This is a genomic window from Terrabacter sp. Soil810 (genome assembly GCF_001429645.1).
Classification (GTDB): domain Bacteria; phylum Actinomycetota; class Actinomycetes; order Actinomycetales; family Dermatophilaceae; genus Terrabacter.
This window is the reverse complement of record NZ_LMSW01000011.1, coordinates 1-226,424: the sequence shown is the minus strand read 5'-3', so window position 1 is coordinate 226,424 and position 226,424 is coordinate 1. Positions and strand designations below refer to the sequence as shown.

219 protein-coding genes, 7 tRNA genes, 3 pseudogenes and 1 riboswitch (1 of these 230 running past the window's edge) are annotated in these 226,424 nt (G+C 71.1%); of the genes and pseudogenes, 98 read left to right on the top strand and 131 right to left on the bottom strand.

All coding sequences use genetic code 11. From position 1 onward, the window contains the following. The 5 genes from ASG96_RS06935 to ASG96_RS06915 all read right to left on the bottom strand — a co-directional run. Positions 1-718, bottom strand: the 5' portion of a protein-coding gene (locus ASG96_RS06935) for a lysylphosphatidylglycerol synthase domain-containing protein (protein ID WP_162262028.1). 308 nt of this gene lie to the left of the window's left edge; only the first 718 of its 1,026 coding nucleotides appear in the window; its start codon is at positions 716-718; its stop codon lies off the left edge, out of view. Between the two features lie 108 nt (positions 719-826). Beyond that, on the bottom strand, positions 827-1,033 hold the full coding sequence (locus ASG96_RS06930; protein WP_056752559.1) for a hypothetical protein: 207 nt from the start codon (positions 1,031-1,033) through the stop codon (positions 827-829). 100 nt (positions 1,034-1,133) lie between these two features. Beyond that, complete coding sequence (locus tag ASG96_RS24535) at positions 1,134-4,142, bottom strand: LuxR C-terminal-related transcriptional regulator (protein WP_057587497.1); 3,009 nt, start codon at positions 4,140-4,142, stop codon at positions 1,134-1,136. Between the two features lie 517 nt (positions 4,143-4,659). Then, entirely contained in the window at positions 4,660-5,922 is a 1,263-nt protein-coding gene (locus ASG96_RS06920) for an MFS transporter (protein ID WP_082591792.1), read from the bottom strand. Beyond that, entirely contained in the window at positions 5,916-7,319 is a 1,404-nt protein-coding gene (locus ASG96_RS06915) for an FAD-dependent oxidoreductase (protein ID WP_057588344.1), read from the bottom strand. Before ASG96_RS06915 ends, ASG96_RS06920 begins: the two co-directional genes overlap by 7 nt. 153 nt (positions 7,320-7,472) lie before the next feature. Between ASG96_RS06915 and ASG96_RS06910 the strand changes: the two genes are divergently transcribed. Continuing rightward, positions 7,473-7,826, top strand: coding sequence for a helix-turn-helix transcriptional regulator (locus ASG96_RS06910; RefSeq protein WP_056752552.1), 354 nt, complete (start codon positions 7,473-7,475; stop codon positions 7,824-7,826). A 53-nt stretch (positions 7,827-7,879) separates the two neighbouring features. On the opposite strand, the gene ASG96_RS06905 is transcribed toward ASG96_RS06910, so the two are convergent. The 5 genes from ASG96_RS06905 to arsB form a co-directional block, all read right to left on the bottom strand. Next, the gene (locus ASG96_RS06905) at positions 7,880-8,425 is read right to left on the bottom strand and encodes a DinB family protein (RefSeq protein ID WP_057587495.1); all 546 of its coding nucleotides are present in this window, start codon (positions 8,423-8,425) and stop codon (positions 7,880-7,882) included. 77 nt (positions 8,426-8,502) lie between these two features. Further along, entirely contained in the window at positions 8,503-8,919 is a 417-nt protein-coding gene (locus ASG96_RS06900) for an arsenate reductase ArsC (RefSeq protein ID WP_056752547.1), read from the bottom strand. Between the two features lie 30 nt (positions 8,920-8,949). Continuing rightward, positions 8,950-9,576 (bottom strand): arsenate reductase ArsC, encoded by a 627-nt coding sequence (locus ASG96_RS06895; protein ID WP_056752544.1) that lies wholly within the window; start codon positions 9,574-9,576, stop codon positions 8,950-8,952. Then, entirely contained in the window at positions 9,566-11,368 is a 1,803-nt protein-coding gene (gene arsA, locus ASG96_RS06890) for an arsenical pump-driving ATPase (RefSeq protein WP_057588343.1), read from the bottom strand. The genes ASG96_RS06895 and arsA overlap by 11 nt, the downstream gene beginning before the upstream one ends. Positions 11,369-11,398: 30 nt before the next feature. After that, complete coding sequence (gene arsB, locus ASG96_RS06885) at positions 11,399-12,517, bottom strand: ACR3 family arsenite efflux transporter (protein WP_056754474.1); 1,119 nt, start codon at positions 12,515-12,517, stop codon at positions 11,399-11,401. Between the two features lie 179 nt (positions 12,518-12,696). On the opposite strand from arsB, the gene ASG96_RS06880 reads away from it, so the two are divergent. After that, complete coding sequence (locus ASG96_RS06880) at positions 12,697-13,041, top strand: helix-turn-helix transcriptional regulator (protein WP_057587493.1); 345 nt, start codon at positions 12,697-12,699, stop codon at positions 13,039-13,041. 16 nt (positions 13,042-13,057) lie between these two features. Here ASG96_RS06880 and ASG96_RS06875 read toward each other — a convergent pair whose 3' ends face one another. Both ASG96_RS06875 and ASG96_RS06870 read right to left on the bottom strand, forming a co-directional pair. Continuing rightward, a complete protein-coding gene (locus ASG96_RS06875; RefSeq protein ID WP_057587490.1) occupies positions 13,058-13,897 on the bottom strand; it encodes an aldo/keto reductase in 840 nt (279 codons plus the stop codon). Positions 13,898-13,998: 101 nt separating this feature from the next. After that, the gene (locus ASG96_RS06870; protein WP_057587488.1) at positions 13,999-14,487 is read right to left on the bottom strand and encodes a helix-turn-helix domain-containing protein; all 489 of its coding nucleotides are present in this window, start codon (positions 14,485-14,487) and stop codon (positions 13,999-14,001) included. A gap of 114 nt (positions 14,488-14,601) precedes the next feature. On the opposite strand from ASG96_RS06870, the gene ASG96_RS06865 reads away from it, so the two are divergent. The 3 genes from ASG96_RS06865 to ASG96_RS06855 all read left to right on the top strand — a co-directional run bounded on the left by ASG96_RS06865 (position 14,602) and on the right by ASG96_RS06855 (position 15,964). Then, positions 14,602-15,096, top strand: coding sequence for an SRPBCC domain-containing protein (locus tag ASG96_RS06865; protein ID WP_057587486.1), 495 nt, complete (start codon positions 14,602-14,604; stop codon positions 15,094-15,096). A 164-nt stretch (positions 15,097-15,260) separates the two neighbouring features. Next, positions 15,261-15,626, top strand: a complete 366-nt coding sequence (locus tag ASG96_RS06860) for a YidH family protein (protein WP_056754471.1) — start codon at positions 15,261-15,263, stop codon at positions 15,624-15,626. Beyond that, a complete protein-coding gene (locus tag ASG96_RS06855; protein WP_056752528.1) occupies positions 15,623-15,964 on the top strand; it encodes a DUF202 domain-containing protein in 342 nt (113 codons plus the stop codon). The genes ASG96_RS06860 and ASG96_RS06855 overlap by 4 nt, the downstream gene beginning before the upstream one ends. A 57-nt stretch (positions 15,965-16,021) precedes the next feature. On the opposite strand, the gene ASG96_RS06850 is transcribed toward ASG96_RS06855, so the two are convergent. Then, entirely contained in the window at positions 16,022-18,238 is a 2,217-nt protein-coding gene (locus ASG96_RS06850; protein WP_057587484.1) for an MMPL family transporter, read from the bottom strand. A gap of 269 nt (positions 18,239-18,507) precedes the next feature. Between ASG96_RS06850 and ASG96_RS06845 the strand changes: the two genes are divergently transcribed. Further along, entirely contained in the window at positions 18,508-19,068 is a 561-nt protein-coding gene (locus ASG96_RS06845; protein ID WP_056752522.1) for a TetR/AcrR family transcriptional regulator, read from the top strand. Positions 19,069-19,078: 10 nt separating this feature from the next. Here the strand turns inward: ASG96_RS06845 and ASG96_RS06840 are convergent, their stop codons facing one another. Together ASG96_RS06840 and ASG96_RS06835 are read right to left on the bottom strand one after the other, a co-directional pair. Continuing rightward, positions 19,079-19,498, bottom strand: a complete 420-nt coding sequence (locus tag ASG96_RS06840; RefSeq protein ID WP_056752520.1) for a hypothetical protein — start codon at positions 19,496-19,498, stop codon at positions 19,079-19,081. A gap of 98 nt (positions 19,499-19,596) precedes the next feature. Then, on the bottom strand, positions 19,597-21,561 hold the full coding sequence (locus ASG96_RS06835) for an alpha/beta-hydrolase family protein (protein ID WP_056752519.1): 1,965 nt from the start codon (positions 21,559-21,561) through the stop codon (positions 19,597-19,599). 178 nt (positions 21,562-21,739) lie between these two features. On the opposite strand from ASG96_RS06835, the gene ASG96_RS06830 reads away from it, so the two are divergent. Next, positions 21,740-23,137 carry an ATP-binding protein gene (locus ASG96_RS06830; RefSeq protein ID WP_082588491.1) on the top strand — a complete coding sequence of 466 codons (1,398 nt, stop codon included), beginning with the start codon at positions 21,740-21,742 and terminating at the stop codon, positions 23,135-23,137. Positions 23,138-23,167: 30 nt separating this feature from the next. Here ASG96_RS06830 and ASG96_RS06825 read toward each other — a convergent pair whose 3' ends face one another. Genes ASG96_RS06825 through ASG96_RS06815 form a run of 3 tightly spaced genes read right to left on the bottom strand, consistent with a single transcriptional unit; the run spans position 23,168 to position 27,022 of the window. Continuing rightward, positions 23,168-24,361 (bottom strand): ABC transporter ATP-binding protein, encoded by a 1,194-nt coding sequence (locus ASG96_RS06825; RefSeq protein ID WP_200962660.1) that lies wholly within the window; start codon positions 24,359-24,361, stop codon positions 23,168-23,170. Continuing rightward, positions 24,358-25,974 (bottom strand): iron ABC transporter permease, encoded by a 1,617-nt coding sequence (locus ASG96_RS06820; RefSeq protein WP_200962659.1) that lies wholly within the window; start codon positions 25,972-25,974, stop codon positions 24,358-24,360. Before ASG96_RS06820 ends, ASG96_RS06825 begins: the two co-directional genes overlap by 4 nt. A 7-nt stretch (positions 25,975-25,981) precedes the next feature. Beyond that, positions 25,982-27,022, bottom strand: coding sequence for an iron ABC transporter substrate-binding protein (locus ASG96_RS06815; protein ID WP_057587482.1), 1,041 nt, complete (start codon positions 27,020-27,022; stop codon positions 25,982-25,984). Between the two features lie 128 nt (positions 27,023-27,150). Here ASG96_RS06815 and ASG96_RS06810 point away from each other — a divergent pair, with 128 nt between their 5' ends. Beyond that, complete coding sequence (locus ASG96_RS06810; protein WP_056752513.1) at positions 27,151-27,495, top strand: Lsr2 family protein; 345 nt, start codon at positions 27,151-27,153, stop codon at positions 27,493-27,495. Between the two features lie 24 nt (positions 27,496-27,519). Here the strand turns inward: ASG96_RS06810 and ASG96_RS23180 are convergent, their stop codons facing one another. The 3 genes from ASG96_RS23180 to ASG96_RS06800 all read right to left on the bottom strand — a co-directional run bounded on the left by ASG96_RS23180 (position 27,520) and on the right by ASG96_RS06800 (position 29,593). Continuing rightward, positions 27,520-27,735, bottom strand: a complete 216-nt coding sequence (locus tag ASG96_RS23180) for a hypothetical protein (RefSeq protein ID WP_157610718.1) — start codon at positions 27,733-27,735, stop codon at positions 27,520-27,522. Positions 27,736-27,860: 125 nt separating this feature from the next. Further along, positions 27,861-28,247 carry a DUF805 domain-containing protein gene (locus ASG96_RS06805; protein WP_056752510.1) on the bottom strand — a complete coding sequence of 129 codons (387 nt, stop codon included), beginning with the start codon at positions 28,245-28,247 and terminating at the stop codon, positions 27,861-27,863. 164 nt (positions 28,248-28,411) lie between these two features. Continuing rightward, positions 28,412-29,593 (bottom strand): phytanoyl-CoA dioxygenase family protein, encoded by a 1,182-nt coding sequence (locus tag ASG96_RS06800; RefSeq protein ID WP_057588341.1) that lies wholly within the window; start codon positions 29,591-29,593, stop codon positions 28,412-28,414. A gap of 182 nt (positions 29,594-29,775) precedes the next feature. On the opposite strand from ASG96_RS06800, the gene ASG96_RS06795 reads away from it, so the two are divergent. From ASG96_RS06795 to ASG96_RS06780, 4 genes are all read left to right on the top strand, one after another. Then, a complete protein-coding gene (locus tag ASG96_RS06795; RefSeq protein ID WP_056752506.1) occupies positions 29,776-30,828 on the top strand; it encodes a LacI family DNA-binding transcriptional regulator in 1,053 nt (350 codons plus the stop codon). Between the two features lie 174 nt (positions 30,829-31,002). Beyond that, positions 31,003-32,007 (top strand): Gfo/Idh/MocA family oxidoreductase, encoded by a 1,005-nt coding sequence (locus ASG96_RS06790; protein ID WP_056752501.1) that lies wholly within the window; start codon positions 31,003-31,005, stop codon positions 32,005-32,007. Beyond that, on the top strand, positions 32,004-33,053 hold the full coding sequence (locus tag ASG96_RS06785) for a Gfo/Idh/MocA family protein (RefSeq protein ID WP_056752498.1): 1,050 nt from the start codon (positions 32,004-32,006) through the stop codon (positions 33,051-33,053). The genes ASG96_RS06790 and ASG96_RS06785 overlap by 4 nt, the downstream gene beginning before the upstream one ends. Continuing rightward, positions 33,050-33,931: a sugar phosphate isomerase/epimerase gene (locus ASG96_RS06780; RefSeq protein ID WP_056752496.1), complete on the top strand. Its 882-nt coding sequence runs from the start codon at positions 33,050-33,052 to the stop codon at positions 33,929-33,931. Before ASG96_RS06785 ends, ASG96_RS06780 begins: the two co-directional genes overlap by 4 nt. Before the next feature lie 7 nt (positions 33,932-33,938). Here ASG96_RS06780 and ASG96_RS06775 read toward each other — a convergent pair whose 3' ends face one another. From ASG96_RS06775 to ASG96_RS06765, 3 genes are read right to left on the bottom strand one after another with little or no spacing between them, the layout of a single operon-like run. Further along, positions 33,939-34,340, bottom strand: coding sequence for a hypothetical protein (locus tag ASG96_RS06775; protein ID WP_056752493.1), 402 nt, complete (start codon positions 34,338-34,340; stop codon positions 33,939-33,941). 54 nt (positions 34,341-34,394) lie between these two features. After that, positions 34,395-35,030: a response regulator transcription factor gene (locus tag ASG96_RS06770; protein WP_200958573.1), complete on the bottom strand. Its 636-nt coding sequence runs from the start codon at positions 35,028-35,030 to the stop codon at positions 34,395-34,397. Positions 35,031-35,035: 5 nt separating this feature from the next. Then, a complete protein-coding gene (locus tag ASG96_RS06765; RefSeq protein ID WP_082591674.1) occupies positions 35,036-36,301 on the bottom strand; it encodes a sensor histidine kinase in 1,266 nt (421 codons plus the stop codon). 229 nt (positions 36,302-36,530) lie between these two features. On the opposite strand from ASG96_RS06765, the gene ASG96_RS06760 reads away from it, so the two are divergent. The 3 genes from ASG96_RS06760 (at position 36,531) to ASG96_RS06750 (ending at position 38,729) form a co-directional block, all read left to right on the top strand. Further along, positions 36,531-37,616 (top strand): ABC transporter permease, encoded by a 1,086-nt coding sequence (locus tag ASG96_RS06760; protein ID WP_057587478.1) that lies wholly within the window; start codon positions 36,531-36,533, stop codon positions 37,614-37,616. Beyond that, positions 37,613-38,335, top strand: a complete 723-nt coding sequence (locus tag ASG96_RS06755; RefSeq protein WP_057587476.1) for an ABC transporter ATP-binding protein — start codon at positions 37,613-37,615, stop codon at positions 38,333-38,335. Before ASG96_RS06760 ends, ASG96_RS06755 begins: the two co-directional genes overlap by 4 nt. 109 nt (positions 38,336-38,444) lie before the next feature. Beyond that, positions 38,445-38,729, top strand: a complete 285-nt coding sequence (locus ASG96_RS06750; protein ID WP_056752476.1) for a hypothetical protein — start codon at positions 38,445-38,447, stop codon at positions 38,727-38,729. 46 nt (positions 38,730-38,775) lie between these two features. On the opposite strand, the gene ASG96_RS24105 is transcribed toward ASG96_RS06750, so the two are convergent. From ASG96_RS24105 to ASG96_RS24455, 3 genes are all read right to left on the bottom strand, one after another. Further along, positions 38,776-39,753 (bottom strand): helix-turn-helix transcriptional regulator, encoded by a 978-nt coding sequence (locus tag ASG96_RS24105; RefSeq protein WP_057587474.1) that lies wholly within the window; start codon positions 39,751-39,753, stop codon positions 38,776-38,778. Positions 39,754-40,183: 430 nt separating this feature from the next. Beyond that, complete coding sequence (locus tag ASG96_RS06740; RefSeq protein ID WP_057587472.1) at positions 40,184-41,761, bottom strand: phosphatidylserine/phosphatidylglycerophosphate/cardiolipin synthase family protein; 1,578 nt, start codon at positions 41,759-41,761, stop codon at positions 40,184-40,186. A 51-nt stretch (positions 41,762-41,812) separates the two neighbouring features. Continuing rightward, positions 41,813-41,935 (bottom strand): hypothetical protein, encoded by a 123-nt coding sequence (locus tag ASG96_RS24455; RefSeq protein ID WP_255359548.1) that lies wholly within the window; start codon positions 41,933-41,935, stop codon positions 41,813-41,815. A 416-nt stretch (positions 41,936-42,351) separates the two neighbouring features. Here ASG96_RS24455 and ASG96_RS23175 point away from each other — a divergent pair, with 416 nt between their 5' ends. Continuing rightward, positions 42,352-42,507 carry a hypothetical protein gene (locus ASG96_RS23175; protein ID WP_157610714.1) on the top strand — a complete coding sequence of 52 codons (156 nt, stop codon included), beginning with the start codon at positions 42,352-42,354 and terminating at the stop codon, positions 42,505-42,507. 122 nt (positions 42,508-42,629) lie between these two features. On the opposite strand, the gene ASG96_RS06730 is transcribed toward ASG96_RS23175, so the two are convergent. Continuing rightward, positions 42,630-43,184, bottom strand: coding sequence for a nucleotidyltransferase family protein (locus tag ASG96_RS06730; RefSeq protein ID WP_057587470.1), 555 nt, complete (start codon positions 43,182-43,184; stop codon positions 42,630-42,632). Between the two features lie 81 nt (positions 43,185-43,265). Here ASG96_RS06730 and ASG96_RS06725 point away from each other — a divergent pair, with 81 nt between their 5' ends. From ASG96_RS06725 to ASG96_RS23170, 3 genes are all read left to right on the top strand, one after another. Beyond that, the gene (locus tag ASG96_RS06725) at positions 43,266-44,042 is read left to right on the top strand and encodes an endonuclease/exonuclease/phosphatase family protein (protein ID WP_057587468.1); all 777 of its coding nucleotides are present in this window, start codon (positions 43,266-43,268) and stop codon (positions 44,040-44,042) included. Then, positions 43,930-45,639: a CYTH and CHAD domain-containing protein gene (locus ASG96_RS06720; protein ID WP_082591673.1), complete on the top strand. Its 1,710-nt coding sequence runs from the start codon at positions 43,930-43,932 to the stop codon at positions 45,637-45,639. Before ASG96_RS06725 ends, ASG96_RS06720 begins: the two co-directional genes overlap by 113 nt. A 148-nt stretch (positions 45,640-45,787) precedes the next feature. Beyond that, positions 45,788-45,958 (top strand): hypothetical protein, encoded by a 171-nt coding sequence (locus tag ASG96_RS23170; protein ID WP_157610712.1) that lies wholly within the window; start codon positions 45,788-45,790, stop codon positions 45,956-45,958. Between the two features lie 32 nt (positions 45,959-45,990). Here the strand turns inward: ASG96_RS23170 and ASG96_RS06715 are convergent, their stop codons facing one another. The 3 genes from ASG96_RS06715 to ASG96_RS06705 form a co-directional block, all read right to left on the bottom strand. Continuing rightward, entirely contained in the window at positions 45,991-46,989 is a 999-nt protein-coding gene (locus ASG96_RS06715; RefSeq protein ID WP_056752455.1) for a glutathione synthase, read from the bottom strand. Then, positions 46,986-48,170: a flavohemoglobin expression-modulating QEGLA motif protein gene (locus tag ASG96_RS06710; protein WP_235509089.1), complete on the bottom strand. Its 1,185-nt coding sequence runs from the start codon at positions 48,168-48,170 to the stop codon at positions 46,986-46,988. The genes ASG96_RS06715 and ASG96_RS06710 overlap by 4 nt, the downstream gene beginning before the upstream one ends. Before the next feature lie 288 nt (positions 48,171-48,458). Further along, positions 48,459-48,539 (bottom strand) — tRNA-Tyr (locus ASG96_RS06705). Between the two features lie 136 nt (positions 48,540-48,675). Between ASG96_RS06705 and ASG96_RS06700 the strand changes: the two genes are divergently transcribed. After that, positions 48,676-49,170 (top strand): YajQ family cyclic di-GMP-binding protein, encoded by a 495-nt coding sequence (locus tag ASG96_RS06700; RefSeq protein WP_026864286.1) that lies wholly within the window; start codon positions 48,676-48,678, stop codon positions 49,168-49,170. 85 nt (positions 49,171-49,255) lie between these two features. On the opposite strand, the gene ASG96_RS06695 is transcribed toward ASG96_RS06700, so the two are convergent. Further along, positions 49,256-50,044, bottom strand: a complete 789-nt coding sequence (locus ASG96_RS06695) for a DUF4031 domain-containing protein (RefSeq protein ID WP_057587464.1) — start codon at positions 50,042-50,044, stop codon at positions 49,256-49,258. A 139-nt stretch (positions 50,045-50,183) separates the two neighbouring features. Between ASG96_RS06695 and ASG96_RS06690 the strand changes: the two genes are divergently transcribed. Then, a complete protein-coding gene (locus ASG96_RS06690; protein WP_057587463.1) occupies positions 50,184-50,474 on the top strand; it encodes a WXG100 family type VII secretion target in 291 nt (96 codons plus the stop codon). Between the two features lie 150 nt (positions 50,475-50,624). On the opposite strand, the gene groL is transcribed toward ASG96_RS06690, so the two are convergent. From groL to ASG96_RS06675, 3 genes are all read right to left on the bottom strand, one after another. Next, complete coding sequence (gene groL, locus ASG96_RS06685; RefSeq protein ID WP_056752446.1) at positions 50,625-52,256, bottom strand: chaperonin GroEL; 1,632 nt, start codon at positions 52,254-52,256, stop codon at positions 50,625-50,627. Between the two features lie 224 nt (positions 52,257-52,480). Further along, on the bottom strand, positions 52,481-52,906 hold the full coding sequence (locus tag ASG96_RS06680) for an HIT family protein (RefSeq protein ID WP_056752442.1): 426 nt from the start codon (positions 52,904-52,906) through the stop codon (positions 52,481-52,483). Between the two features lie 46 nt (positions 52,907-52,952). Beyond that, positions 52,953-53,498 (bottom strand): hypothetical protein, encoded by a 546-nt coding sequence (locus tag ASG96_RS06675; RefSeq protein ID WP_057587461.1) that lies wholly within the window; start codon positions 53,496-53,498, stop codon positions 52,953-52,955. 104 nt (positions 53,499-53,602) lie between these two features. Here ASG96_RS06675 and ASG96_RS06670 point away from each other — a divergent pair, with 104 nt between their 5' ends. After that, positions 53,603-54,496: an MBL fold metallo-hydrolase gene (locus tag ASG96_RS06670; RefSeq protein ID WP_235509088.1), complete on the top strand. Its 894-nt coding sequence runs from the start codon at positions 53,603-53,605 to the stop codon at positions 54,494-54,496. Between the two features lie 95 nt (positions 54,497-54,591). Here the strand turns inward: ASG96_RS06670 and ASG96_RS06665 are convergent, their stop codons facing one another. Further along, entirely contained in the window at positions 54,592-55,614 is a 1,023-nt protein-coding gene (locus ASG96_RS06665) for a type IV toxin-antitoxin system AbiEi family antitoxin domain-containing protein (RefSeq protein ID WP_057587457.1), read from the bottom strand. 289 nt (positions 55,615-55,903) lie between these two features. Between ASG96_RS06665 and ASG96_RS06660 the strand changes: the two genes are divergently transcribed. Further along, positions 55,904-57,136 carry a M48 family metalloprotease gene (locus tag ASG96_RS06660; RefSeq protein WP_162262026.1) on the top strand — a complete coding sequence of 411 codons (1,233 nt, stop codon included), beginning with the start codon at positions 55,904-55,906 and terminating at the stop codon, positions 57,134-57,136. Between the two features lie 34 nt (positions 57,137-57,170). Here the strand turns inward: ASG96_RS06660 and ASG96_RS06655 are convergent, their stop codons facing one another. From ASG96_RS06655 to ASG96_RS06640, 4 genes are all read right to left on the bottom strand, one after another. Beyond that, positions 57,171-58,241, bottom strand: a complete 1,071-nt coding sequence (locus tag ASG96_RS06655) for a P1 family peptidase (RefSeq protein ID WP_057587452.1) — start codon at positions 58,239-58,241, stop codon at positions 57,171-57,173. Further along, positions 58,238-58,702: a GNAT family N-acetyltransferase gene (locus ASG96_RS06650; RefSeq protein ID WP_057588339.1), complete on the bottom strand. Its 465-nt coding sequence runs from the start codon at positions 58,700-58,702 to the stop codon at positions 58,238-58,240. Before ASG96_RS06650 ends, ASG96_RS06655 begins: the two co-directional genes overlap by 4 nt. A 94-nt stretch (positions 58,703-58,796) precedes the next feature. Then, positions 58,797-59,096 (bottom strand): DUF3263 domain-containing protein, encoded by a 300-nt coding sequence (locus tag ASG96_RS06645; RefSeq protein ID WP_030193685.1) that lies wholly within the window; start codon positions 59,094-59,096, stop codon positions 58,797-58,799. 214 nt (positions 59,097-59,310) lie between these two features. Next, positions 59,311-60,672, bottom strand: a complete 1,362-nt coding sequence (locus tag ASG96_RS06640) for a pyridoxal-dependent decarboxylase (protein WP_057587450.1) — start codon at positions 60,670-60,672, stop codon at positions 59,311-59,313. 24 nt (positions 60,673-60,696) lie between these two features. Here ASG96_RS06640 and ASG96_RS24100 point away from each other — a divergent pair. Continuing rightward, a pseudogene (locus ASG96_RS24100) lies at positions 60,697-60,894 on the top strand (hypothetical protein); the annotation flags it as partial. On the opposite strand, the gene ASG96_RS06635 reads toward ASG96_RS24100, so the two are convergent. Further along, complete coding sequence (locus tag ASG96_RS06635) at positions 60,884-61,531, bottom strand: HAD family hydrolase (RefSeq protein WP_056752424.1); 648 nt, start codon at positions 61,529-61,531, stop codon at positions 60,884-60,886. The pseudogene ASG96_RS24100 and the gene ASG96_RS06635 sit on opposite strands and share 11 nt — an antisense overlap. Positions 61,532-61,540: 9 nt before the next feature. Then, on the bottom strand, positions 61,541-62,719 hold the full coding sequence (locus ASG96_RS06630; RefSeq protein WP_057587448.1) for an N-acetylglucosamine-6-phosphate deacetylase: 1,179 nt from the start codon (positions 62,717-62,719) through the stop codon (positions 61,541-61,543). A gap of 44 nt (positions 62,720-62,763) precedes the next feature. Between ASG96_RS06630 and ASG96_RS06625 the strand changes: the two genes are divergently transcribed. The 3 genes from ASG96_RS06625 to ASG96_RS06615 all read left to right on the top strand — a co-directional run bounded on the left by ASG96_RS06625 (position 62,764) and on the right by ASG96_RS06615 (position 66,932). After that, positions 62,764-63,441 (top strand): uracil-DNA glycosylase, encoded by a 678-nt coding sequence (locus tag ASG96_RS06625; protein ID WP_056754450.1) that lies wholly within the window; start codon positions 62,764-62,766, stop codon positions 63,439-63,441. Further along, positions 63,438-64,256: an SGNH/GDSL hydrolase family protein gene (locus ASG96_RS06620; RefSeq protein ID WP_057587446.1), complete on the top strand. Its 819-nt coding sequence runs from the start codon at positions 63,438-63,440 to the stop codon at positions 64,254-64,256. Before ASG96_RS06625 ends, ASG96_RS06620 begins: the two co-directional genes overlap by 4 nt. Before the next feature lie 294 nt (positions 64,257-64,550). Then, positions 64,551-66,932: an immune inhibitor A domain-containing protein gene (locus ASG96_RS06615; protein ID WP_057587444.1), complete on the top strand. Its 2,382-nt coding sequence runs from the start codon at positions 64,551-64,553 to the stop codon at positions 66,930-66,932. Between the two features lie 132 nt (positions 66,933-67,064). On the opposite strand, the gene gabT is transcribed toward ASG96_RS06615, so the two are convergent. Then, a complete protein-coding gene (gene gabT / locus ASG96_RS06610) occupies positions 67,065-68,402 on the bottom strand; it encodes a 4-aminobutyrate--2-oxoglutarate transaminase (protein ID WP_057587442.1) in 1,338 nt (445 codons plus the stop codon). A 367-nt stretch (positions 68,403-68,769) separates the two neighbouring features. Here gabT and ASG96_RS06605 point away from each other — a divergent pair, with 367 nt between their 5' ends. Further along, positions 68,770-70,302 (top strand): S53 family peptidase, encoded by a 1,533-nt coding sequence (locus ASG96_RS06605; protein ID WP_157610708.1) that lies wholly within the window; start codon positions 68,770-68,772, stop codon positions 70,300-70,302. Between the two features lie 106 nt (positions 70,303-70,408). Here the strand turns inward: ASG96_RS06605 and ASG96_RS06600 are convergent, their stop codons facing one another. From ASG96_RS06600 to ASG96_RS06590, 3 genes are read right to left on the bottom strand one after another with little or no spacing between them, the layout of a single operon-like run. Further along, a complete protein-coding gene (locus ASG96_RS06600) occupies positions 70,409-70,849 on the bottom strand; it encodes a VOC family protein (protein WP_057587438.1) in 441 nt (146 codons plus the stop codon). A gap of 5 nt (positions 70,850-70,854) precedes the next feature. Next, on the bottom strand, positions 70,855-71,349 hold the full coding sequence (locus tag ASG96_RS06595; RefSeq protein WP_057587436.1) for an SRPBCC family protein: 495 nt from the start codon (positions 71,347-71,349) through the stop codon (positions 70,855-70,857). Continuing rightward, positions 71,346-71,738: a helix-turn-helix transcriptional regulator gene (locus ASG96_RS06590; RefSeq protein WP_057587434.1), complete on the bottom strand. Its 393-nt coding sequence runs from the start codon at positions 71,736-71,738 to the stop codon at positions 71,346-71,348. The genes ASG96_RS06595 and ASG96_RS06590 overlap by 4 nt, the downstream gene beginning before the upstream one ends. Positions 71,739-71,916: 178 nt before the next feature. Between ASG96_RS06590 and ASG96_RS06585 the strand changes: the two genes are divergently transcribed. Genes ASG96_RS06585 through ASG96_RS06570 form a run of 4 tightly spaced genes read left to right on the top strand, consistent with a single transcriptional unit; the run spans position 71,917 to position 75,074 of the window. After that, positions 71,917-72,312, top strand: a complete 396-nt coding sequence (locus ASG96_RS06585; protein ID WP_056752399.1) for a molybdopterin-binding protein — start codon at positions 71,917-71,919, stop codon at positions 72,310-72,312. After that, a complete protein-coding gene (modA, locus tag ASG96_RS06580) occupies positions 72,309-73,181 on the top strand; it encodes a molybdate ABC transporter substrate-binding protein (protein WP_082591670.1) in 873 nt (290 codons plus the stop codon). The genes ASG96_RS06585 and modA overlap by 4 nt, the downstream gene beginning before the upstream one ends. 37 nt (positions 73,182-73,218) lie before the next feature. Then, on the top strand, positions 73,219-74,004 hold the full coding sequence (locus tag ASG96_RS06575; protein WP_057587432.1) for an ABC transporter permease: 786 nt from the start codon (positions 73,219-73,221) through the stop codon (positions 74,002-74,004). After that, positions 74,001-75,074, top strand: a complete 1,074-nt coding sequence (locus tag ASG96_RS06570; protein WP_057587431.1) for an ABC transporter ATP-binding protein — start codon at positions 74,001-74,003, stop codon at positions 75,072-75,074. The genes ASG96_RS06575 and ASG96_RS06570 overlap by 4 nt, the downstream gene beginning before the upstream one ends. A gap of 19 nt (positions 75,075-75,093) precedes the next feature. Here ASG96_RS06570 and ASG96_RS06565 read toward each other — a convergent pair whose 3' ends face one another. Beyond that, positions 75,094-76,347 carry an MFS transporter gene (locus tag ASG96_RS06565; protein ID WP_057587429.1) on the bottom strand — a complete coding sequence of 418 codons (1,254 nt, stop codon included), beginning with the start codon at positions 76,345-76,347 and terminating at the stop codon, positions 75,094-75,096. Positions 76,348-76,506: 159 nt separating this feature from the next. After that, entirely contained in the window at positions 76,507-77,403 is an 897-nt protein-coding gene (locus tag ASG96_RS06560; protein WP_082591669.1) for a peptidoglycan DD-metalloendopeptidase family protein, read from the bottom strand. A 141-nt stretch (positions 77,404-77,544) separates the two neighbouring features. On the opposite strand from ASG96_RS06560, the gene ASG96_RS06555 reads away from it, so the two are divergent. Both ASG96_RS06555 and ASG96_RS06550 read left to right on the top strand, forming a co-directional pair. Next, entirely contained in the window at positions 77,545-78,690 is a 1,146-nt protein-coding gene (locus tag ASG96_RS06555; protein ID WP_056752382.1) for an acyl-CoA dehydrogenase family protein, read from the top strand. 48 nt (positions 78,691-78,738) lie between these two features. Then, the gene (locus ASG96_RS06550) at positions 78,739-79,515 is read left to right on the top strand and encodes an SDR family NAD(P)-dependent oxidoreductase (protein WP_057587426.1); all 777 of its coding nucleotides are present in this window, start codon (positions 78,739-78,741) and stop codon (positions 79,513-79,515) included. 70 nt (positions 79,516-79,585) lie between these two features. Here ASG96_RS06550 and ASG96_RS06545 read toward each other — a convergent pair whose 3' ends face one another. Then, positions 79,586-79,981 (bottom strand): hypothetical protein, encoded by a 396-nt coding sequence (locus tag ASG96_RS06545; RefSeq protein WP_057587424.1) that lies wholly within the window; start codon positions 79,979-79,981, stop codon positions 79,586-79,588. A gap of 10 nt (positions 79,982-79,991) precedes the next feature. Beyond that, positions 79,992-80,822, bottom strand: coding sequence for an FHA domain-containing protein (locus ASG96_RS06540; protein WP_057587422.1), 831 nt, complete (start codon positions 80,820-80,822; stop codon positions 79,992-79,994). A 182-nt stretch (positions 80,823-81,004) separates the two neighbouring features. Between ASG96_RS06540 and arfB the strand changes: the two genes are divergently transcribed. After that, a complete protein-coding gene (gene arfB / locus ASG96_RS06535) occupies positions 81,005-81,460 on the top strand; it encodes an alternative ribosome rescue aminoacyl-tRNA hydrolase ArfB (protein ID WP_082591668.1) in 456 nt (151 codons plus the stop codon). A 92-nt stretch (positions 81,461-81,552) separates the two neighbouring features. On the opposite strand, the gene ASG96_RS06530 is transcribed toward arfB, so the two are convergent. Continuing rightward, on the bottom strand, positions 81,553-81,879 hold the full coding sequence (locus ASG96_RS06530; protein WP_057587420.1) for a DUF952 domain-containing protein: 327 nt from the start codon (positions 81,877-81,879) through the stop codon (positions 81,553-81,555). 145 nt (positions 81,880-82,024) lie between these two features. Here ASG96_RS06530 and ASG96_RS06525 point away from each other — a divergent pair, with 145 nt between their 5' ends. From ASG96_RS06525 to ASG96_RS06515, 3 genes are all read left to right on the top strand, one after another. Next, positions 82,025-82,900 carry an alpha/beta fold hydrolase gene (locus tag ASG96_RS06525; protein WP_057587418.1) on the top strand — a complete coding sequence of 292 codons (876 nt, stop codon included), beginning with the start codon at positions 82,025-82,027 and terminating at the stop codon, positions 82,898-82,900. A gap of 155 nt (positions 82,901-83,055) precedes the next feature. Further along, positions 83,056-83,562 carry a SigE family RNA polymerase sigma factor gene (locus ASG96_RS06520; RefSeq protein WP_056752366.1) on the top strand — a complete coding sequence of 169 codons (507 nt, stop codon included), beginning with the start codon at positions 83,056-83,058 and terminating at the stop codon, positions 83,560-83,562. Beyond that, a complete protein-coding gene (locus tag ASG96_RS06515) occupies positions 83,559-84,878 on the top strand; it encodes a hypothetical protein (protein ID WP_057587415.1) in 1,320 nt (439 codons plus the stop codon). Before ASG96_RS06520 ends, ASG96_RS06515 begins: the two co-directional genes overlap by 4 nt. Before the next feature lie 248 nt (positions 84,879-85,126). On the opposite strand, the gene ASG96_RS06510 is transcribed toward ASG96_RS06515, so the two are convergent. Beyond that, the gene (locus ASG96_RS06510) at positions 85,127-85,816 is read right to left on the bottom strand and encodes a Crp/Fnr family transcriptional regulator (RefSeq protein WP_057587413.1); all 690 of its coding nucleotides are present in this window, start codon (positions 85,814-85,816) and stop codon (positions 85,127-85,129) included. 177 nt (positions 85,817-85,993) lie between these two features. Here ASG96_RS06510 and ASG96_RS23165 point away from each other — a divergent pair, with 177 nt between their 5' ends. Further along, a complete protein-coding gene (locus tag ASG96_RS23165) occupies positions 85,994-86,191 on the top strand; it encodes a hypothetical protein (RefSeq protein ID WP_157610704.1) in 198 nt (65 codons plus the stop codon). A 4-nt stretch (positions 86,192-86,195) separates the two neighbouring features. Here ASG96_RS23165 and ASG96_RS06505 read toward each other — a convergent pair whose 3' ends face one another. The 6 genes from ASG96_RS06505 to ASG96_RS06485 all read right to left on the bottom strand — a co-directional run bounded on the left by ASG96_RS06505 (position 86,196) and on the right by ASG96_RS06485 (position 93,677). Then, on the bottom strand, positions 86,196-87,860 hold the full coding sequence (locus tag ASG96_RS06505; protein WP_057587411.1) for a peptide ligase PGM1-related protein: 1,665 nt from the start codon (positions 87,858-87,860) through the stop codon (positions 86,196-86,198). After that, positions 87,857-89,011, bottom strand: coding sequence for an adenylate/guanylate cyclase domain-containing response regulator (locus ASG96_RS06500; RefSeq protein ID WP_235506389.1), 1,155 nt, complete (start codon positions 89,009-89,011; stop codon positions 87,857-87,859). Before ASG96_RS06500 ends, ASG96_RS06505 begins: the two co-directional genes overlap by 4 nt. After that, positions 89,011-89,403 (bottom strand): response regulator, encoded by a 393-nt coding sequence (locus ASG96_RS06495; protein ID WP_056752354.1) that lies wholly within the window; start codon positions 89,401-89,403, stop codon positions 89,011-89,013. The genes ASG96_RS06500 and ASG96_RS06495 overlap by 1 nt, the downstream gene beginning before the upstream one ends. Beyond that, entirely contained in the window at positions 89,400-90,191 is a 792-nt protein-coding gene (locus tag ASG96_RS24095) for a response regulator (protein ID WP_235509166.1), read from the bottom strand. The genes ASG96_RS06495 and ASG96_RS24095 overlap by 4 nt, the downstream gene beginning before the upstream one ends. A 101-nt stretch (positions 90,192-90,292) precedes the next feature. Beyond that, on the bottom strand, positions 90,293-91,993 hold a 1,701-nt coding region (locus ASG96_RS06490; protein ID WP_235509087.1), incomplete at its 3' end, for a GAF domain-containing protein. 112 nt (positions 91,994-92,105) lie between these two features. Then, positions 92,106-93,677: an amidase family protein gene (locus tag ASG96_RS06485; protein ID WP_057587407.1), complete on the bottom strand. Its 1,572-nt coding sequence runs from the start codon at positions 93,675-93,677 to the stop codon at positions 92,106-92,108. 140 nt (positions 93,678-93,817) lie between these two features. Between ASG96_RS06485 and ASG96_RS06480 the strand changes: the two genes are divergently transcribed. Continuing rightward, complete coding sequence (locus tag ASG96_RS06480) at positions 93,818-94,567, top strand: MIP/aquaporin family protein (RefSeq protein WP_057587405.1); 750 nt, start codon at positions 93,818-93,820, stop codon at positions 94,565-94,567. Between the two features lie 55 nt (positions 94,568-94,622). Further along, positions 94,623-96,923, top strand: coding sequence for an MMPL family transporter (locus ASG96_RS06475; RefSeq protein WP_235509086.1), 2,301 nt, complete (start codon positions 94,623-94,625; stop codon positions 96,921-96,923). Here ASG96_RS06475 and ASG96_RS06470 read toward each other — a convergent pair. Then, on the bottom strand, positions 96,889-97,401 hold the full coding sequence (locus tag ASG96_RS06470; protein ID WP_235506387.1) for a hypothetical protein: 513 nt from the start codon (positions 97,399-97,401) through the stop codon (positions 96,889-96,891). The two genes, ASG96_RS06475 and ASG96_RS06470, sit on opposite strands and share 35 nt — an antisense overlap. Before the next feature lie 143 nt (positions 97,402-97,544). Here ASG96_RS06470 and ASG96_RS06465 point away from each other — a divergent pair, with 143 nt between their 5' ends. Continuing rightward, positions 97,545-100,328: a cation-transporting P-type ATPase gene (locus ASG96_RS06465; protein WP_056752341.1), complete on the top strand. Its 2,784-nt coding sequence runs from the start codon at positions 97,545-97,547 to the stop codon at positions 100,326-100,328. 9 nt (positions 100,329-100,337) lie between these two features. On the opposite strand, the gene ASG96_RS06460 is transcribed toward ASG96_RS06465, so the two are convergent. Next, positions 100,338-101,384, bottom strand: a complete 1,047-nt coding sequence (locus ASG96_RS06460) for a type I asparaginase (protein ID WP_157610702.1) — start codon at positions 101,382-101,384, stop codon at positions 100,338-100,340. Positions 101,385-101,617: 233 nt separating this feature from the next. Here ASG96_RS06460 and ASG96_RS06455 point away from each other — a divergent pair, with 233 nt between their 5' ends. Next, the gene (locus ASG96_RS06455; RefSeq protein WP_082588483.1) at positions 101,618-102,325 is read left to right on the top strand and encodes a hypothetical protein; all 708 of its coding nucleotides are present in this window, start codon (positions 101,618-101,620) and stop codon (positions 102,323-102,325) included. 187 nt (positions 102,326-102,512) lie between these two features. Here ASG96_RS06455 and ASG96_RS06450 read toward each other — a convergent pair whose 3' ends face one another. The 3 genes from ASG96_RS06450 to ASG96_RS06440 form a co-directional block, all read right to left on the bottom strand. Next, positions 102,513-102,959 carry a DUF6325 family protein gene (locus ASG96_RS06450; RefSeq protein WP_056752336.1) on the bottom strand — a complete coding sequence of 149 codons (447 nt, stop codon included), beginning with the start codon at positions 102,957-102,959 and terminating at the stop codon, positions 102,513-102,515. Between the two features lie 453 nt (positions 102,960-103,412). Beyond that, entirely contained in the window at positions 103,413-104,468 is a 1,056-nt protein-coding gene (locus ASG96_RS06445) for an ABC transporter permease (RefSeq protein ID WP_057587403.1), read from the bottom strand. Continuing rightward, the gene (locus tag ASG96_RS06440; RefSeq protein WP_157610700.1) at positions 104,462-105,106 is read right to left on the bottom strand and encodes an ABC transporter ATP-binding protein; all 645 of its coding nucleotides are present in this window, start codon (positions 105,104-105,106) and stop codon (positions 104,462-104,464) included. Before ASG96_RS06440 ends, ASG96_RS06445 begins: the two co-directional genes overlap by 7 nt. 399 nt (positions 105,107-105,505) lie before the next feature. On the opposite strand from ASG96_RS06440, the gene ASG96_RS06435 reads away from it, so the two are divergent. Together ASG96_RS06435 and ASG96_RS06430 are read left to right on the top strand one after the other, a co-directional pair. Then, positions 105,506-106,609, top strand: a complete 1,104-nt coding sequence (locus ASG96_RS06435) for a cytochrome P450 (protein WP_162262025.1) — start codon at positions 105,506-105,508, stop codon at positions 106,607-106,609. A gap of 96 nt (positions 106,610-106,705) precedes the next feature. Further along, positions 106,706-107,533: a PhzF family phenazine biosynthesis protein gene (locus ASG96_RS06430; RefSeq protein ID WP_057587399.1), complete on the top strand. Its 828-nt coding sequence runs from the start codon at positions 106,706-106,708 to the stop codon at positions 107,531-107,533. A 192-nt stretch (positions 107,534-107,725) separates the two neighbouring features. Here ASG96_RS06430 and ASG96_RS23160 read toward each other — a convergent pair. The 7 genes from ASG96_RS23160 to ASG96_RS06405 form a co-directional block, all read right to left on the bottom strand. Then, positions 107,726-107,800, bottom strand: a tRNA-OTHER gene (locus tag ASG96_RS23160). Positions 107,801-108,508: 708 nt separating this feature from the next. Beyond that, positions 108,509-110,794 carry a CHAT domain-containing protein gene (locus ASG96_RS06425; RefSeq protein WP_057587397.1) on the bottom strand — a complete coding sequence of 762 codons (2,286 nt, stop codon included), beginning with the start codon at positions 110,792-110,794 and terminating at the stop codon, positions 108,509-108,511. Positions 110,795-111,569: 775 nt separating this feature from the next. Further along, positions 111,570-111,725, bottom strand: coding sequence for a hypothetical protein (locus ASG96_RS23750; RefSeq protein ID WP_200962658.1), 156 nt, complete (start codon positions 111,723-111,725; stop codon positions 111,570-111,572). Positions 111,726-112,219: 494 nt separating this feature from the next. Beyond that, a tRNA-Thr gene (locus ASG96_RS06420) sits at positions 112,220-112,292 on the bottom strand. Positions 112,293-112,444: 152 nt separating this feature from the next. Continuing rightward, positions 112,445-113,086, bottom strand: a complete 642-nt coding sequence (locus ASG96_RS24530; protein ID WP_304437877.1) for a transglycosylase family protein — start codon at positions 113,084-113,086, stop codon at positions 112,445-112,447. A 12-nt stretch (positions 113,087-113,098) separates the two neighbouring features. Beyond that, a riboswitch (cyclic di-AMP (ydaO/yuaA leader) is annotated at positions 113,099-113,312 on the bottom strand. A gap of 295 nt (positions 113,313-113,607) precedes the next feature. Then, the gene (locus tag ASG96_RS06410; RefSeq protein ID WP_057587394.1) at positions 113,608-115,455 is read right to left on the bottom strand and encodes a serine/threonine-protein kinase; all 1,848 of its coding nucleotides are present in this window, start codon (positions 115,453-115,455) and stop codon (positions 113,608-113,610) included. A gap of 100 nt (positions 115,456-115,555) precedes the next feature. Next, complete coding sequence (locus tag ASG96_RS06405) at positions 115,556-115,987, bottom strand: CBS domain-containing protein (protein WP_056752316.1); 432 nt, start codon at positions 115,985-115,987, stop codon at positions 115,556-115,558. Positions 115,988-116,193: 206 nt separating this feature from the next. On the opposite strand from ASG96_RS06405, the gene ASG96_RS06400 reads away from it, so the two are divergent. Then, entirely contained in the window at positions 116,194-117,732 is a 1,539-nt protein-coding gene (locus ASG96_RS06400) for a trehalose-6-phosphate synthase (RefSeq protein WP_056752313.1), read from the top strand. Beyond that, positions 117,729-118,532 (top strand): trehalose-phosphatase, encoded by an 804-nt coding sequence (gene otsB / locus ASG96_RS06395; RefSeq protein WP_057587393.1) that lies wholly within the window; start codon positions 117,729-117,731, stop codon positions 118,530-118,532. Before ASG96_RS06400 ends, otsB begins: the two co-directional genes overlap by 4 nt. A gap of 207 nt (positions 118,533-118,739) precedes the next feature. On the opposite strand, the gene ASG96_RS06390 is transcribed toward otsB, so the two are convergent. The 5 genes from ASG96_RS06390 to ASG96_RS06370 all read right to left on the bottom strand — a co-directional run bounded on the left by ASG96_RS06390 (position 118,740) and on the right by ASG96_RS06370 (position 125,593). Next, positions 118,740-119,753: a LacI family DNA-binding transcriptional regulator gene (locus ASG96_RS06390; protein ID WP_056752307.1), complete on the bottom strand. Its 1,014-nt coding sequence runs from the start codon at positions 119,751-119,753 to the stop codon at positions 118,740-118,742. Position 119,754: 1 nt separating this feature from the next. Continuing rightward, positions 119,755-121,641, bottom strand: coding sequence for a glycoside hydrolase family 13 protein (locus ASG96_RS06385; protein ID WP_082591665.1), 1,887 nt, complete (start codon positions 121,639-121,641; stop codon positions 119,755-119,757). Then, positions 121,638-122,579, bottom strand: coding sequence for a sugar ABC transporter permease (locus ASG96_RS06380; protein WP_057587391.1), 942 nt, complete (start codon positions 122,577-122,579; stop codon positions 121,638-121,640). The genes ASG96_RS06385 and ASG96_RS06380 overlap by 4 nt, the downstream gene beginning before the upstream one ends. Further along, on the bottom strand, positions 122,579-124,123 hold the full coding sequence (locus tag ASG96_RS06375) for an ABC transporter permease subunit (protein WP_056752302.1): 1,545 nt from the start codon (positions 124,121-124,123) through the stop codon (positions 122,579-122,581). The genes ASG96_RS06380 and ASG96_RS06375 overlap by 1 nt, the downstream gene beginning before the upstream one ends. Before the next feature lie 150 nt (positions 124,124-124,273). Beyond that, positions 124,274-125,593: a maltose ABC transporter substrate-binding protein gene (locus ASG96_RS06370; protein ID WP_056752299.1), complete on the bottom strand. Its 1,320-nt coding sequence runs from the start codon at positions 125,591-125,593 to the stop codon at positions 124,274-124,276. Positions 125,594-125,920: 327 nt separating this feature from the next. Between ASG96_RS06370 and ASG96_RS06365 the strand changes: the two genes are divergently transcribed. The 3 genes from ASG96_RS06365 (at position 125,921) to ASG96_RS06355 (ending at position 129,052) form a co-directional block, all read left to right on the top strand. Next, positions 125,921-127,024, top strand: coding sequence for an ABC transporter ATP-binding protein (locus ASG96_RS06365; protein WP_056752296.1), 1,104 nt, complete (start codon positions 125,921-125,923; stop codon positions 127,022-127,024). Positions 127,025-127,151: 127 nt separating this feature from the next. Continuing rightward, on the top strand, positions 127,152-127,811 hold the full coding sequence (locus tag ASG96_RS06360) for a Pr6Pr family membrane protein (protein WP_056752293.1): 660 nt from the start codon (positions 127,152-127,154) through the stop codon (positions 127,809-127,811). Further along, positions 127,808-129,052, top strand: coding sequence for a DUF4032 domain-containing protein (locus ASG96_RS06355; RefSeq protein WP_056752290.1), 1,245 nt, complete (start codon positions 127,808-127,810; stop codon positions 129,050-129,052). The genes ASG96_RS06360 and ASG96_RS06355 overlap by 4 nt, the downstream gene beginning before the upstream one ends. A 56-nt stretch (positions 129,053-129,108) precedes the next feature. On the opposite strand, the gene ASG96_RS06350 is transcribed toward ASG96_RS06355, so the two are convergent. From ASG96_RS06350 to cysS, 4 genes are all read right to left on the bottom strand, one after another. Beyond that, a complete protein-coding gene (locus ASG96_RS06350; protein WP_057587388.1) occupies positions 129,109-129,633 on the bottom strand; it encodes a vitamin K epoxide reductase family protein in 525 nt (174 codons plus the stop codon). A gap of 7 nt (positions 129,634-129,640) precedes the next feature. Next, entirely contained in the window at positions 129,641-130,492 is an 852-nt protein-coding gene (locus ASG96_RS06345; RefSeq protein WP_056752285.1) for a DUF929 family protein, read from the bottom strand. Positions 130,493-130,665: 173 nt separating this feature from the next. Then, positions 130,666-131,637 (bottom strand): 23S rRNA (guanosine(2251)-2'-O)-methyltransferase RlmB, encoded by a 972-nt coding sequence (gene rlmB / locus ASG96_RS06340; RefSeq protein ID WP_056752282.1) that lies wholly within the window; start codon positions 131,635-131,637, stop codon positions 130,666-130,668. A gap of 1 nt (position 131,638) precedes the next feature. Beyond that, positions 131,639-133,132 carry a cysteine--tRNA ligase gene (cysS, locus tag ASG96_RS06335; RefSeq protein WP_056752280.1) on the bottom strand — a complete coding sequence of 498 codons (1,494 nt, stop codon included), beginning with the start codon at positions 133,130-133,132 and terminating at the stop codon, positions 131,639-131,641. 85 nt (positions 133,133-133,217) lie between these two features. Here cysS and ASG96_RS06330 point away from each other — a divergent pair, with 85 nt between their 5' ends. Further along, the gene (locus tag ASG96_RS06330; protein WP_057587386.1) at positions 133,218-133,967 is read left to right on the top strand and encodes a hypothetical protein; all 750 of its coding nucleotides are present in this window, start codon (positions 133,218-133,220) and stop codon (positions 133,965-133,967) included. A gap of 89 nt (positions 133,968-134,056) precedes the next feature. On the opposite strand, the gene ASG96_RS06325 is transcribed toward ASG96_RS06330, so the two are convergent. From ASG96_RS06325 to ASG96_RS06295, 7 genes are all read right to left on the bottom strand, one after another. Beyond that, on the bottom strand, positions 134,057-134,731 hold the full coding sequence (locus tag ASG96_RS06325; protein WP_057587383.1) for an MBL fold metallo-hydrolase: 675 nt from the start codon (positions 134,729-134,731) through the stop codon (positions 134,057-134,059). After that, a complete protein-coding gene (locus ASG96_RS06320; RefSeq protein WP_057587380.1) occupies positions 134,728-135,810 on the bottom strand; it encodes an S-(hydroxymethyl)mycothiol dehydrogenase in 1,083 nt (360 codons plus the stop codon). Before ASG96_RS06320 ends, ASG96_RS06325 begins: the two co-directional genes overlap by 4 nt. A gap of 88 nt (positions 135,811-135,898) precedes the next feature. Then, positions 135,899-136,333: a hypothetical protein gene (locus tag ASG96_RS06315; RefSeq protein WP_056752268.1), complete on the bottom strand. Its 435-nt coding sequence runs from the start codon at positions 136,331-136,333 to the stop codon at positions 135,899-135,901. A gap of 114 nt (positions 136,334-136,447) precedes the next feature. Next, complete coding sequence (gene ispF / locus ASG96_RS06310) at positions 136,448-136,933, bottom strand: 2-C-methyl-D-erythritol 2,4-cyclodiphosphate synthase (RefSeq protein WP_056752266.1); 486 nt, start codon at positions 136,931-136,933, stop codon at positions 136,448-136,450. Further along, complete coding sequence (locus ASG96_RS06305) at positions 136,933-137,730, bottom strand: SDR family oxidoreductase (RefSeq protein WP_057587378.1); 798 nt, start codon at positions 137,728-137,730, stop codon at positions 136,933-136,935. Before ASG96_RS06305 ends, ispF begins: the two co-directional genes overlap by 1 nt. A gap of 98 nt (positions 137,731-137,828) precedes the next feature. Next, complete coding sequence (gene ispD, locus ASG96_RS06300) at positions 137,829-138,500, bottom strand: 2-C-methyl-D-erythritol 4-phosphate cytidylyltransferase (protein ID WP_369813596.1); 672 nt, start codon at positions 138,498-138,500, stop codon at positions 137,829-137,831. A 48-nt stretch (positions 138,501-138,548) separates the two neighbouring features. Then, positions 138,549-139,031, bottom strand: a complete 483-nt coding sequence (locus ASG96_RS06295; protein ID WP_020145708.1) for a CarD family transcriptional regulator — start codon at positions 139,029-139,031, stop codon at positions 138,549-138,551. Positions 139,032-139,295: 264 nt separating this feature from the next. Here ASG96_RS06295 and ASG96_RS06290 point away from each other — a divergent pair, with 264 nt between their 5' ends. Further along, entirely contained in the window at positions 139,296-139,817 is a 522-nt protein-coding gene (locus tag ASG96_RS06290; RefSeq protein WP_057587370.1) for a hypothetical protein, read from the top strand. Between the two features lie 120 nt (positions 139,818-139,937). On the opposite strand, the gene ASG96_RS06285 is transcribed toward ASG96_RS06290, so the two are convergent. Beyond that, positions 139,938-140,621 (bottom strand): response regulator transcription factor, encoded by a 684-nt coding sequence (locus ASG96_RS06285; RefSeq protein ID WP_020145710.1) that lies wholly within the window; start codon positions 140,619-140,621, stop codon positions 139,938-139,940. Beyond that, positions 140,618-141,979, bottom strand: a complete 1,362-nt coding sequence (locus tag ASG96_RS06280) for a cell wall metabolism sensor histidine kinase WalK (protein WP_235509085.1) — start codon at positions 141,977-141,979, stop codon at positions 140,618-140,620. The genes ASG96_RS06285 and ASG96_RS06280 overlap by 4 nt, the downstream gene beginning before the upstream one ends. Positions 141,980-142,270: 291 nt before the next feature. Between ASG96_RS06280 and phoU the strand changes: the two genes are divergently transcribed. Continuing rightward, positions 142,271-142,981 carry a phosphate signaling complex protein PhoU gene (gene phoU, locus ASG96_RS06275; RefSeq protein WP_056752254.1) on the top strand — a complete coding sequence of 237 codons (711 nt, stop codon included), beginning with the start codon at positions 142,271-142,273 and terminating at the stop codon, positions 142,979-142,981. Between the two features lie 80 nt (positions 142,982-143,061). Here phoU and ASG96_RS06270 read toward each other — a convergent pair whose 3' ends face one another. The 3 genes from ASG96_RS06270 to mshA are packed head-to-tail and all read right to left on the bottom strand — an operon-like array spanning position 143,062 to position 145,730. After that, positions 143,062-143,805, bottom strand: coding sequence for a phosphoglyceromutase (locus ASG96_RS06270; protein ID WP_200958532.1), 744 nt, complete (start codon positions 143,803-143,805; stop codon positions 143,062-143,064). A gap of 24 nt (positions 143,806-143,829) precedes the next feature. Then, positions 143,830-144,384 (bottom strand): YbjN domain-containing protein, encoded by a 555-nt coding sequence (locus ASG96_RS06265; RefSeq protein ID WP_057587367.1) that lies wholly within the window; start codon positions 144,382-144,384, stop codon positions 143,830-143,832. After that, positions 144,381-145,730 (bottom strand): D-inositol-3-phosphate glycosyltransferase, encoded by a 1,350-nt coding sequence (gene mshA, locus ASG96_RS06260; protein ID WP_235509084.1) that lies wholly within the window; start codon positions 145,728-145,730, stop codon positions 144,381-144,383. The genes ASG96_RS06265 and mshA overlap by 4 nt, the downstream gene beginning before the upstream one ends. 106 nt (positions 145,731-145,836) lie before the next feature. Between mshA and ASG96_RS06255 the strand changes: the two genes are divergently transcribed. Then, a complete protein-coding gene (locus ASG96_RS06255; protein ID WP_056752244.1) occupies positions 145,837-146,637 on the top strand; it encodes a hypothetical protein in 801 nt (266 codons plus the stop codon). 161 nt (positions 146,638-146,798) lie between these two features. Next, positions 146,799-147,734, top strand: coding sequence for an MEDS domain-containing protein (locus ASG96_RS06250; RefSeq protein ID WP_162262024.1), 936 nt, complete (start codon positions 146,799-146,801; stop codon positions 147,732-147,734). A 110-nt stretch (positions 147,735-147,844) separates the two neighbouring features. Here ASG96_RS06250 and ASG96_RS06245 read toward each other — a convergent pair whose 3' ends face one another. From ASG96_RS06245 to ASG96_RS06205, 9 genes are all read right to left on the bottom strand, one after another. Continuing rightward, the gene (locus ASG96_RS06245) at positions 147,845-148,309 is read right to left on the bottom strand and encodes a phosphomannose isomerase type II C-terminal cupin domain (protein ID WP_056752238.1); all 465 of its coding nucleotides are present in this window, start codon (positions 148,307-148,309) and stop codon (positions 147,845-147,847) included. A 75-nt stretch (positions 148,310-148,384) separates the two neighbouring features. After that, complete coding sequence (locus ASG96_RS06240; RefSeq protein WP_056752235.1) at positions 148,385-148,699, bottom strand: DUF2516 family protein; 315 nt, start codon at positions 148,697-148,699, stop codon at positions 148,385-148,387. Between the two features lie 87 nt (positions 148,700-148,786). Then, positions 148,787-149,212: a D-aminoacyl-tRNA deacylase gene (gene dtd, locus ASG96_RS06235; protein ID WP_056752232.1), complete on the bottom strand. Its 426-nt coding sequence runs from the start codon at positions 149,210-149,212 to the stop codon at positions 148,787-148,789. A 54-nt stretch (positions 149,213-149,266) separates the two neighbouring features. After that, positions 149,267-150,262: an asparaginase gene (locus ASG96_RS06230; protein ID WP_057588333.1), complete on the bottom strand. Its 996-nt coding sequence runs from the start codon at positions 150,260-150,262 to the stop codon at positions 149,267-149,269. Between the two features lie 100 nt (positions 150,263-150,362). Next, positions 150,363-151,370, bottom strand: a complete 1,008-nt coding sequence (locus tag ASG96_RS06225) for a hypothetical protein (RefSeq protein ID WP_057587361.1) — start codon at positions 151,368-151,370, stop codon at positions 150,363-150,365. Between the two features lies 1 nt (position 151,371). Further along, a complete protein-coding gene (locus ASG96_RS06220) occupies positions 151,372-151,863 on the bottom strand; it encodes a helix-turn-helix domain-containing protein (RefSeq protein WP_056752224.1) in 492 nt (163 codons plus the stop codon). 137 nt (positions 151,864-152,000) lie between these two features. Then, positions 152,001-152,855 carry a 3-keto-5-aminohexanoate cleavage protein gene (locus ASG96_RS06215; RefSeq protein ID WP_057587358.1) on the bottom strand — a complete coding sequence of 285 codons (855 nt, stop codon included), beginning with the start codon at positions 152,853-152,855 and terminating at the stop codon, positions 152,001-152,003. A gap of 35 nt (positions 152,856-152,890) precedes the next feature. Then, positions 152,891-153,934, bottom strand: coding sequence for a folate-binding protein YgfZ (locus ASG96_RS06210; RefSeq protein ID WP_056752217.1), 1,044 nt, complete (start codon positions 153,932-153,934; stop codon positions 152,891-152,893). 40 nt (positions 153,935-153,974) lie between these two features. Then, positions 153,975-154,472: an FABP family protein gene (locus ASG96_RS06205; RefSeq protein ID WP_030199640.1), complete on the bottom strand. Its 498-nt coding sequence runs from the start codon at positions 154,470-154,472 to the stop codon at positions 153,975-153,977. Positions 154,473-154,495: 23 nt separating this feature from the next. On the opposite strand from ASG96_RS06205, the gene ASG96_RS06200 reads away from it, so the two are divergent. Continuing rightward, positions 154,496-154,867, top strand: coding sequence for a DsrE family protein (locus tag ASG96_RS06200; protein ID WP_057587356.1), 372 nt, complete (start codon positions 154,496-154,498; stop codon positions 154,865-154,867). Positions 154,868-154,938: 71 nt separating this feature from the next. Here ASG96_RS06200 and ASG96_RS06195 read toward each other — a convergent pair whose 3' ends face one another. Together ASG96_RS06195 and ASG96_RS06190 are read right to left on the bottom strand one after the other, a co-directional pair. Then, a complete protein-coding gene (locus tag ASG96_RS06195) occupies positions 154,939-155,769 on the bottom strand; it encodes a hypothetical protein (protein WP_057587353.1) in 831 nt (276 codons plus the stop codon). Positions 155,770-155,775: 6 nt separating this feature from the next. Beyond that, a complete protein-coding gene (locus tag ASG96_RS06190; RefSeq protein ID WP_082591662.1) occupies positions 155,776-156,096 on the bottom strand; it encodes a MoaD/ThiS family protein in 321 nt (106 codons plus the stop codon). 66 nt (positions 156,097-156,162) lie between these two features. On the opposite strand from ASG96_RS06190, the gene ASG96_RS06185 reads away from it, so the two are divergent. Then, positions 156,163-156,858 (top strand): response regulator transcription factor, encoded by a 696-nt coding sequence (locus ASG96_RS06185; protein WP_056752208.1) that lies wholly within the window; start codon positions 156,163-156,165, stop codon positions 156,856-156,858. Positions 156,859-156,950: 92 nt separating this feature from the next. Here the strand turns inward: ASG96_RS06185 and ASG96_RS06180 are convergent, their stop codons facing one another. Then, positions 156,951-158,816 (bottom strand): bifunctional UDP-sugar hydrolase/5'-nucleotidase, encoded by a 1,866-nt coding sequence (locus tag ASG96_RS06180; RefSeq protein ID WP_057587351.1) that lies wholly within the window; start codon positions 158,814-158,816, stop codon positions 156,951-156,953. Positions 158,817-158,961: 145 nt separating this feature from the next. Between ASG96_RS06180 and mshD the strand changes: the two genes are divergently transcribed. Both mshD and ASG96_RS06170 read left to right on the top strand, forming a co-directional pair. Then, positions 158,962-159,894, top strand: coding sequence for a mycothiol synthase (gene mshD, locus ASG96_RS06175; protein ID WP_057587349.1), 933 nt, complete (start codon positions 158,962-158,964; stop codon positions 159,892-159,894). A 44-nt stretch (positions 159,895-159,938) separates the two neighbouring features. Further along, a complete protein-coding gene (locus ASG96_RS06170; RefSeq protein WP_057587348.1) occupies positions 159,939-162,251 on the top strand; it encodes an RNA degradosome polyphosphate kinase in 2,313 nt (770 codons plus the stop codon). A gap of 62 nt (positions 162,252-162,313) precedes the next feature. Here ASG96_RS06170 and ASG96_RS06165 read toward each other — a convergent pair whose 3' ends face one another. Beyond that, positions 162,314-162,712 (bottom strand): nuclear transport factor 2 family protein, encoded by a 399-nt coding sequence (locus tag ASG96_RS06165; protein ID WP_056752194.1) that lies wholly within the window; start codon positions 162,710-162,712, stop codon positions 162,314-162,316. A gap of 135 nt (positions 162,713-162,847) precedes the next feature. Here ASG96_RS06165 and ASG96_RS06160 point away from each other — a divergent pair, with 135 nt between their 5' ends. The 5 genes from ASG96_RS06160 to pstB all read left to right on the top strand — a co-directional run bounded on the left by ASG96_RS06160 (position 162,848) and on the right by pstB (position 168,046). Beyond that, entirely contained in the window at positions 162,848-163,795 is a 948-nt protein-coding gene (locus tag ASG96_RS06160) for an NUDIX hydrolase (RefSeq protein ID WP_057587345.1), read from the top strand. 235 nt (positions 163,796-164,030) lie between these two features. Then, positions 164,031-165,152 carry a phosphate ABC transporter substrate-binding protein PstS gene (gene pstS / locus ASG96_RS06155; RefSeq protein ID WP_056752189.1) on the top strand — a complete coding sequence of 374 codons (1,122 nt, stop codon included), beginning with the start codon at positions 164,031-164,033 and terminating at the stop codon, positions 165,150-165,152. A gap of 130 nt (positions 165,153-165,282) precedes the next feature. Beyond that, complete coding sequence (pstC, locus tag ASG96_RS06150; protein WP_369793559.1) at positions 165,283-166,272, top strand: phosphate ABC transporter permease subunit PstC; 990 nt, start codon at positions 165,283-165,285, stop codon at positions 166,270-166,272. Continuing rightward, complete coding sequence (gene pstA / locus ASG96_RS06145; protein ID WP_056752183.1) at positions 166,269-167,249, top strand: phosphate ABC transporter permease PstA; 981 nt, start codon at positions 166,269-166,271, stop codon at positions 167,247-167,249. The genes pstC and pstA overlap by 4 nt, the downstream gene beginning before the upstream one ends. A 20-nt stretch (positions 167,250-167,269) precedes the next feature. After that, a complete protein-coding gene (gene pstB / locus ASG96_RS06140; RefSeq protein WP_056752180.1) occupies positions 167,270-168,046 on the top strand; it encodes a phosphate ABC transporter ATP-binding protein PstB in 777 nt (258 codons plus the stop codon). A 99-nt stretch (positions 168,047-168,145) separates the two neighbouring features. On the opposite strand, the gene ASG96_RS06135 is transcribed toward pstB, so the two are convergent. From ASG96_RS06135 to ASG96_RS06105, 7 genes are all read right to left on the bottom strand, one after another. Next, positions 168,146-169,150, bottom strand: a complete 1,005-nt coding sequence (locus ASG96_RS06135; protein WP_056752176.1) for an inorganic phosphate transporter — start codon at positions 169,148-169,150, stop codon at positions 168,146-168,148. 7 nt (positions 169,151-169,157) lie between these two features. Beyond that, positions 169,158-169,778, bottom strand: coding sequence for a DUF47 domain-containing protein (locus ASG96_RS06130; RefSeq protein WP_056752173.1), 621 nt, complete (start codon positions 169,776-169,778; stop codon positions 169,158-169,160). Positions 169,779-169,949: 171 nt separating this feature from the next. Beyond that, positions 169,950-170,219 (bottom strand): hypothetical protein, encoded by a 270-nt coding sequence (locus ASG96_RS06125; protein WP_157610697.1) that lies wholly within the window; start codon positions 170,217-170,219, stop codon positions 169,950-169,952. A gap of 274 nt (positions 170,220-170,493) precedes the next feature. Then, positions 170,494-171,105: a hypothetical protein gene (locus tag ASG96_RS06120; protein ID WP_056752170.1), complete on the bottom strand. Its 612-nt coding sequence runs from the start codon at positions 171,103-171,105 to the stop codon at positions 170,494-170,496. A gap of 119 nt (positions 171,106-171,224) precedes the next feature. Beyond that, positions 171,225-171,842: an LUD domain-containing protein gene (locus tag ASG96_RS06115; protein WP_057587344.1), complete on the bottom strand. Its 618-nt coding sequence runs from the start codon at positions 171,840-171,842 to the stop codon at positions 171,225-171,227. Then, positions 171,839-173,329 (bottom strand): lactate utilization protein B, encoded by a 1,491-nt coding sequence (locus ASG96_RS06110; protein WP_057587342.1) that lies wholly within the window; start codon positions 173,327-173,329, stop codon positions 171,839-171,841. The genes ASG96_RS06115 and ASG96_RS06110 overlap by 4 nt, the downstream gene beginning before the upstream one ends. Then, positions 173,326-174,081, bottom strand: coding sequence for a (Fe-S)-binding protein (locus ASG96_RS06105; protein ID WP_056752163.1), 756 nt, complete (start codon positions 174,079-174,081; stop codon positions 173,326-173,328). Before ASG96_RS06105 ends, ASG96_RS06110 begins: the two co-directional genes overlap by 4 nt. Positions 174,082-174,202: 121 nt before the next feature. On the opposite strand from ASG96_RS06105, the gene ASG96_RS06100 reads away from it, so the two are divergent. From ASG96_RS06100 to ASG96_RS06090, 3 genes are all read left to right on the top strand, one after another. Continuing rightward, a complete protein-coding gene (locus tag ASG96_RS06100) occupies positions 174,203-174,517 on the top strand; it encodes a pyridoxamine 5'-phosphate oxidase family protein (protein ID WP_157610695.1) in 315 nt (104 codons plus the stop codon). 123 nt (positions 174,518-174,640) lie between these two features. Next, the gene (locus ASG96_RS06095) at positions 174,641-175,429 is read left to right on the top strand and encodes a sigma-70 family RNA polymerase sigma factor (protein WP_056752160.1); all 789 of its coding nucleotides are present in this window, start codon (positions 174,641-174,643) and stop codon (positions 175,427-175,429) included. Positions 175,430-175,571: 142 nt separating this feature from the next. After that, entirely contained in the window at positions 175,572-176,165 is a 594-nt protein-coding gene (locus ASG96_RS06090) for a DUF664 domain-containing protein (RefSeq protein WP_235506384.1), read from the top strand. A gap of 60 nt (positions 176,166-176,225) precedes the next feature. On the opposite strand, the gene ASG96_RS06085 is transcribed toward ASG96_RS06090, so the two are convergent. Continuing rightward, positions 176,226-176,747 (bottom strand): YbhB/YbcL family Raf kinase inhibitor-like protein, encoded by a 522-nt coding sequence (locus ASG96_RS06085; RefSeq protein ID WP_057587340.1) that lies wholly within the window; start codon positions 176,745-176,747, stop codon positions 176,226-176,228. A 101-nt stretch (positions 176,748-176,848) separates the two neighbouring features. Further along, positions 176,849-177,157 carry a hypothetical protein gene (locus tag ASG96_RS23155; RefSeq protein ID WP_235509083.1) on the bottom strand — a complete coding sequence of 103 codons (309 nt, stop codon included), beginning with the start codon at positions 177,155-177,157 and terminating at the stop codon, positions 176,849-176,851. On the opposite strand from ASG96_RS23155, the gene ASG96_RS23150 reads away from it, so the two are divergent. The 6 genes from ASG96_RS23150 to ASG96_RS06055 all read left to right on the top strand — a co-directional run bounded on the left by ASG96_RS23150 (position 177,141) and on the right by ASG96_RS06055 (position 181,216). Next, positions 177,141-177,827, top strand: a complete 687-nt coding sequence (locus ASG96_RS23150) for a hypothetical protein (protein WP_235509082.1) — start codon at positions 177,141-177,143, stop codon at positions 177,825-177,827. The two genes, ASG96_RS23155 and ASG96_RS23150, sit on opposite strands and share 17 nt — an antisense overlap. Positions 177,828-177,926: 99 nt before the next feature. Next, positions 177,927-178,577 (top strand): hypothetical protein, encoded by a 651-nt coding sequence (locus ASG96_RS06075; RefSeq protein ID WP_157610689.1) that lies wholly within the window; start codon positions 177,927-177,929, stop codon positions 178,575-178,577. A 277-nt stretch (positions 178,578-178,854) separates the two neighbouring features. After that, positions 178,855-179,109, top strand: a complete 255-nt coding sequence (locus ASG96_RS06070; RefSeq protein WP_235509081.1) for a hypothetical protein — start codon at positions 178,855-178,857, stop codon at positions 179,107-179,109. 19 nt (positions 179,110-179,128) lie between these two features. After that, complete coding sequence (locus ASG96_RS06065; RefSeq protein ID WP_235509080.1) at positions 179,129-180,307, top strand: PEP/pyruvate-binding domain-containing protein; 1,179 nt, start codon at positions 179,129-179,131, stop codon at positions 180,305-180,307. Then, on the top strand, positions 180,304-180,903 hold the full coding sequence (locus ASG96_RS06060; RefSeq protein ID WP_057587332.1) for a hypothetical protein: 600 nt from the start codon (positions 180,304-180,306) through the stop codon (positions 180,901-180,903). Before ASG96_RS06065 ends, ASG96_RS06060 begins: the two co-directional genes overlap by 4 nt. Before the next feature lie 237 nt (positions 180,904-181,140). After that, positions 181,141-181,216 (top strand) — tRNA-Lys (locus ASG96_RS06055). Between the two features lie 280 nt (positions 181,217-181,496). Here ASG96_RS06055 and ASG96_RS06050 read toward each other — a convergent pair. Genes ASG96_RS06050 through ASG96_RS06010 form a run of 9 tightly spaced genes read right to left on the bottom strand, consistent with a single transcriptional unit; the run spans position 181,497 to position 190,445 of the window. Then, positions 181,497-182,240 (bottom strand): SDR family NAD(P)-dependent oxidoreductase, encoded by a 744-nt coding sequence (locus ASG96_RS06050; RefSeq protein ID WP_057587330.1) that lies wholly within the window; start codon positions 182,238-182,240, stop codon positions 181,497-181,499. Continuing rightward, positions 182,237-183,478, bottom strand: coding sequence for an exo-alpha-sialidase (locus ASG96_RS06045; protein ID WP_057587328.1), 1,242 nt, complete (start codon positions 183,476-183,478; stop codon positions 182,237-182,239). Before ASG96_RS06045 ends, ASG96_RS06050 begins: the two co-directional genes overlap by 4 nt. Then, positions 183,475-184,257: an HpcH/HpaI aldolase/citrate lyase family protein gene (locus tag ASG96_RS06040; protein ID WP_057587326.1), complete on the bottom strand. Its 783-nt coding sequence runs from the start codon at positions 184,255-184,257 to the stop codon at positions 183,475-183,477. Before ASG96_RS06040 ends, ASG96_RS06045 begins: the two co-directional genes overlap by 4 nt. Positions 184,258-184,265: 8 nt before the next feature. Further along, entirely contained in the window at positions 184,266-185,258 is a 993-nt protein-coding gene (locus ASG96_RS06035; RefSeq protein WP_057587323.1) for an aldo/keto reductase, read from the bottom strand. Next, positions 185,255-186,103, bottom strand: coding sequence for an ATP-binding cassette domain-containing protein (locus tag ASG96_RS06030; protein ID WP_082588473.1), 849 nt, complete (start codon positions 186,101-186,103; stop codon positions 185,255-185,257). Before ASG96_RS06030 ends, ASG96_RS06035 begins: the two co-directional genes overlap by 4 nt. Next, the gene (locus tag ASG96_RS06025; protein ID WP_056752099.1) at positions 186,096-186,935 is read right to left on the bottom strand and encodes an ABC transporter ATP-binding protein; all 840 of its coding nucleotides are present in this window, start codon (positions 186,933-186,935) and stop codon (positions 186,096-186,098) included. The genes ASG96_RS06030 and ASG96_RS06025 overlap by 8 nt, the downstream gene beginning before the upstream one ends. After that, a complete protein-coding gene (locus ASG96_RS06020) occupies positions 186,932-187,885 on the bottom strand; it encodes an ABC transporter permease (protein ID WP_057587321.1) in 954 nt (317 codons plus the stop codon). The genes ASG96_RS06025 and ASG96_RS06020 overlap by 4 nt, the downstream gene beginning before the upstream one ends. Continuing rightward, the gene (locus ASG96_RS06015; protein WP_056752094.1) at positions 187,882-188,814 is read right to left on the bottom strand and encodes an ABC transporter permease; all 933 of its coding nucleotides are present in this window, start codon (positions 188,812-188,814) and stop codon (positions 187,882-187,884) included. Before ASG96_RS06015 ends, ASG96_RS06020 begins: the two co-directional genes overlap by 4 nt. A 29-nt stretch (positions 188,815-188,843) precedes the next feature. Then, positions 188,844-190,445, bottom strand: a complete 1,602-nt coding sequence (locus ASG96_RS06010) for an ABC transporter substrate-binding protein (RefSeq protein WP_057587319.1) — start codon at positions 190,443-190,445, stop codon at positions 188,844-188,846. Between the two features lie 275 nt (positions 190,446-190,720). Between ASG96_RS06010 and ASG96_RS24080 the strand changes: the two genes are divergently transcribed. Genes ASG96_RS24080 through ASG96_RS05995 form a run of 3 tightly spaced genes read left to right on the top strand, consistent with a single transcriptional unit; the run spans position 190,721 to position 193,927 of the window. Continuing rightward, complete coding sequence (locus ASG96_RS24080; protein ID WP_235509079.1) at positions 190,721-192,124, top strand: four-carbon acid sugar kinase family protein; 1,404 nt, start codon at positions 190,721-190,723, stop codon at positions 192,122-192,124. Next, positions 192,121-193,128, top strand: a complete 1,008-nt coding sequence (gene pdxA, locus ASG96_RS24075; RefSeq protein WP_056752084.1) for a 4-hydroxythreonine-4-phosphate dehydrogenase PdxA — start codon at positions 192,121-192,123, stop codon at positions 193,126-193,128. Before ASG96_RS24080 ends, pdxA begins: the two co-directional genes overlap by 4 nt. Positions 193,129-193,138: 10 nt before the next feature. Beyond that, the gene (locus ASG96_RS05995; RefSeq protein WP_056754425.1) at positions 193,139-193,927 is read left to right on the top strand and encodes a DeoR/GlpR family DNA-binding transcription regulator; all 789 of its coding nucleotides are present in this window, start codon (positions 193,139-193,141) and stop codon (positions 193,925-193,927) included. Between the two features lies 1 nt (position 193,928). Here ASG96_RS05995 and ASG96_RS05990 read toward each other — a convergent pair whose 3' ends face one another. Both ASG96_RS05990 and ASG96_RS05985 read right to left on the bottom strand, forming a co-directional pair. Then, positions 193,929-196,349 (bottom strand): phosphoketolase, encoded by a 2,421-nt coding sequence (locus tag ASG96_RS05990; RefSeq protein WP_200962656.1) that lies wholly within the window; start codon positions 196,347-196,349, stop codon positions 193,929-193,931. 196 nt (positions 196,350-196,545) lie between these two features. Further along, positions 196,546-196,740: a CsbD family protein gene (locus tag ASG96_RS05985; RefSeq protein ID WP_056752081.1), complete on the bottom strand. Its 195-nt coding sequence runs from the start codon at positions 196,738-196,740 to the stop codon at positions 196,546-196,548. Positions 196,741-196,884: 144 nt separating this feature from the next. On the opposite strand from ASG96_RS05985, the gene ASG96_RS05980 reads away from it, so the two are divergent. The 12 genes from ASG96_RS05980 (at position 196,885) to ASG96_RS05925 (ending at position 204,816) form a co-directional block, all read left to right on the top strand. Next, on the top strand, positions 196,885-197,904 hold the full coding sequence (locus ASG96_RS05980; RefSeq protein ID WP_057588329.1) for a cation diffusion facilitator family transporter: 1,020 nt from the start codon (positions 196,885-196,887) through the stop codon (positions 197,902-197,904). Next, entirely contained in the window at positions 197,901-198,413 is a 513-nt protein-coding gene (locus ASG96_RS05975) for a methylated-DNA--[protein]-cysteine S-methyltransferase (RefSeq protein WP_057587311.1), read from the top strand. Before ASG96_RS05980 ends, ASG96_RS05975 begins: the two co-directional genes overlap by 4 nt. 89 nt (positions 198,414-198,502) lie before the next feature. Continuing rightward, complete coding sequence (locus tag ASG96_RS05970; RefSeq protein WP_056752074.1) at positions 198,503-199,003, top strand: RNA polymerase sigma factor; 501 nt, start codon at positions 198,503-198,505, stop codon at positions 199,001-199,003. Continuing rightward, positions 198,996-199,604 carry a methylated-DNA--[protein]-cysteine S-methyltransferase gene (locus ASG96_RS05965; protein WP_056752071.1) on the top strand — a complete coding sequence of 203 codons (609 nt, stop codon included), beginning with the start codon at positions 198,996-198,998 and terminating at the stop codon, positions 199,602-199,604. The genes ASG96_RS05970 and ASG96_RS05965 overlap by 8 nt, the downstream gene beginning before the upstream one ends. 117 nt (positions 199,605-199,721) lie before the next feature. After that, entirely contained in the window at positions 199,722-200,201 is a 480-nt protein-coding gene (locus tag ASG96_RS05960) for a nitroreductase/quinone reductase family protein (RefSeq protein WP_056752068.1), read from the top strand. A 105-nt stretch (positions 200,202-200,306) separates the two neighbouring features. Beyond that, positions 200,307-200,855, top strand: coding sequence for an NUDIX domain-containing protein (locus ASG96_RS05955; protein WP_057587309.1), 549 nt, complete (start codon positions 200,307-200,309; stop codon positions 200,853-200,855). 180 nt (positions 200,856-201,035) lie between these two features. Further along, entirely contained in the window at positions 201,036-201,539 is a 504-nt protein-coding gene (locus ASG96_RS05950; RefSeq protein ID WP_056754415.1) for a SigE family RNA polymerase sigma factor, read from the top strand. Beyond that, positions 201,536-202,417: a hypothetical protein gene (locus tag ASG96_RS05945; protein WP_056752063.1), complete on the top strand. Its 882-nt coding sequence runs from the start codon at positions 201,536-201,538 to the stop codon at positions 202,415-202,417. The genes ASG96_RS05950 and ASG96_RS05945 overlap by 4 nt, the downstream gene beginning before the upstream one ends. A 38-nt stretch (positions 202,418-202,455) precedes the next feature. After that, positions 202,456-203,502: a PHP domain-containing protein gene (locus ASG96_RS05940; protein ID WP_057587307.1), complete on the top strand. Its 1,047-nt coding sequence runs from the start codon at positions 202,456-202,458 to the stop codon at positions 203,500-203,502. A 104-nt stretch (positions 203,503-203,606) separates the two neighbouring features. Then, positions 203,607-203,679 (top strand) — tRNA-Glu (locus tag ASG96_RS05935). A gap of 32 nt (positions 203,680-203,711) precedes the next feature. After that, positions 203,712-203,785: transfer RNA gene (locus ASG96_RS05930), tRNA-Asp, on the top strand. 74 nt (positions 203,786-203,859) lie between these two features. After that, on the top strand, positions 203,860-204,816 hold the full coding sequence (locus ASG96_RS05925) for a D-2-hydroxyacid dehydrogenase family protein (RefSeq protein WP_057587305.1): 957 nt from the start codon (positions 203,860-203,862) through the stop codon (positions 204,814-204,816). A 101-nt stretch (positions 204,817-204,917) separates the two neighbouring features. Here ASG96_RS05925 and ASG96_RS05920 read toward each other — a convergent pair whose 3' ends face one another. Then, complete coding sequence (locus ASG96_RS05920; protein ID WP_082591659.1) at positions 204,918-206,060, bottom strand: CdaR family transcriptional regulator; 1,143 nt, start codon at positions 206,058-206,060, stop codon at positions 204,918-204,920. A 147-nt stretch (positions 206,061-206,207) separates the two neighbouring features. Here ASG96_RS05920 and ASG96_RS05915 point away from each other — a divergent pair, with 147 nt between their 5' ends. From ASG96_RS05915 to ASG96_RS05905, 3 genes are read left to right on the top strand one after another with little or no spacing between them, the layout of a single operon-like run. Then, positions 206,208-207,278: a ferredoxin reductase gene (locus ASG96_RS05915; protein WP_057587301.1), complete on the top strand. Its 1,071-nt coding sequence runs from the start codon at positions 206,208-206,210 to the stop codon at positions 207,276-207,278. A 13-nt stretch (positions 207,279-207,291) separates the two neighbouring features. Next, positions 207,292-208,578 (top strand): acyl-CoA desaturase, encoded by a 1,287-nt coding sequence (locus ASG96_RS05910; protein WP_057587299.1) that lies wholly within the window; start codon positions 207,292-207,294, stop codon positions 208,576-208,578. After that, positions 208,568-209,269, top strand: coding sequence for an HAD family phosphatase (locus ASG96_RS05905; protein ID WP_235509078.1), 702 nt, complete (start codon positions 208,568-208,570; stop codon positions 209,267-209,269). The genes ASG96_RS05910 and ASG96_RS05905 overlap by 11 nt, the downstream gene beginning before the upstream one ends. A gap of 142 nt (positions 209,270-209,411) precedes the next feature. On the opposite strand, the gene ASG96_RS05900 is transcribed toward ASG96_RS05905, so the two are convergent. Continuing rightward, positions 209,412-210,848: a GuaB1 family IMP dehydrogenase-related protein gene (locus ASG96_RS05900; RefSeq protein ID WP_057587297.1), complete on the bottom strand. Its 1,437-nt coding sequence runs from the start codon at positions 210,846-210,848 to the stop codon at positions 209,412-209,414. A 199-nt stretch (positions 210,849-211,047) separates the two neighbouring features. On the opposite strand from ASG96_RS05900, the gene ASG96_RS05895 reads away from it, so the two are divergent. Further along, on the top strand, positions 211,048-213,186 hold the full coding sequence (locus tag ASG96_RS05895; protein WP_057587295.1) for an MMPL family transporter: 2,139 nt from the start codon (positions 211,048-211,050) through the stop codon (positions 213,184-213,186). Positions 213,187-213,286: 100 nt separating this feature from the next. On the opposite strand, the gene ASG96_RS05890 is transcribed toward ASG96_RS05895, so the two are convergent. Next, a complete protein-coding gene (locus ASG96_RS05890; protein ID WP_057587293.1) occupies positions 213,287-213,868 on the bottom strand; it encodes a dihydrofolate reductase family protein in 582 nt (193 codons plus the stop codon). Positions 213,869-214,061: 193 nt separating this feature from the next. Between ASG96_RS05890 and ASG96_RS05885 the strand changes: the two genes are divergently transcribed. Together ASG96_RS05885 and ASG96_RS05880 are read left to right on the top strand one after the other, a co-directional pair. After that, positions 214,062-215,084 (top strand): M12 family metallopeptidase, encoded by a 1,023-nt coding sequence (locus ASG96_RS05885; RefSeq protein ID WP_056752040.1) that lies wholly within the window; start codon positions 214,062-214,064, stop codon positions 215,082-215,084. A 134-nt stretch (positions 215,085-215,218) separates the two neighbouring features. Beyond that, entirely contained in the window at positions 215,219-215,740 is a 522-nt protein-coding gene (locus ASG96_RS05880; RefSeq protein ID WP_056752038.1) for a hypothetical protein, read from the top strand. 64 nt (positions 215,741-215,804) lie between these two features. Here ASG96_RS05880 and ASG96_RS05875 read toward each other — a convergent pair whose 3' ends face one another. Beyond that, entirely contained in the window at positions 215,805-216,371 is a 567-nt protein-coding gene (locus ASG96_RS05875; protein WP_056752036.1) for a YceI family protein, read from the bottom strand. Between the two features lie 236 nt (positions 216,372-216,607). Between ASG96_RS05875 and ASG96_RS05870 the strand changes: the two genes are divergently transcribed. Then, positions 216,608-216,684: transfer RNA gene (locus tag ASG96_RS05870), tRNA-Phe, on the top strand. Between the two features lie 501 nt (positions 216,685-217,185). Next, positions 217,186-217,871, top strand: a pseudogene (locus ASG96_RS22585) (IS256 family transposase); the annotation flags it as partial. 28 nt (positions 217,872-217,899) lie between these two features. On the opposite strand, the gene ASG96_RS05860 reads toward ASG96_RS22585, so the two are convergent. Next, a complete protein-coding gene (locus tag ASG96_RS05860; RefSeq protein WP_057587290.1) occupies positions 217,900-219,150 on the bottom strand; it encodes an ISL3 family transposase in 1,251 nt (416 codons plus the stop codon). 590 nt (positions 219,151-219,740) lie between these two features. Between ASG96_RS05860 and istA the strand changes: the two genes are divergently transcribed. Together istA and istB are read left to right on the top strand one after the other, a co-directional pair. Next, the gene (gene istA / locus ASG96_RS05855) at positions 219,741-221,015 is read left to right on the top strand and encodes an IS21 family transposase (protein WP_057588328.1); all 1,275 of its coding nucleotides are present in this window, start codon (positions 219,741-219,743) and stop codon (positions 221,013-221,015) included. Next, a pseudogene (istB, locus tag ASG96_RS05850) lies at positions 221,015-221,860 on the top strand (IS21-like element helper ATPase IstB). Before istA ends, istB begins: the two are co-directional and overlap by 1 nt. Here the strand turns inward: istB and ASG96_RS05845 are convergent. Then, on the bottom strand, positions 221,794-225,591 hold the full coding sequence (locus ASG96_RS05845; protein WP_057587288.1) for a hypothetical protein: 3,798 nt from the start codon (positions 225,589-225,591) through the stop codon (positions 221,794-221,796). The pseudogene istB and the gene ASG96_RS05845 sit on opposite strands and share 67 nt — an antisense overlap. A gap of 1 nt (position 225,592) precedes the next feature. Next, positions 225,593-225,964: a hypothetical protein gene (locus ASG96_RS05840; RefSeq protein WP_157610687.1), complete on the bottom strand. Its 372-nt coding sequence runs from the start codon at positions 225,962-225,964 to the stop codon at positions 225,593-225,595. Positions 225,965-226,424: the final 460 nt, after the last annotated feature.

The following is a 226,424-nucleotide window of genomic DNA, read 5'->3' as shown; positions in this document are numbered from 1 at the left end:
GCACGAGCAGCAGCGCCTCGCTGAGCACCAGCCCGAGCTGGCAGGCCATCGCCCGGCCCCAGCCGCGGCGCAGCACGTCGCCCGACTGCCGGACGAACTCGGCAGCGCGGGTCGACCACGCCACGGGGTCGACCCGCGTGCTCACCCGCCGCAGCCGGTGGGCGACCCATCCGGCGGCGCGCGCGGCCGGCCGCTCCCCCCTCGACGCGATGACGAGTCCCGCCACGACCACGAGGCTGACGGCACCGCTCGTGACCGCCGTCCAGACGTATGCCGTCTCGGCCTGACCGGCGACCGCCGATAGTGCCAGCCCGAGGACCGGCGCGCCGAAGCGCGCGACGTAGTAGGTCAGGGTGTTGAGCGTGATGCCGGCGACGCCCTCGGCGGCGGGGATCCCCCACGACCGGAGCATCGCGATGCGGAGCACGACGTCGCCCGGTGGCGGTGCGACCGTCGCGACGAGGTTGGCGGACAGGTCGTTGGACACGGCGTGGCGCAGGCCCAGGGCGGGGACGAAGACTGCGAGCGGGCCGGCGTTGAGGCACTGGCGCACCGCGACGACGGCGAGCAGGGCCGCGACCTGGAGCAGGGAGAGATCGGTGACCGCGTCCCAGACCGACGACCAGTTCACCCGACGCACGACGCGGGCGAACCACCAGAGCGCCACCAGGGTGATCCCGATCTTGAGGCAGCCCACCGGCAGGGCACGTCGTCGCACGGCCGGGAGCAGCGGGTCCGGTCGCGACGGCCGCTCCGGGGGCCCGGACTGCCTCGGCTCGTGGGGACGAGCCTCGTGGTCCCCCACGGACTCCTGGGTCACCGGGGTTCAGTCCGGCAGGCGCCGCAGCTCGAGGAGCGTGAACCCGAGGTCCTGGAAGCGGTCGAGGATGCCGTGCAGGTGGGGAGCGTCGACGACCCTGCCGTACATGACCGAGCCCTTCGTGCCGATCTCCACGGTCGACTCGTCGAGCTCGGGAAACGCCGCGCGGGCGACCTCGGGGACCTGCTCGGCCAGGATGAACTCGTAGCGCACGCCGCCCCCTTCGTGGGTCGAACCGGATGCCGATGGCTCCTGGTCCGATCGTGCCGCGCTCGGCGGGTCGTGGCGTCACCCCGGGCGGGTGACCCGCGACCTAGAGGAGCCCGAGCCGACGGGCCGCGGCCACGGCATCGCGACGCGAGCCCACGCCGAGCTTCTGGAAGAGCGAGCGCAGCTGTGTCTTGACGGTGTTGCGGCTCACGGCACGGGCGTCGGCGATCTCGGCGACGGTGAGCAGCGACGGGAGCTCACGCAGCAGGCTCAGCTCGCGCGCACTGAGCGCCACGTCGAGCAGGGGCTCGGTCGGCGGCACCGGAGCCTCCAGCGCGTGCTCGCGCAGCACGAGGGCGAACGGCTCGAGCTCACCGAACCGCCCGGCCCCGACGGCGAGCACGTCGGCGACCTCGGGCGCGAGCTCGAGGACCATCCGCAGGGCGCGCTGCGGCGCGGCGCGGGTCAGGGCGACGACGAGGCCCTCGTGGGCCACCGTCGGCTGCGCGTTGCGGTGGGCGACCACCGCCTTGACCAGGTGCGCCGTGACCGCGGGCCGAAGCGGCAGGCTCGCGGGGTCGAGGGACAGCAGGGGGGCGGCGGCCGTCCGGGCCGCGACGTCCTCGCCGGCCCTGAGGTGGCGGACCGACGTCATCACCGCGGTCTCGACCTCGCTGCCGGGCAGGGCCGCGCACAGCTGCTCGATCTCGATGGCCAGCCGTGGGAAGCCTGCCAGCAGCACCACGAGATGGGCTCTGGAGAGCTCCGCGACCGCCATCGCCGGGGTCATCGACAGGCGGCTGACGGCCCGGGCGTCGGCCATGACGCGGGTCGCGACGTCCTGGCGGGCACCCGGTTCGGCCGCCGCCGCGTCGAGGTCGAGGTGCGCCTGGAGCATCCTCGCGAGTCGCGCGAGCTGCTCCAGGCCGCGCGCCGCCGTGGAGGTCGCGTCGGGGCCGTCCACCGGGTCCAGGTCGGGAGCCCCCGCGACGGGCGGGACCGCCGTGACCGCGGCGACGAGCTCGAGGGCGGTGCGGTTGCGCTCGCGAGCGGTCTCGGCGTCGAAGACGTGGAAGGCACCCCACGCCGCCAGGACGTGGGCGGGAAGGAGCCGCGGCGACATCGCCCAGGGGGTGCCCTGGGCGTCGGCGAGCACCTGCTCGGACCACGCCCTCATGTGGACGAGGTCTTCCTGGCCGGCGGCGACCGAGGCGAGGCCGACCATGGCCTGCAGGGCCGACAGGACGTGGCCGGCGTCGCGGGCGGTCACCAGGGCGGCGCCGTAGGCCGCCCGCGCCTCGTCGAGCCGGCCGGCACCGAGCAGGACGCCTCCGCTCGTCAGCTCGTCGAGCAGGGTCAGGTCGGTCCGCGCGTGCGGGACGCGCCCCGCCGGCCGACCGCGCCTCGGGAGGCCTTCTGCGGCATACGGACTCGTCGGGAGGTCGACGCCCGGGAGCGTGACCGCGCCTGGTGCGGGACGGCCGACCGACCAGGTCCGCAACGTGGAGGAGAGCTCTGCGGCAAGGCCGTCGGTGACCCTCTCGTCCCCGGTGGGCTGGACTCCCAGGTGCTCGGGCGGGCTCTCGGTGCGGCGGCGCCCGGCGTCGTCACCGACGAAGGAGAGCCAGCGCAGGCCGACGGACAGGAGGCGCTCGAGGGGAAGCACTCCGGGGTCGCGGCCCGCGGGGTCGGCGGACGCGGGGTCGCCATCGGTCGCGCCCGCGAGCCACGTCCCCGGCTGGGTCGCCAGCGACGCCAGCTGCACCCGGGCGGACACCGGATCGGACAGGTCGAGGCTCGCGAGCGCTGCGACCGCCGTCATGACCGGGTCACCCTCGTGGACCGTGCGCACCGCGGCCTCGACGTCGGCGGCCCGGCCGTCGAGGAGCAGGTGGAGGGCGTGGTGGTGGATGACGTCGCTCATGAGGCCGAGGTCACCGGCCGCCTCGGCGTGACGCAACGCCTGCCCGGGGACGTCGTGGGCGGCATACCACTGGGCCGCGCGCGCATGGACCTCTCGGGCGCCCCGGAGGCTCCGGGACTCGAGCATCGCGCCGAGGTAGCTGCGCAGGAGCACGTGGTAGCGGTAGGTCGGGGGCCCGACCCGGTCGACGGTGACCATGGCGTTGTCGGACGAGAGCGCCTCGAGCAGCGCACCCGCGTCGTCGCGCCCGGTGACGGCTGCGGCGAGCTCGGGTGTGAGGTCCTCGAGGACCGAGGTCGAGACGAGGAAGTCCCGCGTCGACTCGTCGAGGCTCGCGAGCACCTCCTCGACGAGGTAGCCCGACATCGCACGGTGGCTCCGCGCGAACTCGCGCAGGAACCCCTCGGCGTCACGACCGCGCGCCAGCGAGACGGCCGCGAGGGCGACGCCCGCGGCCCAGCCCTCGGTGAGCTCCTGCAGGTGGCGCACCTGCCCGTCGTCGAGGTCGAGGTCGTGTCGGGACAACAGCTCTCGCGTGTCGTCGACGGAGAAGCGGAGCTGGTGCTCCCGCACCTCGACCAGGCGCTCCTCCAGACGCAGCCGCGCCAGGCGCAGACCGGGGTCGGCACGCGTGCCGATGACCACGTGCAGGTACGGCGGCGCCCAGCGGACGATCAGCCCGACGAGCTCGACGCAGCGCGGGTCGCGGACGAGGTGCAGGTCGTCGAGGACGAGCCACGTGTCCGTGGGAGCCTCGCCGGCGAGACCGATGAGGCGCGAGACGAAGGCGTGCCCCACCCGGCTCGGGACCGTCTCCTCGTCGATCGCGGGGACGTGGGGTCCGACGGCCGCACGGACGGCACCGAGAAGGGTCTCGGCCATGACCTGAGGGTCGTTGTCCTCGCGGTCGAGGGACGCCCAGCCGACGAGGTCGCCGCGCCCTTCGAGCGCCTCCGACCAGTCCGCGAGCAGGGTCGTCTTCCCCGTGCCGACCGAGCCTGCGACGAGCACGAGAGTGCCGCGGGCCCGCTCGGTCGCGGAGGCCAGTGGCACCGGCGCCGGGATCGCGGCACGGCGCACCGTCCGGACCGTGAGGCCCGGCGGACGGTGCTTGGGCGAGGGCCGGCAGGCGGCGGAGCGGCGGCCACCGACGTGCTCGTCGGTGGCCCGCGCCGTCCCCGAGTGCACGGCGTCAGCCCTCGCCGGACGACCCACCCGGTCGCCCGGAGGGGTCTGGGGGCTCAGGGCTCTGGCTGCTGGGGACGGGCCATGCTGGGAGGGGCATCACGGTGCACTTTCGTGAGGGGGTCACGCAGGCGACACGATCCGGGCTGGACGCTCGACCACCGACCACCGCGGTGACCGGCCGCTCGGCCCGGCTTCACCGTACCCCTGCCCCCAGCCGTCGTTCAGGATTGAGGCGTTTCCTCGTGGGTGCGTCCACCGGCTGAACGCCGGTTGCCGGGCCGAGTGGCCGGACGCGACTCCGGTGCGTCGTAGACCGCCACGGAGCGGTCGGCCGGTGGGAGAGGGAGACCTCATCAAGGGGTGAGCGGATGTCCATGAGCGCGGAGTGCGAGAACGGCTGGCACAAGAGGTGCCCGGCGAACGGCACGGTGGACCACACGTGTTCGTGCACGTGTCACTGGGACGACGACGAGGAGCCGCGCGACTGACGCACGTCCGGGAGACTCCGCGACCTGTGTCACGTGAACGACACGATGCAGGCTGCACCGGCCGAGATCGCCGCAAGCACCCAGAAGAAGGCCGGGTACCCCCCGAGCTGTCCTGCGAGGGCGGCTCCGACCCACGGCGCCGTCGCCGACGCGATCGTCACCGGGGCTGCCAGGGTCGCGGTCAGACGTCCGTACGCACGAGTCCCCCACCGATCGGTGACGGCGGTCGCCTGCAGGAGCGTGAGGTTGCCGCGGACCATCCCGGCGCCCATGGCCACGAGGGTGACGAGCCAGATCGGCCCGGCGAGGGACGCGAGGAGCGCGGTCGTCACGCCCCCGGCGAGGATGAGGACGGCGGTGCGCGTCCGCGTGCTGGTGCGCGCCGCGAGAGGCGCGTAGAGCAGGCGGCCCATGGTCTGCCCCAGGCCTCCGAGCCCGAGCGCCCACGCGGCCTGGGACGTGGAGGCACCGCGTTCGGTGAGCAGCGGGATGAGCCCGAACACGACGGCGTACATCGCGAACCCGGACAGCGTGAGCGCGACGGCCAGCTGGAGGAAGGGCCGGCTCGTGGTGATGGCGCGAGCACTCAGTGCGACGGCCGTGACCGATCTCGACGCATGGTCGGGAGGGTGCGGTGGCCACGGGCCCCGGAGACCCACGGCGTGCAGCGGTGCCGCGATGACCAGGACGACGCCGGCGAGCGCGAGGGTGGCGTGACGCCACCCGAGGCGGTCGGTGAGTGTCGCCGTGATCGGGGCGAACACGGTGCTGGCGAGGCCGCCGGCGAGGGTGAGGATGGTCAGGGCCCGGACCCGGTCATGGCCGTACCAGCGCGTGAGTGCGGCGAAAGCAGGCTGGTAGAAGGTCGCTGCCATCGCGATACCGGTCAGCATCCATCCGAACGTGAACACGAGCAGGTTCGGGGCGACGGCGATGACGGCGAACCCGGTGGCGCCGAGCAGCGAGCCTGCCGTCATCAGCCGGCGCGGTCCGGCCCTGTCGATGAGGCGTCCGACCGGGATGCCGACGAGGGCCGAGACGACGAGCGCGGCGGAGAACGCCGCGGTCGTGGTCGTCGCGGGCCAGCCGGTGTCGTGCGTGAGGGCGGGCAGCATGACGGGGAAGGCGTAGTAGAGCACGCCCCAGCCGACGACCTGGGTGATGCACAGCGCCGGGAGCGCCCAGCGGGGACGGTGCAGAAGGCCTGACGCCGTGGCGACGGCGACGCCGGAGCGGGCCCTCGACGTCGCCGTGCTCGCCGGGCCGTCGTCGTCGGCGAGAGGGGTCAGCATCCGGTGGGTCCGCACGCACCCCCGCTGCTGGACGGGGCGCCGATCTGGACGAGCTGCGGGACGGCGGGTGCGCAGCAGCCGCCGACCTGCCCCGCGTCGCCGTCGGCCGTGGTCGCGTCCGGATCGTCGAACAGGCCCGCCCCGCCGCAGACCCCCGTCTCCGGGAGCGTCAGCTCCACGCGTGAGGCGGACTCGTGGTCACCGGCCAGCGCGGCCGCCACGGAGCGGACCTGCTCGTAGCCGGTCAGCGCCAGGAAGGTCGGCGCGCGGCCGTAGGCCTTCATCCCGACCACGTAGGCGTCCTGCTCGTCCTGGGCCAGCTCGCGGGCGCCGTGCGGGTAGACGGTGCCGCACGAGTGGACGTTGGGGTCGATGAGCGGCGCGAGTCCGACGGGCGCCTCGAGCCGGTCGTCGAGGCGCAGGCGCAGCTCCGACATGATCGAGTGGTCCGGGCGGAACCCGGTCAGTCCGACGACCTCGTCGAGGCCGTCGATGCGGCGTCCGTCCTCGCTGACCAGGACCAGAGCGCCGCTGCCGACGGGCTCGACGGCCTGCGTCCGGAACCCGGTGACGACCTCGATGTGTCCTGCCGCGACAGCCTCGCGTGCGCGCAGGCCGAGGGCGCCGCGCGCGGGCAGCTGGTCCGCGTCGCCGCCGCCGTAGGCGCTGCCGACGGCCCCCCGGCGCAGGACCCAGACAGCCTTCGTCCCGGGCACCTTCTCGGCGAGGGTGGCCAGGGCGACCAGCGCCGTGAGGGCGGAGTGGCCCGACCCGACGACTGCCGTGCGCCGTCCCCCGAAACGCGCCACATCGCCTGCCTTGCTGACGTCGGGGACGCGGTAGGAGACGTGGGCCGCGACGTCGGGCTCGTGCTCCCCGTCTGCCGGGTAGCCGTCGCTGCCGAGCGGGTTCGGGCGCGTCCACGTGCCGGAGGCGTCGACGACGGCGCCGGCGGTGACCCGGCTCGTTCGCCCGTCTGCATGGCGCACGTGGACGGTGAAGGGCTGCTCCTCGCGGCCGGAGTCGACGACCCGGTCTCGGCCCCGCCGGGCGACGCCGGTCACGGTGGCGCCGGTTCGGATGCGGTCACCGAGGGCGTCGGCCAGCGGCTGGAGGTACTCCTGCGCCCACTCGGCGCCGGTCGGGTAGTGGTTCGGGTCGGGCTCGACCCAGCCCAGGCGGGAGAGCAGGCGTCGAGCGGCCGGGTCGACGAGCTCTGACCAGCGGGAGAAGAGCCGCACGTGGCCCCAGGACGCCACGGCGGAGCCGGCACGGTCGCCGCGCTCGAGCACGATCGGCTCGAGCCCCCGCTCGAGAAGGTGTGCCGCCGCGGCCAGACCGATCGGGCCGGCGCCGATGACAGCGACGGGCGCGGCGGTCCATGGCGAAGCGCTCACGGCGGTGTCGGTGGGTGCTGGGGTCGTGGTGGTCACGTGACGCCTCCGGTTCGGTCGGGGTGCCGCCGCCGGGCGGAACCACGCGGTTTCGATGGTTGTCGATGTCGACACAGCCATCTTGCAACTGGCATAGACAGATGTCAACATAGACGTATGTCAAATCCACTGCCCGTCGTCGACGTCACCGGCGCAGCCTGCTGCGCACCGCTGGCACGCTCCCCGATCAGCGAGACGGATGCGGAGCGCGTGGCGGTCATGTTCAAGGCGCTGGGCGACCCCGTGCGACTGAGGCTGTTCTCCAACATCGCCTCCGCCGAGGGTGGCGAGGCCTGTGTGTGCGACATCCAGGACGTCGGCGTCTCGCAGCCGACCGTCTCCCACCACCTCAGGAAGCTGCGCGAGGCCGGGCTGCTCGAGTCCGAACGACGTGGGAGCTGGGTGTACTACCGGGTTGATCCCGACGTCCTCGCCGTCATGGCCGAGCTGCTCGCGCCGGTCAGCGCCTGATCCGGCCGGCAGCAGCCCACGACGCCCTCGGGCTCGGACCCGGGGGGCCGCCGCTACAGCTCGATCGTGAGCTGCCTCCGGTGGAAGTCGTAGTGCTGCATGCCGTACGCGTACACGTCGGCCAGCGTCATCGTGTCCCGGAAGAAGGGGTCCCAGCCGAGCGGGAAGTGCATCCGTCGACCGAGCGCTTCAGCTGACTCGGCGTCGAGCCGGCGGTGCAGCCGCGAGATGGTGTGGTCGAGCTGTCGGGTGAGCCGTGGACCGCGGAAGACGAGCGCGCCGCCGACGGACCCGAGGAAGTTGACGTTGTGGAACGGTCCCGTCGCGGCGTCGAGCATCGCCGCGAAGGCCCGACTGAACCCGTCGGGTAGCCGCCCGAACATCCGCACCAGCGGGAGCAGCCGTCGCACGATGAGGAAGCCGAAGGCCATGTGCCACAGCAGCTGACCGTTGGTCCACCGGGTCCCACGAGTGGAGCGACGGAGATCGTCAGGGCCGGCGCCGGCGACCAGGTCTCGGAAGTCGGCACGAACTCTGTCCAGATCAGCGTGGATGCGCTGGCGTTCGGTCGATGCCAGGGGGGCCGTGGGAGGGGCCATGGGACCAGTCTCGCGCGGTGAGCACGATCGCGGAAGGGAGTCCCTCGCCGATGGCCGCGCCAGCCGACCGCGCCGCGTCAGGCGTTGACCGGCGTGACGTCCAGGGACTCGAGCAGGCCGAGGATGCGCTGCTTGATCCCGTCACGGATGGGCCGCACCGCCTCGATGCCCTTGCCGGCGGGGTCCGTGAGCTCCCAGTCCTCGTAGCGCTTGCCGGGGAAGATCGGGCACGTGTCGCCGCACCCCATGGTGATGACGACGTCGGACTCCTTGACCGCCTCTGTCGTGAGGATCTTGGGGGTCTCGGCGGTGATGTCGATGCCCTCCTCGGCCATGGCGGCAACAGCCGAGGGGTTGACCTGGTCGGCGGGAGCGGATCCCGCAGAGCGGACCTCGACGGCGCCGCCGGAGAGGTGGGCGAGGTAGGCGGCGGCCATCTGGGAGCGGCCGGCGTTGTGGATGCAGACGAACAGGACGGACGGCTTGTCGGTCATGAGTGCTCCTGGGTCGAGGGTGGGGGAGGGTCAGATGCCGAGGTCGCGGAGCAGCCGGGTGACGCGGCCCTGGATGTCGTCGCGGATGTCGCGGACGGTCTCGATGGGCTGGCCGGAGGGGTCGACGACGTCCCAGTCCTCGTACCGCTTGCCCGGCAGGATCGGGCAGGCGTCGCCGCAGCCCATCGTGATGACGACGTCCGCGGCGCGCACGACGTCGTCCGACAGCGGCTTCGGGTAGGCCTCGGAGAGATCGATCCCGCGCTCCTTGAGGACGGCGATGGCGGTGGCGTTGACCTCACCGACAGGGGCTGAGCCGGCCGAGCGGACGTGGACACGACCGCCGGACAGGTGCTGGGCCAGTGCCGCGGCGATCTGGGACCGCCCCGCGTTGTGGACGCAGACGAAGAGCAGCTCAGGGACCTGCTTGGTGATCCGACCCTCGGCCTGAGCGGCCGCCGTCAGCTGAGTGGTGGCGTACCTGGCGGTGAGGATCGGCAGGTACGTGGGGATCCGGGACACCGGCTCGAGGGCGGCTCGGGCATCTGCGACGGCCTGCGCCACCGACTCCTTGGAGAAGACCCCGTCGTACTTGTACGTCAGGTCCTCGACGATCCGGTCGTAGTCGGGTCCGCCGGCGGGAGTGTCAGTGCGCATCGACCAGGTTGCCTTCCGTGAGGGGACGGGTGAGCTCGGACAGCGCTGCGGCGCCGACGGGTTCGCTGGCCAGCAGCGGCAGGACGGCCACGCGCTGGCAGAGCTCCGTCACGCGGGTGAGCGGCTCCGCCTCGGCGTGGGCGCGGGCCTGCAGGAACGGCGAGCTCGGCCCTGCCGCGGCCAGGCTGCCGTTGACGACCCAGGCCCAGGGGGTGATGCCGGCCCGGACGAGGTCGTCCTGCAGCTCCTCGGCCTCGAGCACCGGGGTCGTCTCGGGAAGGCTGACGATGACGACCTTGGTCTGGGCCGGGTCCTGCAGCCGCATGAGCGGGGTCACGAAGTGCGCGCCCTCGCTCATCTGCCGGGTGATCTCACGGTGGTACGAGCCGGTCGCGTCGAGCAGGAGCAAGGTGTGCCCGGTCGGCGCGGTGTCGAGCACGACGAACTGCTTCCGGGATCGGAACACGACGTGGGAGAACTGCTGGAAGACCGCGACCTCGTCGGTGCACGGCGACTTGAGGTCCTCAGCCAGGACGGCTCGGCCGGCGTCGTCCAAGGCCTTGCCGTTGCCAGCCATCACCCGCGCCCGATACTCGGTGATCGCCTGCTCCGGGTCGATGCGCTCGACGGTGAGGTGCGGGGTCTCGGCCTGCAGTGTCTCGTTCAGGTGCGCCGCCGGGTCGGTGGTCGTGAGCAGCGTCTCGTGGCCTCGGGAGGCGAGCTCGAGGGCGACGGCAGCGGCGACCGTGGTCTTGCCGACTCCGCCCTTGCCCATGCACATGACGAGCCCGTGCCCGTCGGCCTCCAGCCCGTCGACGAGACCACGCAGATCCGTGAATCCGTCCGGGAGCGAAGCGATCTCAGCGGCAGGTTCTGGGAGCGACGGAGCCTCGGGCTCGAAGAGCGCCCGCAGGGCCGGCACGCCGACGGTGTTGACGGCCAGCAGCGGCAGGGTGGTCCGGGGCAGCGCGGCCACGGCGTGGGGGAGGAAGTCGAGGGCCGCCTCCTCACGGGAGCGGACCGCGTGGGCCAGCTCGTCCCCCGGGGCGCCGGTGACGGCATACGAAGGCATGACGCCGTTGACGACGAGGTGGGCGTTCGTCATGCCCAGCTCGCGCAGCTCCTCGTACGTCCTCGCGGCCTCACGGAGGGAGGAACGCTGCGGCCGGGTCACGAGGACCAGGCGCGTACGCGTGGGGTCCGTCAGCGCGGCCAGAGCGCCGGCATAGTCGTGGCGCCGACGATCCAGGCCGGCCACGGGTCCGAGGCACGACACGTCGCCCTTGCCGTCGGACAGGTAGGTGGTCCACTCCCCCGGCAGCTGCAGCAGTCGCACGGTGTGCCCCGTGGGCGCGGTGTCGAAGAGGACGTGGTCGTACGCAGCGGTGGCGGACTCGTCGGCGAGCAACGACGCGAACTCGTTGAACGAGGCGATCTCGGTCGTGCACGCACCGGACAGCTGTTCCGTCATCGCGGAGATCTCCGCCGCGGGCAGCAGGTCGCGCACCGGGTCGATGATGGTGGCACGGTACGCGTCGACCGCCTGCTGAGGGTCGATCTCGAGGGCGTCCAGGCCCGGGACGGTCGGCACCGGTGTGATCGTGTTGCCGATGCCGACCCCGAAGACCTGTCCGACGTTCGAGGCCGGGTCGGTACTCGTCAGCAGGACCCGCTTGCCCTGCCCCGCGAGGCGTACCGCCGTGGCGCAGGCCAGCGAGGTCTTGCCGACGCCGCCCTTGCCGGTGAAGAAGAGGAACCGCGGCAGGTCGTCGAGGAACGGCAGGCGAGGCATCAGCACGGTGCGGACTCGTGCGCCGGCAGGTCAGGCATGGCGCGACCCGGCAGCCTGCGTGAGCGGCGCGCCCGGACTGCCGGGCCGAGCGGTGAAGCGCTTGCGCAGGGCGAGGCTGACGTAGACCAGCGCGACGAGGGCCGGGACCTCGATGAGGGGGCCGACGACGCCGGCGAGGGCCTGCCCGGAGGCAGCGCCGAAGGTCGCGATGGCCACGGCGATCGCCAGCTCGAAGTTGTTGCCCGCCGCCGTGAACGCGAGCGTCGCCGTGCGCTCGTAGCCGAGTCCGAGGCCCGCTCCGAGCCCGAAGCCGCCGCCCCACATCAGGGCGAAGTAGACGAGCAGGGGCAGCGCGATGCGCACGACGTCGAGCGGCTGCGAGGTGATGGCCTCACCCTGGAGGGCGAAGAGGATGACGATCGTGAAGAGCAGGCCGTAGAGCGCCCAAGGGGCGACCCTCGGGATGAACTTCGTCTCGTACCAGTCCCGCCCACGCGCCCGCTCCCCGATACGGCGGGACAGGAAACCTGCCAGCAGCGGGATGCCGAGGAAGATGAGCACGGACCGGGCGATGTCCCACGTCGACGCGTCGATGCCGGTCTGCTCGAGGCCGAGCCATCCGGGCAGCACCGAGAGGTAGAACCACCCCAGCCCGGCGAAGGCCACGACCTGGAAGACGGAGTTGATCGCGACGAGCACCGCGGCCGCCTCGCGGTCCCCGCACGCGAGGTCGTTCCAGATGATGACCATGGCGATGCAGCGGGCGAGCCCGACGATGATGAGGCCGGTGCGGTAGGCGGGCAGGTCGGGCAGGAAGATCCACGCCAGGGCGAACATCAGGGCCGGTCCGAGGACCCAGTTGAGGAACAGCGAGCTCAGCAGGAGGCGCTTGTCGCCGGTCACCGAGTCGAGCCGGTCGTAGCGGACCTTGGCGAGGACGGGATACATCATGACGAGCAGGCCGAGGGCGATCGGCAGCGAGACGCCGTCGACCTCCACGCGCGCGAGGCCGTCGCCGAGCCCGGGGACGAGACGCCCGAGCAGCAGGCCGGCCAGCATGGCCAGCCCGATCCACACCGGCAGGAAGCGGTCGAGCGTCGAGAGCTTCGCCGCCACGGGGTCATGCGGCGCGGGCGTGCCTCCGGACATGCTCCCGGGTGTGGTCTCGGGCGGGGCGCTGGGGCTGGGCGGGTTGGTCACCGGAGTCCTTCGAACGGGCGGGGTCACTGCCAGACGCATCGACGGTGGTCGATACGTCCACGTTGGCAGCCTCATCGGTGTGTGTCAATATGGATCATCGTCGATGCCGGTGAACGGAGGGTGAACCCGTGAGCGTGACCACGCTGAGCACCACCCCGCAGGAGATCTCCGCCTGCGGCACTGCGCCCGTCGAGCCCCTCGACCGCACGGAGGCCGACCGCCGGGCAGCGCTGCTCAAGGCGCTCGCCGACCCGGTGCGCCTCCAGCTGCTCAGCATCATCAGCGCCTCGCCCGGCTGCGAGGCGTGCGTGTGCGACATGACCGAGGCCGTCCAGGTCTCGCAGCCGACGGTCAGCCACCACCTCAAGACCCTCGTCGACGCCGGCATCCTCAGCCGAGAACGCCGGGGCAGCTGGGCCTGGTTCCGGCTCGACGTCGAGCAGCTCGCCGCCGTGCGCGGCTTCCTGGCCTAGGTCGACGGCTCGCGCCTCACATCTCCTCGTGCGTGTTCGGGTCGCCGCCGAAGAGACGCCCGTCCTCACGGCCGAGGGCGGAGATCGCGGCGACCTCGTCCTGGCTCAGCTCGAAACCGAAGACGTCGAGGTTGGCGCGCTGCCGCTCGGCGTCCGACGACTTCGGCAGCGGCACGACGCCGAGCTGCACGTGCCAGCGCAGGATCGCCTGCGCCGGCTCGACGCCGTGCGCCTCGGCAGCCGCGGCCACCGGGTCGGCGGCGAAGGGCGCGTTGCGCTTGCCGAGCGGGCTCCACGCCTCGGTGACGATGCCGAGCCGTTCGTGCACCCCCCGTAGGCGCTCCTGCGGGAAGAGCGGGTGCAGCTCGACCTGGTTGAGCACCGGCGTCACGCCGGTGGCCTCGATGACGTCGGCGAGGTGCTGCTCGGTGAAGTTGCTGACGCCGACGGACCGCACGAGCCCGCGCTCGCGGCACTCGACGAGCGCGCGGTAGGCGTCGACGTAGAGGCCGACGCTCGGGTTGGGCCAGTGGATGAGCGCGACGTCCACCCGCTCGAGGCCGAGGCGCTCGAGCGACTCCTCGACGGAGGCGATGGCGCGGTCGTACGCGTGGTCGCGGCCGGGCACCTTCGTCTGGACGACGATCTCGTCACGGGGCACGCCGGACCGGCGGATCGCCTCGCCCACCTCCGCCTCGTTGCCGTAGTTGACGGCCGTGTCGAGCAGCCGGTAGCCGGCCTCGAGCGCGGTCACCATGGCGCGTATGCCGTCCTCCCCCGTGAGGGGGTACGTGCCGAAGCCGGTGGCGGGGAGGGTCGTGCCGTCGCCCAGGGTGCGTGTCGGAACCTGCGTCATGGGTCCCAACCTAGGCACTCGGGGCGTCGGGGGCGAGGGTCGTGACGACGAACACCTCTCCCGTGATCCGCATGACCCGGCGAGCCTGAAGCGAGCGGGCCTCAGCCGGTGGGGCGTGGCCGGCGCTGCGCGAGGTACTCCTGGGGCATGCCCGGACCTGGCCTCACGCGCACCTCGTCGGCGTCGACGGTGCCGCACGTGGCACAGACGACGGCCTGGGTGACGGCGTCGCCGCACGTGGCGTGGCGGTAGAGGATCGGCGGCCCGTCGGGGGCCGCCCAGCGGTCGCCCCACTGGGTCAGCGCGATGAGCGCGGGCGCCAGCTCGCGGCCCTTGTCGGTCAGGACGTACTCGAACTGCTCTGGGCGCTCGGAGTAGCGGCGCCGCTCCATGACGCCCGTCTCGACGAACGCGTCGAGGCGGGCCTTGAGGATGTTGGTGGCGACGCCGAGGTTGTGCTGGAAGTCGCTGAAGCGGGTCACCCCGGCGAAGAGCGCGTCGCGCACGATGAGCAGGCTCCACCGCTCGCCCACCACCTCGAGGGCGCGGGCGATGGAGCACACCTGCTGGTCGTACGTCCTGCCGAGCACGAACCCATCCTAGCCAAGTGCTTGCATCATGAAAGCACCCGGTCCTACAGTGACTTGCATGATGCAAGTGACTGTCACCACCGGGTGACGGCACCGATGGATGGGAGCAGGACCATGAGCACCGACCTCACCTTGTCGTTCACCGTCGACCAGACGCCCGAGCAGGCCTTCGCCGCCATCACCGACGTCCGCGCCTGGTGGTCGGGCACGATCGAGGGGCCCACCGACCGCCTCGGGGCGGAGTTCTCCTACTCCGTGCCCGACATCCACTGGTCGACGTTCCGGATCACCGAGCTCGAGCCCGACCGGAGGGTCAGCTGGCTCGTGCTGGACGCGTGGCTGTCCTTCACCGAGGACCACGAGGAGTGGAAGGGCACGACCGTCACCTTCGAGGTGTCCGAGACCGACGACGGGACCCTCGTCCGCTTCACCCACGTGGGGCTCTCGCCCGAGCAGGAGTGCTACGAGGTGTGCCACACGGCCTGGGGACAGTACGTCCTCGGCAGCCTGCGCTCGCTCGTCGAGTCCGGGGCCGGCCGGCCCAACTCCTTCGAGGGCCAGGACAAGCTCGACGCCGCCCTCGCCGGCACGGTCGCCCTCCCGGGCTGAGGCCGGGGCTCCCGCGTGAGCCAGGCGCGGTCACCGGGGCCCGCCCCGCCACGACCGGGGCGGGATCACGCGCGTGCCGCAGCGACCGGTCGACCCGCCGCGGGAGGATGATCGGTGCGACCCCTGCGAGCGCAGGGGTGGTCGAGGAGGAGGACGACGCACCGATGGCCGAGGACCGCGGACGCTTCCCCCGCTCCGTCTTCGAGGAGGGCGAGGACCCGGACCCCCGCTTCAGCCTCGCCAACGAGCGCACCTTCCTCGCATGGATCCGCACCGGCCTGGCCTTCGTGGCGGCGGGGCTCGCCGTCGAGGCCCTGCAGCTGCCCGTGACCGAGTGGCTGCGGGTCACGATCTCCGTCCTGCTCGTGCTCGCCGGCATCGCCGCGACGGCGCAGGCCTGGCTCTCGTGGGTGCGCACCGAGCGCGCGATGCGTCACCTCGCGCCCCTGCCGTCCTCGGGGCTCAAGCTGCCGATCGCGGTGCTGCTCGGGCTCGTCGCCCTCGCCGTCGTCGTCGGGCTGCTGCTGTGACCTCCCCCGCCGACCCCGGTCTGCAGGCGGAGCGCACGTCGCTCGCCTGGCGGCGCACGGCGCTCTCGGTCGCCGTCGGCTCGCTCATCGGACTGCGCGTGCTCCCGCAGCAGCTCGGACCGACGGGGTATGCCGTGGCGGGACTCGGCCTGGTGTGGAGCGCCGACCTCGCCCTGACGGCACGACGCCGCTACCGCGACGGCCGCCGCCTGCTGCGCACCGGTGACGGCCGCGACCCCCGAGCCGTCGCCGCCCCGACGCTGGCCCGCACGGCCGCCACCGCGGGGGTCGTCGCGGTCTCGGCCCTGGTCCTCGTCCTCGTGATCGCGCTCCGCTGACGCCGCGACCCCGGATGCCGCGCCCCCTCTCCCCCACGGCATCCGGGGTCGGCGACGTCAGGGAGCGGGCTGGGCGACCGGCGGGTCCGTGACCGTGGCGCCGGCGGATCCGCCGGTGGGACGGAGCTTCTCGCCCTCGATGTCGACGTCGGGCATCGCCCGGTCGAGCCAGCGCGGCAGCCACCACGCCTTGTCGCCGAGGAACGACATGACGGCCGGCACGAGCGACAGGCGCACGACGAAGGCGTCGACGGCGACACCGAACGCGAGCGCGAAGCCCATCGACTTGATGATCGGGTCCTCGACGAGGACGAAGCCGGCGAAGACCGACATCATGATGAGCGCCGCCGCGACGACGACGCGTGCGCCGTGGCCCACGCCCGCGACGACCGCCTCACGCGCGGTCTCGCCGTGCACGAAGTCCTCGCGCATCCGCGAGACGAGGAAGACCTCGTAGTCCATCGCGAGACCGAAGAGGATGCCGATGAGCAGGATCGGGAGGAAGCTGACGAGCGGACCCGCGGTCTCGAGCCCGACGAGCGACGACAGCCACCCCCACTGGAAGATCGCGACCGTCGCGCCGAACGCCGCGCCGATCGTCAGCAGGAAGCCGAGCGTTGCCTTGAGCGGCACGAGCAGCGAGCGGAACATCAGCATGAGCAGCACGAAGCCGAGCCCGACGACGACGAGCAGGTAGATGGGAAGAGCGGCGGACAGCTTGTCGGACACGTCGACGCCGACGGCCGTGACACCGGTGACGGAGATATCGGCGCCGGTGGCCGCGGACGTCACGGCGAGCGACGAGCGCAGGTCGCGCACGAGGTCGACGGTCGCCTGGGCGGTCGGCCCCGACTTCGGGATGACGGCGAGGATCGTGGTCCGCCCGTCGGCGCTCGTCTGCCCGGGTGCGACCGCGAGCACGCCCGGCAGGGCGGAGGCGGCCTTCGCGGCGCCGGCCGCGGCCTGCTGCGCCTGCTGCGGGGTGTCGCCGTGGACGACCATGACGAGCCTGCCGTTGAAGCCCTCGCCGAAGCCCTCGGAGATGAGGTCGTACGCCACGCGCTTGCTGCTCGTGACCGGCGCGGTGCCGTCGTCGGGCAGGGCGAGACGCATGTCGGCGGCCGGGAGGGCGACCGCGCCGAGGAGCACGACGCCGGCGACGAGCACCGGCACGCGGTGGCGGACCGTGAACCGGCCCCAGGCGAAGCCGCGGTTGCCGGCACGCTCGTCGAGGTCGGTCCCGAACCCCTCGTCGCGGTCGGCCCGACGCTGGCGTCGGGACAGCACGCGGTCGCCCGCGAAGCCGAGCAGGGCCGGCAGCAGCGTCACAGCCACGAGGACGGCGACGAGGACGGTCCCGGCGGCGGCGAGACCCATCGCGGTCAGGAACGGGATGCCGACGACGGACAGACCCGCAAGGGCGATGATCACCGTCAGGCCGGCGAAGACCACGGCGGTGCCCGCGGTGCCCACGGCCCGGGCGGCGGCCTCCTGGCGCTCGAGGCCGAGGGCGAGGTTGTGCCGGTAGCGCGAGGTGATGAAGAGCGAGTAGTCGATGCCGACGGCGAGACCCAGCATGAGGGCCAGCACCGGCGTGACGCTCGAGAGCTCGACAGCGTGCCCGACGATGAGCAGGCCGATCATGCCGACGCCCACGCCGACGAGCGCGTTGACCATCGTCATGCCGGCCGCGACGAGCGAGCCGAAGGTGATGACGAGCACCACGAGGGCCACGAGCACACCGATGCCCTCGGTCGAGCCGATCTCGGGGGTGGCGAGCAGGGGCTCGCCGCCCGCGGCCACCGTCCACCCGGCCGGGGCGTCGTCGCCGAGGGCCTCGTAGGCGGCGCGCTGGTCGGCGCTGAGCTCGTCGGCCGTCCGGTCGAACTGCACGGTGACGAGGCCGTAGCGCCCGTCCTGGCTGATCGCCTTGGTGTCGAACGGGCTCAGCGCGCCGACGACCCCGGGGACCTTCGAGGCCCGCGCCACGACGTCGTCGACGACGGCCTTGGAGGCGGGCGCCACGAGGGTCTGCCCCTCCGGCGCCCGGACGACGACGGTGCCGGACGCGCCGCTCGCCTGCGGGAACTCCTGTGCGAGCGCCTCGAGCGCGCGCTGGGACTCGGTGCCGGGGATCGTGACGCTCGAGGTCGGTGCGCTGCCGAGTGCCAGCAGCACCCCGGCGAGCACGGCGAGCAGGACGAACCAGGCAGACGCGACGACGCCGCGACGTCCGAACGCGAAGCGTCCGATCCGGTAGAGCAGGGTGGCCATCGGGGTGACTCCAGGGGCTCGAAGTGGCTCGCAGTGGCTCGCCGCGACGGGGGCGCGAGCTCGAGGTGGTGGTGCGGATCGACCGGGCGTCGCTGACCGTCCGATCAAAGTTAACCGATCGGCTAAGTGACTGACAAGCCGATCGGCTAGCTCCGCTAGGGTGACGCGCACCACCTCCCAGCGGGCCCCAACGGCTCGCCCGGTGGGCACGGCCGGCAGCACACGGCATACGACACCGGTCCCCGACACCCGACGCGACGGAGGCGACCATGGCTCGACCCCAGGCCCCGCGGGGCCACGGCCGGCGGCGCGTCATCGACGCCGCCGTCGAGCTCTTCGCCGTGCACGGGGTCAGCGGCACGTCGCTGCAGATGATCGCCGACGACCTCGGGGTCACGAAGGCCGCCGTCTACTACCAGTTCCACGCCAAGGAGGACATCGTCCTCGCCGTCCTCGAGGAGGCGCTCGTCGACATGACGGCCTTCGTCACCGCAGCGGAGTCGCTGCCCACCCCCGACGGGGCGGCGATGGCGGCGCTGCGCGGGCTCGTCGACCTCATGATCGGCCACCGCAAGGTCGTCGCGGCGCTCATGCGCGACCCCGAGGTCGAGCGCATCATGGCGGCCCACGACGACCTCACCTCGCTCGTCGGACGACTGACCTCACTGCTGCTCGGCCCCACGCCCGACCTGCGCCGCCGCATCGCCGTCTCCGTCGTCGGTGCCGGCGTCGCCGCGGCCGGCATCGACCCGAAGCTCGACGACGTCGACGACGAGACACTGCGCGCCGAGCTGCTCGAGCTCGGGCCTGCCTGGCTGTCCCGAGCCTGAGCGCACCCGGTCAGAGATCGCTGAGGTCGACCGAGGTCAGTCCCCAGATGACGAGCACGTCGAGGGCGATGATGACGATCCCCCAGAGCGGGTAGTACGGCAGCCAGAGGAAGTTCGCGAGCGCCGAGAGCACGGCGAGCGCGACGCCGACCGACCGGGCCAGGACGTTGCCGGTGAAGATGAACCCGCCGGCGACGGCCGCGCACAGGCCGATGATCATGTGGAACCATCCCCACGCCGTCGCGTTGAAGGTGAAGAGGTAGTTCGGCGTCTTGACGAGGAAGTCGTTGCCGTTGACGACGGCGATGAGGCCCTCGATGAACTGGAACACGCCGACGACGAGCATGATCGTCGCGGCGAACGTGCTCGCACCGGCCGCCCAGAGCGTGCGCGCGCGACGGGTGGGAGCGGTGGGGGTGGCGCCGGCCATGGCGTTCTCCGTTCGGTTGGTGGTGCCTGGTTGTGGTTGGTTCTGGCGGTTTCTGCGCCAGGTCTGGGGTCGATCTGGTGGTGCTGTCGGTGGGGACCTCAGGCGAAGACCCCTTCGCGGAGCTCCTCGCGGACGCGGACCGCGGCCTGGATGGCCTGCATCTGCTCGTCGGTGCACTCGAGGCCGTAGACGTCGCGGACGAACTCCGGCAGGTCGGCCCGGTAGTCGTGGGCCCAGGCCCTGAACTCGCCCGGCAGCTGGGCGTTCTTCATGTCGATGAGGGTCTGGAAGAACGTCGTGACGGGACGCCACCGCATCCCTGCAGGTATGCCGCGTGGTGACCGCAGCGTCACGTCCTCGCGACGCGGGCGGCCGGGTCCGAGCCAGGGCGGTCTGCGGTTGAGCAGGTCGGGACCGAACTTCGTCACGCCGTCGTTGTCGTGGCTGAGCAGCACGTAGCGCAGCCGGTCCCGTGCCTCCTGGCCCAGGGCCACGAGCTGCTCGTGGTCGTTGACGACGGCGACGAGGCTCGTGTCGACGTCGGGCCGCGGGGCGCCGGTGACCTCGTGCATCCACTTGCTGCCGCCGGGCGTCCCGATCCACAGGGCCCGGTCTATGCCGAGCGCCTGCGGGCCGAGGGTCCCCCAGCCGAGCAGCACGTCCTGGCTCGTGTGCGCACCGAGCGACTCGCCGAAGAGCACGACCTCGGGCCGCTCGTCCGGGGGCATGGCGCGCACCCGCTCGAGGATGCGCAGCCAGAGCAGCCGGTTCTGCTGGCGGGCGTCGCGGACCTTGCCGAGCGAGAGCGGCGACGGGCGCTTGGAGTACTGCATCGTGACGCTCGCGACGTCACCGCGGGTGAGGTACTGCGCGGCGGCGATGGCGACGTAGTTGACGTAGCCCGTCCCGGTCGGAGACACGAGCATGAGCATCGACCGGGACCACGCGTCGGTCCGGTCCATCTCGGCGATCGCGAGCTCGACGCGCTCGGTGGGGGTCGGTGCGCTGTCGAGGCCGACGAACACCTGGACGGGGTGGGCGCGGGCGGGCTCGCCCATGACCGTCGCGATGGACAGGTCGGGCGGTGTCCTGCCGTCGGGGAGGGCCTGCGGGTTGGCTACGGGCGCGGGTCGCACGTAGGTGACGGCGTGCCGCCGGCCCTCACGCCCGAGGGAGTCCCACGACACCAGGCTCGCCGGGTCGCCACTGGTCATCGGATCGGTCCAGACGCCGGGTGCCGCGCGCATCCACGGGTCCACCGTGGTCGTCACGGCCTCGATGCGCTGCATGGCGCGGGTCCAGAGGGCACTGACGACGACGCCGGCCCCGGCCACGAAGACGGCGTGCGAGGCCAGCTGCCAGGCGAGCCCGGCACCGGGCGTCTGGCCCGGGGCGAGGCGCCGCACCTGCTCGGCGGTCCATCGTTCGACCCAGCCGGCCCCGTAGAGGACCGCGAGCACGCCGCCGCCGGCGGCGAGACCCTTGAGCGTGGGCACGTCGTCGACCGTGTCGAGCCCGGCTTCCGAGCCGGTCCGCCGGGTCCGCTCGAGGACCGCAGACGTCGCCAGGCCGACGGGGATCGACAGGGGCAGCGCCGCGAGGCGCCCGTCGGCGCCGATGGCCCGGTCGAGCCGGCGCACCCCGGCGGTGGCGCCGATGAGGACCGAGCCACAGAGGGCCGCGGATCCCATCCGCCAGGCGCCCTGCCGCAGGACGCCCTCCCTGGCCGTGGCGACACCCCGCCGGTCGAGGTAGGCCGCGAGGCCGAGTCCCAGCGGCGCCATCGCCAGCTCGCAGCCCAGGGCAGCCGCCGAACGGCGCCGGTCCTCGGACCACGCGTCGGGGAACACGACCCACGACGCCGCCGCCCCGGCGACGACGTCGATGACGTCCTGTGCCGTGAGGGCGAGCAGGTAGCTCGACCCGCTCGAGAGTCCGGTGATGATGCCCTGGTCGGCCCACGAGCGTTTCGACAAGGACGGCGCGAGGGTCGACGGCGTCACGAAGGAGGCCATGACGAGGCCGACCTTCTGTCCTGTGTGGACGAAGTCAGACTGCTCCATGGGCCCTCCCGGCGCTCGACCGGTCGCGGACCGACCTGACGTCGCGCCCGCTCCTGCTCCGAGCATGGTCACGTCGGGAGTCGTTGCGGTCACCCCTCAAGGGTGATCTTCGTGCGGGACGGGAGGCCTTCTGCGCCAAGGGGTGCCCACGCGGGCCGGGGGTGAGCATCATGGGTCCATGACTGCGAACGCCGAGGTCGAGCCAGCGCCTGTCGCCACCCACCTGGAGTCCACGGACGGGAGGTCGTTCGTGGCTCGGGGCCCGGCGAGCGAGCGTCCGTTGGCGGGCGACTACCTCGAGCTGGACGGCGAGGACGGTGTGCTCGCCTTCGTCGAGGACGTCTCGAGCGACGGCCTCGGCTTCGCGGCGACCGGTACGCTGGTGCAGGTCGGCTCCGGTGCGCAGGCGCGGCCGGCGGACGCCGCCTGGCACGACGTCGCGGTACGCCCGACGCGCCCCGACGCCGTCCATCGCCTCCTGTCGGGCACCGACCCGGAGCTGCACCTCGGCCAGCTCGCCGGCCAGGACTCGGTCGGCGTCGCCCTCGTGCCCAACCGACTCAACCGGCACACCTTCTGGTGCGGCCAGAGCGGCTCCGGCAAGACGTACGCCCTCGGCGTGCTCCTCGAGCGCATCCTCGTCACGACCCGGCTGCCCATGGTCGTCTTCGACCCCAACAGCGACTTCGTGCGGCTGCACGAGCAGGCCGTCGAGCCGGGCTCGGACCAGGCACGCGCGCTGCAGGAGCGCGAGGTCGTGGTCCTGCGGCCCGACGACCCCGACTCACCGCTGCGCGTGCGCTTCACCGAGCTGACGTCGCGGGCCAAGGCCGCGGTGCTGCGGCTGGACCCGGTGGTCGACCGCGCTGAGTACAACGCGCTCCTGCGCCTCTTCGACGGCGAGTTCAACACCGTCGAGGCCGGACAGATCGTGCCCTACCTGCGCTCGCTCGGGGACCCGGACGCCGAGGCCCTGGCCCAGCGCCTCGAGAACCTCGGGGTCGTCGAGTGGACGAAGACGTGGGCGTTCGGCGCGACCCCTGCGACCGAGGTCATCGCCCGCCGACCGGCGGCAACCGTGCTCGACCTCGGCGGCTACGACCGGTCCGAGGAGCAGCTCGCCGTCGCCCTCGCCGTCCTCGACGACCTCTGGGCCCGCCGCGGGGAGCGTCGCCCGCTGCTCATCGTCGTCGACGAGGCGCACAACCTGTGCCCGCCCGACCCGGAGACCCCGCTCGGGGTCGCGGTGCGCGACCGTCTGATCCAGATCGCCGCCGAGGGCCGCAAGTACGGTCTGTGGCTGCTCCTGTCGACCCAGCGCCCGTCCAAGGTGCACCCCGGGATCGTGTCGCAGTGCGACAACCTCACCCTGATGAGGATGAACTCACGCGACGACCTCGAGCAGCTCGCGTCCGTGTTCGGCTTCGTCCCCCGCGGGCTGATCGCGCAGGCGGCGCGCTTCCGCCAGGGCGAGGCCCTCCTGGCCGGTGGCTTCGTGCCCATGCCGAGCGTCGTGCGGGTGCGCGGCCGCGTCACCCCGCAGGGCGGCACCGACGTCCCGGTGCCGATGCCCTGAGGGCCGCGCAGACTCCGGGGCGATCGCCGGCTAGGCGCCCGGGCCCGTCGGGGACGACGGGGACGACGGGGACTTCGGCAGGAGGGCGGGGAAGGCGATGGCCTCGCCCTCGATGCGCAGCCGCAGCTCGGTGCCCTTGGCGGCGATGAACGCGTTCGAGTGGCGGATGCTGATGATCTCGCCACCTCGCGCGAGCGCCGATGTCTCGCAACCGGGTTCGCGGCTCGACGTCAGCTCGAGCCGGACCGTGCTCTCGGGGCCGAAGTAGTCGGTGTCGACGACGACGCCGCGGATCGGGCCGTGCTCGTCGACGCGGATCTGCTCCGGCCGGAGCATGAGCTGGACGCGGCCGCGCAGCGACGTCTCCGCGACCGGGACCGCCCCGAGCGAGCACGTGGCGGTATCGCCGTCGACCCACGCCTCGAGCATCACCGCGTCACCGAGGAACTCGGCCGTGGCGCGGTCGACCGGCCGGGTGTAGACCTCGAGCGGGCTGTCGACCTGCGCGAGCAGGCCGTCGCGCATCACGGCGACCTGGTCGGCGAAGCTGAGCGCCTCCGCCTGGTCGTGGGTCACGAGGACGGTCGTGATGCCGGCGTCGTGGAGCACCTTGGCCACGGTGCGTCGGGTCGCCACCCGCAGGCCCGCGTCGAGGGCCGAGAACGACTCGTCGAGGAGCATCAGCTCCGGCTCACGGGCGAGGGCCCGCGCGAGCGCCACGCGCTGTTGCTGCCCACCCGAGATCTCGTGCGGGCGCCGTGCCGCGAGCGCGCTGTCCAGCGAGACCATCTCGAGCAGCTCGGCGACTCGTGCCCGTGCGGCCTTGCGGCCACCGGACAGGGCCGAGGTGTCGATGCCGAAGGCGATGTTCTGGCCGACGGTCAGGTGCGGGAAGAGGGCGCCGTCCTGGGCGACGTAGCCGACGTCGCGGTGGTGCGCCGGGACCCAGGCGTCGGCGCTCGCGAGCGCACGCCCGCTCAGGGTCACCGCGCCCGCGTCGGCACGCTCGAAGCCGGCGATGAGCCGCAGCAGGGTGGTCTTGCCCGAGCCCGACGGGCCGACGATCGCGGTGGTGCTGCCGGGGTCGACCGACAGCGTGACGCCGCGCAGCACCTGCTGCGGGCCGAAGCTCTTGGTCAGGCCGCTGACCTCGAGGCGGCCCCGCGCCGACGGGTCGTGGTAGCCGACCCGTGGGCTGGGGGTCGACGGGGATGTCGTGGTCATTGTCCGGCCGCTTTCTTCGACTGCTGGAAGAGCAGGTAGGTCATCGGCGCCGAGAGCACGACCATGAGGAGGGCGTACGGCGCGGCGCCGGCGTAGTCGATCTCGCTGCTCTTGGCCCAGAACTCCGTCGCTAGCGTGGTGGTGCCGTTCGGGGCGAGCAGCAGGGTCGCCGTCAGCTCGTTGACGATGGCGAGGAACACGAGCGCCGCCCCTCCGGCCGCCGCCGGTGCGGTGAGCCTGAGCGTCACCCGGACGAAGGCGCCGAAGGGGCGCACACCGAGCGCCTGGGCCGCCTCCTCGAGCTCGCGCGGAGCCTGCGCGAGCCCCGAGCGCAGGCTGACGAGGGCACGGGGCAGGAAGAGCAGCACGTAGGCGGCGACGAGGACGACGGCCGTCTGGTAGAACGCCGGCAGGAACCGGATGCTCACGGTGACGAAGGCGAGGCCGACGACGATGCCGGGCATCGAGCTCGTGATGTAGTTGGACAGCTCGAGCGAGCGGGTGAACCAGCTCGGGCGCCGCACGGCGAGGAAGGCCATCGGGAAGGCCACGAGTGTCGTCGCGGCCGCACCGGCCACGCCGTACAGCAGCGTCTGGAGCAGGGCCGGGATGATCTCCTCGGGCACCCAGATCTCCGAGCCGCCGAGCACCACCCACCGGAGCACGAACCACATCGGGACGCCGACGGCGAGCACGACGAGGAGCAGCAGCGCGAGCTGCGCCGGCACGTGGAGCCCGCCCAGCGGCATACGCCCCGGGGCGGCCTGCCCGCCGGAGCCGACGCGGGCGTAGCGAGCGGTGCCGCGACTGCGCACCTCGGCGACGAGCAGCAGGAGGCACAGGACGACGAGCACGCTGGCGAGCATGTTGCCGGCGGCGCCGTTGAAGGTCGACTGGTACTGCACCATGATCGCCGTCGTGAAGGTGTCGAACCGGATCATCGCGAAGGCGCCGTACTCGGCCAGCAGGTGGAGGCCGACGAGCAGCGCGCCCCCGGTCATCGCGAGCCTCAGCTGTGGGAGCACGACCCGTCGGAAGACCTGCCACGGCCCGAGCCCGAGCGAGGCCGCCGACTCCTCGAGCGACGGGTCGAGGCGGCTCAGGGTCGCCGCAGCCGGGATGTAGACGAGCGGGAAGTACGACAGCACCGAGATGAGCACGCCGGCCGAGAGGCCGGCGAGGGACGGGACGGCCGACACCCAGCCGTAGCTGTTGACGAACGCCGGGATGGCGAGCGGCGCCGCCAGCGCGAGCGCCCAGAACCTGTTGCCGCGCAAGCTCGTTCGCTCGACGAGCCACGCGCCACCGACTCCGAGGGCGAGGCACAGGGGAATCGAGAAGAACATGAGCAGGATCGTGTTGAGCAGCAGCTCGCCGACCCGCGCCCGGAAGATCAAGGCGACCGCGGCATCCCATCCCGTCGCCACCGTCATTGCGATGACGTAGCCGAGGGGCACGAGCGAGAAGAGGGCGATGAGCACGGCGATGACCGCCAGGACGGGCGGCCGCCGACGCCCGGACGCCGGACCCGGGCGGGTGCCCGGGCCCGGCGTGGGAGCCGTGCCGGCGCCGGTCGCGCGGTGCGCGCCCGGTCCGGTGAGGTCGGTGGTCACCCGAGAACTACAGCAGACCCGCCTTGGTCATCAGATCGGTGACCGTGGCGGAGTTGAGCTTGGCGGGGTCGACCGTCGGGGCCTGGAGGTCCTTCAGGGGCACGAGCGCCGGGTTCGACGGCACGTCGGAGCCGACGGCGTACTCGAAGGAGGTGCCCTTCTGCAGCACCTCCTGGCCGGCCTTGCCGGTGACGAACTTCAGGAAGGACTGAGCGGCAGCGGCATTCTTCGACGACTTCAGCACGCCACCGCCGGAGACCGAGACGAAGGCGCCCGGGTCCTGGTTCCTGAAGTAGTGGGTGCCGACGTTGGCCGAGTTCTCGCCCGTCTTGGCCCGGTCGCCGTAGTAGTAGTAGTGGTAGATCAGCGCGGTCTCGACCTCGCCGGAGTTGACCGCCTTCATCGCGGTGCTGTTGCCCTTGTAGGCCTTGGCGTTGGTCTTCATCGCGGTCAGCCAGTCGTTCGTGACGGCCTCGCCCTTGAGCTCGAGCAGGGCCGAGACGATGGCCTGGAAGTCGGCGCCGGACGGCGACGCGGCCCAGCGGCCCTTCCACTCCGGCCTGGCGAGGTCGAGCATCGAGGCGGGGAGCTGGTTCTCCTGGAGCGTGCGCTTGTCGTAGACGAGGACCGTCGAGCGGGCCGCGATGCCCGTCCACTTGCCCGTGGACGGGCGGAAGCCGGCGGGAACCTGGGCGAGGGTGGCCTGGTCGACGTCGGCGAAGAGCCCGGCGTTCTCGACCTGCGTCATGGCGGGGCTGTTCTCGGTGAGGAAGACGTCGGCCGGCGATGCCGCGCCCTCCTGCATGATCTGGTTGGACATCTCGGTGTCGTCGCCGTTGCGCACGGTCACCTCGATGCCGGTCTGCTTCGTGAACGCGTCGACCCACTCCTTGGTGAGGCTCTCGTGTTGCGCGTTGTAGACGGTGATGCTGCCCGTGCCGGCGCTCGAGCCGCCGTCCGCGGACGAACCGGAGCCGCAGGCCGTCAGGGCGAGGGCACCGGCCGCCGCGATGGCGACGCCGATGGAGGTATAGGGGCGGGAGGTCATGTGAGCTGCCTTCGTGATCCGGAAAGGCGTGCCGGGCTCGTCCGAGGCACGCCTGAGTAGGTAAGGCTTACCTTACACAGACGGGAGGGTGGGTCCGACCACGGTCCGGCGCCCACTACGCTCGAGCCATGCGCCGGACCATCGTCTCCCTCGTCGACGACCTCGACGGCACGGAGGCCGCGGAGACGGTCACCTTCGGGATCGACGGTGACACCTTCGAGATCGACCTCTCCGAGGCCCACGCCGAGGCACTCCGCTCGACGCTGGACGCGTGGGTGGAGAAGGCACGGCGCGCCGGCGACGAACGACGGACGCACACCGGACCCACGCGCCTGACGACGGTGCTTCCCGCCGTGGGCGAGTCCCGCAACGCGCTGATCCGCGCCTGGGCGGCGGAGGTGGGGCACCACGCACCCGCGAGGGGACGCATCCCGCAGTCGGTCGTCTCCGCGTACGACGCCGCCCACCGGTAGCCGCCGGCTCCGCCCTCCGGCGTCTCACGTCGCGGGGCGGTCGTGGTACTCCTGCTCCGTCATCCGCTTGCCGTGGACCCAGTACTGCACGCTGCCGTCCTCGGCCTCGACGGCCGGCCCGTCGAGCCGGTGCAGCCGCGCTGCCGTGAAGTAGAGCGTGTCCCCGCGGGCGACGATCACCTTGTCGTAGCCGCCGGTGGGGTGTGGGGTTCCGCTTCTCCAGTCGGGCTGCGACGTCACGGTGCTGGGGTCTCCGGATCTGTGGGGTCGAACGGTCAGGGCTGCCTCGTGCTCCACGGTACTGCGAGCACCGCACACGAGAGGCCCCGCCCCGCGAGCGCGGAACGGGGCCTCTCGGTGGACGGTCAGCTGTAGGAGGGCGCGCTGCCGACGGCCTTGGGCGACGGGCCGTACTGGTTGTCGCCGTGGCTGTCCTGGACCGCGAAGACGATCAGGACGATGGCGCCCACGAACGGGACGAGGCCGATGAGGATCCACCAGGCGCTACGGCTCGTGTCGTGCAGGCGACGAGCCATGACCGCGAGGTTGGGCAGGAGCAGGGCGAGCGCGACGATGCCGGACAGGACGCCGACCTGACCCGGCTTCGCACCCATCGCCTGGTCGATGACATTGGCGATGATGCCGACGATGGCCGCCGCCAGCGCCCAGAACCAGTACTCGGAGCGACGGGCGCGGCCGGAGAAGGTGGCGTACTTGGACAGGACGGTCTTGATGGCGTCGACGAACGACACGAGTTGCCTCCAGATATGGAAGGTGGGTCACCGCGGCTGCGGAGCGGCGCCGATGGGCGCGACGGTACCCAACCACGTGCAGGCCTCGCGTGGGGCGTTTTCGACACCGTGTCCTTGCTGCGACTCGTCGACGACCCGCGGGCGCCCCTGAGCCGCAGGCCGGTTCAGTGGCTCTCGCGGCCCGACTGCTGGCGCGACAGGCCGTCGCGAAGCTCGGCCAGAGGCACGTCGGCGGCCAGGGAGTCGGTGACGAGCTCGGCCTGCGTCCGCGGCGACATGCCGTCGACGGGCTGGTCCCGGTCGAGGTTCGTCGGGAACGCGTAGCCCTCGGCGCTCGCGGCGACGACGTTGGCGACCTCGCGCGGCGGCATCCCGGCGGCACGGGCCGCCACGAGGGCCGGGTGGACGGCCTCCACGACGCGCGCCCGGTCGACGGTCTCCATCGCCCGACCGAACGCCGAGCTGACCTGCAGCAGGTTCGCCATGCGGCGCACGTCGGTCGTGTGGTTGGTGCCGGCAGCATGCAGGAGTGCGGGGTTGAAGAACACGGCGTCGCCGGCCGAGAGCGGCAGCTGCACGTGGTGGGCCACGAAGTACGCCTGGAACTCGGGCTGCTGGTAGGCGACGTAGCCGTGCGTGTACTTCTGGCTGTGCGGCAGGTAGAGCGTCGGCCCGGACTCGACGGGCATGTCGACGTGGGCGACGGCGCCCTGCAGCGTCAGCACCTGCGAGAGGGCGTGCACGTGCGCCGGGTACCGCGCGCACGTCTCGGCCGACTGGAAGCCGAGGTGGTAGTCGCGGTGCACCGTCTGGCCGGCGCCGCCGGGGTTGACGACGTTGAGCTGCGAGGTGACCTGGTAGCCCGGGCCGAGCCAGGCCTGCGCGGCGAGCGCGAGGGCGTCGTTGGCGTAGTAGTCGACGAAGGCCGCGGGGTCGGCCACGGCGAGCTTCTCGAGGGCGTTCCAGATGCGGTCGTTCGCTCCAGGCTTGGCGAAGTGGTCGCCGGCAGCCGTGCCGCTCGCGCGCTGCTCGGCGATCATCCGCTCGAAGGCGGCGGTCGCGCGGTCGAGCGGCTCGGCCCCGAAAGCGCCTGCCAGCACGACGATCCCGGGCCCGTCGGAGAGGGCTCGCCCGAGCTCGGCCTGCACGTCGCCCCTCGTCGCGTCGTCCGCGGCCGTGTGCCGGAGGGTGGCCCAGTCGTAGACGAGGACCTCCTGCTCGACCCGGGTCGCGTGCGGGTAGTCGGCGAGGTCGGTCGTCTCGTCGAGCACGGCGAGCAGGTCGGACAGCCGAGCGTCCTCGGGACGGATCCAGCCGGTGCGTGCGCTGGTCGGCGTGATGGTCATGGTGCCCTCCTCGGGCGGATCGACGGTGATCAGGGGTGATCGGTAGTGGTGCGGGTGGGCCTGCACCGCAGGTGCGGTCGTGGCCAGTGCCTCAAGGATGCGGTCGGAGCGGTGGTCGTCGAGGGACCGGAAGACCTCAGAAACACCTCAGTGGAAGGGGTGTCCGGACTACTCTCGTGCTCATGGCCCCGCACCGAACCAGGTCGCACCGTGTGCGCGACATCGCCGAGCAGTCCGGCCTGTCGGAGGCGACGATCGACCGGGTGCTCCACGGCCGTCCGGGGGCGAGCGCCCGGGCCGTGCGCGCGGTCGAGCAGGCCGTGCTCGACCTCGACCGCCAGCAGACCCAGCTTCGGCTCGCGGCACGGACCCTCCTGCTCGACGTCGTGGTCCAGGCACCGTCGCGCTTCAGCTCGGCCGTCCGCGCCGCCCTCGAGGACGAGCTGCCGGCCCTGCGACCCGCTACGGTGCGAGCGCGCTTCCACCTGCGCGAGAACGCCGACGTGGACGCCGCCGTCGAGGTCCTCGACGGCCTCGGTCGTCGAGGACGGGTCTGCCACGGCGTCGTGCTCAAGGCACCCGACGACCCCGCCGTGGCGTCCGCCGTGGCGCGCCTCGCCGCACGCGGCATCCCGGTCGTCACGCTCGTCACCGACCTGCATGACAGCGCACGGGTCGCCTACGTCGGGCTCGACAACGCCGCGGCCGGCGCCACGGCCGCCTACCTCGTGTCGCAGGTGCTCGGCGACCGGCCCGGCGACGTGCTGCTCACGCTGAGCCGGTCGTTCTTCTTCGGTGAGCGCGAGCGGGCCGACGCCTTCACGGCCACCCTCTCCCGCCTCGACCCCGACCGGCGCGTCCACACGATCTCCGACAGCGACGGGCTCGACGCCACGATGGGCGCCCTGATCGCCGATCTGCTCCGCTCGCAGCCGGACGTGCGTGCGGTCTACTCGGTCGGCGGCGGCAACCGCGCCATCGCCGGTGCGTTCACCACGGCCGGCCTCACGCCGGTCGTCTTCGTCGCCCACGACCTCGACGAGGACAACCTCGACCTGCTGCGCTCCGGGGTGCTCACCGCCGTGCTGCACCACGACCTCCACGCGGACATGCGGGCCGGCGTGCGCCAGGTCATGCGCGCCCACCGCCTCGTGCCCGGCGCCCCCACCTCGGTCGCGGCCCACGTCGAGGTCGTGACGGCATACAACATCCCTCCGCGGATCCACGCCCACTGACGACCGGCGCGGGCGGGCTGCGGTACTGAGGGCTTATTGAGGGGTTCGGCCGGCGCCACGCCGCCGCGAGGAGCCCCACGCTGGGGTCATCAACCGGGACCACGACGTCCTCGGTCGCCTCGGCGGATCGGGTGCGCGGGGTCGTGGCACTCGCACCCGCCCCGAGGAGAACCCATGCGCCTTGGCCTGATCGGTCTCGGTCGAATCGGCTCGTTCCACGCCGACACCCTGTCCCGGCTGCCCGCCGTCGACTCCCTCGTCGTGACGGACGTCGTCCCGGCCGCGACGAGAGCCGTCGCGGAGCGGGTCGGCGCCGACGTGGCCGACTCGCCCGCGAGCCTCTTGGCCGGCGGTGTCGACGCCATCGTCATCGCCGCGGCCACCGACGCGCACACCGAGCTGATCCGGGCCGGCGTCGAGGCAGGGGTGCCGGTCTTCTGCGAGAAGCCGTTGTCGGGCGACCTCGCCGAGGCCGTGGCGATCGCCCGCCACGTGACCGAACGCGGGACACCGGTGCAGGTCGGCTACCCGCGCCGCTTCGACCCCGCCTTCAGCGCCGCCCGGTCCGCTGTCGAGTCCGGCGAGCTCGGCTGGGTCCACACGGTGCGGTCGACCACGCTGGACCCGTCGCCCGCACCGCGCGCGTACATCGAGACCTCCGGCGGGATCTTCCGCGACTGCAGCGTGCACGACTTCGACACCGTCCGCTGGGTGACCGGCCGGGAGGTCGTCGAGGTGTACGCCACCGGGAGCGCACGGGGCGCGGACTTCTTCGCCGAGCTCGGCGACGTCGCCACGGCGGCCACCCTGCTGACCTTCGACGACGGCGCCACCGCGGTCGTGTCGAACACCCGCTACAACCCGCGCGGCTACGACGTGCGCCTCGAGCTGCACGGGACCGAGGACAGCGTCGCAGCCGGGTGGAGCGACACGACTCCCCTGCGCAACCTCGAGCCGGGAGCGACCTGGCCCGCCGGACCGCCGGCCACCTTCTTCATGGACCGGCTCACGGCTGCCTTCCGCGCCGAGCTGCAGGCGTTCACGGATGTCGTTGCGGGAGAGCGGAGCTCGCCGTGCACGGTCGATGACGCCCTCGCCGTGGCCTACATCGCCGAAGCCGCCGCCCTGTCCCTGCGCGAGCACCGCCCCGTGCGGATCGACGAGGTCCGGCTCCCATGACGGGCTCGACCGGCGAGATGCCGGCCACGGAGCCGCTGCGCCTCGGCATCCTCGGGGCCGCACGCATCACCGAGCTCGCCCTCGTGAAACCCGCGAGGATCACCGGTGCCCGACTCGTCGCCGTCGCCGCTCGCGACCGCTCCAGGGCCAGCGCGTTCGCGCAGGCCCATGGCGTCGAACGGGTCCACGACTCCTACCTCGACGTCATCGAGGACCCCGAGGTGGAGGTGGTCTACAACCCGCTGGCCAACAGCCTCCACGGGCCGTGGAACCTCTCCACGCTGGGCGCCGGCAAGCACGTCTTCACCGAGAAGCCGTCCGCGAGCAACGCGGCCGAGGCCGAGACCGTCGCTGCGGCCGCGCGCCGGAGCGACCGACAGTTCTTCGAGGGCTTCCACTACCTCTGGCACCCACTCGTCGCGCGACTCCACGCCATCCTCGCGAGCGGCGAGATCGGCGAGCTGCGACACGTCGAGACCGTCATGGACATGCCGGCTCCCGCTCCGTCAGACCCTCGATGGTCCTTCGAGCTCGGCGGCGGGGCCCTCATGGACCTCGGCTGCTACAGCCTGCACACCCTGCGCCTGCTCGCCCCGTTCGCCGGCGGCGAGCCTGCTCTGGTCAGCGCGACCGGCGGTGAGCGGAGCGGTCACCCGGGGGTCGACGAGTGGCTCACCGCGGAGCTGGAGTTCCCCGACGGCGTCACCGGGACCGCCGGCTGCAGCATGGCGAGCGACCACCACGAGATGAGCCATCGCCTCGTCGGCACCGCCGGCGAGGCGGTCATCACCGACTTCGTCAACCCCCACCACGACGACCGGCTCGTCGTCACCACCGCAGCCGGCACCCGCACCGAGCACCTCGGTCGACGCTCCTCGTACACCTACCAGCTCGAGGCCCTCACGACGGCGATCCGCACCGGCACCCCGGCCCGTCCCGACGCCGACGACGCCGTGCTGACGATGCGCCTCATCGACCAGTGCTACGAGGCGGTGGGCCTGGGCCCCCGACCCACGCACGTCGACCCCGAGAGGGCCGTCCGATGACGTCCCGATCCGCACCCGACGACCTCCTCGCCACGTGCTGGACGAGTGCCGGGGACGCCGCCTCCGACCGCGCCGACCTGCGCAGCCCGCTCACCCTGCGCGAGCGCGTCGAGGCCGCGTCGGCCGCCGGGTACCCAGGCTTCGGCCTCCTCTCCGACGACCTCCCTGCGGCCGTGACGGCATACGGCCTCAAGGGGATTCGCGCCCTGCTCACCGACAGCGGGATCACCCACCTCGAGCTGGAGGGCATCCCGTACTGGTGGGACGATGGAGCCCACCGACACGAGTCCGACCGCGTGCGCCGGGCACTCCTCGAGGCCGCGGAGACCTTGGGTGCCCGCCACCTCAAGGTCACCCCCGACGGCGACAACGCGCCGTGGGACCGCAGCCTCTGGGCTGCACGGTTCGCCGAGCTCGCCGCCCAGGCGCAGGACGTGGGCGCCCGCCTCGGGATCGAGTTCTTCCCGTGGTCCAACGTCGCATCGCTCGAGGAGGGGCTGCGACTGGTCACCGAGGCCGGGCACCCGGCGGGCGGCGTCATCATCGACACCTGGCACATCGCCCGCGCCGGGACGCCACCGTCGGACCTGGCGACGGTGCCGCTCGAACGCATCATCGGGGTCGAGCTGAACGACGCGGACCCACAGGTGGTCGGCTCCCTCTTCGAGGACACCGTCCACCGCCGCCGGTACTGCGGCGAGGGCAGCTTCGACCTCGCGGGCATGATCGCGGCCCTGAGGTCCGCCGGCTGGGCCGGGCCGTGGGGTGTCGAGATCCTCTCCGACGAGCACCGGTCGCTGCCGGTCGGTGCGGCGCTTCTGCGCGCCGCCACCAGCGCCCGCCGCGCGCTCGAGACGGCGCGTGCGCCGACCTCGTGACGCGGACTCAGCCGCCGACTGCCCCGTTGGAGCCGGTCTGGACGCAGCGGAAGGGCTTTTGCCCGTCTGCTCCGTGGTAGACGTACTCCTCGGCCCCGGCACGCAACACGATGCGATAGCCGTCGACCAGCGCCTGCGTGTACGAGTAGCCCGGCTTGGGACAGCCGAGCGAGCCGTCGGGCCACGTGACCCGCTCGTGGGTGACCACGTCGATGTCGGCAGGGTCGACGCCTGTCAGGGCAGCGAGATCAGCGATCGCGAGAGCCTCGGGGTCGACACCGCTCGTGGGTTCGGCGGCCCGGGGGGTGCTCGTGGCATCCGCCGCGCCGCCGGATCCGTCGCTGACGGCGCAGCCGGAAGTCGCGACGACGACAAGGAGAGCCAGGGCAGTCAATCCGAAGCGGGACACGTCTCCTCCTCTGCGGCCGTCGGTGTCAGTGTCCGGGTGGTGCCGATGATCTGTCTACCGTGGGCGATCGCTCCGGCGAATCAGTCCTCGCTGGACGGCCACGGCCACCGCGGCGGTTCGTGAGTCCACGTCGAGCTTGGCGAAGATGTGCACGAGGTGTGACTTGACGGTGGCCTGGGACACGAAGAGCTCGGACGCGATCTGTTGGTTCGACCTGCCCGCCGCCACGAGGACCAACACATCGGTCTCCCGGGTGCTCAATGCCTGTGACGGGATGCGGATCCGCTCGATGAGGCGGCCGGCGATGGCGGGCGCGAGGGCCGACTGCCCCGCTGCGGCCGTACGCACGGCCGCACTGAGCTCATCCGGTGGAGCGTCCTTGAGCAGGTAGCCGCAGGCGCCTGCCTCGACGGCAGCGATGATGTCGGCGTCGGTGTCGTAGGTGGTCAGGATGATGACGCGTGGAGCGGCCGGCGCCATGGTGATCTGCCGGGTCGCGGCGCTGCCACTCAGGCCGGTGCCGAACTGGAGGTCCATCAGGACGACGTCGATGTCACCGCGGCCGGCACGCTCGACCGCAGCCTCTGCGGTGTCGACGTCGTCGACGACCGCGATGTCCGGCTCGGACTCCAGGACGGCGCGCAGTCCCGCGCGCACCACCGGATGGTCGTCGGCAAGAAGGAGACGGATCGCAGTCACTGGCGCTCACCGGTGGCTGGGGTCGCGCTGACCCGGTCGAGATGAACCGATACCGCTGTGCCGCGGCCGGGTTGGGACTCGACCGTCAGCGTGCCGCCGAGCTCGGCAGTCCGAGAGCGCATGGACCCGAGGCCATAGCCCCCACTGCCGGGCTTGTCGGCGGCGGGCGCGTCGGTGGCGAAGCCGATCCCGTTGTCGACGATGTCGAGGGTCACCTCGCTGTCCATGATGGTCAGGGTGACATCGGCGCGGGTGGCTCGCGAGTGCTGCGCGGCGTTACCGAGCGCGCCCTGGGCGATCCGGAGCAGGGCGACCTCCACGGGCTTGGCCACGGCGGTCGCCGGACCCTCGTCGTGGAAGACGACGTCGATGCCGGTCCGGGAGGCGGTCGTGTCGCACAGTCGCTGCAGAGCCGCCGGCAGGGTTGAGCTTTCGAGGTCGCCCGGGGTCAGGGCGCGGACGACGCGGCGGGCCTCTGCCAGGTTGTCCTTCGCGGCGACGCGGGCCTGCTCGACGAGGACCGCCGCCCGGGCCGGGTCGACCTCGCGGTCGGGGTCCAGGGAGCGGGAGGCCGCTTGCAGGAGCAGCTGGATGCTGGACAGGCCTTGGGCGAGGGTGTCGTGGATCTCCCGAGCCAGGCGTTCTCGCTCGTCGAGAACGCCCGCACGGTGTTGGGCGGCGGCCAGCTCGGTGCGGGTGCGGTCGAGCTCGACGATCAGCTGCCGTCGCTGCTCCGACTCGGCCTGCAACGCCTGGTAGCCGAAGACGGTGGCGATCGCGACAACGGCTCCCAGCACGGGTCCGATCGCCATTGCAGCCGTGAACGTCTCCTGGTGCCAGCCGAACCCGGCGACCGACACCAGGGTCACGACGGCGACTGCTGCGAGCCCTTGCCGCGGCGGCAGGAGGTGCAGCAGCAGCAAGAACCAGGGGAACGCCAGGTAGACGGCCTCCGGGGTCAGGATCAGCAGGGCGACCCAGGCCGAGAGCAACAGCGCGAGCCAGGCGCCGGCCGCGAGCTGGGACCCGGCGACGACCGCCGACCTGGCTCCGACCGCATAGACGACTCCCACGAGAGCAGCGAATGCCACGACCCACGGCCAGCCGGGAGCCTGGTCGGAGGCGCTGCGCCCGGCCACGAGGACGAGCAGTGCGCCGACCAGCAGGTGCAACCCCGCTCGCAGCAGGGCCGGCACCGGGGTCGGTTCCCACCGGCGGGTGGCCGCATCGTGATGGGGCTGGCTCCGGGCACCGTGGATCATGTCGCTGGAGAGCCTATGGCGCCGACGCGAGGTGGCGCATCCATCAAAGGGTTGAACGGCCACTGCATCTCTTGATCGCGCGGATCCGTACTCACGCCCGATGCCGCGAGCGTGCGGATCGAGGAACGTTGCCTGTGGCGCCGCAACCGCGGCGCGCCGGTCATCCGAGCGCTGGAGCCCACGGGCGGGCGTGCACGAGCCGGGACACCGTGGAAAGGAAGCCACCGGCGTGTTCGTCGCCATCCGAGATCTCCGCCATGCCAAGGGGCGGTTCGCGCTGATGGGGGCCGTCGTCACCCTCATCACCATGCTCGTCGTCCTGCTGTCCGGCCTGACCGCCGGACTCGCGCGGGGCAACACCTCCGCCATCACCGACCTGCCCGCCGACCACCTCGTGTTCTCAGCCCCGGCCGAGGGACAGAAGCTGGCCTTCACCGAGTCCTCGATCACCCCCTCCGTCCAGCAGGAGTGGGCCTCCGTGGACGGCGTGGTCAGCGCCGATCCGGTCCGCATCGCGATGACCCGTGCCAGCGGGAGCGGGAGCGGGCGCGGGCGCAGCGCCGCTGTCGCGGTGTTCGCCGTCCCGGCCGGTTCCGCGCTGGCACCGCGAGTCGGCACCGACCGGGTCGTCCTGTCCTCGAAGGCCGCCGCCTCGCTCGAGGTCGCCGCGGGTGACCAGATCGAGCTGACGGGTCAGCTCGTCACCGTGGAGGCCGTCTCCGGCGATGACGAGTTCTCGCACGCCCCGGTGATCTGGGCGGCCACCGAGAACGCGCCATCCTCCGGGCTGACGCCGGGCAACGCCACCGTCATCGCCCTCACCACCACCGGCGGAGCCGATCTCGCCGCCGCCGACCAAGCCCTCGGTACCCGCACCCTCACGGTGGCCGAGTCGCTCTCCGGGATCGGCTCCTACACCTCCGAGAACGGGTCCCTGCAGCTCATGCGCGTCCTGCTGTTCGCGATCTCCGCCCTGGTCATCGGCGCCTTCTTCACGGTCTGGACCGTCCAGCGCAGCGGCGAGATCGCCATCCTCAAGGCCGTCGGTGCCTCCACGGGCTACCTGCTCAAGGACGCACTCGGTCAGGCGCTGGCGCTGCTCGCCATCGGCACGGCCCTCGGCACCGCAGCCGCGTCCGCGATCGGGGCAGCCATCAGAGCCTTCGCCGGCACCGCCGTCCCGTTCGTCCTGGCCCTGCCCACCCTGCTGTTCCCCAGCGCGGTGATGATCCTGCTCGGCCTCGTCGGTGCGGCGGTCTCGCTGCGCACCGTCACCTCCGTCGACCCCCTCACTGCCCTGGGAAGTGCACGATGACCCTCCACATCGACGACGTCACCCTCACCTACCCGGACGGCGAGCAGCGCCTCACCGCCCTCGACCACGTCAGTCTCACCGCCGAACCCGGCACCCTCACCGCGATCGTCGGGCCTTCCGGCTCAGGCAAGTCCAGCCTGCTCGCTGTGGCGGCCACACTGATCACCCCCGACTCCGGGCGCGTCCTGCTCAACGGGCGCGACCTCGCCCAGCTCAGTCGCACCGAGACCGCGAAGGCGCGACGGGAGGGGATCGGCATCGTGTTCCAGACCTCCAACCTGCTTGCCTCACTCACGGCCCTGGACCAGCTGCTCGTGATCGCCCACATCGCCGGGAGGGACATGGATGCCGCCCGGATCCAGGCCATGGACCTGCTTGGCGCGGTGGGACTCGTCCCCCAGGCAGACAAGCGCCCCAGCCAGCTCTCCGGCGGACAACGTCAACGTGTCACGATCGCTCGAGGCCTGATGAACCAGCCGTCCCTGCTGCTGGTCGATGAACCCACGAGCGCCCTGGACCGCCACCGCGGAGAGGCCGTGCTCGACCTGCTGCGTGAGCTGACCACCGACCGCAACCTCACGACGGTGATGGTCACCCACGACCACGAGCACCTCGCCACCGCCGACGCGGTCATCGAGCTCACCGACGGCAGGATCGCGACTCTCGCGGACGGTGATGCGGTTGAACCGGGCGTCGTTGCCATCGCGTCCACACGATGATCCGATCACGGGGGCGCCGGCACCTCATGACGGGCTGGGTCACGTGGCACACCATCCGTTCGCTGAACGGCCACTGGTGCCCGGCCGTGAAGCAGGCGACGATGACGCCATGGCGAAGTCTGGGGGTGGCCCGCGGTTCTTCAGGCGTCGCGGTGACGAGCTGACCGTGAAGGACGGCGAGGGCAACAAGCACCACGCAACCCTCGAGCGCGTCGACGCGGACACGACCCAGGAGGACGGCTCGTTCGTGCTCGGCTACTGCAAGAGCTGCGACTGGACGGGCCCCGCGCGACGAGCCCGCGACAAGGCCCGCAAGGACGCGCTCGCGCACGCCGACGACTGCCCCAGCAAGGGCAAGGTGCGTCTCGGCGTCAGCGAGGAGGACCTCCGCTAGGTCGACGACCACGAGGACGACCGCGCGCGGACGACCGCGCGGTCCCTCAGCCGGGCCCGTGGCGCACCAGCCAGCGCAGCTCGCTGCGGTGCTGGAGCCCGAGCTTCGCGAGCACCGAGGCGACGTGCGTCTTCACGGTCGCGGTGCCGATGTCGAGGGCGGCCGCGATCCCTGCGTTGCCCGGGTCGCCGTCCGGGCCGATGACGAGGGCGACGACCTCCCGCTCCCGCGCGGACAGCCCCTCGAGCGGGTCGGTCACCGGACTCCTCCCGCGGGCCGTCTCGGCGCGGCCGCCGAGACGGGTCATGAGGGCAGCCTGCACCTCGAAGCAGCGTCGGCTGAGCAGGGCGAGCCGGTCGCGAGCGCCGTCGTCTGCGTCCGGCGGCAGCTCCTCGGCCGTCTCCTCGATGTCGAGCGCCAGGCGGGTCAGCGCCGAGGACGCCTGGTTGACCGCCATCAGGGTGCCGGCACGCCCGTCGTCCGAGAGCTCCGGGTAGACCGCCCCGAGGTTGAGACGCCGACCCGGGCTGGCCGCATGGATCCGGTCGAGCACCAGCGCCGCGAGCCAGGTCAGCGCCGTCACGACCTCGTCGGTCATGACGTCCGGGGTGTCCGACAACGCACCCAACAGGCCCACCACCCCGTCGACGCCGAGCATCGGCACGACGACGGCGTCGGCGGAGAGCTGCCCGTCGCCGAACCGCACTCCCCGGTTGAGCAGGGCACCACCGTCGTCCCGGTAGCGATAGGCCCGGTGCGAGGCGAGCACCCAGGCCACGACCCCGCTCGGGCCGTAGGCAAGCGTTCCGGTCTCGAGGTAGCGCCCGTTGCTGAAGACGTACGGGTAGGACAGCTCGCGGTCCTGCTCGTGCACGAGGGCGACGTAGAAGTCGTCGAGTCTGGTGATGGCCCCGACGGCCGCCCGGCAGGCGTCGTAGACGGTGAAGACGTCGCTGCGGTCCGCCTCGTGCATGACCTGGTCGGCATGGCGCAGGGCCCGGATCGTCAGGTCGCTGAGCGTCATCGTGCACCCCCTCCTGCAACTCGCTCGTCCCACCTCGGGCGAGGTGGCCACCGTAGAACGCCCTCGACCCGCGTGCGGCCGCTTTCACGCAGGTCGGCTCCGCCGGCGAACGACCCGCCCACTCCCCCTCCGGCGGATACCCCGCGGCCACGCCAGGGCTGATAGTGGGCATGGCCGGTCGATGGCTCGCAGGTCACCGACGGCCCGGATCAGGGGTTCCATCCGGTTGCGCGACGGCACGGGTCGGTCAGGGGGTATGCCGCAGCGCACCGGCTCGTCCGGCCGTCGAGTGCCGCGATCGCCCCGGTCCCCGGCCTCGTGGAGGGGCGCCGGGGACCGGGGCACCGCTGGCTTCGGAGACACCCGGCCTCCGGTCGGCCCGACCGGACAGCCGTCGCGGCCACGACGGCCGGGGTCGCGAGGCGAGGTCTCAGTAGCGCTCGTCCTTGCGCAACGCCGGCGGTCGCCCGTCGGGATCCTGGATCACGTCGAGCGGGAGCGTGGCCCAACGCCGCTGCCGGGCCGTGAGCTGCGGCAGAGGCAGCCGGCGCAGCCGCCCCGGCGGTCGCGACCCGTGGCTCCCGGCGGCGAGCCACGCGTCGAGCCGTGCGGCATGGTCGGCATAGACCTCGACCATGTCAGCAGGATCCAGGCAGTCGCCCATCGTCGCCTCGAGGCCGCGGTCGCGCACGTCGTCGAGCCGGTCGAGGTGCTCGGCGGCAAGGGTGAGACGCAGGTCGCGGGCGTAGGACTCGTCGAGCACGACGGCCGTGAGCTCCGAGTCGTGCGTCCAGGAGCGACGGCTGAAGTTGTCGGAGCCGGTGCTCGCCCACGTGTCGTCGACGATGCAGACCTTCGCGTGGACGTAGACGGGGACGTCGGCGTGGTTCACCAGACCGTAGGCCGTCACGCGGCCGGGAGCGACCTCCGTCAGCCGCCCGATCGCGCGGTGACGGCCGAGCAGCTGCGGCACGCGATTGACACCCGTCAGGTCGGGGACCAACGGGATGACGACGACCACGTGGAGGTCCGGCTGCCTCCGGAGCTGCTCCTCGAAGACCCGCGCGACGTCATGGCCCCAGAAGTACTGGTCCTCGACGTAGACGAGGCGCTCGGCCCGCCGGACTGCCTTGGCGTAGCCGCGGGCGACGCTGCGTTCACCACCCCTGGCGAAGGGATAGTCCCGGCCCCGGCCCAGGTCGGGGTAGGTCCGCAGGAGCTGCACGACGTGGTCACCTGCGGGCGGCGGAGGAGGCCACTGCTCGGGAAGGCGGGCGGGCGTGGCGTCCAGGCCGCGAGCCCTGTCGGCCAGCCGACGCCACGGAGCGCGCGACAGCGGCGCCGGGTCGCCCCAGCGCTCCCTGAACACCGTCTCCACGTCGTGGACGGCCGGCCCCTGGATCGCCACCTGGACGTCGTGCCACGGCGGGTGTGGGCCGTACTCCTCGGTGAGGGGCTGGGGCTGCGGATCACCCTGGTGCGTGGCGTCATCGCGCCGGTTGTGGGCCACGTCGATACCGCCGACGAAGGCCACGTCGCGGCCTGGGTCCTGGTGGTGGCGGATCACGACGAACTTCTGGTGGTGGGACCCGCCGGCGCGCACCCGCATGTCGAGCAGCACCTCGGCGCCCCGGCGCTGCAGCTGCTCACCGAGGTGGCGGTTCTCGGTCGCGAAGAATCCGGTCTGGTCGACGTGCGACCGCCACACCAGCCCGTGGACGACGACCCCGCGCCGGTCCGCGCGTGCGAGCACCTCGACCACCTCGCTGCCGGGCTCCCCGGTGAGCCGTTCGTCGGCATCGCCCTGCCAGTCGGTGAAGAGGACCAGGTCACCCGGCCCCGTCGCCTCCACCGCGTCGTACAGCTCTCGGAAGTACGTCGCGCCGTGGATGAGCGGACGGACGTGGTTGCCCTCGGACCAGGCCAAAGGGCCGTGCAGGTCGTCCACCCGGGTGGAGGGGTTGCCCCGCTCGGCCCGGGTCAGCAACCAGTCAGCAGGGTCGGTCATGCTCCGAGCATGCCGCACTCACGACACCGGAGGGCCGGCGTCGCGGCTGGGTCAGCCCTCGCCTCCCTCGTCCGCGTCGTCATCCTCGTCGTGCCGTTCGTCTTCGAAGTCCTGCACGAGTTCCTGCGCCCGTTCGTCGCGGCCGGCGGTGTCGTCGTCGTCCAGGTCGTTCATCGCTTGCCCCAGAGCCCAGTCCGGTAGGGACCGGCCCGAGTCGGGGCTTGAGCTCGTGGACATGTCCTTCACCCTCCGCCGCGCACCTGGCAGTCGTGCACAGGTCCATTGTGAGGCCCGTGGTGGCGACCCGCTCCTCCTCCAGCCCCTCGGGTTCCCCGTCCTGATGCTCGCGAGCCGTGGATCGGTCGCCCCTTCCTCGAGGGCCAGCACGGGCCCGGCGATGTTCAGCGGGCGTAGGGTTCGGGAATGAGGTCGGCGCACCGTGCGGCGACAGACCGGAGTCAGCGATGCGGACCGATCCGCCGGTCGTGCCACCAGCCGCACCGCAGCTGTCGGAACTGATGTCGCTCGTCCACGCAGCTCAGGCAGACGTGCGAGTCCTGCGGTCCGGGCGGGTCGATGCGGCTCTTCTGATGGCCGCTCGGGGCGCGCTGCTCGACGCCACGGAGAGATATGCCGCCGAGCTGGTTCGACGCGGGCTGCCGATGCCGCCCGGTCTTCGTGACGACCTGCGCCTGCAGCGGAGGATTCGCGGCCCGCACCGGTCGGGGTCGCTGCGCAACCGTTGAGGAGACAGACTGAGCTCCCCGCGCGGCAGCCTTCGGATCCCACGCCGCGGCCTACCCCCATCTCGTACACGAGGAGGGGCACCGGGAGGGACGGACGTTGGAGTAGCCCTCGCCTGACACGGTCAGCCGGAGATGATGTCCAGCCGTCGAAGCAGGAAGAGCACGGTGACGGCGAAGTCGTTGCCCGCGGTCTCACGCCCGACGCGGTCCCAGTCGACCTGTTCTCGCAGGGCCCGCGTGACCGGAAGGACCTTGGCGAGATCGCAGTAGTGTTCGTCGAGCGCGTTCAGCTTGTGCACGAGCAGCTCTGTGGCCTCGAGCACTGGCATCTCGACCGACAGGACATCCATCGGCGTCGCGCGCCGGACCTCCGCACGGTGCACGGCCCCGCCGACCGGTCCGTGGATGATGTCGACCATGGCCCCGTCGGCGTAGACCTTGAACAGCCAGTCCTCCGGCGGCTGCACGACATCGAGCCCTTCGTCAGCCAGGTGCTGGGCCACAAGGTCCGCGTCCTCGTCCGCGACGAGGAAGTCCACGTCGTGGTCGGGTTCCGGCCCTCCACGGGCCCATGCCGCATAGCCACCCATCAGCGCGAACGGTACGCCCGCCCGCTTCAGTGCCACGGCCACGGTCTTGAGCGCCTCCCGAAGGTCCGGCGCGTCGTCCACTCCCATGGTGTTGGTTTACCCACACGAGCACGTGCGCCGACAGCCCGCATTCGCGTGCGCCGACGGGCCGGCGGGTAGGAGCCTGTCATGAGAGTCGCGACGTTCAACATCCTCAACGGACGCGTGCCGACCGACCAGCACGTCAATCTCGTCGGATTCCGCGAGGCGATCCGCCGCCTCGACGTCGATGTCCTGGCGATGCAGGAGGTGGACCACAACCAGCACCGCTCGGACCACGCCGACCTCACGACCATCGCCGCCGAGGCGATGGAGGCACCGGAGCACAGGTTCGTGGCGGCTCTGTCCGGCAGCCCCGGTGCGACCTGGATCGCGTCAACCGGCGAGGAGCAGCCCGACGCTGCCGCGTACGGCATCGCCCTCCTGTCGCGCTTCCCCGTGCGAGGGTGGCGGGTCGTGCGGCTCGCACCGGTGCCGGTGCGGGTCCCGATGCGCTTCTCCGGTCGCCGCCTCCCTGAGCTGGTGCGCGACGAGCCTCGGGTCGCCGTCGTCGCAGATGTCGAGTCCCCCGGCGGCCAAGTCACGGTGGTGAACACGCACCTGTCGTTCATCGACTGGTGGAACGGCCGTCAGCTGCGCCGCCTCGTTGCCGACATCGCCGACGACACCGGACCGGTGTTGCTCATGGGTGACCTCAACATGGGACCCGAGCGCGCGACGCACCTCACGGGGATGACATCGGGCGTGCAGCTGCTGACCTACCCCGCGGCCGGACCGACCCAGCAGATCGACCATGTGCTCGTGCGTGGAAACGTACGGACCCACCGAGGCGAGGCCGTGGCGCTCGCCGTCTCTGACCACCGGGCACTGGCTGTGGACGTCGAACTGCTCCACGACCCTGCGTGAGCGGACGACACCAGCGGGGCCGGGGCAAGCCACCCATGGCAACCGAGGATGCGTCAAGATCAGGAGCATGGCCGCTTCGCAGCATGACGAGACAGAGCGAAAGTTCGACGTCGAGACACGAACCGTCTTGCCGAACCTCACCTCCGCTGAGGGCGTGTCCTCGGTCGACCAACCCAGCGAGTTCCAGCTCGAAGCTGTCTACTTCGACACCCCGGACTACGACCTCGCCCGCGCGCGAATCACGTTGCGGCGCCGCACGGGCGGCACGGACGCGGGGTGGCACCTCAAGCTGCCTGCCGGACCAGACACCAGGACCGAGATACGCGAGCCACTCGGGCCTGTAGGCGGTGACGTGCCTGACCAGCTACGGACGCGAGTGGGCGCCATCGCACGGGCCCGCCCCCTCGCACCGATCGCCATCGTGAACACGACTCGGCGTGAGTACGCCCTGCGTGATGCCGAGGGCGCAGTGGTCGCGCGGGTCTGCGACGACGCGGTGCTGGGTCAGCTGCTCGGCGACGACGAACCCGACCAGACCTGGAGGGAATGGGAGGTCGAGCTCGACGCAGGCCCTGCCTCAGTGCTTGACGCCGTCACCGCGGTCCTGCTCGCTGCCGGCGCGGTCCCGGCGAGCGCCGGGTCGAAGCTGGGTCGCGTCGTGGGCGAGATCCCAGGCGTCGAGCAGGTGCGGCCATCGAAGAAGCAGCTCGCCAGGGGCACCGCCGGCCAGCTGCTGTCCGCGCACCTGACCGAACAGACCGCTCGTCTGCACGAGCACGACGCCGGGGTGCGGGCCGGCCATCCCGAGTCGGTCCACCGGCTTCGGATCGCCGCCCGGCGGCTGCGGTCCGCGCTCAGCACCTTCCGACCGATCCTCGACCGAACCCGCACCGATCCCGTGCAGGAGGAGCTGCGCTGGCTCGGCCGGTCGCTCGCGCCAGCGCGCGACGCGCACGTGCTACGTGAGCACCTGCTCGCCCTGGTCTCGTCGGAGCCGGATGAGCTGGTCATCGGCTCTGCCGTGACGCGCATCGAAGACCAGCTGCGCGCTGATCACCAGACCGGGCTCGTGGGGGCCCGCGAAGCACTCGACAGTGACCGCTACTGGCACCTGCTCGACACCCTCGACACTCTCGTCGCCAGCCCGCCGCTGCGACCGCACGCGGACACGTCGGCTCGCACGATGATGCCGCGTCTGCTGGCCCGTGACCTGAAGCGGCTTCGTCGCGCGGTGCGAGCGATCGAGGCCGCCCCGGACGCCGCCCACCGCGACATGGCGTTCCACGAGGCCCGGAAGAAGGCCAAGCGCCTGCGCTACGCCGCCGAGGTCGCAGTACCCCCGTTGGGCAAGCGGGCTCGTTCACTCGCGAAGTCCGCCAAGCAGGCGCAGAAGGTGCTCGGCGCGCACCAGGACTCGGTCAACGCGCGCGGCCGTCTGCGCGAGCTGGGAGTGCAGGCGCATCTGGCCGGGGACAACAGCTTCTCCTTTGGTCGGCTCCACGCTCTGGAGCAGGTTCGGGCCGAACGTGCCGAGGCCGAGTTCGAGACGGTCTGGACCAGGTTCAGCCGCAAGCAGATCCCGCGCTGGACCGGCTAGCACGAACTGCAGCCACACCTCTCGGGGTTGCAACGCTCTCAGTGCGTGACAGCCCCACTCAGCGACTGCCACGTGCAGCGACGACGCTCGTTGGTTCGAGGCCCGGCGCTCTGGGTATCGGATGCCTGTGCGAGCAGAAGTCGTCGTCGTGGGCGAGATCGAGCACGACGACCTCTGGCCGTATGCCGTCGGCTCCCAGCGCACCGGCGACCTGTCCGTCTTCGCGCTGGAAGTGCATGACAGTCAAGAGTTCCTCGGAGTCCTTGAGATGCTCACGGCTCGCGGTGCTGAGGTCACCCACGCCCAACTGCTCGCTTGAGAGCGCGGCACATTCGCGTTCGACAGGGTTTGTCACCTGTTCGACCGGGTGCGGCGCTCCAAGGCCTCGATGACGGTGGGGCAGACGTCCACGTCGTAGAGCCGTTCGACGCTCTGCATCCCTCCGGGGCTCTCGGCGTTGATCTCGACCACCTTGTCGCCGATCACGTCGATGCCCACGAGGAACATCCCGTCTGCCACGAGCTTCTCGCTCATCACGTCCACGACGGCGAGCTCGACGTCGCTGACCTCGAGAGGAACGGAGCGCCCGCCCGTGCTGATGTTGGCTCGAGGGTCGTTGCCGGTGGGCACCCGTCGGAACGCCGCGAGCTTTCCACCGCGCTCGAGGATGCGTCCTTCGAGGACGAAGATGCGTGCATCTCCCCGCTCTCCCCCGTCGATGAACTCCTGGACGATCGCGTAGCCGTCCTGCAGCACCGCTTCGGTCATCTGGGCGAGGTTGGTCTCGTCGGCGTCCTTGATCATGAAGACGTTTCGGCCCTTGGCTCCGTAGAGCGGCTTGACGACGGAGTGACCCACCATGCGGACGAACCGCTCGATCGACTCGGGGTCGCGCGTCACCAGTGACCGGGGTCGGATCTTCTCGGGGAACTCCTCCAGGTACAGCTTGCTGGTGGCGCGGATCAGGGACATGGGGTCGTTGACCACCACAACGCCGCGGGCCTTGAGCATCTGGCCGAAGACGGCGCCGAGTGGGCTCGCCCAGGGGCGCTCCTGCAGGTCGTCGATCGACTCGTTGCGCAGGACCACGGCGTCGAGGTCGTCCAACACGATTCGTTCGGCGTCGCCCTCCTGGACGCGGCCCATGAACGTTCGAAGCGTGTCTCCGCCCTCGAGCGTCGCGATCCGAGCCCGGCCGAGCAGCTGCCCGTTTCGCTCTCCGAGCTCGAGGTCGCCGACGCCGAGGTACCAGACCTCGTGGCCGCCCTGGGCGGCGGCTCTCGCCAGCCTGGTGGTCGTGTACTCGTCGATCTCCGTGGCGACGTCGTTGACGAGGAAGGCAAGTCTCATGTGGGCACGGCTCCTTCGTAGAGGTCGGTGACGGACATGCCCGCGCGTATGCCGTCCAGCCGTTCCTGCGCGCCGGGAACGTCGAGCCAGCGCGGACGGACCCATGGCGCTTCAAGCACCTTGCGGTCGAGCAGATCCTGGATCAGCGGAATGTGGTCGACCGCGAGCTTGCCGACGAACAGGACGTCGAGGTTGACGCCCTCTGCGAGCAGGTCGAGGAGGCGGCTGATCCCGCGGAGGTAGATCGCGTCCTTGACGGACCCGCCCGCGACGACGACGCGAATGGCGATGGCCCACGCGGTCCGCGCCGGGATCCCATGGTCCGCCCTCAGCGACTCGAAGATCTCCAAGAAGTCGGCTCCGTGCAGCATCTGGTCGATGGCGATGACGCGCGCCGCGAGCACCCGCAGCCGCCGGGGGTCCAGCCCGCCGACCAGGTACTCCGCCAGCACGGCGAGTCCCTCCTGGGTCTCGTCATAACCCGGCAGGCCGATCGTCAGGAGCTTCAGCGCTTGCCTGGCACCGTTCTGGTACGTGACGACGTGAGTGCCGACCTCATGGTGCAGCAACGCCTCGACGCGGTCAGCCCTGATCGCTGCGGCCTCGGGGATGAGCAGCTGGCCGAACGACACCATCAGCTCCGAGATGTCCTCGCGCACCTGGACGTTCACGGGGAAGCCCGGATACTGGGCGCCGTATCGATGGAACTCGGCACGCGCGGCCTCCGCAAAAGCCCCGGCGGTGACGCTGCGCCCGCTGGGGACCTGGGCGGGGATGAGCCGCAGCAGCTCTTCCGCATCCGCTGCCAAGACCCGGGTGATCCCCCCGTAGAGCTGCAGTGACCCGTACACGAAGCGCGACGTGTCGCGATCCTCCAGAGCCGTGACCTGTCTGGCTATCTCGTCCCGCTTGGATCGCAGAAGTGCGTGGAGTGCGGGATCCGTGACGTTCTCGATCTCGAGCCCGTAGAGATCACGCCGCACCAGGTCCGGGTCGAAGTCCAGGGGCCGCAGCCGCAGCGTCGGCGCGCTGCCATAGTCACTGCGTTCGAAGTCGACCCACGCCTCGGCCGCGTTGACCGGCGTCAGGTTCAGCAGCAGATCCACGGTGCGCTCGAGGCCGGTGAGGCGAGCATCGATGTCAAGAGCCGGCCCCAGCCGCTGCCCCGTCAGAGTTGACACGCCATGTACATACCCAAGGCCCGGCCATACCACCTGCGGCACGCAGCGGTCTCGCTCTGGCTCAACGCCGGCGCCCGTCACCCAGGTCGCCGATCGGGCGGCGCACAGCGTGAACGTACTCCTCCGCGTCTACGCGTCCTGCAGCCATCTCTGCGTCGAGCCCCGGCAGATTTCCCCACAGACACTCGTAAAGTGCCGTCGTCGGCCACCAGCGGGCCCCCGCCGCCAGACAGCAGAAAAGCCCCTGACCGGCGTTTCCGCTGGTCAGAGGCCCTTCTGAGCACTGGGTGGCAGGTGAAGGATTCGAACCTTCGTAGCTCTCGCGACGGATTTACAGTCCGTTTCCATTGGCCGCTCGGACAACCTGCCTTGGTGCGTCTGGAAGGATAGCAAGAGATCGGGCGCGGTCCGAAATCGGGCCCGCGGCGGCGCTTTCGTCGCGTCCGCACGCGTCTCGAGCGCCCGCCCGACAGACCAGACAACAGCATCCGGAAGGACCCCACCGATGGCCGACTCCTCGTTCGACATCGTCAGCAAGTTCGACAAGCAGGAGATCGCGAACGCGGTCAACAGCGCCAGCAAGGAGATCGCGACGCGCTACGACTTCAAGAACGTCGGCGCCTCCGTCGACCTCGCGGGTGACGTCATCAAGATGAAGGCGAACACCGAGGAGCGCTGCCTCGCGGTGCTCGACGTCGTGCAGACCCACCTCGTCAAGCGCAAGGTCAGCCTCAAGCACCTCGACGTCCCCGAGGCCGGACCGCGCCTCTCCGGCAAGGAGTACCACCTCGACGCGCCCCTCAAGGAGGGAATCTCGCAGGAGAACGCGAAGAAGATCAACAAGCTCATCCGCGACGAGGGGCCCAAGGGCGTCAAGAGCCAGATCCAGGGCGACGAGCTGCGCGTGTCGAGCAAGTCCCGCGACGACCTCCAGGCCGTCCAGCGGATGCTGCGTGAGGCCGACCTCGACGTCGCGCTGAACTTCACGAACCAGCGTTGAGCGCGCGGGTCCGCCTGGGCGACAGGTGAACCCACCACGAGAGACCACGTATGCCGTCCACCTAGGTGGGCGGCATACGTGCGTCTCAGCGGGGGCGGGCGAGGCCGCGCAGGTCCGGGAAGACCTCGACGGCGAGGGCCCACCAGAAGAGGTGGCCGCAGAGCTCGGCGTACTCCTGCGGCGTCACCCAGCGCGTCTCGTGGATGCCGTCGTCGCCGTCGGTGAGCTCCGGCCGCACGTCGTCGAGCCGGGTTCGGAAGACCTGCAGGAAGGGCTTGTCGCGACCGAAGAGGTTGTCGTCGGTGCGAGGCGTGAACCGCTCGTAGCCGCAAGGCAGTACGTCCGGGTGACGCAGCCTGAGTCCGGTCTCCTCGAACGTCTCGCGCACGGCGTTCTCGACCGGTGTCTCGTCGTCCTCGCGCCACCCACCGGGAGAGCCCCACTCGCCGCGACGCACGCTGTGCACGACGACGAAGTCGCCGCGCCGGTCGCGGACGAAGACCATCGCCGCCAGCACGCGGGCCGGGTCCATCGGGTCGTCGGAGGCCACGAGGTCGACGTCGCTCGAGCCGTTGGGGAACGACACGTCGAGGATGCGGAGGACCCCGCGGTCGCGCTTGCGCTTGCGCAGCCGCAGGCCGGACGCGTTGAGCCGGCGCGCGAGGTCGGCCCCGCCCGTCGGTGTGGCGCCGGCGTCGACCGCGTCCTGCCACCGCCCCTGCGGCACGTCGTAGTGGTCGCCGTCGAACGACCGCGGGTGCAGCTGGGCGGCGCGGGCGACGGCGTGCAGCTCGTCGTAGGAGGTGTCGCTGACGAGGTGGGCGAAGAGCCGACCGTGGGCGGGCCAGATCGGCTGGTCGATCCACACGGTCATGGCCCCGAGCCTAGGCCAGCCCCATCACGTACGCCGTCGGGTCCCCTGTGGATGACGCGCGCCGCCGCCCCTCCGCCCGACCTAGCCTCGAACACACGCGGCCGCCGTCCGGCCGGTCCACCGATCGAGGAGTAGACCCATGTCCCGTTCCGTCGTTGACACCGAACGCATCGCCGCCGCGGCCGGCGACATCAACCGCCTCGCCGACACCATCACGTCGAGCACCGCCGAGCTGCGCGGGCGCCTCGCCGGCATGGGCGCCGACTGGCAGGGCCCGGCCAAGGTCGAGTTCGAGCGCGTCATGCACGACTACCAGCGCATCCAGGCCCAGATGACCGAGGCGCTGGCCGACGTCGGCCGCCTCACCCTCAAGGCGTCCTCGGCGTATGCCGAGCACGAGAACGCGACGCGCGCCCTCTTCGCCCGCTGAGTCCCTCGCGGGCACACGGCATACGCCGCTCTGCCTCACGGGCGCCTGGGACCCCGGGACGCCCGGGACGCCCGAGACGCCCAAGGGCGGCTCCCCCGTGAGGAGGAGCCGCCCTTGCGACGTGCTGCGGTGCTGCTCAGACGGTTGGGCTCAGAAGCCCATGCCGCCCATGCCGCCCATGTCGTCGCCACCGGGCATGGCCGGCGCGTTCTTCTCGGGCTTGTCGGCGATGACGGCCTCGGTCGTGAGGAAGAGCGCCGCGATCGAGGCTGCGTTCTGCAGCGCCGAGCGCGTCACCTTGACCGGGTCGATGATGCCGGCGGCGAGCAGGTCGACGTACTCACCCGACGCGGCGTTGAGACCGTGACCGGCCTCCAGGCCGCGCACCTTCTCCGCCACGACTCCACCCTCGAGACCGGCGTTGATCGCGATCTGCTTGAGCGGGGCCTCGGTCGCGACGCGCACGATGTTGGCGCCGGTCGCCTCGTCACCCTCGAGCACGAGCTCGTCGAGCGCCTTGGCGGCCTGGATGAGAGCCACGCCACCACCGGCGACGATGCCCTCCTCGACGGCAGCCTTCGCGTTGCGGACGGCGTCCTCGATGCGGTGCTTGCGCTCCTTGAGCTCGACCTCGGTGGCCGCGCCCGCCTTGATGACGGCGACGCCGCCGGCGAGCTTGGCGAGGCGCTCCTGGAGCTTCTCGCGGTCGTAGTCGGAGTCCGACTTCTCGATCTCGGCCTTGATCTGGGCGATGCGGCCCTCGATCTGCGAGCGGTCCTCGGCGTCCTCGACGATGGTCGTCTCGTCCTTGGTGACGACGACCTTGCGAGCGCGGCCGAGCAGGTCGAGGGTGGCGTTCTCGAGCTTGAGACCGACCTCCTCGGAGATGACCTGGCCACCGGTGAGGATGGCGATGTCGGTGAGCATGGCCTTGCGGCGGTCGCCGAAGCCGGGAGCCTTGACGGCGACCGACTTGAACGTGCCCTTGATCTTGTTCACGACGAGCGTCGCGAGTGCCTCACCCTCGATGTCCTCGGCGATGATCAGCAGCGGCTTGCCTGACTGCATGACCTTCTCGAGGAGCGGGATGAGGTCCTTGATGCTGCCGATCTTGGAGTTCGCGACGAGCACGTAGGCGTCGTCGAGGACGGCCTCCATGCGCTCGGTGTCGGTGACGAAGTAGGCGGAGATGTAGCCCTTGTCGAAGCGCATCCCCTCCGTCATCTCCAGCTCGAGGCCCATGGTGTTGGAGTCCTCGACGGTGATGACACCTTCCTTGCCGACCTTGTCCATCGCCTCGGCGATGAGAGCACCGATCTCCTCGTCGGCCGCCGAGATGCTGGCGGTCGAGGCGATCTGTTCCTTGGTCTCGATCTCCTTGGCCTGCTCGAGCAGGCGGGCGGTGACGGCCTCGACGGCCTTCTCGATGCCGCGCTTGAGCGCCATCGGGTTGGCGCCGGCGGCCACGTTGCGCAGGCCTTCCTTCACCATCGCCTGGGCGAGCACGGTCGCCGTCGTCGTGCCGTCACCGGCGACGTCGTCGGTCTTCTTGGCAACTTCCTTGACGAGCTCCGCGCCGATCTTCTCGTACGGGTCGTCGAGCTCGATCTCCTTGGCGATCGAGACGCCGTCGTTGGTGATCGTGGGGGCGCCCCACTTCTTCTCCAGGACGACGTTGCGGCCCTTCGGCCCGAGGGTCACGCGGACGGCATCGGCGAGGATGTTCATTCCTCGCTCGAGCCCGCGACGCGCCTCTTCGTCAAACGCAATGGTCTTGGCCATTCGGGTGGTTCCTCCCACGCGAATCGTTGGTGGTGGCCCGCATGACGCCCGCGACGGACGGGACCGGTCTCCCCAGCTTCATGTAGCTGCGAACCCAGCCCCTCGGCATACGGCCCATTTCTGTCACTCCCCTAGGGAGAGTGCTAACGCCATTATTGGCACTCTCGGGGTGAGAGTGCAAACGTCTCACCCGCTCGGGTGAGGGCGTATGCCGTGGGGTCGGCTCAGGCGTCCCCGGCCGGTGCCAGCACGGTGGCGATCCGGGCCGCGTGCGCGGCGGACTCCTCCGGCGACGCGTAGGTCGTCCGCGGCCAGAAGAAACCGCGCAGGCCGTCGCCCTTGGTCCGTGGCACGACGTGGACGTGCAGGTGCGGCACGGACTGGCTCACGACGTTGTTCACCGCGACGAACGTGCCCTGCGCGCCGAGCGCCTCGACGACGGCCGCGGCGAGGCGCTGGGTCGCCCCGAGCAGCGTGGCGTGCAGGTCCGCGGGCAGGTCGAGCAGGGTGTCGACGTGCCGGCGCGGCACGAGCAGGACGTGGCCCTTGAAGACGGGGCGGCGGTCGAGGAAGGCGACGAGGTCCGGCTCGTCGAGCACGACGTCGGCCTGGACCTCCCCCGCCACGATCGAGCAGAAGACGCAGTCCATGCCGACAGGCTTTCACGCCCGAGCACGGTCGGGCGGGCCGCGGGGCTCAGCAGATGACGAGCAGGACGCAGCCGCCGTCGCTCGACGTGGGTGAGGGGCTGGGCGTCGGGATGGGCTTCTTCGTCGAGGTCGGCTTCGGCCTCGGGTTGCCCCTGGTCGGCCTCGGGCTCGGGGCGGCGGTCGAGCTCGGTGCGGGCGCAGTGGTGGCCTGGCTCGGCGACGGAGCGGGCGCCGTCGTCGTGGGGACCGACGAGGTCGGGTGGGAGGCCGGCTCGACGACGACAGCGGTGGCCCGCGGTCGGGTGGTCCCGGGTCGGCGGGCCCCGGTCGCCCCGGTCGCGCCGGCCCCGCTGGTGGCGGCGGTGGAGGTGTCTGCCGAGCCCCAGCCGTCGTCGGAGGTCGTGCTCGACCAGTCGCCCCCGGGCAGTCCGGGGAAGCCGCCCGACGACATCGCCTCGTCGCTCCAGCTGTCGCCGGACCAGAAGGCGACGGCACCGGTCGAGAGCAGGGCGATCGAGGCGAGGACGGCAGCGATGACGACCTTGCGTCGGGACTTCGAGCCGGGAGTGGAGGTGTGGATCTCGGTCGACATGGTCCACAAACGTAGAGGAACCGGGCGCCGGACGCCTCCTCAGGACGTGGCCGCTACGGTGGACCCATGCTCGGCGAGACGTGGATCACACCAAGGGTCGCGGCATGACCGCACCGCCCGAGGGAGCCACGACGGCGACGACGACGGGCTTCGTCGAGGTCGCCGATCGCGTCTTCGTCGCGCGCTACCGGCAGTGGGACGTCAACGTCGGACTCGTGCTCGGCCGCCACGGGGCCGTCGTCATTGACACCCGTGCGAGCGACGTCGAGGGCAGCCAGGTGCTCGACGACGTCCGACGCCTCGGCCGTGACATCGAGGTGCACCACGTCGTCAACACGCACGTCCACTTCGACCACACGTTCGGCAACGCCGCTTTCGACCTCGCGACGGTGCATGCGCACGACAACGTCGGGCGCACCATCGAGGATGACGCCCAGCGGATCAAGGCCGCCTTCCGGGCCGACCCGGGAGCCGGTCCGGAGCACGGCTACACCGAGCGCGACGCCGCCGAGGTCATGGCGACCGTCGTGCGCGCGCCCGACCGCACCTTCGGCTCCAACGCGACCATCGACCTCGGTGACCGCGTGGTCACGATGACGTATGCCGGTCGCGGCCACACCGACGGCGACGTCGCCGTGCTCGTGCCCGACACCGACGCGATGTTCCTCGGTGACCTCGTCGAGGAGAGCGCCCAGCCGTCGTTCGGCAGTGACTGCTGGCCGCTCGAGTGGGCCGACACACTCACCTCGCACCTCGTCCAGGCCGCTGACCGCATCGTCGTCGTGCCGGGCCACGGACGCCCGGTCGACGGCGCGTTCGTGGCCCGGCAGCGCGACGAGATCGCCGCGGTCGCGTCCGTGATCCGCGAGCGCCGGCTCGGTGCGGGCTCCCTCGAGGAGGCCCTGCGCGAGCCCGACCCGCGCCTGCCCTACCCGCTCGACGACCTGGGCGCAGCGATCCGCCGAGGCTGGGACCACCTCACCCCACCCGCCCCCTGACTCCGCGCCGACGGGCGCCTCGGGTCCGGTGGTGGAGTTCTCCCGGCACGTGGTGCCGACTGCACTCCACGACCTGCGGCCCACGCAGACGGCCCTCACGCGACCCGATGCCTCGACCGAGCCACGCCGCAGCTCGGGCCGCACGACGTGAGCTCGCCGTCCCAGCCGCGGGATCGGAGGAGCTGCCCGACCAGCAGACTCGCGCGACAGGGCTCGAGAACGTGGGACCAACCCAGTCGCAGGGTGGCATCACCACGACTCGCGGCGTCGACGTCGCGCTCGAGATCGGCCCACTCGCGCGCCGGCCCTGCGTGGACGAACCGTCCGTCGAGCTCCACGACGACCCCGAGCTCCGGGTACTCGACGTCGCGGTAGGTCACTCCCCACCTCGTGACGGCGCGGACCTGCCGGCGCGCCGTCGGCAGGCCGTGCGCTCGCTCGACCTCGGAGAGGTAGCGCCGTTCGAGGACCGACATCGTCCCGTTCGCGATGTCGTCCAGGATCGCCAGGAGGAGCCGTCGCCGAGGCAACCGCCCACGTGCGGCCAGCGTGGCGCGAAGGCGTGAGGCGGTCGTCGCTCCCTCCTGGCACGCATCCGACAGGACGGCGACGGCGTCCGCCTCGCCTCGACAGCTCGACGCCACGTCGAGAAGGGCCTCGTCGAGGCGGAGACGCGGCGGCGCGAGGTGGAGCAGGACGCGACTCTCGAAGTCGGACCGACGGGTCACGACGACACCACTCGGTGGCACGACCCGTCGACTCGCGTCCACGACGACATGGACCGGGTCCACGTCGGCCACGCGTCCGAAACGGATCCCCTTGTCGATCCACGCGTCAGCGCGCCCTCCCCCGGTGAACGATCTGACACCGTGAGCCCGCAGCGCGGACGGCCCGGCGAGCGCCGCGGGCCAGTGGAAGAGCGTGGCGGCCCAGGCGCGCTGCGACCACGTGGCGGGCCCGGTGTGGTCGACGTATATGCCCGGGTGGATCCGCGCCAGTTCTCGACGGCGCAGCAGCCTCTCCAGGCCGTTGTCGTCGAGGCCGCACTCCAGGGCCTGGGACCGCGAGATCACCCCGTCCTGCGATCGGAGCAGTCGGTGCGCGCACGACAGGTCCATGCCTCCGAGCGTGACCGCGCATCCTGGATGCCGCACAGCGGCGGCGTCTGCCTGTGGCTGACGAGCCACCCCGACGAGGGGGTGTGGATGATCCGCGGGATGGCTCGAGGAGATCCTTCGGCACCAGGTGCCGGGAGAGCTCCACGACCTTGCGGCCCGCGCCCCAGATGTGGGCCCTGCTCTGGCCCTCGTGGAGGGGCCCGTCGCGACCGTGCCCGGGCAAACAGCCCGCGACGATCGACGCAGCCGTAGCATCCGGGGCACCAACCCACCGCCGAAGGGCCGTCCGTTGTCCGAGCTCCACCCACATTCGTCCTCGCCCACGTCCACCGCCGCCGCGGCCCCACCGCGACCTGGACTCTCGTGGTTCGCCCGCCGGCGAGTCGAGGCACTCGACCAGGCCTCGGCCCGGATCCACGGAGTCCTGCTCGCCCAGGTGAGTCGGGGCGAGCGCCCCCAGGCTTCGACCCGCACGTCACGTGGCGTCATCGCGATCTCGGTGCTCGTACTCGCCTCGTATGCCATCGCGGTGGTCCTGCTCGTCATCGCCACCGTCGCCTCGAAAAACGTCATCGGCTGGTTCGCCGTCGTCCTCGGCTGGCTGATCGTGGTTGCCATCGCGCCACGGCCCCACCGGCTCGAGGACGTCCGACTGCTGCCAGCCGATGACTACCCGAGCACCCACCGGCTCGTGGCAGCCGTGGCCGAGTCGGTCGGTACGCCGGCCCCGGACCTCATCGCCGTCTCGATCGAGTTCAACGCGGGCGTCGCTCGAATCGGCTGGGGGCGCCGTCAGGCGCTCGTGATCGGGCTACCGCTCTGGACCCTGCTCACCGACGACGAGCGCCTCGCCCTGCTCGCCCACGAGATGGGACATCTCCGCGGCCGGGACACGGCCCTCAGCCACCTGGCGGCCGTCGCGCACGGCGTGCTGCGTCGCGCCGCCACGCTCCTGACCCCCTTGCCCGACGACGCCTACTCAGACTTCGTCGACGACCGTCGCGATGTCTCCGAGGCGACCATGAACGCTGTCGGCTCACTGGTCCTCCGCGTGCTCTCCGCGCCCGCAAACCTCCTGCTCCTGCTCTTCGAGCGCCTCGCCGCCGTCGAGTCCCAACGCCGCGAGTACCTCGCCGACCTCCGGGCCGCCGAGGTCGCAGGCACGTCCGCCGTCGTGCGCCTGCTCGTCACGACCGAGAACCTGCCCGGCCTCCACACGCTGGCCGCCGCCGGGGCGCGACGTCGAGAGGACCCCTTCGCGGTCCTCGAGACGGTGCGCGAGCGTCCGGGCCCGACGGCGCAGCAGGTCGCGGCCGCACGCCAGCGGGCGCGAGAGCAGGACCTGCGCTGGGACGCGAGCCACCCCCGCGACGACCTGCGCCTCTCCCTCGCGGAGGCCCGCGCCGCGGAGCGCTCCGTGGGCGCCTCCGACGTGCAGCACGGCGCCGACCGCGAGCTGGCCGGTCTCCGGGGCGAGCTGACCCGTCAGCTCTCCGACGAGCTGGTCCATCCCTACTGCTGAGCCCTCCGGGTCTCAGCGCGCCGGCTCCCGAGAGTCAGCGCGCGATCGCGGACGGGAACGCGTCGGACCACGAGCGCAGCATCACGCCGCCGTCGGCCGAGCGGTCGACCGACGTCGCCGCCAGCAGCGCGTGGACGATCGCTCGCGCCACGCAGTCGGCGCCCGCCTCCATCAGCAGCGTCTGCTCGACCGGGTCGGGTGCCGGCCGCTCCCCCGTCGCCAGCGTGAAGAGGGTGTCGCCGTCGAAGAGCGTGTGCACCGGCTTGAGCGCCCGCGCGAAGCCGTCGTGACCGATGCCGGCCATCTTCTGGCACTGGGCCTTGGACAGGGTGGCGTCCGTCGCGATCACCCCGATCGTCGTCGCGAGGCCCGGACGGCCGGCGTCGGCGGGCAGCGCCTCGGCCCGGGCCCGGGACTCCTCGAGCTCTGCCGCGCTCGGCCGACCCACGTGGGCCAGCTCGTCGCCGAGACCCAGGCCCACGGCATACGGCAGCCCGGTGGCAGGGTCGACGGCCGAGCCGACGGCGTTGACGGCGACGAGCGCCGCGACAGTCGCACCCGACTCGAGCACGGTGCTCGCGGAGCCGACGCCGCCCTTGAAGCCGCCCGCCTTCGCGCCGGTCCCGGCGCCGACGCAGCCCTGGGCGACGCCCGAGGCCGACGCAGTGGCGTATGCCGCCCTCCCGTCCTCCGCGCGCGGACGGTGGCCCCACGTGCCGCCCCGTCCGAGGTCGAAGAGGATCGCGGACGGCACGATCGGCACGACGTGTCCGGGCGCGCCCATCGGCCAGCCGATCCCGTCGTCGAGCAGGGCGTCCACGACACCGTCGGCGGCGGCGAGGCCGAGGGCGGACCCGCCGCCGAGGACGATCGCGTTGATCCGGTCGACGAGGTTGCGGGGGTCGAGCAGGTCGGTCTCACGCGTGCCGGGGCCACCGCCGCGCACGTCGACACCGGCGACCGCACCGCCCTCGGGCGCGAGCACGACGGTGACGCCTGTGAGCCACCCGGGCTCGTCACGGGTGCAGTGGCCGACGCGCACGCCGGAGACGTCGACGAGGGAGTTGGTCGGGCCGGGGGCCGCGACGAAGGGGCCACCGCTCACTGCGGTTCCCGGAGGTCGAACTCCATGAGCCGACCGGGCGAGCTGAAGCCGAGCCGCTCGTAGAACTCCTGCGCGCGGTCGTCGGGGGCGTTGAGCCGGATCCACTTGACGTCGGTGGTGCGCGACCACTCGATCATCGCCTCGGTGAGGGCGCGGCCGACGCCGCGGTCACGGCAGCCCGGGGCCACGAAGAGGCCACCGACGTGCAGCCAGGAGACGTCCTTGCGACCGGGCCACGGCAGCGCGCGGATGCGCCGGGTCTCGAGGATGCCGGCGTGCTCGCCGCGGCTCTCGGCGATCCACGTCGGCCGGTCGGGCCGCTCGGCCAGCCACGCGTCGACGAAACGGTCGAGGTAGCCGGTCTCGGACGGCATACCCAGCTCGCGGGCGAACTGCAGGTGCAGCGCGGCGACGATGAGGGCGTCGTCGGCCGACGCGCGGCGGATCGTCACCTCGGCCATGAGGGAAGTGAACCACGCGCGCGTTGCGAGGGCCCGCATCACTGGCTCGAGCGGCCACCTGCCCATCGGGGGGACGGGCGACGTGAGGGACGGGTCAGACGTTGATGCCGAGGCGGCGGCTCGTGCGCGCCCGCTGGCGGCTCGCGCGCATGCGGCGCAGGCGCTTGATGAGCATCGGGTCGGCCTCGAGGGCCTCCGGGCTGTCGAGGAGCGCGTTGAGCACCTGGTAGTACCGCGTGGAGCTCATGTCGAAGAGCTCCTTGATGGCCTGCTCCTTGGAGCCGGCGTACTTCCACCACTGGCGCTCGAACGCCAGGATCTCGAGGTCGCGCGCACTGAGGCCGTCCTCGGACTCGTGACGGTGCGGCTGCGCCGTGGCGTGTTCTGTGCTCATGTCCCCGTCTCGCTGGAGTGGTGCTGCGTCTCACGTCGTGCGTTGGCTCCGGTCACACCCTAGACCGAAATGACAAGGGTGTCATTCAGCCCGGGCGTGGCGCGGCATGTCGTCGGCGGGGCGCTCGGAAGGCGCGGAACATGCGTCCCACCAGCCTCATGAGCCCCACCCGTGACGCGTCGTCGCGTCCGGTCGTGCGGTCGTCCCCCGGGCGTCAGGCCATCGTATCGAGGATGGCGTTGACGTCCTCCTTCGTCGTGTGCGGGTTGACGATCGCGAAGCGCGTCAGCGTCTCCCCGCGGAACGTCGTCGGCACGACGAAGGCGAACTCCTGCGCGAGCAGCCGGTCGGTCCACGCCTGGTAGTCCTCGGGCGACCAGCCGAGCCGCCGGAAGACCACGACCGAGAGGTCGGGCTCGCGCACCGCCTCGAGGTAGTCGCGGCGCCCGATCTCGTCGGCGGCGAAGCGCGTCACCTCGAGCGTGCTCTCGATGGCGTCGACGTAGGCGTCGGTGCCGTGGACCGCGAGGGAGTACCAGAGCGGCAGGCCGCGGGCCCGCCGCGTCAGGCCGATGGAGTAGTCGGTCGGGTTCCACTCGGCCGACTTCGTGATGACGTCGAGGTAGCCGGCCTCCTGCGTGTGCGCGACCCGTGCGAGCTCGGGCTCGCGGTAGATGAGGGCGCAGCAGTCGAACGGCGCGAAAAGCCATTTGTGCGGGTCGACGATGAAGGAGTCGGCGTGCTCGATGCCGTTGAAGAGGTGGCGCACCGACGGGGCCGCGAGCCCGGCGCCGCCGTAGGCACCGTCGACGTGCAGCCACAGGCCGTACTCGCGGCACACCTCGGCGACCGACTCGAGGTCGTCGACGACACCGAAGTTCGTCGTGCCGCTCGTCGCGACCACGGCGAAGAAGGTCTCGGGGCCGTGCTCCTCGAGCGTGCGTCGCAGCTCAGCACCGGTCAGGCGCAGCTTCTCGTCGACGTGGACGCCGCAGACCTCGGCGTCCATGACCGCGGCCATCGAGACGACCGACGAGTGCGCGTTGTCCGTCGCAGCGATCCGGTAGGGGCGCGCGCCGGTGCCCGCCTGCTTCGCGCGAGCCCTGGCCGTATGCCGTGCCACGACGAGCGCTGACAGGTTGCCCACCGTGCCACCGGGCACGAAGACGCCGCCCGCCGAGTCGGGCAGGCCGGCGAGGTCACTGATCCAGCGCAGGGCCTGGTTCTCGGCGTAGACCGCGCCGGCGCCCTCCATCCACGACCCGCCGTAGATCGATGACGCGCCCACGACGACGTCGAACGCCGCGGCCTCGCGCGTCGGGGCGCACGGGATGAAGGAGAGGTAGCGGGGGTGGTCGGTCGAGAGGCAGGCCGGCGCCAGGGTGTGCTCGAAGAGCTCCATGGCCCGCGTCGAGCCGAGACCCTGCGGGGTGATGGTCTGGCCGGCCGCGGCCCGGAGGTAGTCCTCGGGCTGCGCGCCGTCGAGCGGGATCGGGTCCATGAGCAGCCGCTCGCGGGCGTAGCTGAGGACCTTGTCGACGGCGACGTGGTCGGCGTCCTTGTCGAAGCTGTGCACGCACAGATGCTAGGCCCTGCGACNGACCCCTCCGACCCCTCCGACCCCTCCGACCCCTCCGACCCCTCCGACCCCTCCGACCCCTCCACACCGAACGCCGCGTTCGGTGTCGAGCTCAGTGTTCTGACGGCGCGTTCGCGACCGAACGCGGCGTTCGGTCGCTGGGACGCAGCCTGCGGGCCGCCTGGTGCCGACCGGGACCCCCAGGACCTCAGCCGATGAGGGCGGTGCGCAGCTCGCCGGCGGTCGCCACGACGGCCGTGGGTCGCACGCCGTGCAGGGCGTCGGGCAGGCCCGCGCCCCACGTGACGGCGACGGTGTCCATGCCCGCGGCCTTGCCGGCGAGCACGTCGACGACCGCGTCACCGACGTAGACGGCGTCGTTGGAGCCGCGACCCATCCGGTCGAGCGCGAGCAGCAGCGGCGTCGGGTCGGGCTTGTGCCGCTCGGTGTCCTCCATCGCGACGAGGACGTCGACGTGCTCGCTGATGCCGAGGATGTCCATGGCCTGCTCGGCCGACTCGCGCCGCTTCGACGTGGCGACGCCGACGTGGACGCCCGCGGCGCGCAGGTCGCCGAGCACCTCGACGACGCCGTCGTAGCCGCGGATGAGGCGCTCGGTGTTGTCGGCGTTCCACTGCAGGTAGGTCGCGTAGAGCTCGTCGGCGTGCTCGGGCGAGTGGTCACGGAACGCGCCGATGAGGGGCCGGCCGATCCACGAACGGATCACGTCCGGGTCCTCCTCGCGGCCGATGACGGTGCGGAACGCGTGCTGGTAGGACTCGACGATGAGGTTGATCGTGTCGGCCAGCGTGCCGTCGAGGTCGAAGACAGCGGTGGACCAGCGGGGAGAAGTCACCGGCCGAGCCTAGGGCAGCGGGGACTCCAGCCACCGCCCGCGTCTCATGACCCGGGTCGCTCGGGCGGCCTCGTCGACGACGACCACGTCGGCGCGGGATCCCACGGCGAGCGCCCCCCGGTCGGCCAGCCCGAGCGCGCGGGCAGGCGTGCGCGTGGCGGGGCGGACGGCATACGCCATCGGGACGCCGGCGGCGACGGCCCGGGCCACGATGTCGGCGACGTGGCTCGTGCCCCCGGCGATCGAGCCGGGCGTCGTGCCGTCGGGGTCACGGGTGAGGCGGGCGATGCCGCGGTCGACGACGACGGAGAGCCCGCCGAGGACGTAGGCACCGTCCCCGACGCCGGCCGCCGCCATGGCGTCGGAGACGAAGGCGACGTGGTCGGCGCCGACGAGGTCGAGGACCGTGCGCACGGTGTCGTCCGACAGGTGCGCGCCGTCGGCGATGAGCTCGACCGTGACGTGACCGCGCGCGGCCGAACGCATCAGTGCCGCAACGGCGCCCGGCGTGCGATGGTGCCACGGGTCCATGCCGTTGAAGAGGTGCGTGGCGAGGTCGGCGCCGGCCGCGACCGCCGCCTCGACCTGCGCGTAGGTGGCCGTGGTGTGACCCACTGCCGCGTGGATGCCGGCCGACGTGAGCCAGCGGACGAGGTCGAGGCCGTGAGCGCGCTCAGGGGCGAGCGTCACCTGGCGGATGTGGCCGCGGCCGAGCTCGATGAGGCGCTCGACCTCGGCGAGCGAGGGGTCACGCAGGAGCGTCGGGTCGTGGGCGCCGCAGCGGGCCTCGGCCAGCCACGGACCCTCGAGGTGGATGCCGTCGACGAAGCCGTCGTCGGCGATCTCGGCGAGCATCGCGACGCCCCGCTCGAGGTCACGGGGGCTCATCGTCACGAGGCTGGCGAGAAGGCTCGTCGAGCCGTGCGCGTGGTGGTGCTCGGCCGCTGCGGCGGCCGCGTCGTCGCGGAGGTCGGTGAACGCCGTCCCGCCGCCGCCGTGGCAGTGGATGTCGACGTATGCCGGCAGCATCGTCCCCGAGACCCGCTCGGCCGCGTCGGCGCCGGGTGGGGGCTCCGCGCCGGCGCTGAGTGGCGTGACGGCCGTGATGCGCTCGCCCTCGACGTGGACGAGGACGTCGGGCAGCACCGTGTCGTCGACGAGGGCGGGTCCGCGCAGTGTGAGGTTCATCGGGGTCGATTCTGTCGTACACCGCACAGGGGTAGCGTGTGGCCGTGCCAGCCCGCCCCCTCAGCGACCTCGTCCACCCGACGTGGGTGCCGGCGCTCGAGCCGGTCGCCGACACCATCACCGCGATGGGCGAGTTCCTGCGCGCGGAGGTCGCGGCAGGTCGCGGCTACCTCCCGGCCGGCGACCGCGTGCTGCGCGCCTTCTCGCTGCCACTGCCCGACGTGCGCGTGCTCGTGGTCGGGCAGGACCCCTACCCGACACCCGGCCACCCGGTGGGCCTGAGCTTCAGCGTCGCGCCCGACGTGCGCCCGGTCCCCCGGTCGCTGCAGAACATCTACCAGGAGCTCGGCACCGACCTCGGCCTCCCGACGCCGGGCGACGGCGACCTGACGCCGTGGTTCCAGCGCGGCGTGATGCTGCTCAACAGGGTGCTCACGGTGCGGCCCGGCGCGTCAGCCAGCCACCAGGGCAAGGGCTGGGAAACCGTGACGGCACAAGCGATCTCGGCCCTCGTCCAGCGCGGCGGACCACTGGTCGCGATCCTCTGGGGACGGCAGGCGCAGTCCCTCGCCCCCATGCTCGGCGACGTGCCGCGCATCGAGTCCGCCCACCCGTCCCCGCTGTCGGCGCGTTCCGGCTTCTTCGGCTCGCGGCCCTTCAGCCGCACCAACGACCTCCTCGCCCAGCAGGGCGCGGCACCCATCGACTGGAGGCTGACATGACCCAGCCCGCACCCGACGGCTCCGGACCCACGGTCTGGACGCGCTTCGTCGCGATCGGCGACTCGTTCACCGAGGGCATGTGCGACGACGACCCGACGTTCGGGCACGACGGCGAGTTCGCCGGCTGGGCCGACCGGCTCGCGTCGCACCTGTCCGAGATCGCTCGCAGCGAGGGGCTCGACTTCGGCTACGCCAACCTCGCCGTGCGCGGCCGCAAGCTCGCCGACGTCGTCGGCCCGCAGCTCGAGGACGCCCTGTCGCTCCAGCCCGACCTGGTCAGCATCGTCGGCGGCGGCAACGACATCCTGCGCCCGAAGGCCGACCTCGACGGCCTCGCCGCGCGGCTCGAGGCCGCCGTCGCCCGCATCCGCGCGACCGGGGCCGACGTCCTCATGGCCACGCCGGTCGACCCGGCCGACGCCCCGCTCGTCAAGGCCACCCGGGGTCGCGCCGCGATCCACACCGCCAACATCTGGAGCATCGCCCGTCGCAACGGCGCCCACGTCATCGACCAGTGGGGCCTGCACGCCCTCCGGGACTGGCGGATGTGGTCCGAGGACCGCATCCACATGACGACCGAGGGCCACCGCCGCGTCGCCCTCGCCGCGCTCGAGGCCCTCGGCCACACGCCGGCCGAGACCGACTGGGCCACCCCGCTCGAGCCTGCTCCCCCGATCGGCCGCCGCGAGGCGCTGCAGGCCAACGCGCAGTGGGCCAAGGAGTACGTCGGCCCGTGGGTCCACCGCCGCCTCACCGGGCGCAGCTCGGGCGACCACCGCCAGGCCAAGCGCCCCGACGTCGCCCCCCTCGACTGACGCCGCGTCACACGCTCTGGCCGGGACGCGGACGCGCCCGGCGAGCACGGCTCCGGATCCTCCGTCGACCACCCGGCATACGGCCACTTCTTCGGAACACCCTGCCCGCCACCTGAGGATCTCCTGAAAATGGATGGCCCCAACCTCTGGCGCGGAGCGGTCCGCCCTGCCATTCTCCTTCTCGGGTTGCTCGGGGGAGCCCCAACCCGACACCACTGGTGCGCGTGACCCGGATCGGGCCACGCGCATCGCGCGGACCGGCGGCCGACGACGGCTGCCAGTCGAGGAGGATCAGTGCGCAGGACGTCCAGGGGGCTGCTCAGCCTCGCTCTCGCAGCCGGCATGGGGGTCGCCGTCGGCGCTCCCATGGTCGGCGCCCAACCGACCGTCGACCGGGTCGCCCACCAGCCGGCCGACGCCGCCGCCCAGCAGGGGTCGGACGAGCTCCCCAACCCCAAGGAGGACAAGCGCCGCGCTCTCAAGGAGACGGCGATCAAGCAGGTGCTGAACGGCACCGCCACGCCCGTCAAGAAGGGCAACAGCACGGTCGTCAAGGTCAAGGGCGCGTCCGGCGGCCAGGGCCCGACCGACGAGTACGTCGAGCTGAGCCGCGAGGGCACCGACAAGATCTTCGTCATCCTCGCCGAGTTCGGCAACGAGCGCGAATCGCGCTACCCCGACCAGGACACGGACCCGGCCACGCCCGGCCCGACGACGTTCGAGGGCCCGCTGCACAACGCGATCCCCGAGCCGGACCGCACGCTCGACAACTCGACGAACTGGAACGCGAACTACAGCCGCGAGTACTTCCAGGACCTCTACTTCGGTGCCGGCGGCCCCATCGGTCAGGGCGGCACCCAGGAGAGCGTCAAGCAGTGGTACGAGCGCCAGAGCTCGGGCCGCTACAGCATCGACGGCGAGGTCTCCGACTGGGTCAAGGTGCGCTACAACGAGGCCCGGTACGGCCGCTCGAACGGCTACCCGTGCGCCGGCAACGTCTGCAGCAACACGTGGTCGCTCGTCCGTGACGCGGTCAACCAGTGGGTTGCCGACCAGAAGGCCGCCGGCCGCACGCTCGACCAGATCAAGGCCGACCTGGCGCTGTACGACCAGTGGGACCGCTACGACGTCGACGGCGACGGCAACTTCAACGAGCCCGACGGCTTCATCGACCACTTCCAGATCGTCCACTCCGGTGGCGACCAGGCCGACGGTGACCCCTACCAGGGTGAGGACGCCGTCTGGTCGCACCGCTGGTACGCCTCGACCGCGCCCGGCGGTCCCGGCGGGGCGACGGGCACCCCGATCGCCGACACCGGCATGTGGGTCGGCGACTACACGATCCAGCCCGAGAACGGCGGCATGTCCGTCTTCACGCACGAGTACGGCCACGACCTCGGCCTGCCCGACCTGTACGACTCCGCCACCGGCGCCGACAACGGCGTCAACTGGTGGTCGATGATGAGCCAGAGCCGCCAGGCCGGTCCGAACGACCAGTCCATCGGCGCGCGCGGCTCGGACTTCGGCGCGTGGGAGAAGCTCTTCCTCGGCTGGCTCGACTACCAGGTCGTGACGCCGACGGCCAAGGGCGCCAAGGTCATGGTCGGCCCGCACGAGTACAACACCGACAAGAAGCAGGCGGTCATCGTCCCGCTGCCGAAGAAGAACGTCGTCTCGCCCCTCGTCACCCCGAGGACGGGCTCGAAGGACTTCTACGGGGGGCGCGCCAACGCGACCGAGGCGACCCTGACCCGCTCGGTGGCCCTCGGCTCCGGCACGTCGACCCTGACGTTCGCGACGAACTACGCGATCGAGGACTGCGGCTGCGACTACGGCTTCGTCGAGGTCAACGACGGCTCCGGCTGGACGGCCATCCCCGGCACGGACACCCGCGCCGCCGAGGGCAACGGCATCACCGGCTGGAGCGGCGGCGCCGAGGGCCAGATGGGCTGGAAGGACGCGTCCTTCGACCTGTCCGCCTACGCGGGCAAGACGGTGCAGGTGCGCTTCCGCTACCACACGGACCCGGCCTACACCGAGCTCGGCTGGTTCGTCGACGACGTCTTGGTCGTCAGCAACGGCGCGACCGTCGTCGACAGCGGTGCCGAGGGCGGCCTCGAGGGCTGGACGGCGAGCGGCTGGTCGTCCGTGGGGGCGAGCGTCTCCACGGCGTACGACAACTACTACATCGCCTCGTACCGCAACTACGTGTCGTTCGACGCCTACCTCAAGAGCGGCCCGTACAACTTCGGGTGGCTCAACACCAACGGCGACAAGGTGGAGCACTTCCCGTACCAGGACGGGCTGCTCGTCAGCTACTGGGACACCTCGCAGGCGGACAACAACACGGGCGCCCACCCCGGACAGGGCCTGATCCTCCCGGTCGACGCCAACCCCGAGCCGCGCCTGCTGTCCGACGGGACGCTCCTGCGGGCGCGCATCGCCGGCTACGATGCGCCGTTCTCGACGCAGCAGTCGGACTCGTTCACGTTCCACAAGAACGGGGTGGCCTTCCCGGTCGCCGGTGCTGCGGCCAAGCCGGTCTTCAACGACTCCAAGCAGTTCTGGTACTCGAGCACGCCGTACACCGGCGTCAAGGTCCCGAACAACGGCGTCAACATCGGCATCGAAAACCAGTTCGGCACCTCGATGCAGGTCAAGGTCTGGCTCCGCTGACGCGGATCCCCCTGTGACGCAGTGAGGCCCGCCCCCCGTTCGGGGCGGGCCTCACTGTCGTGGAGGGCGTATGCCGTCGGGCTTGGTTGCGCTGCAAGGCAACCGGACGGCATACGCACTCGGGAACGTGCGTCAGACGGAGGCGGCGAACGCCTTCTCGAAGATGTCGAGCCCTTCGGAGAGCAGGTCGTCGCTCGCGGCGAGCGGCGGGAGGAACCGGAAGACGTTGCCGTAGGTGCCGCACGTCAGGGTGACGAGCCCCTCGGCGTGGCAGGCCTTGTTGACGGCGCCGGTCAGGGCGGCGTTCGGGGTCAGGTCGCCGGGGCCGTTGACGAGCTCGACGGCGAGCATGGCCCCGCGGCCGCGGATGTCGCCGATCTGGGGGTACTTCTCGGCGAGGGCCTGCAGGCGCGGCACGAAGAGGGCCTCTACCTGCTTGGCGCGGGCGCAGAGGTCCTCCTCCTTCATCGTCTCGATGGCGCCGAGGGCTGACGCGCACGCGACGGGGTTGCCGCCGTAGGTGCCGCCGAGGCCACCGCCGTGGATCGAGTCCATGACGTCGGCGCGGCCCGTGACACCGGCGAGCGGGAGGCCGCCGGCCATGCCCTTGGCCGTCGTGATGAGGTCGGGCACGACGCCCTCGTGCTCGCTCGCGAACCAGTCACCCGTGCGGCAGAACCCGGTCTGCACCTCGTCGGCGATGAAGAGGATGCCGTTGTCGGCGCACCAGTCGGCGACCTGCTTGACGAATCCCGGTGCGGGGACGATGAACCCGCCCTCGCCCTGGATCGGCTCGAGGATGACGGCAGCGAGGTTGTCCTCGCCCACCTGCGCGTGCACCTGGGTGACGAACGCGTCGAAGCTCTCCTTCGCACAGTCGGCGGCGCCGCCCGGCCAGCGGTAGGGGTAGCTCATCGGCGCGCGGTAGACCTCGCCGGCGAACGGCCCGAACCGGTGCTTGTAGGGCATGTTCTTGGCCGTCAGGGCCATCGTGAGGTTGGTGCGCCCGTGGTAGGCGTGGTCGAACGCGACGACGGCGTTGCGGCCGGTGAAGTGGCGCGCGACCTTGACGGCGTTCTCGACGGCCTCGGCGCCGGAGTTGAAGAGCGCGGTGCGCTTGTCGTGGTCGCCGGGCGTCAGGTCGTTGAGGGCCTCGGCGACCTCGAGGTACTCCTCGTAGGGCGTGACCATGAAGCACGTGTGGGTGAAGTCCTGCACCTGCGCGGTGACGCGGTCGACCACGCGCGGCGCGGCGTTGCCGACGGTCGTCACGGCGATGCCGGAGCCGAAGTCGATGAGCTGGTTGCCGTCGACGTCGACGAGGATGCCGCCGCCGGCCCGCTCGATGTAGACCGGCAGGCCGGTGGAGACTCCGGCGGACACGGCCGCCGTCTTGCGGGCCTGGAGCGCGGCCGACTTGGGGCCGGGGATCGCGGTCTGCAGGAGCCGCTGCTGGGGGACGTTGCTCATGGGGGTCAGTATGCCGTCCGGCGAGGGCGGGACGGAACCCGGGCGCCTCCACGGGAAAGTGCGCATTCCGTGATCCCTTGCCCATTCGGGCCGCGCATACCGTCGTCCAGCACGGCAGACACCACTGAATGTGCACCCGAGCGACATGTGGCTTCCGGCGCCTTGGGGTGGGTGGGTGTCGACAGCGACCCGGGCACTCGCGATTCTGCGAGGAACCCGTGAACTCGCACTGAATGTCCGGTGAGTTGTGGTGGCGACCTCGCTTCGGCGGTTCCCTGAGTAGTGGCTGTCGACGACGATGTCGTGTCGCCGGTGAGCCGAAGGATCGATCCGCAGATCACAGGCACTCGGGGAGCTCGGAGCAACCATGATCCACACCCAGCCGAGAGCGGTGGCGACCATCAGCGCCCTCGCCCTCGCCACCCTCGGCGCGGCCACGAGCGGCGCCCTCGCACCGGTCAGCGCGGCACCCGCCTCACCAGCCCGGACGACCACGTCCCTGTCGGGCCTGCACCCGACCGTGTCCGACTACGTCCAGGTCTCGGCCTCGACGACTCCGCCGACGGAGGCGCAGTGCTACTCCGTCGGGCGGCGGTGCTTCACGCCGACGTCGACCCGCGCGGCCTACAACGTCCAGGGCCTCATCGACAGCCACTTCGACGGCCGCGGCATGACCATCGCCATCGTCGACTCGCACGGCAGCGACACGATGGCGCACGACCTGCACGTGTACGACCAGGCGTTCGGGCTCCCCGCCATGTGCGGCGAGGAGTCGGTGTCGTGCGCTGCCGGCATGCCGACCTTCAGCGAGCTGCAGCTCCAGGGCAGCCCGGCGACCAAGGCGCCACCGTCGACCAGCAAGGGCACCGGCCTGCAGGACAAGGCCGCCTGGGCGCTCGAGGTCGCCCTTGACGTCGAGACGGCCCACTCGATGGCCCCCGGCGCCAACATCCTGCTCGTCACCACGCCGAACTCCGAGACCCTCGGAGTCCAAGGCTTCCCGCAGATGATGGCGGCCGAGCAGTACGTCGTCGACCATCACCTCGCGAACGTCATCTCGCAGAGCTTCGCCTCGGCGGAGGACGCCTTCGGCAGCTCCCAGTCGCTGCTCAACCTCCGGCATGCCTTCGTCTCCGCCGCCCAGAGCGGCGTCACGGTGCTCGGGTCGTCGGGTGACGGCGGCACGGCGAACACGATGAAGCAGCCGGTGAAGGCCGGCGGCGCCCTCATCCCCTACCCGACCGTGGAGTGGCCGGCATCCGACCCACTCGTGACGGGAGTGGGAGGCACCTACCTGTGCACCGACGCCCAGGCGAGCGCCGGCCGCGTCGTCGACAGCATCCACCCCCCGGCCAAGTGCCAGGCAAACCCGGGCGCAGCCGAGGTCGGGTGGACCTTCTCGGGCGGCGGCTTCAGCCACGTCTTCGACACCCCCGCCTACCAGTCGACCCTGCCCACCGGCAGCACGCCGATCGGCACCAAGCGCGGCGTTCCCGACATCGCCCTCCAGGCCAGTGCGGGCACGGGCGCGCTCGTCTACCTGTCGCTGCCACCCGACGGCACGGCCGGCCTCTTCTGCGGGAGCACTCCCTGCAGCACCGGCTGGTACGACATCGGAGGCACGTCGTTGTCCTGTCCCCAGTGGGCGGGGCTCGTCGCCATCGCCGACCAGATCAACGGCGGCGGGCTGGGTCTGATCAACCCGGGCCTCTACCGGATCGGCGCCAACCCCGCTCGGTATGCCGCCGACTTCTACGACGTGACACTGGGCGACAACACGGCCGATCCCAGCGTTGCGGGATATCCGGCCACGACCGGGTGGGACCCGGTGACCGGTCTCGGCACTCCGAATGCGGGAGTGCTGCTGCCCGATCTCGTCCAGGCGGTGCACGGCAACTGACCACCGGACGGCGCGCATGAGCGTCATGGCCTGAACCGGGGACCCGGTGGCCTCGGACGCCGGCGAAGTGCCCACTCGACCGCGAGTGGGCACTTCGCTCGGGGCGTCAGAGCTCGACGCCCTCACCGAAACGGCCGCGGGCCTCGTGCGGGATGAGCGGCTTGTCTGCCCGGACCTTGAGCTCCTGGACGGCCCACGAGTTGCCGTCGGGGTCGGTGAAGCCGAAGAACGTGCCGCCGTCGCGAGGGTCGATGACCTGGACCTCGGAGCACTCGACTCCCCGGCCGACGAGCTCCTCGCGCGCGGCGGCGGCGTCCGGCACGACGAGCTGTATGCCGTGCAGCGAGCCGGGCGCCATCGCCTTCTGCGACGGAAGGTCGCCGACGACGATCGAGCACCCGGAGCCGCGCGGCGTCAGCTGCGCGACGTGCATGTGCTCGTTCTGCGTCTCGTGGTCGAGGTCGAAGCCGACCTGGTCACGGTAGAAGGCGATCGCGGCCCCGAGGTCGCTGACCGGGACGATGACGACCTCGAGGGTCCAGTCCACGGCGCTCAGCCCTGCGCCGTCGCGGGGGCGGCGACTCCGAGCAGCTCGTCGAGTTGCTCGTAGCCCTGGGCCATGCCCTTCTCCATGCCGCTCTCGACCATCATGTCGCGGCCCTCGACGGTCGGGCCGACGCTGTGCCCCTCGAGCCGGCAGCGGCCGTCGCCGAGGTCGACGAAGCGCATGAACTCGATGGCGACCTCGTCGGGCGCACCCTCGAACTCGAAGGTCTGGATGGCGAGGTCGTTCTCGCGCACGGTGTGGAACGTGCCGTGGAAGCCGTAGACGTTGTCCCCGTCCCGGTGCGTGTAGCGGTAACCGCCGCCGGACGTGAAGTCCCAGCGCTCGATCTGCATCTCGTAGCCTCGCGGCCCGAGCCACTGGCGCACGAGCTCGGGGTCGCGGTGGGCGTTGAACACGGCCTCGACGGGGGCGTCGAACTCGCGCGTGAAGTCGATCCACGGCTTGCCCGCGGGGATGTCGAGGGTGAGTGGGTTGGTCATGACTGCTGCTCCTTGTCGGTGATCGGTGTGGTTGCGTCCGCCTGGATGGCGGGCTGGGTGGTGCGTTCGAGGACGGCATCGAGCGACCGGAAGCGCTGCTCGGCGGCGAGCCGGTAGCGGTCGATCCAGGCCGTCATCGCCTCGAGGCGGGCGGCCTCGAGGTGGACCGGACGGCGCTGGGCGTCGCGGGTCCGGCTCACGAGACCCGCCAGCTCGAGCACCTGGATGTGCTTGCTGACGGCCTGCTTGCTGATCTCGAACGGTTCGGCGAGCTCGTTGACGGTCGCGGCGCCCCGGCTGAGGCGGGCGATGATGGCGCGGCGCACGGGGTCGGCCAGGGCCGCGAAGGCGCGGTCGAGGTCGGCTTCCGATACGGGCGAGAGGATCATTGTCAACTAACTCCTTGATCAACTAATACGTTGATTAAACGCCGGTGCCATCCCTCCCGTCAACCCCCTGCCGCCACCAACCGCACCACCCGCGGTGGCCGACCCTGGCCGCTCGAGGTGCGCACGCGGCATACGCAAGCACAGCGGCTCCCGCACCTGCGGGTGTAATGTCACGCTCATGCCGCATCTGCGAATCACCGAGGCAGCCTCCCTGCTCGGCGTCTCCGACGACACCGTCCGGCGCATGGTCGACTCCGGCCGCCTCGACGGGGCGACCGACGACGCCGGCCGACGCACCGTCGACGGCGCCCAGCTCGCAGCGGTGGCCCAGGAGCTCGCGCATCCGGCTGCGGTCGGCGCCATCGGGGGCGCATCCGCCCGCAACCGGATGCGCGGCATCGTCACCGCCATCACCCGGGACACCGTCATGGCCAAGGTCGAGCTCCAGTGCGGGCCCTTCCGCATCGTCTCGCTGCTCTCGAGCGAGTCCGTCGACGACCTCGCCCTCGAGGTCGGATCCGTCGCCGTCGCCAGCGTCAAGTCGACCCACGTCGTCGTGGAGGTCCCCGCGTGAGCGCCGGGCCATCGCGCCCCGCGCAGCCCCGGAGCCCCCGGAGCGCCCGGAACCCCAGGAGCGCCCGGACCCCGCGTGGGGCCGTCGCGGCCGCCGTCGCGACCCTCGCCACCGCCCTGCTCGTCGCAGGGTGCGGCAGCAGCACCCCCACGACGTCCGCCGACGGCACCGGACAACCGGGGAAGTCGGGTGCCTCGGCGGCCTCCTTCGAGGGCACCGTGACGGTCCTCGCAGCGGCGTCGCTCACCGAGTCCTTCGACCAGCTGAAGAAGGACTTCGAGGCCGCCAACCCCGGCGTGACCGTCGAGACGTCCTACGGGTCGAGCGCGACCCTCGTGCAGCAGGTCGACAACGGCGCACCCGCCTCGGTCATCGCCCTCGCCGGCACGGCCGCGGCGGAGCCCCTCGACCAGGCCGCCGTCAAGGACACGCAGAGCTTCGCGACCAACGTCCTCGAGATCGCCGTGCCACCGAGCAACCCCGGTGCGGTCACGTCGATCAACGACCTCGCGAAGCCGAGCGTCAAGGTCGTGCTCTGCGCCGACACGGTGCCGTGCGGCAAGGCCGCGCAGGCGACCTTCAAGAAGGCGCGCATCGTGCCCAACGTCGTGAGCAAGGAGGTCGACGTCAAGGCGACCCTCTCCAAGGTCAAGCTCGCCGAGGCCGACGCCGCCGTCGTCTACCACTCCGACGTCGTCGCGGCGAAGGACGCCGTCACCGGAGTGGAGATCCCGTCGCAGTTCAACACGAGCCTGTCCTACCCCGTCATCAGGCTCTCCGACGACGCGGCGACCAAGGCCTTCGTCGCCTACCTGCTGAGCGCCAAGGGTCTCGCGACCGTGCAGTCGTTCGGCTTCGGCGCGCCCTGAGCAGCGGGCCGTCGGGCCACCGGGAGGATGACCTGACATGAGGTATGCCGGCCGGTGGCGTTCGCGGGTCGCGCTCGGCGTGCCGGCAGCGCTCGCCCTGCTGCTGCTCGTCCTGCCCCTCGTCGCGCTGCTCCTCCGCGCCGACTGGGCCCGCATCCCGTCCGACCTCGCGACCCCGACCGTCCTTCCGGCGCTGCGGCTCTCGCTGACGACGACGTCGGTCACGGCCGTCCTGTGCCTGCTGCTGGGCACTCCCCTGGCCTGGTTCCTCGCCCGCTCCGACCACCGCGCCACGAGCTGGGTGCGGGCACTGCTCACCGTGCCCCTCGTCCTGCCGCCGGTCGTCGGCGGCGTGGCGCTGCTCATGACGTGGGGCCGCAACGGGCTCATCGGGCAGCACCTGGCGCCGCTCGGCATCCAGATCCCGTTCACGACGGTGGCGGTCGTGCTCGCCGAGACGTTCGTCGCGATGCCCTACTACGTGCTCGCCGTCGAGGGTGCCATGCGCGGCCTCGACCCCCGGCTCGAGTCGGTGGCGCGCACGCTCGGCGCGAGCGACCTGCGCTACCTGCGCACGGTGGGCATCCCGCTCGTGCTTCCCGGTATCGCCGGTGGCCTGGCCCTTGCGTGGGCGCGCGCACTCGGGGAGTTCGGCGCGACGATCACCTTCGCCGGCAACTTCCCGGGGCGCACCCAGACGCTGCCACTGCTCGTCTACGTCGAGCTCGAGCGTGACCCGCAGGTGGCGATCTCGATCTCGATCATGCTGCTCGCGGTCAGCGTGCTCGTGCTCGGTGTGCTGCGCGGACGGTGGCTCCGATGAGCAGGTTGGTCGCCGCCGGCGAGGGCCTCGACGCGCGGATCTGCCTGTCACGCGGGGAGATCGAGGTGGACGTGGTACTGACAGCAGAGCCCGGCCAGGTGATCGGCGTGCTGGGACCCAACGGTGGGGGCAAGACGACCACCGTCCTCGCACTCGCCGGCGTGCTCGCCCTCGGCGAGGGCCACATCCGGGTCGCGGGCGACGTCTGGGACGACGGCCGCCGCCGCCTCGCACCCGAGCAGCGTGCCGTCGGTCTGATGCTGGCCGACAGCCTGCTCTTCCCCCACCTGCGTGCCCTCGACAACGTCGCCTTCGGCCCACGCAGCCGCGGCATCAGCCGGCACGAGGCCCGGGAGCGCGCGCGCACCGAGCTCGAACGCGTCGGCCTCTCCGACCGCGCCACCTCGCGACCCCGGGAGCTCTCCTCCGGTCAGCAGGCGCGCGTGGCCCTCGCGCGCGCGCTCGCGACCGACCCGGCCCTGCTGCTCCTCGACGAGCCGCTCGCCGCCCTGGACCCCGACACGCGCGCACGGACGCGCAGCGACCTCGCGGCCCGCCTGACGGCATACGACGGGGTGACGGTGCTCGTCACCCACGACCCGCTCGACGCGCTGACGCTCGCCGACCACCTCGTCTTCGTCGAGGACGGGCGGGTGACGCAGGCGGGCACGCCGGCCGAGGTGCTGAGCGAGCCGCGGAGCGCGTATGTCGGCACGGTCGTCGGGCTCAACCTGTATGCCGCACAAGGCGATTCACATGGCCACGTGCACACGGCGGACGGTGGTCTCATCGTCACGACGAGTCCGACCGAGGGCGCGGTGTGGGCGACGATCCCGCCGAGCGCGGTGTCGCTGCACCGGCACGAGCCGGAGGGGTCGCCCCGCAACGCGTGGCGGCTGCGCATCGCATCCGTGACGATGCAGGGCCAGTCGGCCCGCGTCGGTCTCGTCGGTGACGTGCCCCTCACAGCCGAGGTGACGCTCGAGTCGGTCACGGCGCTCGGCCTGCAGGTCGGTCAGGGTGTCTGGGCCGCCGTCAAGGCCACCGAGGTGCGCACCTACCCGCGCTGACACCCGCTGCCGACTCTGTTCACTCGAGTGAGCGGGTGGTGGTGTGGCGGATCCGGAGGAAGGCCAGCACCGACGGCAGCTGCACCGCCGCGGAGACGAGCAGGGCCACGGGGATCGAGGTCCGGGTCGCGAGGGCGCCGAGCGGCGGCCCACCCGCGACCTGGCCGATGGCGTTCGCCTGGCTGTTCATCGACAGCACCGTCGCGCGCGAGGCCGACTCGAGGTTGCGGTTGAGCCACGTCGCCTGGATCGGCGCGCTGAAGGCGCTGCTCGCGTTGTGCAGCCACAGGGCCGCGAGGACGAGCCACAGGTTGCCGAGGAGGGCGACCCCGACGACGGCCACGACCTGCGCCGCGGACGCGAGCGCCACCGGCAGTCCCGGGTTCTCGTCGACGACCCGAGCCGGCAGCCAGCGGCCGCTCGCCCCGGACGCGAGCAGCGAGACGACCGAGCCGATGAGCGCGAACACGGTGAACGCCACGGCCGGGTCGCTGCCGAGGAACGCGGGCATCTCGAACGTGTCGAGCACGCGCACCTGCCACAGGCGGTCGAAGACCTCGCTCGAGAGCCCGACGAGCACGCTGACGAAGAGGAAGACGCGCACGACCTGCCGCCCACGCGCGATCCGCAGGCCCGCGACGAGCTGGTCCTTGAGGTGCCCGAACGTCTCCCGTTCGCCGCGCGGTGTCGGGTGGAAGTGGCGCTCCGGCATCGTCACCGCGAGGCCCACGGCCAGCAGCACCAGGGTCACGCCCGCCACGATGATCGGCACCCTGAGGGCGATCAGGCCGAGCCCTCCGGCAGCGAGGATGCCGACGAAGCCGAAGGCGAGGTCGAGCTGCGTCTCCCTCGTGAAGACCCGCGCGACGTGCGCCTCCCCCACCTCGTCGGTGATCCACGCCTGGAGCGCACCGGACGTGAACGTGTAGCCGATGCCCCAGATGACGTTGCCGACGATCGCGGCGGCGAAGGTCGCGACGACCCCCTCGACCGCGAACCCGACGCCGACGAGGAAGAACCCGATGATGACCGACACGCGTCGGCTCCACAGGTCCGCGACGATCCCGGTCGGCACCTCGAAGACGAAGCACGTCGCCTCGAGCACCGTGCCGACGAGCACCATCTGGAAGGGGTCGAGACCGACGACGCGGTACTGGAAGACGAGGTTGAGCGTGAAGCACGCGGCATACGCGAACGCCGCGACGGCCGTCAGCACGTAGAAGGTGGCCGTCGCGTCCACCTCGCGCAGCGGACGCCGCAGGAGCGTGAGCACGGCTCGACCGTAGGGCCCGCGAGGTCGTGCCGTCGCGCGGTTTCCCGAGCACGTATGCCGGGTGGCCGGCCCCGTGACCATGGCTGGGGCTCGGCAGGCGAGGGCGACCGGCGGGTCGGCGGCCGGGACCGACGTGGTCCCGGCCGCCGACGTGCCCGCTCAGGGAAGCGCGAGGAAGGCGTTGCGGAGCAGCGGCTGGTTGTTGACGAAGCCGTAGTCCGCGCAGGCGGCCGCGCTGCACGACACACGCGAGTCGACGCCGACCCGCATGTCGATGTGCAGGTGCGAGTCGGTGCAGAGGGCGTGGTACTTCGTGCCGACGTAGCCGAGGCGCTGGCCCTTGGTCACGGACTGCCCGACCGAGACCACCGGGGCGGGGCTGTCGTCCATGTGGGCGAAGTACCACAGCCGGCCGAAGCCGTCCTTGACGGTGACGGTGCTGCCGACGCTGTCGCAGGCCGTGCTGCCCGCACGGACGTTGCGCGTCATCACGGTGCCGTTGACCGGCGAGAGGACCGAGGTGCCGGTCGCAGCGAAGATGTCGGACGCGTTGTAGTCGTGGTGGCAGTTGACCTTGCTGTCCCAGCACCAGTGCGGTGTGCGGTTCTTGATGTCGGCCTGCGTGACGCCGAGCGGGAAGCGCAGCGACGCGTCGCCGATGATCTGCGAGGCGTTGTTGTTCTTGACGTTGGCGTTGAGGTCCACCTGCGCGCCGTTGGGGACCTCGTCGTAGACCCCGCCGAAGTCGCTGTTGTAGAAGACGAACACCGACGTGCCGGTGCGGTTCCAGACCGAGGCGGTGTTGTTCTTGACGCACTGGCCCTGGCCGGACCCGCTGCTGACGAACGTGATGCAGCCGGACCCCGAGCCGTAGTCGCGCTGGGAGTTGACGAGGTCGACGCGGGATCCCGCGTTTCCGCTGTTGTAGTAGAGGCAGAACTCGCCGGACTCGCACACCCCGTTGCGAGCCGTGGCGCTGGCGGTCGGCGCGGTGCCGACGAGTGCGGCTGCGACGCCGAGCATGGCGACCAAGCCGACTGCGAATCTCCTGAACATGTCGTGTCCTTCCAAAGAGCGGTGTGGTGGTGCCCTGTCCGACCCACTGAACCGACGTCGCCTAACTGGCTCCTAACAGGACGAGGAGCCCCTCACGTCTCACACTTTGGACGAAATGCTCGGACGTCCTAGTATCTAGCCATGCCAGCGACGAGGTTGATGCCGACTGACGAAGCCACCGACCTGATCGAGCTGACGCGGGAGATCTGCCGCAAGGACCTCGCGCCGAAGGTCGACGACGCCGAACGCGCCCACACGTTCCCCGGCGAGACCTTCCGGACGCTCGGCCGGGCGGGCCTGCTGTCGCTGCCCTACCCCGAGGAGTTCGGCGGGGCCGACCAGCCCTACGAGGTCTACCTCCAGGTCGTCGAGGAGATCGCCTCCGTCTGGATGAGCGTCGCGGTCGGGGTCAGCGTCCACAGCCTCACGGCATACCCCGTGGCGACCTTCGGCACCCGCGAGCAGCAGGAGGCCCTGCTGCCGGGGATGCTCTCGGGCGAGCAGCTCGGCGCGTACTGCCTCTCCGAGCCCCTCGCCGGGTCCGACATCGCCTCGATGACGACCCGGGCCACCCGCAGCGACGACGGCTGGTCGCTCAAGGGCACCAAGGCGTGGATCTCGCACGCGGGCCACGCCGACTACTACACGACCTTCGCGCGCACGTCCGACGACGGCGGCAAGGGACTGTCGACGTTCATCGTGCCGGGCGACGCACCGGGCCTGAGCTTCGCCGAGCCGGAGCGGAAGATGGGCCTGCACTGCGACCCCGTCGCACAGGTGATGTTCGACGCGGTCCACGTCGACGGGTCCCGCCTCGTCGGCCAGGAGGGGCAGGGCATGCACATGGCCCTGTCCGCCCTCGACGCCGGGCGCCTCGGGATCGCCGCCGCCGCGACGGGACTCGCGCAGGCGGCACTCGACGCCGCAGCCGACTACGCCACCGAGCGCCAGCAGTTCGGGCGCCCCATCGGTGACTTCCAGGGCCTCGCCTTCCTCCTCGCCGACATGGAGGCCGCCGTCACGTCGGCCCGCGCCACCTACCTGCACGCCGCCCGGCTCAAGGACGCCGGCCGCGGCTACGGCAAGGAGGCCGCCGTCGCCAAGCTCGTGGCGACCGATGCCGCGATGCGCGTGACGACGGACGCCGTCCAGGTGCTCGGCGGCGCCGGCTACACCGAGGACTTCCCGCTCGAGCGCTACATGCGCGAGGCCAAGGTCACCCAGATCTTCGAGGGCACCAACCAGATCCAGCGCCTCGTCATCTCGCGCCAGCTCCTCGCCCGCTGAGCCTCCGCTCCCCCCTCCCGACTGCCCGTCCCCGCGAAAGGCCTTGTCATGCAGCTGAACTCGTCCACCGTCGCCGTCGTCACCGGTGGCGGCTCCGGCCTCGGCGGTGCCACCGCCCGCCGTCTCGTCGCGGACGGCGCGACCGTCGTCATCATCGACCTCGAGGGATCCACTGCGCCGGCCCTCGTCGACGAGCTCAACGCGCAGCGCCAGGGCAGCGCCGTGTTCGTCGCCGCCGACGTCCGGGACGAGGCACAGGTGCAGGCCGCGATCGAGCGGGCCACCGAGCTCGGGGAGCTGCGGATCGCCGTCAACTGCGCGGGCGTCGCCACGCCCGGCCGGGTCCTCGGACGAGGCGGACCGCTCGCCCTCGACACGTTCCGGACGGTCATCGACATCAACCTCGTCGGCTCGTTCAACGTCCTGCGTCTCGCGGCCGCGGCGATGCTCGGCAACGAGCCCGTCGACGGCGACCGAGGCGTCATCGTCAACACGGCGAGCATCGCCGCCTTCGACGGCCAGATCGGCCAGGCCGCGTACGCCGCCAGCAAGGGTGGCATCGTCGGGCTCACGCTGTCGGCGGCTCGGGACCTGGCCGACAAGGCGATCCGAGTCATGACGATCGCACCCGGCACGTTCGAGACGCCGATGCTCGCCGGGCTCCCGGGCGAGGTCAAGGAGGTCCTCGAGAAGCAGGTGCCGCACCCGTCGCGCCTCGGTCGCCCCGAGGAGTACGCCAACCTCGTGCGCCACATCGTCGACAACCCGATGCTCAACGGTGAGGTCATCCGCCTCGACGGCGCCCTGCGTATGCCGCCGCGCTGAGACCGCTCCCCGTCCCGACGTGTGCCGCCCCCAGTCGCTGGGGGCGGCACACGCGTCTTCCGGGCGACCCTCAGACGGGCAGCATCGTCGACACGCCGCCGGCCAGTGGCCCGAGCCAGCCGGCGAGGGCGCGGATCGGTTCCACGAGGGCGGCACCGGCCGACGCCAGCGCGCCGATCGACCTGAGCCGCTGCGTCAGTCGCTCGAGGGCCGAGGCCGCCACCGCCCGGTCGGGCTCCTGCACTCCGAGTGCCTCGTCGATGCGCGCGGCCTCGTGCCGTGCCACAGGGTCTGCCGACGCCTCGGGGCAGGCATCGATCGCTGAACGTAGGTCGGCCAAGGCGTCTCGACCCTGCTTGAGGTCCTGGCGCAGGTGGACCGTCGAGTGCTGCCCCCCGTGGACGTGCTGGTCGCCGTCGACGTTGTTGATGGTGCCGGCGTTCTGGTTGTTGATGTTGAAGGTCATGGCGGTCTCCTCAGTAGTCGTGCGACCAGGGCCGTGCGGGCATCTCCCGGTCGACCCGCTTGCGCCGCGAGGCGGCGACGACGTGAAGCACGAGTCCGATGACGAACAGCACGACGCCGACCGACGAGACCGCGGCTCCGGTGAAGGCGAGCTGGAAGCTGCCCATCGACGGCAGGGTGGGCGGGTTCGTCGTTCCCGGCGCCGCGGTGAAGCCCTCGTCGATGGCTCCCGTGATGCCCTGCATGAAGCCCATGGAGCCGAACAGCTGCACGCCGAAGCCGAGCGCGAAGACGACGAACCCGGTCCACAGGAGCCATCGGGCCCTGGTCCGCGTCGCGGCGATCTCGCGCAAGAAGCTCTCTCGCTGGTGGATGTAGGCGTTGTACTGGTCACGCCCGACGTTGTTGATGGTGCCGGCGCGCTGCTCGTCGACGTCGTAGCGAACCCCCGGCTCGGCGCGGCGGTCGGTACCGGTTCGGGCCCGAGCCCCGGCCGGGGTCGGCCCGGCCGGTGGCAGGACACGCGTCCCCGAGTCGTCGGTCGAGACCCTGAGCCGGACCCGACCCATGGTCACGACGTCACCGGCGTGCAGCTCGACGACGCCATCGACGGGCTCGTCGTTGACCCAGGTGCCCCCTGATGAGCCGAGGTCCCGGATGCGTACCCGACCGGACCTGACCTCGAGCTTGGCGTGGACCCGGCTGAGGTAGGGATCGTCGAAGCGCAGGTCGCACGCCTCGGCACGCCCGACGAGGAGGTCGTCCTCGCCGAGCTGGTAGCGCCGGTCGTGATCCGACTCGGGCGCGAGAACGGTGACGTGTGTCGAGTGGTCCGTCTGCATGACCTGTCCCCTCCGGGCATCCTTCGCGCCCGTGCCTGCCGAGGGCGCACGGCGACGGCGGAACGGTGGATGGGTGCGCGCCCTCTGGTTGCCGTCACCGGACGGAGGGCGAAGCGGCCCCGCCAGATACGTGGGAGGCACGTGCCGCAGCGAGGTGGTCGGCCGGGCGGCACAATGGTTCGGTGAACGAGCCCGGCGGTGACCTCGTGATCGCGGCCGGCCCCGGTCTGCCGCGCGGTCTCGTCATCCCCGCGGTCGAGCTCGTCGAGCGGTTCAGCCGGTCGTCCGGCCCGGGCGGTCAGGGCGTCAACACCACGGACAGCCGGGTCGAGCTCGTCTTCGACCCGGAGGCGTCGACCGCCCTGACGCCCACCCAGCGGGAGCGCCTCGTCACCGCCCTGGCGGGTCGCCTCGTCGCCGGCCGGCTCACGATCGTGGCCTCCGAGCAGCGCTCCCAGCTGCGCAACCGGTCCGCGGCCCGTGAGCGGCTCGCCGACCTGCTCCGCGAAGGTCTGGCGCCCCCGCCTCCGGCACGCCGCGCGACGAAGCCGACGCTCGGCTCGAAGCGGCGGCGGATCGAGGGCAAGAAGCGCCGGTCGCAGGTGAAGTCGGGCCGGGGCCGCATCAGCCCCGAGTGACGGGCATGAGCCGCGGCTTCTCCACGTTCAATGGGGCACGCGACGTGGCCTCTCGACGTGCAACAGTGGGCACGACGTGGCCACTCGACGGGTCAGGCGTGGGGTGGTGCCAGCACGGTCGTGTCGACGACGGCGTCCACCTCGATGGGGCCGTAGAGGTGCGGGAATGTCTCACCCGTGGCGGGGTCGCCGACCTCGTGGACGACACGCGAGGTCAGCCTCGACTCGTCGACGTGCAGCAGCACGAGCGGCTCGGTGACGTCGGCGTAGAAGCGGGACCGCACGACCGGCCACTGCTGCGCCGACGAGGCGTGGATGAACCCCTCCTCGGCGAGGGAGCGACCGCGCGTCGAACGCACGTAGCTGCCGTCGCGGAGGGCCTGCTGCCAGTGGGCCTGCTCGGCCAGGTGGTAGATCATGCGCCGCGACGCTAACAGGCGAGCGCCGCCGGTGACGTGTATCTCAGGGAGGGCACGCGGCCCCTGAGGAGAGAGAGGCTGGAGGTGTGGATCGCGGTCGACCGCAGTCCCCGGCCGCACGCACCCGGTGGGAGGACGACGCACCATGACCAGGACGCAGGGCCCGCGCGACGAGGCCGAGCTGAGCTACCCGGCGAGCGTCGCGAACCTCGGTGGGCACGACCTCTCCTACGTCGACACCGGTCACGGCTCGGCCATCCTCTTCATCCACGGGCTGCTCGGCTCGCACGAGAACTGGACCCACCTCGTCGACCGCCTCGACACCGAGCACCGGGTCGTCATCCCCGACCTCTTCGGGCACGGCGCCTCGGCCAAGCCCGTGGGTGACTACTCGCTCGGCTCGCACGCCGCCATCCTGCGCGACCTCATCGACCGGCTCGAGATCCCGAGGGTCACCCTCGTCGGCCACTCGCTCGGGGGCGGTATCGCCATGCAGTTCTGCTACCTCTTCCCCGAGCGGGTCGAGGCGCTCGTCCTCGTCTCCAGCGGTGGCCTCGGGCGGTCGGTCAGCCCGCTGCTGCGCTCCGCCACGCTCCCCGGGGCCGAGCTCGTGCTTCCCGTCATCGCCTCGACGTGGGTGCGGGAGCGGGTGGAGACCGTCGGCCGGGCCGTGCGGGGCCTCGGGTGGCGTCCCAGCGCCGACGTCTCGGCGGCCTGGAAGGGCTTCACGTCGCTCTCGGACGCCGAGAGCCGCCGCGCCTTCCTCGCCACCACCCGCGGGGTCATCGACCCCGGTGGCCAGACGGTCAACGCGCACGGACACCTGACGACCGCCGACCACATCCGCACGCTCGTCATCTGGGGCACCCGCGACCGGATGATCCCCGTCGGCCACGCCGAGCGGGCTCACGAGGTCTTCCCCGGCGCCGAGGTCGTGCTCTTCGAGGGTGCCGGCCACTTCCCGCACCTCGAGCAGCCGGACCGCTTCGCGAGCGTCCTCGAGACGTTTATCCACGGCTGACCCGAGGCTGAAGCGGGCGCTCAGCGCCGGAATGCCTTCCGGTCCCGACGTGCCCGATGTGCCAGACGCACCCTCCCCGGAGAGGATCGTGCCCGATGACAACCTCTGGGCGGCCCCACCGCGTTGAGGGTGCGTCCAGCCACACCAGACAGGGGATGTCAGTGGGAAACACCGAGCGCGAGGTCGACTTCTCGGCCTACGTGCGAGCGCGACAGACCTCGCTCGCACGATTCGCGTACCTGCTCACCGGGGACCCGCACAGCGCCGAGGACCTCGTCCAGTCGTCGCTGGCGAAGGTCTACGGCAAGTGGGACCACATCAGCACCGTCGAGTCGCCCGACGCCTACGTGCGCAAGGTCATGGTCAACGAGCACACGACGTGGTGGCGGCGCGCCTGGCGACATCGCGAGCGCACCGACAGCGAGCTGATCCGCGTCATGGACCCGGCAGCCGCGCCGGTCACGGGGCACGACAGCGAGCTGTGGGCCCACGTCCGCTCGCTCGCACCGCAGCAGCGGGCCGCCGTCGTCCTGCGCTACTACGAGGACCTCACGGAGGCCCAGACGGCGGAGATCCTCGGGGTCTCCGTCGGCACCGTCAAGAGCCACACGAGCCGAGCCATCAGCTCGCTGCGCAGCCGCATGAAGGAGGTCACGTCTTGACCACGCCAGACCAGGAGAACGAGCTCCAGGCCCTGCTCAGGCAGCACGCCGGCGGCATCGAGGTGTCCGGGGACTTCGCACCGGTCGCCATCGCGCGCCGTCGTCGCGACCGGCGCAACCGGGCCGTGCTCGGGGCGGCGGCCGCTGTCGCCGTCATCGCCGTGGCGGTGCCGACCGTGTGGTCCGCGGGCCGCGGCACGCCGCCGGTCCCGGCGCTGACCACCTCGTCGACGTCGGTCCCGTCGTCGCCGAGCTCGGTGCCGACCCAGACGCCGTCGGTGACGACCGGCACGGGCACGGTCGCTCCCCCGACCAGCGCCCCTCCGCTGACCAGCGCGCCTCCGACGGCGACGGGCACGATCCCGCCGAGCGGCACGGCACAGGTGGCGACGCGCGGGACGGCCTACGCGCTGGACGACACGATCCGCTTCGGCGACAAGGTCTTCCGGCTCCAGAAGGGCACCGCCGTCGAGACGTTCGCCGTGCTCGGCAACGGTGGCTTCGTCGTCGCGTCACACATGTCAGACGGGCCCTCGCAGAGCATCATGGAGATCCTGTCGCCGGGCGGTCGCCTCGTCACCTCGCTCGGGGTCAGCGGGACGTACGCCGTGTCGCCCGACGGGTCACGGGTGCTCGCCAAGAGCGGGGACTCCGACACGGTCGTGGTCTACGCCGCTGACGGCTCGAAGGTGGCCCAGCGCACGGACGACCGCGAGCCAGGCGCGATCGTCGGTGACCTCGCCTACCTCACCGGGGACACGACGACGGGCTCGCTCGAGTGGGACGTCGCGACGGGGACGTCCCGGAAGCTCCCCGCGCACGTCGTGGCGGTCTCCCCGGACCGCAGCCGGGCCGCTCTCCAGTGGTTCGTCGCGACGGACGCGATGGACGAGGCGTGCTGGGCGGTCGTCGACCTGACGAGGTCGACGTTCCCGAAGACGGTGGAGAGGTGCGGCGCGGGCCAGAACCCGACCATGTTCATGCCGACCGCCTTCTCGAGCAGGGGCACCTACCTCGTCGGCTCGCACTACCTCGACGGCGGCTTCTGGTTCAGCGCCGGCGTGGTGCGGGTCAGCGACGGCACGGTCGTCCTCGGCGGCACCGGGGACCGCGTGGTCTCCGGCTGGACGTGGCACCTCGGCGACGACGAGTCCACGCTCGTCATCTCGCGCAACACGTCGAAGCCGCTGACTCCCGCCGCGCGGAACACCGTCCAGCGATGCACCCTGGCCATGGACTGCAGTGTCCTGCACCCCGAGATCGGACTGAGCAACCCGTCCTCCTTCACCGAGCCGAGGTACGTCGTCCCGAGGTGAGCCCGGGCCCGCCGAGCACCCACGTATGCCGTTCGCCCACCCGGGCGGACGGCATACGTGTTCGGGGAGAAGACCTGTCGGCCGCGTGCAACCATTCCCGGGTCGTCGGTTCCGACAGGGGGAACCGACAGAGAGGCACTCACGATGCCTTCACCAGAGGACGAGGACGACTTCGCCGCGTTCGTCCGAGGCCGCCCGCCCGACCCACGCCAGAGCGGTGGGTCCTGTCACGTCGCGGACGGAGGTCGTCAGGCGTGCCCGAGTGGGTGGGTGACGGTCGCTGTCCGGCGCAGGGCCCCGGGGTCCACGACCGTCACGCGCCCACGGTCGAGCGCGACGACACCACCCGACTCGAGGCGGCGCAGGACGCGGTTGGCCGTCGGCCTGGTGACGCCGGCGAGCTCGGCGAGCTCGGACTGGTTCAGCTGCACTGTCACCGGTGAGCGTGACTGCGCGCCAACGGCATACACCCCGCACAGGGACACGAGACTGCGCACGACTCGGAGCTCGGCCGGCGTGTGCAGGGCCTCCATGAGCGCCTCGGTGAGGCGGTTCACCCGGGCCGCGAGCAGCCGCACGAGCAGCCGACTGACCTCCGGGTGCTTGGCACACAACCGCTCGAAGTCCGCGAAGGCCAGGGCCAGGGTCACGGTCGGCTCGACGGCCTCGATCGTCGCCGTGCGTCGCCCGGCGCGCACGATCATCGCGAGCTCCCCGAAGGCCTGACCCGGACCCATGACGGAATACGCCAAACGGTCACCCTGCTCCGACGACCGGCGGGCGACGACACGCCCCTCGACGACGAAGTGCACGGAGTCCGCGGTGTCCCCCTCGTGGAAGACCACCTCGCCCGTGGCGTACGTGTGCCGGTGCATCGTCGCGACGACCTCCCGGCGCTCGCTCGGTGCGAGGTCGGACAACAGCCCGAGCTCGAGCATCACGGCAGCACCCTCGCGGCGACTGGGTGCCGACGAGCACGCCCGGGGTGTCGCCACGCGCACAGACACCTGCGCGCATCAGCGGGACCGTCATGAGTGGCGACATCAGGACGTGACCGCACGACGACATCCGCGGAACGAGGGGCGGCGAACCCCTCACTGAGGGAAGGCACTTCGATGACCACGACGACGACACGACGACGAGTCCACCCGGACCTGGCGCACCACCACCCCCGAGTGACGCGCCTGTCCCGTGGCGGCTGGACGTGGGAGTGCGACTGCGGCGGTGCATCGGCCCGGTCCGTCGTGGCCCGCCTGACGTGGCACCAGGCCTTCGTCGGCGCCCTCATCCACTCCGCCTCGATCGCCCCCTGAGCGGTCACCGAAGACCCTCTCCGAGGCGCCCCCGATGGGGCACGGGGAGCGGCACGAGGGACGCCCGCGCCTCGGTGAGCAACGCCGACTCCGCCCGGTCGAACACATCCTGGGCGGAGTCTGGCGTGTCCCCGATGGCCGTCATGCCCACGCGACCGCACTCGGTGATCGAGCTGATCATGTGGAAGACGACGCCCGCCTGGCGGGACTGGTCGAAGTGGAGCCCCGCCCGGGCCACGAGGTCGAAGAGGTCGTCGACACCCAGGCCCCGGAGAGACGTGTCCTGGAGGTGGTCGGTCGCCACGAGATGGCGCTCGGCGCCGGACGGGGTGACGAAGCGGCCCTCCTCGTGGACGTAGGTGCCGTCGGTCAGGAACTGCAGCGTGAGGAACGGGTGCGTCGTGCCGCCCCTGCGCAGGTTGATCTCGATGGCGTGGGTCTGCCAGCGCTCCCCGTGGCGGACCACGACGAAGTCGAGGGCGAAGCGGCCGAGCACCCCCTTGTCGGCGAGGACGCGACCGACCTTCTCCGCCTCGCGGGTGATCGTCGTCGCGTAGGCCGGGTCGGCCGGGAACCGCGCGCCGAGGTACATCTGCCCCGTCGGGCCTCCGAGCACCTGGTCGTGGGTCGAGAGGATCTCGAGCTCCCCGAGCGGGGTCACGCGCAGCTGCACGCTAGGGCTGCGCACCTCGTCACCGACGATGCGCTCCTCGACGATGCCACCGCGCTCGTCCAGCCGCCCGAGGTAGGCCCCGGTCTCGATGCGTTCGTCCTCGAGCTGCATCCCCAGCACCCGGTCGGTGACGACCGCACGCAGCGAGCCTCCCTCGTCGCCCGGATCCGCCGCCGCGGCGTCCACGTCGGTCAGGTCGACGAGGGCGTTGCCCGAGCCCGAGACACCCTCGTCGAGCTTGACCATGGCCCACTGCGCGTCGGGCCGAGACGCGTGTAGCTCGAGCACGGCGTCGACGACGTCGTCGACCGAGTGGACGTCCTCGGCGCCGAAGGGATGGTCGACGCCGGCCTCGGCGAAGACCCTGCGGCAGCCGGTCTTGGTGCCCAGCGGGTAGAGGCGCGGGTCGGCGGCATACATGGGGATGCCGAGCATCAGCGCCAGGTCACGCTCGCGCGTCGTGCTCGTGTAGGGGATGAGGTGCGACCGCGCGGGGTCCGGTACGAGGGAGGCGATGCGGGAGAGAACCCGCGGGCGGGCCAAGAGCTTGTCGGTCAGGGGTCTCGGGGAGGAGTCACCCACCGAGACCAGGTCGAGGCGGGCCCGGGCATGGCTCGGGATGACGCCGGGCAGCAGCGACAGGTAGTACTCGATGATGTGCTCGCTGATCGGCATCGACGTCACGTAGACCATCCGGAGGCATGGCTGGCGCAGCAGCAGCAGCAGGAAGAGGAAACGCTCCTCCATCGCCTGGTTCATGGCGCCCGCCGACGGCGCGAGGTGGTCGACGCTCATCGACGGCACGACGACCACCGACTCCCGGGGGTCGCCTTGACCAAAGCTGCGCCAGACCTCGGGCAGGACCTGCTGCAGGTCGTCGAACAGTCGGCCGCGGGCCGCCTCGTCGAGGTCGTCGAGGCCACCTCCGGCAGCCGTCGGCGCTGGCGTCGTCGGGTCGGCCGGGGCCGGGGTCGGGGTCGGGGTCGTCGGGTTCATGGGTCGTCCTCCCGGTCGGTGGTGCCGATGACCTCGTGGACCTCGAGGGGCCGCGAGATGCCGCGCAGCTCCACCGGCCCGAGCGAGCGCGTCTCGAAGCGCTCGTCGAGGCCGGCGCGCACGCGGGGGCTGATGAGGATCTGCCGGGCTGCCGCGGTGGCGCACAGGCGCGCCGCGACGTTGGTGACGGTCCCGATCGCCGCGTAGTCCCAGCGGCCCTCGAAGCCGACGCGGCCCAGCGTCGCGTAGCCCTGCGCGATGCCGATCCCGAAGCCGAGGTCGTGCCCCTGCCGGGACCACCGGGAGGCGAGCTCGTCGACGCGGTCACGCATGTCGAGTGCCATCCGCACCGCCCGCTCGGGCGCGTCGGGACACGGCGGCGGGTCGTTGAAGAACACCATGAGCCCGTCGCCGGCGAAGTGCTCCAGCGTGCCCTCGTACGCGAAGACGAGCTCCCCGAGGGCGCCGTGGTAGTCGCGCAGCACCGACATGGTCTCCTCGGGCTCGGCGGTCTCGGCGAACGCGGTGAAGCCGCGGAGGTCGGTGAAGACGGTCGTGATGTCGCGTCGGTGGCTCTCGAGGAAGGACTCGTCACCGGACTCGACGATGAGTCCCGCGATCTGGGGCGACAGGAAGCGGCGCAGGCGGCCCAGCCGGTCGAGGTCGTCGACCTGCTCGGCGACCCGGCTCTCGAGCTCGGCGTTCCAGCGCTCCAGCGCGACGGTCTGCTCGAGCACCGTGTCGTGCAGCCGCTTGACCCGCGCCAGGGACCGGACACGAGCCATCAGCTCGGCCTGGTCGAACGGCTTGGTGATGAAGTCGTCGGCCCCCGCCTCGAGGGCCCGCAGCCGCTGCTGGGTCCCGCTGGCCGTGACCATGACGACGGGCAGCATCGCGGTGCGAGGGTCGGCCTTGATGCGCTCGCACGTCTCGTAGCCGTCCATGACGGGCATCAGCACGTCGAGCAGGACGACGTCGATCTCGCACTCGGCGAGCGCCTCGAGCGCGGCGGCGCCCGACGCCTCAGAGCGCACGAGGAACCCCCGCGGCTCGAGGACGGCGTGCATGAGCTTGCGGTTCTGCTCGAGGTCGTCGACGACGAGGACCCGCACGCCGGCGAGCGAGGGGACCGTGGCTGCAGGGACCGGCATCATGGGCTCGGCGCGTCTCGTCGGGGCAGGTGGCGGCGCACCTGGGCCGGGAACTCACGGACGCTGATCGGCTTCTCGAGGTAGCCCGCGAAGCCCGAGCCGAGAGCCCGCTCGCGGTCGCGGTGCATGGCGAACGCCGTCAACGCGACGATCGGGATGTGGGCCGTCGGCTCGTGGTCACGGATCAGCTCGAGAGCGGCGAAGCCGTCGATCCCGGGGAGCTGGAGGTCCATGAGGATGACGTCGGGCAGGGTCGCCCTCGCCTGCTCGACCGCCTCCTCACCGGTGGTCGCGACGACGACGCAGAAGCCGGCATACTCCAGCACGTCCCGCGCCAGCTTGAGGTTGCGGGGGTTGTCCTCGACGAGGAGCACGACGGGGAGGTCGCTCACGGCTGCCCCTCCCCCGTGTGCTCCGCCGCGACGGTCGCCAGGCGGCGCGCGAGACCCGGGAGGTCGATGCCGGCCTTCTCCGCGACGAACGCGATGCGCCCCTCGAGGCGTGAGCGGTCTTGCGGCGTCAGGGACTTCGCGGTCAGGACGACGATGGGGGGCCCGTCGGAGTCGCGGTGCGGCCGCAGCTCGTCGATGACGGCGAAGCCGTCGACGTGGGGCATGAGCAGGTCGATGACGACGACCGACGGGGCGACGGCACGGACGAGGTCCGCCGCCTGCTGGCCGCCCGCGCACGTGTGCACCTCCCAGCCGAGCGGCTCGAGCGTGCTGCGCACGAGCTTGAGGGCGAGGGGGTCGTCGTCGACGACGACGACACTGAGCCGGGGAGTCTGCTCGTCGGCGCGCGGCGGTGGCAGCAACCGGGTCACGGCCGCGAGGAGGTGCTCGCCGCTCACCGGCTTGACGAGGTACTCCGTCGCTCCGAGAGCGAAGCCACGACCTCGCTCCGGCTCGACGCTGACGACGACGACGGGCACGTCAGCCGTCGTCGGGTCGCTCTTGAGCGCCGTCAGGACCTCCCACCCGTCCATCCCGGGCAGGTGGATGTCGAGGACGACCGCGACCGGGTCCTGGGCCCGGACGAGGTCGAGTCCCTGCTCGCCCGTGGACGCACCGACGGCGCGGAGGCCGGCTGCGCGCAGGTGCAGCTCGACGAGCTCGGCCGAGCGGGGGTCGTCCTCGATGACGACGACGGTCGGGCCGGTGAGGGAGCCGTCGTCGACCATCCACACCTCGCCGCCCGCCGCACGGTCGGCGTCGGGCTGCGGGACCGAGATCCCGAAGGTGCTCCCGTCGCCCGGGGTGCTGGTGAGCCAGAGGCGTCCANACCCTGCTGGAACGAGTCGAAGATGCGCTCCTGGTCCGCGGGCGCGATGCCGATGCCCGTGTCCGTGACCGTGACGTCGACCTCCTCCGCGTCGCGCCAGGCCCGGACGACGATGCTGCCGCCGTCCGGGGTGAACTTGACCGCGTTGCTCAGCAGGTTGAGCAGCACCTGCTTGAGGCGCAGCTCGTCGGCCGTGACGAGTCCGAGGCCGGCGGCCGCCTCCAGCGTCAGCCGTATGCCGTGCAGTGCGGCGCGCTCGCGCACGAGCGACAGCGCCTGGACGAGGATGTCGTCGATGGGAAAGGTCGTGAGGTCGAGCTCCATGCGTCCGGCCTCGATCTTCGACAGGTCGAGGATGTCGCCGAGCAGGGCGAGCAGGTGGCGACCGGCGGAGTGGATGTCCTCGAGGTAGTCCTCCTGCCGTTCGTTGAGGTCGCCGAACATCCGCTCCAGGAGCACCTCGGAGAAGCCGATGACGGCGTTGAGGGGCGTCCGCAGCTCGTGCGACATGCTCGCGAGGAACTCCGACTTGTGGCGGCTGGCCTCGGCGAGGGCGACGCTCTGCTGCTCGAGCTGCTGGTAGAGACGGGCGTTGGTGAGCGCGACGGCCGACTGGCTCGCGAAGGCGGTGAGCAGGTCGCACGTCTCGTCGCTGAACGACCCGGTCGACTTGCGACGCACGACGAGCGCCCCGACGACCCGGTCGGGACGCACGAGCGGGATGGCGACGAGCGAGCGCCAGCCCGACCCGTGCAGCACGGCCAGGTGGGGGTCGAGCGGGCCGGGCTCGGCGTCGAGATCGGGGATCTGGAGGACCTCGCGGGTGCTGGCCGCCCGGCCCACCCACGTCCGGTCGATGTGGATCTCCGCGCCACGCAGCGCGTCGATGACGTCGGCGCTCGTGCCGTAGGCCGTGCGCACCCGGAAGAGTCCGGTCGCCTCGTCGAACTCCATGAGCGACCCGCCGTCGGTGTCCGAGAGCTCCACGGCGTGGGTGACGATCGTGGTCAGGACCTCGTCCGCGACGAGCGTCGAGCTGATCGCCTCGCCGACCTCGGCGAGCGCCTCGAGCTGGTCGACCTTGCGGCCCAGCTCGGCCGAGCGGCTCTCGAGCGCGGAGAAGAGCTCGACGTGCCGGAGCGCGAGGGCTGCCTGCTCCGCGAAGGTCGACAGGAGCTCCTGAGCGGCCTCGTCGAAGGGCGCGACCTCGGTGCGCCAGACGTTGATGGCGCCGACGACCTGGTCGCCGACCACCATCGGAGCGCCCATCATCGTCCGGTAGCCGCCGACCCGTTGGAAGTCGGTGCGGCGGTAGTCCGGGTCGGCGAGGACGTCGTCGATCTGGTGCACGGTCCGGTCGATGGTGACGCGCCCGACCAGCGTCGCCCGGTCGCGGGCGATCGGGTGCTGCGAGACGAAGTCGACGAACTCGGGCGTCAGCCCGCTCGAACGCGCGAGCACGTAGGAGTCACCCTGGACGAGGTAGATCTGGGCCACCTGCGCCCCGAGGAGACGCCGTGCGCTGTCGACGACGGCGTCGAAGACCTCGTCGCGACTGGCGGCGCCGCCGGTCGTCGAGGCGGTGAGGACCTTGAGGATGTCGCTCGTGGCACGCAGCTGCTCCTGCGTCGTCGCAAGTCGGTCGGCGAGATCGTGGACGACCTCGACCGGCTGAACGCCCGCCTCTTCGAACCCGCCCATGCGAGTCCCCCATCGCGCTGTGAGTCCCTGTGGTCCCCCAGATGAGTCTCCTCCCCGAACCGTCGGCGCACCACGGAAACCACGAGCTCGGCAGGAGCGCCCGATCGGCCGGCTAGCGGCGACCTGCCCCGATCGGTTCACGACGCAGCCGCGTGACTCGCTCGAACGCGTGGGCCATCGACAGCAGTCGGCCGTCCTCACCGGGGCGACCGATGAACGTGGCGCCGACCGGCATCCCGTTGCTGCGCATGCCGGCCGGGACGGTGACCGCCGGGAAGCCGGCGGTCGCGTAGACGGAGGAGTGCCGGTTCGAGAGGCTCACGAGCAGCTCGGTGCGCGTGCCGTCGAAGGTCTCGGCGAGGAGGGCGGCCGCGCGGTCACGGAAGCCGAGCGCGGCTTCGGCATAGGCGTCGGCGTCAGCGCCACGCAGGACGGCGAGGTCCAGGACGCCCTGGCCGGACGGCATACGTCGTCGGGGGTCGGCGAGGTTCCACGCGAGGAGGTCGGCAGCCGTCGTCACGCGGACACCGTCGCCGCGGGCCCCGGTGGCCGCGGCGAGGTAGGGCAGCGTGTCGTGGCACAGGCCACCGAGCACGACCCCGACGAATCCCTTCTCGTACTCGTCCAGCGAGTCGGCGCGCAGGCCGAGCAGGACGTCTGCCGCATCGGCCCCGGCGCGGGTCAGGCCCTCGACGACGCGCCCGAGCACCGCGGCGTTCTCCGAGGTGTCCTCGAAGGGCGACTGCTGCGACAGCACGTCGGCTCGGAGGACGCCGACGCGCACTCCTTCGAGCGCGTCGTCGGCGAGGTCGGTGCGCACCGGGTGCCTCGCGATGATCTCGAGCACGGCGGCCGCGTCGGCGACCGACCGCGCGACGGGCCCGGCCGAGTCCTGAGTGTGCACGAGCGGCACGATGCCGTCGGTGGGGACGACCCCGCGGCTCGGCTTCATCGCGACGACCCCGCTGAAGGCCGCCGGGGCGAGGAGCGACCCGGACGTCTCGGTGCCGATGCTGGCGATGCAGAGCCCTGCCGCGACCCCGACCGCCGAACCACTGCTCGACCCGCCTGGGGAGAACTGCGCCCCAAAGGGATTCATCGCCTGACCGCCGACGGCGCTGATTCCCGCCCGCGACGACATCGCGCCGGCGAGCTCGGACAGGTTGGCCTTCCCGAGGATGACGGCGCCGGCATCGCGCAGCCGGGCCACGAGCGGCGCGTCGTGTTCGGCCAGGTGGTCGGCGAGCAGCGCGGAGCCCGCGGTGGTGTGCAGAGGTGGCGCGGTCTCGATGTTGTCCTTGAGGGTCAGCGGTATGCCGCAGAGCGGGGACGGCGACGCCCCCGCCCGGCGCCGCTCGTCAGCCGATGCGGCCTCGACGAGGGCGTGCGGGTTGAGCTCGAGCAGCGACCTCAGGGTCTCGTCCTGTGCGCGAATCCGACTGAGGCACAGGAGAGTGAGGTCCTGCGAGGTCAGGCGGACCGAGTCCATGAGGCGGCTCAGCTGGACGATCGACGCGTCGCGCACGAGCGTGGCGACGCGCTCGACACGGTCGTCCTCGAAGTCGCGAAGCGCGTCCTCGAACGGCGACAGGTCGAGCGGGCGCAGCCGTGGCGAGGAGGCCGAGCGACGCCCGACCCACCGGCCCGTCAGGGTCGACCGGGCCACGGCCAGGTATCGGTTCACGCCGCTCATGATGTCGGTCGGTGCAGGGCCGCACAGCGAAACGGCGCACAGATGACTGCGCTCGGCACCACCTCACCCCTACTCTGAGCATGAGCGTCCCGGGGGATCGGGCCCGCTCGCCCTGCTACGGAAGGACTCTCATGCCCGACTCCAGCACCGTCGCCGGCCCGACGCCCGACCTCACACGCAAAGCCGTGGCCGAGGCCGTCGGGACGTTCATCCTCGTGTTCTTCGCCGTCGGCGCCGCCGTCGTCGGCCTCGAGACGATGAGCAGGCTCGCCGTCGCGCTGAGCTTCGGCTTCGTCCTGCTCGCCCTCGCCTACGCCATCGGCCCCGTCTCGGGCTGCCACGTCAACCCGGCCGTGACCCTGGGTGTCCTCATGCGCAAGGGCATCACGACGACCGAGGCCGTCTACTACTGGATCGCCCAGCTCGTCGGCGCGATCCTCGGCGCGGCCCTGCTCAAGCTCATGGTCTCGAGCTTCGGCGGCGTCAAGGACGAGACCGGCGCCCTCGGGACCAACAACTGGGGCCTGACCATCACGGCGGGTGGCACCTTCGTGCTCGAGGTGGTCCTCACCTTCCTGCTCGTCTTCGTCGTGCTCCTCGTGACCAGCCGGGCCGCGGCGCCGGGCTTCGCCGGACTCGCGATCGGCCTCGTGCTCACCGTGATCCACATCGTCGGCATCCCGCTCGACGGCACCTCGGTCAACCCGGCACGGTCCATCGGCCCGGCCCTGCTCTACGGTGGCGAGCCGCTCGCCCACGTGTGGATGTTCATCGTCGCGCCGCTCATCGGTGGTGCCATCGCGGCCCTCGCCTCCCCGTTCTTCGAGACGGCCGTCTCGAAGAACGACGTCGACCCGACGGGCGCCGACGTCCCCGAGTGACCCGGCTCCACCGGCTGTCCAACCTTGCGGTCCCGGCCTGCTCCATGATGTGTCCATGAGCGACGCATCCGGGGGCAGGCACGGGTCGACGAGACCGAAGGGCCGCGCCGCCGTGCGGTGGGTCGCCGCCCTGGCCGTGCTGGCTTGGCTCGCCATCGGCGGGGTCGGCGGCCCCCTGGTGGGACGCCTCTCCGAGGTCGCCACCAACGACAACGCGAACTTCCTTCCCCCGTCGGCCGAGTCGACGTCGGTGAGCAAGCTCGTGGGCCGCACCACCGACACCCAGACGCTCCCCTACCTCGTCGTCGTCGAGCGACCGAGCGGACTGACCCCGGCCGACCTCGCGGCCGTCCAGCGCTACGTCGACGGCATCCCCGGGCTCGAGCTCGCCGAGCCGGGGCGCACCGTCGGCCAGTTCCTCCAGGCTCCCCCGACGGCGGCGATCCCCAGTCCGGACCGGCAGGCCGCGCTCGTCCCCGTCCCGTTCGTCGCCGACAAGGCCGAGGACACCATCGACGGTGACACCGCGTTGTATGCCGTCGCCCAGACCCTGCGCGAGTCCGCCGCGTCGACGTTGGGCTCGACCGGACTGACCGTGCACGTCACGGGGGCCGGTGGGTTCTTCGCCGACTTCATCATCGCCTTCAGCGGCATCGACGGGATCCTGCTCCTCGTCGCGCTCGGCGTCGTCTTCCTCATCCTGCTCATCGTCTACCGGAGCCCGATCCTGCCCTTCGCCGTGCTCATCACCGCGATGTTCGGCCTCTCGCTGGCGGCTCTCGTCGTCTTCCCCCTCGCCGAGAACGGCTCCATCAGCCTGAGCGGCCAGAGCCAGGGCATCCTGTCGATCCTCGTCGTCGGCGCCGCCACGGACTACGCCCTGCTCCTCGTCGCGCGGTTCAAGGAGGAGCTGCACGACGAGGAGTCGACGTGGGCGGCCATGAAGATCGCGTGGCGGGCCTCCCTCGAGCCGATCGCCGCGAGCGCCGCGACCGTCGTCCTCGGACTGCTGTGCCTGCGCCTGTCCGACCTCGGCAGCACCAAGGGGCTCGGACCCGTGGGCGCCCTCGGGATCGTCGGCGCCTTCGTCGCGTCGCTGACCTTCCTGCCCGCCGTCCTGCTCCTCATCGGGCGGCGCATCTTCTGGCCGCAGGTGCCCCACGTCGACCACGTGCACGGGGCAGACGCGGTCGGCACCCGGGGCATCTGGGGCCGCGTGGCCGGCGTGGTCGGACTCCACCCGCGGCGCGTCTGGGTGGTCACGTTCCTCGCCCTCGCGACGTGTGCGGCGTTCCTGCCGACGCTCAACGCCCGCGGAATCGCCCAGTCCGACCTCTTCCTCACCAGGGTCGACTCCGTCACGGGGCAGGAGGTGCTGGCACGCCACTTCCCCGCCGGGTCGGGCTCGCCGGTGCAGATCGCCGTCCCCGAGGCCGAGGCCGACGCCGTGGTCGCGGTGCTCGAGTCGACCGACGGCGTCAGCAGCGCGCAGGTGGGCCTCGTGCCCGGCCAGCCCCCCAAGGTCGTCGACGGCGAGGTCATCGTGCAGGCCACGCTCGACGCGGCCGCCGACAGCGTCGAGGCCGAGGACACCATCGAGACGCTCCGGTCGTCCCTCGACCCGGTGGGCACCGACGTCCTCGTCGGCGGGACCACGGCGACGAACCTCGACGTGCGCCTCGCCAGCGAGCGCGACCTCAAGGTCATCATCCCGACGATCCTCGCCGTCATCTTCGTCGTGCTCATGCTGCTGCTGCGCTCGATCGTGGCCCCCCTCGTCCTCGTCGCCGCGAACGTCCTGTCCTTCGCCGCGACGATGGGCGTCTCCGCCATCGCGTTCAACCACGTGTTCGGCTTCCCGGGCTCCGACCCGTCGACACCGCTCTACGGCTTCGTCTTCCTCGTCGCCCTCGGGATCGACTACTCGATCTTCCTCATGACGCGCGTCCGCGAGGAGTCGCGCGCCCGCGGCACCCGTCCCGGCATCCTCGTGGGGCTCGCGGTGACGGGCGGCGTCATCACGAGCGCCGGCATCGTCCTCGCGTCGACCTTCTCGGCGCTCGCGGTGCTCCCGATCCTCTTCCTCGTGCAGATCGCCTTCATCGTCGCCTTCGGCGTCCTGCTCGACACGCTCGTCGTGCGCAGCCTGCTCGTCCCGGCGGTCTCCTACGACCTCGGCGACCGCATCTGGTGGCCCATCGGCCTCCGCCGGGCGTCGAGCGGGGCGTCGAGCGGTGCGTCGAGCGGTGCGTCGAGCGGGGCGTCCGGCACGGACGAGGGCGACGGCGACGCGGACGGCGAGGGGTCTCCTGCGCCGCGGACTAGTGCGGCTTCAGGACGATCTGCAGAGCGATGACCGTGAGCCCGACCAGGCCCCCGGCGAGCGCCCCGACGACCAGCCACGGTCCCCGGAGGCCGGCCCGCCTGCTCGCGATCGCCGACAGGAAGGCCAGGGTCAGCATCCCCGTGATCTCCACGACGGGAAGGGTGTCGGCGGTCCTGAGAGATGTCGCCCGACCGATGGCCAGGACGGCGAGCGGGGGCACGGCTGCCAGCAGCAGATGCACCTGCCGGCGCGCCACGGCGAGCCATTCCGAGGTCGTGAGCCCGCGCTGCACCGCTGCGTGCTCCTGGAGCAGCTCCGAGAACGCATGCGCCAGGCACACGGCCACGACGGGAGAGACGACGACGACGGCAGCGGCCGGGAACGACAGCTCGGACCAGCCGGAGTAGGCGGACAGGACGGCCATCACGACGATGGTCGCGTACGTCAGACGCTCGAGGTCCAGGGCGACCCCGGCGACGCGCACCGAATGCGGATCTTGACTCGTCACGCGGTCAAGGCTCGCACGGAAGTCGTGACCGCTCAGCGGATCGTCGGACGACATGGCGGAGCGGACCTGCCACGCAGGGGGGCCGGTTGGTACTAGCGTGACAGATGCTGAGGTTGAGGCACCCGGAGCTGAGGGGACGACCCATGAGCGAGAGCGGCACGCCGACGTCGACGGCGGACACCGAGACCCCACCATTCGCGCTGGACGCCGACGAGGTCGTGGCCGCGGCCGGCTCCGACGCCGACTCCGGGTTGAGCGGGACCCTGGCGGCGAGCCGTCTGACGACCTTCGGTCCCAACGCGATCGCTGCCGAGAAGCCGCCGTCCGCGTGGGTCGTCGCCGCGAGCCAGCTGCGCGACCCGATGAACATCATGCTGGTGGCCGTCGTGGTCGTGAGCCTGGTCATCGGCCAGGTGTCGACCGGCGTGATCGTCGGGTTGCTCATCGTCCTCAACCTCGCCCTCGGCACCCGGCAGGAGCTGACGGCCCGGGCGAGCGTCGACGCCCTCGCCAAGATGCAGACACCACAGGCGCGAGTCGTCCGTGACGGCGCCGTCTCCCTCGTCCCCGCCACCGAGATCGTGCCTGGGGACGTGGTGCAGGTCGAGGCAGGTGACATCGTCCCGGCGGACGGACGCATCGTCAGGTCCGCCACCCTCGAGGCCCAGGAGGCTGCGCTGACCGGGGAGAGCGTGCCGATCGCGAAGGACCACTCCGCTCTGGGGTCCGTGGACGTCGCTCTCGGCGACCGGACCAACATGCTCTTCCAGAACACGTCCATCACACGCGGCACGGGCACCATCGTGGTCACGGCGACCGGGCAGCAGACGCAGATGGGCCAGATCGCGACGATGCTCAGCTCGGTCACGCGTACGCGTTCACCGCTGCAGAAGGAGCTCGACTCCCTCACCAAGGTGCTGGGCGTCATCGCGTGGGGAGCGGTCGCCGTCATCGTCGTCGTCGGTCTCGTCCGCGGGACACCGGGCAAGGACCTCCTGCTGCTGGGCACGGCGATGGCCGTCTCCGCGATCCCCACGGGGATGCCGGCCTTCGTCTCCGGACTCCTCTCGATCGGGGCGAAGCAGCTGACGGCGGCCAAGGCCGTGGTGAAGAACCTCACCGACGTCGAGACGCTCGGGTCGACGAGCGCGATCAACACCGACAAGACGGGCACGCTGACGCTCAACGAGATGATGGTGTCCACGCTGTACGCGAGCGGGTCGTGGTTCACCGTCGACGGCGAGGGCTACCGCAAGAGCGGGGCGATCCGGGCCGTGGCCGGCACTCCGGTCCCCGACTTCACACGTCTGGGGCTGGGGCTGTGTCTCGACAGCGACGCGGTGGTCGGCGACGACGGCTCGGTGATCGGAGACCCCACCGAGGCGGCGCTGGTGGTGCTCGCCGCCAAGCTCGGGATCGACGCCGAGGAGACCCGCCGCACCTACCCGCGCCTGTCCGAGGTGCCCTTCGACTCCGAGTACAAGTTCATGGCCACGTTCCACCGGGTGACGCTCGACGGCGCCGAGCACCTCATCGAGCTCGTCAAGGGCGCCCCCGACGTCGTCATCGCCCGGTGCACCCTGGCCGGCGGTCCGCTCAGTGGCTCGCAGGTTCCCATCGAGCAGGCGCTCGACGGCCTCCAGGAGGCCAACGAGCGGATGGGCGGCAAGGGTCTGCGCGTGCTCGCGTTCGCGGCCCGTCTCGTCGCCGACGACGAGGTGGCGACCATGACCGCAGACCCGATGGCCCTGACGCAGGGCCTGTCCTTCGTCGGGCTCGCCGGGATCATCGACCCCCTGCGCGCCGAGGCGAGGAGCGCTGTCGCGACGGCCCTCAGGGCCGGGATCGACGTGCGGATGATCACCGGTGACCACGCCGTCACGGCCCAGGCGATCGGCCAGGAGCTGGGGCTGGGTCCGGGGGCCATCAGCGGCGCCGAGCTGCAGGCGCTCAGCGACGAGGAGCTGAAGCGGCAGCTGCCGGCCCTGCACGTGTTCGGCCGGGTGACGCCCGAGGACAAGCTCCGGCTGGCGCGCGCGATGCAGGAGGAGGGGATGATCGTCGCGATGACCGGCGACGCCGTCAACGACGCGGCCGCCCTCAAGCAGGCTGACATCGGCGTCGCGATGGGGAGCGGCAGCGAGGTGACCAAGCAGGCCGCGCGCATGGTGCTCACCGACGACAACTTCGGGACGCTCGTCCATGCCGTCGAGATCGGGAGGCGCGTCTACGACAAGGTCGTCTCGTACGTGCGCTACCAGATGACCCAGCTGCTCTCGCTGGTGTTCCTGTTCCTCGCAGCGACGGTGTTCGACGTCAACCGGGGTGTCGCGATGACCCCGACCATGGTGCTCTTCCTGCTGTTCTTCGCCACGGCCGTGGGTGTCATCATCATCGCCGTCGACCCGGGCGACCCCGACGTCATGAGCCGCCCGCCCCGCGACCCCGGCATCCCCATCACGAACCGGTCAGCGGTCGTCATGTGGGTGGCCTATGCGCTCGTGCTCTTCCTCGCGGCCTTCATGCCGCTGGTGCTCGGACCGGACGAGCCGAGCCCGACGCGAGCATCCGTGTCCATGACGATGACGTTCGTCGTGATGGGCCTCGGCACCGCGTTCAACGCGGTGGTCAACCGGCGCGACCCCACGAGTGGCCTCACCCCGCCGATCCTCAGGGCGCTGGCGATCGCCCTCGTTCCCGTGGGGATGCTGCTCCTGGCGACCCAGCTCCCGACGTTGCAGCAGGCGCTCCTGACCTCCCAGCTCACGCCGCGCGAGTGGCTCGTCTGCGCAGCCCTGGCCGCCGCGCTCCCCGTCGTCGTCGAGCTCGGCAAGCTGGTCAGGAGGCGCCGACGCGAGCCTGCTGAGGCCCTCGACCCGCAGTCGACGGTCGCGCCTGCCCGCGCCCTGACGACGCCGCGCGCCTGAGCTGCGACATCAGGTGGCCCCTGCCCCCGTCGGAGCCGCGACGTCGTCCCTCCTCGTCAGCTCGCCGGCGACGTCACGTTGCATCAGGTCGGCCACGACCGAGGTGTCGAGGCCCTGGCCGAGCAGGACCGCGAGCTTGGTGAGCGCCGCCTCGCACGTCATGTCGTAGCCCGGCACGGCTCCGGCCCGCATGAGTGCCGACCCCGTGGCGTACGCCCCCGGCTGCACCGAGCCGCGGACGCACTGGGTGACGACGACCACGACGATGTCCTGGGCCGTGGCGGCCTCGACCACAGCCATGAACGCCCGGTCGTTCGACGGTCCGTTGCCCGCCCCGTAGGCCTCGACGACCAGGCCCTGCAGCGGCGGTCGGCACAGGTTCGCGAGGATGGAGGCCGAGAACCCGGGAAAGAGCCGCACGGCCGCGACCTCCCCCAGCCGCCCGGCCCTGAGCTCGGGCTCTCCTCCGGCCGGGCGCACCAGGGAGTCCCGGACGTCGATGTCGATGCCGATCGCGGCGAGCGGCGGGAAGCGGGGGGAGTCGAAGGCGTCGAGGCCCGAGGCGTCGACCTTCGTGGCCCGGTTGCCTCGGAGCAGCACCTCCCCGAAGAGCAGCGTGGACTCGGGGACGTCGGACCGCGCCGCGACCTGGAGAGCCCCGATGAGGTTCTGCCGTCCGTCGCTGCGGGTGCGGGCGATGGGGATCTGCGAACCGGTGACGATGACGGGCTTGCCGAACGACGGGAGCAGGAACGAGAGTGCGGACGCCGTGTAGGCCATCGTGTCCGTCCCGTGCAGGACGACGAACCCGCGGTGCTCCTTGCGGCGCTCGTGGAGGACCCGCGCGATGGCGCACCAGTCGTCGGGCGTCGCGTTGGCGGAGTCGATCGGCGGATCGAGCTCCTCGAAGACGATCGGGGGCAGCTCGCCCCGCGAGTTCTCCACGATCCAGTCGACGTAGGGGGCCAGCGCGCCAGCCACCGGCGCGTAGCCGTCGGGGGTGTCGACCATCCCGATGGTGCCGCCGGTGTGGAGCACGAACACGCTGTCGCTCACCAGGTGTCTCCCTTGGTCGGATCCCGGACTCCGCGCGAGCCCACGCCTCGTGCCGCCGGTGCCGGCGCCACGCGCAGCTCACCGTGGCACCCACGACAAGCCCTGTCCAGCCGGACCCTGTCGTGGACGCGCTCGCCGGATCTGTCCCGCATGACCGGCGAGCCGAAGGCCGGTGTCGTGGCGGTCTGCCACGATCGGTCCCGACAGCGGCCGCGAGCGCATACAACTGGAGCATGAGCATGCATCAGGACGAGGACGGTCTGGCCGAGTCACGCGCTGATCTCGGACCGCGAGGGCGAGTGCTCGACGAGATCCGCACGCCGAGGGCGGCAGCCATCGCCGGGATCGCCTTCGCCCTGCTCCTGGGAGCGGTCATCATCCTGATGTACCTGGCCCTCCCGGGCACCGGCACGCGGTCGACGTGGATCACCGATACGGCGCGCCGCGACAGGGTCGCGCTGGCGATGCAGCTGACCCCCTACGCCGGCATCGCCTTCCTGTGGTTCATCGGGGTGATCCGTTCCCGTCTCGGGGCCCGAGAGGACAAGCTGTTCGCCACGGCCTTCCTCGGCTCCGGCCTGCTCTTCGTCGCGATGCTGTTCGCCGCTTCCGCGGACGTCGGGGCGTTGCTGTCGCTCTACGACGGGCCCGACAGCGTCTCGCCGGAGTACGTCCGCCAGGTGGGAGCGGTGAGCACGGCGCTCCTGACGACGTTCGGCATCCGCATGGCAGCGGTCTTCACCATGGTCGTCACGAACCTCGGCCGGCGCACCGGCATCGTGCCGCGGTGGCTGGTGGCGGTGGGGTTCGTGGTCGCGGTGGTCCTGCTCCTTGCGCCGCCGCGGACGGTCTGGGCCGTCCTGCTCTTCCCGCTCTGGGTCCTGCTCCTCAGCCTGCACCTGCTCGTCACGTCCTTCCGACCGGAGCCGGCGGCGGCGTAGGGCAGCACGGAGCGCCGTGGGGCCCTGGGCGGGCCCCACGGCTGGACTCAGGCGTCAGCGGCGATCGCGGCGATCGTCGCGCCGGTCTTCACGGCGCTCACCGCGCCGGTGAATTCCGTGCGCGACGACGACGGCGCCACCGACGGCGGCCACTGTCCTTCTCCTGCGCCTGGCTGCGAGTGGCATGTCAGGCTCCTTCCTCTTCGTCGGACTCGATGGCCGCGATGACGGCCTGGATCGGGATGCGCCCGCTGGCCACGAGCTGGCCGCCGGCGTGACGCACCGCCGCGCCGAAGGGGGCCGCCCACAGGTTCTCCCACACCAGGACGGCCGCTGAGCTGCCCGGCTCGATGGTCTCGGCCAGGTCGGCGACGTCCTGCTCGCTGAGCAGCATGGCCAGCTCGGTCTCGTACGCGCGGAGCTCGCCGATCTCGGAGTCCTCCATGTCCGTCGCCTCGAACGCCTCGAAGCTGCCGTCCTCCGCCTTCTTGAAGAACAGCAGGTCCAGGACCCGGATGAGGTCGCGATCCACGTAGTCCTTGAGGATCGGGGCGATCTTGCCGTTGAGGGTGCTGCCCTCGAACTCCACGACGATCCAGTCCACCGGACCGAGCTCGTCGACGTTGAGAGTCATGTCATCTTCTCCTTGGTGTGCGTCAGGTGTGGATCAGTGCGTCCGGTGGAGGTGCAGGCCTGGGCCGACAGACCACGGGCGACAGTCGGGGTGCCGCACCGCGACGGGGCGATGGGTCGCGACGCGTGCGGGTCCGCCTGCGTTGCCCACAACGCTAGGAGCCGTCCGCCCGTGCAGCCTCACCCGCTGGGGATGAACCCTGCCTGCCGGCGGCCGTGGAGTGTCCCTGTCGGGTGGTCGGGGGCCGTCCCCTGTTTGGGGTCCGGCCCTCTTGCTGGTCTCGTCGTCTATTCGCTCTGCTTGCGACCCGGCCCGGGTGCCTGCGCTTTCCGCGCCGGAGGCGCAGCTCGAGCCGGTCCAGAACGTCCTCAGGTCGTCGGCGAGGTCGTGCACCCGACGCGTCACGTATCGACGCCTCCTCGGGCCGACGCCGATGTGGGCGCGTCCCTTCGCCTAAGGTCCTGCCAACGCGAGGGCGGGGTCCACCCGGAGGACTCGCGTGATACCAGCGACGCTCGCCACGACCCCGAGACCGATGGCGACCACCGCGAGCACCAGGCACGGGGTGAGGCCGAGGCCGATGGTCAGCGGAAAGGCCGGCAAGAGTGCCTGCGCGAGGAGGACCGCGCCGGCCGCGGCGGCCACCGACACGGCGAGACCCTCGATCAGAGGGGTCGCGCAAAGCCGCCATGGAGCGGCACCGATGGCCTTGAGGACGGCCACGTCGCGCACTCGGTCGAGGGCCGAAAGGTAGCAGACGAAGGCCACGATGCTGCCGGCCACGAGCCAGAGGAGGACAGAGAGGAGGCCAAGGGTCCTGGTCGCGACCTGAAGTGGTCGGCGTAGGTCGTCCCGGACATCGCGCGGCGTCATGACCACCAGGTCTGGTGGGAGAACGGCGGGTTTGCCCCGCATGACGAGCGCGCTGGCCAGGTCGTCGCCGTGGTAGGCGATGGCCTGGCCCTGAGAGAGCGTCATGACCACGGTAGGCGTACCCCCGTTGTACGTCAGCCCGGCAAGGGTTCCGACCACCGTCAGACGAACACCGGCGAGCGTCAAGGTTGTTCCGAGCGGGACGCCCAGGCTCTCGTCGACCGCGACCTCGCCCTCGGCGCGAGGCGGCCGGCCTGCGGTCGGTCGAGGCTGGACGACACCATCGGGACGGTAGGCGATGACGTTGACGTCGACGGGACCGCTGGACTGGGCCCCGTCGACGACGTGTCGGAAGATCGCCACCGGGGTCATGGCGACTGCTCGAGGGGGGTCCGCGATCAGCTCCGCCGTCGAGGTCCTCATCGGGGAGTTCGTGGTGAAGGGACCTGCCAGACCTCGCGTCACGACCCAGGCGTCACCGCCGAAGAAGGTGATGGTCCGGTCCGTCTCCTCGAGGAAGCTGTCGTGAACGGACTGGAGCAACAGGGTGACGGCGAAGACGAGCATGGCCGCGCAGACGCCCACGACGATGCGGCGGGCTCGCCACTGCAGGTCGCGCAAGGTGATGGTCAGCATGGCGTGGTCAGGTCCACCACGTCGTCGGCGGCCTGTATTACTCGGAGATCATGCGTGGCGACGAGGACGAGTCGACCCGGCCGGACGAGCGAGCGGAGGAGCGTCAACATCGCGCCGACCTGCGGTTGATCCAGGTGGGCGGTCGGCTCGTCGGCCAAGAACAGCGGAGGATCTCCGACGAGGCCGCGCGCGATCGCGACCCGCTGCTGCTCGCCGCCCGAGAGACTCCCGGGTCGGTGGTGCAAGCGGTGAGCGAGACCCATCCCGGACAAGAGCTCGGTGGCGCGCCGTCGAGCGACCGAGCGCTGGACGCCCGTCATCAGCAGCGGCGCCATGACGTTCTCGACGGCATCGAGACTGGCGATCAAGTTGAACGACTGGAACGCCAGGCCCACGCAGTCCCGACGGTGCTGCAGCATCTGCGGACGTGACGAGAGCGCGAGCTCGCGGCCCGAGAAGGTGACGGAGCCTCGAGCCGGTGTCAACAAGCCGGCCAGGACCGACAGCAGCGTGGTCTTGCCCCCGCCGCTCGGGGCGCACACCACCATGAGCCGACCATCGGTACCGACGAATGACAGGTTCTCCAGGGGCCGGACGCAGCTGGGGCCTGAGCCCAGCTCCACGGTCAGGCCGGACACGATGAGGTCAGCACGACTGGTCACGCTCGCCCCTCACCCCCCGAGACTCTCCCGGACCCGCCTGGCGGTGGGCCCCTTCACGGGTCATCGTGGCAGCCCCCCGTGGATCTTGCGGTCCATCTCGCGGGATTCGGCCAATGGTCCCGAAAACGCAGACCGACGGGCATCGACGTGCGACGGTGGGCCATGCGAACCGGCTTGCTCCAGAGGGCCGCTGGACGTGGGCTCCTGTGGATGCTCGGCCGCCGCGCAGACGGCAGGCACGCGCGTGCTTGGCCCCGCGTACCCGAGGATGCCTACACCCTCGTGCGTCGCGATGGGCTCGACCCGGTGGCGGCCCTCCTCGACCGAGACGCTGTGACGAGGCTTCGGCTCCCGTTCCGGTTCCGCGGGTGGCTCGTGACCGGGTACCCGGACGTGCGCTCGGTGCTCGCGGACTCCGCCGGCTACAGCAACGACCTGGTGGGTCGGCTCGGGGCATCGGCCGCAGGGAAGCACCACCTTGGCGGTCTGGGCTTGTGCGACCCGCCCGAGCACACGCGGCTGCGGCATCTGCTCGTCCCCGAGTTCACCGGGCGTCGCCTCCAGGACCTGCAGCCGCTCATCGAGGGCATCGTCGACGACGCCTTGGACGACCTGTCAAGGCTCGGAGACGCAGGTGAGCCGGTCGATCTCGTCGAGCACCTGGCCCGTCCGGTCGCCGCCCGCACCATCTCCATGATGCTGGGTCTCGATGAGGATGAGCACGCCGTGCTCCATCGGCTCAGTTCCCAGCGGTTCGACCTCGCGGGATCAGGCGGGGGACCTTTCGGACCGATCTCCGACGCCATCGGCCATCTCCTCGAGGTCGTGCGCCGTCAACGCGCACACCCGGCACCGGGACTCATCGGCCGTCTCCTGCGCGATCACGGCACCGAGCTGACCGACACCCAGATCGCAGGTCTGGCCGACGGCCTGTGGACCGGCGGACTCGAGTCCACCACGAGCGCGTTGGCGCTGGGCGGATACCTGCTCGGAACGGACTCCGTGGCGGCACACCTCCTGCGGGACGATGACCGTAAAGGTGTGGACCGATGGGTCGAGGAGCTCTTGCGCTACACCTCGGTCGTGCAGGTGGCGTTCCCCCGGGTGGCGCTGGCAGACGCGGAGCTCGGCGGCGAGCGCGTCCTCGCCGGAGACCTGGTGGTCTGCTCGCTCAGCGCGGCCAACCGCGACGCGAAGTTCGTCGACGACGCCGCCCAGTTTCTGCCGGATGGCCGACCTCGAACTCACCTCGCGTTCGGTCATGGTCCGCACCGGTGCATCGGTGCCGAGCTGGCGCGCCTCGAGCTGCGAACGACACTGCCCCGGCTCGCAGTGCGTTTCCCGCAGCTGCGGGCGGTCGCGCCCATCCCGCGCACCGATGGCGAGCGTCTCTCCTTCATCTACGGCCTCCCAGCCGTTCGCGTCCTGCTCGAGGACGGCGGACCCGCTCACTCGTCGAGGCACGCCGGAAGGCCTTGATCGACCCCAGCTCTCAGGTCCGTCCGGGCCCAGCGGCGACGTCTGCACCCCGCACATGAGGCATCCGCAAGCGGTCAGGCCTGCGATGATGCCGACATGAGCGAGGCCGTGCAACGGTACGTGGCGTTCTCGGATCATCCCGACGGCGGCAACCCCGCTGGTGTCGTGCTCGATGCGGCCGGGTTGAGTGACGATCGCATGCTCGCGATCGCCGCCGACCTGGGATACAGCGAGACGGCCTTCCTGTGCGGCACCGACATCCGCTACTTCTCACCGCTGGCCGAGGTCCCGTTCTGCGGTCACGCCACCATTGCCACGGCGGTGGCCCTGGCCGAGCGCGACGGGCCTGGCGAGGTCGTCCTGGCTACGGCCGGCGGCCCGGTTCCGGTCAAGACCCGGCGCGATCCTGACGGCCGCATCCTGGCGACACTCACCAGCGTGCCAGCGCGGATCTCCCCTATCGGACCCGCGGATCTCGAGGAGCTGCTCGCGTCACTCGGCTGGGGCACCGCCGACCTCGACCCCGCACTGCCGCCACGCATCGGCTATGCCGGCGCCTGGCATCCCGTGATCGCCGCGGCCACGCGCCGGCGCCTCGCCGCGCTCGACTACGACTTCGACCGGCTGGCGACACTCATGGCCGCGCGCGAATGGACGACGATCCAGCTGGTCTGGCGCGAGGCCGGCTCGCTCTTTCACTCGCGCAATCCGTTCCCGCCAGGCGGCGTCGTCGAGGATCCCGCGACCGGCGCCGCGGCCGCTGCGCTCGGCGCGTACCTCCGCGATCTCCAGCTCGTGCCGCTACCCGCAACCGTCACCATCCATCAGGGTGAGGATCTCGGGCGACCTGGACACCTCGTCGTCGATATCCGCGCCGATCGAGCCGAGATCGAGGTCACCGGCACCGCCGTGGCCATCACGTGAACTGCTACCCGAGGGCGGCACGAACGGACGGGGGACGGACTCCGCCACGGGGTGGTGCCCGACCCGCCTTGCCGCACGACGTGCGTCACGGGAGCGGATGACCAGGATCCTGCCCCGGCGAAAAGGTAGGCAGAGCAGTGGGTGACCCGGTGGTGAGCCTGTCGTCGAGCAGCTTTGCGGTGGTCAGAGAGCTGGCGAGGGGACTCGAACCCCTAACCGCCTGTTTACAAGCCTTCGACCGGCGCGACCCCTGAAAACGGCGCTGCCTTGCACAAACACGGCCCGGCGCCGCCGCTCGTCGGCGCCTCGTGCGATCCTCGTGCGATTACCCATGACCAGCCATGTCCGCTCGGGCAAGCGGGTCGCTGTGAAGATCCGGACTCGCAGCGCGGCCACGCCTTGCCGAGCGCGGTCTGTGCCAGGTCCTCGGCGCGTTGCCGGTCACCCGTCAGCAGCCAGGCCATCAAGGGCAACCCCGGGCCGCGCGCGGGGACGAAGACATCGAGGTCGACCTTCGTCCGCGTCTCGGCCACGGTCACCTCCGTCATGGCCACTCCCTCCCTCATCGGGAGAGAGCGGTGAGCATGGTTCAAGCGTTGTCACCGATGGGCGGGGGCTACTCGAGGTTTGGCCAGCATGCGGCGTCGACTGGTAGCCACAGCCGGTTCTTGCGACCTGGTGAGACCGGGATGATGACGGTCGAGCCGCGTCCGCGTCCTATCAGTTCGACCAATAGAATCCGGGCTCGCTATGGATCGGCGGTCGCCGCCACAGCGTCGGCCTCCCGCGTGCGGCCGAGGACCAGATCATCGGCGCCCAGAACGACCTTGTTCCCACCGGACACGCACCGGGGTACCGGGACTGCTTCACCAATCTTGTCCGCGATATCCGCGCCGCTATTCAAGCGTCCGCCCGAGGCCTGCCGAGCGGATAGGCGTCGATCCCGACGAGCAGCGCATGAAGTCGCCCGGACAGTCACGACCTTTCGGTCAGGGCGACGCTCTGCCACGTCGCCGGATGCAGCTGATTTGACCTCGTGGCCTGCGGATTACTGCTGAGCATCATTCTTAGCTTCCCGTCTTTGGCGGCGTCGCTGATGGTGACGTTCATCGCGAGATGCTGTCCGCGCGTGGGCGAGCCTGCGTGGCCGATCACGCTCCACGGCACGCGGGCCTCGATCTCGTAGCCCTCGTCGCCCGAACGGGAGACGGCGGTGATCCTGCCTTCGGTTCCACCGCTGAACCAGTCCACCCCGCCACCAGCGCTCTGGCGGCCGGCGGGCCTTACCGCCGCGCCGGCCCTGTCGTCGCCGAGCACACCGAGCATGACGAAGAAGTCCTGACGCGGACGTAACGGGTCGGTGGTCGCCATGCCCGTACTGTCGGGCCCGATCTCGAACGAGACCGCGTCCCCGTAGTACCAGTGGGGCGGGTCGTTCACGTCGACGGGGCGCACCGAGGAGTCAGTCACGACGGCGTGCAAGAAGAGAGCTTCGTTGTCCCACAATGCGTGCCACGTGCCGCGCTGTCCGTTGCGGGGGGAGGGCTCGTATCCCGAGACCGGAGTGTCGATCGGCTGGACCGGGACCGAGCGCCAGTCGTCGAAGGAGCCGTCGACTGTCGGCGTGAGGGCGGCGCAGCCGACGGCGAGGTCCGTCGTAGCCTTCGCCGGCATGCCGGTGCTATCGGTCGGGTGGGATCCGCACGCCATCGCGACAACCGGTTCCAGCCTCTGCAGCAGAGTAGGGAGGTGTCGCCACACGAGCCAGCCCGCGACCACGATGGCCGCGAGTGCACCCAGCGTCCAGATGCTGGTCCGGACACCGAGCAGGCGCGACGCGGCCGGGTGGCGAGTGCCGGAGGGGACCTGCGTCGCGGACTCCGTTGGTGGAGCGACCTGCTCGGCCTGCTCGTCCGTTGGCAGTTCCGTGCGCAGGTCTTCCGGCGCGTGTGCCGGAGTGTCCGTCGGGGTGTCCGTCGCGTCGCCGGGTTCGGGCTGGACCCGCTCGAGGATCTCGGTCACGTCCGCGTAGTCCGGACTCTCGGCCGCGATCTGTTGCAGCAGCGGCAGCGCCGTGCTCGTATCCTCCGAGGCGAGAGCGCCCTGTGCCGCGGAGTAGAGCGACTCGATCCGGTCCTGCCGGTTCGGCGTCCGTCTCACGAGCTCCGTGATGTTGAACGGCTGCGCAGATCCTGAGCGCAGGAGCACCGCGGTGCCCCACTCGGAGGCGTCGGCGGACACGGCCATCGCCTTGCGGACCTCGCAGATCGCTGCATCGATGCTCAGCCCTCGACTGAGGAACCAGTAGAACTCGTGGCTGAACACGAGCGCGGCGCGGTCGGAGATCTCGGTCTGCATCGCGACGACGGCTGGCAGACCCTGATGAACCAGTGCCTGACCGACGCCGCTGAACGAGTTGCGGCCGGAGGTCATGGACCCCTCGCACGCGTTGAGGACGGCGAGCTGCAGGTGGCGAGCGTCGTGGAGCAACGTGCCGAGATTCTTGCCGCTGACCAGTTTTGCGGTGCCGTCGTCGTTCTCGAGGGCGAGGAAGCCCGTCTGCTCATGGCGGTCGAAGCCACCGTGACCGATGAAGTGAAAGGCGTGGTAGTCATCGAGCAGGGCTCGGTGAAGCTGGGTGAGGGTCGCATGCTCGAAGACGACGACTTCGAGCTGCCCGCTCTTGACGAGGTCCCCCGTGGTGGCCCGGAGCAGCTGCAGCTCGCGGTCGACCTCGAGCTTGGGCATGTCAGTCGGGCTGGCGCTCATGACGAGCACCCGCAACGGCGGCTGGATGTCGATCACTGGCCGGTCGGCTGAGGCGATGAGACGAACGATCGGCGTGTCCTGCGACAAGGTGAGGAACCGGTCGAGGCGGGTGTCGTAGAGGTACTCCCACGGCACCGTCGCGATCTCGGGCACCTTGTCGAGGCGGAGGCGCAGCCGCAGGTCTTTGTCCTGGGCGGCCGCTGTGGCCAGGCTGTCCCGGAAGGCTCGAGCGACGTCACCCGACAGCAGTGCGTCGGCGAGCCGCCGGCCGTAGTCCTCAATCCCCACATCTCGCCGCGGGGCAGGCGCGAGGCGTCGTGTGGCGACGCGCGGAGGCCCGACCGCCACCTTGAAGTCGAAGAGCTCGTCATCCGTGAACGGCGGCGTGAAGGGGGCGGACACCTGGCCGGCCGGCGAGGACTCAACGCGCGCGGCATACCCCTGGCCCTCAGGCGTGAGAGCGAGGTCGAAATCTAGATACTCACGGCTCATAGGTTTCCTCGAACTGCAGGCAGCGCACCTGCATCAACAGAACGCCGGCCTGGACCCGGTGATACACGTTCGGCGCTGCCCACTTCAGTCCGACGTACCGAGTACTGCAGTTTGACAGGGATCGGTCTGGGCCGCTGCGCTTCGCTGATCGTTGGTGCTGATCATCAGCCGAAGCCGTCCGTTGGCCTTCGCGTCGCTGACGTTGACGTTCTGGCTCCCCACCCTTCGGCCCTGGCCGGAGGCACCGTTCGTCCAATTTCGGTCTAGGGGACGCGGGCCTCGAGCTCGTAGCCCAGTCGCTGACCCTCGCCACGACGTCGCTGCTGCATTGGTCTGCCCGACCACGCGTGGCACGCACGCCACACGCTCGCCCTGGGCGAACTGCTGGAGCTCGACTCCGAGCACCTCCGCGGAGCTCATCTTCTCATTGAGGAACTCGATGACGCACATGCGCAAGGACCTCGCGTCATATAGCCGGCCGTCCGCCGCATCGGCCTCGCCCGGCGATGGCTTGTCCGCCGCACGGAGCCGCGTCGCAAGTCCGGAACGGCGCGCGCCCCGCCGGGCCGTCGTGCGGAAGGGCTGCCAACCGCTCGGGGGGTTGACTGGCGGCGAATAGACACAGCTTTGCGATCGCGCGACTCGGGGCGTGTGGAGGAACCATCCAAGCCGGGTGATCGTGAGCTCGGCATGTTGGGCGGTGAAATCAAGCGTGCTCAAGAACCCGTGGATCCGGAAGAGGTTGGGCTGGTTGTAGCCGCCGATCGGGTTGCGTTCAGTCGTCCTTCTTCAGGCTCGGGTACTTCTTCACCACGGCCGCGCGGACCTTCTCCTGCTCGGCCGCGGTGCCGTGCTGTGCCACCCGAGCCAGCGCATTCCGCGCATGCTCGAGATCGAGGATCGGATACGGATACTTCATCTGCTCGGGCAAGGCGAAGGAAGACTCTTCAGGTTCTTGCGGTTCTTGCCGCTGCTCAGGTCTTTCGTCAGGGAGGTGACCCCTTTGCTCAGCGCGAACGACAGCTGGGTGCTGTGCCTCGTCACCTACCCACCAGTCCGTCCGCACACCGGTTCTTACCGGTCGGTGGCTCGCGCACGCGGGGAGGGGCGGGCCCGTTGAACCACCCGGCATGTCCGAAGAGTCCCCGGCGCGCTGCGAGGCGATGCGGCCCCACTCAGGCGGCGATCAGATGCCTCGAGCACGCTGCCGTGACCCACAAACCCGGCCCTGTCGTGCGATCCATGTGCGATTAGACGCCGAGTTCAGGGACACAAGCATCCACAACTTCCGGGCCCACGGCGGCCCGGCTAGCGACGTTTCCGCAGGTCAAAGTCCCTTTCGGAACCGACGCCACCTTTTGAGATAACAGATGAGAAACAGGTGCGGCTGGGAGGCCAGTTCCCTTATGCACCAATCAAATTCCGAGCTGGCGAGGGGACTCGAACCCCTAACCGCCTGTTTACAAGACAGGTGCGCTACCAGTTGCGCCACGCCAGCACGTCCCGGCGCGAGCGCCGCGGACGGGCGAAAGCGTAGCCGAGCCGGACCGCATACGCCCACACGGCTCGGCCGGGGGAGACGAAAGGACGGCCCCGCGCAAACCCAGGGGTTGGTCGCGCGAGGCCGTCCGGCTCAGTTGTATCAGGAACTCACGGGAGTCGCAGAGTCTGACCCACGAAGATGAGGTTCGGGTTGGTGACCCGGGCCCCGTTCGCCTTCCAGAGGGACTTCCAGCCGCCGGCCACGTGGTAGCGCGCGGCGATCTTGCCGAGGGTGTCACCACTGCGGACGGTGATCTTGGCGCCCTTGGCAGTGTTCTTCTTGGTGGACGTGACGGCATACGTCTTCTTCTTGACGACCTTCTTCGTCGTCACCGGCTTGCGCACGGTCGACCGCGAGACCGGGGTCGACGTGGCGCCGCCGTTGGCGCGCGTCAGGCCCGCGCGCTGCGAGCACACCGGCCAGGCGCCGGGGCCCTGGGAGGCGAGCACACGCTGCGCGACGGCGATCTGCTCGGCCCTGGTGGCGAGGTCCGCGCGCGGTGCGAAGGCCGTGCCGCCGTAGCCGCGCCACGTGCTCTGCACGAACTGGAGTCCGCCGTAGTAGCCGTTGCCGGTGTTGATGTGCCAGTTGCCGCTCGACTCGCACTGGGCGACGCGGTCCCAGACGGAGGCCGCCTTGGCCGACCCGCCCGTGGCGATGCCACCGACGATGGTGGCGGCTCCAGCGATACCGACTCCCGCGATGCGCTGCTTGACCGAGACCTTCTTGGTCGCAGCATGCTTCGACATGTACTGCATGGTGTTTCCTTCCTGACGCGCGCCTGCGGGGTTAGCTGTCGGGTTGGGGCGTCAGGTGCCCTGTCGCGGATGCGACTTCACCCCGAGACCAGATCTCGTCCTCTTGTCATGCGCTTCGACACACATGCACTCACTGGTCACACTGGGTCCCCCGTCCTCGCCCGGCCCACGGCTGTGGGCTGCATCCCTGGCTGGCGAGGCTCGGCGCGCTCAGGGAACGGATTGATGGGTGTCCATGTGAAGTTGTGGGAGCGTTCGTGTGGAGCCGGACGCGACGAAGCGACCCGGGAGCCAAGTGCTGCAGCTCCCGTCCGACCCGAGAGTCGAGGCCGCCGAGCACTGACGGTACGGGACGTTCCAGCCCTGCACAAGGAATGTCGAGACACTTCCGTGATCTTTTCCCAGCCTCTGACAGGGGTTGATGCGCTAGGGACACAGGGCCCGCACAGAGGTCGCATCAGGCACCCACAGACCCCACCGGGCGGGCCTACAGACGCGGCGGTGCGCGGCCGTCAGTGCCCGAACGGGTTGGCCGTGAACGGGTCCCACGTGAGGCTCGTGCCGTGCTGGAGCGCCACGAGAGCGGCCACGACGCCGAAGACGGCGAGCAGCCCGGACACGATCTGCGCGGCGAGGCCGGCCGGCACGAGGCGCCGCGCGATCGAGCGCGACCCCCGCCGCAGCGAGGCACCGCCGGGTCCCCACCACAGCATGAGCAGGCCCAGGACGCCGCCGACGGCGAGCGTGATCGGGGCGCCGGGCCCGAGGTCGCTCCCCTGTGTCCCGGCGAGGAGCAGGGCGGCCGCGAAGATCCCCGCGAGCGCCACGGCGACGGGCAGGAGCAGTCCCACCCCGGTCGCGATGATGCCGACGACGAGGTGCCACGGGCTCGAGACGACGGCGAAGGGCACGTCGCTGCGCCGACGCCCGAAGTCGTAGCGGCGCAGCACGAGCGCCGTGACGGAGCGGTCGGTGGCGCGGGCGAGCGCCGACAGCACCACGAGCACGAGCAGGGCGATGCCCGGCCAGGCCATGAGGGCACCGATCCAGGCGATGCCGACGGCGGCCAGCAGGCCGGTGCGCATCGGCAGGCCGATGCGGGGGTCGCCCTCGCGCGGGGCCGGCTCCGCCTCCTCGTCCCACTCGTCCTCGGGCCAGTAGCCCTGCTGGGCCTGCTCGACGTCCTCGCCCCCGTGCCCGTGGAGGGCGTCGTAGTCCTGCGCTCCGCCCCACTCGTGGTCCGACGCCGGCTCGTCGTCCCAGCCGTGGTCGTATGCCGCCGGGTCGGGTGCGGGCGCCGGGGCGCCGGTCGGGGGCGGGGCCCACCGCACCGGGGTATCGGCCGGGTGCGCAGTCGCCGGCGTCACGGGCGGCATGACGGCGGTGCTGCCGTTCTGGACCACCTGTGTGTCGCCCGGAGTCGCGGCGCGGCCGTCGTCCCAGGGGTTGCCGCTCGGCGTCGGCACGGTCGCCGCACGCCCCGCGGCGTAGAGCTCGAGCGCCGCGATGACCTGGTCGGCGTGGGGCCGCAGCCTCGGGTCGGGTGACAGCGACGCGCGCAGCAGCGGCACGAGCCGAGGGTCGACGCCCTCGAGGTCGACGTCACCGGCGCGGACCCGGGTGAGCACGGCGTCCATGCGGGCGCGGCCGAACGGCGGACGGCCGGACGCGGCATACGTGATCGTGGCGGCCCAGCCCCACCAGTCGGTGGCGTCGGTGATGGCGGCACCCTCGACGAGCTCGGGCGAGAGGTAGCCGGGCGTGCCCATGACGAGCCCGCCGACGGTGTGGCGCACGTCGTCCTGCAGGTGCGCGATGCCGAAGTCGATGAGCACCGGGTCGCCGTCCTCGATGAGGACGTTGCCCGGCTTGATGTCGCGGTGGACGACGCCGCACGCGTGGATCGCGCGGATCGCCTCGGCGATGCCGCGGGCGAGGCGCAGCAGGTCGGCGGGCGCCAGCGGGCCGTGCTCCTCGACGACCTCGTCGAGGGCCGGACCGGGCACGTAGCGCGTCACGATGTAGGGGCGGGGCGCCATGACGTCGGCGTCGATGACGCTCGCGACCCGGGCGTCGCGGATGCGCGAGAGTGTTTCGACCTCACGGGACAGGCGCTGGCGGGCGTCGGCGTCATGGGCCACGTGCGCGCGCAGCACCTTGATCGCCACGGCGCGGCCGCGCGGGTCGAGGGCGAGGTGCACGACGCCCATGCCGCCCTCGCCGATCTCCTCGATGAGGCGGTACGGGCCGATGCGCTGCTGGGACCCGGGACCGCCGGGCTTCGGGACCACGGGCACACCACCGGTGCGCGCGCCGGGCCGCGGGGTGGGCACCCGCTCGGTCCGGTCGTACGCAGTCATGCCCCTACGGTATGCGACTGGCGCGCTGCCGTAGGAACCCTGCGGCAGCGCGCCGCGGAGTGTCCCGGTCGGTGGTGGTTGGTCCCCTTCGTCCCGGTGCTCAGCTGCTGATGTAGTCGCGCAGCTGATCGCGCTCGGACTGCAGCTCGGACAGGCGGTGCTTGACGATGTCACCGATGCTGACGATGGCAGCGAGCTTGCCGTCGGCGTCGACGATCGGCACGTGGCGCACCCGCATCTCGGTCATCGTCCCGGCGAGGTCGGCGATGTTGTCGTCGGCCGAACCGGTGGTGACCTCGCTCGTCATGATCTGCGACACCGGCGCCTCGAGCACGCTCGTGCCCGTGCTGTGGAGGTGGCGGACGACGTCGCGCTCGCTGACGATCCCGTCGACGCTCGAGCCGTCGGTGCTGACGACCACCGCACCGATCCGGTGCTCGGCCAGCAGTGCGAGCAGGCCGGCGACGGTCTCGTCGGGCTTGACGGTGATGACCTCGCTGCCCTTGTAGCGCAGCACGTCAGAAATCTTCACGGCGACTCCTTCACCTCGGCGCGATGCCCTCAGGCGGCCACCCGCTCCACCAGAGATGCCCTGACTCGACCCTAGAACGGGACCGGACCGGGCGCCACCGTTCGCTCGTTAGAGTGAGACCGATCGCGCCCGCCGCACCCCTGCCCACCGGGCCGGAGCACGGCGCGGCCCGAGGACCACCCCTCGAAGCAGCAGGAGTTGATTGCGTGCCGTCCGCTCGGCCGACCTACGACCTCGTCATCGCCGCGAACCGCCTGCCCGTCGACAAGGTCGTCACCGACGACGGCGAGGTCGAGTGGCGCCGCAGCCCCGGCGGCCTCGTGACCGCCATGGAGTCCGTGATGCGCACGCAGCCCGGCGCCTGGGTGGGCTGGGCCGGCGACGCCGGCGAGGCGCCCGAGCCGTTCGACGAGGACGGCATCCACCTGCACCCCGTGCCGCTGTCGACCGACGACATCCGCGACTACTACGAGGGCTTCTCCAACGACACCCTCTGGCCGATCTACCACGACGTCATCGTGCCGGCGACCTTCCACCGCGAGTGGTGGTCGAGCTACCAGACGGTCAACCGGCGCTTCGCGGAGGCCGTCGCCGAGGTCGCGGCCGAGGGCGCCACGGTCTGGGTGCAGGACTACCAGCTCCAGCTCGTGCCGGAGATCGTGCGCAAGCTGCGACCCGACGTGCGCATCGGGTGGTTCAACCACATCCCCTTCCCGCCCGTCGAGCTCTTCGCGCAGCTGCCGTGGCGCGCCCAGCTGCTCGACGGCCTGCTCGGGGCCGACTTCCTCGGCTTCCAGCGCCAGGCCGACGCCCGCAACTTCGTGCGTGCCTGCCGCCAGCTGCTCGGTGCCCAGACCAGGCGCGACCGCGTCACCGTCGAGGGCTCGCACCGTCAGGTCCGGGCGGCCGCGATCCCGATCTCCGTCGACTTCCAGGGCCTCGAGGCGCTCGCCCGACGGCCTGACGTCATGGCCCGCGCCCGCGAGATCCGCGAGAGCCTCGGCGACCCCAAGGTCCTCATGCTCGGCGTCGACCGGCTCGACTACACCAAGGGCATCCGGCACCGGCTCAAGGCCTACGAGGAGCTGCTGAGCGAGCGGCGCATCGGACCGCCCGACGTGACGCTCGTGCAGGTCGCGACGCCGAGTCGCGAGCGGGTGGACGCCTACCGCAACCTCAAGAACGAGATCGAGCAGACCGTCGGCCGCATCAACGGCGAGCTCGGCAAGATCGGCGCACCGGCCGTGCACTACCTCCACCACTCCTACCCTCGCGAGGAGATGGCGGCGCTCTTCCAGGCCGCCGACGTCATGCTCGTGACACCGCTGCGCGACGGGATGAACCTCGTCGCCAAGGAGTACGTCACGTGCCGCCACGACCTCGGCGGCGCCCTCGTGCTGTCGGAGTTCACCGGCGCGTGGCACGAGCTGCACCAGGCGTTCGCGTGCAACCCGCACGACATCGAGGGCCTCAAGCAGACGATCCTGCGCGCCATCAACACCCCCGAGAAGGACAAGCAGCGGATCATGAAGGCGCTGCGCCGGCGCGTCTCCGACCACGACGTCCAGCGCTGGGCGGCGCGCTATCTTGCCGCGCTCGCCGCGGCGCCCGAGCTGCCGGGGGCCGAGGCACGCCCGCAGCCGACCCCGCACGCGGAGGAGACTCCGCTCATGCCCGCCCCCAGCGAGTCCCGCAGCGAGTCCCGCAGCGGGTCGCGCGGTGTCGCGGACAGGGCGGGGTCGTGAGCGCCACCGCGCCGTCCGCGGAGGCGCTCGAGGAGGCGGCGGCCGCCCCGGTCCTGCTCGTCGCCACCGACTTCGACGGGGTGCTCGCACCGTTCGACGCCGACCCCATGAACGCCACGCCCGTGGCGGGCAGCATCGACACGCTGCGGTCGCTCGCGAACCTGCCGGGCGTCCACGTCGCCGTCGTCTCGGGACGTGACCTCGACACGCTGCGGGCCCTCACCGGCATCACCGAGGACGAGCCGATCGTCCTCATCGGCAGCCACGGCGCCGAGTCGTCGAGCGGGGCCGTGCGCGAGGCCATGGAGGCGGCAGCCGTGACCCCTGACGACGAGGTGACGCTGGCCGAGCTGCGCACCGACATCGAGTCGCTCGTCAAGGAGCACCACCCCGAGGCCGGGATCGAGTACAAGTCGGCCGCCGTCGTCGTCCACGTCCGCGGCCTCCCGCGCGACGTCGGTGACGCCGCCATCGCCGACGCCCGGCGGGTCGCCCTCGACCACCCCGGCGTCAAGGTGCTCAAGGGCAAGTCGGTGCTCGAGCTGTCGGTCTCCCACGCCGACAAGGGATCTGCCGTCACGGCGCTCGGGCGCCACGTCGGCGCCGTCGCGCGCGTCTACCTCGGCGACGACGTCACCGACGAGGACGCGTTCATGCGCATGCGCCGGCCCGAGGACGTCACCGTCAAGGTCGGCACCGGCTCGACCGCCGCCCGTTACCGCGTCGACGACGAGCCGGCCGTGGCCGCCCTGCTGACGCGACTCCAGTCCCTCTGCTCCGCCGCCCACGTCGCGAGCTGAACCGGGCGACCGGGCCACCCGGCATACGCGCACCACCTCGACGCCGCGGCCCCCAAACGGTGGGCGTAACCCCACGCCCTCGACCGCCCCGGCGCCGCGGTCCCGAAACGGTGGAGGCCCCGGAGGCCGAGAACCCGGACCGCCGGTCGAGGGCTGGAGCCGGCGCCCAGCGCCGGAAGGCCGCACTCCCCCACGTCGCGCGGACGCTCAGTGGCGCCGGACAGCGCCCGTCGAGCCGCGGACGACCAGCTCGGGTCGGAAGACGTATTCGGCGCGGGGAGAAGGCTGCCCGGCGATCTCGTCGAGCAGGGCACGCACCGTCGCAGCACTCATGGCGTTGACGCTCTGGCGCACCGTCGTGAGTGGCGGGTCGGTGAAGGCGATGAGCGTCGAGTCGTCGTAGCCGACGACCGAGAAGTCGCGCGGGACGTTGAGGCCGCGCTTGCGGGCCTCGCGGATGGCGCCCAGCGCCATGAGGTCCGAGCCGCATACGACGGCTGTGGCGCCACGGTCGAGCAGACGCCCGGCCGCGGTCGCCCCGCCCTCGACGGAGAAGAGCGAGCGCTCGATGAGGTCGTCGACGTCGGAGCGACCGGTCAGCTCCTGCATCGAGTGGCGGAAGCCCGCGATCTTGCGGATGACCGGCACGTAGCGGTCGGGTCCGACTGCCAGACCGATCTCGCGGTGCCCCAGGCTCACGAGGTGCTCGAGCGCAAGGCCCATCGAGGCGACGTCGTCGTTGCTGATGAAGGGCGCGTCGACGCCCTCGATGTAGCCGTTGACAAGGACGAGCGGCAGGTTGCGGTCACGCAGCGCGACGTAGCGGGCGGAGTCGGTCGTCGTGTCGGCGTGCAGGCCGGAGATGAAGATGATGCCGGCGACACCGCGCTCGAGGAGCATCTGGACGTAGTCGTCCTCGTGCACTCCCCCCGCGACCTGCGTGCACAGCACCGGCGTGTAGCCGTTCTGCGCGAGGGAGTTCTCGATGATCTGGGCGAAGGCCGGGAAGATCGGGTTGGTCAGCTCCGGCACGATGAGGCCGACGAGCCCGGCGCTCTTGCGGCGCAAGCGACTCGGTCGGTCGTAGCCGAGGACGTCGAGCGCCGTGAGGACGGCCTGGCGTGTCGACTCGGCCACCCCCGGCTTGCCGTTGAGCACTCGGGACACGGTGGCCTCGGACACGCTCGCCTGTTCGGCGATGTCGCGCAGTCGTGCCCTCATGTCACCTCCCCCTTCGTCGCACGTGCCGTGGACCGTCGTCGGTGGGGCGCCACGTCCAGATGCTGACGCTGGGCCCCGAGGCGCTCAGTGTGACAGCACGCTTGCCGACCTTGGGGACGGGTCCGTAGAGCGGCGAACCGGACTCGATCCCGGCCAGGTGACGCGGGTCGAGGACCACCGGGTCGTGGGCGTCCCGTGCGACGTGGACGAGAGCCACCTCGTCGAGCGTCTCGCGGAGGTAGACCATGGCGTCACCCTCGGCGCAGACCCAGCGCAGGCCGCCGCGCCGGAGCGCCACCGAACGCTGGCGAGCCTGGATGAGGCCGCGGTAGACCGCGAGCGTCCCCGAGTCCCAAACGCTCTCGTCCCACGGCATCGGACGGCGGCCGTCCTCGCCGAAGGTGCCCTCCATCCCGATCTCGTCGCCGTAGGTCATCATCGGCATCGACGGGAAGGTCATGAGCAGACCGACCGCCGCCTCGACGGAGTCGGCGCCGACGAGGGTCCGGATGCGCGGTACGTCGTGCGACCCGATGAGGTTGAACGAGTGGACGAGCGACTGCCAAGCGATCCGCGACGTGAAGTCACGCATCGTCTCGACGACCGCACCGGCATCGAGCAGGGGCAGCGGGACCGGGGCGCCGAGGAACCGCGGGTCCTTGGGTTCCTCACGCAGCCACGTCCACGTCGGCTTGCAGAAGCCGGCGTAGTTCATGACGCCGTGCCAGCCGTCGCCGGGCATGTCAGGCGTGTAGTCGTGGAAGTGCTCCCCAACGAGCAGGGCGTCGGGGGCGACCCGGCCCATGACGTCACGCATCTGCCGAGCCACGTCGTGGTTGACGTCGGTGTCGCGCCAGCGGCCGGTCATGTTGGCGACGTCGACACGCCACCCGTCGAGCCCACCTGACCGACCCAGCCACTTGCGTACGACACCCTGGGGGTCCTCGAAGATGCGGTGGCGCAACGCGGCGTTGAGATGGTTGAGCTTCGGCAGGGACGGGACGCCGAGCCAGGCGACGTAGGTGCCGTCCTCCCAGATGTAGTAGTCCCGCTCCGGCGTGTTCTTCCCGCCGGGACCGGCGGCCTTGAGGAACCACTCGTGGGCGTTGCCCGTGTGGTTCGTCGTGAAGTCGCCCATCACCTTCAGGCCGCGCTCGTGGGCGGCCTTGGTGAGCCGGCGCAGCGCCGGGGCACCGCCGAGGAGCGGGTCGATCTGCTCGAAGGACGACGCGTCGTAGCGGTGGTTGGAGCGCGCCGGGAAGAACGGCGTCAGGTAGACGACGTCGACGCCCAGCGACTCGAGGTGGTCGAGGTGCTCGGTGATGCCGTCGAGGTCACCGCCGTAGAGCTGGTGAGCGATGCCCCTGGGGCTGAGGTCGACCGGGTCGGACCAGGCCGCAGCGACGGCCCAGTCCGGCGTCTCGTGCTTGTCGGCACCCTTCGAGCGCGCGAAGCGGTCGGGGAAGATCTGGTAGACGACCGCCCCCAGCGCCCACTCCGGCGGCGGGCTCGCGTGCGCGACGAGGCGGAAGTCGCTCGCATCGGGCACGTCCCGCCCGTGGACACCGGTCCCGTTGAGCCACGCGTACCTCGTCGGGCCGCCGGTGAGCAGGAAGCGGTAGCTCGTGACCGGGTTGTGGCACGTCAGGGTCGCGCGCCACCACTCGTCGACGGCCGTCGTGCGCACCTTGCGGGCGACCGTGAAGGTCGCCTCGCCGTCCGGGGACGTGCGCACGTGGACCGCCTCGACCTCGGCCTCGAGCGGCACCCGGACGAGCACGTCGACGCGGTCGCCGAGGCGGGGCGTCTGGTTGGAGACGTACCGCCCCGACCCGTCGTGGTGCGGCTGGCTCAGCCACGTCTGCTGGCGGGTCGGGGCAGGAGTCACTTCACGGATCCCGTGGTGAGCCCACCGACCAGCTGACGCTGGAAGGCGAGGTAGAGCAGCATCACGGGGATCGAGCCGAGCAGGGCACCGGCCGTGAACCGCCCGAACAGGGTGTTCGCGTCGTTGCCGAGCGTCATGCCGTAGAGACCGACACCGAGCGTCTGGTTCTCGACGTCCGTGAGGAAGACGCTCGCCAGCATGAACTCGCCGTAGAGGCCGACGAAGACGAGCATGAAGACCGTGACGAGGATCGGCATGACCAGTCGTAGCGTCATCGTGAAGAAGATGCGCGCATGGCTCGCACCGTCGACGATGGCTGCCTCGTCGAGCTCGCGTGGCACGGTGTCGAAGTAGCCCTTGAGCAGCCACACGTTGGCCCCGAGCGCGCCGCCGAGGTAGGCGAGGATCAGGCCGGTGACCGTGTTGAGGCCGAGCGCCGGCAGCACGTCACCGATCGCCGCGAAGATGATGTACGTCGCGACGATGGCGAGCAGCGCCGGGAAGAACGTCGTCAGCAGCAGGAACATCATGCCGCCGCGACGGCCCTTGAACCGCAGGCGCGAGAAGGCGAACGCCGCACACGCGCCGAGGAAGACCGCCCCGAGCGCCCCGATGAACGAGATGGTCAGCGAGTTCTTGTACCAGGTCCAGAACGGGCGCGAGCTGTCGTTGAAGAGGTCGGTGAAGTTCTTCGTCGAGAAGCCCGAGGGCCACAGGCTCGCCGTGTTGAGCGTGCCGCTCGGGTTCGTCGCTGCGGAGTAGATGAAGAGGATCGGGAAGAGCGCCCACATCAGGGCGAGGATGCCCAGGGCGTGGCGCCACCAGACCTGCCCGCCGACGCCCGGCCGTTTCGGCGACGGGGCGTGGTCGACGTGCTCGCCGGTCTCGACCTCGAGCCGGTGGTCGAGGCGGGGGTCTGTGGGAACAGGGGCGGACATCAGTTGACCTCCTCGAGGGCCTTGGTGCGACGGAAGCCCGGGATGCTCATCAGCGCCACGAGCAGGAAGATGATCACGGACACCGCCGCAGCAAAGCCGTAGTTGGGCGCGCTGCCGGAGAAGGCCAGGCGGAACGCATACGTGATGAGCAGGTCGCTCGAGCCGATGCTCGTGTCGGCGCCGTTGAACGGGCCACCCTTGGTGAGCAGGTAGATGAGCCCGAAGTTGTTGAAGTTGAACGCGAACGACGCGAGCAGCAGCGGGCCGACGGCCACGAACAGCAACGGCATGATGATCGAGCGGAGCGTCCGGAAGGCGTTGGCGCCGTCGATCGTCGCCGCCTCGCGCACGTCCTGCGGGATCGACTGGAGCGCGCCCGTGCAGACGATGAACATGTACGGGAAGCCCAGCCAGAGGTTCGTGATGAGGATCGCGGCCTTGGCGCCGCCGGGCGTTCCCAGCCAGTCGACGGAGATGCCCAGCGTCTGGTTGATGATGCCGTAGTCCTGGTTGAACATGCCCTTCCACACCAGCGCCGTGACGAAGCCGGGCAGGGCATAGGGCAGGATCAGCAGAGACCGGTAGAACGCTTTGCCGCGCAGTCTCGGGTCGTTGAAGAGCAGCGCGATGAGCATGCCCAGCAGGAACGTCGTGAGCACCGACAGGATGGCGAAGGCGATGTTCCAGATGAAGATGCTGATGAAGCCGCTGCGGATCGTGCTGTCGGTGAAGATGCGGGAGTAGTTCGCCAGGCCGATGTTCTCCTTCCAGCCCTGGGGGAACGACTGGGTCGGGTCGGCCACGTTGACCCACTTGGCGTCCTTCGGCGCATACACCGATGGTGGCGCCGTGGCCGCGTCGGTCAGCTGGTCGGCCGCCGAGTCGTAGGTGACCGTCGCCTTGCCCTCGAAGGCCTCGGAGAGACCGACCGGTTTGATGCCGCCCCCGTCGCTGGTCGGCACGGCGATGGCCGACAGGTCCTTGCTCCGGGCGTTCGCCTGCTTCGCGGTGAGGATGGTGTAGCCGGGAGCCTTGGTGATCTTGCCGACGGGCGTCTTCTCGACACCGGTCGGGGGAAGCGGCTTGAGGCCGGCGTTGTCACCGACGTAGGTGCTGCCGTCTGGCTTGGTCAGCAACAGGACGAGGTCCGCGGTGGCGGGGTCGCCGCCCTCGGCGATCGCGACCGACATCTTGTAGCGCGGGGTGTCGGGGACCTCGCGGACCGACTGGGCGATGATGTCGGTGACCGACTCCTCCTTGCTGTAGAGGTGTCCGTCGCCGTAGTTCGTGACCGAGAGGCTCGCGGTGTAGAGCACCGGCCACAGCTGGAAGAGGATCATGAAGAGCAGACCCGGGACGAGGTACTTCAGGGGGACCGACCGCTTCGTCGCGTAGACGGCGAGGACGCCCATCCCCACGAGTCCGGCGAGAACGACCGCCATGACGTTGCCGGCCGCAGCCAGCTTGGTGGCGATGTAGAGGATGCCCAGCAGGGCGACTGCAATGAGAACCCACTTGATCGCGAGCGCGATGGGCTTCTTCATGTGACACGTCCTTTTGCGCCGACCCGGCGCCGTTGCCGTAGGTGCACGAAGGGGAGCCCTCGCGGAGCTCCCCGATGGCCCGTGCCCGGGCCGGGTTTCCGGGGTCCGCCCTCAGGACGGACCCCGGAAACCCTTGTCAGACTGAGGAGCTCAGCCCTTGGCGATGTTCGCCGTGATCTCCTTGGCAGCAGCGTCGAGACGCTCCTTGGCGCCGGCCTTGCCGGCGATGATGTCGGCGGTCGCCTGGCCGAAGGGGCCCCAGACCGAGTTCATCGCGGGAATGTTCGGCATCGGCGAGCCGTCGATGCCGGCCTCGTACCACGCCTTGACGTCGGGGTCGCTCGCGGCGACCTCGGCGTACGCCTCCTTGAGGGCCGGCGGGCGCTTGCCGACCTCGAAGAGGGCCAGCTGGACGTCCTTGCGCGGGATGTAGTTCGTGACGAACTCCTGCGCGAGGGCGGCGTTCTTGGCCTTGCTCGAGACGTAGAACATCTGGACACCGAGGAACGGACGCATGGCGCCGCCACCGGTGAGGCTCGGGAGCGGGGCGATGCCGTAGTTGATGCCGGCTTCCTTGGCCTTCGCGACGCTCCACGGACCGGAGATCATGAACGGGGCGGCCTTCGTGTCGAAGAGCGCGTCCTGGTTCGTGTCGTCGACGTTGGTCGAGAGGACCTTCTTCTTGCCGAGCTCGGCGAGGACGTCGCCACCCTTGACCGAGTCAGGGGTGTTGACGATGACCTTGTTCGGGTCGTAGTCGCCGTTGGGCTTGATGGCGAAGATGCCGCCCTCGGGGAACGCCGAGAGGTACGGGTAGGCGAAGTACGCGTTGCCGACCTTGGAGACGAACTGGCTGAGGACCTGCTTGGCCTTACCCTCCTTGACGAGCTTCTCGCCGGCGGCGACGAGCTCGTCCATGGTCTTGGGCGGGTTCGGGACGAGGTCCTTGTTGTACATGAGGCCGATGTTCTCGACGGCGTAGGGCACGCCGTAGGCCTGGCCGTTGAACTTCGTGGCCTCGATCGCCTTCGGCAGGAACTTGGCCGCGACGTCGGAGCTGAGGTTGACCGGCGCGACCGTCGAGTTCTGGACGAGCTCGCCGAGCCAGTCGTGGGCGCCGACGATGACGTCCGGACCCTTGCCGACCTTGGTCGCGTCCTTGAACTGGGCGCGGGTGTCGGTCGAGATCTGGACCTTGACCGTCACGCCGTTCTCGGCAGCGAACTCGTCGGCGTACTTCTGCACGGCCTTCGAGCGGTCGGCGTCGGTCCAGATGACGAGGTCGACGTTGGCGTCACGGACGGGAGCAGCGGTGCCGCTCGGCGTCTCCGGGACACCGGTGGTCGTCGCCTTGCTCGTGCCGGCGGCGCCGGTGTCGGACGGGGTGGTGGGGCTGGACCCACCGCAGGCGCTGAGGGCCAGGGCGGCAACACCCGTGACGGCAGCAGCGCCGAGCGCACGCTTGTGCATGGATTCTCCTTTGAAGCCAGGTGGCACACGCCGCCACCGGTGCCCCGGAATCTAGCAAGAAGTTGCAGACAGCGGAAACCCGCTTGCTGCAATTTTTTGCAACGTTCCGGACACATCCCTGATCGGACCCAGCGGGGACCGGTCGCCGCGGTCCCCGCCGGGGCCTACACGTCCCCCACCCATGCCCGCGGCGGCCCTCCCGTGGGCGAGGGGTGGTCAACGTGCCCGGAGTGGGACATGATGTCGATGCCTGCTCACCCGGGCAGGCACACCCTTTACAACGGATCGTCCGGCACGTTCCTGCCGGTGAAGGAAGGCAATGAAGCCATGGCAACAGTGACGTTCGACAACGCGACGAGGCAGTACCCCGGGAACCCGATTCCCTCCGTCGACAAGCTCAACATCGAGATCGCGGACGGGGAGTTCCTCGTCCTCGTCGGCCCCTCCGGGTGTGGCAAGTCCACCTCCCTGCGCATGCTCGCCGGCCTCGAGGAGGTCAACGGCGGACGCATCCTCATCGGTGACCGCGACGTGACGAACCTGTCCCCCAAGGACCGCGACGTCGCGATGGTCTTCCAGAACTACGCGCTCTACCCGCACATGACGGTCGCCGACAACATGGGCTTCGCGCTCAAGATCGCCGGCGTCGACAAGGCCGAGATCCGCAAGCGCGTCGAGGAGGCCGCCAAGATCCTCGACCTGACGCCGTACCTCGACCGCAAGCCGAAGGCCCTCTCCGGTGGCCAGCGCCAGCGCGTCGCCATGGGCCGCGCGATCGTGCGCTCCCCGCAGGTGTTCCTCATGGACGAGCCGCTGTCCAACCTCGACGCCAAGCTCCGCGTCCAGACGCGCACGCAGATCGCCTCGCTCCAGCGCCGCCTCGGCGTCACGACGGTCTACGTCACGCACGACCAGGTCGAGGCCATGACGATGGGTGACCGCGTCGCGGTGCTCAAGGACGGCATCCTCCAGCAGTGTGACAGCCCGCGCCGCATGTACGACCACCCGGCCAACGTCTTCGTCGCCGGCTTCATCGGCTCGCCCGCCATGAACCTCATGGAGGTGCCGGTCACCGACGGCGGCGTGGACCTCCACGGCCACACGGTCCCGGTGACGCGTGAGAACCTCGCCGGCGTCGGCAAGAACGTCACGCTCGGTGTGCGTCCCGAGGACCTCGAGCTGTCGTCCGACCAGTCGGGCATCCCCGTCACGGTCGACGTCGTCGAGGAGCTCGGCGCCGACGCCTACATCTACGGCTCCACCGAGCAGAAGCTGCTCGAGGCCACCGGCGAGAACGCCGGCGCCGTGCCGTTCATCGCACGCGTCGACGGTCGCCGCCCCCCGGAGAAGGGCGACAAGATCTACCTCAAGCCGAAGGCCGGCCACGTGCACGTCTTCAACGCCGAGTCGGGGCTGCGCGTCGGCGACTGAGCCACACGCGTACCACTGCATCACGCCGCCGGGCCGGCACCCCTCGTGGGTGCCGGCCCGGCGCCGTTGTCCCGCAACGCTGGACAAGGTGCGGCGTCAGCGGCCACCGAGGCCCTAGGCTCCGGCTGTGACCAAGTCGACCATCGGGCGGTACTGGCACCTCGTGACGCTCGTCGTCGCGGTCTTCGCACTCGTCTTCCAGCTCTACCTCGTGGCGACGGGCGACAACATCCTCGACTCGAGCGCGGTGACGACCGCCCGGCCCGAGCAGGTGCGCCGCTACTTCAGCTACTTCACGATCCAGGCGAACCTCCTCGTCGCCGTCTCGATGTACCTCGTCGTCCGCGACCGCATCGACTCCCAGCTCTTCCGGGTCGTGCGGCTCGCCTCGCTCGTCGGCATCACGGTGACCGGCATCGTCGCGGCGGTCGCCCTTCCCCCGTCGCCGAGCTACACGACGGGCTCGCTCGTCTGCGACCGACTGCTCCACATCGTCGTCCCGGTGCTGACCTTCGTCGGCTGGGTCGCCTTCGGTCCGCGGGGCCGGGTGACCCGTGACGACCTGCTGCCCTCGCTCATCTGGCCGGTGCTGTGGCTCGCCGCCACGCTCGCCCTCGGACCGCTCGTCGACTGGTACCCCTACCCGTTCCTCAACGTGGGCTCGATCGGCCTGGGCCGCACCCTGCTCAACTGCGCCGTCATCGCCGTCCTCTTCCTCGCGCTGGCCGCCCTTGCGCTGTGGGCTGATCGACGCCTGTCGCGCGACCGTGCCACGATGAACGCGTGACGCTCGAGATCACCACCGCCAGGCCCGAGTCCGCACTGCTCGACCTGCCGTGGTCGACACCGCTGGAGGAGTGGCCCGAGAGCTATCTCGCCGCGCTACCCCGAGGCATCTCGCGCCACGTCGTGCGTTTCGTCAAGCTCGGCCCGCGCGTCCTCGCCGTCAAGGAGATCAAGGACGACATCGCCGACCGCGAGTACGCCATGCTGCGCAACCTGCGCCGCCTCGACGTGCCGAGCGTGGAGCCGTTCGGGGTCGTGCACGGGCGCACGACCGCCGACGGCGAGCCGCTCGACGCCTGCCTCATCACGCGCCACCTGCAGTTCTCGCTGCCCTACCGCGCGCTCTACAGCCAGAACCTCCGGCCCGACACGGCCGTGCGCCTCATGGACGCCCTCGCCGTCCTCCTCGTGCGGCTGCACCTCGAGGGCTTCTGGTGGGGCGACGTGTCCCTGTCCAACACCCTCTTCCGCCGCGACGCCGGAGCCTTCGCCGCCTACCTCGTCGACGCCGAGACGGGCGAGCTGCACGCGAGGCTGTCCGACGGCCAGCGCGAGCACGACCTCGACATCGCCCGGGTCAACATCGCCGGTGAGCTGATGGACCTCGCGGCGGGGGGCTTCCTCGAGGAGCACGCCGACCCCTTCGAGGTGTCCGCGTCGGTCATCGAGCGCTACCACACGCTGTGGGACGCCCTCACCGGCACGGAGCGCTTCGAGGTCGGTGACCGCTGGCGGGTCGACGAGCGCATCCGCCGCCTCAACGAGCTCGGCTTCGACGTCGACGAGCTGTCGATGACGACCGACATCGGCGGCACCGAGATCGTCATCACCCCGAAGGTCGTCGACGCCGGGCACCACTCCCGCCGCCTGCTGCGCCTCACCGGCCTCGACGTCGGCGAGAACCAGGCGCGACGCCTGCTCAACGACCTCGACGCGTACACCGCCGCCACCGACCGTCAGGGCGACGACGAGGAGATCGTCGCGCACGACTGGCTGGCCAAGATCTACGAGCCGGTGACGCGCGCGGTGCCACGCGAGCTGACCGGCCGCCTCGAGCCCGCCGAGATCTTCCACGAGGTGCTCGAGCACCGCTGGTACATGAGCGAGCGGGCCGGTCACGACACCCCCATCGAGGACGCCCTGCGCGACTACGTCGCGACCGTCCTGCCGGCCAAGCCGGAGGAGAAGGCCGTGCTCGGCGTCGACACCGAGGAGATGCCGGTCATCAGCCGCTTCGACTGAGCACGGGTGCCGTGCGCCACCGACGGCTGGAGCCCCCGCTCAGCGCCGGTATGCCGTCACTCCCCCTCGGTGCCCACGGCGAGCTTCTCGGCCGGGGCCGAGAGGATCTGGCCGAAGAGCACGACGATCCAGAGCAGGAACGTCACGACGTGCACGGCCGTGCACCACAGGCAGATCGCGTGGATCCGATAGAGCTCAGCCCACACGAGGTAGAGCGCCATGCCGAGGCCGACCGTGAGCCAGCCGAGGCGGACCGCGTCGAGCCAGCGCTCGGGCCGACGCCACACCTGCGGCAGGCAGAGACCGAGGGCGACGACGAAGAAGACGAGCCCGAGCAGCGCCACGGGGACGCCCATGAAGGTGCTCCAGGCGCTCGTCGTCACCTTGGCACAGTCGATGACCCCGCCGATGCTGCACGCGAGGGTCGCGTTGGCCGTGAAGTGCTCGAAGGTCAGGTAGGCCGAGACGAGCAGGCCCGCGACGGCGAGGACGACCGACACGGGGGCGAGCCACACCGGCCGGCTCGGGCCGGTGACCACTGGGGCCTCCCCGGTGGCCACGTCGTCGTGCAGCGGGCTCACGCCGGCGTCACCGCTTGAGCAGCACGGAGGCGGAGGCGACCGCCTGGCTCGTGCAGACGTTGGCGGGCTGGCCCTTGGTCTGCTCGCAGATCTGGGCGGTGATCATGTTGATGGCCGGCGTCACGGTCTTGCCGATGTCGGAGGTGGGGTCCTGGATGCCGGCGATGATCTGGTCGTAGGTCTTGCCCTCGAAGGCGTTGGCGTCGACCGTCGCGCCGTCGGTGGCGTGGGTGCCGCCGTAGGTGATCCACGGGATGCCGCCGCCGGGGTTGAACTTCTGGAAGAGCGCGAGGTTCTCGCCGTCCAGGGTCTGGAGCGGCTGCTTGTTGCGGTCCTGCGTCTCGACGGCCTCGAAGGCGACGACGTCGCTCGCGTACTTCGCGTCCTTGAACGAGAACGTCGGGGTGTCCGGGTGCACGTCGTCACTCGAGCTCGTCGTCTCGGTGACGCCGGTGAAGGTGCCGAAGCGGGACAGCGCCCCGATGAGCGCCCAGCGCTCCATGGCGCAGAACGGGCAGTACTCGGCGCCGACGTAGAGCACCTTCGGCTTGCCGTCCTGGGTCAGGGCCGTGCCGCCCTGGAGCTTGGCGGGCGCCTGCTCCGGCGTCGGAGCCGGCGCGCTGTCGAAGACGCTCGAGGGCAGCTTCTCGAGCGTGGCGAGCGCCGCGGCTCCCCCGCTGGCCGCGGGCGCGTCCTGCGGCCGGTTCGAGATGACGACCCCGAGGACGACCGCGATCACGACCACGACGACAGCCACCGACGCGGCGATGACCTGCGTGCGCTGACGGTCCTTGCGGGCGGCCTCGGCGCGCAGCTGCGCCGCTCGGGCGGCCGTCTCGGCACGGTTGCTCTTCGCCACGGGTTCGGTCCTCCGGCATCTCCCGCTGCATGACCGCAGTCGGGGTTCGTAGTACTACAGCTCGTAGTTGACCTGCGTCAGCACTCTATCGAGGTCATCTGGACCAGCGTCGCAGAGGGTCCGAGAGTTCCCGGACACGTATGAGTCGTTCCCCCCGGCCGCCGACCGGCCGGTCAGCGGCGGCGCTGGCGGGCGATCTCGTAGAGGGTGACGCCCGTCGCGAGCCCGGCGTTGAGCGACTCGACGGCCGAGCTCATCGGGATCGAGACGATCTGGTCGCACGTCTCGCGGACGAGGCGCGACAGGCCCTTGCCCTCGGAGCCGGTGACGACGACGAGCGGCTCCGTCGCGAGCGAGAGGTCGGGCAGCTCGACGTCGCCGTCCATGTCGAGGCCGAGGATGAAGAAGCCGGCCTTCTTGAACTCCTCGAGGGCGCGGGTCAGGTTGCTCGCGCGGGCCACCGGGATGCGGGCAGCCGCACCGGCGGAGGTCTTCCACGCCGACGCGGTCATGCCGACGGAACGACGCTCGGGCACGACGACACCGTGGCCGCCGAAGGCCGCCACGGACCGCACGATGGCGCCGAGGTTGCGCGGGTCGGTGATGCCGTCGAGCGCCACGACGAGCGGGATGCCGGGCATCTCGGGGTCGATGAGGTCGTTCGGGTGGGCGTAGTCGTAGGGCGGCACCTGCAGCGCCATCCCCTGGTGCACGCCGCCGTCGGTGAGCCGGTCGAGCTCGCCGCGCGGCGTCTCGAGGATCGGGAGACCCCGCTCGGTGGCGAGCTTGAGGGCCTCGCGCACGCGGTCGTCGGTGTCGATGCGCGTGGCGATGTACATCGTCGCGACCGGCACATCGGCGCGGAGCGCCTCGACGACCGAGTTGCGGCCGTAGACCATCTCGCTCGAGGCCTTGCTGCGGCTCTTGGACCGGGTCTGGCCGCGGCCGCCCGGACCGGGCGCACCGGAGCCGGAGCGCTTCGCCGCAGCCTTGGCGCGCTTGTGCGCGGGGTGGTACTCGCGCTCGGAGGCCTTGGGCGTCGGGCCCTTGCCCTCGAGCCCGCGGCGGCGCTGGCCGCCGGAGCCGACGGTCGCGCCCTTGCCGCTCTTGCGGATGGCGCCGCGCCGTTGGGAGTTGCCTGGCATGTCAGCCCTGTGCCTTCTCGGCCCCGAGGGCCGCGGTGGGGTGGTCGGTGGTGGGGTCGGCGTCGCCGCGCGCCGGGCGGGCGAGCGACCACTGGGCCCCGGACGGGGTGTCGGTGATCTCGATGCCGACCGCCGTCAGCGTGTCGCGGATCTCGTCGGCCCGGTCGAAGTCGCGCTCCTGGCGGGCGATCTGGCGGGCGTCGAGCTGGGCCCGCACGAGTGCCTCGAGCGCGAGCTCGGCGGCGGCGTCCTCGCGGCTGCTGCCGGAGCCCCAGTGCGCGGCGAGCGGGTTGACGCCGAGCACGTCGGTCATGGCGACGACGGCGCCGGCGGCCTCGAGGGCCGCCTCGTCGTCGTCCTCGTCGAGGGCGCTGTTGCCGGCGCGCACCGTGTCGTGCACGACGGCGAGCGCGCCGCTGACGCCGAGGTCGTCGTCCATCGAGGCGACGAACGCGCCCGGCAGGTCAGCGGTGGACACCGGTCGGATCGCGCCGCGCCGGGACGCCCGTTCGAGGAAGCCCTCGATGCGCTCGACGGCGGCGGCGGCCTCCTCGAGGGAGCCGGAGTGGTACTCGATCATCGAGCGGTAGTGCGCCGCCGTGAGGTAGTAGCGCAGCACGATCGGCCGCGTCGACTCGAGCAGGTGGCGCACCTCGAGGGCGTTGCCGAGCGACTTGCCCATCTTCTGGCCCTTGACCGTGACCCACGCGTTGTGGAGCCAGTAGCGGGCGAAGCCGAGCCCGGCCGCGCGCGACTGCGCCTGCTCGTTCTCGTGGTGCGGGAAGCGCAGGTCGATGCCACCGCCGTGGATGTCGAACTCGTCGCCGAGCCAGCGTCGCGCCATGGCGGAGCACTCGAGGTGCCAGCCCGGACGACCGGCGCCGAAGGGCGTGGGCCACGACGCGCTCTCGGGCTCGTCGGACTTGTGGCCCTTCCAGAGCGCGAAGTCGCGCGGGTCACGCTTGCCGCGCGGGTCGGCATCGTCCGCGCTGGCCATGTCGTCGAGCGACTGGCCGGTCAGCGAGCCGTACTCGGGCCACGAGCGGACGTCGAAGTACACGTCGCCACTGCCGTCGGGGGCGGCATACGCGTGGCCCTTCTCGATGAGCGTCTCCATGAGCGTCACCATGTCGGGCACGTGACCGGTCGCCCGCGGCTCGTAGGTGGCCGGCTCGACGCCGAGCGCGTCGAGCGCCTGCGAGGTGAGGCGCTCGTTGCGGTAGGTCAGGGCGAACCAGTCCTCACCGGCGTCGGCCGCCTTGCGGAGCACCTTGTCGTCGATGTCGGTGACGTTGCGCACGAGCGTGACGTCGTAGCCGTGACCGACCTCGAGCCAGCGGCGCAGCACGTCGAAGGCGACCGCGAAACGGATGTGGCCGATGTGCGGCGCACCCTGCGTGGTGAGGCCACAGATGTACATGCCGACCTTGCCCACCTCGCGCGGCATGAAGTCGCGCAGCTCCCGGGTTGCGGTGTCGAACAGTCGTAGGCTCACCCGCCGAAGTCTATCGGCGCGTCGCTGCGCACCCGACCATGCGCGATCCCGCGACGCCGGCACCGCGCGGTCTACGCTCGGGCGCATGGCGCAACCGCGGCTCACGAGCTACGAGCGGCTCGACGGCTCCGAGGTGCGCGCCGTCATCAGCTACCTCGGCGAGCGCATCGACACCTACCTGCCCCGCCACCCCGGGCTGCGTGCCGCCACCGAGGAGCTCGGCAAGGTCGTCGACGCCCTCCTCGACCGCCGCCGGCGCGCCCCCGCCCAGCGAGCCACCCTGGTGTGGGCCTCGCGGGCCCTCATCGTCGTCGTCCTCGCCGTGTCGCTCGTCGCGGTCGGCATCGCGGTGCGCGACGCGCTGGCCCGGGCCGGCTCGATCGCGGCCTTCGAGTGGCTGCCGGTCGTCGAGAGCCTCATCAACGACCTCGTGTTCGCCGGGATCGCGATCTGGTTCCTGCTCTCGCTCGCCGACCGGGTCGTGCGCAACGACCTCATCCGCCGGCCGCACCACCTGCGCTCGCTCGCCCACATCATCGACATGCACCAGATGAGCAAGGACCCCGCCGCCCTGCTGCCCGACACCCGGCTCGGGACGATCGCCGGTGACGAGGTCGTGAGCCCCCGCACGATGTCGGTGCGCGACTACGCGCTCTACCTCGAGTACTGCTCCGAGCTGCTGTCGATGACCTCGAAGGCCGCGGCCCTGTGCGCCGAGGAGTCGACCGACGCGCTCGTGCTCGACACCGTGAGCGAGATCGAGAACCTCACGACCGGCATGAGCCGCAAGATCTGGCAGAAGATCAGCCTCCTGCGCGACGCACCCCGCGCCTGAGCGCGCGACGCCGCGGCCTCGGGCACACGGCATACGGCATACGGCACGAGGGCGTATGCCGTGTGCCCGGGTCACGCGGCGCAGCGGGGTCAGTGACCCCGGCGGATCCACTCCTCGACGTCCGGCAGCTCGTCGCCGATCGTCGTGGCGCGGCCGTGGCCGGTGAGGACCGTCGTCTCGGGCGGGAGCGAGAGCAGCTGGTCCTTGATCGACTCGACGATGGTCGGGAAGTCGGACCACGACCGACCCGTCGCGCCGGGGCCACCCTGGAAGAGCGTGTCACCGGTGAAGACGACGGCGAGGTCGCGGGCGTGGAAGCAGCACGCGCCCGGCGCGTGGCCCGGCGTGTGCAGCACGAACAGCTCGACGTCGGCGACCTGCACGACGTCGCCGTCGGCGAGGTCCAGGGTCGGGGTGAGGTCGGGGTGGCTCTGGTCCCACAGCACCCGGTCGTCCGGGTGGAGAGCCACCTTCGCGCCGGGATAGGCGGCGAGCAGCTCGGGCACGACGGTGACGTGGTCGTCGTGTGCGTGCGTCAGCAGGATGTGGGTCAGGCGGCGGTCGCCGACGAGCTCGAGGATCGGGGCGGCGTCGTGCGGGGCGTCGATGACGACGCACTGGGTGTCGTCGCCGATGACCCACACGTTGTTCTCGACCTCCCACGTGCCGCCGTCGAGGCTGAAGGTGCCCTCGGTCGTCGTGTGGTCGATGCGGACGCCGCCCTGCGAGGGCGTGACCCGGTCGGCCGCGCCGTCGGCGCTCACAGCTCGACGACCGATCGCAGGACCTCGCCGGCGTGCATCTTGTCGAACGCCGCCTCGATGTCGTCGAGGCCGATGCGCTCGGTGACGAACGCGTCGAGGTCGAAGCGGCCCTGCTTGTAGAGGTCCACGAGCATCGGGAAGTCGCGGCTCGGGAGGCAGTCGCCGTACCAGCTCGACTTCAGGGCGCCGCCGCGGCCGAAGATGTCGATCATCGGCAGGGTGACCTGCTGGTCCGGCGTCGGGACGCCGACGAGTACGACGGTGCCCGCGAGGTCGCGGGCGTAGAACGCCTGCTCGTAGGTCTCGGGGCGGCCGACCGCCTCGACGACGACGTCGGCGCCGTTGCCGTCGGTGAGGCTGCGGATCGCCTCGACGGCGTCGGTGTTCTTGCTGTTGACGGTGTGCGTGGCGCCGAAGTGCTTCGCCTGCTCGAGCTTCGCGTCGCTGACGTCGACGGCGATGATCGTCGTCGCGCCGGCCACCTTGGCGCCGGCGATCGCGGCGTTGCCGACCCCGCCGCAGCCGATGACGGCGATCGAGTCGCCGCGGCCCACCCCGCCGGTGTTGACGGCCGCGCCGAAGCCGGCCATGACGCCGCAGCCGAGCAGACCGACGGCGGCGGCGTCGGCCTCGGGCACCGTGGTGCACTGGCCCGCGGCGACGAGCGTCTTCTCGATGAAGGCCCCGATGCCGAGCGCGGGCGTCAGCTCGGTCCCGTCGGTCAGCGTCATCTTCTGCGTCGCGTTGTGGGTGTTGAAGCAGTACCACGGCTTGCCCTTGGCGCAGGCCCGGCACTGACCGCACACGGCGCGCCAGTTGAGGATGACGAAGTCGCCGGGAGCCACGTCGGTGACGCCCTCGCCGACGGCCTCGACGTAGCCGGCGGCCTCGTGGCCGAGCAGGAACGGGTAGTCGTCGTTGATGCCGCCCTCGCGGTAGTGCAGGTCGGTGTGGCACACCCCGCAGGTCTCGATCCTGACAACCGCCTCGCCGGGACCCGGGTCGGGCACGACGACGTCGACGACCTCGACGTCGGCCCCCTTGCTGCGGCTGATGACACCCTTGACGGTCTGCGGCATGACTACTCCTGTCGATCTTGCGGATGTGCGGCCCGAGAGGCCCTCCATGACCTACCCAAACGTCCCGCGGGGCCCAGCGCAACGAGCGTCAGGCCCGGCGCAGCGCCGCGAGGAAGAGCTGGGCGTGCCGCTGCACCGGGGCCCGGTCCCACGGCGAGTGCTCGAGGTCGTGGTCGACGGGAGCGACACGCAGGAAGATCCGTCCGTGGGCCGTGGTGCGCAGCAGCACCGGCCACCGCGTCGTCGTGTAGTTGCGCGACGCCCGGGTGCCGGCGACCGGCACGGCCCAGGCGACGTCCTGGGCACCCGCCGGCGTGAAGGCGACGTGGCCGTCGCGGACCTCGATGCGGCCGGGACCGGCGACGTCGCGACGCGACCGCACCTGCACGTCCCAGGCGGTCGGCAGCTGCTCCGGCTCGGCCGGACGGTTCCAGCCGGCGAGGGCGATGAACATCGCGACGAGGAAGACGATGAGCATCAGTGCGACCGGTCCGAAGACCAGCCACATCCACGAGTCGTCCACGGGTCTCCTCAGGTGAGTCGTCGAGCCGCCGGGGGGCGGACGCGGTCGGCACTACGAGCGGCGCGCCCGTCGATCGGTTCCGACGTGGCGAGGTGTCTCGGCCCTCGCGCGGCCTCAGCGAGCGACGACGAGGGCCGTCGCGACGGCGGCCACGCCCTCGCCCCGACCCGTCAGGCCGAGCCCGTCCGTCGTCGTGCCGCTCACCGAGACCGGGGCGCCGGCCGCGGCGGCGAGGGCCGCCTCGGCCTCGGCACGGCGGGCGCCGACCTTGGGCCGGTTGCCGACGACCTGGACGGCGATGTTGCCGATGTCGTAGCCGGCCTCGCGCACGAGCCGCGCGGCCTCGGCGAGAAGCGTGACCCCGGACGCTCCGGCGAGCTCGGGACGCGACGTGCCGAAGTGCGCGCCGAGGTCACCGATCCCGGCCGCCGAGAAGATCGCGTCACAGGCCGCGTGGGCGGCGACGTCGGCGTCGGAGTGCCCGTCGAGGCCGCGCTCCCCCGGCCACTGCAGTCCCGCCACCCAGAGCTCCCGGTCCGAGCCCTCCGGGGCGTACGCGTGGACGTCGACGCCCACGCCGACGCGCGGGAGGTGGGTCATCAGGCGTCCTTCCAGTCGATCGGGCCGCGGTGGATCTTGTGCGGGGCCGCCTGGGCCACCGGCTTGACCACCATCGTGTCGATGTTGACGTGCTGGGGCAGGCCCACGACGAAACCGACGCACTCCGCGACGTCGTCGGCGACGAGCGGGCGGTCGACGCCGTCGTAGACCTTGTCGGCCGCGGCCCGGTCCCCGTGCAGGCGGGTCAGGGAGAACTCCTCGGTGTGCACCATGCCGGGCCGGATGTCGACGACGCGGATGTTCTCTCCGTTGAGCTCGAGCCGGAGCGTCTCGGAGACGACGGACGTGCCGTGCTTGGCGGCGACGTAGCCGGCACCGCCCTCGTAGACGCGCTCACCGGCGATGGAGCTGATGTCGACGATGGTGGCGCGGGAGGAGCGCCGCAGGAGCGGCAGCACGGCCTGGATGACCCGGAGGGTGCCGACGACGTTCGTGGCGAACATCCGCTCCCACTCCTCGGGGTCGCCGTCCTCGACGCGGGTCACGCCCAGCGCACCGCCTGCGTTGTTGACGACGACGTCGCACCGGTCGAGGGACGCGACGCCCTGGGTCACCGACCCGGGGTCGGTGACGTCCATGACGAGCGCACGGGCGGAGCCGCCGGCGCTCTCGATGTCGGCCACGACCTCGTCGAGCTTCTCGCGACGGCGGCCGGCGACGACGACGTCGAAGCCGTCGCGCGACAGCCGCCGTGCGATGGCCGCACCGATGCCGGTGCCACCACCGGTGATGAGAGCCGTCGGTCGGGACAGGGCGGTGCTGGGGTCGGTCGTCACGCTGCCGAGGATAGGCAACTCCCGGGGTCGATGTGTTCTGCGGTCACCCGTGACCGCAGAACACATCGAACCGAGGTCGGATCGAGGTCGGATCGAGGTCAGGAGGTGGCGAGCAGGCGGGCGGCGGCCTCGAGGTCGCTCGGCGTCGTCACCTTGAGGGCCCTCGGGTCGCCCTCGACGACGAGGACCCGCTCGCCCAGCCGTTCGACGAGCCCCGCGTCGTCGGTGGCCTCGCTCGACACGGCGTGCGCACGCTCGAGCACGTCACGCCGGAAGCCCTGCGGCGTCTGCACCGCCCGCAGGGCCGAGCGCTCGGGCGTGCCGACGACGAACCCGTCGGCGTCGACCTGCTTGATCGTGTCGACGACCGCGGTGCCGGGCACGACGGCCACGGCTCCCGCCGCGACGGCGGCGACCACCCGGTCGAAGACCGCGACGGGCGTCAGGCACCGGGCGGCGTCGTGGACGAGGACGATGTCGACCTCGTCACCGAGCGCGCGCAGACCGGCTGCGACGGAGTCGCCCCGCTCGACCCCGCCCGGCACGACGGTCACCGGCGTCACGGACCCGAGCTCACGGCATACGCCATCAGCGACGGCAGCGGCCTGCTCGCGGTGGGTGTCCGGCACGACGAGGACGACCTGGACCACGGTCGCGCACGACAGGACCCCCCGCAGGGCGTGCCCCAGCAGGGGCACCCCGGCGAGGGGCACGAACGCCTTGGGCAGACCTGCCCCCAGACGCGAGCCGGAGCCGGCCGCGACGACGATGACGCCGACGCGACCGGCTCCGGTCTCGTTGTTCAGTGTGCTGTCCGATCAGGAAGCGAGGACCTCGTCAAGGATGGTCTCAGCCTTCTCCTCGTTCGTCTTCTCCGCGAGCGCGAGCTCGGAGACGAGGATCTGGCGGGCCTTGGCGAGCATGCGCTTCTCGCCGGCCGACAGACCGCGGTCCTGGTCACGACGCCACAGGTCGCGCACGACCTCGGCGACCTTGATGACGTCACCCGACGCGAGCTTCTCGAGGTTCGCCTTGTAGCGGCGCGACCAGTTGGTCGGCTCCTCGGTGTGCGGCGTGCGGAGCACCTCGAAAACGCGGTCGAGGCCTTCCTTGCCGACGACGTCGCGGACACCCACGAGGTCGCAGTTCTCGGCGGGGACCTCGATCGTCAGGTCACCTTGGGCGACCTTGAGCTTGAGGTAGAGCTTGTCCTCTCCCTTGATCGTGCGTGTGTTGATCTCTTCGATGAGTGCAGCCCCGTGGTGGGGGTACACGACCGTCTCGCCGACCTTGAAAACCATCTGCTGTTTTCCCCTTTCGCGACCTCCAGATTATCACGAAGCTGTGCACATCGCGATCTCAGGATTTGGCATCAGTGCAGGTCAGAGCCACAGTGGGGGCGCGGCACGCGGTAATTGACGTCTTGACAGAAGGCCGCTCGGCGTGCTTCGCGGGGGCCTTCCGGCCCCGTGTCGTCGCCTTCGCGGCGCCCGTCCGTCGGCTCGCCGGCGCCGAGTCGGCGGGTGCACGGGTCCGCGGGGTCACGCGCCGGTAGGCTGTCGCCCGTGAAGCGTCGATACCCCGCCCTGACCCCCGCGCGTCGCCCGTCCACCCGCCGGGTGTCGACCGTGCTCGCCGGTGTCGTCCTCGCCGTCGTGACGACCGGCTGCCAGGTCAACTCGCCCGTCCAGACCGACACCCCCTACGTGCCGGCCGATGGTGTGCCGGCCAACGTGGGCCAGCTCGCCGTGCGCGACCTCCTGCTCGTCGGTGACGGCAACGGCACCGTGGTCATCTCCGGCTCGGCCATCAACCTCGGCGAGCAGGACATGACCGTCCAGATCGCCGCCCAGGCCGACCCCAACGCCACCAGCGCCCCGACCGGCTCCGAGGTGCGGCTCGGCCCGCGCGAGCAGGTCAACCTCTCCACCAAGGGCCTGCAGCTGACCGACGTCAAGACCAAGCCCGGCGGCCTCGCCCCGGTCACCATCACCTCCGACACCGGTGGCACCACCGTCGTCAAGGTGCCGGTGCTGACGGCGAGCGGCTACTACGCCACGGTGACGCCGGCCCCGACCGGCAGCTGACGCTCCCCGTCGAGAGGCCACGTCCGGCCCACCCACGTAGTCGAAAGGCCACTCCCCGCGGCGAGGAGTGGCCTTTCGACTACGTGGGTGCGGCCACTCGTGGCCGCTCGACGGTGGGGGTCAGCCGGCCTCGAACTTGTAGCCCAGCCCGCGCACCGTGACGATGTGCACCGGGTTGGCCGGGTCGGGCTCGATCTTGGCGCGCAGGCGCTTGACGTGGACGTCGAGCGTCTTCGTGTCGCCGACGTAGTCGCTGCCCCACACACGGTCGATGAGCTGCATGCGCGTCAGCACGCGACCGGAGTTGCGCAGCAGCATCTCGAGCAGCTCGAACTCTTTGAGCGGCAAGGACGCCGACCGGCCCTGGACGCTGACCGTGTGGCGCTCGACGTCCATGCGCACCGGACCCGACTCGAGCGTCGAGGGCAGCAGGTCCTCGGGCTCGGCGAGCCGGCGGAGCACGGCCTTGACGCGCGCGAGCAGCTCACGGCTGGAGTAGGGCTTCGTGACGTAGTCGTCGGCACCGATCTCGAGACCCACGACCTTGTCGATCTCGCTGTCCTTGGCGGTCAGCATGATGACCGGCACCGAGGAGCGCTGGCGCAGCGCCCGGCACACGTCGACGCCCGACAGGCCGGGCAGCATGAGGTCGAGCAGGACGAGGTCGGCGCCGTTCTTGTCGAACTCGGCCAGGCCGTCGGGCCCGGTCTCGGCCACGGCGACGTCGTAGCCCTCCTTCTTCAGCAGGTAGGACAGCGGGTCGGAGAACGACACCTCGTCCTCGACGATGAGAATGCGACTCAAGACAGGCCTCTCGGGGTCGGGCAGCGTGGGAACTGGGTGAGCTGCTCGGGCGGTGGGGACGTGGCTAGGCGTTGACGGACGGGGTCGGGCCGGCGCGGCGGTGCGGCACCCGGCGGGTCCGGTGCACCCGGCGTGGCCGAAGCGTCCGGCTCGGCCGGCGTGGCCGCCGCAGCCGCCGCGTCGGGCGGGAGGGCGGCATACGTCGTCGGTCGAGAGGGCGCGATCGCGGCGGAGGCGTTCGCGGCGGGCAGCTCGATGGTGAACGTCGACCCGCGGCCGGGCTCGGACCACACCGACACGTTGCCGCCGTGGTTGTCGGCGACGTGCTTGACGATGGCCAGGCCGAGCCCGGTGCCGCCGGTGGCACGCGACCGGGCCGTGTCGACGCGGTAGAAGCGCTCGAAGATGCGCTGCTGCTCGTCGGGGGCGATGCCGAGGCCCTGGTCGGTGACGGAGACGTCGATGACACCCGCACGACCTCGACGCACCATGACCCCGACCCGGGTGCCCGTGTCGGAGTAGGCGATGGCGTTGCCGACGAGGTTGCTGATCGCGGTGGTCACGAGCTCGGCGTCCCCCCAGACCTCGCAGCCCTCGTCGATGGCCGTGACGAGCTCGATGCGGTGCTCCTCGGCTATGAGGCGACTGCGGTCGGCGGCATCTCCGGCGCACGCCCCGACGTCGATGAGGGTCGGGTCCTTGATGACGTCGGCGCCCTGCAGGCGGGACAGCTCGACGATCTCCTTGACCAGCCGGGTCAGCCGGTCCGACTCGACGCTGATCCGCTTGGCGAAGCGCGCCACGGCCTCGGGGTCGTCGTGCGCGTCGAGGACGGCCTCGGCGAGCAGCGAGATGCCGCCGACCGGGGTCTTGAGCTCGTGGCTGACGTTCGCGAGGAAGTCGCGACGGATCTCCTCGACGCGCGCCGCCTTGGAGCGGTCCTCGACGAGGAGGAGGACATGGTCGGCGCCGAGCGGTGCCACGCGGGCCGCGACGACGAGCCGGCCGTCCCCGATGCCCTTCTGCAGGGCCAGCTCGGCCTCGCGGATGACGCCGTCGCGGCGCACCGCGCGGGCGAGGTGGAGCAGCTCCGGGTGGACGAGCTCCTGGCCGCGCACGAGGCCCTGGGCCACCGCGGCAGGGCTGTTGTTGACGACCCGGTCGGACGAGTCGACGAGGATGCCGCTCGAGCGCAGCACCGCGATCACCTCACCGACACCGGGGGGCAGCGGCGGGTCGGGTGGCGGGGGCATCTCGGCGGCGGTCGAGCGGTCCGACAGGCGCACGGCGACCATCGCCAGGCCGCCAAGGGCGAGGCCGGCGATTCCACCGAGCGTTGCCGCGGTCGTCGGGTCCACGACACTCAGCGTACGCATCACCGCGGGAGGGTCGGACCACGCGCGACACGCTCGTGCTGAGCGCGAACCCACTGTTCACCTTGGCGTCCCCACCCATTCACGAAGCCCTGCCAACCTCTGCACCAGCGGGGGACGTGCCACCCCGTTCGTATGCCGTCCCGCGCGTCGCGAGTGGCAGGCTGGTTCCCGAGGTGGCGCCCGCCGCAGCACGACCCACCGCTGGCACGACCACGCACGACCACGCACGACGACACGCACGACCACGCACGACCGGCAACTGACAGGAAGACCATGCGCGACCAGTTCCACGAGGACCTCGACACGATCTCGGACCAGCTCGTCGAAATGACGCGCCTCGCGGGGTCGGCCATCTCCCGGGCCACGACCGCACTGCTCGACGCCGACGTCCACCTCGCCGAGTCGGTCATCGAGGCAGACCGCAAGCTCGACGACATCCGCGTCGAGCTCGACGAGCTGTCGATCGACCTCCTCGCCCGCCAGCAGCCGGTGGCCACCGACCTGCGCATCGTCGTGACGGCGATGCACATGAGCTCCGACCTCGAGCGGATGGGCGACCTCGCCCGTCACGTCGCCAAGGTGGCCCGCCTGCGCACGCCCGACTCGGCAGTGCCACCGGAGCTGCGCTCGCACATCCTGCAGATGGGCCAGGTCGCCGAGTCGATCGTCGCCAAGTGCGGGTCGATCATCGCGAGCAAGGACGTCGCTGCGGCCATCGCCCTCGAGAAGGACGACGACGCGATGGACGACCTCCACCGCGAGCTCTTCGCCGCCCTGCTCGACGAGAACACGTCGTGGTCGCGCAGCGCGATCCTCGACCTGACGCTCGTCGGCCGCTACTACGAGCGCTTCGCCGACCACGCGGTGTCGGTGGCACGCCGCGTCATCTACCTCGTCACCGGTGAGTACGACTCCGAGGTGAGCTACGACCACGAGGACGCCGAGGACGCCGACGTGCTCGAGGCCATCGAGCACGACTCCTGACCCTCACCTTCTGCAACCTCGAAAAGGCCACGAACCGGGCTCCGGTTCGTGGCCTTTCGACGGTTCGACGGTCGGGGCCGTCAGCGGCCCTGGTTGGCGACGGCCTCGGCGGCGGCGCGGGCGGCCTCGGGGTCGAGGTAGCGCCCACCCCGGGTCACGGGGCGGAACGACTCGTCGAGCTCGTAGACGAGCGGCATGCCGGTGGGGATGTTGAGGCCGGCGATGTCGTCGTCAGAGATGCCGTCGAGGGTCTTGACGAGGGCCCGCAGCGAGTTGCCGTGCGCGGCGACCATGACGGTCAGGCCGTCGGCGAGGTCGTTCTGGATCTCGCTCTCCCAGTAGGGCATCAGCCGTGTCACGACGTCCTTGAGGCACTCCGTGGCGGGCATGGCCGCGCCGAGGCCGGCGTATCGGGCGTCTCCGTGCTGCGAGAACTCGTCGTCCTCGGCGATGGGCGGCGGCGGCACGTCGTAGGAGCGGCGCCACTCCATGAACCTCTCCTCGCCGAACTCCTCGAGGGTCTGCTTCTTGTTCTTGCCCTGGAGCGCGCCGTAGTGACGTTCGTTGAGGCGCCAGTCGCGCTTGACGGGGATCCAGTGGCGGTCCGCCGCGTCGAGCGAGAGGTTCGCGGTCGTGATGGCACGGCGCAGCAGCGAGGTGTGCACGATGTCCGGCAGGATGCCGGCGTCCTTGAGCTGCTCGCCGGCGCGCACGCCCTCGGCGCGGCCCTGGTCGGTGAGGTCGACGTCGACCCAGCCGGTGAAGAGGTTCTTGGCGTTCCAGTCGCTTTCGCCGTGACGGACGAGGACGAGCGTGTAGGTCATGCGGGCCAGCCTAGCGACGGCCGATCAGGGCTCCGACCTGTCGTCCAGCAGGTGACGGAAGGCGTCGAGGTTGCGGGTGGACTCCCCTCGCGAGACCCGCCAGGCCCACTCCTTGCGCATCGAGCCGAGGAAGCCGAGCGCGAGCAGCTCGTTGAAGACGTCGTCGCTCGCGGACAGGACGATCCCGAAGAGCTGGTCCAGGTGCTCGGGCTCGACCGCGACGGTCGGCACCTCACCGCGGAGGTAGACGTCGCCGTCGGTGTCGACGGCGTAGGCGACGCCCTGCAGCCGCAGGTTCTTGCGCAGCAGCGTGCGGTAGAACGCCTCGTGGTTCTCGTCCGGGTTGCGGATGACGAAGGCGCTGACGCTCGTCGTCCGGTCGCGCACGAGGACCGACACGACGGTCTTGAGCTTCTTCTCCCCGGGCAGGGTGACGACGTACTCCCCCGGGCGTCCGCCGAGCTCCCAGTCGAGACCGACCGAGCCGAGGTATGCCGTGAGGCGGGCCTCCGCGGCCGCGGCCGGGTTGTCGTCTGCGGGGTCGTCGTCTGCGGGGTTGTCGGTGGGCTCGGCGCTCACGGGATCACCGCCGTCGGGACGCCGACGAGACTCTGACCCTCGTCGATGGGCGACTCGTTGCCGCCATCGGCCCGCTCGCGGATCGCCTGCCGGTAGACCTCGAGGAGCCGGTCGGTGGTCGCGCCCCAGCCGAACTGGGCGGCGTGTGCGACCGCTGCGGAGCCCAGCGCGAGGCGGCGGTCGTCGTCGCGCAGCAGGGACTCGACGGCGTCGGTCCAGTCGGGGGTCGCGTGGCCGTCGACCAGGAAACCCGCGTCACCAACGGCGGTCGGGAGTCCGCCGACGTGGGCGGCGACGACCGGGGTCCCACAGGCCTGGGCCTCGATGGCCACGAGGCCGAAGGACTCGGAGTGGCTCGGGACGAGGACGAGGTCGGCGGCGCGGTACCACTGCGCGAGCACCTGACGGTCGACGGGTGGCACGAAGCGGACGACGTCGTCGATGCCGAGGGTGCGGGCGAGCTCCTCGAGCTCGTGCGGCCGGGTGAGGCCGCTTCCACTGGGTCCGCCGAGCACGGCGACGGTGAGGCGCCTGCGGCGTGACGGGTCCCGGTGCAGCAGCTCGCCCGCGACGCGGAGCAGCACGTCGGGCGCCTTGAGCGGCTGGATGCGCCCGACGAAGAGGAGCAGCTCACCCTCGACCGGCAGGCCGAGGGCCCGGCGCGCCGCACCCCGGTCGCCGGGGGTGAAGGTCGACAGGTCGACCCCGGGTGGGACGACGGACACCTTGGCCGGCGGGGCCGCATAGAGCTCGATGAGCTCACGGGCCTCGTCGTCGGTGTTGGCGATGAGGCGGTCGGCCGCCTCGACGACCTGGACCTCACCGATCTCGCGGCCGCGCGGCTCGGGTGGGTCGCCCTCGGCAAGGTGGAGGTTCTTGACGCGCGCCATGGTGTGCATCGTGTGCACGAGCGCGACCCGCCAGCGGTCGGCGGCGAGCCAGCCGACCTGGCCCGAGAGCCAGTAGTGCGAGTGGACGAGGTCGTAGTGGTCCTCGGGGACCGAGAGCCCGGCCTGCATGATGCCGGCGGAGAAGGCGCACAGCTGGCCCGGCAGGTCCTCCTTGGCGAGACCCTCGTAGGGACCGGCGGTCACGTGCCGCACCCGGACGCCCGGCACGAGGTCGGCCTCGACCGGCGTCGCGCCGGTGGTGCGTCGGGTGAAGATGTCGACCTCGATGCCCCTCGCGGCGAGCTCCTTCGCGGTCTCGGCGACGTAGACGTTGAGACCTCCGGCGTCGCCGGTGCCCGGCTGCTCCAGGGGCGAGGTGTGGACGCTGATCATCGCCACACGTCTCGGATCGGCCGCCATCGGCATCCCTTCGTCCTGCTCGCTGCTCGTCGACATGCTCTTCCTCGACTCAACCACACGCACGATTCGATGTATTCCGCGGTCGCCCGTGACCGGGGAACACATCGAACCGCGGTCGTGCGGCGCTGACTAGGCTGCGGAGGTGCCTCCACGTCAACGCCCCGTCGGCACGGTGACGCGCGGGACGACGAACCCGAACCGGCTGCGGCGCTGCGACCGGTGGATCGCCGGACCGCAGGCGTGGCGACTGCGACGGAGCCCGACGCCCCCGGTCGTGGTCGACCTCGGCTACGGCGCCTCCCCCATCACCGCGGTCGAGCTGCACGACCGACTGCAGCGCGTGCGGGCGGACGTCCGGGTCGTCGGCATCGAGATCGAGCCCGCCCGGGTCGCCGCGGCGAAGCCGCTCGAGCGTGACGGGCTGTCCTTCCGCGTCGGAGGCTTCGAGGTGCCCCTCGACGACGGCGCCCGCCCCACCGTCGTGCGTGCCTTCAACGTGCTGCGGCAGTACGCCGAGGACGAGGTGCCGGCCGCCTGGGCCTTGGTCCGGGAACGTCTCGCCCCGGACGGGCTGCTCGTGGACGGGACGTGCGACGAGATCGGGCGCCGTGCGTCGTGGGTCGCGGTCGACGCGACCGGTCCCGTCAGCCTGACCATCTCGGTGCGGATGGGCGGCCTCGACCGTCCCTCCGACGTCGCCGAGCGCCTGCCCAAGTCGCTCATCCACCGCAACGTGCCGGGCGAACCGGTCCATGCGTTCCTCGCCGACCTCGACCGCGCCTGGGCCCGCAGCGCCCCCCAGTCCTCCTGGGGTGCGCGCCAGCGCTTCCTCGCCGCCGTGGCCGAGGTACGCGAGAGGTGGCCGTTGCTCGACGGTCCCGCACGCTGGCGGCTCGGCGAGCTCACCGTCGACTGGGCGGCGGTGGCGCCGCTCCCCCGCTGAGCTGCCCATCCCGATCAGCCGCTCAGGTTTGGGCCGCCTTGTCCCGCTCTGTTCCCCCACTCGGCACTCACAGGTAGCGCCGCCGTCGACGAGCTCGACGGCGGCGTAGCATCGGCACCATGTCGCACGGCGGCACGGCCGCGTGGGGGCGAGGCCATGCGGTGAGTTTCTACACGCTCGACAGTGAGGGTTTCGGCGCCGTCGCGCGATTCGTCGCGGACGGGTGGGACCAGGACGAGTGTGTCGTCGTCGTGGCCACGGCAGCCCACCGGGCCGCCGTGGAGGCGCTCCTGCTCGAGCTCGGGCACGACCCCGCCGCGCGAGTGGCGGCCGGACGCTACCTGACCCTCGACGCCGAGCAGACCCTGTCCGAGCTCTTCGTCGACGGCCACCTGGACCCCGACCTGTTCATGCGGCGGGTCGGCGAGGTCGTCAGCGAGGCCTCCGGCGCCGGCCGCCCGATCCGGGGGTTCGGCGAGATGGTCGCCGTGCTCTGGCAGCGCGGGCAGATCGAGGAGGCCATCGACCTCGAGCTGCTCTGGAACGAGCTGCTGCGCGAGTACGACTTCTCGCTGCTCTGCGCCTACCCCACGGGCGCCTTCGACCACGCCGAGCTCGTCGACGTGCGGCGGGTGTGCGACCTGCACACCGACCTGATGCCGGTGGGCGCAGCGACCTCGACCGACGGGGCCCGGCTGGCTGCCGGCCACGCCTGCTCCCGGGTCTACCTGCCGACGGCCGAGTCGGTGCCCGCGGCGCGGCACTTCGTCGTCGACGTGCTGCGGGCGTGGGACCACGACACGCTCACGACCGATGCCGCCCTCATCGTCTCCGAGCTCGCGACCAACGCCCTGACCCACGCCGCCTCCCCGTTCCGTGTCGTCGTCGACCGGCGTCGGGGCGGTCTGCGCATCGGCGTCGAGGACGCGGCCGTCACCCCGCTCAGGCGGCGACCGGCCGCGGTGGACGACGTCAGCGGGCGCGGCGTCGACATCGTCGCGGCCCTGTCGGAGCGGTGGGGCTACAGCCCGGTCCCCGGCGGCAAGGTGGTGTGGGCGGAGCTGACGCTCGACCCGGGCCGGTCACGCGCCGGCTGAGTCAGCCGGCGCCTTGCCCGCCGGTGCCGACCAGCCCCGGGACGCACGTATGCCGCCCGGCGGGCCCGGCGGCATACGTGCTTTCGTGCGTGGTCGTGGTGCGTCCGCGCTCAGCGGACGTAGTCGTCCTCGAGGCGCTCGATGTCGGACTCGTCGAAGTGGCCGAAGCCGACCTCGAGGAGACGACCCGGGTGCTCCCCGGAGTTGCCCATGCGGTGGATCGAGTTGCGCGGGACCCAGACCGTCTCGCCAGGCTGGGCGCTCCAGGTGCGGTCACCCACCGTGACGTCGATCGGCACGTCGAGGATCTGCCACATCTCACCGCGGTGGTCGTGACGCTGGAGGGAGAGCCGGTGGCCGGGCTGCACCGTGATGATCTTGACGGTGACCTGCTCGTTGGAGACGAACTGCTGGAACTCGCCCCACGGCCGCTCGGCGACGAAGATGTCCTCGGTCGGGTTGCGGTTGCCCAGGTCGTACTCGTCCGCGGTGTGACGCGGAGACGAGAAGTTCTGGTGCTGGTGGGCGTCGAGCTCGTGGTCGACGACGGCAGCAGCAGGCTGCTGGTCGGACATGGTTCTCCTATCGGTTGTGAGTGCACCAGTGTGCCGTACGCGGCGCGCCCGGTGTCCCGGGCGGACGCGTGAGGGTCACCACCCGGTGTTGGAGCGGCCTCCGAGACCCCTGACCTGGCGCAGCGCCGGACGCACGTCGGCGAGGTAGACCGCGGCCCCGAGGAACGCGGCCAGACCCAGCAGGCCGATCGGGTTGAAGACCGAGACGGACCCGAGGACCAGGGCCACGCCCGTGATCACGAGCCAGAAGCGCTTGGTGCGCTTGCTCGCGGCGACGTAGGCGTTCTCCGGGTGGCGCAGGGCGTCGACGAAGGCGAAGATCTCGCAACCCAGGGCCACCACTCCGATGACGAGGGTGACGAGGCTCTGGTAACCGGCATAGAGCTGCATGGGTGCAGCGTAACCCGGCGACGTGGGCCCGACCTCTCCCAGCCGGCTCCCAGACTTCTGCCGTCGGGCCGGCCGCGAACGTCCTGGTCAGACGTCCACGACGAGCGTGAAGGGACCGTCGTTGACCAGCGACACCTGCATCATGGCGCCGAAACGGCCCTGCTCGACCTCGATCCCCCGAGCGCGCAGCGCGGCCACGAGGTCGGCGACGATCGGCTCCGCCACCGGCCCCGGTGCGGCCGCACTCCACGACGGGCGGCGGCCCTTGCGGGTGTCGGCGTGGAGCGTGAACTGGCTGACGACGAGGACGGGGGCCCCGGCATCGGTGAGGCTCTCCTCGTCGCGCAGGATCCGCAGCTCGGCGATCTTGCGGGCCATCCGCTCGACCTGCTCGGGACCGTCGTCGTGGGTGACGCCGACGAGCGCCAGCAGTCCGGGGCGGTCGATGGCGCCCACGACCTCGCCGTCCACCTCGACCCTCGCGCTCGTGACGCGCTGGAGCACCGCCCTCACGTCGACCTCACCGTCGTCCCGGCCGCGTCGGCCACCTCGGCCACCTCGGCCGGCTCAGACGCCGACGGCGACGACGGACCCCACGGGCTGGCCGTGGCCGAGCACGGGCTGGTGCTCGAGCACCGCGAGGACGTCCTCGCTGCCGACGCCGATGCGCCGCAGCACGGCGGCCAGCAGGACGCTGCGGGCGCGCGACGTGCCGTCGGCGACCTTGACCGCGATGCCGCGGCCGTCGGGCAGACCCACCGCGTAGACGGCCTCGGCGCCGTCCTTGGCGACGAGGCCGTCGACACCCCGGATCAGGGCGGTGACGTCGCGGTGCGTGCCGCCGAGGTACTCCGGGAAGTCCCGGATGGCCCTGGTGATCTTGGCCTCCGGCCCCTCGGTCGCCGCTGCGAGACGGCCGAACGAGCGGGCGAGGGCGCGCAGGGGCACCGCGTGGATCGGCGCACCGCAGCCGTCGACGGCGACGGCGCTCGGCTCGGCGCCCGTGAGCTCGCGGACGGTCTCGGCCACGGCCACCTGGAGCGGGTGCGCGGGGTCGCGGTAGGTCGCGAGGTCCCACCCGTTGACGACACACGTCGCGAGCATCGAGGCGTGCTTGCCCGAGCAGTTCTGCGCGATCGACTGCCGCGGTCGCCCGCTCGCGATCCACCCGATGCGGGCGGACTCGTCGTAGGGGTAGTCGGGGGTGTTCTGGAGGTCGGCCTCGGTCAGGCCGGCGCCGGCGAGGATCTCGCGCGCACCCTCGACGTGGAAGTCCTCGCCCGAGTGGCTGGCACACGCGAGCGACAGCAGGTGGCCGTCGGTCGCGAGGCCGCTGCGCACCATCGCGAGCGCCTGGAGGGGCTTGCTCGAGCTGCGGGGGAAGACTGCGCCGCTCGAGTCGCCGATCTCCAGCTCGACCGAGCCGTCGGGAGCCGTGACGACGGCCGTCCCGTGGTGCACCGACTCGACGAACCCGTCCCGCACGACGTGCGCGACGATCGGGGCGTCGGCGAGCGCCGCGCTGACGGAGTTGGTGGACGGCGGGGCAAGGTGAACGGACACGTCCCGCAGTATGCCGGAGCGACGCAGCAGGGCCGCCACCCCGGTGGGGGTGGCGGCCCTGTCGTACGGACGGGCGCCCGGGGGGCGCCGGCTCGACGAGTCAGTCCGTCGAGGTGCCGGTCGTGCTCGTGGCCGTCGAGGCCTTCTTGGCGGTCTTCTTGGCCGGCGTGGCCTTCTTCGTCGCGGTCTTGGCCGCGCCCGTGGTCGCGGCCGCCGTCTTGGTGGCCGTCTTCCTGGCCGCCTTCTTGGCCGGCGCGACCTTGCGGGCCACCGTGGCCTGCGGGTCGTCGGTCGTGGCAGAGCTGCGAGCGGCGACCTTGCGGGTCGTCGTGGCCTCGACCTCGTTGGCCTTGCGCGTGGCCGCGGCCTTCTGGGCCGCCGACTTGCGGATCGCCGTCTGGTGGGCGGCGGTGCGCTTGGCCGGGACCGGTGCGGCGGCCGACTCGACGGCCTCGACCGAGGAGGAGACCTGCGAGCCGAGCGTGGAGGCGTCCTTGACGACGACACCCTTGAGGCTCTTGGCGACCTTCTCGCCCTCGCTCACAGCAGCACCGGCGACGCGACGACCACGGGTCACCGTGGCGGTGCCGCGCTCGGCGAGGTCGTAGGCCGTGCGCTCACCGTGGGCGCGGAGGTCGGTCACGACCTTCTCGCCACGGGCCGCGGCGGCGTCGTACTGGTCCTTGGCGTTGCTCGCGATGACGAGACCCTCGTTGAGGACGCGGGCCGGGAGGTCCTGGGCCCGGGTGACGAAGCGCTCGGCATACGTCGTCGCCAGCTTCTGCAGCTCGGTCGTGCGGCCCTGGAGGTCGACGATGCGCTTCTGGAGGTCCTTCTGCATCTGGTCGGCCTCCTTCTTGGCGCCCTTGCGCAGGTCGACACCCTTGGCCTGCTTGCGCGCGACCTCGAGCTGCTCGCCGGCCGTGCGGACCGTGTCGATCGCGATGTTGGCGGCGCCGACGACGGCGTAGAACGGCGTCGGGTCGACCTGGACATCGGGCATACGGTCCTCGACCTGGACCAGCTGGCCGCGCACGTCGGCGACGGCGGCCTCGGCCTGCTTCTGGGCGTCCTTGACAGCCTTGGTGATCTTCTTGCTGAGTGCCATCTCAGTTCTCCTTCTCGTTGAGCTCGGGGGTCGCGGCAGCGGACGTGCTGCGCGACGGGCGCCGGCGCGGTGCTGCCGCCGGGGTACGCGGGGTGCGCGGGGTGCGCGGTGGCCGCGGCGTGGTCTCGGGTGTCGTCTCGTCCTCACCGACGAACGACAGGTAGATGTCGACAAGCACCGCGCGCTGCCGGTCGGTCAGGACCGGGTCGAGCGCGACCGCGGAGAGGACGTCGGGCACGGCGGCAGGGTCGCCGTCGGCGACCCGCTCGTCGAGGATGCCGGCCCGGACGTAGAGCGACTCGGCCGAGACCTGCAGCCCCTTGGCGATCTGCTGCAGGATCTCGGCGCTCGGGCGCTTGAGCCCGCGCTCGATCTGCGACAGGTAGGGATTGGAGACCCCGGCCATCTCGGCGAGCTGCCGCAGCGACAGCTGGGCGCTCTCGCGCTGCTCGCGCAAGTAGGCCCCGAGGTCGGGTAGCGGAAGCTTGCTCATGCCTCCATTGTGCTAACTACAGCAAGCAGAATGCAAACTCTGGACAGCGTGAGACGCCCCACACCGGCTCCCGGCACGCACGAGTGCCCTCCCGACCCGATGGGTCGAGAGGGCACTCTTCCCCGCGCAGGAGCGTGTCAGCGGGTGCGACGGTCCTTGATCGACAGGGCCTCTCGCGCCTCGGTCGTCGTCATCGGCGGGCGCTGCATGACCGTGGCGATCTCGGCGGCCCGGGCCACGAGCTCGCTGTTGTGCGCGACGGGACGACCCTTGGCGTACATGAGGTTGTCCTCCATGCCGACGCGGAGGTGCCCGCCGGCCGAGAGGGCCGCGGCGACGATCGGCAGGTGCGCGCGGCCGATGCCGGTGGCCGACCAGCTCGTCACCTCGGGCGGGAGCATCGCGACGCCGGCGAGCAGCGCCTGCGGCGTGCCCGGCATCGAGCCCGGCACCCCGGTGACGAAGTCGACGTGGACCTTGCCGCCGTAGGGCAGTCCGCACTCGTCGATGAGCCGGCGCAGCGCGTGCACGTGACCGAGCTCGAAGAGCTCGAACTCCGGCACGACCTCCCGCTCCTGGGCCTGCCGGTAGAGGTCGACCATGAAGCCCCACGGGTTGAGGAACACGCCGTCGCCGAAGTTGGTCGTGCCGCACGTCAGCGAGCACGAGTCGGGGTCGGCGTCGAGGACGGTGAGGCGCTTCTCGAGGGGGTCGGTGATGGAGCCGCCGGTCGAGAGCTGGACGACGAGGTCGGTGGCCTCGCGCACGCCGTCGACGGCCTCCTTGAGGAAGCCCGGCTCGAGCGTCGGCTGGTGCTCGCGGTCGCGCACGTGGATGTGGATCAACGCGGCGCCCGCGCGCTCACAGGCGACGGCGGTCTCGACGAGCTCATCCGGCGTCGTGGGCAGGGCCGCGACGTCCGACTTGGCGGTCTCGGCGCCCGTGGGCGCGACGGTGATCAGGGTGCTCGCTGCGGTGCGTGCGGTGCTCATGCCGCACATCCTGCCAGCGGCTGCAGCCGCGTCGGTCAGGGGGCGACGATCGTCGTCTGCGCGGCCGAGAGGTCGTCGACGAGCAGCTCGAGGGTCGGGTCGGTGTTGCGCTTGATGACCGCGAGGGCGATGGGTCCGTCGACGTGGTGGCGCCCGACCGAGGTGACGCGCCCGATGACGCGGTCGCCCGCCCGGACCTCGCTCCCCTGCGCCGGCAGGACGTGACCCGAGCCGTCGAGGTGGAGGAAGACGAGCCGGCGCGGAGGGCGACCGAGGTTGTGGACGCGGGCCACCGTCTCCTGGCCGCGGTAGCAGCCCTTGTGCAGGTGCACCGCGGTGCGCAGCCAGTCGAGCTCGTGGACGATGGTGCGGTGGTCGGTCTCGAGGCCGAGACGCGGACGCCAGGCAGCGATCCGGAGGGCCTCGGCGGCCCACAGACCGGCTAGAGGCCGATCCCCCACGGCCGCAACGAGATCCGATCGCGGGACGATGACCTCTCGCCAGGACCGCTCGGTGCCGGGGTGGTCGTCGACCGGGCCGTATGCCGTCGTGTCGCCGACGAGGTCGGGCCACGGGTCGCGCCAGGCGAGGGGCTCGCCCTCGACGGACTCGCTGTCGTGCGGCTCGCCGAGCACGGCCCAGTCGTCGGTGACGAGCGAGACCTCGACGCGCAGCATGAAGCGCATCCGGTCGAGCCACTCGACGAGGGCCGGGCCGGCACCGGGCTCGGTCGTGATCCATGTCGTCTCGCCGTCGTCGACGACGTGCAGGGAGTGCTCGACGTGGCCCTTGGGGCTGAGGATGAGGGCCTCGCGCGACTGGCGCGGCTCCAGGCCGAGGAGGTGCTGGGTGGTCAGCGAGTGCAGCCAGCTGAGCCGGTCGGGGCCCGTGACGGTGACGACGTCGCGGTGCGAGAGGTCGACGACCGCGAGGCCCTCCTCCAGGAGGCGCTGCTCGCGCATCGGGTCGCCGTGGTGGAGGGCGACGCCGGCCTCGAGCCCCTCGCCCGCCACGGCGCCGGGGCGCGACAGCAGCGGACTCGTCGTCGCCGGTCGGGTGGGCAGCTCCACGTCGCTCATGCTGGTTGGAACGCTCACGGCACACGCCTCATTCCGTTGGTCACTCGACGCGCTTGAGGGTGGCCGACACGTGGCTCTGGAGCTCCTGGCCGACGGCGGCCATGTCCATGACCCAGAGGAGGTTGGACTCGACGAGGCCGTACATCCGCGTCGCGGCGTTGTACTCCTTCGCCCCGGGGGCGCGCAGGACGCCGTCGGTCTTGAGCTGGATCTTGGCCGGCTCGATCTTGCCGTAGTAGAGCTCGAGGATGCCGGTGGGGTGCGCGAGGAGCAGCTCGACCTCACCGTTCTCGAGCGGGCGCCAGAAGCCGGACTCGACGGCCGCGGGGCGCACCTTGGCGCCGTTCTCGGAGTCCAGGATCCAGGCGCGGCTCTCCCACTTGAGGAAGCCTCGCCCGTCGTGGGTGACCTCGACCTCCTGGCCGAAGTGCGCCGACTCGATCGTCGGGTAGCCGACGACGCCGGCGCCCTCCCAGCGTCCGATGAGCCAGGCGAGGGGTCGCAGCGGCTCGGGGATGTCCTGGTCGAGGTTGAACATGCGCCCGATCGTAGCCTGATCCCATGGACTCCCCCGCACGCTCGCTCGTCGTCAAGGTCACCGCCGGCACCGAGGCGCCGGAGCGCCTCTCGCAGGCCTTCACGGTCGCCGCCACGGCCGTCGCGAGCGGCGTCGACGTCTCGCTCTGGCTCACCGGCGAGTCGACGTGGATGGCCGTCCCCGGGCGGGCGGAGGATTTCGAGCTGCCGTATGCCGCCCCGCTCGTCTCGCTGCGTGACGCGGTGATCGAGGGTGGCCGGCTCACCGTCTGCACGCAGTGTGCGGCCCGGCGCGACCTGACGCAGGACCAGCTGGTCGACGGTGCGGTGATCAAGGGCGCGGCCGTCTTCGTCGAGGAGGTCATGGCCCCGGGTGCGCAGGCCCTCGTCTACTGACCCGAGCTTCTGGCCTCTCGACGGTGGGAGGCGGCGGAACGTGGCCTCTCGACGGTTGGGGAGGTGGGGAGTCAGGTGAGGACGGAGAAGAGGTGCACGACGGCACCGACGACGAGCACCGACCCGGCCCCCGCGCCGACCTGTCCCCGGACCGTCAGCATGGCCGGCTGCAGCGCGAGCACCCGGCGGAACGACCACGACACCGTGCCGACGGCAGCACCGATCCCGAGTGCCTCGAGCGCGCCGACCTGCGTGCCGCGGGTCGCGACGGCGACAGCGGCGAGCACCGCGGCCGCGAGGGCCACGAACCCGAGGAACGGCGAGGCGCCCCGGACGCCGGCGAGCAGGTCGGTGACGACGGCCGCCCCGACCGCTGCCATGGCGACGACGGCGACCGCCCGGCCCTTGTCGCTGTTGGCCGCGACGACCGCCGTCGTGCCGGAGGCGATGACGACGAGGCCGCCGAACGACGAGAGCAGCGTCAGGACGAGCCCCTCGCGGCCGGTGCGCCGGACGAGCTGGCCGGAGAAGGCGAGCAGGATGCCGAACGCGACTGCTGCCGGGACCCAGAGCAGGTCCTGGCGCAGGGCACTGAGCACGATCGCCACGGACGCGACGGCGAGCACGACGGTCGTCGCCGTCGGGGTCCAGGACCCGGTGAGCAGAGGCCATCCCCAGGCCACCGCGAGAGCGAGCGCGAGGGTCACGCCCAGCGTGGCGGCATACCCGGTCCCCTGTGCGACGAGGAGCACCACCGCGGCGACGAGGGTCGCTGCGATGCTGACCCACCGGATGCGGTCGGCACCCGCGGGCGACAGCGGTAGGCGGAGCGACCCGGCGGCCACGGAGGCGTCGGGACCGGGCTCGCGGAGGGCCGCGTCGTCCTCAGGCACGGGGGCCATTGTGCATCACCCGCCGGCGAAGGGCGGCAGCACCTCGACGGTCCCGCCGTCGACGACGGGTGCGTCGCGACCTACCTTGCGGCCGTCGAGCAGGAAGGTCGCGACCCGCGCGACCCGCGCGAGGTCGGGGTGGGCGGCGACGGCCGCGCCGACGACCTCCCCGACGGTCGCGCCGGTCCGCACCTCGCTGTCGGTCCCGGCGGCGGCACGCGCCGCAGCCCAGTAGCGCACCGTCACCGTCGCGGCGGAGGCGGCGGCGACCGGGGTCGCAGGAACCGCTCCACCGACCGGTTCGGCCGTGCGCGGCTCGGGTCCACTCGGGGCCATCTCACTCCGTCTCATCGTTGATGCGGTCTCGTCCGTTGGTGACCAGTCTCGCCTATCCTGCATGAGATGGCCCGACTGCTGCTGCTCACCAACGCGCTGGCTCCCAGCGCCGAGGTGCTGCCTGCCCTCGGGCTGCTCAGCCACACGGTGCGGATCCTGCCCGCCGAGGCCACGGCCCTCGTCGACTCACCCGACTGCGACGTCGTCATCATCGATGCGCGACGGGAGCTGGCGAGCGCACGCTCCCTCTGCAGGGTGCTGCGCACGACCGGGATCGGCACCCCCCTGCTGGCCGTCCTCACCGAGGGCGGCCTTGCTGGTCTCACGGCCGAGTGGGGCCTCGACGACGTGCTGCTCGACTCCGCCGGCCCCGCCGAGGTCGACGCGCGCCTGCGCCTCGCCATGACGAAGGGCCAGGACGACGACGCCGACCTCGACCTGCCGATCACCTCGGGCGAGCTCGTCATCGACGAGGCCTCCTACTCCGCGAAGTTCCGTGGCAGCCCGCTCGACCTGACCTACAAGGAGTTCGAGCTCATCAAGTACCTCGCGCAGCACCCGGGGCGCGTCTTCACCCGCGCCCAGCTGCTCCAGGAGGTCTGGGGCTACGACTACTACGGCGGCACGCGCACCGTCGACGTGCACGTGCGTCGCCTCCGCGCCAAGCTCGGGCCCGACCACGAGGCCCTCATCGGCACGGTCCGCAACGTGGGCTACCGTCTCGTGCCCGACCGGGCCGAGGCCCAGCCGGCCGACGCCTGACCCACTCGCCCGAGCCACGGCACACAGAGGTATGCCGTCCGGCTCGGTGAGCTGGACGGCATACCTCGTGGTGGTGCCGGGTCGGTCCTCGGTCAGCTGCCGGAGATCCGGGTCAGCGGACCCGGCGTGTAGCCGGTGGGGTTGAAGGACGTGAGGTAGTTGGCGAACGCGTCGATGTCGAGACCGCCGTAGTAGACGTTGGTGCCCTTCGTGAAGGTCGGGAAGCCGTCGCCACCGCCCTGCAGGAAGTTGTTCGTCACGATGCGGTAGGACTGGCTGTCGACGAGGGGGCTGCCGTTCAGCGTCACGGCACCGAGGGTCGTGCCGGAGTAGCTGTAGGAGAAGCCCTTCGAGACCTGGAGGATCTTCTTGTTGGAGCCGGCGTTGCTGCCGGTCCACTGCTGCCCCAGGATCGCCTTGATCTGCTCACCGGTCAGCGTCATCGACACGAGGTAGTTGTTGAACGGCTGGACCGTGAACGCCTCGTCGTAGGTGACGTCACCGGGCGCCTCGCCGTACGGGGAGGTGGCGTAGGTGAGGTCCGCACGGATGCCGCCCGGGTTCATGAAGGCGATGACCGGCTTGTCGCCGCCGGTGACGACCGACGGGTCGGCGAGCTGGGCGTCGGCGATGAGGTCACCGAGCTGCGACTCACCCCCTGCGTTGGCCCCGGCGCCGCCCTTGAGGACGTCCTGCGTGATGTGGCCGATCACCTTGGAGGCGATGGGGCGGACGAGCTCCTTGTACTGGTTGATGAGCGCCGTCTGCGCGGGGTCCTTCGTGTCGCGCGTGACGATCATGTTCGTGCCCTCGACCGAGCTCCGCACGATGTCCTGGGTGCGCCTGTCGAACTGGAGGTTGGTCTCCGTGAAGAGCCGGCCGAACGACGACGCCGAGGTCACGAGCCGGTCGTTGTCGGCGGGGTCCTTGACGTCACACACGTAGGGCTGGTGGGTGTGACCCGAGACGATCATGTCGATCTCGGGGTCGAGTCCCGCTGCGATCGGCAGGATCGCCGAGTCGCTCTTCAGGCTGCCGCCGCCCTGGCACGTGTAGTCATAGGTCGGGTTGGCCTGGTAGGTCTTCTGGTCGACGGGGCTCGTCCACGGCTCAGAGCTCGGGGTCCCGCCCTGGTGGATCAGCACGACGATGGCCTTGACGCCCTGCGCGTGAAGCACCGGCACGAGCGCGTTGGCGGTCTTCACCTCGTCGGTGAACTCCAGCCCGGCCACGCCGGAGGCGGTGACGATGTTGGGCGTGTCCTTGAGGGTCATGCCGATGAAGCCGATCTTGGCGCCGTTGACGTTCTTGATCGAGTAGGCGGGCAGGATCGTGTTGCCGCTGGCCTTCTCGATGACGTTCGCGGCGAGGATGTCGAAGCTCGCACCGGGGAAGGAGCCGGTCGGGCAGGAGTTCTGGTTGTTCTGGCCGTCGCCGTCGTCGATGCAGCCGCCGTGGGCGAGGCGCTGGATCTCCCTGTAACCCTCGTCGAACTCGTGGTTGCCGACGGAGGTGACGTTGAGGCCGAGCTTGTTCATCGCGAGGATCGTGGGCTCGTCGTGGAAGGCCGCGGACAGCAGCGGCGAGGCGCCCACGATGTCACCCGCGGCGACGGTGAGCGTGTTGCGGTGGCCCTGGCGGGCCTCGGCGAGGTGGGACGCGAGGTACTCGACACCGCCGGCGTCGACCGTGACGTCCACGGGCTCGGCCTTGTTGAGGTCCTTGTCGACGTCGTTGGCGTCCGGCGCGTGGCCGACGACGATGCGCCCGCTCGACCCGGACGGCGCCTCGAGGTTGCCGTGGAAGTCGTTGAACGACAGGAGCTGGATGTCGACCAGCGGGCCTTGCGGGTCGCTCTTCTGGTTGCCGTTGTCGGCAACGGCAGGCGCTGCGAGCGCGGCCGCGGCGCAGAGTCCGGCGACGGCGACTCCGGCGAAGCGGCGGGTGGAACGGGACATGTCTTTCCCCTTGGTCATCGGTGGTGATCGGAGCTCGTGGCATCCACTGCGGAGGCTAGCCGTGGCTGAGTGCCAAATGGGTGTTGTCCGGTAAAAGAGTGGTGACGGTCGCGAGTCCGTGTGCCCCCTGTGGTGGAATCGCCGTATGCCGCCGACCCTCGCCGTGCGCGACGAGCAGCACCCGCTGACCACCCAGGAGGCCACGGCCGTCCTCACCCTTGCGGAGGAGGTCACCCGGCGCGACGGCTCTCCCCCGCTGTCGGAGCAGTTCCGGCTGTCGACCGCCTCGCGCGACGTCGACGGCGTCGATCACGTCCTCGCGCTCGACGAGGCGGGCGGGGTCGTCGGTTACGCCCAGTGGCGCGTCGGGCCCGACGGCGAGCCCCCGTCGGCCGAGCTCGTCGTCGCACCGGACGTGAGGCGGCGCGGCATCGGCCGCTCCCTCGCAGCCGCGCTGCCCGGTGACGTGCGGCTGTGGAGCCACGGCTCCGGGGCGAACGCGTCCGCGGCCGCCTCCTTCGCCGCCGCCCTCGGGCTCGTGCCCGTGCGTTCGCTCCACGTCATGGGCCGCTCGCTCCGCGACGGACCCGCCTGGCCGCCCGCGTCGCTCGACCCGAGGTATGCCGTCCGCTCCTTCGAGCCCGGACGTGACGAGGACGCGTGGCTGGCGCTCAACGCCGCGGCGTTCGCACACCACCCCGAGCAGGGGTCGCTGCGGCGGGCCGACCTCGACCAGCGGATGGCGGAGCCGTGGTGGGACCCGGCAGGCCTCATCCTCGTCGTCGAGGCCGCCGACCCGGACGTGCTGGCCGCCTCGCACTGGACGAAGGTCGACCCGCCGGGCGGTGAGGTGGGCGAGGTCTACGTCGTGGCGGTCGCACCCGACCGGCAGGGGCAGGGCCTGGGGCGCGCGGTCACGGTGCTGGGCCTCGACCACCTGCGCTCGCTCGGCCTCGACCGCGTCGTGCTGTACGTCGACGAGGACAACGTCGCGGCCGTGCGCACCTACGCCGCCCTCGGCTTCGAGGACGTCGAGGTGCACCGGCAGTTCGCCCGGTCCTCGCCCGCTGTCGGCTGAGACGAGTTCACCCCCGAGTCGCCTTTCGGTGCCACGATGGGCACATGAGCACCGGCAGTCTCACCACCACCGACCTCGACGAGCAGGACGCCGCCTCGACGGAGGTCCGCGACATGAGCTCGGAGGAGGCCGCGAGCGAGGCCGCCGAGGTCAGCTCCTTCACGAGCACGGTGCCCACCCGGCGCATCCCCGCGCGGGCACCCAACGGGCGGTTCGTCGGGGCCGCGGGGCCGAGCGACGACGAGGACGACCTGCCGGCCGACCGCTACCTCGAGCGCGAGCTGTCCTGGCTGCAGTTCAACGAGCGGGTGCTCCAGCTGGCCATGGACCCTGCGGTGCCCCTGCTCGAGCGCACCCGCTTCCTCGCGATCTTCGCCAACAACCTCGACGAGTACTTCATGGTGCGCGTCGCCGGCCTCAAGCGGCGCATCGCGACCGGCCTCGCCGTGCGCACCGCCGCAGGGCTCGAGCCACGTGAGCTGATCGAGCGCATCGCCCGGCTCGCGCACGAGCTGATGCAGCAGCACGCCGGCGTCTTCCAGCACGACGTGCGGCCCTCGCTCGAGGACCAGGGCATCACCATCGTCCGCTGGGACGACCTCGACGAGGACGACCGGGAGCCGCTCCACTACTTCTTCGCGGACCGGGTCTTCCCGGTACTGACGCCGCTCGCCGTCGACCCGGCGCACCCGTTCCCCTACATCTCCGGCCTGTCGCTCAACCTCGCGGTGCTGCTCCAGAACCCCAAGACGGGCAGCGAGCACTTCGCCCGCGTCAAGGTGCCACCGAGCCTGCCGCGCTTCATCCTCGTCGAGGAGGACATCGACGCCGAGGTCGAGCGCAAGCGCTTCGTGCCGCTCGAGGACGTCATCGCGAGCCACCTCGACCAGCTCTTCCCCGGGATGCTCGTGCAGGAGCACTTCAGCTTCCGCGTGACCCGCAACGAGGACCTCGAGGTGGAGGAGGACGACGCCGAGAACCTCCTCACCGCGCTCGAGAAGGAGCTGACCCGCCGCCGGTTCGGGCCGCCGATCCGCCTCGAGGTCGAGGACGACATGGACCCCAAGGTCCTCGACATGCTCGCCCGCGAGCTGCAGATCAGCGACCGCGAGATCTACCGGCTGCCGACCCCGCTCGACCTGCGTGGCCTGTTCACCGTCGCCGACGTCGACCGCAGCGACCTCGAGTTCCCCAAGTTCTTCCCGCGCACGCACCCGGACTTCGCTCCGACCGAGAGCGCCAAGGCCATCGACCTGCTCACGGCCGTTCGGCAGAAGGACGTGCTCGTCCAGCACCCCTACAACTCGTTCTCCACGTCGGTGCAGGCCTTCATCGAGCAGGCCGCGAACGACCCGAAGGTCCTCGCGATCAAGCAGACGCTCTACCGCACCTCCGGCGACTCGCCGATCATCGACGCCCTCATCGACGCCGCCGAGGCCGGCAAGCAGGTCCTCGCCGTCGTGGAGATCAAGGCCCGCTTCGACGAGGTCAACAACATCTCCTGGGCCCGACAGCTCGAGCAGGCCGGCGTCCACGTCGTCTACGGCGTCGTCGGCCTCAAGACGCACGCCAAGCTGTGCCTCGTCGTGCGCCAGGAGTCCGAGGGGCTCGTGCGCTACTGCCACATCGGCACCGGCAACTACAACCCGAAGACGGCTCGCGTCTACGAGGACTTCGGCCTCTTCACGACCGACCCGCAGGTCGGCGAGGACCTCTCTCGCCTCTTCAACCTCCTGTCCGGCTTCGCGCCCCGCAGCAGGTTCAAGCGCCTCCTCGTCGCCCCGAGGTCGGTGCGGTCGGGCCTCATCGACCTCGTCGACGAGGAGATCGACATCCACGAGTCGCGGCACAAGGACGCCCCGGCCGGGCGGATCGTCATCAAGGCCAACTCCATCGTGGACGAGGCGCTCATCGACGCGCTCTACCGGGCGAGCATCGCCGGGGTCCAGGTCGACATCTGGGTGCGCGGCATCTGCGCCTTGCGCCCCGGCGTCGAGGGCCTGTCCGAGAACATCCGCGTGCGCTCGATCCTCGGCCGCTTCCTCGAGCACTCGCGCGTCTTCTGGTTCGACCACGGCGGCGACCCGCAGGTCTACATCGGCAGCGCGGACATGATGCACCGCAACCTCGACCGCCGGGTCGAGGCCCTCGTGCGCATCGTCGAGCCCGGGCACCTCGTCGAGCTCGCCGACCTCATCGACCTCGCCTTCGCCGAGACCACCTCCCGCTGGGACCTCGGCTCCGACGGTCGCTGGGTGCGCCACCACCTGTCCGAGGCCGGCGAGCCTCTCGACGACCTGCAGGAGAAGCTCATCGAGCGCCACGACCGGCGACGCCGCAAGGCCCGCCGCCGCTGAGGCTCACTGCTCGGCGACTCGACGGCCGTCGCGCGCGGCTGCGGTCAGAACGGGCACGGCACTCAGTCGGTCACGGTGTCACCGTGGCGATGGGCTACCCGCCACTGGCCGTGCTCGCGTCGGTACACCTGTGTCGCTCGCAAGGTGTACGTCCGTGGCCGACCGTCGACGGAGGCCGACGTGTGCTCGAGGCCTGCGGTGTAGGCCATGTCGCCCGCCACGTCATGTGCCAGCAGCTCGAACGCGTACGACGTGCAGTCGGAGAACGACCTGCCGAGGGACGCGAACAGCTCGTCGAGCTCACGCTGCCCCTGCGCGCTGCGCCAGGCCCCGAGCACGCTCACGGGCTCACGGCGCGACCACAGCGCCCGTCGGGGCCCGGCGTCACCGTTGTGCAGGGCCAGTTCGGCGTCGTACAGCTCGGTCTTCACCCACGTGAGAAAGTCGTCGTCGTCGCTCATCGTTCCATGATGCGCCGCCCGCGTGCTCGCGCGCCGCGCTTCGGCGACCTCGACGACCTGCTCGGCTGACCGGCATACGGGCAGGTTGGGCCGGTCGGGGCGCCTCGTGGCGCCGCATCAGGCAGACTGGCGCGCGTGGCCTCAGTGATCCCCGCCGCCGGCACGCTGCCCTGGCGGCGTCGCGACGGACGTCTCGAGGTCGCCCTCGTGCACCGGCCGAAGTACGACGACTGGTCCTGGGCCAAGGGCAAGCTCGACCCCGGTGAGCACCCGTGCGTCGCCGCCGCCCGCGAGACGCTGGAGGAGACCGGGCTCGTCGTGCGCCTCGGGGTGCCCCTGCCGTCGGCGGAGTACCCCGTGCTCGACTCCACGGGCGGCCCTGCCACGAAGCAGGTGCACTACTGGACCGCACGCGTCACGGGCGGCACCGGTGTGCTCGAGCACGAGATCGACGAGGTGGCGTGGGTCGACGTCCGTACCGCCCACGACCGCCTCCACTACGCCCGCGACCGCGAGCAGCTGCTCGCCCTCGTCCGCGCCGAGCGTGCCGACGAGCTGCGCACGTGGCCGCTCGCGTTCGTGCGCCATGCCAAGGCGACCCCGCGCGGCAAGTGGGAGGGCGACGACCGGCGACGGCCGCTCGATGCCGTGGGGCGCGCGCAGGCGGCCAGCGTCGCCGCCGTGCTCGGGTCCTACGGCGTGACCCGCGTCGTCTCCTCCTCCTCGGCCCGCTGCGTCTCCACCGTCGAGCCGTATGCCACTGGGCAGGGCCTGCGACTGCGCACCCGTGACGTGCTGTCGGAGGAGGGGTTCGCCGAGAGCCCCGTCGGTGCGGTCGCCCAGGTGCAGCGGCTGCTCGAGCGCGGCGACCCGGCCGCCCTCTGCAGCCACGGTCCCGTGCTGCCGACCCTGCTCGGCCTGCTCCACACCCGGGTGGACCACTCGCCGGAACGCGGCGGCGTCGCGGACGCCCTGCAGGGCGCGGCCGACGAGGACATGCACAAGGGCGAGGTGCTCGTCTGCCACCTCGTCGGACGTGGCGAGGACGCGCGCGTCGTCGACGTCGAGCGCATCGACACCTGAGACCGGACGGGGTCTGCGAGGCTCCCCAATCCTTCATCGTCGGCCGGTCCGGGCCGCGCCGCATCCCGAGCCGGCGCCGCACCCCAAGACGTCGCCCCTCGTTCACCCTGCGTTAACCGCACGTGGACGACTCGTCATCCTGCGCACCTATGTTCGCCGTGGATCAACGTCCAGCAACGTCGCTCGGATCTGCCGAACGACCACCAGGTACACCCCATCGAGAGGGATCACACTCGTGTCTGTTTCGCGTATCAGCGCTCTCGGCGCCATCGCCCTGTCCGGCGCTCTGGCGCTGTCGGCCTGCGCGTCCGAGAACAACGGCGCCGCTCCCGGCGCCGGCTCGACCGCTGCTGGTTCCACCGCCGCCGGTGACTGCTTCAGCGGCGACCTCAAGGCCGAGGGCTCCTCGGCCCAGAAGAACGCCATCGATGAGGCCATCAAGGCGTACCAGACGGCCTGCGCCGACGCCAACATCGACTACCAGCCCACCGGCTCCGGCGCCGGCATCAAGCAGTTCATCGCCAAGCAGGTCGACTTCGCCGGCTCCGACTCGGCCCTCAAGACCGAGCCCAAGGACGGCAAGATCGAGGCCGACGACGCCAAGGCGGCCTGCGGCACCGAGGCCTGGAACCTGCCCATGGTGACCGGCCCCATCGCGATCGCCTACAACGTCAAGGGGGTCGACAAGCTCGTGCTGAACGCCGAGGTGGCCGCGAAGATCTTCGACGGCAAGATCACCACCTGGAACGACCCGGCCATCGCCGCGCTCAACAAGGGCGTCACGCTTCCCGCCACGCCGATCAAGGTCTTCTTCCGCTCCGACGAGTCGGGCACGACCGAGAACTTCACGAAGTACCTCAAGGCCGCCGCTCCCGACGCCTGGTCCTACGAGACCGGCAAGAAGTGGACCGGCAAGGGCGAGGGCAAGGAGAAGTCGGCCGGCGTCGCCACCGCGACAAAGGGCCAGGACGGCGGCATCACGTACGTCGAGCTCTCCTACGCCCAGCAGAACCAGCTGGCGATGGCCCAGATCGACACCGGCTCCGGCCCCGTCGAGCTGACCGCCGAGTCGGCCGGCAAGACGATCGCCACGGCCAAGCAGACCGGCTCCGGCAACAACCTCGCGCTCAAGATCGACTACGCCACCAAGGAGGCCGGGGCCTACCCGATCGTCCTCGTGACCTACGAGATCGTCTGCTCGAAGTACGCCGACGCCGAGACGGGCAAGAAGGTCAAGAGCTTCCTCAAGACCTTCGCCTCGGACGAGGTCCAGAAGGGCCTCGAGGCCAAGGGCTACGCCCCGCTCCCGACCGAGGTCGCGACCAAGGTCCAGGCCGCGGTCGACGCGATCTCCTGACCACCTGACCCGGCCGGAGCGATCCGGCAGGGTCGTCCACGCAGGGGTGGGCGCCGAACCCGGCGTCCGCCCCTGCGCCAGTACGACGCACATCGAAGGAAGAGGCCTCCACGTGTCGACAGTGACGGGTGTGTCCGCCGCGGACCAGACTCCCGGGCCCGACGGGCGCAGACCCTTGCAGGCGGACCACGCGTCCACGGGGCGCGTCGGCGACCGGCTCTTCGGTGGCGCCGCCACGGTCTCGGGTGTCTTCGTCATCGTCCTCGTGACCCTGATCGCCATCTTCCTCATCGTGCAGGCCGTGCCCGCACTGATGGACAACTCGGCGAACTTCTTCACCAGCCGGGTGTGGGCACCCGGCGGCGAGCAGCCCGCCTTCGGCATCCTCGAGTTCCTGTGGACGACCGTGACCGCGTCGGCCATCGCCATGCTGCTCTCGGTGCCGGTCGGCGTGGCCGTGGCCCTCTTCCTCACCCAGTACGCCCCCACCTGGATGCGCCGCCCGGCCGCGAGCCTCGTCGACCTCCTCGCGGCCGTCCCCTCGATCGTCTACGGCCTCTGGGGCCTGATCGCCTTCGCGCCCGTGTTCAAGCCGGTGCAGTCGTTCATCGAGGACAAGCTCGGCTGGTTCCCGCTCTTCGCCCCCACGGGCATCAGCGGCGGGACCATCTGCTTCATCGGCGTCGTCCTGGCCATCATGGTCCTGCCGATCGTCACCGCACTCTCGCGTGAGGTCTTCGACCAGACGCCGACCGCGCACAAGGAGGGCGCGCTGGCGCTGGGCGCGACCCAGTGGGAGATGATCCGCACGTCCGTCCTGCCCTTCGGGCGACCCGGCGTCATCTCCGCCTCGATGCTCGCCCTCGGCCGGGCGCTCGGCGAGACCATCGCCGTCACGTTCCTCGTCTCGGCCCTCGCCGACGGCAACCCGTGGTCCTGGTCGCTCTTCAACGGCGGTGAGACCTTCGCCTCGAAGATCGCGAACAACGCCTCGGAGTTCAGCAACCCCAACAAGACCGGCGCCTACATCGCGGCCGGCCTCGTCCTGTTCGTGCTGACCTTCGTCGTCAACAGCATCGCCCGCGTGGTCATCGAGCGCAGGAAGGCCTTCACCGAATGAGCACCGCCACCGACCGCCGCCTCCCCGACGACCGCGTCCCCGACGACCAGGTCGCCTCCGGGGACACCTCGACACCGCCCGGTGGCCGATCGGGTCGCGACGCGCTGTCCGAGATGAGCAACCCCCACCGGGCTCGCGCGGTCAAGGACGTCGTGGCCCGCGTCGTCATGTGGGCCGCCTTCTTCCTCGCCGTCGTGCCGCTCGTGTGGATCCTCGGCACCGTGATCGGCAAGGGCTTCCACATGCTCACGACGTCGACCTGGTGGACCGGCAACCAGCGCAACGTCAACTCCGACGACTTCGGTGGCGGCGCTCGTCACGCCATCGAGGGCACGCTGCAGATGGTCGGCATCACCGCGCTCATCGCGGTGCCCATCGGCATCCTCACCGCCGTCTACCTCGTCGAGTACGGCCGCGGGCACCTGGCCCGGGTGATCAGCTTCACCGTCGACATCCTCTCGGGCGTCCCGTCCATCGTCGCCGCGCTGTTCATCTACGCGATCTGGGTGACGGCCTTCGGCTTCAGCCGCTCGGGGTTCGCGGCGGCCCTCGCCCTCGTGCTGCTCATGATCCCCGTCATCGTCCGTTCGACGGAGGAGATGCTCAAGCTCGTGCCCAACGAGCTGCGCGAGGCCTCGTACGCGCTCGGGGTGCCGAAGTGGGCGACCGTCGTCAAGATCGTCCTGCGCACCGCGTTCTCGGGCATCGTGACCGGCGTGCTCCTCGGCATCGCCCGCGTCATGGGTGAGACGGCGCCGCTGCTGATCCTCGCGCCGTACACCAAGAACTTCCAGCGTGACCTGTTCAACGGCAACTTCCCGACGCTGCCGATGATGATCAACCAGGACCGCGGCGACTTCGCGCTCGCGACCGCCGCCGAACGGATGTGGGGCGCGGCGCTCACGCTGATCCTGCTCGTGCTCCTCCTCAACGTCATCGGCCGCGTCATTGCGCACTTCGGCGCCGTCAAGAAGTAAGAGAAAGCGATACCTGAACGATGGCAAAGCGAATCGACGTCAGCGACCTCAACGTCTACTACGGCGGCTTCAAGGCCGTGGAAGGTGTCTCGATGACGGTCGAGCCCCGGTCCGTCACGGCCTTCATCGGCCCGTCGGGCTGCGGCAAGTCGACCTTCCTGCGCACCCTCAACCGGATGCACGAGGTGATCCCCGGCGGGCGCGTCGAGGGCAAGGTCATGCTCGACGACCAGGACCTCTACGCGGCCTCGATGGACCCCGTGACCGTGCGCCGCACCGTCGGCATGGTCTTCCAGCGGCCCAACCCCTTCCCGACGATGTCGATCTACGACAACGTCGCGGCCGGGCTGCGGCTCAACGGCGTCAAGAACAAGAAGACCCTCGACGGCATCGTCGAGCAGTCGCTCAAGGGCGCGAACCTCTGGACCGAGGTCAAGGACCGCCTGAGCAAGCCGGGCGCCGGGCTCTCCGGTGGCCAGCAGCAGCGGCTCTGCATCGCCCGGGCCATCGCCGTGCAGCCGCAGGTGCTGCTCATGGACGAGCCGTGCTCGGCGCTCGACCCGATCTCGACGCTGGCGATCGAGGACCTCATCAACGAGCTCAAGAACGACTTCACGATCGTGATCGTCACCCACAACATGCAGCAGGCGGCGCGCGTCTCCGACCGCACGGCCTTCTTCAACCTCAAGGCCACCGGCGAGCCGGGTCGGCTGGTCGAGGTCGACGACACGACGCGGATCTTCAACAACCCGACCGAGCAGGCCACCGAGGACTACATCTCCGGCCGCTTCGGCTGAGCCACGAGGCCGCTCGGGCCGACGGCCCGCGGCCACGGACGACAGTGCCCACTCGACCTCGACGGTCGGGTGGGCACTGGTCGTATGCCGGTGGCGCGGTCAGCGGAAGATGGCGGTCACGTACCAGGCGGCGACGGCGACGAGGCCGGCGCCGGGGAAGGTGAGCACCCACGCGCCGACGATGTTGCCGGCCACGCTCCAGCGCACCGCCGAGAGCCGCTTGGTCGCGCCGACGCCCATGATCGCCGAGGTGATCGTGTGCGTCGTCGAGATGGGGGCCCCGAGCGCGAGGCCGGCGACGTAGAGGATCGACGCCGCCGTGGTCTCGGCCGCGAAGCCCTGCGGGGGCGTGAGGTCGATGATCCGCCGACCCAGCGTGCGCATGATGCGCCACCCACCGGCATACGTGCCCGCGGAGATCACGAGGGCCGAGAGCACGAGGACCCAGATCGGGACGGTGGTGCTGTTGTGGTAGCCAGAGATGTTGAGGGCGAGCAGCACGACACCGGCGGTCTTGGCGGCGTCCTGAAGGCCGTGGCCGAAGGCCATCGCGGCAGCGGACGCGGTCTGCGCCAGGCGGAAGCCGCGCGTGACCCGGCCCGGGTTGGCGTTGCGGAAGATCCAGAAGATGGCCGTCATGAAGAGGTAGCCGACGACGAGCCCGATGAGTGGTGAGGCGATCATCGGGATGATGACCTTCTCCCAGATGACGGCCCACTTCACGGCGACGCCGGCCACGAGCGCGGCGCCAGCGAGACCGCCGATGAGGGCGTGAGACGAGGACGAGGGCAGGCCGAACCACCAGGTCAGCAGGTTCCAGCCGATGGCGCCGATGAGGGCTGCGGCGACGAGCCAGAGCCCGTCGACGCCCTCGGGCTGCTCGATGATGCCAGAGCCGATGGTCGCGGCCACCTTGGAGCCGAAGAAGGCCCCGAAGAGGTTGGCGATGGCTGCCATGGCGAGCGCGACGCGAGGTGTCAGGGCACGGGTCGAGACCGAGGTCGCGATCGCGTTGGCCGCGTCGTGGAAGCCGTTGGTGTAGTTGAAGCCCATGGCCAGCGCGATGACCGCACCGACCCCGAGGACGGGGATGGTTGTGTCCATCAGCGGGTCAGGACTCCTTGACCGCGATGCCCTCGACCACGTGGGCGACCTTCTCGAACGCGTCGGCGGCGTTCTCGAAGCCGTCGACGATGGCCTTGACCTTGATCACGTTGACCGGGTCGGGCGAGTTGTTGAAGAGAGCGGCCACCATCTTGCGGTGGAGGGAGTCGGCCTGGTTCTCGAGACGGTTGATCTCGATCCAGTAGCTCTTGAGGTCCTTCAGCGAGCGCAGCCGCGGCATGGCCTCGGCGGTCACCTCGGCCATCCGGGCGAGGATCTCGAACTGCTCGGCAAGACCCTCGGGGATCTCGCCCATGCGGTAGAGCACGATGAGGTCGGCGGTCTCCTCGATGTAGTCCATGCAGTCGTCGAGCGACGCGGCGAGGTTGTGGATGTCCTCGCGGTCGAAGGGCGTGATGAACGAGCTGTTGACCTTGTTGATGAGCTCGTGCGTCGCGTCGTCGGCGGCGTGCTCGAGGTCCTTGAGCCGGTCAGCCACCGCCTGCCGCTTCGAGGGTTCGACCTCGAGGAACCGGGTCAGCTCCCGGGTCGCCTCGACGAGGAGTTGGGCGGAGGAGGTGAAGAGGGAGAAAAAGCTCGTGTCCTGGGGTGTGAGGCGAAAACCCACGGGGGCGCTCCGGTCGATCGAGGTCTGGTCCGGGAAGATGCTACGGCGTCTGAGTCACTCCGGCGCAACCCGGCGTCAATCCGGCGTTCACGCCGGACCGACCGGGCGGCTCGGGAGCTGCGTGCAGGAAGGCGCCCACAGCACCCGGTTCGGCGTGCGGACGGGAACGGGTCACTCGGCCGGGTCGGCGAGCGACGGCCCGGAGGCCCGTGAGCCGTCGGTGCTGGGGATCTCAGGGGAGGAGGCGTCGGCGGCTGCCGCGGGCCCGGCCGCTGGGTCGCCGGGGTCCTCACCCGGTATGCCGAGCAGCTCGTCGACCTCGTCGGGCGTGAAGTGGCGCGGGCTGGAGGACGCCGCCACCACGAGGTCGCTCACGAGCTCGATCTCGTCGGCGAGTGCGACATCGAGCAGGTCTCCGGACCGCTCCTCCTCGGGCGTCATGGGTCCAATCTAGGTGCCGACCCCGGGGCCCGTGGGGGGAAGCCCCAAACGAGATGAGGGCGTGGCGCGTGCTATCGGGGTGGGCCGTGAACGACCGTGACGTGACGGCGACCGAGGTTGCGTCGGGTCGGGAGCGCCTCTCGGCACTGGGCCGCTCGTAGCGGCTGAATTTGGGACCCGGGGCTACCACGACCCGACGCGCGTCCAAGAATAAAGCCGTCCGAACGGATCACCAAAGACGCGCTGACGCAAGCCCCGACGACTACGAGCCGCCTCAGTCCAGCGCGTCGGCCCGCCACAGGCGCGCGCACACGGTGAGGTCCTCGGCCATGACGAGGACGTTGGCGGCCTGCTCGGCGGACTCGTCGCCCGACGAGATGTCGGCACGGCCGGCCGAGACGACGCGGCAGAACGCCGAGGCCCGCTCGAGGGCGACGGCGAGGTCGCCCTCGAACACACCGCGCAGCACCTCGTCGATGACCCGCCCCATCTCCTGGGGCCCCGGCGGCTCGGCCGCACCGGCGACGGCGTGGTTGGGGCCGGTGAAACGGATGCCGGCGGCATACTCCCGGCTCGCCTCCTCAGGCGCCCGCTGCACCCACTCACGCAGCACGTAAAGACGCCAGAGCGCTCCCGGGAGCGACCGGGCGGGGCGCTGTGACCACAGCTCGGCGAGCGTCGACAGGCCGATGTCGTCGACGAGCGCGACGAGCTTCTGCGTCACGGCCGGGTCGGACGCCGCACGTCCGGCGTGGACGAGCGCGAGGGCCGTCTCGTGCGCGACGTGGATCTGCTCCGTCGGGTCGTAGGCGGGACCGTGCGCCTCGAGGGCGGCCTCGCTGAAGAAGGCGGGCCGCCTCGGGGCGTGGTGGTCGCTCTCACTCATCCCCGCAGGCTAACCCCCGGCGCCCACGCCAGGCTCGTCCCGGCGGGCTCCTACACCGGCTGGAGGCGCTCGGCACGACGCTGCCCTCGTGGGCGACGACCGGCCGGCGCTGACTCGCGTCAGCTGACGGCCCCCGGGGGCGTGCCGTCCGCCGGGCCGACGAGGACGACGTGGAGGGTACGGGGTCCGTGGACACCCTCGACGCGGCTCAGCTCGATGTCGCTCGTCGCCGACGGGCCGCTGATCCACGTCGTCGGACGCGCCGGGTCGAGACGTCGCACGGCAGCCGGGACGTCGTCGACGACCTGGTCGGCGCGGACGACGCACACGTGCACGTCGGGCACGAGCGTCAGCACCCGTCGCCCCTCCCCCGGCCCGTGCGAGAGCACGATCGTCCCGGTCGTCGCGATCGCGACGGTCGCCGTCGTGACCACGGCCGTGGTCGCGTCGAGCTCCGCGGACGACAGGCCGGCGTCGGGGACCGCGCCGGGGACGGCATACGGCATCCCGTCGGGGACGACGACGGTGGCACGTTCGGGCAGGGCCGCGGCGATGGCCGCGGCGACGCCCTCGGGCGGGCACCGCACGACGGTGGCGCGGTAGTCGGCGACCCGCGCGGCGAACAGGTCGACGTCGCCCTCCCGCTCGGGCCGGTCGAGCGGTGGGACCTCGACCGGGCGACGCGCGGTGGCGACGGCACCCCGGACGGCCGCGAGGATCTCGTCGCGCGCACTCATCGGGTGCCTCCGTCCGTGCGCTTCCACCAGGCCCGGAAGGACTCCCGAGGCGGAACCGGGAGGTCGCGCGCGTCGGTCCAGGCGGCACCGGGACCGGGGAGGCGACCGACCAGGCGGCGGCCACCGGCACGACGGCCGCGACGGGTCAGGGAGGAGAGGGCGTCGAGAGCACGGCCCGCGAGGCCGGACGCCTGCTCGGCGGCCGCGAGCCGGCCGCCCGACCCGAAGGCGGCGGCCGCGGCTCGCATGGCGAGCGCCTCGGGCTTGGGGACCCCCGACCGGTGGGCGTCGACGACCTGGGCGCGCAGGTCGACGAGGACGCTCGGGATGTCGATGCGCACGGGGCAGGCCTCGAAGCACGCCCCGCACAGCGACGACGCGTACGGCAGCGAGTCGGTCTGCTCGTCGTGGCCGACGCCCTTGAGGAGCGGGTTGAGGATGGCGCCGATGGGCCCCGGGTAGACCGAGCCGTACGCGTGCCCGCCGGTTCGCTCGTAGACCGGGCACACGTTGAGGCAGGCCGAGCACCGGATGCACCTCAGGGCCTGCCGGCCGACCTCGTCGGCGAGCGCGCGGGTGCGGCCATTGTCGAGGAGGACGACGTGCACCTCCTGCGGGCCGTCGCCCGGAGTCACGCCTGACCACGTCGAGGTGTAAGGGTTCATCCGCTCACCCGTCGACGAGCGCGGCAGCAGGGTGAGGAAGACGTCGAGGTCGGTCCACGTCGGCACCGCCTTCTCGATGCCGACGACCGACACGAGGACCTCGGGGAGGGTCAGGCACATGCGGCCGTTGCCCTCGGACTCGACGACGACGAGGGTGCCGGAGTCCGCGACGGCGAAGTTGGCGCCACTGACCCCGACCTTGGCGCGGAGGAACTTCTCGCGCAGGTGGAGGCGGGCCGCCTCGGCCAGGCGCACCGGGTCGTCGGTGAGGTCGGCCGGAGCGGGGCGGCCGACGCGCGCCATCTCCCGCTCGAAGATGGCGCGGATCTCGGCGCGGTTGCGGTGGATGGCGGGCACGAGGATGTGGCTCGGGAGGTCGTCGCCGAGCTGGACGATGAGCTCGGCGAGGTCGGTCTCCCACGCCGAGATGCCCTGCGCCGCAAGGTGTTCGTTGAGCTCGACCTCCTGCGTCGCCATCGACTTGACCTTGACCACCTCGTCGACGCCGTGGGCCCGGGCGACCTGCGCCACGACCTCCGACGCCTCCTCCGCGGTGCGCGCCCAGTGCACGACGGCGCCGCGCGCGGTGAGCGACTCCTCGAGCCGGACGAGGTGCTCGTCCAGGTGGAGCAGGACGTCGTCCTTGATCGCGGCGGCACGGAGCCGGAGCGCCTCCCAGTCGTCGACCTCGGCGACGACGGCGGCTCGCTTGGCGCGGATGGTCGTCGTCGCGTGGGCGAGGTTGGCACGCAGCTGCGTGTCCGCGAGGGCGGCACGAGCGGCAGTGGGGAACGGCGGCATACCGACGAAGGTGCGGCTCATCGGGCGGCCCCGGCGCGTGTCGCGCCCTCGGTCGACGCCAGCACCTCGGCGAGGTGCATCACGCGGACCCCGGCCCGCTGGCGCGTCAGCAGGCCACCGATGTGCATGAGGCACGAGCTGTCGCCGGCGACGAGCACCTCGGCCCCGGACTCGCGCACGTGCCGAGCCTTGTCGGCGCCCATCGCGACGGAGGTGTCGGCGTTCTTCAGTGCGAAGGTGCCGCCGAAGCCGCAGCACTCCTCGGCCCGCGGGAGGTCGAGCAGCCGGAGGCCCCGGACCGCACGGAGGAGCCGCTCGGGACGGTCGCCGACGCCCAGCATCCGCAGCGAGTGGCACGTCGGGTGGTAGGTGACGGCGTGCGGGAAGGACGCCCCCACGTCCTCGACGCCGAGGACGTCGACGAGGAACTCGGACAGCTCGTGCACCCGCGGGGAGATCTCGGCGACCGCGGTCGCGAGGCCGGGGTCACCGGAGCGTCGCGCGACGATCGAGTGCTGGTGGCGCGCGGATCCGGCGCACGACCCCGACGGCGTGACGACGGCGTCGTAGCCCTCGAAGGCCCGCACGAAGCTGCGGACGACCGGCACGGCCTCGTCGAGGTAGCCGGTGTTGACCATCGGCTGACCGCAACAGGTCTGAGCGGCGGGGAACTCGACGTCGACGCCCAGCCGGCGCAGCAGCGTCACCACGGCCTTGCCGGCATCCGGGAACATCGCGTCGTTGAGGCAGGTCACCATCAACGCCACACGCATACGAACACCCTCGCACAGCGGAGCTCGCCGTCGTCGGTGGACGAGCGATCGACGAGCGGGTGGACGATGGTGGGGACGTCCGCGCCACCGCCGGTGCGGATCCCGGACGGTGGAGGTCGCCATGAGCGTCAAGGTCGAGCTGTCGGAGCTGGGCGAGGCGATGGGGCGCCACGACTACGCGTTCCTCGTGTGTCTCGGGGAGGAACGGCCGCACGTGCTCGGCGTCCGGCCGAGGCTCGACGGCGACCGGCTGGTCGTCGACCGGATCGGCGCGACCGCGACCCGGCTCGTCGGGGATCGCGGCGGCGTGACGCTCGTGTTCCCGCCCCGGGAGGCCGGCGACCGGTCGCTGATCGTCGACGGCACCGTGGCGCAGGTCGGAGACGGCGAGCTCGTGGTCACCCCCGTGGGAGCGGTGCTGCACCGCCCTGCGTGAGGGCGCGCGGGCCCGGATCGGCCGGGCTCGACTGTCCAGCCCTTGTGCAATGTTGAGACTTTGTCTAGGGTCCTCCTGTCGGTCAAGAAGGTGCCGCCACCCACATCCCTGGATGGAGCAGACATGACCGACCCCTCGCGCGGTCCCCGCAAGGACGCCCGCACCCGTGAGCTCATCACCGCCTTCCGCACCTCGGACTCCGAGACGGAGAGGGCGCAGGCACTCGAGACGGTGACCCGGCTGCACATGCCACTGGCCCGGTCGCTCGCCCACCGCTACTCCGGCAAGGGTCTCGACCGCGAAGACCTCGAGCAGGTCGCCTTTCTGGCTCTGCTCAAGGCGATTCGGCGTTTCGACCTGTCCCACGAGACGGAGTTCGGCGCCTACGCGACGCCCACCATCACCGGCGAGCTGCGCCGCCACTTCCGCGACCACGGGTGGCTCGTCCGTCCCCCGCGCGGCCTGCAGGAGCGGCGCCAGCTCGTCACCGACGCGCGCACCCGCCTCGAGCAGACTCTGGGCCACGAGCCCACGCAGGCCGACCTGGCCGCGTCGCTCGAGCTGACGCTCGAGCAGGTCAAGGAGGCGCAGGTCGCCTCGACGAACCTTCGGCCGGCGTCGCTCGACGCGGCCACGACGGAGGGCGGGCGCCCTGTCCTCGACCTCGTCGACGCCCGCGCCGAGCACCAGTCCGACCCCGGCCTCGACGACGGCATCGTCGTCCGGACGGCGCTCAAGCGACTGCCCCCACGTGAGCAGGAGATCGTCGAGCTGCGCTTCGCGCACGACATGACGCAGGCCGAGATCGCCCAGACGATGGGCCTGAGCGCCATGCAGGTCAGCCGCCTGTTGCGCCGGGTGCTCGCCGAGCTGCGCACCCACCTCGAGACCGAGGAGCTCATGAGCGCCTGACCGCGCTCCCTCAGTGCGCCCGGACCCGGGCGAGACCCGCACCGCCGACGACGGCGGCGCGGGTCTCGTCGTCCGACGACCTTCGGACGCCGCCCTCACGAGGCGGACGTCGACCGTCCGGGACCCTGCCTACGGTCGGTCCATGAGCACCGAACCGATGACGAACCAGACCCCGTGGGAGCCACCGCTCGCCGGCACCGACGTCGAGCAGCTCGTGGGCTCCCTCGAGCGGATGCGAGCGACCTTCCGCTGGAAGGCCGACGACCTCGACGGCGCCGGCCTGCGGACCCGCGTCGGAGCCTCGAGCCTCACCCTCGGCGGCCTCCTCAAGCACCTCGCCGCGAACGAGGACTACATCTTCACGCACAAGCTGCGCGGCGAGCCCATGGGCGCCCCGTGGGACGCGACCGGCTGGGACGGCAGCGACGACTGGGACTTCGAGTCGGCCGCTCAGGACTCCGCCGAGAGCCTTTACGACCTCTACGACGGAGCCGTGCAGCGATCACGCACCCGGCTCCGCGCAGCGCTCGACGCGGGCGACCTCGACCAGCCCGTTCACGCCTCGATGCCCGACGGCCGGCACGCCAACCTGCGTCGCCTCGTGTCCGACTTCGTCGAGGAGTACTCCCGTCACACCGGTCACGCCGACCTGTTGCGCGAGGCCGTCGACGGACGCGTGGGTGAGGACCCGCCCGACGGCTGGACCCCCAGGTCCGGTCACTTCACCTTCGCCTGACGTCAGCCGGGCCGCCCAGCGAGCGACCCGGCAGACGCCATCGGGGTGACGGCGACGGCGTCAGTGCTGGTACGTGCCGTGGACGACGGCGCGGCCGAGCGACTTGAAGGCGAGGTTGAACGACACGACCGCCGGAGACACCGAGTCGTCGACGCCGAGTGTCGGCTCCGACACGGCGTGGACGACGAAGAAGTAGCGGTGCGGCATGTCGCCCTTCGGGGGCGCGGCACCCACGAAACCCTTCTCACCGCCGTCGTTGCGCACGTGGAAAGCCTTGCCCGGCAAGGCTCCCGAGGCTGCGCCGGTCTCGAGCGACGTCACGTCGGCAGGCACGTCGACGAGCACCCAGTGCCAGAAGCCCGACGGCGTCGGGGCGTCGGGGTCGAAGCAGGTCACGACGTAGCTCTGCGTCCCCTCGGGCGCACCGCTCCACGACAGCTGCGGGCTGGTGTTGCCCGCGGCCGCCACCTGGTCGTCCCCGAGCGGCGCCCCGTCGGTGACGTCGGCGCTCGTCACCGTGAAGGACGGCACCGGCGGAAGCAGGTCGTAGGGGTTGGGGGCGACCGGTCGGTCCAGGCTCATGCGGTCCTCCTGCGAGTCGTTGACGTCTGCACCCTACCCACCGAGTGCGTATGCCGTCCCGGGCCGAGAGCGCGTCCCCGACCCTCGCCTTCCCCGCCATCTCACCCCGCGGGGGTGACGCCCGAGCGGGGTGTCGTGCGCGCACAATCGGCCATGAGACGCATTCCTGCCTTGGCCAGCGCGCTTGCCACCCTGGCCGTGATCTCGGTCCTCGCCGCGTGCTCCGGCAGCGGGTCAGTCAACCTGCCGACGACGCTGCCGAGCGTCGAGCGCTCATCGCAGCCGTCCGCCAGCGAACCGGCGGCGAGCGAACCGGCGGCCAGCGAGTCGGCGACGAGCGATCCGGCACTCCCGGCACTGCCGACCCGGACGGTCCCGACCGAGACCCAGACCGTGACGGAGACCGCCACGCAGACGCAGACGCAGACGAAGACCGAGACGCAGACGCAGACGGAGACGAGGACGGCCACGGTGACTCGGACCGAGACCGAGACCGCCACGGTGACCGAGACACCGTCCGAGAGCCCGACGCCGACACCGACCTCGACCGAGGTCGCAGCGGCGCCCACGTCCGACGAGGGGACGACGTGGTGGCCGTGGCTGCTGCTCCTGCTCATCCTGCTCGGCGCGCTCACCTGGTTCCTGATCCGGCGTCGCCAGGCACAGGCTGAGCTCCAGGCCTGGGACGACCGTCTGCTCGCCGCCGAGCGGGAGGCGTCCTGGGTCGAGGACTCTCTCACCACCCAGGTCCTGGAGCGGCCCAGCGCCGCAGAGGCGCTGCCGATCTGGACGGCCGCCCAGCCCCGCCTGCTCGAGATCGACGAGGCCTTCCACGCTCTGGCCACCGAGGCGCCGGACGGGGCACGCGCCGAGCGGGTCACCGACGTTCGCGGTCTCCTGCGTGGCCTGGTGGAGGCTGTCGGGGCCGACCTCGCGACGGCCCCGACTGCCGACCCCGACCAGTTCCGGGCCCGTCGAGCGGTGATCGACTCGGCCCGGCGCGACCTGCGCGCCACCCTCGGTCCCGTCGAGAGCCCGGCCGCCGCGGCGGACTCGGACCGGCCGGACGCCGGCGTCTGACGCGCTCCCGCGGCTCGGACGACATCGAGCCGCGGGACCCCCTGGGCGTGGACGTCCCACGTCCGACCCGGTCCCTCGTTACGCTGAAGGTCACGAAACGTGACAAAGCAGACAGGGGTCCTGATGCGCAAGGAGCGAGAGGCGCACGGCACCGGCAGGGTGCGGCGCGGGCACACGCACGATGCCATGGTCTCGGCGGCTCCGGAGTCCGCTGCCGAGCAGACGCCGCCCGTCCCGTCCGGCTTCCCGGTCTTCGCCGTCCGGGAGTGGGCGGCCCGCTACTACGAGCAGGAGCGGCTCGAGCGCGACGCGACGTGGTGGCGCCTCGCCTGGCCGTTCGGTGTGGCGCTCGTGCTCGCGGCCGGAGTCGCCACGGTGGCCCGGCGCTGGCCCGTCCGCGAGTCCGACCTCGCACTCGGCGCGACGGTCGTGCTGGCCGCCGCGGCGGTCGGCGTGACCGTCGGCGGCCTCCTGCGGGTGCGGGCCGTCCGCACCCGACGCGCCGCCGCCACGGCCCGGCCGGCCACCGTCGAGAGCCTCCCGGAGAGCGCCCGAGCGATCGTGCTGGACTCACCGCGCCTGCGCTTCCGCCGACCGACCGACGAGCCGGGCTTCGCCGCGGTCCGTGACGACGTGGCGGCCGCGGCGCCGGTCGGCGAGCTCGCGGCCTCGGTCCTGGTCTGGGCCCTCGTGATGCGCGGCCAGGTCGACGGCACCCTCGAGGACTGGGTGCGTGGCCGCCACCTCTGACCCGCTCCGGCCCGACGCGGCGCCGCCGAGCACGTCCTGACCGGGTCGCCGGTTCTGCCGGGCCGGGCACGATGGCGACCTGGCGGTTCCAGCAGTTGCTCAATGTCTTGTTGACAACATCCCGTTGATGCGGTGCGCTCTGGGGATGCGCGACGATGACTGGGATGGTGCCGCTGCTCTGGACGGTGCTCGCGGGGTCGTAGGAGCCGCTGGTGGCGCCGGTCTGGGTTCTCGACCGTGGCAGACCTCGGGGCAGCCTCCCTCCGACGGGGACCTGGTGCGGTTCGCCGTCTGGGCGGCCCGCCACGAGGCCGGCACCGATGTTGCCGTCGTGACCGCGGGGCTGCAGCTGCTCTCCAGCGCCCGAGCGGAGCTGGACCAGGTCGAGGCCGGCCTGCTCTTTGCGGCGCGGACGGCCGGGATGACGTGGCCACAGATCGCGGACGCGCTCGGGCTCGCCTCGGCACAGGCCGCACAGCAGCGGTTGAACCGGGTGCTAGGACGCGTCAGCGATGGCGAGTCAGGTTCATGAGGCGTCTCCGGCGGACCTGGTGATCTGGCTGGAGGCGGCCGACGGGCGATGTGGCGCCAAGGCAGCGCAGCTGGGCCGGTTGCTCCGCACGGGCTTCCACGTTCCGGCCGGGTTCGTCGTCGTCGACGCCCTCGGCGACGACAGCTGGGCAGGAGAGCTCGAAGCGGCCTTGCGCCAGCTGGGTCCGGGGCCGTTCGCCGTGCGTTCCTCCGCGATGTGCGAGGACGGACCCGAAGCGTCCTACGCCGGCCAGCTGGACACCACGTTGGGTGTCACGACGCCGAGGGAGGTCGCCGATGCGCTACGCAGCTGCGCGGCATCGGGCAACACGTTGCGGACCCTCGCCTACGCCACCCGCCGGGGTCACCCACGTCACCCGACCGCCGAGAGCAGTGATCCCCGAACCGTTCCGGCATCCGTACCGGCATCCGTCCCGGTCATCGTGCAGCTCCGCGTCCCCGCCGACGTCTCCGGAGTGCTGTTCACCCGGCACCCGGTCACCGGGGGCGACGCGGTGATCATCGAAGCCGCCCCCGGCTTGGGTGACCAGGTGGTCGAAGGCAGGGTGACGCCGCAACGGTGGGGCGTGAGCGATCACGTCGTCATCGCCCCGGCTCCCGCGCCAGGCTCAGACGGAGAGCTGGTCCTGACCGCGGGGCAGGTGCTGGACATCGCCCGAACCGGACGTCTGGTCGAGGCCGAGCTTGCAGGCCCGCAAGACATCGAGTGGGCCCTGGCCGACGGCGTGCTGTGGGTGCTTCAGGCTCGTCCCATCACCACGACCGCCCTGCTCGGCTCGCCGGCCACCACCGACGCAAGGACGTCCGGCGCTGCCGTCCGACTGTTGGTGCGGGGCACGGGCTCGAGCCCCGGCAGCGCCGCGGGCCCCGCCCGGGTCATCGACGGCCTGGACGACTTCGACCGCTTCCGCCCCGGCGACGTCCTCGTGTGCCGCGCGACCTCACCGGCCTGGACTCCACTTCTGGCTCGGGCAGCAGCGGTGGTCACCGAGGTCGGCGGCATCCTGTCGCACACGGCGATCGTGGCCCGGGAGTTCGGCATCCCAGCGGTCACGGGCGTCGACGACGCGACGACGGCACTGAGCAGCGGAGAGCGAGTGATCGTCGATGGCACTGATGGCTCCGTCTCCACCGTCGTGCACAGCCAAGGCCGACCGATCACCGAGGAGGGGCAGTGACCAGCCCCACCCCGGTCGAGGTCAGGGTGCTGCACGCAGTGCGCGTCCTCGGCTATGCCGACACCGAACGCATCGCCCACCGCGCCGACGTCAGCCCGGACGCCGCACTGCAACCCCTGGGCGAGGCTTGGCGCCGTGGATGGGTCCTGCCCTCGTCGTTCGCCGGTGACGAGGGCTGGTCGCTCACCGAGTCCGGCAAGGCCCACGACGAAGACCTCATGGCCACCGAGCTCGACGAGACCGGTGCCCGAGGTGTCGTCGAGAGTGCCTACCGAGACTTCCTACCGCTCAACGAGGTGGTGACCGGGGCCCTCACGGCGTGGCAGCTGACCGAGATGGGCATCGGCTCCCACCGCGCCACCCTGACGGACACCATCGCGACGCTCGAGACCGCCGCCACGGCCCTGGCCGAGATCGAGCGGCTCCTGACCTCACGTCTCGCACGGTTCTCGGGCTACCACCACAGCTTCCGAACAGCCCTGACCCACGCACGTGCCACGCCGGCCTGGATCGTCGGTACCGACCGTGACTCCTGCCACCGCGTGTGGTTCGAGCTTCACGAGGACCTGATCGCAACGTTGGGCCTCACCCGCTAGCACTCAGGGGACACCCATCGCTTCATGGACAGATCACAGCCCTCGTGATCGGAGGCTTCTAAGCCGTGAACCCTGCCTGCGCTCGCATGTCCCGCCCCACTTCCCCTGGCGGGGCCGCACATCAAGGCGCGTGGGACTGCGGCATACTTGCCGAGGGATGAGATTCGGCCGGTACTTACACCCCTGTTGTTCCGATCGAACTTGCGTGGGGAATTGCATCTGAACTCCCCACCCCCCGGGCCTCTAGCTCAGTCGGTAGAGCATCGGACTTTTAATCCGCCGGTCGTCGGTTCGAGCCCGACGGGGCCCACCACACGTTTACGCAGGTCAGGCACTGTCAGCCCCGTTGGCCTGGCGCGCGACCTGCAGCACTCCGGGGGGTGCTGGGGCGTCGCCTGCATCGGCATCGGTCGGCCGGGGGGCTCGCCGTCGTCCTTCAGAACGTCACCGCCTGACCGGTCCGCCGCCGCGAGACACACCCACGCACGTGCGGGCCGGTTGCACACCGCGCACCGGGTGCGGCTGACCCGGACGTGTGTCGATCGGAGCAGGCGAGCGCATGCCGTCCGCCCCCTCCCCCCGGGCGCACGCCGTCAGGGCAGGGACGCGCCGCCGCACATGACGATGGTCTGACCCGTCACCATGGCACCGGTCGGTTCGAGCAGGAAGCGGGTCAGCGCCGCGACCTCCGACGGCTCGACGAGCCGGCCGAGGGGCGGCACGACCGGTGGCACCGACGCACGGTTGGGGTCGTCGAGCATCGCCGTGCGGGTGGGTCCCGGAGCGACGACGTTGACGGTGATCCCGCGCGGTGCGAGCTCCGCGGCCCACGAACGGGCCATCGCGGCGAGCGCGGCCTTGGTGGCGGCGTACTGGCTCTTGCCGGGCACCCCCGTCATGGTGCGACTGCCGACGAGGACGACGCGACCGCCGGCGACGAGCGACCCGACGAGGCCGCCCACGACGAGCTCCGCGCCGCGCACGTGCACGGCCCACATCCGCTCGCCCTGCTCGGGGCGCAGCTCGCCGACGCCGGCCGAGTACTGCAGGCCGGCGGCGTGGACGATGGCGTCCACGCCGCCGGCCGCGGTCCCACGCACCACACGCACGGCCTCGTCGGCCGAGATCCCGTCGGCCAGGTCGCACGGCACCCACGTGGCGGCGTCCGACAGCGCGCCGCGGGAGCGGCTGAGCCCGAGGACGTGCCACCCGTCACCGACGAGGTCGTGGGCGATGGCGAGACCGATGCCCGAGCTGGCCCCCGTGACGACCGCGCTGCGTGTCGCGCGCTCGGCAGGTGGGGTGGGGGCCGGCCCGGGCCGCGCCGCCGCACTCACCGGGATGGGCTCCGGCGGAGGCGGTCGACGACGTCGGCGGGAAGGTGCACGTGCTTGATGGCGCGTCGGTGGTAGGTGTAGGCGACGTGCAGGTCGCCGTCCGGGCCGGGCAGCACCGAGGGGTAGGACAGCTCGCGGTTGAGACCGTCGCGCGAGTTGTTGGACATGCAGTAGCCGTCGCCGGTCTCGAGGTCGACCTGGACCGGCCACGACCGGCCCTCGTCAGGGCTGAGGCCGAGGGTCATCGGCGCCCGTGGCGCTCCCCAGAACGCCGTGCGGCGACCCGCGGCCTCCGCCTCCTCCGGCGACGGCTCGGCGACGACGGGACCGTCCAGGCCGTCCACGACACCCTCGTCGTCGATCTCGTCGTAGAGCGAGACCCTGCGTTCCGTGGCGTCCAGCGCCGAGCTGCGGTTGAAGACGAGCGCGACCTCTCCCCCACCGGTCGCCACGGCCTGGATCGAGGAGTTGTTGTTGGGCAGCGCGGTCGGGGTGGGGTCGGCCCACGTCAGGCCGTCGTCGGTCGAGGTCGTCTCCCAGACGTGGTCGGCCCACCGGCTGCGGAAACACGCCCAGAGCGAGGAGTCCTCGCGGACGATGACGTTCATGTGCACGCAGCCGAGCGATCCCGGCACCTGCGCCTCGGTCCACGTGTCGCCGCCGTCGTCGCTCCACCACACGCTCGACGTGTCCTCGTTGCCGACCCACTTCTCGCCGGGCACCGTCACGCAGTTGAAGACGGGCAGCAGGATGCGGCCGCTCGCGGTCACCACGGGCGGCTGGCGCACGAAGACGCCGCCGGCGTCCGTGGCGGGCAGCAGCACCGTCGGCGCCGCCCACGTCTGCCCGCCGTCGCGGGACACCCGGCGCCGCACCTCGGACGTGTCCTGGTTGCCGGCGAGCTGGGCCGTGTAGAGCAGCCAGACGGCACCGTCGGGCGCCGTGAAGAGGACCGGGTTCTGCTCCGACCTGGTCGGGTCGTCGCTGAGCGGCACGGGGTCGAGCCACGTGTCCGCGCCGGACGGCATACGCGAGAGGTAGGCGGTGATGTCGCTGACACCCTCCTGGGTGCCACCGAACCACACGCACGCGAGGTCGCCGTTCGGCAGCCACGCGAGGTTGGCCGCGTGGCACTGCACCGTCGGGGTGGGGAGGTATGCCGTGTGGCCGCCTCCGTCGCGCGGGCGCAGGGCGCCGCCGGTCGGGAGCCCCACGGCGGATGCCCCGGCGACGCTCACGACTCGCCCCGCGCCGCCTTGAGGTGGGCCGTCGCGGCCTGCTCGAGGTGGATGAGGTCGGACGAGACGGTCGCGAGCGTGAAGCCCTGGGCGAGGCGCTTGGCCGCGACCTCCCCACTGGGAGTGTGGAACCCGGCCGCGATGCCGGCCGCCTCGGCAGCGGCCAGGATCCGCTCGACGGCGGACTCGAAGGCCTCGTCGACGGCGGTGTCGGACGACGTCGCGCCGCCGACGGCGATGCGCAGGTCGGACGGACCGATGTAGAGCCCGTCGATGCCGGGCGTCGCCGCGATGGCCTCGACGTTCTCGAGCCCCTGGGGCGTCTCGATCATCGCGAGGACGACCGTCGCGTCGTTGGAGTCGGCCGGGTTGGGGCCGATGCGCAGCTGCGACCTCATGGGCCCGTAGGAGCGGATGCCGAGCGGCGGGTACTTCGCGAACGACACCGCGGCGGCCGCGTCCTCGGCGGTGTTGACGAGCGGCACGATGATGCCGGCCGCACCCGAGTCGAGGGCCTGCCCGATGAGGAACGGGTCGTTGGCGCCGACCCGGACCATGCCGACCGACTCGCCACCGGCGTCGACGGCCGTCATGCCCGCAAGGATGCCCTTGTAGTCGAGCAGGCCGTGCTGGGCGTCGAAGCAGACGTAGTCGTAGCCGAGCCGGGCGAGCCGTTCCGTCGACACGGGAGAGTCGATGATGACCCAGTAGCCGAGGATCGTATCGCGGGCCCGGAGCCGCCGCGCGTAGTCGAGCACGCGCTCGCGGCTACGCTCCATCGCCGTGCTCATCGGTTGTACCCCGGCATCGACCCGGCGATCGCCAGGCCTGCCTCGTCGCACGCGGCGACGACGTCGTCGGGGAGCGGACCGGCTTGTGCAGCAGTGATGTTGGCCTCCAGCTGGTGTGGTTTGGATCCCCCGAGCAGCACCGACGAGACGACCGGCTTGCTCAGCAGCCAACGCAGCGACAGCGCGGGGAGGGTGACTCCGGCCTCGGACGCGATGGCGCCCAGGGCCTCGATGACCGCGAACGTCTCGGCGTTCCAGTAGCGGTCCCTGTACATGGTGGCGAGCGCCGACGAGCCGAAGCGTCCCTCGCCGGGCGTCTCCGTGAAGGAGTGGCGTCCGGTGAGCAGGCCGCCGCCGAGCGGGTTGTAGACGATGGTCGCGAGGCCCTTCGTCGTGGCGAACTCGGAGTACTCCGCCTCGATGCGGCGTGCGACGAGGTTGTAGAGCTGCTGCGCGAGGATCGGCCTCGGCGTACCGAGCGCGTCGCACGCCGCGAAGACATCGCCGATCTGCCATGCCGAGAAGTTCGAGACGCCGATGGCGCGGACCGTGCCCTCCTTGACGAACTCGCCCAGGGCGGAGACGGTCTCGTCGATCGGGACGGACCGGTCGGGCTGGTGCAGGTAGTAGACGTCGACGTGGTCGGTGCGCAGCCGGCGGAGGCTCGCCTCGAGCGACGAGCGGAGTCCCGCGGCCGAGAGCAGCGGGGCGCCCCCGGCGTCACCCGGGTGGATGCCGGCCTTGGTCGCGATCGTCGCGGCGTCGCGCCGGCCGACGAGGATCTCGGCCAGCATCTCCTCGCTGCGCCCGGCGGCATACCCGTTGGCGGTGTCGATCGAGGTGATGCCCGCGTCGAGCGCGGTGTCGACCATGCTGCGGGCCGTGTCGAGGTCGACGGTGTCGCCGAAGGTCATGGTCCCGAGGACGAGCCGCGAGAGCGGTCGGTCGAGGCCGGGCAGGTCGAGCGTGGGCAGGGCGGCAGTGGTCATGAGGCCTTCTCGGTCTCGGCCGTGCGGGACGCGGCGATGTGGCGGATGAGGTGTCGCGGCTTGATGCCGGTCATGAGACCGGGCTCGAGCGCCGAGCGGCGCAGGCGCTGGGTGTACTCCGCCTGCGGGCGCGAGAGGAGGTCGTCGGTGCGGCCGCTCTCGACGATCCGGCCCGCGCGCATGACGACCGTGTCCTGCGCGATGGCGCGGACCACGCCGAGGTTGTGCGAGATGAAGAGGTAGGTCAGCCCGGTCTCGGCCTGGATGTCGGCGAGCAGCTCGAGCACCTGCGCCTGGACGGACACGTCGAGCGCACTGGTCGCCTCGTCGCAGACGAGCAGCTCCGGGTCGGAGGCGAGCGCCCGGGCGATGCCGATGCGCTGACGCTGTCCGCCGGAGAACTCCGGCGGCTTGCGGTCGAGGGCGGTGCGCGGCAGCCCGACCCGGTCGATGAGCTCGGCGGCCCGGTCGCGCTGGACCTTGCGCGACTTCTCCCCGCGGACCCGGACCGGCTCGGCGACGATCTCCTGGGCGGTCAGGTGCGGGTCGAGCGAGCCGTACGGGTCCTGGAAGACCATCTGCACCCGGTGGCGCATCGGGCGCAGCTGCTTCTCGGTGAGCTGGACGAGGTCGGTGCCGTCGAGGTCGATGACACCGGACGTCGGCGTCAGCAGGCGAACGAGCGCCTTGGCGATCGTCGACTTGCCGCAGCCCGACTCCCCCACGATCGCCAGGGTGCCGCCGCGCGGCACGCTGAAGGACACGTCGTCGACGGCCCGGAAGGCGTCCTTGCCGCTGCCGTACTCGACGACGAGGTTGCTGACGGTGAGCAGGTCCTCAGCCATGGCTGGCCTCCTTGACGAGCGGCGGCGTGACGCCTGGGTCCTCCCAGGGGCCCAGCTCGGGGATCGCACCGAGCAGCTTCTGGGTGTAGGGGTGCTGGGGGTGGTCGACGACGTCGGTCACCGGGCCGCCCTCGACGAAGGCGCCCGACTTCATGACGTGGACGCGGTCGCTCATGAGGCGCGCCACGCCGAGGTCGTGCGTGATGAGCAGCAGCGCGATCCCGGTCTGCTCCTGCAGCTCGAGGAGCAGGTCGAGGATGCCGGCCTGCACCGTGACGTCGAGTGCGCTCGTCGGCTCGTCGGCGACGATGAGGTCGGCGTCGGTCGAGACCGCCATCGCGATGAGCACGCGCTGGAGCATCCCGCCCGAGAGCTGGTGCGGGTAGGCGTCGAACTGCTTCGCGGGGTTGCGGATGTGCACCTGCTCCATGAGCGACAGGGCCCGCGCCTTCGCCTCGGCCTTGCCGAGGTCGGGGTACTTGATGCGCACGGCCTCGGTCATCTGCCGGCCGATGGTGCGGATGGGGTTGAGGGCCGTCATCGGGTCCTGCGGGATGAGCGCGACGGCTCGTCCGCGGAGCTTGTCGATGACCTTGCGGCTCCCGGTGACGTCCTGGCCGCCGATGCGGGCCTCGCCGGAGATGACCGCGAGGTCGTCGGGCAGCAGGCGCAGGATGGCCATCGCCGTCGTCGACTTGCCCGAGCCGGACTCGCCGATGATCGTCACCGTCTCGCCCTCGTCGATGTGGAAGCTGACGCCGTCGACGGCGCGCACGACGCTGGTGCCGGTGAGCAGCTCGACCTGCAGGTCCGTGACCTCGAGGACTCTCATGTCTGGTCTCCCTTCGCGCGTCGCACCCGGTCGCGTAGGCCGTCTCCGATGAGGTTGACGCCGACGACGAGCAGCGCGATGGCCAGGCCCGGCACGGTGACGAGCCAGGGCTTGCCCGTGACGAAGAGCTCGCGCCCGTCGGAGATGATGCCGCCCCACGTCGGGTAGGGCCGCTGGACGCCGGCTCCGAGGAACGACAGCGCGCTCTCGAGCAGCACGGCCTGGGCCAGCAGCAGGAGCACGACGACGAGCACCTGCTGGAGGATGTTGGGGACGACGTGCCGGCTGAGGATCGAGAACTTCGGCAGTCCGAGCACGCGCGCCGCCGCGACGTACGGCTTCTCCCGCTCGACGAGCACGAGCGCGCGGGTGATGCGCGCCGGCTCGGGCCACTGGGCGAAGGCGATGACGAGCGTGATGACGGGGATCGACGGGCCGAAGAGCGCGACGACGAGCAGCAGCATGAGCAGCAGCGGCAGCGCCATCTGCGCCTCGAGCAGCCGGGAGATGATCGTGTCGACCCAGCCGCCGAAGTAGCCGGCCGCGGCGCCGGCGACGATGCCGAAGAGCCCCGACACGAAGATCGCGAGGAAGCCGATGACGAGGGACGTCTGGCCCCCATGGAGGATGCGCGAGAGCAGGTCGCGACCGTTGGGGTCGGTACCGAGCAGGTGACCGGCGCTGAACGGTGGCAGCGACGACTCGGACAGGGCGCCGACGATCGGGTCGGGCAGCGGGAGGACTCCCGCCAGCACGACCGGGATGACGACGACACCGGCGCAGATCGCACCGACCCAGATCTTGACGGTGCTGTAGCGGGCCCGTCGCGCGGCGGCCGAGCGGCGCAGCAGCACCTTCGTCACGGCCGACTCGCGACCGAGGATGGAGCCGGGCACCTCGGCGAGGTTCGGCACCTGCGGGTGGCCGGGCAGGTTCGTCGAGGTGGTCATGAGCTGGCCTCTCCGAGTCGGACCCGCGGGTCCATGAGCGGGTAGAGCAGGTCGACGAGCAGCTGGACGACGAGCGCCAGCACCACGGTGACGAGGACGGTCGCCTGGATGAGCGGGAAGTCGCGCTGCTTGAGCGCGTTGACGACGAGCTCACCGACGCCGGGCCAGTTGAAGACGACCTCGACGATGACGACGCCGTTGAGCATGGCCGCGAAGCGGGTGCCCAGCGCGGTGACGACGGGCAGCGCAGCGTTGGAGAAGGCGTAGCGCCAGGTCAGCGCACGCTCCGACACCCCGCGCGACCGTGCGACCGTCAGGTAGGGCGACGCGAGGTTGACGACCATCTCGCGGCGCACGAGTCGCGAGATGAGCGCGATCTGCAGGATCGCGATCGTCACGGTGGGCAAGATGATCGAGGCCGCAGAGTCGAAGCCCGAGGGCGCGAACCAGTGAAGGTTGACCGCGAAGAGGATGAGCAGCACGAAGCCGATCCAGAAGTCGGGCATCGACTGACCGGCGATGGTGCCGATGTTGGCTCCCAGCTCCGGAGCCGTGTTGCTGCGGCGCGCCATCCACACGCCCAGCGGGATCGCGACGGCCGAGGTGACGATGATCGCCGCGACCGCGAGGGTGATCGTGTAGGGCAGGCGTTCCAGGACGACGTCGAGCGCGGGGCGCTTGAAGAAGAACGACGTGCCGACGTCGCCCTGGAACAGGTGCTGCAGGAACGTCCAGAACTGCACGGGGACCGGCTGGTCGAGCCCGAACTGCTGGCGGATCGCCTCGAGCTGCTCCGAGCTCGGGTTCGGCGGCGCGTAGTTGGCGGCGGGGTCCCCCGGGGCCATGCGGAGCAGGACGAACACGGTCGCCACGGCCAGGAAGGCCGTCAGGATCGTCTGGCCGACCCGTTTGAGGACGTACTTGAGCATGGGATCACCTTGGTCTGGTCGCCTGTGAGTCAGGCGGAGACGGTCACGGCGGCGAGGTCGTAGGAGTTCGTCGCCCGGAGGTTGAGGTTCTGGACCCGCTTGCGCTTGGCGAGGACGTTGTTCGGCGTCCAGGCCCACACGGCCGGCCACTCCGCCCAGATCTTGTCCTGTGCCTGCTTGAGCAGGTCGTTGCGCTTGGCCTCGTCGGACTCGGCAGCGGCCTGGTCGAGCAGCGCGGTGATCTCGGGGACGACGAAGCCGTGGTAGGTGTCGCGCGTCTTCTCCTTCTCCGCCGTGCCGCCGTACTGGCCCTGGAGGTTCGTCAGCGCGAGCCCCGTCTGGTTGCCGTAGCCGTTGGCCAGGATGTCCCAGTCGCCGGCCTCGCCGCGACGCCAGGCGTTGATCTCGCCGCCCTTGGGGATCATCTTCAGCTCGGCCGTGACACCGACGGCGGCGAGCATCTGCGAGACGGCCTCGAGGACGCGCGACGCACCGGCGAACTCGGAGTCCTCCCAGATGATCCTCACCTTGAGGCCGGAGCCGCCGTTGTCGGCGAGCATCTGCTTGGCCTTGGCCACGTCGTAGGTGTACTCACCCGTCTTGGCGAACCCGGCGAGGGTCGTGGGCACGACACCTTCGGCCGAGGTGACCTGGCCGTTCATGAGCGCCTTGATGAGCGACTCGTGGTCGATCGCGTAGGTGAGCGCCTCGCGCACCTTCGGGTTGGCGAGCGGGCTGCCCGCCGGCTTGCGGAAGTTGTAGAAGAGGTGGATGAGGCGCGTGCCGGGCGTCTCGATGACGTCGATGTCCGCGTTGGTCTTGAGGGACGTCGCGGACTCGGGCGTGATCGTGTCGATGACGTCGGTCTGGCCCGAGGTGATCGCGATGACGCGCGCGCCCTCCTCCTCCTGGTAGCCGACGTTGACCGTGTCGAGCTTGGCCGGCGTGCCCCAGTAGTTGTCGTTGCGCACGAGTCGGTAGGTGCCGGTGCCGGAGTCGGAGCTCGCGACGGTGAAGGGGCCGGTGCCGAGCCCGGAGTCGAGCTCCTCGGCCTTGTTGTCCTTGGCCGGGGTGATCAGGATGTTGGACATCAGCGAGTTGAGCGAGACGACGGGACTCTTCGTCGTCAGGGTGAAGGTCCGGTCGTCGATCTTGGCGAAGGTGGGCTGCTCGGGGAACTGCGAGGCGACATAGCCGGCCTTGACCTCGAAGTAGAGCCGGAGCGCCGTCTCGACGTCCTCGACCGTGACCTTCGACTTGTCGGAGTAGTGGATGTCGTCGCGCAGCTTGACGGTCCACTCGGTGGGCTTGGTCTGCTCGAACGACTCGGCGAGCATGAGCTCGGGGGTGAGCTTGTCGCCGATCTTCGTCAGGGCCTCGCGCACGGCGCGCTGGACGGTGACGGCCGCGTCGTACTGGTTCAGCTTGTTGTCGAGGCTGACCAGGTTGCGGTTGAGCACGATGCTCAGTGTGCCCCCCGCAGCGCCTGCCCCGGCAGTGCTCGCGGTGGTGGCGGACTTGGGCCCGGCGCAGGCCGCGAGCGCGGGAGCGAAGAGTGCTCCGGCGCCGGCCAGCGAGGCGAACTTGAGAATCGAGCGACGCGAGACCTCGCGCGTCGACTGGTCAGACATGGGAAGCAGTGCAGGCTGCTGGGGCATCGGGACTCCTCGTTGAGCGGTGGCCTCCCCGTCGGCGGCGCACGGTGCGCCCCTCGGGTTGGACCACCTTCGCACCGTTGCGCGATTCGCGCAATACCTGTAGCGTTTTTTGTGAAGAGACGGTTGGTCGTATGCCGTCCGGAGCACTCCCGGAGCACGCCGACCAACCCTTCGCCCCCACCGGCAAGGACGCCAATCTCCTTGCTGCACAGCCCAAGACACGCCCTGAGCGCCGTGAGGAGGAGACCATGACTGCACCGTCCCTGGGCATCGTCGCTGACGACCTGAGCGGCGCCGCCGAGTGCGCATCGCACGCACTTATGCGTGTTTCGCGCAGCATTGTGGTCCTGGCGGGCTGGGACGCGGATGCCACCATCGTGCATCCTGACGCACCCTGCACGGGCGCCGGCGGCACCGAGGACGAGCCCCTCGCGGTGGTCACCGTCGACACCGACTCGCGTCGACTCACCGAGCAGGAGGCCCAGGGCGCGGTCCGTGCAGCCGCCGGTCTCGTCGCCGGCGCAGTCGTCGTCGTCAAGAAGGTCGACTCGCTGCTGCGAGGACACGTCGCCGCCGAGGTGTCCGCACTGGCCGAGGAGCTGCAGCGCACGCCGGTCGTCGCCGTCGCCAACCCGGCTCTCGAGCGGGTCGTGGTCGACGGCGTGCTCCACGTCGGTGGCACGCCCCTGCACCGCACCGACCTGTGGGCCGTCGAGGCGACCGCGGCGCCCGACCGGGTGGCCACAGCCCTGCACCCGCTCGCGACGGTCCTCGTGCCCCACTCGGTGGTCAGCCGTGGCGTCGCGGCCGTGGCCGAGGCTCTGGCGGCCGCCGCCGACGCCGGACTGGTCGCCGTCTGCGACGCCGTGACCGACGCCGACCTCGACGTCGTCCACGCGGCCGCCGTGGCCGCGAGCGCCGCCCGTGGGCGTGGCACCCTCCTCGTCGGCTCGGGAGCGCTGGCCGACGCCGCCGTGCGTGCCCTACCGCCAGAGCAGCGCCGCGGCCCCCGAATGGCGGCCCCGGAGACCGACAACGCACCATTTGAGGGCCGCGGCGCCGAAACGGCGGGTGCGATGCGGTCCGCACCGTCCGTCGGGTCCGTCCGGTCCGTGCTCTTCGTGCTGGGCACGCGCGCCCCCGGCGTCTCGGCGCAGCTCGAGCAGCTCTGTGCCGCGCGGACCACGCAGATGGTCCTCGTCCAGCCGGGCCGGCTGCTCGCCGACCCCGGGGTCGTACGCGCCGAGCTGGACGCCCGAGGCGGCGGCAGTGTCGTCGTGGTGGCGCTCGACCCGGCCGCCCCCGCCGACCCGACCCGGTCGCGTGCCCTGACCGAGGCCCTCGCCACCGCGGTTGCGCCGCTGCTCGACGAGTACGACGGCGTGTTCCTCTCCGGCGGCGAGACGGCCCGTGCCGTCCTCGACCGGCTCGACGTGCACTCCCTCGAGGTCGTCGAGGAGGTCGAGACCGGCACCGTCGTGAGCCGCCTTCCCGGTGGGGGCCTCGTCGTCACCCGCCCGGGCAGCTTCGGCGACCCGACCTCGCTCGCCCGCGTCGCCACGCACGTGCTCGGCGCCGCACCCCCCGACACCACGCCAACTCACACCGCAACCCGCGCCACCCCCGGCGCGACCACCGAGGAGAACTCATGAGCGCCGCCCTTCCCCGCATCGCCGTGACCATGGGCGACGGCGCCGGCATCGGCCCCGAGATCATCGTCAAGGCCCTGGCCGACCCGCACGTCGCCACCATGGCGCGCGTCGTCGTCGTGGGTGACGCGATGCGCCTCAAGCAGGCCGCCGACATCGCGGGCGTCCCCGTCGACATCGTCACGATCGACGACGTCGAGGAGGCGAGCGAGATCCCCGGCCGCATCAACGTCATCGACCTCGCCCTGCTGCCCGAGGACCTGCCGTTCGGCCGGCTGTCCGCCGTCGCCGGCGATGCGGCCTACCACTACATCCGGGTCGCCTCCGAGCTCGCGATGGCGGGCAAGGTCCAGGCGATCTGCACGGCCCCGCTCAACAAGGAGGCGCTGCACGCCGGCGGCCACGTCTTCCCCGGGCACACCGAGCTGCTCGCCCACCTCACCGGCACTCCCGAGGTCTCGATGATGCTGTCGACCGAGCGGGTGAAGGTCATCCACGTGACGACCCACATCGGCCTCATCGACGCCGTCAACCGCATCGAGCCGGGGCTCGTCGAGCGCGTCATCCGCCGCGGCCACAAGGCCCTCGTCGACGCCGGCACCCCGAACCCGAAGATCGGCGTGTGCGGCATCAACCCGCACGCCGGCGAGAACGGCCTCTTCGGCTACGGCGAGGAGGCGTCGAAGATCAACCCCGCGGTCGAGGTCTGCCGGGCCGACGGCATCGACGTCCACGGCGCCCTGCCGGCCGACACCCTCTTCTTCCTCGCCGGCCGCGGCGACTACGACCTCGTCGTCGCGATGTACCACGACCAGGGCCACGGTCCGGTCAAGGTGCTCGGCCTCGAGGCCGGTGTCAACGTCACGATCGGCCTCCCCGTCATCCGGACGTCCGTCGACCACGGCACGGCTTTCGACATCGCCGGGACTGGCATCGCCGACCACCGCTCGATGATCGAGGCGCTGCGTCTGGGCGCGGAGATGGCGCCGCGGCCCGTGGACGCCTAGGGTGCCCAGCGTGGCGAAGCACACCGCACAGACGCGTCGGGGCGAGATCGTCCGCCTCGCCACCACCAGTGGGCTCGCGAGCGTGGAGGAGCTCTCCGACCAGCTCGGCGTGACCGCGTCGACGATCCGCCGCGACCTCGCCAAGCTGACGGCGCAGGGCAAGCTGGCCCGCACCTACGGCGGCGTCATGAGCCTCGCCCACCACCCCGAGGCCTCGCTGCGCCAGCGGCTGGGTGAGGCGCACGCCGCCAAGCGCGACATCGCGCGCTGGGCCGCCGACCAGATCGAGCCCGGTGAGACCGTGCTGCTCGATGCCGGCTCGACGATGGGCGCGCTCGCCGACGCCATCACCAAGACCCCCGAGCTGACCGAGCTGACCGTCGTCACGGCCGGCATCAGCGCCATGGGCACCCTCGCCGACAGCGTCGGCATCGACGTCATCGCCCTCGGCGGCCGGCTGCGGCCGCTCAGCCAGGCCTTCGTCGGGCCGCTCGCCGAGGCCGCCGTGCAGCGGCTCTCCTTCGACCGCGCGTTCATGGGTGCCGACAGCGTGCACGCCGAGCGCGGCATCTGCGAGGCCGACCTCGAGCAGACCCGGCTCAAGGAGCTCATGATGAGCCGGGCCGAGCACACCTACGTCCTCGCCCACGCCGACAAGCTCGGCCAGTCACCCTTCCACGCGTGGGCCGTGATGCCGCGCACGTGGACCCTCGTCACCGACGAGTCTGCCGATCCCCTTGCGCTGCAGGCCTTCCGCGACAACGGCATCGAGGTCGTCATCGCACCGCGCCGCGACTGAGTCAGTCCTCGAGCGGGGTCGTCATGACCCAGTCGCGCACCTGCGGCATGTCCTCGAGGTGCTCGACGATGTAGTCGTGGTGCTTCGCGAGCTGCGCCTCGCACCACGCCTTGACCTCGCTCGACCCGCGCACCTGCCGACCGGCGTTGTTGATGGCGTCCATGACGAGCGAGTAGCGGTCGACGCCGTTGCGCACGACCATGTCGAACGGTGTCGTGGTCGTGCCCTCCTCGCTGAACCCGCGCACGTGGAAGCGGTCGGCGTCGGGTCGGCCGTGGACGAGCTGGTGGATCGCCCCGGGGTAGCCGTGGAAGGCGAAGACGACGTCGACGTGGTCGGTGAAGAGCTCGCCGAACCGCACGTCGTCCATGCCGTGGGGGTGGCTGCGCGCCCGCGGCAGTGTCATGAGGTCGACGACGTTGACGACGCGGACGCGCAGCTGCGGCAGCTTCTCCTTGAGGATCTGGGCCGCTGCGACTACCTCCATCGTCACGACGTCCCCCGCGCAGCCGAGCACGACGTCGGGGTCGCGGTCGCCGTCGTCGCTGCCCGCCCAGTCCCAGATGCCGGCGCCGGCCGCGCTGTGCGCGATCGCCTCGTCCATCGTCAGCCACTGCGGCTGGGGCTGCTTGTCGATGACGATGAGGTTGACGTAGTTCCTCGACCTGAAACAGTGGTCGGCAACGGACAGAAGGCAGTTCGCGTCCGGCGGCAGGTAGATGCGCGAGACGTCGCCCCGCGCGTTGAGGACGGTCTGGATGAGTCCCGGGCCCTGGTGCGAGAAGCCGTTGTGGTCGTTGCGCCACGCCGTCGAGGTCAGCAGGATGTTGAGGCTCGGCACCTCGGCCCGCCAGTCGAGCTTGTTGGCCTCCTGGAGCCACTTGCTGTGCTGCACGGTCATCGAGGCGCTCACCATGGCGAACGCCTCGTACGTCGCGAAGAGCCCGTGCCGCCCGGTCAGCGTGTAGCCCTCGAGCCAGCCGTGGCACGAGTGCTCCGAGAGCACCTCCATGACGCGCCCGTCGTGCGAGAGCTTGATGTCGTCGGCGGTGACCCGCTCGGCCGTCATCCGGTCGGACACGTCGAAGACGGCGCCGACCCGGTTGCTGTTCGTCTCGTCGGGGCTGAACAGGCGGAAGGTCGTCGGGTTGCGGACGTAGAGCTCGCGCATCATCTCGCCGATGGCGCGCGTGGACTCCTCCCGGACGGTCGCGGGCGCCGGCACGTCGCGCGCGAAGTCGCGGAAGTCGGGGATGTCGAGGTCGGTCGTCAGCGCGCCGCCGTTCGCGTGCGGCGATGCGCTCATCCGCAGGGTGCCCTCCGGGTTTGCCTGCAGCACGAGGTCGGTCGGCCTTCCCGACGCGTCGAAGAGCTCGTCGGGCCGGTAGGAGCGCAGCCATGTCTCGAGGACGGCGAGGTGCTCGGGGTTGTCCTTGACGCCGGACAGCGGCACCTGGTGCGAGCGCCACGAGCCGGTCACCGGGATCCCGTCGACCTCCTCGGGACCGGTCCACCCCTTCGGCGTGCGCAGCACGATCAGGGGCCACCGCGGCCGCTCCCCCATGACCCACCCGTCGGCGCGGGCCTCCTGCTGGATGGCGCGGATCCGGCCGTATGCCGTCGCCAGCGTCTCCGCGAAGCGCTCGTGCATGCCCGGCACGTCGTCACCCTCGACCTCGAGCACGTCGTAGCCGTGGCCCTCGAGCAGGCTGCGCACCTCCGCGGGGTCCTTGCGGCCGAGCACCGTCGGGCCGGCGATCTTGTGGCCGTTGAGGTGCAGCACGGGCAGCACCGCCCCGTCGCGGCGCGGGTTGAGGAAGGAGATGCCCTTCCACGAGCCCTCGAGCGGGCCGGTCTCGGCCTCGCCGTCACCGACGACGGCGAGGGCCAGCAGGTCGGGGTTGTCCATGACGGCGCCGAAGGCGTGGACGAGCACGTAGCCGAGCTCGCCGCCCTCGTGGATCGAGCCCGGCGTCGTCACGGACACGTGGCTCGGGATGCCGCCGGGTGCCGAGAACTGGCGGAAGAGACGCCTCACGCCGTCCTCGTCGCACGTCACGGCCGGGTAGATCTCGGAGTACGTGCCCTCGAGGTAGCCCGCGGCGACGAGGGCGGGGCCGCCGTGGCCGGGTCCCGTGAGGTAGATCGTCTGCTGGCCGGTGTGGCGGATGACCCTCGACATGTGGGTGTAGACGAACGACAGCCCGGGGCTGGTGCCCCAGTGGCCGAGAAGCCGCGGCTTGATGTCGTCCGGCACGAGCGGGCGCCGCAGCAGGGGGTTGTCCTGCAGGTAGATCTGCCCGATCGTCAGGTAGTTGTCGGCCCGCCACCACGCGTCCATCGACGCGATCTCGTCGGCGGTCGGGGCCGGCACCGCGGTCGGGGCTGGCTCGGTGGTCGTGGCGGTCGTCGATGTCGTCACAGCAGGGCCTCTCGAGGGAAGAGATCGTCCCGTCGAGCCTCACCGACGGACGCCCTGCTGACAAGGGGACGAAGGTCCCTGAACCGGCCAGCCGGCCGGACGGCATACGCCCTCGGTGCGGGTGGGCGCGTCGAACGGGCCCGGGGACGGCAGTGGGCCGGTCCCCGTCGGGACCGGCCCACCCCACTCCGGAAGGTCAGCGGTTGAAGGCGTCCTTGACGTCGTCGCCCGCGTCCTTGAGCTGCTCGCCCCGCTGCTTGAGGTCTGCCGAGGCCTGGTCACGCTTGCCCTCGGCCTCGAGTCGCTCGTTGTCGGTGACCTTTCCGGTGGCTTCCTTGGCCTTGCCCTTCAGGTCTTCACCCATGTTCTTGGCCTTGTCCTCGGTACCCATGTCGGGGCTCCTTTCGCCTTCGCTCGGATACCACTCCCCCTACCCGGTCCCGGACGATCCTCACCAGAGGCGGTCACCGCGTCCGCAGAGGAGTCGCAGGTCATCGGCGTCGGTGGCGTTTGCGACACTGGGGTGGTGTCAGCGATCCCGGGTCCCGCGCCGGACCAGCCCGAAGCGCCCGCGTCATCCGGTCGTGCGCCCCAGACCCGCGACCTGAGCCGGTTCGCCTACCTCTCCATCGCTGCGGCGGTCGTCACCATCACGCTCAAGGTCATCGCATGGCGCATCACCGGCTCGGTGGGCCTGCTCTCCGACGCGGCCGAGTCGGTCGTCAACCTCGTCGCCGCCGTCGCCGTGCTCATCGCGCTCAAGGTCGCGGCGATGCCCGCCGACAAGAACCACCACTACGGGCACACCAAGGCCGAGTACTTCTCGGCGGCGGTCGAGGGGATGATGATCTTCGTCGCCGCCCTCGTGATCATGTACACCGCGGTCGAGCGCTTCCTGCACCCGCAGACGATCGAGAACGTCGGCATCGGCCTGGCCATCTCCGTCGTCGCGTCGGCCGTCAACGGCGCCGTCGCGGTGGTCCTGCTGCGCGCCGGGCGCCAGCACCGCTCGCTCACGCTCACCGCGGACGGCAAGCACCTCATGACCGACGTGTGGACGTCCGCAGGCGTCGTCGTCGGCGTCCTCCTCGTCGGCCTCACCGGCATCGCCCGTCTCGACCCCGTCATCGCCTTCCTCGTCGGCATCAACATCGTCTGGACCGGGTGGAAGCTCATCCGCGAGTCGACCGAGGGCCTCATGGACATCTCGATGCCCAAGGAGGACAACAGCGCGATCGCCGAGATCCTGGCGCGCTTCGTCACGCGCGAGGTCCACTTCCACGCGCTGCGCACCCGCGTCTCGGGCCACCACCGCTTCGCCGAGGTGCACGTCCTCGTGCCGGGCGCGTGGACGGTGCAGCAGGGGCACGACCTCATGGAGGAGGTCGAGGAGGCCGTGCACCGCGAGTTCGGCGAGATCGCCCTGACCTGCCACCTCGAGCCCTCCGAGGACCCCCGGGCCTACGGCGACTACGCGGCCGAGTTCCCCATCCCGACGCACGACGACATCGTCGCTGCGCACGGGTCGACACCGCGGCGCGACCACCCGGCATGAGCCGCGCGCACGTCGTCCTGCCCTCGCCCATCGGCGAGCTGACCGTCGTCGCCGAGGACGGCGCCATCACCCACGTGCTCATGGATGCCGCGAAGTACCGCCCCGAGGACCCCGCGGTCCTCGGCGAGGTCGGCGACCCGGCCGACGAGCTGTTCGCGGCCGCCGGCGTGCAGCTCGCCGCGTACTTCACCGGCGCGCTGACCGAGTTCGACCTCCCGCTCGCACCTCGGGGCGACGCCTTCCACCAGAAGGTGTGGGCGCTGCTGCGCGAGATCCCCTACGGCGAGACGCGCAGCTACGGCGACCTGGCGCGGGCGCTCGGCGACCGCAACCTCGCCCAGGCGGTCGGCACGGCCAACGGCCGCAACCCGATCGCCGTCGTCGTCCCGTGCCACCGCGTCATCGGCGCCGACGGTTCGCTCGTGGGGTACGCCGGTGGGCTGGACCGCAAGCGTTTCCTCCTCGCGCTCGAGGAGCCCCCCGCCGCCACCTCCGGCCGCCTCTTCTGACAGCGCCCAGCCGCACTCGAGTGGGCGGTCCGCCCCGTCCGTCACACTGGGTGACCTCACACTTCCGGAGGCCGGAGCGTCTACAGGGCATGAAGCGACCGTTCGAGCAGGCCGTCACCGAGCACGGGGCCGTGGTGCTGCGCGTCTGCCGCGCCGTGCTCGGCCCGACCGAGGCCGACGACGCATGGTCCGAGACCTTCCTCTCGGCCCTGCGGGCCTGGCCCGACCTGCCCGACGACGCGAACGTCCGGGCCTGGCTCGTCACCATCGCGCACCGCAAGGCCGTCGACGTCGCCCGCGCCGGCGCCCGTCGGGCCGTGCCGGTCGCGGTGGTGCCCGATGCCACAGCCCCTCGCGCCGACCAGCCGGAGGAGGCCCTGCCCGACGGGGACCTCTGGACGGCGGTCGCCGCCCTCCCCGAGAAGCAGCGCCTCTGCGTGGCCTACCACCACGTCGCCGGGCTGCCCCACCCCGAGGTCGCCCGCATCGTCGGCGGAACGCCCGCGGCAGCACGCCGTGCGGCAGCCGACGGCATCGCGCGGCTCCGGTCCACCTACGCCCCCCACGGAAGGGTGAGCACCCATGTCTGACAACCCGATCCAGCTCCTGACGGAGCCCGCCTCCGGCGAGGACGAGCGCCTCGCCGCCCTCCACGCCGCCCTGGTCACCCGCGCTTCGGCGGAGTCCTCCCTCGACGTGACCTACCGCCTCCTCGACTCGCCGGTCGGACCGCTCCTGCTCGCAGCGACCGAGAACGGGGTCGTACGCGTCGCCTTCGAGATCGAGGACCACGACCGCGTTCTCGAGTCGCTCGGGTCGTCGGTCGGATCGCGGATCCTCCGCGGGGGTGTCCGCCTCGACCCGCTGGCGCGCGAGCTCGACGACTACTTCGCCGGGCGCCGGCAGGGATTCGACGTCCCGCTCGACCTGCGGCTGGCCCGCGGTTTCCGGCTCACCGTGCTGCGGCACCTGGGCGAGATCCCGTACGGCTCGACCGAGAGCTACGGCGAGGTCGCCGTGGCGTCCGGCAGCCCGCGGGCCGTGCGGGCCGTCGGGTCGGCGTGCGCGACGAACCCGCTGCCGATCATCGTCCCGTGCCACCGCGTCGTCCGTTCGGACGGCTCCCTCGGCGGCTACCTCGGCGGTCTCCCCACGAAGAAGCGCCTCCTCGCCCTCGAGCGCGCCGCCTGACCCGCAGCTGCCGTGACCGGGTGCTCACTCGAGTGGGACGGGACCTCACTCGAGTGGGACGGGGGGCGGGATCGGCGATCGCCCTCCGCGGCCCTGCCGCGGTGCCATGCTGAGGCGGTGACCGACACGACGAAGCCCGCGGTCGAGGAGGCCCTGGCGCCCGCCGCCCTGGTCAAGCTCGTCAACCCCGTCATGCGGTGGGTGCTGTCGTCGCCCCTGCACGGCATCGCGAGCAAGGGCCTGCTGGTCCTGCACGTGACCGGGCGGCGCACGGGCCGCGTCTACGACGTCCCGGTCGGCCGCCACGAGCTCGACGGGCAGCTCATGACCTACGGGGGCGGCGCCTGGCGGGCCAACCTCCGGGGCGGGGCCGACCTCGAGGTGACGGTCGACGGACGGCGACGCCGTGCGCACGCGGTCCTCGAGGAGGATCCCGACCGCGTCGCGGAGGTCTTCGACCGGCTCCTCGAACGGCTCGGACCCAAGCGGGCCAACCGGGTGGCCCTCAAGGTCAACGTCGACCGTCCGCCGACCCTCGACGAGGTGCGCGCCGGAACGGCCGGCCGCGCCCTGGTGCTCATCACCCTCCTCGACTGACCCACCGACCCCGGCCGCTGGGACGGGGCGCTCACTCGACTGGGACGGGACGCTCACTCGAGTGACGGGTGGGACGATCGGGGGCATGCGTCCCGGAGATCCGTCGTGAGCTGGCCCGTGCGTGCGACCGAGGTCGTCTACGAGAACCCGTGGATCCGCGTGCGCGAGGACGTCGTGACCCGACCCGACGGCACCGAGGGCATCTACGGCGTCGTCGAGCTGCAGCGGCCGGCCGTCTTCGTCGTGGCCCTCACCGACGACGACGAGGTCGTCCTCGTGACGCTCGAACGGCACACCGTCGGGAGCTCCGTCGAGGTCCCGGCCGGAGGCACCGACGGCGAGGACCCGCTTGCGGCCGCCCGCCGCGAGCTCGTCGAGGAGACCGGGCTCGTGGCCCGGGACTGGCTCCGGGTCGGCACGATGAACGCCCTCAACGGCGTGTGCCGCGCGCCGGAGGTCGTCTTCCTCGCGCGGGGGCTCGAGCCGGACCCGGACGCCGCCGACACCACCGCCCGCGCCGAGGAGGGGATCCGTGAGGTCCGCCGCGTCCCGGTCCGCGACGTCCTCGGGCTCGTCCGCGACGGCGCCATCACCGACGGCGAGACGATCGCCGCGGTGATGCTCGCCCTCGTGGCACTCGACCGAGTGTCCTGACGCCGGGTGCCCCGAGCCCGCACCAGGGCCCACTGCGCGACGACGACCGCGCCACCCGGCATATGCCATCTCGCGAATCCCGGCCCGGGTGCAACGGTTCGACGCGCCGCCGTGTCCTAGGGGGTGTACGACACTGACAGCAACGGCACCACCGATGACGACCGGGACCGGCGGGAGCACATGAGACGCAGGGACGAGGCGGCGTTCCGCAGCTTCGTGGAGGAGCGGCAGACCATGCTGCGCCGACGCGCCTACCTGCTCTGCGGCAACTGGGCCGACGGCGACGAGCTCGTCCAGGAGGCGCTCGCCCGCGTCTACGTCGCGTGGCCGCGGATCGCCACCGGCGCCGAGACGGCCTACACGAGACGCACGATGATGAACCTCTACCTCAACGACCAGCGCAAACGACGTCGCGAGGTGCTCACCGACCAGGCACCCGAGCCGGCGACCACCGACCACGACCGCGAGCTCGCGATGACCCTCACCGACCTGCTGCGCGACCTCCCTGAGAAGCAGCGCGCCGTCCTCGTCCTCCGCTTCTGGGAGGACCTCACGGTGCCCCAGATCGCCGAGTGCACGGGCGTGGCCGAGGGCACCATCAAGAGCCAGATCTCGCGCGGGCTCGCCGCCCTGCGCGACCGGCTGGCCGAACCACCACTGACCGGGGCGGGAGCTTTCCCATGAGCGACGACACGACACGCGGGCCCGGCGCCGCGCCGGAGGAGGGCGAGCTCCAGCTGCGAAAGGCGCTGTCCACCATGAACGACCTCGAACCACCCCGCGACGACCTCTTCGCCCAGCGCGCCCTGATGCGCGGGCGGGCCCGCACCTCCCGCCGCCGGTCAGCGCTGCTCGGCGCGGCAGCCGCCGTCGTCGTGGTCGGCGCCGTCGGCGGCACCTGGGCGCTCGGCGACCACGGCGCGTCGTCGAGCAGCGCCAGCGCGGGCTCGGCGCCCGAGGTCATGAAGGACGCGACGGGGAGCGCCGGCGCGGACAACGGCGCCCGATCGCCCCAGACCCTCACCGGCAGCGAGGCGCCCACGGGCGTCGACCTCGTCCCGTCCGCCCCACCTGCTCGCGACACGACCCGGTGGTTCGGCACGCTCTCGACGCCGCAGACCAACGCGTTCGACGCCGTCGAGCCCACCGTGGCCGCGCGCTGGCCCGACGTCTTCTCGGGGGCGTATGCCGCCGACCCAGCAGGTGCCCGCGTGGCCGTCGTGGTCACCCGGCACGACCCCGGCCTCGAGGCCTTCGTGGCCGCCGCGATGCCGTCACCGACCGATGTGGAGTTCGTCGTCATGAGCCATTCCCTGGCCGAGAAGGAGAAGGTCGCGAAGGAGATCCTCGACCAGCGGATGCTGTGGCGCTCCAAGGGGATCGAGATCATCGCCGTGACGCAGGACGCCCGCGGCGACCAGGTCGTCGTCATGGCCGACGAGGGCTCGTCGCCCGGGCTCATCGCCCAGCAGTACGGCGACATCGTACGCGTGGTCCCGTCGACCCAGACGGCGCCCGGCAAGCTGCCGGACGGCAGCACGCTGCCGACCCTGCAGCAGTAGGCGGGCACGGCGTCGGTGCCGCGGTTAGGCTGCTCGGCATGGAGCAGCCGACCCCTCCGCAGGCACCGATCAGCCCGCTCGACGCGCTGCGCCGCATCTGCTTCCTCCTCGAGCGGGGGCGCGAGAGCAGCTACCGCGTCGACGCGTTCCGCAAGACCATCGAGGCGATCACGCTCATCAGCGACGATGAGCTGAAGGAGCGCGTCGAGGCCGGAACCCTCAAGCAGATCAAGGGAATCGGCGACTCGAGCGCCGCGATCATCGGCCAGGCGGTGCGCGGCGTCCTGCCGGCCTACCTCGTCTCGGCGGAGGAGAAGCACGGCGCGCCGCTCACCACCGGCGGCGCCGACCTCTACGCCGCCCTCCGCGGAGACCTGCACGCCCACTCCAACTGGAGCGACGGCGGCAGCCCGATCGAGGAGATGGTGCTCGCCGCCGTCGAGCTCAGGCAGGATTGGATGGCGCTGACCGACCACTCGCCGCGCCTCACCGTCGCCAACGGCCTGAGCCGGGCCCGCCTCGCCGACCAGCTGAAGCGTGTCGACGCGATCAACGCGAGCCTGGGCGACGCGTTCACGCTCCTCAGCGGCATCGAGGTCGACATCCACCTCGACGGCACGCTCGACCAGGACGACGACATGCTCGACCAGCTCGACGTCGTCACCGCCTCGATCCACTCCAAGCTGCGGCAGCCCTCGTTCGAGATGACGCCCCGCATGGTGGCCGCCGTGCGCAACCCGCACACCAACGTGCTCGCCCACTGCACCGGCCAGCTCGTGACGGGCAACCGCGGCAAGCGTCCGCCGTCGCAGTTCGACGCCGAGAAGGTCTTCCGGGCCTGCCTCGAGCACGACGTCGCCGTCGAGATCAACTCGCGTCCAGAGCGGTGTGACCCGCCCGACGAGCTCATCGAGCTGGCCCGCGACCTCGGCTGCCTCTTCACCATCGACTCCGACGCGCACGCACCCGGACAGCTCGACATGAAGTCTCTCGGCTGTGAGCGCGCCGAGCGCCTCGGCATCCCCGCCGAACGCATCGTCACGACGTGGCCCGTCGACGAGGTCCGGGCCTGGGCGAAGGGGTGACCGGAGAGGTTGCCGAAGGGGCTCCGGACGGCCGTTCGGAGGCGATTTGGACGGTGCCGGAATCTCCCATATAGTTTCGACGTCCCAACGGATAGGTCGGGCAGGTCCCCATCGTCTAGCGGCCTAGGACTCCGCCCTTTCACGGCGGCAGCACGGGTTCGAATCCCGTTGGGGATACGCAGTACAGTTCGACACGCACCACCCAGTAAGGCCCCGTAGCGCAGTTGGTTAGCGCGCCGCCCTGTCACGGCGGAGGTCGCCGGTTCGAGCCCGGTCGGGGTCGCAAGACACCAGAAGCGCCGCTCTCATCAGAGAGCGGCGCTTCTCGCATGTGGGGGTCCTCGTAGGCTGTGCCCTGTGCGGATCGCGGTGCTCGACGACTACCAGGGCGTGGCCCTGTCCAGCGCCGACTGGTCGCCGGTCACCGACCACCCGGGCTCCCCCTGCTCGGTCGAGGTGTTCCGGGACCACGTCAGCGAGGCAGGAGCGCTCGTCGAGCGGCTCGCGCCCTACGACGCCGTCGTCGTCATGCGCGAGCGCACCCCGCTGTCGGCCGCGGTCCTGGCCTCGCTCCCCCGGCTGCGGCTCGTCGTCACGACCGGCCGCCGCAACCCGAGCATCGACGTCACGGCCGCGACCGCGGCCGGCATCACCGTCTGCGGCACCGAGAGCCTGGCGACGGCACCGGCCGAGCTCACCTGGGCCCTCGTCCTCGGGCTGGCCCGACAGCTCGTCCCCGAGTCCACGGCCGTGCGCGACGGCGGCTGGCAGACGACCGTGGGTCGCGACCTCGCGGCCCACACGCTCGGCCTGCTCGGCCTCGGTCGCATCGGCACCCAGGTCGCCGCGGTCGGCCGCGCGTTCGGGATGGACGTCGTCGCGTGGAGCCGCAGCCTCACCCCCGAGCGGGCGGCGCAGGCGGGCGTCCGATCGGCCTCGCTCGACGACGTGCTGTCCGGCTCAGACGTCGTCTCGATCCACCTCGTCCTCGCCGAGGGCACCCGCGGCCTCGTCGGCGAGCGCGAGCTGGCGCTCATGCGACCCGACGCGATGCTGGTCAACACCTCCCGGGGCCCGATCGTCGACGAGCGCGCCCTCCTGGCGGCTCTCGACCGTGGCCACCTCGGAGGCGTCGGACTCGACGTCTTCGACGTGGAGCCCCTGCCCGTCGACCACCCCCTGCGCACCGCGCCGCGCACGCTGCTGACGCCGCACCTCGGCTACGTGACGCGCGACGTCTACGCGACGTTCTTCAGCGGCGTCGTCGAGGACGTGACGGCATACCTCGACGGCTCCCCGATCCGAGCGCTCTGATCGATCGTCGGGCGCGAGGTCGCGCGTTCGCCGCGTCCTGGCGCCCGACCTGCCCACCCGAGGGCGTATGCCGTGCGCCCGGCCCCGCCCGTGACGTGACCTCAGCGGTGGCCGGCGCGCAGGACGAGCTGGAGCTCGAAGCGCACCTCCGGGTCGTCGAGGGCCTCGCCGAAGAGCTCCTTGAGCTGGGCGACCCGGTAGCCCACCGTCTGCTGGTGGACGAAGAGCTCGGCGGCGATCGGCGCGCGCTGCCCCTGGTGGCGCAGCCACGACAGGAGCGTCTCGGTCAGGCGCTCGCGCACGGCGGGCCGCAGGCTGTCGAGCGGCGCGAGCCGCGTGCGGGCGAGGTCGTCGGTGGCGAGCGGCTCGGCGAGCACGACGAGCTCGGCGAGGTGGTCCTCGACCCACACGGGGGCGGCGTCGCCGTGCGGCCGGTCCGGTCCCGGCGCCACGCCGTGGGCCCCCGCCGACGTCGCCAGGTGCAGCGACTCGCTCGCCTGCTGCCACGGACGCGCCGGTCCGACGATCGCGCGGCGCCCGCGCAGGGCCCGCTCGAGGTCGCGCCGACGCGGCTTGCGGCTGACGAACGGGAAGACGACGACGACGTCCGTGCCTCGCTCGGCGACGAGACCGTCGGGTCCGAGCGCGCCGCGCAGCCCGTCGACGTGCGGGAAGGGCACGAGCGCGACGACGACGACCTCGGGCAGGGTCCAGCCGACGGCCGCGGCGAGGCGTGCCACGCCACCGTCGCTGGAGTCGCCGCGCAGGATCATCTCGAGCAGCTCACCGCGCAGGCGCAGCTGCTCGCCGGCGCGCTCGGACTGCTCCTGCGCGTAGCCCTGCGCACTCGCCGCCGACAGCTCGTCGATGTAGGCGAAGAGCGACTCCCCGAGCGAGAGCAGCACGTCGGGCGGCAGCTGCGACACGTCGACGGTGCGCGAGATGGCGCGGAAGGTGACGCGGGCGCCGTAGCGGTAGGCGGCGAGCAGCGACTCGAGGCTCCGGCCCGAGCGGACCTCCCCGCGACCGAGGTTCTCGTAGACCCACTTGCCGTCCTCCGACAGCGCCGGCAAGCGGGTGCCCGGCAGGTCGAGGAAGCGGTTGAGCGCCACCGTCACGCCCCGACGGACGCCCTGGCCGAAGCGGCCCTCCATCGGCATCGCATAGACCGGCACGTCACGGGGTATGCCCTCGATGATGGCCTCGACGATGTCGCCGACGACGGGCCGCAGAACGGTCGTCACTTCGGCGGGCAGAGACAACCACGGCGGGTCAGACGTGTCCTGCGCCACTTCGACCTCCTGCATTTTGTCGTCGCGCAACAGTTTCTCACTCCAAAGAGTACGCGCCACCCCAAGATCCCGAGGGGCTTGGGCGACGACCATAGGAGGATGACCCAGATCAGAGCTCTCCGGCGGGTGGCGTCGCTCCTGACGACCCCTCTCGCTCCCGAGGACATCATCAATCTGGTCAACCCGCTGGCCTCGGCGCGCCAGCTGCGGGGCGTCGTCACGAAGGTGGTCCGCGAGACCCCCGACTCGACGACGATCCATTTCCGTCCCGGCCGCGGCTGGAACCCCCACGCCGCCGGCCAGTGGGCCCGCATCGGCGTCGAGATCGACGGTGTGCGGCAGTGGCGCAGCTACTCCCTGTCGGCCGCCGTCGGGCACGACCCGGCCATCACGGTGACCGCGATCGGCTTCGTGTCGACGGCCCTCGCCCGCAGCACCAAGGTGGGCGACATCCTCTTCCTCGACACCCCGCAGGGCGACTTCGTGCTCCCCGAGCACCCGCGCCCGCTGCTCATGCTGACCGCCGGCAGCGGCCTGACGCCGGTCATGTCGATGATCCGCACGCTCGTCCCGCGCCGACCCGACGCCGACGTCGTGCTCGTCCACTCGGCGCGCACCCGCGACGACGCCCTCTTCCACGACGAGCTGCTCGAGCTCGCCGACCAGTTCCCCGGCCTCACGGTCCGCCACTGGTTCACCCGCGAGGAGGGCTCGCGCCGCCTCGACCTCTCGGACGTCACCGACCTCGAGACGCTCTGTCCCGACTGGCGCGAGCGGGCGGCATACGCCTGCGGTCCCACCGACTTCCTCGACGCGGCCACCGACCTGTGGCTGCGTGACGGCGACGACGCCACCCACACGAACCTCACCATCGAGCGCTTCGCACCCGTCCTGCTGGAAGGGTCCGGCGGCGAGGGCGGCCTGCTGACGTTCGAGAAGTCCGACAAGGAGGTGGAGGCGGGCGGCGACGTCCCCCTCCTCGAGGCCGGCGAGGACTGCGGCGTCGTCATGCCGAGCGGGTGCCGCATGGGCATCTGCCGCAGCTGCCTCGTCCCCCTGGTCGCCGGCAAGGTCCGCGACCTGCGCACCGGTGAGGTCCACGGTGACGAGGGCGAGCTCATCCAGACCTGTGTCAACGCGGCCGCCGGACCCGTCCACCTGGACATCTGAGAAGGGAACCACCATGACTGCCACCACGAACCGACCGACGACGACGCCCCTCGAGGACGCCGCCACCGGTGTCGTCGAGGGCACCGCCTCGACGACCCGGCCCCGCAAGCCGATCCTCGCCGCGTCGGGCGGACCCGCGAAGCGCCCCCGCGCCGCCGCGCACCTCACCGACGCCGACGTCGAGCAGCTCGGCAAGGAGCTCGACGCCCTGCGCGACCGCGTCATCGCGACGCGTGGCGCAGCCGACGCGGCCTACATCCGCAGGGTCATCCGCATCCAGCGCACCCTCGAGGTCGCCGGCCGCGCCACCCTGCTCTTCTCGAAGAAGAAGACGGCGTTCGTCGCCGGCACCGCGATGCTCTCGGTCGCGAAGATCCTCGAGAACATGGAGATCGGCCACAACGTCCTGCACGGCCAGTGGGACTGGATGCGCGACCCCGACATCCACTCGACCACGTGGGAGTGGGACTTCGTCACGCCGGCGGCCGCGTGGAAGCACACGCACAACGACCTGCACCACACGTGGACCAACGTGCTGGGCAAGGACAAGGACGTGGGCTACTCCATCCTGCGCATGGACGAGGACCAGCCCTGGCACCCGGGCAACCTCGGCAACCCGCTGTACAACATGATCCTCGCGCCCTTCTTCGAGTGGGGCATCGCGATCTACGACCTCGAGCTCGAGGCCGTCAAGGACGGCGAGAAGTCCAAGGACGACCTCAAGAAGGACCTCAAGGCCATGGGCCGCAAGGTCGTCCGCCAGTTCACCAAGGACTACGCCGCCACCCCGCTCGCCGCCGTCCCCTTCGGCTCGGGCAAGCAGGCCCTCATCGGCACCTTCACGGCCAACGCCATCCGCAACGTCTGGGCGCACTCCGTCATCTTCTGCGGCCACTTCCCCGACGGCGTCGACACGTTCACCGAGGAGGAGATCGAGGGCGAGACCCGCGGCGACTGGTACATCCGCCAGATGCTCGGCTCGGCCAACATCTCGGGCAGCAAGTTCATGCACATCATGACGGGCAACCTCAGCCACCAGATCGAGCACCACTGCTTCCCCGACCTGCCGAGCAACCGCTACCACGAGGTCGCCGTCGAGGTGCGCGAGATCTGCCAGCGCTACGGACTGCCGTACACGACCGGCCCGCTGCCCAAGCAGGTCTACCAGGCGTGGGCCAAGGTGTTCCGCCTCGCCCTGCCCAACCGCCCGCGACCGCTGCCGAAGAACGCCGCCCACGCCGTCAACGCCCCGGTCCCGCTGCGGCGCTCCGCCCTGCCGATGGTGGCCCGTGTCGGCTGAGGCGGGAGCACGACCGGTGCCGACGGCCGCCTTCTTCGACCTCGACCGCACGCTGATCCGGGGGTCCGCCAACTACCCGCTCGCGATCGCCGCCTTCCGGGGCGGTCACGTGCCGTGGAAGGACCTCGTCAAGGACACCGTCAACGCGATCTCCTTCCACCGCAAGGGCTCCACCGACGAAGGGTCGGAGGCGCTGCGTGAGCGCATCCTCCGGGCGGTGGCCGGCATCCCGCAGTCCGACATCATCCACCTGACCGACGCGATCGTGCCGGGCATCGTGCGCAAGGCGATCCCGGCGTCGATGGCGCTGCTGTCGGAGGCCCGCCAGCGCGGGCACGACCGCATCGTCGTGTCGGCCTCGCCGATCGAGCTCGTCAGCCGCATCGCGACGGCGCTCGGGCTCGAGGGTGCCGTCGCGACCCGCAGCGAGCTCGACGAGCAGGGCCGCTACACCGGCCAGCTCACGGGCGAGTTCTGTTACGGCGCAGGCAAGGTCATCGAGATCGAGAAGCTCGCGGCCGAGCGCGGCTACGACCTGTCCCGGTGCGCCGCCTACAGCGACTCGATCAGCGACCTCCCGATGATGGAGCGGGTGGGTGAGGCCGTGGCCGTCAACCCCGACGGCGAGCTGCGCGAGCTCGCCCGCGAGCGCGGTTGGCGCGTCGTCGAGGTCGGCCGCAAGCGCCACTGATCGCGTATGCCGTCGCCTCCCGAGGGTGACCGCGTGATGGTCTGCGCTTCGGTGGGGTGATCACCCCACTGGACGGCGGATCATCCGGCAGGTCTCGCGCCGATCGTCCGCCGCTGACACGGGCCGCCGTCGGGCGCCGGCGTCACCAGGAGGTGTGGAGCGGGCGCCCCTCGGCGAAGCCGGCCGTGCTCTGGAGCCCGACGACCGCCCGCTCGTGGAACTCCTCGAGCGTGCGCGCACCGGCATACGTGCAGCTGCTGCGCAACCCGGCGACGATCTCGTCGATGACGTCCTCGACGGAGGGGCGCGCGGGGTCGATGTACATCCGCGCCGTGCTGATGCCCTCCTCGAAGAGGGACTTGCGGGCGCGGTCGTAGTCGGTGTCGGTCGCGGTGCGGTTGCGCACGGCCCGGCTGCTCGCCATGCCGAACGACTCCTTGTACTGGCGCCCGTCGTTGTCGGTGTACAGGTCGCCGGGCGACTCGAGCGTGCCCGCGAACCACGAACCGATCATGACGTTGGACGCGCCTGCCGCGAGCGCGAGGGCGACGTCGCGCGGGTGACGCACTCCACCGTCAGCCCAGACGTGCTTGCCGAGATCCCTTGCAGCCGCGGCACATTCGAGCACTGCCGAGAACTGTGGCCGACCGACCGCGGTCATCATCCGGGTCGTGCACATCGCCCCCGGGCCCACCCCGACCTTGACGACGTCGGCACCGGCCTCGACCAGCTCACGCGTGCCGGCGGCAGACACGACGTTGCCGGCGACGACCGGTACCTGCGGGTCGAGCGCCCGCACCGCACGCAGCGCGTCGATCATCTTGTCCTGGTGCCCGTGGGCGGTGTCGATGACGAGGACGTCGGCGCCGGTGTCGAGCACCTCGGCGGCCTTGGCCGCGACGTCACCGTTGATGCCGACCGCCGCGGCCACCCGCAGGCGCTGCCTGTCGTCGACGGCCGGCTGGTAGAGGCCGGCTCGGATCGCACCACCCCGGGTCAGGATGCCGACGAGCTCGCCGTGCTCGGAGACGACGGGGGCGACCTTGCGCCGCGCAGCCGAGAGCCGCTCGAAGGCCTCCTGCGGGTCGATGGAGTCGGGCAGCACGACCATGTCCTCGTGCATGACGTCGTGCACCTGCGTGTAGCGGTCGACGCCGGTCAGGTCCTTCTCGGTGACGATGCCCACGGGCTTCGGACCGTCGACGACGACTGCGGCACCGTGGGCCCGCTTGCCGATGAGGACGAGCGCCTCGCCGGCCGTCATGTGCCGCTCGAGGGTGATCGCCGTGTCGTGGACGAGGTGGCGCTGCTTGACCCAGCCGACGACGTCGCGGACCACCTCGACGGGGATGTCCTGCGGGATGACGGCGATGCCGCCACGTCGGGCGACGGTCTCGGCCATGCGCCGACCGGCGATGGCGGTCATGTTGGCGACGACGAGCGGGATCGTCGTGCCCGAGCCGTCGACCGACGACAGGTCGACGTCGAGGCGGCTCGTGACCGACGAGCGGCTGGGCACCATGAAGACGTCGTCGTAGGTGAGGTCGAGCTGGGGCTGGAGACCGTTGAGGAACTGCACGGGAACCCATGGTAGGCGGTTCCGGTGCGAGCGGCGGTCGACACCCGGCCCTGACGGGGCAGCGGGGTCAGGGTCCTCCCCCACCTGACCCTGAAGTCGACCCCCAACCTGGCCCCAACCCCTGTTCGCGCGGCCGTCGGCGGCCCTAGCGTTGATGGGGCCGCGACTGCGCGGCAGACTCCGGTAGGGGGCAAATGCCATGAATGACAACAGGATCGGCGATGTCGGGCGGCTTGCGCGAATCCCGTCCTCCCGGGTGACGAAGTGGCTCGTCGTCGGCTTCTGGATCGTCGTGGTCGGCTTCCTCGCCGGCCCGTCGTCGAAGCTGCAGTCGGTCCTCAACAACGAGGCCGCGTCATGGCTTCCCGCGGACGCCCAGTCGACCCAGGTCGTCGACCAGATCTCGGCGTTCCAGAGCACCAACGAGTTCCCCGCCGTCATCGTCTACGAGCGGCCGAGCGGCGTCACGCCGGCCGACCTCGCCGCCGTGACCGCGCAGGTCGCGCGCTTCAACGCCCTCGAGCCGGTCAAGCGCGACTCGGTCGGCCCGATCCCGTCCGCCGACGGCCAGGCGCTCCAGGTCATCGTCCCGGTCGACGCCGGGGAAGCCGGCTGGGACTCCCTCAGCACCACGGCGACGCAGATGCGCGACATCGCCGCCAACGGGCCCGCCGGTCTCTCGATGCACGTCACCGGGCCGGTCGGCTACGGCGCGGACTCGTCGGAGGCGTTCTCCGGCATCGACGGCAAGCTGCTCTACAGCGCGATGGCCGTCGTGATCCTCATCCTGCTCATCACCTACCGAAGCCCGATCCTCTGGCTCCTTCCCGTCGTCTCGGCGGGCACCGCCCTGTTCGTCGCGCAGGGCGTCATCTACTTCCTCGCCGACGGCGACACCCTCACGGTCAACGCGCAGAGCTCCGGCATCCTCACGGTCATCGTCTTCGGCGCCGGTACCGACTACGCGCTGCTCCTCGTGGCGCGCTACCGCGAGGAGCTGCGCCGTCACGCCGACCGGCACGAGGCCATGGCGGTTGCCCTGCACCGCGCCGGCCCGGCGATCCTCGCCTCGGGTGCCACGGTCGTCGCCGGCATGCTCTGCCTCCTCTTCGCGTCCATGAGCTCGACGAAGGGACTGGGCCCCGTCGCCGCGATCGGCATCGCCGTCGCCCTGCTCGTCATGCTGACGCTGCTGCCGGCCCTGCTCGTCGTCCTGGGCCGCTGGGTCTTCTGGCCCGTCCGCCCGACCCTGGGCTCCGTCGACGGCACCCGCGACGGGGTCTGGGCCCGCATCGGCGCCCGGATCGCCCGGGCACCGCGACGCACGTGGGTGGTGACGTCGCTCCTGCTCGCGATCGCGTCGCTCGGGGTGCTCCAGCTCAACGCGGTCGGGCTGCAGAACAAGGACTCCTACTACACGACGCCGCCGTCGGTGATCGGCGAGCAGATCGTCGCGAAGCACTTCCCCGCCGGCGGCGGGTCCCCGGTCCTCGTCCTGGCGAACGGGGCCGCCGCCGCCCAGGTGCGGTCGTCGCTCGAGGCGGTCGACGGCGTCGACACGGTCGCCGACCCGGTGACTCGGGACGGCCGCTCGCTCATCCAGGCCACCCTCACCTCGGCCCCGGACTCCGACGCGGCGACCGCGACGCTCGACCGGATCAGGACGGCCATCGCGGCCGTGCCGGGTGCGAACGCCATCGCGGGAGGTGACACGGCGACCCGCGTCGACACGCTCCGGGCCAGCTCCGACGACAACGAGCGGATCATCCCCGTCATCCTCGGCGTCGTCCTGCTCATCCTCGTGCTCCTGCTACGCGCCCTCACCGCACCACTCGTCCTCATCGGGACGGTCCTGCTCTCCTTCGGAGCGGCAATCGGCCTGTCCGCGTTGGTCTTCCGGCACGTGCTGGGGTTCGCCGGCGCCGACTCCTCGTTCCCGCTCTTCGTCTTCGTCTTCCTCGTCGCCCTCGGCATCGACTACAACATCTTCCTCATGACCCGTGTCCACGAGGAGGCGAAGAAGGTCGGGACGTGGCGCGGGTCGCTCGTGGGGCTCGCTGCGACGGGCGGGGTCATCACGTCGGCGGGGCTCGTGCTGGCCGGCACCTTCGCGGTGCTCGCGACGATGCCGATCGTCGCGTTCGCCGAGATCGGCTTCGCCGTGGCACTCGGCGTCCTGCTCGACACGCTGATCGTCCGCTCGGTCCTCGTCACCGCCCTCAACCTCGACATCGGGGCACGGATGTGGTGGCCGAGCCGGCTCGCCCGCACCGATGCCGCGACCACCGCAGCAGCCGAGCGTCCCGAGCCCGCCGCCGAACCGGCTCTTCACGTTTGAGGGGGTCGTCGCCGGCTGGATGTCGGCTGGCGCGTCGGGCCCGGGCAGCGACGCGCAGACGCAGCCGGAGCCCCGATCTGGTGTCACCCGCTCGGATCGGTCAACGGCGCACTCGGTAGCGCAGGTGCAGCACCCGGTCGCCCCGGATCACCACGTCGGGACCCTCCAACAGGTGCTGGGCGTGGACCGACCCGAAGTAGCGCTTGCCGGACCCGAGCACGACGGGTACGACGTCCATGCGCACCTCGTCGACGAGGCCCGCGGCGAGCATCTGGCCCCCGACGTCACCAGCGGCGACCTCGACGATGCGGTCACCCGCAAGCTCCTGCGCCTGGGCCATGGCTGCCTCGACGCCGTCGACGAAGTGAAACGGCGCCTCGGGGTCCCAGCCGTCGGGCGGCGGCCGGTGCGTCACGACGACCACGTGGTCGATCCCGCTCGGAGGCTTCCCGTCCCAGCCGTCCGTCAGGTCGAAGACGTGGCGGCCGACGAGTGTCACCCCGATCTGGTCCCAGTACGGCCGGATGTAGTCGTAGGACGTCTGCGACACCAGCAGCTCGCCACTCTCGTCCAACGGGACGTCACCGTCGGACAACCAGTCGAACAGCGGTCCGGGCTGGTCGTTCTCGTCCGCGACGAAGCCATCCACCGACACCGAGCCGTACATGACCACCGTGCCCACGGCGCTTCTCCTCTGCTTCGGGGTGTCCCCAAATCATCCATCGTGGGCTGTCGCTCGGGCAGGAGTCAACCAGCCCGCAGCGGCCCACGAGCGCCACCACACGGCATACGGCCGATTCGGCTGTGCGCGACCGCCGGCGGTAGGACGATGGACGGTGGACGCGACTGCGCCCCGGAATGATTGGGGGAACGCCATGACGGATGCACCGCACGTGTGCTTCGACCGGATCCTTCCCAAGGACCTGATGCGCCCTCACCGGCGCGAGCGGGGCCCGGACGGTGCGGACCGCGCGATCTCGCCCATCGGCAAGGCGTGGATGAACGGCACGACGCTGAAGGTCCGCTTCCTCGAGGGCACGCCCGCGCAGCAGGCCAAGGCGCGCGAGCAGGCCGCGTGGTGGCAGGCCGCGTGCAACATCTCCTTCGACTTCGGCAACCACCCGAACGCCGACCTCCGGGTCTCGTTCGACCCCACCGACGGCGCGTGGTCCTACGTCGGCACCGACAACAAGGGCATCCCGAGCAACGAGGCGACGATGAACCTCGGCTTCCTCGACGGCGGCACGGCGGGCCACGAGTTCGGCCACGCCATCGGGCTCGCGCACGAGCACTCGAACCCGCAGGGCGGCATCGAATGGAACGAACCGGTCGTCATCGCGGCCCTCGCCGGACCACCGAACCGCTGGGACGAGGCCAAGGTCCGCCACAACGTCTTCATGAAGTACGCCGTCGACCAGATCAAGGGGACGCAGTTCGACCCCGACTCGATCATGCTCTACGCCTTCCCGGCGACGTGGACGCTCAACGGTGTCGCCACGCATGCCAACGACGACCTCTCGGCGCTCGACCAGGCCTTCGTCGCGGGAGCGGCCATGTATCCCAAGGGCGCCCCGGTCGTCACCGACGCGGCGACCCTCACGATCGACGGCCCGAAGGTCGAGGCCTCGATCGGAGCTGCCGGCGAGGAGGACCTCTACGCCTTCGACGTCGCGAGCGACGGGCTCTACGAGGTGTCGACGCGCGGGTCGACCGACGTCTACCTCTCCCTCTTCGGGCCCGACAGCGACACCGATCTCGTCGGCGAGGACGACGACAGCGGCTACGGCGTCAACGCGCGCGTGCGTGCCGGGCTCACCCCCGGTCGCTACGTCGCCCAGGTGCGCCACTACCGACCGAGCGGGACCGGCACCTACTCGATCCGGGCGCGCCGCCGCTGACGCTCGCGCTCCCGCCCCAGGACCCTCCACCGAGGGCGTATGCCGTCCGCTCGCCACCCGACGGCATGCGCCCTCGCCCTCTGCCTCCGGCGTAAGACGTTGACGCTCTCGGGTAATGGAGTAATCCTGATTACATGATTACGAACGAGGCACTGGAGCGGGTGCGCGGCTGGTTCGTCGGCCGCCTGCCCGAGGAGTGGCGCAGCACGCCACCCGAGATCACCGTCGACCGCGAGGAGATCACCGTCGTCCTCACCGTCGCCGACGTCGACCTGCCCGACGGGTCGAGCGCCGCCGAGCGCGACGAGGCGCGCGCCGGTCGAGCCAAGGCGTTCCGCGAGGACACCCGCGGCCGTCGCATCGAGATCGCCCGCGAGGCCGAGCACCGCTTCGAGCGGAAGGTGTCGTGGGCCGTGCGCGTCGGCGACCACACCGAGCTGTTCACGCACGTGGCAGCGCCGGCGATGACACGGCTGCGCCAGCCCGAGCGGCTCGTGCTCGACACGCTCGTCGACGCCGGGGTGGCCCGGTCACGCGCCGAGGCGCTGGCCTGGTGCGTCAAGCTCGTCGCCCAGCACGAGAGCGACTGGCTCGGCGAGCTGCGTGAGGCCATGTCGCACGTCGCCGACGTGCGCACCAAGGGCCCCGGGGCCTGACCGACCCGTCCGGTCGAGGTGTCACGGGCCGCCCGGCGCGACGCACACCTCGACCTCCGGCGGGTCAGTCCTGCTGGTCGCTCCCGCGCTTGACGGCGGAGATCTCGAACTCGAGCGAGATCTTCTCCGAGACGAGCACGCCGCCGGCGTCGAGGGGCATGTTCCACTCGAGGCCGAAGTCGCGGCGGTTGATCCGGCGCGAGCCCTCGAAGCCGGCGCGCAGCGCGCCGAAGGCGTCGGTCTGCACGCCGATGAGCTCGATCGGGATGGTGACGGGCTTGGTGATGTCGCGGATCGTCAGGTTGCCGGAGACCATGTAGGCGTTCTCCTCGACCTCCTCGATCTGCGTGCTCTCGAAGCGGATGTCGGGCCACTTCTCGGCGTCGAAGAAGTCGGCGCTGCGAAGGTGGTCGTCACGCTGCTGGTTGCGCGTGTCGACGCTGGCGGCCTTGAGGACCACCTCGGCGTACGACTTGTCCATGTCGTCGACGTCGGCGTAGAGGCGGCCGGTCACGTCGTTGAACGAGCCGCGCACCGTCGTCACCATCGCGTGCCGCGCCGAGAAGCCGATACGGGTGTGGGCCGGGTCGAAATCCCAGTCCCCGCTCAACGCGGATCCGTGGTCGGTCATGGTCTCTCCCCTGCGGTTCGAAGAATGAGTCGCGGCATCCTCTCACGACCCAGGGTGCTTGAATCTTTCACTACTGCCTCGTTCGTTGGCAAGTTATGGGCACGGGACCCCGGCGCTCGCCCCCGACGGCTGACCTCCCCATACCCGCCGACGATCCCTCACGTGCGCTCCTGCGCCACCCGTGGGCGGTTTGCAGGAAGCCCCGAGGGGTCGGCTATAGTTCCACTCGTTGTCCCGGCCAGGTAGCTCAGTTGGTACGAGCGTCCGACTGAAAATCGGAAGGTCGGCGGTTCGACCCCGCCCCTGGCCACCACCCAAAACCGCAGGTCAGAAGCTTCTGACCTGCGGTTTTGTCGTTCACGGGGTGGGCGGGCGGAGGTTCGGGATGTCGGCGCAAGTGTCCGTGGTTGACCGCGACACGCCGAGGATCACCGGGAGTTATCGCACGAGTTATCGCACGACCTCTTGACGTCAAGACTTCTTAGCCCGCCCAGGCGGATCTTTCGAGGTCTGCGTCCGCCCGTACTCGCCCAGCGCCCAAGGGCGCCAAGCCTGTCAGGGATGAGACCACAGCTGAGCCCAGGATGGTCGAGTCACCCTCTTGAGAATCTGAAAGCCGCGGTTCGACTCAAGCGGACCGATTGACGCCCACGCCCGAGAATCACCGTTTTGGGCGCGTTCCGTTGCGGTTTCCAGGGTGTGAGTCCCGTTGAGTGGTGGGTTTTGAGGCCCCGGCATGTCGTGAGGACGTGAGGGGCCATCGGCGGGATCTTCGGTGTGTACGGCCAAGTACTCATCGAAGGGGTCAACGCCGATGCCCTTGTCTCAGTCTGCCCTGTCCGAGTTGTTGGAGGCGTTCCGCACTGGGGAGGGGGTGAACCTGATCCAGGACGCGGTCGAGCTGGCGTTGCACGAGCTGATCGAGGTCGAAGCCACGCAGGTGATCGGCGCCGGCCGGTACGAGCGCCACGCAGGAGCGCAAGACCGAACGCAACGGGACTCGGCCGCGGGTGTTGACCACGACGGCCGGGGACGTGCAGCTGCGGATCCCGAAGCTGCGCAAGGGCAGCTTCTTCCCGAGCATCCTCAACCCGCGCCGCCGGATCGACCAGGCCCTCTACGCGGTCGTGATGGAGGCCTACGTCAACGGCGTGTCCACCCGGGCGGTCGACGAGCTCGTCGCGGCGATGGGCTCCGATACCGGGATCTCCAAGAGCGAGGTCTCGCGGATCTGCGCCGGCCTGGACGAGATGGTCGCCGCGTTTCCGCACTCGGACGCTCGGGCACACCCGGTTCCCGTACGTGTTCCTCGACGCGACCTACCTGCACGTGCGCGAACCCGCCCGCGCACAAGTCGTCTCCCAGGCCGTCGTGGTCGCCACCGGCGTCACCGAGGACGGCGGCCGGGAGATCCTCGGGCTGGACGTCGGCGACAGCGAGGACGAGACGCCCTGGCGGGCGTTCCTGACCTCGCTGAAGGACCGCGGCCTTGGCGGGGTGGAGCGGCTCTTCCCAGTTGAGTGTGGGGTCATAGGCTCAGGCCCCCTCCGATCAGGAGCATTCGGAGCCTGTAGTTCTCGCGGTTGCGGAAGCCTCGCGCGACGCGTCGGTGGAACTCGATCAAGCCGTTGATCGCTTCGGTGCCGCCGCTGTTCGCGCCGCCAGCGGTGAAGTAGGCCAGGAATGCCTCGCGCCACTGGGCCAGGGTCCGGCCGAGCCGGGCGATCTCCGGGATCGGGCACCATTGGAAGCTGTCGAGGATCTTCTCGGCGACGGCGCGACCCTCGGTGTGGCTGGCCTGGTGGTAGGCGGAGCGGACCTGCTGGGCGCAGAGGTAGGCGACCCACACCTCGTCGTGGCGCTCGTCCGCCGCGATCGCTGCGGCGAGCCGGGACCGTTGGCGTTCGGTGAGGCGGTCGTCGCCGGCGTGCAGGATGTTCCGGATCCGATAGAGCGGGTCGTTCTTGCGTCCGCGGTGTCCGTGGATCTCCTGCTGGACCCGGCGGCGTACCTCGTCGACGGCGTGACCGGCGAGCTTGACCACGTGGAAGGCGTCGAGTACCGCGACGGCGTCCTGCAGCTGGTCATCGATGGCGTTTTTGTAGCCACGGAACGGGTCGAGGGTCGCGAGCTCCACACAGCCGCGGAACTCCTCGCCGCGCTGCTTGAGCCAGCCGGCGTAGGCCGGCCCGGAGCGGCCGACGACCAGGTCGAGCAGGCGCGCCTTCACGACCTGCTTGCCGGGGTTCTTCGGGTCAGGCTGGCGGGTCAGGTCGACCATCCCGGTCAGTTCCTTCGGCCCGCGCTTGATTGGGTTGACGTGGTGCCACACGTGCTCGTCGACCCCGAGGGTGGTGACCCCGTCGAAGCGGGACTCGTCCGCAGCGGCCTGTTCCAGCAGCGGCAGGATCGAGGCCCAGACCGTGTCCGAGCCGGTGCCGAGCTGCCGCGCGAGTCCGTGGATCGAGGCGTGCTCGCGACGGATCTGCTCGATCGCCCACCGGCACGCCCGCGCGGTCAGCAGTGCCCGTGGCCGGGCGATCTGCTCGTCCTGCTCGACGAACGAGACGCGCGGGCAGGACGTCTCGGGACACACCCAGCGCCGCTGGCGCCACACGACTGTCACCGGCCGCCCGGCCGACGGGGCATCCACGAGACGTACCTCGAGTCGGCCGTGTCGGTGGGCGACCACCCCGCACGAGGGGCAGCCCATCACTGCCGGCGCGGACTCCACGGCAACGGCCAACGCACCGTGGTCGTCGCGGGCCACGGCGGTCACGCGCAGGCCGCCCAGGCCGACGAGAAGGTCACAACGGTCGCAGTAGCTGCTCAGCGCAGAGCAGCACGACGTAGGCTCGGGCACGTCGAGGTCCTAGATATCAGAAGAGGTAAGAGTCCTCTGATCCTCCGGGACCTCGACCCATTCCCAGCTCAGGCAGCGACCCCGCGCGTCGCGGTCACCCCACACCCAACTGGGAAGAGCCACTATGTGGGCGTATGGGACCTGAGCGTTGGGTCAACGGATGAGCCCTTCGCCGACCAGGAGCGTCCGTAACTGGCATCTTCGAGAGGGACTTCTGCAAGGGATGTCCGCAGGGCTGAGCGAAAGTCAGCGCCTGGGTACCGCTGGAAAGTCCAGCGTTGCCACCGAGATGGGTGTCGGGGTCCGTCCCCAACTTGATAGGTGGCCAACTGGTTCAATTTACGCGACGATCCCCAGCGACGTTCTCACGCAGGGATGACGCGCGTGACTCGCAGCGCTTCCGAAGGCACTATGAACCCTCCGGGATTACAAGCATGTCGCCGACGGATGAAAACTGATCAGAAACGACGGGTGAAATCTGACCACCTGGCGTGACCCTGTGGAGGGTGATCAGTGTGGAGGACTGGGCCGAGATTCGTCGGTTGCGCCGGGGCGAGGGGCTGCCGATCGCGGTGATCGCGCGACGGTTGGGGATCGCGAGGAACACCGTGAAGAAGGCGTTGGCGTCCGACCGGCCTCCGAGGTACCGGCGTCCCTCCCGGGGGTCGGCGGTGGACGCGGTCGAGGCGGAGGTCCGCGAGCTGCTGGCTGCGACGCCCACGATGCCGGCGACGGTGATTGCGCAGCGGATCGGGTGGCAGCGGTCGCTGACGGTGCTCAAGGACCGGGTGCGGGTGTTGCGGCCGTTGTACCTGCCGCCGGACCCAGCCTCGCGGACGGAGTACCTGCCGGGTGAGCGGATGCAGTGCGATCTGTGGTTCCCGCCGGTCGATGTTCCGCTGGGGTTCGGCCAGCTCGGAGCTCCGCCGGTGCTGGTGATGGCGTCGGGGTACTCGCGGATGCTGTTCGCAGTGATGGCGCCCTCCCGGCAGGGACCGGACCTGATCGCCGGGCACTGGCGGCTGCTGCAGCAGGCGGGCGCGGTCCCGCGCGAGCTGGTGTGGGACAACGAGAGCGCGGTTGGCTCGTGGCGGGCCGGCCGGCCGAAGCTGACCGATGACTTCGAAGCGTTCCGCGGCACGTTGGGGATCGCGGTGCACCAGTGCCGCCCGCGGGACCCGGAGGCCAGGGGCATCGTCGAACGGGCCAACGGCTACCTGGAAACCTCGTTCCTGCCCGGCCGGGCCTTCACCTCCCCGGCCGACTTCAACGACCAGCTCGTCGAATGGCTCGCGGTCGCGAACACCCGGCAGGTGCGCCGGACCGGGTGCGCCCCAACCGCCCGGTGGGCCGCCGACCGGGCCGGGATGCTGGCGCTGCCGCCGGTCGCACCGACGATCGGATGGCGCACCCAGGTCCGCCTCCCGCGGGACCACTATGTGCGCATCGACAGCAACGACTACTCCGTGGACCCGGCCTGCGTCGGACGCAGGGTCGAGGTGCTCGCCGACCTCGCCCAGGTCACCGTCACCCTCGACGGGCGTGTGGTGGCCGTGCACGAGCGGTGCTGGGCGAGGCACCAGAGCCTGACCGACCCGGCCCACCACCAGGCCGCGCTCGAGCTGGCCCACCGCGCCCGGCGTCGCACCGACACCACTGACACCACTGACACGGACGCGGTGGAGCAACGTGACCTCACCACCTACGACGCAGCGTTCGGCCTGAACGACCCGACCGACCCGACCGACCCGACCGACCTGACCGACGACGAGGTGGCTTGATGGCCACCGCTAACACCGCTCGGAACACCGGTAGGAGCAGTGGCAAGGCGCCGCGGGCCGCGAACGGACGCGACATCGCCAGCGAGCTCGCCTACGTGACCCGAGCGTTGAAGGCCCCCAGCCTGCGCGAGGCCATCGACCGGCTCGGCGAACGAGCCCGAGCCGAGTCCTGGACGCACGAGGAGTATCTGCTCGCCTGCCTGCAACGGGAGGTGTCCGCCAGGGACGCGCACGGCGGCGAGGGCCGGATCCGCGCCGCCCGGTTCCCCGCGCGAAAAGCCTTGGAGGAGTTCGACTTCGACCACGCCCGCGGCCTTCGGCGCGAGGTCAGGGCGCACCTGGGGCGCCCTGGACTTCGTCACCGCCCGAGAGAACGTCGTCTTCCTCGGCCCGCCCGGCACCGGCAAGACCCACCTCGCGACCGGGATCGCGATCCGCGCCTGCCAGGCCGGGCACCGGGTCCTGTTCGCGACCGCCTCCGAATGGGTCGACCGCTCGCCGGCGCCCACCACGACGGCCGCCTGCAGGACGAGCTGCGACGCCTCGGCCGGTACCCGCTGCTGGTCATCGACGAGGTCGGCTACATCCCGTTCGAGCCCGAGGCCGCGAACCTGTTCTTCCAGCTCGTGTCCTCCCGCTACGAACGAGCCTCGCTCATCGTCACCAGCAACAAGCCCTTCGGGCGGTGGGGCGAGGTCCTCGGCGACGACGTCGTAGCCGCAGCCATGATCGACCGGCTCGTCCACCACGCCGAGGTCATCGCACTCAAAGGCGACTCCTACCTCCCCGCAAGACGCCGGGTCACACCGACGAGCAGCATGCGTGTCTCAGCGCTGGCGTTGTGACCAGCTTGGATCTGGAGGACCATCCAGTTGATGATCGCGGCCGCCGGGGTGGGCTGTCCGCTGTCCGTCAATGTATTGGCCAGGTTAACCAACATGATGTCCCAACGGCCGCGTTCGGGGCTCTCTGGATCAACCGCGGCAACAGCGTTGAATACCACCTCCAGGATTTCCGGAGTAGGGAATGCTTCTGTGGCGAGGTTGGGCAGAGCGGTCTGAACAGCGGTCCAGTGCAGGTGCGCAGCCGCGGCGCTCTCGCCGATATCATGCAGGAGGTTGCCGTATCGGCTGATGAGCGACGCAATCCCAAACGGCGGCAAATGCTTCCGGGCGAGCGCAATGGCCGTTTGGAAGAGTCCCTCCGCGTCCGTGGGGCGGCCGCGTATCCGGTTCAACGTCGCCAGCCATCCCATCTCTTCGGCCAAGGCTGCTAGGTCTTCGGGCTCGCCGAGTTCAGCCAGTAGATCGCAGGCGTGGGAACGAAGCCCGGCTGCGACGGCGAAGTTCTGCTGATCCCAAGTTTGCTCGCTGGCTCCCAGCAAGCGGGCCACCGCCCATCGCCGGTTGGGCGGGTCGAGCTTGCGAGCGAGCCGGGCGATGTTGTCTGCGGCTGCTAGCGGCGCTACCCCGCCATCCCCGGGGTTGACGACCATGTGGACAAGTTCGCCTATGGCGTCGATTGCCGCTTGCAGTGGCAAGGCGGTTGGCGGGATCCCCAGGCCAGTAAGGAGAGACAGCCGTCTGCCGCCATCCGTTGTAAGCGCTTCGACCAGCAGGCGGCCGAACGTCGGATCTTCGTCGAGGTAAGCGAGACCGGCTCGCGCGTACCAGATTGGCGGTCGATCGCGTGGGACCCTAGAGACCGTTGACACCGCGGTGCGCAGCTCGTTCTCCCGCCCAGCCTGCATGAGTTGCATCACGAGCGTGTCCAGGCAAAGCGTTTGGTAGGACCCGCCGCCATCAGTCCGGGCTCCGCGCCAAAGATGTGCCTCGGCGCCTTCCGGATCAACGACACTAAGCAAAAGCGACGCGTGCGCAGCATAGGTGCCCTGGGCGGTGGCTGCCGCCATGAGCGCTGCCACAGCTGCCTTCTTGTCGGCGTCGATGTGCAGGTATCCGTGCACCAAGTCAAGAAGGCTCGAATCTACTGTGTCTTCTGCGCGCAGATCATCAACCACTTTGCGCAGCCACCCATCTTGGGACGCGTTGAGTCCGCATACGAGTGCGCGGGTCAGAAAGCGTGTCCGCGCCTGCCCATCGTGGCACCTGGTGGCTATCGCGACACCCTCCATGGCGACGGTAAAGAGTAGGTCGTCGTCGCGGGGCTCGAGGCCAAACACAAGCTCGTACAGGTGGTCGCGGTTGTGCAAGCGCCGATGATCGGCCGGCGGGTCTATGGCCCGCTCCTTGAGCAGCATCTCGGCGGCCAGGCGTACACGGCCGAGACGCTCCTGGGCTTCTCCAAGCAGGTGGAGGCATTCGCAGTAATCGAAGCGGTTGTGTAGCGAGGCGGTCGCCAGCATCGTGACCGCAATTACTAGGGCCGAAGCCGGGTCGTCACCACGGGCCAGTTGGTACGCGTGCTTCCGCTGGCGCGTGCGACCGTCTAACCCTTCGTCGGCTCGGGCACTCTCCAGCAGGGATTCACCGACGCCGTTGAGCTCAGACCAATCCGCAACTATGCCGTCCCAGGCCGAACTTAGGTCGGGATGCACCGGCGGCCATCCTGGAAGGCCCTTGCGCATCGCCTCGGCGAGTCGCGCCGCGTCTCCGTATCCGGTGTTGCCGATCAGACCGAGAAGGTGCGTGAGTGCGACTATATCGATGCCCTGTGCCTGTCGCGCGGCAACAGAAAGGACCAGCATCGTGGCAGCAGCCTCCGCACAAGCGACATCCCACTGCTGCCGTGCCATCTTTAGCTCGGGTCCGCGCCATGCTGGACTCAATCGCAACGAGGCGAGGGCCTTCGGTGACGATAGTGCTCGCGCGGCATCGCGCACTGATCGGTCCGGCTTCATAAAATGATGCCCGGCGTGCCTGACGATGGAGATGCGCGCGTCTGGGACGGCGACGTGGTCGATCCAGGCTTTGGGAGCCGGGGGGATCCATGCACCAGCCAGCTCGGCATCGGTGCCAACGCCCAACAACGGCACGGCGAGGGTTGCACGAATGACAGGATCGTTCGGGAACGGCTCGAGCACCTTGTGGGCCAGCTGGACGCCGGGATCATCCTGCGACACATCGCCAGTCATCTGACCCAACTCGCCTGCGCGAAGCAGGGCACGGAACGGATCCCATTCACTGGCCATGGCTGCTGCGGCGAGGTGCACTGGATCACCGGCCGAGCACACGGCAAGGACGTCAAGCAGAGAGGACTTGGAGCCGAATAGCTGCTGCAACATCGCGCGACGTTCTTCGAATTGAAGCGGTGGTATCTCCATGCCGGAGGTTGTTGGTGCATCTGGGGACGTGCCCAGCGCCCAGCGGATCGTGTTGCCCATAGTTGCCGCAGATTGCCGACTCAACTCCGCATCAGTGAAGACCAGTCGAGGCATGGGTCGGCCCGCAGCGAGCTCGCCCTCTGCCGCAATCATCGCCGAGGCCAGGACGCCTCCCTCGGCCGCGGCGAAGAGTTGCGCGGTGGCAATCAGGTGATTCCGAAGGCCCGGGAGATCCTCGGGTAGGCCATTCGTAGCCGGGGCACAGACAGGCTCGGTGGCCGAGGAGATGGAGCGCGCCCACAACATCGGCTGGATGAGACCTCGAGCCCGACGGTCGCGGTCCTCTTGCCATTCCTCCGCGCTGCGGGCGGTCGCCTGAGCATGGGCGTCGAGCACGCTTGCACCAACGGAGAGTGCGGCGTAGAGGTGGCGGTGGAAGTGAATGGCGCTCAGTTCCGGCACGGGTCCTCGGGCTACTAGTGCAACTGACGTCCCGCGGCTGAGCAGTCGCGCGGGAAAGGGAAGACGCTGTGCGTCTCGCAAGTCACCACTGTGGCAGGCATTCGAGACAAAAACCCTACAGCCAAGATCGCCAAGGATCCCTTCTAACTCTTGATCATCCATCGTCTCCGGCCCAAACTGCGCCACAAAATCAGCCCTGACCAGATTGTCGTCGGGGCGGGCGACGGTGCCGCCGTGGACGTCTAGGTGGACGATGCGGGCAAGTGCGGGATCCGGCGGGACACGGCGTGGGAGAGCCCGAATGAGCTGCGGCGTGCTCGCTGTGCTGACCCATCGCGGCATGATCGCCCCCGTGATGCGAAGCTCAGCCAGCACGGGACCGGCGACCCCGTAACGGGCGATTTTGTCTTCGACCTTACGAGCCGCCAGCCACACCAGATCGCCGCCTTCGGTGGGCCTGGCGGTCGGAGCCAGTCCCGGCAAAGTGCGAAAGACGCGGATTGACTCCGCCTCATCCCCGCTCAGCCGCAGCGTCTCCCAAATCAACGATTGAACTGCTGCCGTGCAACGGACCTCGACCTCTAGTTCCCCATTGGTCAACTGAACGTCGGGGCCAAGTGCCCGCTCCATCACGCCAATGAGCAGCGACGCATAACGGCCAGCTCTCTGATCCAGCTCAGCGTCCTCCCCCTTGACCAGCAATTCGGCGGTGCCGGTACGAAGGAGGTCAAGACGCGGAATTGCTGCGACGCCGGTGAACACGGCATCCTCCGAGCTCAGCGTGAGGGAGACGGCGTCGTGGTCCGCGTCCTCGACGAGCAGATTCCGCATTTCAATCCTTCGGCCGCACCCGAACCTCGACCACACCATCCGCGGTCGTGGTCACCGTAACCTCTGGCGCGTCCGCGCCATCCTTGACACCGGGCTTCGACCCGGCGCTGGAAGTGGGCTCGGATCGAGCTTTGCGCCAAGCCGAAACGATAATGGCCCGCAGCGCTTCCGTGCTCAAACCCGCCGCCGTGCCGATCAGGAACTCGATCAGCGCAGCGGCTCCGTCGAATGTGGCGGGCACCGTTTCCTTGCCCTCGATCAGCAGAAGGTCCGGCGTGAGGGCCGCGGTCAGCCGGCTCGCGGTGTCATCCACCCACCCTTCATCCGGACCAAGGATCTCGATCTTCACCAGATCGCCAGGACGCAGGTCCATTAACGCTCCCTCTTGTGGCTAGTCGGACGGTCTAATCACTTTCCCATTGACGTACCTCCGCGACTGTAGAGGTCATGAGGCTCGAATGGACGGGAAAATGGAGACACGTCCATGTCGACGGCCGCTGCGCCCACGCAGTCCCACCGTTCTCGACCTGGTGAGGAATGTCTTCTCTCCGTCAAGGCGCCTGCTCCGCCGGCGCAGGGCCCGGGCTGCGGGCGGCGCTGGCGCGCCGTCCCTCGCCTCGGGCCTGACGCAACAGCAACCGGGCTGGGGAGGCTCGACACCCTGCGGCCCAATCGTCCGGACCCGGTCGGCGCGTCAAGGGCTGCGTCGCTGCGCGATCGAGCAAGCTCGACCCTTGACCCACCGACCGGGGTCCTGGTGATGGCCTAGATGTACTGACCGGGCACGTTGGTTGAGGGAATGCGACTCATCGTTGTGAGCTGCTGACATGGGA

Coding starts and splice junctions, on each gene's coding strand:
- ASG96_RS06020 (WP_057587321.1), bottom strand. CDS start 187,885: ATGACCACCTCGACGAACCTGCCCGGCCACCCGCAGGTGCCGAACCTC.
- ASG96_RS05915 (WP_057587301.1), top strand. CDS start 206,208: ATGACCCAGATCAGAGCTCTCCGGCGGGTGGCGTCGCTCCTGACGACC.
- ASG96_RS06370 (WP_056752299.1), bottom strand. CDS start 125,593: ATGCACAAGCGTGCGCTCGGCGCTGCTGCCGTCACGGGTGTTGCCGCC.
- mshD (WP_057587349.1), top strand. CDS start 158,962: ATGCCGCCGACCCTCGCCGTGCGCGACGAGCAGCACCCGCTGACCACC.
- rlmB (WP_056752282.1), bottom strand. CDS start 131,637: ATGCCAGGCAACTCCCAACGGCGCGGCGCCATCCGCAAGAGCGGCAAG.
- ASG96_RS06015 (WP_056752094.1), bottom strand. CDS start 188,814: ATGCTCAAGTACGTCCTCAAACGGGTCGGCCAGACGATCCTGACGGCC.
- pdxA (WP_056752084.1), top strand. CDS start 192,121: ATGAGCGCCGCCCTTCCCCGCATCGCCGTGACCATGGGCGACGGCGCC.
- ASG96_RS06390 (WP_056752307.1), bottom strand. CDS start 119,753: ATGAGGGCACGACTGCGCGACATCGCCGAACAGGCGAGCGTGTCCGAG.
- ASG96_RS06170 (WP_057587348.1), top strand. CDS start 159,939: ATGAGCACCGGCAGTCTCACCACCACCGACCTCGACGAGCAGGACGCC.
- ASG96_RS06380 (WP_057587391.1), bottom strand. CDS start 122,579: ATGTCCGCCCCTGTTCCCACAGACCCCCGCCTCGACCACCGGCTCGAG.
- ASG96_RS06520 (WP_056752366.1), top strand. CDS start 83,056: ATGTCAGTGGGAAACACCGAGCGCGAGGTCGACTTCTCGGCCTACGTG.
- ASG96_RS06545 (WP_057587424.1), bottom strand. CDS start 79,981: ATGACCTTCAACATCAACAACCAGAACGCCGGCACCATCAACAACGTC.
- ASG96_RS06780 (WP_056752496.1), top strand. CDS start 33,050: ATGACGTCCCGATCCGCACCCGACGACCTCCTCGCCACGTGCTGGACG.
- ASG96_RS06295 (WP_020145708.1), bottom strand. CDS start 139,031: ATGGTTTTCAAGGTCGGCGAGACGGTCGTGTACCCCCACCACGGGGCT.
- ASG96_RS06715 (WP_056752455.1), bottom strand. CDS start 46,989: ATGAGACTTGCCTTCCTCGTCAACGACGTCGCCACGGAGATCGACGAG.
- ASG96_RS06570 (WP_057587431.1), top strand. CDS start 74,001: ATGAGCAGGTTGGTCGCCGCCGGCGAGGGCCTCGACGCGCGGATCTGC.
- ASG96_RS06500 (WP_235506389.1), bottom strand. CDS start 89,011: ATGCCGGTCCCTGCAGCCACGGTCCCCTCGCTCGCCGGCGTGCGGGTC.
- ASG96_RS06525 (WP_057587418.1), top strand. CDS start 82,025: ATGACCAGGACGCAGGGCCCGCGCGACGAGGCCGAGCTGAGCTACCCG.
- ASG96_RS05965 (WP_056752071.1), top strand. CDS start 198,996: ATGTCTGACAACCCGATCCAGCTCCTGACGGAGCCCGCCTCCGGCGAG.
- ASG96_RS06645 (WP_030193685.1), bottom strand. CDS start 59,096: ATGAGCACAGAACACGCCACGGCGCAGCCGCACCGTCACGAGTCCGAG.
- ASG96_RS05880 (WP_056752038.1), top strand. CDS start 215,219: ATGATTACGAACGAGGCACTGGAGCGGGTGCGCGGCTGGTTCGTCGGC.
- ASG96_RS06010 (WP_057587319.1), bottom strand. CDS start 190,445: ATGTCTGACCAGTCGACGCGCGAGGTCTCGCGTCGCTCGATTCTCAAG.
- ASG96_RS23165 (WP_157610704.1), top strand. CDS start 85,994: ATGACCACGACGACGACACGACGACGAGTCCACCCGGACCTGGCGCAC.
- ASG96_RS06875 (WP_057587490.1), bottom strand. CDS start 13,897: ATGACGCAGGTTCCGACACGCACCCTGGGCGACGGCACGACCCTCCCC.
- ASG96_RS06115 (WP_057587344.1), bottom strand. CDS start 171,842: ATGAGTGCGCGCGACGAGATCCTCGCGGCCGTCCGGGGTGCCGTCGCC.
- ASG96_RS06725 (WP_057587468.1), top strand. CDS start 43,266: ATGAGAGTCGCGACGTTCAACATCCTCAACGGACGCGTGCCGACCGAC.
- ASG96_RS06210 (WP_056752217.1), bottom strand. CDS start 153,934: ATGAGCGACGTGGAGCTGCCCACCCGACCGGCGACGACGAGTCCGCTG.
- ASG96_RS06630 (WP_057587448.1), bottom strand. CDS start 62,719: ATGAACCTCACACTGCGCGGACCCGCCCTCGTCGACGACACGGTGCTG.
- ASG96_RS06830 (WP_082588491.1), top strand. CDS start 21,740: ATGACTGCGAACGCCGAGGTCGAGCCAGCGCCTGTCGCCACCCACCTG.
- ASG96_RS06590 (WP_057587434.1), bottom strand. CDS start 71,738: ATGATCCTCTCGCCCGTATCGGAAGCCGACCTCGACCGCGCCTTCGCG.
- ASG96_RS06090 (WP_235506384.1), top strand. CDS start 175,572: ATGAGCACCGAACCGATGACGAACCAGACCCCGTGGGAGCCACCGCTC.
- arsA (WP_057588343.1), bottom strand. CDS start 11,368: ATGCCTCGCCTGCCGTTCCTCGACGACCTGCCGCGGTTCCTCTTCTTC.
- ASG96_RS06180 (WP_057587351.1), bottom strand. CDS start 158,816: ATGTCCCGTTCCACCCGCCGCTTCGCCGGAGTCGCCGTCGCCGGACTC.
- ASG96_RS06795 (WP_056752506.1), top strand. CDS start 29,776: ATGGCCCCGCACCGAACCAGGTCGCACCGTGTGCGCGACATCGCCGAG.
- ASG96_RS06125 (WP_157610697.1), bottom strand. CDS start 170,219: ATGACGCCCGAGGAGGAGCGGTCCGGAGACCTGCTCGATGTCGCACTC.
- ASG96_RS06225 (WP_057587361.1), bottom strand. CDS start 151,370: ATGGCACTCAGCAAGAAGATCACCAAGGCTGTCAAGGACGCCCAGAAG.
- ASG96_RS06810 (WP_056752513.1), top strand. CDS start 27,151: ATGCGCCGGACCATCGTCTCCCTCGTCGACGACCTCGACGGCACGGAG.
- ASG96_RS06675 (WP_057587461.1), bottom strand. CDS start 53,498: ATGTCGACCGAGATCCACACCTCCACTCCCGGCTCGAAGTCCCGACGC.
- ASG96_RS06575 (WP_057587432.1), top strand. CDS start 73,219: ATGAGGTATGCCGGCCGGTGGCGTTCGCGGGTCGCGCTCGGCGTGCCG.
- mshA (WP_235509084.1), bottom strand. CDS start 145,730: ATGTCGACGAGCAGCGAGCAGGACGAAGGGATGCCGATGGCGGCCGAT.
- ASG96_RS06135 (WP_056752176.1), bottom strand. CDS start 169,150: ATGGACACAACCATCCCCGTCCTCGGGGTCGGTGCGGTCATCGCGCTG.
- ASG96_RS06465 (WP_056752341.1), top strand. CDS start 97,545: ATGAGCGAGAGCGGCACGCCGACGTCGACGGCGGACACCGAGACCCCA.
- gabT (WP_057587442.1), bottom strand. CDS start 68,402: ATGAGCAACGTCCCCCAGCAGCGGCTCCTGCAGACCGCGATCCCCGGC.
- ASG96_RS06330 (WP_057587386.1), top strand. CDS start 133,218: ATGGCGCAACCGCGGCTCACGAGCTACGAGCGGCTCGACGGCTCCGAG.
- ASG96_RS06220 (WP_056752224.1), bottom strand. CDS start 151,863: ATGAGCAAGCTTCCGCTACCCGACCTCGGGGCCTACTTGCGCGAGCAG.
- ASG96_RS06445 (WP_057587403.1), bottom strand. CDS start 104,468: ATGCTGACCATCACCTTGCGCGACCTGCAGTGGCGAGCCCGCCGCATC.
- ASG96_RS05885 (WP_056752040.1), top strand. CDS start 214,062: ATGACGGATGCACCGCACGTGTGCTTCGACCGGATCCTTCCCAAGGAC.
- ASG96_RS06100 (WP_157610695.1), top strand. CDS start 174,203: ATGAGCGTCAAGGTCGAGCTGTCGGAGCTGGGCGAGGCGATGGGGCGC.
- pstB (WP_056752180.1), top strand. CDS start 167,270: ATGGCAAAGCGAATCGACGTCAGCGACCTCAACGTCTACTACGGCGGC.
- ASG96_RS06690 (WP_057587463.1), top strand. CDS start 50,184: ATGTCCCGTTCCGTCGTTGACACCGAACGCATCGCCGCCGCGGCCGGC.
- pstA (WP_056752183.1), top strand. CDS start 166,269: ATGAGCACCGCCACCGACCGCCGCCTCCCCGACGACCGCGTCCCCGAC.
- groL (WP_056752446.1), bottom strand. CDS start 52,256: ATGGCCAAGACCATTGCGTTTGACGAAGAGGCGCGTCGCGGGCTCGAG.
- ASG96_RS06540 (WP_057587422.1), bottom strand. CDS start 80,822: ATGCAGACGGACCACTCGACACACGTCACCGTTCTCGCGCCCGAGTCG.
- ASG96_RS06695 (WP_057587464.1), bottom strand. CDS start 50,044: ATGACCGTGTGGATCGACCAGCCGATCTGGCCCGCCCACGGTCGGCTC.
- ASG96_RS06505 (WP_057587411.1), bottom strand. CDS start 87,860: ATGAACCCGACGACCCCGACCCCGACCCCGGCCCCGGCCGACCCGACG.
- ASG96_RS05875 (WP_056752036.1), bottom strand. CDS start 216,371: ATGACCGACCACGGATCCGCGTTGAGCGGGGACTGGGATTTCGACCCG.
- ASG96_RS06550 (WP_057587426.1), top strand. CDS start 78,739: ATGCAGCTGAACTCGTCCACCGTCGCCGTCGTCACCGGTGGCGGCTCC.
- ASG96_RS05895 (WP_057587295.1), top strand. CDS start 211,048: ATGAATGACAACAGGATCGGCGATGTCGGGCGGCTTGCGCGAATCCCG.
- ASG96_RS06620 (WP_057587446.1), top strand. CDS start 63,438: ATGACCCAGCCCGCACCCGACGGCTCCGGACCCACGGTCTGGACGCGC.
- ASG96_RS06200 (WP_057587356.1), top strand. CDS start 154,496: ATGGACTCCCCCGCACGCTCGCTCGTCGTCAAGGTCACCGCCGGCACC.
- ASG96_RS05840 (WP_157610687.1), bottom strand. CDS start 225,964: ATGGACCTGCGTCCTGGCGATCTGGTGAAGATCGAGATCCTTGGTCCG.
- ASG96_RS05940 (WP_057587307.1), top strand. CDS start 202,456: ATGGAGCAGCCGACCCCTCCGCAGGCACCGATCAGCCCGCTCGACGCG.
- ASG96_RS06730 (WP_057587470.1), bottom strand. CDS start 43,184: ATGGGAGTGGACGACGCGCCGGACCTTCGGGAGGCGCTCAAGACCGTG.
- ASG96_RS06790 (WP_056752501.1), top strand. CDS start 31,003: ATGCGCCTTGGCCTGATCGGTCTCGGTCGAATCGGCTCGTTCCACGCC.
- ASG96_RS06035 (WP_057587323.1), bottom strand. CDS start 185,258: ATGACCACTGCCGCCCTGCCCACGCTCGACCTGCCCGGCCTCGACCGA.
- ASG96_RS06835 (WP_056752519.1), bottom strand. CDS start 21,561: ATGGAGCAGTCTGACTTCGTCCACACAGGACAGAAGGTCGGCCTCGTC.
- ASG96_RS06205 (WP_030199640.1), bottom strand. CDS start 154,472: ATGTTCAACCTCGACCAGGACATCCCCGAGCCGCTGCGACCCCTCGCC.
- ASG96_RS06895 (WP_056752544.1), bottom strand. CDS start 9,576: ATGCGCACTGACACTCCCGCCGGCGGACCCGACTACGACCGGATCGTC.
- ASG96_RS06910 (WP_056752552.1), top strand. CDS start 7,473: ATGTCAAATCCACTGCCCGTCGTCGACGTCACCGGCGCAGCCTGCTGC.
- ASG96_RS06105 (WP_056752163.1), bottom strand. CDS start 174,081: ATGCGTGTGGCGTTGATGGTGACCTGCCTCAACGACGCGATGTTCCCG.
- ASG96_RS06270 (WP_200958532.1), bottom strand. CDS start 143,805: ATGACCTACACGCTCGTCCTCGTCCGTCACGGCGAAAGCGACTGGAAC.
- ASG96_RS06530 (WP_057587420.1), bottom strand. CDS start 81,879: ATGATCTACCACCTGGCCGAGCAGGCCCACTGGCAGCAGGCCCTCCGC.
- ASG96_RS06365 (WP_056752296.1), top strand. CDS start 125,921: ATGGCAACAGTGACGTTCGACAACGCGACGAGGCAGTACCCCGGGAAC.
- ispF (WP_056752266.1), bottom strand. CDS start 136,933: ATGACCCACCTCCCGCGCGTCGGCGTGGGCGTCGACGTCCACGCGTAC.
- ASG96_RS06585 (WP_056752399.1), top strand. CDS start 71,917: ATGCCGCATCTGCGAATCACCGAGGCAGCCTCCCTGCTCGGCGTCTCC.
- ASG96_RS24080 (WP_235509079.1), top strand. CDS start 190,721: ATGACTGCACCGTCCCTGGGCATCGTCGCTGACGACCTGAGCGGCGCC.
- ASG96_RS06410 (WP_057587394.1), bottom strand. CDS start 115,455: ATGACTGCGTACGACCGGACCGAGCGGGTGCCCACCCCGCGGCCCGGC.
- ASG96_RS05945 (WP_056752063.1), top strand. CDS start 201,536: ATGAGCGACGACACGACACGCGGGCCCGGCGCCGCGCCGGAGGAGGGC.
- ASG96_RS06215 (WP_057587358.1), bottom strand. CDS start 152,855: ATGAGCACCGCACGCACCGCAGCGAGCACCCTGATCACCGTCGCGCCC.
- ASG96_RS06555 (WP_056752382.1), top strand. CDS start 77,545: ATGCCAGCGACGAGGTTGATGCCGACTGACGAAGCCACCGACCTGATC.
- ASG96_RS06120 (WP_056752170.1), bottom strand. CDS start 171,105: ATGAGTGAGAGCGACCACCACGCCCCGAGGCGGCCCGCCTTCTTCAGC.
- ASG96_RS06195 (WP_057587353.1), bottom strand. CDS start 155,769: ATGGCCCCCGTGCCTGAGGACGACGCGGCCCTCCGCGAGCCCGGTCCC.
- phoU (WP_056752254.1), top strand. CDS start 142,271: ATGCGCGACCAGTTCCACGAGGACCTCGACACGATCTCGGACCAGCTC.
- ASG96_RS06800 (WP_057588341.1), bottom strand. CDS start 29,593: ATGACCATCACGCCGACCAGCGCACGCACCGGCTGGATCCGTCCCGAG.
- ASG96_RS06605 (WP_157610708.1), top strand. CDS start 68,770: ATGATCCACACCCAGCCGAGAGCGGTGGCGACCATCAGCGCCCTCGCC.
- ASG96_RS06110 (WP_057587342.1), bottom strand. CDS start 173,329: ATGAGCCGCACCTTCGTCGGTATGCCGCCGTTCCCCACTGCCGCTCGT.
- ASG96_RS06190 (WP_082591662.1), bottom strand. CDS start 156,096: ATGGCCCCGAGTGGACCCGAGCCGCGCACGGCCGAACCGGTCGGTGGA.
- ASG96_RS06670 (WP_235509088.1), top strand. CDS start 53,603: ATGACCGCACCGCCCGAGGGAGCCACGACGGCGACGACGACGGGCTTC.
- ASG96_RS06595 (WP_057587436.1), bottom strand. CDS start 71,349: ATGACCAACCCACTCACCCTCGACATCCCCGCGGGCAAGCCGTGGATC.
- ASG96_RS23175 (WP_157610714.1), top strand. CDS start 42,352: ATGGCCGCTCGGGGCGCGCTGCTCGACGCCACGGAGAGATATGCCGCC.
- ASG96_RS06025 (WP_056752099.1), bottom strand. CDS start 186,935: ATGAGAGTCCTCGAGGTCACGGACCTGCAGGTCGAGCTGCTCACCGGC.
- ASG96_RS06815 (WP_057587482.1), bottom strand. CDS start 27,022: ATGACCTCCCGCCCCTATACCTCCATCGGCGTCGCCATCGCGGCGGCC.
- ASG96_RS06095 (WP_056752160.1), top strand. CDS start 174,641: ATGACCGACCCCTCGCGCGGTCCCCGCAAGGACGCCCGCACCCGTGAG.
- ASG96_RS06450 (WP_056752336.1), bottom strand. CDS start 102,959: ATGACTCTCAACGTCGACGAGCTCGGTCCGGTGGACTGGATCGTCGTG.
- ASG96_RS06840 (WP_056752520.1), bottom strand. CDS start 19,498: ATGGCCGGCGCCACCCCCACCGCTCCCACCCGTCGCGCGCGCACGCTC.
- ASG96_RS05845 (WP_057587288.1), bottom strand. CDS start 225,591: ATGCGGAATCTGCTCGTCGAGGACGCGGACCACGACGCCGTCTCCCTC.
- ASG96_RS24095 (WP_235509166.1), bottom strand. CDS start 90,191: ATGGTCGACGACGGCTCCCTCACCGGCCCGACCGTCGTCGTCATCGAG.
- ASG96_RS06085 (WP_057587340.1), bottom strand. CDS start 176,747: ATGAGCCTGGACCGACCGGTCGCCCCCAACCCCTACGACCTGCTTCCG.
- ASG96_RS06720 (WP_082591673.1), top strand. CDS start 43,930: ATGTGCTCGTGCGTGGAAACGTACGGACCCACCGAGGCGAGGCCGTGG.
- ASG96_RS06320 (WP_057587380.1), bottom strand. CDS start 135,810: ATGCCGCAGACCGTCAAGGGTGTCATCAGCCGCAGCAAGGGGGCCGAC.
- ASG96_RS06430 (WP_057587399.1), top strand. CDS start 106,706: ATGAGCGAGGCCGTGCAACGGTACGTGGCGTTCTCGGATCATCCCGAC.
- ASG96_RS06825 (WP_200962660.1), bottom strand. CDS start 24,361: ATGACCACGACATCCCCGTCGACCCCCAGCCCACGGGTCGGCTACCAC.
- ASG96_RS06785 (WP_056752498.1), top strand. CDS start 32,004: ATGACGGGCTCGACCGGCGAGATGCCGGCCACGGAGCCGCTGCGCCTC.
- ASG96_RS24105 (WP_057587474.1), bottom strand. CDS start 39,753: ATGACGCTCAGCGACCTGACGATCCGGGCCCTGCGCCATGCCGACCAG.
- ASG96_RS06425 (WP_057587397.1), bottom strand. CDS start 110,794: ATGAGCCGTGAGTATCTAGATTTCGACCTCGCTCTCACGCCTGAGGGC.
- ASG96_RS06165 (WP_056752194.1), bottom strand. CDS start 162,712: ATGAGCGACGACGACGACTTTCTCACGTGGGTGAAGACCGAGCTGTAC.
- ASG96_RS06240 (WP_056752235.1), bottom strand. CDS start 148,699: ATGCAGCTCTATGCCGGTTACCAGAGCCTCGTCACCCTCGTCATCGGA.
- ASG96_RS06560 (WP_082591669.1), bottom strand. CDS start 77,403: ATGTTCAGGAGATTCGCAGTCGGCTTGGTCGCCATGCTCGGCGTCGCA.
- ASG96_RS05985 (WP_056752081.1), bottom strand. CDS start 196,740: ATGGGTACCGAGGACAAGGCCAAGAACATGGGTGAAGACCTGAAGGGC.
- ASG96_RS06510 (WP_057587413.1), bottom strand. CDS start 85,816: ATGCTCGAGCTCGGGCTGTTGTCCGACCTCGCACCGAGCGAGCGCCGG.
- ASG96_RS06700 (WP_026864286.1), top strand. CDS start 48,676: ATGGCCGACTCCTCGTTCGACATCGTCAGCAAGTTCGACAAGCAGGAG.
- ASG96_RS06860 (WP_056754471.1), top strand. CDS start 15,261: ATGGCCGAGGACCGCGGACGCTTCCCCCGCTCCGTCTTCGAGGAGGGC.
- ASG96_RS06040 (WP_057587326.1), bottom strand. CDS start 184,257: ATGGAGCGTAGCCGCGAGCGCGTGCTCGACTACGCGCGGCGGCTCCGG.
- arsB (WP_056754474.1), bottom strand. CDS start 12,517: ATGTCCGGAGGCACGCCCGCGCCGCATGACCCCGTGGCGGCGAAGCTC.
- ASG96_RS06750 (WP_056752476.1), top strand. CDS start 38,445: ATGGCGAAGTCTGGGGGTGGCCCGCGGTTCTTCAGGCGTCGCGGTGAC.
- ASG96_RS06850 (WP_057587484.1), bottom strand. CDS start 18,238: ATGGCCACCCTGCTCTACCGGATCGGACGCTTCGCGTTCGGACGTCGC.
- ASG96_RS06455 (WP_082588483.1), top strand. CDS start 101,618: ATGAGCATGCATCAGGACGAGGACGGTCTGGCCGAGTCACGCGCTGAT.
- ASG96_RS06865 (WP_057587486.1), top strand. CDS start 14,602: ATGAGCACCGACCTCACCTTGTCGTTCACCGTCGACCAGACGCCCGAG.
- ASG96_RS05910 (WP_057587299.1), top strand. CDS start 207,292: ATGACTGCCACCACGAACCGACCGACGACGACGCCCCTCGAGGACGCC.
- ASG96_RS06900 (WP_056752547.1), bottom strand. CDS start 8,919: ATGACCGACAAGCCGTCCGTCCTGTTCGTCTGCATCCACAACGCCGGC.
- ASG96_RS06740 (WP_057587472.1), bottom strand. CDS start 41,761: ATGACCGACCCTGCTGACTGGTTGCTGACCCGGGCCGAGCGGGGCAAC.
- ASG96_RS06905 (WP_057587495.1), bottom strand. CDS start 8,425: ATGGCCCCTCCCACGGCCCCCCTGGCATCGACCGAACGCCAGCGCATC.
- ASG96_RS24455 (WP_255359548.1), bottom strand. CDS start 41,935: ATGAACGACCTGGACGACGACGACACCGCCGGCCGCGACGAACGGGCG.
- ASG96_RS05975 (WP_057587311.1), top strand. CDS start 197,901: ATGAGCCGCGCGCACGTCGTCCTGCCCTCGCCCATCGGCGAGCTGACC.
- ASG96_RS06480 (WP_057587405.1), top strand. CDS start 93,818: ATGCCCGACTCCAGCACCGTCGCCGGCCCGACGCCCGACCTCACACGC.
- ASG96_RS06920 (WP_082591792.1), bottom strand. CDS start 5,922: ATGCTGACCCCTCTCGCCGACGACGACGGCCCGGCGAGCACGGCGACG.
- ASG96_RS05950 (WP_056754415.1), top strand. CDS start 201,036: ATGAGACGCAGGGACGAGGCGGCGTTCCGCAGCTTCGTGGAGGAGCGG.
- ASG96_RS06755 (WP_057587476.1), top strand. CDS start 37,613: ATGACCCTCCACATCGACGACGTCACCCTCACCTACCCGGACGGCGAG.
- ASG96_RS06680 (WP_056752442.1), bottom strand. CDS start 52,906: ATGGACTGCGTCTTCTGCTCGATCGTGGCGGGGGAGGTCCAGGCCGAC.
- ASG96_RS06845 (WP_056752522.1), top strand. CDS start 18,508: ATGGCTCGACCCCAGGCCCCGCGGGGCCACGGCCGGCGGCGCGTCATC.
- ASG96_RS06245 (WP_056752238.1), bottom strand. CDS start 148,309: ATGTCCGACCAGCAGCCTGCTGCTGCCGTCGTCGACCACGAGCTCGAC.
- ASG96_RS06375 (WP_056752302.1), bottom strand. CDS start 124,123: ATGAAGAAGCCCATCGCGCTCGCGATCAAGTGGGTTCTCATTGCAGTC.
- ASG96_RS06475 (WP_235509086.1), top strand. CDS start 94,623: ATGAGCGACGCATCCGGGGGCAGGCACGGGTCGACGAGACCGAAGGGC.
- ASG96_RS05970 (WP_056752074.1), top strand. CDS start 198,503: ATGAAGCGACCGTTCGAGCAGGCCGTCACCGAGCACGGGGCCGTGGTG.
- ASG96_RS06765 (WP_082591674.1), bottom strand. CDS start 36,301: ATGATCCACGGTGCCCGGAGCCAGCCCCATCACGATGCGGCCACCCGC.
- ASG96_RS06185 (WP_056752208.1), top strand. CDS start 156,163: ATGGCCCGACTGCTGCTGCTCACCAACGCGCTGGCTCCCAGCGCCGAG.
- ASG96_RS24530 (WP_304437877.1), bottom strand. CDS start 113,086: ATGTCGAAGCATGCTGCGACCAAGAAGGTCTCGGTCAAGCAGCGCATC.
- ASG96_RS06650 (WP_057588339.1), bottom strand. CDS start 58,702: ATGGCCGAGGTGACGATCCGCCGCGCGTCGGCCGACGACGCCCTCATC.
- ASG96_RS06665 (WP_057587457.1), bottom strand. CDS start 55,614: ATGGACCTGTCGTGCGCGCACCGACTGCTCCGATCGCAGGACGGGGTG.
- ASG96_RS06030 (WP_082588473.1), bottom strand. CDS start 186,103: ATGGCTGAGGACCTGCTCACCGTCAGCAACCTCGTCGTCGAGTACGGC.